Source organism: Variovorax sp. Root411 (assembly GCF_001425205.1).
Lineage (GTDB): Bacteria > Pseudomonadota > Gammaproteobacteria > Burkholderiales > Burkholderiaceae_C > Variovorax.
This window is the reverse complement of the sequence record NZ_LMDW01000021.1, coordinates 55,145-228,020: the sequence shown is the minus strand read 5'-3', so window position 1 is coordinate 228,020 and position 172,876 is coordinate 55,145. Positions and strand designations below refer to the sequence as shown.

The following is a 172,876-nucleotide window of genomic DNA, read 5'->3' as shown; positions in this document are numbered from 1 at the left end:
CCGCGCATGGCGCGTGGCGTTCGCTCTGCTTCAACACGTCACCGACATCACGCCTTAAACCACCCAGCCGTCAACCACGGCCTCGAGCGGACTATTACGAAGCAGGCGCACCCGATGGCGGCTTGTGGCTTCAGGGCAGTACCGGTCAGCGCGACCTCCCGGGGGAGTGTCCGAATTTCTGTGTTCGAGGCGGGTTGCTGAATTCGTCTTCGCTTGAAGTTCTTTGAACAGTGGGCCCCTGCCAGGCCGCCGGAGGCGCCCCCGGTTGGGCCATGTATTTCATGGCTCAACCCTGCGAGCGAGCCGCCTGCGTGAAGCGTTCCTCGTAGAGTATGGCGAACTGATTCATCGCTTCCTTCCAGTTGTGCGCGGCGCGCCCCCAGTCGGCCGTGATGTTGCGCAGCGCCAACCAGATCAGCTTGGTCGCCGCGTCGTCACTGGGGAAGTGCCCGCGCGACTTGATGATCTTCCTGAGGCGCGCGTTGATGCTCTCGATCGCGTTGGTCGTGTAAATCACCCGGCGCACCGCTGGCGGGAACGCGAAGAACGGGATCACCCGGTCCCAGGCACGACGCCACGCAGCCACCACGGTGGGGAACTTGCGGCCCCACGGACCCTGTTCGAAGGCTTCCAGTTCGGCCTGAGCGGCCTCGGCGCTCGGGGCCGTGTAGATCGGCTTGATCGCCGCGGCCAGCAGTTTGCGGTCCTTCCAGCTCGCGTAGTCCAGGCTGTTCCTGATCAGGTGCACGATGCACGTCTGCAGCGTCGTGGCCGGGAACACCGCGCCCAGCGCCTCGGGCATGCCCTTCAAGCCGTCGGTGACGGCGATCAGGATGTCGGCCACGCCGCGCGTCTTCAGGTCGTTGAAGACCTTCATCCAGAACTTCGCCCCTTCCGCGCCCTCGATCCACAGCCCCAGGATGTCGCGCGTGCCGTCGGGCAGCACGCCCAGCGCCAGGTAGATCGCCTTGTTGCGCACCACCGCGTCCTCTCGGATCTTCACGCGCAGCGCGTCGAAGAACACCACCGGGTACATCGGCTCCAGGGGCCGGGCCTGCCAGGCGCCGACCTCGGCCATCACGGCGTCGGTGACGCTGCTGATGAACTCGGGGGACACCTCCACGCCGTACTGGTCGGCCAGGAAGCCTTGCACCTCGCGCACGGTCATGCCACGCGCGTACATGGCGATGATCTTGTCGTCGAAGCCAGTGAATCGCCGCTCGTGCTTGGCGATGAGCAGCGGCTCGAAGCTCGCATCCCGATCCCGCGGCACGTCAATGCGCAGCGGCCCGTCTTCGGTCAACACGGTCTTGCCAGTGCTGCCGTTGCGCTGGTTGCTCACGGCTTCGGGCTTGGCCGTGCCGTTCGGGTAACCCAGGTGATGGCCGAGTTCGGCGCCCAAGGCGCGCTCGATGAGCGCCTTCTTGAATGCCATCGACGCGGCGTTGACCGCCTCGCCTGTCATCGGCCCGCTCACGAACTGGTCAAGCAGCTCCTTGGGAATCTTGGGCAGCGCCGCGGACTTGGCCGCGATCGCCGCATTCTTCATCTTCGTCTTGCTGATCGGCATACATGCTCCTGGTCGTCATGCTATGCCTCGCACACAAAAATCAGGACAGGCTCCCTCCCGGTCGATATTTTTCGCCCATCAACGCATCTCTGTTCAACGCTGAGCGCCGGCGTTCGAGATCGTCCAGGACCACCAGGCGGTCCTTGCTCGTGTCGGACCCTCTACGTCCCCGCGAAGGAGCCGAATGCATTCCGCTCGAACGGCGAGAGCCCCTTTTGATGTAGCGATGCACCGTGCTCTCCAAGTGATGCCCCGTTTGCCGCTGGATCGCCTAGTTTGCACGCCAGCTCTCGCTGCAGCAGTGACCAGTCCTGAGCGCAAGCTGTGCGCCGAAAAGCCGCTCGGATCGAGACCGCAGTCGCGCATCCGCCGCATCACGCCGCCGACCGCTGCCCCACTCACGCCCCCGCCGAGTTTTCCATACCGATCTACCTGAACCCAAGCGTGACCCTCGCCGTGCGGTATCCCTCGGGCTTGCTGATGGGCGCGCCGACGAAGATGTCATAGCTCAGCTTGCTCCATTGACTGCGCACGCCGATGACGGCGCCCGCTAGGTTGCGGCCGAGCCGGTGCCGGGCAGACCACTCCCCGCAAAGCGCTGCGGCGCCGCGCCCGCGTTCAATACCGCCTCGGATAGGAGCCGAGAAGCCGGAACTCCGCACGGTCCGCCAGCAGCCTGGCGATTTCCGGCTGCGAGGCATGGCCCACGACGTCGATGACATAGCGGTGCCCATCCAGTGATTGCTTGCCCGGGCGTTCGTAGACCGCCAGTACCCGGGCCGACTGCGCAAGCGCCTGCAGCGATCGCTGAAAGCCTTCTTCGTCGACGGTCAGCAGCAGCGTGGTCTTGTCATGGCCGCTGGGTGCCGGGATCGCATGCCCCAGCACCCACCAGCGCGTCGTGTTGTGGGGCCCCTCCTCGATGCCGCTGACGATCGACGTGAGGCCGTAAAGGCGGGCCGCGCCGGGTGGCCCCATGGCGGCCATGCCCGACGCTGCCCCTTCCGCCACCGACTTCGCCGCAGCGCCGCCGCTGGCCGCCGGCTGGCGTTCGACGTCCGGCATCTCCAGATCGAGCCAGGGCTTGACCTCCTCCAGCGCCACGGGGTGCGCGAGCACCGTGCGGATGTCCTCCTTGCGGGTGCCGGGCTTGACCAGCAGGCTGTAGCCCAGTGCCTTCGGGTACTCGCCCACCACATGCACGGTCTCGAGCGCCAGCACGTCGTCCAGATAGGGCGTGGCCCCCACCACCGACGTCGTGGCGGGCACGCAGGCCTTGGCCACGGTTTTCGCGCGCAGGGCCTTGAAGAGCGCCTGCCTGTCGAGCGCGACCAGATTCGTGTCGCCGAACAGGTCCATGCAGGCCTGGTGGGTCCAGCTGCCTGCCGGTCCCAGGTAGGCGATCTGGGCGCTGGTGATCGAGGAGACGCCCATGGCGAGCGTGGCCATCGTGACAGCGCAAAGGGAAAGGGTTTTCATGAGTTTGAACGGCACGGGCAACAGATGGAGAGAAGCGCACGGGTCTCCAGCGCACGCCGCATCGAGATCCCGGCGTTGGAGGCCCGCGCGTCTTCACGACGGAAGCAGCGATGATCCGGACGGCGGGCGTGCTCCGCAACGCATGCGCGGCATGCACTTTCCCGAAGGCCGCCATGCCCGAAATCCAGGGGCTGGCAGCCAACGCGTTGCATGACGCGAAACAGACCTGCGCCACGCCCGAATGCGCGCCAGCAGGTCCCGAGATCGTCGACATCCTTCATGCGCCCTGCGCGCCGGCTGCGGACTCCCCAAGTGCAGGCATCTCCCGCGCCGCGATGAACGCGAAGGCCTCCTCCGCGAGACGCGCCGCCGTGAAGATCGCCGTGCGGTCGCCGCGCAGCACCTGCAGCCAGGCGTCGATGTAGGCCGCATGCCCCTCGACCGTGGCATCGACCAGCCCGCAGTGCCCCATCACGAACGCACTGCCCAGCTCGGCCACCAACTCCTCGAACGCATAGGCCGCGTCGCCGAATCGTTGCCCGAAGCGCCGGTTCAACCGGTCGGGATGCCCGGTCCAATGCACCAGCTCGTGCAGCGCCGTCGCGCACTGCGCCTCGGGACTGGTGAACTGCCGCGGCCACGGCAGCCGGATCTCGTCAAGCGCCGGCAGGTACGCCGCCCGGTCGAAGCCGTGGCGGATCGTCGCATTGCAGCCGCCCAGCAGCCGCATCGCCCGCTCCACCGGACCCTGCACGTTCGCCGCTGGCGCAACGACACCGAGGTCCACCACTTCGAGCGGCAGCCCGTCGATCTGCGCCACGTTGAACAGCCAGAACGGCCGGCACAGCAGCACGCCGGCACGGGCACCGGCGTCCGCAGCCATCGCCTCCTCGTCCGTCCCGCCTTGCGAGAGGACGTCATCGGCATCGCCGCGACGCTCGCGCGCCCTGCGCTCGAAGTGTGCGCACAGCACGCCGCGCTCGCCCTTGCGCACCTGGGCACCGAGGCTCTGCGCCTGCCGATAGGTCAGCCAGACATTGGACGCATAGCCCGCCTCGATCGCCGCCTCCCAGAGCAGCAGCACGTTCGCACCGCGGTACGGCGCGCCGGTCTTGCCGTTGCGAGGCGCCCCGCGCGCCGCCGCCCGCGTCCAGCGGTCGCGGAACACAGGCCCGCCCTTCTCCAGCATCGCCACGATCCGGTCGGTCACGACCTGCCGCACATCCATGCGGTCCCGCCCCCGCGCAGCGGTGCCTGCGGATCCGTCCGGACTCTCATCTGCTTTGGGTGAGTCCTCGGGGGGTACGGGGGGAACGCCCGTGGCTGTCGGATTGGCCGGGTTGTGCGGGCTGCCCGCATCGCGCGGGCTGGAAGTCGAACTGGCGTGCATGACTGGGCCTTTCTGCGGCATGTGCCGCGGTGGTTGAACATCTGCTTTCGGAGCCGCCTCGACGCATGGACAGCGCGCGACAAGGGCCGATGTCCAGGGACCGCCCGCAAGCCGCAGCCGAGCACCGCGAGGACCGGGTGAGGACGGTGGCAAAGCCCGTAGCCCTGGACAGCGGCCCGAGCGCGCTATGCGTCGGCCAAGAGGGGGGCTTCGAACGCAGAGACACCGCGAACGGGCCGCAGGCACCTGCACGCACCGCCAGCGCAGCGCCGCCGAAGGCGGCACGCCATCGAGCGCCTGCGAAGCACGCGTCGCCGCCGTAAAGTCAGAAGGCGCTGAACGCCCAGGCGGACGGTCTGACCGGTGACCGCCGTGCATGCACGGCCACGAGCCCCCCATCGCTTCCCGCGGTCAGCGTCTTGCACCAACCGCCGAGGCGCCCCGATCCAGGCGCACGGTGTTCCGGCACCGCGCGCCGCGCGCGGGTCACGCAGACGCAAGACATCCGAAACGGCGCAACGGTCGGGCACCCACGAAGGCTGGAGCGATTCGGCCGCCGAGGCCACTGTTCGAAGTCGGAGTCGACAGCAGCCTCGAAGCTCGCCCTGCGTGCGCGCACGGCTGGACCAATGCACAGCGAAGACAGGGAGCGAGACAGCGAGAGAGGAGCGTCGGAAAGGACCGCGACAGGATGAAACAGAAAGAAGGCCTCAGGCCTGGATGCGACCCTGCCATGCGCGCCTCTTTCGCGAAGGCGCTCAGGCGCTTGCCGGCCCGGAAGTGCGGATCCTGTTCAATCGGCAGGCCCAGCATGCCGCGCACCTCGGCCAGTTCGGCGAGGCTCACGCTTCCCAGCTCGGGAAACCGAGCCCGAGATTGCAGAGCCCGAACGCGCTGCCGTGGTCTTCGGGGTCGACCTCGGTCAACAGCCAAGTGGCGCCGGCGTCGGGCGTGAACAGCTTGACCACGGGAATCGGATCGAAATTCGCCTGCACCCGGGACTGCGTGCCGTTGGCCGGCAGCAGCTCGAACTGCACATCGGTGATGAAGGGAAAGCTCAAAGCAGCCATGTCGTTCTCCTTGAACGGTTACGGGTGGGATTGCCCGGGACCGCCCCCGGGCACGCCGCAGCACCGCAGTCAGGGTTCGAAGACGGCCGCAGGCCGCCAGCGCGCCAAAAGAGCGCCCGCAGACCTTGACGGCGAGAACGGTGTGCCACGCTCCAGGCCGCAGCAAGCCACCCAGCCCCCATGCCTTGCCTCGCTTTTCCCGCGCCCTTTCCTCTCTGCGGGCCGGGATCTTGGACCGCCTCTCACCGGCGATGCCCTGGTCGACGACTGTGCAGGTTGCGCTCTGCGAGATCCATCGCTCGCGAGATGCTGGTCGACGTCGGCATTGGGGCCGCGCGTTGCATCCTCAATCGAACTGATCTGCCCAGCGATAAGGCCAAGATAGGCAGGCGATGATTGAGTAAATTCCGGTTTTCAGGATTTTTCCCTCCAAAGCTCTGAATGCAATAACTCGCTATTCATTGAACTAAAGTCGAATTTGAGGCGACGTCCTGACGCGGCTGCCAGCGTGGTCTTCCAGTGCGCGCACATCGACTGGCATAGGTTTCACCTTCCACTGCGCATGCGCTCGCGAACGCGGGCGATCGCAATGGATTTATCTTGCCGGAAGCCGCGCATCACGACAGCAATCATCTGAGCGCGCCGCCCGAGATGGCGTACAACAGCGGCTCGCCCATACAGGGAGAGCACTCCGTCGTGCTGCCAGAACCGACCCAGCGAATCGAAGCGGGGCCGAAGGTGGTGCTCAGACGCAATGCGCTCGACACCGCAACTTGCATCGATGAATGCTCGCGCAGGGTGTCCATCTATGGATCTTATCGTCTGGCTCGCTGGGGTCACCAGAATTAAGCCGCCTTGACGTGTATCGATTTCCGAGACCACATCGCCACGCGACGATCGATTGACCGATTAACGATGTCCCGGTTGATACCGAGTCCACCAAGCGCGGCATACCTGCCACACAGGACCAGCGGTTATCCGAGTCTCATCCATTGGCATGGGTGTATAAACATCGCTTTAATTGCAAAGCGATTCACCCAATGGCCAAAACATACCTTGAAGTACAAAAGCAGATTCAGCAATTGCAAAAAGAAGCAGATGCGCTGCGTAAAAAGGAAGCGGCTGGCGTCCTTGAACGCATCAAGGAAGCGATCCTGATTTATGGATTCACTGCCAGCGACTTGGGGGTGGACACAAGCGGCGTGAAGGCTCCGAAAGGTCGCAGGGTCAAGTCCACCGTTTCCAAGCCGAAGCCCAACTTGGATAGCGCCGCTCCGAAGTACAAGGACGATCAAGGCAATGTCTGGGGTGGGCGTGGGCCTCGGCCCGCCTGGTTCAAGGCTGCACTTGAGAGTGGCAAGACGGCGGAGGAACTGGCTGTTTAACGCCTTGCGATGGCGATGTACGCGGCCTTGGCCGTTGCCATCGCTCTGCGCTGGAATGAACAGACCATGACGCTTGATCACCGAGTATTTGTTGCGTTGAAGCGGCCACCCAGGTACGAGGACGTGCACGCCGAGTTGGTCATGGAAGATGCGATGCATCAGGATTGGCCGTGGGAGCTCCTATGCGACGAAGGGCACCACCGTCGTCGTCGTGATTGACCGTCCGGAGGGATACGAACGGTCTTCCGCAACCGAAGTTGCCAAAGGCGCGCTGAAGGAGACTTGGCCCATGTGGTCATTTCTCAAGCGCAGCAAGCCTGCCGGCTAACAGGGCTCCGCCAACCCTGACAGGGACCTCGATCCGGAGAGTGGACGTGACCGCTCGTCGCATCCTCCGGTTTCGTCATCTGCTGGAAGCCCATGACTAGCTATCGACATGCGGCGCGCCGCGATAGCCCCAGTCTGCCCACACCGCGTTTCTATGCCGTGCAGCAGATCGCTCACCTGCTCCATGTCCGCCTCGTTGGCTACAGCGGTCGACACCGTGTGCATCAGCCCGGCATCCGCGTCCACACCGATGTTCGCCTTCATTCCGAAGCCCCGCTGGTTACCTTCTTCGCCTGGAGCATCTCAGGGTCTCGTTCGCCGCTCTCGTTCTTGGTCGAACTGAGCGCCGCAATGATCGCGCGTTCATGTTTCCGACTTAACCATCACGTGCATCGGAGCTACGCCGCGGCACGACGGTGAACCACACTTCAATTGCCGCCTGGCTCCGCCGATCGCTTGATCCGCGCCCGGAACTGCCGTGCGACTGGACTGTCGTCCCAGACGACGGCCCTGCCATCGTCGACCGCTTGGCGTCCGTAGACGATCCATGCATCGCAGACGGTGCCGATGGGCTCAACCACCTCGAAGCGTTCTGCATGCGCCATCGCGAAGGAAGTGAAGACGATACCCGCGCTGTAGCGTCCTTCTGTCAGACCGGACTGGACAGCAAGCACCGTCGGCTCGTGGACGATGATCGGCCAAGCGGAAAGGTCGGCATAGCTCTGCGTTGCAGTCTGCACACCCACCTTGCCAGCGCCCTCCCCGCTTCCCATGGACCGCACCAGCGCCATGGGCTGGCTGGGAGAAATGAAGGCGTCGACCACCACCATGGCCGTGCGATAGGTGCCCGTGATCTCGGCCGCGGCCGGATGCACGGCGCACTGAAGCAGGTAATCCGCCTCCCCGGCGATCAGCGCGCGCGCGCCGCTGTGGAAGTCGTCGAACAACACGATGCGGCAGGCTTGCGCAATGCCATGCGCGGCCAGGTACTGCTGGAGAACGAAGTGATGGTTGCTGCCCTCGTGGCCCAGCGTTGAAAAGATCAGCATGTGTTCGCCTTGGCTGTGCCGCATGACGGTGACAGTGGGTCGGCCTCGACGGTCATCTGCGGGGTTCGCGGCATACGCGAGCGTCGGCAAAGCCGGAACCAGCGATTGCTCGAGCGCAGACAAGCGACTCATGCAGATGTCGAGGGCACGCCGATGATCTCATCCTCAAGCCGGCATGTCTCCGTGATGATCAGTTCGTAGAGGGCACGCAGGAACGCCGGGCTTACGCCGTGCTCGGCGGCAAAGGCGGCCGCACGCTCCTGCACCACGCCGATGCGATGGGGCTGCATCATCGGAATCGCATGGTCGCGCTTGTGCAGTCCGATCCGGCAACAGCAATCGAGCCTGCGCCTTACGGTCTCGAGCAGCGTTCTGTCCAAGCCGTCGAGTTCGTCGCGCAGCGACTGCAGGATCCGTTGGGCGTCCTCGTGGCTGCCGGCATCAGCCGGGGTTGTGTCGTGGACCGCGGCTGCAGTTTCCTGGCGCCCGCTCGGGTGCCCTTGTTCTGAATTCATGGGTATCTCCTTATTCGAGCTTGATGCCCTGGCTCGCGATGATCTCGGTGAGCGTAGCCGTGTCGGCCTTCACCCGGCGTACCAGCGCCTCGCCCGAGATGCCAGCGGCCTCGTAGCCGTGTTGGAAGAGTTTCTGCCGCACCTCTGGCAGGCGAATAACTTCCGAGAGAACCCGGGTCAGGCGCTGCACGATGGGAGCAGGCAGGCTGGCAGGCGCCGCGGCGGCGGTCCAGATCTCGAGTTCGAAATCCTTGAGGCCCGCTTCCTGCAGGGTCGGGTAGTCCGGCACGAGTTCGGAGCGGCGCGCGGAGGTCACGCCGATTGCGCGCAGCTTTCCGGCCTTGACCTGCTCCTGGGCGAGGCCCGGCGGAAGGAGCGCCAGTTGCAGTTGCCCTCCAACCAGACCCGTGATGACCTGCGGATTTCCCTGATAGGGCACATGCACGGCGCCGATGCCCGTGCGGGCCTTGAAAAGCTCCATACCGAGGTGGCCGATCGTGCCGATGCCAGGCGTGCCATAGCTCCACTTGCTCCCTGCGACGCGAGCCGCCTCGAGGAAGCCGCGGGGATCGGCGTTCGAGACCTCCGACGTCGTGGCGAGCACCAGTGGCGCCGTGCAGATGATGCTCAGCGGCGCGAGGTCCTTCTGCGGGTCGTAGGAAGTCGCCGGATTGAGGATCTTGGCGATCGTCATGTTGCCGTTGATCAGGATGCCGACCGTGTGCCTGTCGGTGGACTTCGCGACGATGTCCGCGGCGATGTTGCCGCTGGCGCCTGGATGGTTCTCGACGATCACAGGCTGGCCCAGCGCCCTCGCCATGGGAGCGGCCAGGATGCGCGCCACGAAATCTGGCGACGAGCCGCCGCCGAAGCCGACGACCAGCCGCAGCGGTCGCGTCGGCCAGTTCAGGCTCGCCGGATGGGCGCTCGGGGCGCCCGCCGGGCCGGGACCGAAGCGATTCGCGCCTGACGACTGCGCGCAGGCGGTACCAATACAGGCGAGCGCGCCGAAAAGACATAACAGACGAGCGGCACGCGTTCGAAAAACCAAGAGGGACATGGTAAGACCTGATGAGAATTGAAAGCCAAGTCTTGCTTCCACAACGTGCCGAATCAACTCCTGCCTAGTGCGCAAAAAGCTCCGCAGGGCATCAAGGCTGCGAAGACCCGATTTGCCCACGAGCAGGGCGAGGCCACCGCTCGTCGCACTTGCTTGTCATGCAAGATCGTTGTCGCGCGTCACGCTGTGTGCGCTGAGCAATCTGCGGATGGTGCGCGGCAAATTGATGGAAACCGAGGCATAAGTGCGCGTGCCGCGCGGCAAATGCGCGCGTGCGGGATGAATCAGGCAACGCATTGCCCGAGCGGAGTTCCGGCAGGCTGCAAATCAAGCTCAATCACCGGGCATCGTCTCGCTCGAAACGGTGACCCCGCAGACGCGCATCTCAAACCGCTTTGTGCAGGACATCCCTTGCGGAATAAGCTGGACAAGTAGCGCGCCGGGGAAGCAAGCGGCGGCTTTGAGAGGCGGCTGTCCTCGTGTTGCAGGCATCTGGCTGGGTGATGTGTGCACCGGGTGCCTTCATGCCGTTTTTTTTTGAATCTCTTGGAGGTGAAAAGCCCGCAAGTCTGGAATCATCACACGGGATTCTGGTCGACGGGATCACGCTGCTCGGGTCGCATCGAAATATCTGGCGAACCCAGCCGAAGCAGCGACCGCCCGGTTTCGGCCGTGCCTAGCCTTAGGATCTCGGGCCATTCAGCAGCCTGCCGCTGACGGCAAGCTGAAAGGCGACGAAGTCGGCCTGTACGAAACCCAGCCGCTCTTGGAAGGCAATCGTTTCAGCCCCCATCAGTTCCGCGTAGGTCTGCATCAGGACGCAGGCGTGGACGTACTGCGAGGCGTCGAGGTAGGCCTCGATTGCCGTCCGATAGACGGCATAGTCCCCGTTCTCTTTCGCGCCGCCATAGGAAAGCTTGAGCAGTGCCCGTGCCTGCCAGATCGGATCGCCGTCGATCGTCGATGCGCTGGCTTGGCCCTGCAACCACCTGAGCGGCTTCGTCGCACGACTACCAAAGGATGGAGGCGCAATGATCGCCCTGAGGGCCACCGCGAGCGCCTCTTCACGTCGGCCTAGCCGGACGTATTGGGCCCATAGAAGGCAAAGCGCATCGGTGTACTCCGGCAGAACGTCCACTGCCTCTTCCAAGAACCGCACGGCATCGTCTACGGCCTGCGCCTGCACTTTTTGCTTCGCAAGCTCGAAGAGGGCACGTGGCGAACGTGCATCCTCGTCAAGCGAAGGAGGCTCGGGGTAGTCGTCCCCCGCCCTGGCCAGCGCCGCGAGGAACGACGAAAGCGAAGAGTACGTGGGCTGGATTCGCCATGAAGCGTGCCAATTCTCGACCACGATGGGCTCCCGCGCTTCCAGTCCGACAGGCCAGTAAAGCCCAAAGGTATCGCCGTTGCCCAGTTCTCCCTCAGCGAAGGGGCGAAAACCCAAGGGAGGGTATGGCGTGCTGTAGCGCCAATCCTGGTCAAGGCTGACCTCTGAAATCTGCGGCGGAAAGAGCATGGGTCGAACTGTCGGTCATTCGGAGTTGGTGATGAGTCAGGCAGATTCTGGAGGTCGTGCGAGCGTCCACAGTCGGCCTGGCACTTTCACAGCGGCTGCGGCGACGGCGTCCACTGCCGTCAGTCGTCCTTCCGTCCAAGGGCCAAGGAAATTGCGACGCCCAGTGCCAAGCCAATCCCGATTCCCATGGTCACGTTGTCGATCATCACGCCTATCGTGACACCGATGGCCAAACCCGTTCCGACGCTGAGACCCTTCGCCTTCTTCATGCGGACAGTTTATCCATGAGCCTCGTAGCGCCTGCGGTGAGTGTCGCCCTGCTGCGTACGGGGTGCTTCAGTCGGTCGGGCCGCTCTTCATCTCAAGCCCCTTCAGGCAAGCATCTGTTGCGCGATGAGAGGCCTGCGCAAAGCAGCGCGCAGCGGCCGTGCGGCCCGCAGCTTCTTGTGCTCGGCGCTGGTCAGCGGCTTCGATCTGATGGTCCATGAGCCATTTCATCAGCAGCACCATCGCGATCAGAAGGCCGATCAAAGCCCCGACCAACGTCCCCTTCCACTTGCGTGTTCGGAGCTCGGGTGCGCTGGGGCTGTGCCTCGTTTCCATTGAAGCTGCATGCCGCAGTGATGCGCCACCATGGATCTGGCGTCGCTGTGGCGTCTGCACCGCCGCCGCTCTGGGCGCTGGATCGGAAACCGCAGGTCGCCGACGCGCGCTGGATGGATGTTCAGTTCTGGCCGGCATTCGTTGCCTCGGATCCAACAGCAAACGTCGCCACCTCTTTCAATTGCCTTTCACGCTCGGCCATCGCCAACTCCTTCGCTTTGGCGTCGCCATATTTGGAGATCGGGAGGATCTTGTGCTGGGTGACATTGCCAGCGCGCATAGGTGCCATCCACGCCTGAGGCTGACCCTCACGTCCCATGCGAAGGTGCACGCCCGAGACACCAGACGTGTTGCTGCGAAGAATGAAGCCAGTGCTCGGCATCGAGCCATGCCGGTGGCAATCACCATGGCCTCCGGCTCGGCCGCACAGCGCTCCAGGAGCTTCCGGCCCTTGGCGTCCAGCAAGCCGAGAACAACGCCGCGTATTTGCGTCCGCTGCCTTTCGCGCTCCCGATGGCTTCCCTTGGGCCCCGTCGTATGCCTTCAACAAGGCAGCAACTCGCGTTGAGCAAATGCGCATGAATTAGAACCGAGCAACTGCCGGAGGATACTTTCTGCGCACCTCCTCCTGTGTGATGAATTTGATGCACATGGGGGACGCCAAGTCGGGAGATCGTCCCTGCAATGGCACCGGGGTCTGTGGTCCGTCAGCCTTCTCCTTCATCATCACCACGTCGCATTTCTCTGCCGAGATTTCTTTGCCGAAGAAGGTGTCACCCTTTGGATCGATGAAGCGGTTGCCTGCAAGTCGATAGCGCGCGCCGCTCTCCGGACGAAATGAAAAAAGGATTCGGCAGATCTTGCCAACCGACGGTGATGCGTATTCCATGATGACATCCTGGTCCGTGCGCAGGAGATGCACCTTCGACGGATCGGTGCGCGACGACACCGCACCCAGAAACGATGGACCTTCCGCAAGCTCCTGAGAATGGGTCATGCATCCTTTCTCGTCGAGCAAGAGGATGCGAACGCGATCGTTCGTTTCGATCCTGAGCTCCGCGTGAGGCTCGTCTGCAGTTGGCGTGCGATAGCCCGCCAACTGGCATCCACTCAGTAACACCACGGCGGCGAGAAGTGGAATGGAGAACCAGTGTGTTCCCGGTTTGATTTTCATTCTTGATCTGCAAAGAGAGGCTGGGCCGTCGTCGGGTGGAAGCGAGTGCCGTGCCGCGTGTTACTCGGACTACCCTGATGTGCAGCCGTCTGACGGCGTCTTGCCTTCCACCGTGGTTTCAAGAACTCGATGGAAAAAGGGCCGAAAACGGGACCACCATACTGCCAGAGGTAAGACTGCTATCGCCTTTATGAGGCTGCCATTTTTGGATCAGAAGCTTGCATTGAGATTGAATCCGAGCGTGACCTTCGCCGTGCGGTAGCCCTCGGGCTTGCTGATCGGCGTGCCGATGAAGAAGTCGTAGCTCAGCTTGGTCCACTGGCCACGCACGCCGATGACCGCACCGGCGAGGCTGCGGCCCAGCAGGTCTGCCATGGAGCGTCCGCCGACGTGGCCGTAGTCCATGCCCGCGTACAGCTCTGCCCCGCTTTGTCCCATAGCCCACCCGATGTCGTTGCGGATCAGCATGCCACGCTCGCCCATCAAGCTCGTCTCCCCATCGAAGCCGCGGACCGTGTAGCGCCCGCCGATGGCGAAACGGTCCTGAGGTGTCAGCGGCGTGCGGTTCCATTGCGCGCGGATCAGCCCGGAATAGCGCAGCTTCTGCTCGCCAAGCTTGAACGGGGCATTGAGACTGACGTCGGCGGTGTACAGCTTCAGGCGCGAGGTGCCCTCGCCGAACTCTTCTTCGGGTGCCGCTTTCGAGCCGAAGCCGCCGGTGCCGCGCTTGTAGGCCAGCGTGCCTTCGAGCGTTGCTTCACCGATGTACTCCTTGTGGTTGAGACTGAGCTCCCAGCCACCGACCACGCGGTGCTGCACCTCGGCCTCGGTGTCGTCCACGAAGTTGCGCGACTCGCGGCGCCAGCCCTTGAGCGCCACCGTGGTCTTGCGGTGCTGGTCTCGGTAGAGCAGGCGCGAAAGCTTGACCTCGGCGTTGTTGGTCTTGCCGGCATAGACGTAGTCCTGGTTCAGGCCTGCCACGCTCTGGTGGTACTGGCTGTTGGAGGCCGTGAAGCCCAGCATCCAGTAGCCGTACGGCAGCGAGTAGTGAACGGTCTGGCCCTCGGTGCCCTTGGCCGGATCGCCGAAGAGGTGATTGTTGAGGTTGTGGTTGGCGCTGACGTAGAACAGGTCGTTCAGGCCGAAAGGGTTGTCCAGGGACAGCGTGGCGCCAGCCTGGTAGCGGCCTGTGGCTTCGGTGCCGCTGTCGTCCAGGCTGAAGGTGACACGCCATTTCTTGGCTTGGACATACTTGACGACGAGGTCGCTGTCGCCGGGACGCGCGTTCGGTGCGGTCGAGGGTTCGATCTGGATGTCGGCTTCGGCGGTGGGGGCACGCTTCAGGTTCTCGAGGCCCTGCTCGATGTCGCGCAAGTTCAGCAGGTCGCCGGAGCGTGCGGGGACGGCCGTGGCCAGCAAGGCGGAACTGCCGAGCAACGTCGATGAAGAGTCTGCGGTCGTGCGGATGGCGGCGATGCGGCCGGGTACCAGCGAGAGGGTCAAGGTGCCGGCAGAGAGGTCCTGCGGGGCGGCGAGGACTCGGGTGGTGACGAAGCCACGTGCGATGACGGTTTGCTGCGCGCGTGCCAAGACCACGTTGACGCCCGTCGTGCCCAAGCAGCGACCAACCGGAGAGTCGTTGCCATCAGGCCCCGACAGATCGGCCACGGCCCACTGGAACGATTTGGCTTGCTCGCCGACCAGAAGCACCCTGTCGATGCGAAAGCACGGGGCCTCGGATTCAGGGATGCGCTGCACTGGCGTCGGTGGCGCAGCCTGCGGTCGCTGGTCGACGGTGCGCTCGTTCTGCTCGCGCAGGGCACGTTCGCGCTCCTGCTGGCGCTGCTGCTCGACGAAGGGTTGCGGCGTGGTCGGCGATTGCTGACCCAACGCCGCCAGCGGCGAGACAACAAGGGCTGCGGCCACAGCCAAGCGCGTGCGCCGAGGCACGCTGTTGAGGTGGCTCATGATCAACGCCTGAACTCGACCGTGCGAACCGCGGAGGGTTTGCCTGAGAAACCGGTCACCGTGCCATCGGCGCCGAAGAGGATGTCCACCGGCTCGTCTTCCTGGGTCGTCCAGTAACGCCACGTGCTGGCGTTCAGGTCCTTGGTGTCGTTGCGCGACGGGTAGCTGAGCGACATCAGCACCTGGGGCCGGGTCATGCCGACGACGACCTTGGCGGCGTACACAGCCTTCTGCACCTCGGGACTCCAGGTGGCAAGCGTCAGTTTGGGGTCCGTCGGAACGACGATCTGGCGCGTCCAGCGCAGCATGTCTTCCCTGCTGCGGGCTGTGTCGTCGCGCAGCGAGACGTAGTCCCCGCCAATGGTCCCGTAGGCATAGCGGTCGCGCTTCACGGTATCGAGCACCACGGGCTCGCCGACGGGCACGATGGGACCTCCCAGCATGTTGGCACTGGAAACCCAGCCGTAATCAGGGCGCAAGTTGCAGCAGGTGTAGCCGGTGATGGGCTGGGCAAGCTTGGTGGCGCAACCGGACAGGAACACGCTGGCGATCACCGCGAGGACAGCGGCAGCTTGTGGGAATGGGTGTGACAGTTTCATTCTCATTTTTTTCTTCGAAAGTCGTGGCTCTCAGAATCGACCACTGTCCTTGGGGTTGTGAACGATTTGGATCAGCACGTCGGGCGTGTAGGCCTTGGTCCGGGATATCTCCGCGATCTCTCCGCCTGCCGCCCCCGCAAAGACCAACACGCCTTGACCCTTGTAAGCAAGGTAGTGGCGCCACCGATCGGTTCCGTTGTACGTAGGGATCCAGGCCTTGCCGGTGTTGCTCACCGTTTCAGCATCAGGCTTGCCCATGGTCTTAACGGCCTGTGCGTAGGTCATGCCGGGACGCAGTTGCGAGATCGCAGTGCCCGGTACTGGCTGGCCGACCACCGTGCGTTCTTCGTCCTCATCTGCGGCTACCAGCGCGCGACGCGTGGGCTCGTACAAAGGCGCAGTTTTGCAGGCGGCGAGAGCCATACACACCAGCGTGAAAGCAAGAATAGTTCGATATTTCAATTTGATTTTTCCTGGTATCGCATAAATATAAAAATCTGACACCAATTCCTCGCTGAAATCTCGTCAATCAAAATAAATCAATGCCGACCCTACATGCCAAGAAAAGCGGAGAACCTGAGGGGTTCACGTGGATTTATCTTCAAAGGCCAACGGACGCCAGCCTTTCGTAAAATCTGCAGGGAAAATTATTTCGAAGGATGCGACCGCAACAAGGCCTTTAACTCGGGGATATCAAGAACCTCGGCGCGCTCGTAAATGCACGTACTATCTTTGACTTCGGGGCGTTGCGGACTTGCACAGGCGCCGAATCGCTCTGGAGCCAGTTGCAAGTGACTTGTAATTTTTTCCGATCCAGTAGAAATCTTCTCCTGCACTTGCACTATCAATCTCACAAAATCTTCATCGCTCCCGATAGCGGTTGAATAAATTGAAATATGCAATTGACCGGGGCTCATCAAATCCCAAGACATGCCCTGAGCATCATCCTTTTTCTTCCAATGCATACGCTGTACATTTGACGCATCCGCATCCTTTCCAGCCTTCATCCCAAGCGCAGCAGCCACCCTTCCAATTTCTTGGAATAAGGCATTTGTCGACCCAGGGGATGTGACTACGTCATACGAGACGGAAACTGGAACTTCTCGGACGACAAAATTTGAGAGCAAATAGATTGCGGCACAAATAAACGCAGCAACGGCGACAAGCGCCGTGGCACGATAGATTTTTAAAAGCCTCATCGCCTATCAGTTGTTAAATTCAATTGAGCCCGCACGAATTTGCTGCAGAACATTCGCCCTATTGGTCACGCCAAGTGTGTTGAACATGAATGTTCCAGCTGTCGAATTAATTTGAGAAACCATTTTCGATGGAACCTCCCCCCAGTCCTTATTCACGCCTGCGCCCACGGTCATGATTCTCACATTACCTTTCGAATCCACATCAAGATATCTCATGATATAGCCGTCATCAAATGCGTGCCCGTCATTTGTTCCATTAATAATGACAGTGCCACTGGATAAAAGCCATTGAGAGATCTTATTGCCTCCTACGAGAACCAAATTCTCTTGCATATTTCCGGGAGTAGAACAGGTTTGTTGGCCAGGCGCAGAATTGCATGCAAATTCTTTCTTTGCCGCTTCCAGGCAACCAGCTTCCGATGTGTTGCATAGAATTGGACTGGTTATGGGTCCATAGGCATGGTAGCCGGGGGCGGATTTATCCCATTGAATCGACAGGCATTTGGTTGCAAGGCAATTGTTCATTACTTCGTTAAAGGCCGTTGCTGCACCGGAAAGTCCGCCTCCTACTGAAGCGCCGAGAGAAGCGCTGGCGACTGTAATGGCTGCTGCTCGAACAGATGGCGGCAATTCAGTCGCATTGATTGCGGCCGCGATATAGGGTACGGAAAGAGAATTCATTGCTGCACCGATGGCCCCTCCTGTACCCCCGGTCAGCCCTCCGATTGCGGCGTGTAATGCAGCGCGGTAGACCCCACCTTCGTCCCATTTGGCGGCCTCCTCAATCAAGGCTTGGCGTGCAGCGGGATCGTCGGTTTGAGCAGCTTGACGTAGTAGCTCTGCATTTTTGTCATTCGCATAGGCCCCTCCGAACTTGGATGCCTGTGAGCCGAACTGAGCGGTAATTTGGATCTGCGCATCAATATCCCGCATTGCATCACCGGGATTCGTTTGGCGCAGTGCATTGGTGCTGTCTACGCCGGTTCGCACCGCAGTATTGCCTGAAATCCCGGAGACTCCACTTTGCGTCGTACTGATTCGATTGACATCTTTGCTACCGATGCCAGCGCTGCCCGAACTCGAACCCGAAGTACTCGTGCTGAACCCAACGCTGTATCCACTGCCTTGGAAGGTATCGTGGTTGACCAGGTCAGTCATCGTCAAGCTGCCTGTCGCGAAGCTGTTCCTGCCTCCATTCACCGCCGTATCGGTACTGCCAATCACGCCGCCCACAAGGTTGGTGTTACCCGCCACGTTGACAGCAAAGCCGCCGTCTCCCGCCAGGAACCCGCTTTGCTGTGTCGCGCTCGCAAAATTACCGTCCCCGCGCATGTTGTGGGCATTGACGCTCACGCCGCTGTCGCCATAGCAATACCAGGCGCAGATGGTGGCGTTGAAGCCGCCCCCGCTGTTCTGGCTGTGGTACGTGCTGGTGTCCTGCAAGGTCTCGATGTGCAGGTTGCCTCCCACGTCGGCATTGACGCGGCTCCCGGAAACCGTGGCGCCCCGAACGGTGGTGTCACCGCCGCTGGTGATGTTGACCTGCCGACCCGCAGTAACGGTGGTGTTCGTCCATGCGCCGTCGGTGCCGTTGTCACGCCCACTCTGGCTTCCAGCGGCCACCTCGATCGTCATGCCGTTGCTTTGCCCGAATGTGAAGCCCACGCCGATGCTCGCGCTGCTGCTGCGGCTGGTAGAGCTCTGCTCCCGCGTGTTCGCCACCGCCTCGAGCGTGACGTTATTGTCTGCCGCAAGGCTCACATTCTTGCCTGCGCTGATCTCACTGCCGCGCACAAGGATGTTGGAGTTCTGCCCACCTCCCGTTGCCGTGATAAACATATCGCCTCCTGCCAGTACACGCGAGCCGGTCGATGTGTTGCTGCTTTGGGTGCTGGTGGTTTCGCTCGAACTACCGCCTAAGGTCAGGGTAGCGCCCGCACTGACAGCGCCAGACCCCGCTCCCGTCGCTGCGGCTTGGGAGATGTCCCGGTACGCCGAGTAGCCGCTGAGTGCCATGCTAGCCGCACCCAGTGCTTTCATCCGGTCGTCCTTGGTGTCCTTCATCGCCTGGGAGGTGTCTTCCAAGTTGCGCAACATGTCGATCAGCGGCGCCTTGAAGCCCAACGTGATGCCGCTCTGCGAATAGCTCTGCGTGCTTTCGCTGCGGGCGGTCTCACGAGCCTCCACAATTTGCACGTCACGTGCGCTGATGCTGACGTCTCCACGTGCAGCAATCACATCGCTGCCCACTTGCCGATACTGATTCCCGGCGCCAATAACAACATTGCCCGAGATGGAACCAACCGTACTGCCGACAGCGATCGTTTCATCCGTCTTTTTCGTGCTTCGCGTGTCCTGTCGTCCCCAGGTCCAGCCGGAGCCTCCATCGAACATGCCGGTCCTTGACTCTTCGCGAACGTACTGACTGTCACGGGTCTGCGTCGCAGCTTCGATCGTGACGTTGTTGCCGGCCCAGAGCTCCGTGCCCTTGTCACTGACGACATTGGAACCCCGGATGCGGATGTCGTTGCCCGCGTCCAGGACGACAGTCTTGCCGCCCAGGCTGCTTCCAGTGACCCCCGTCGAGTTGAAGCTGCCTTGCTCGGTGCGCTTCCCGTCGCTTCCCGAAGTGCGAAGCCCCTCATTCAGTGCGCTTGTCGACTGGCCAGCATCGATGTTGATGTCACGCTTCGCCGCGACGCTGAGTTCGCCGTCGCTGCTGTTGATGGTGGCAGCCCGTGCATTCACGTCCCGCTTGGCGGACAAGCTGATGTCGCCACTCGTCTCGATGCGAGTCCCGACCTCCTGCGTACTGGCTTCCGCGCGGTAGTTGCCCGCGCTGCGGATGGAAGCGTCTTGTCTGGCCGTCGCGACCGTGCCGAGGTTCACATCGCGGCCGGCCGATATGTCGGTCGTCCCCTCTTTGCCGCTGTTGGAGATCAGTGCACCAATGAGGTTGACATCCCGTCCCGCCGAAGCGACCAGTTCGCCCTTGGGATTGCTCACGTACAGCCCGGCCACCCGGTCCACGATCGTGCCACCGCGCATGCCCAAGGCCCCGGGCGTGAAGTCCAGCGTCATGCCACTGCTCATGGTGGTGCGCACGTTGATGTCGCGCCCCGCCTCGATCCTCAGCTTGCTGTCAGCCTCGATGATCCCGCCGATGTTGTTCAAGTCCCTTCTGGCCTTGAGATCGACGCTGTCGCCCGAGATGCGGCCGTTCAGGTTCTGGATGTTCTCTGCCGTGATGCTGACAGTCTTGCGCCCGGCGACGGTGCCGCTGTTGACGAGATCACCGTCGAGCTTGATGTTCACTTCCTTGCCGGCGAGCAAAGCGCCCGAGCCATCGATGTCTCCGTTTTTTACGCGCACGTAGACCTGCGGAACCAACACGCGCTGCGTGCTGCCGTCCGGCATCGTCACGGTCTGCTCCACCAGCCAGACGATGTCGCTCGTGAGCTGCGCCATCTGGGCGTCACTGAGCGCGATGCCGGGACGCAGCCCGTACTGGCGCGCGAACGTGACGCCAGCGTCCATCAAGGCGGCGTACTGCTTTTCGTCGCTGTCGTAGCCATCCAGATAGCGCCCTCCCGTGAGCTGCGCCACTTGCTCGCGGACGAGGCGCTGTTCGTAGAAGCCATCGCCCAGACGCTTGAGCGTGTTGTTCGGGTCGAGCCCGAGGTTGTTCAGCAGGTAGTCGCTGCTGAGCCAGTTGCGATAGTTGGCAAAGCGCGGATCCGTCTCGATCAGGAAACGGCTCGACGCTTCCGCATGTGTGCGAAACAGGCTGGCGGTGGGCAGCATCACGCTCGGCGCTGTCGTGCGCACGATCTGCTCGGTCGCGCCGCTTGCGGCCAGCTTGACCTGAATGATCGGATTGACGGTGGCACCCGCCGCGCCTGCGCCCGCGGTGGGCCCGGTGCCCGACGGACCGTTGGGGGTGGCTGCATTTGCGCCATTGGCGCTCGCAACGCCCTGGTTCGTCTGCCCGACGCTCAGAGTACCGGTGCCGGTTCCACCGCCATTGACCGCGACATTGCCCTCCTGGCGCGCTGCAGCCAACGTCACGGTGATGGGAATGCTCGAGTTGTACGGCGTGGGCATCGGCATGTCGCCACTGCCGTCGTTGTAGTACTGCGTGCCCGTGCGGTTCTGGGAACCTGCGACTTCGAGATTTCTGTTGGCGATCGTCCCGCCGGTCACGTTCAGCGCACGGCCGGCCAGGATCTGGCTCATGTCGTTGGTGCCGCTGCCGACCGCGATGTCCATCTTGCCGCCAGCAATGATCCGTGCTGGCGCCGATGTCTGCAGGACCGGAATGGTGCTCGAATCGGAGTACGTCCAGGAGTAGTACGCCCGGGCGTAGTTCTGATAGACGTCCGCGATGAAGGCGGCCGTCGCAGTGTCCAGCCGCTTGTGGGCGTCCAGATAGGCCTGTGTCTGCGCATCGCCTGATGGCGTGTCCGTGGGCGGTGGTGTGACACCAAAGGTGGCCCAGATGGGGTCGGTCCGCGCATACCAGGCACCAGGCTCCGTGAAGGTTTCGGTGAAATCAGTTCCCACCTGGCGAATACCGGTGAGATCACTGCTGTTGCGCGGCGGGTTCGCGTAGTAAGCGCTGAACAGGGAAAGTGGGTAGTTGGACGAGGGGACCAGGAGCCCGGAGAACTGACCGATATTGGGTCCGCCGGCCTGGCTCACGAAGCTGGGCCAGAGCACGCCCATCAAGTGTTCGAAGTCGACCGAGGGTCCCTGCACCGTCACGAAGACCAGTTGATCGGCGGCGTAGCGCGTCGAGCTGCCAGGCAATGCGTACTCGGTGCGCGGAGCGCCCGCCTGACCGTTCTGCATCGTCCAGGTCACGCCACCGTTGGTGTTCTCCAGCACATTGACCTTGATGCTGGCATCGTTCGTGGCTTCGATGGTGGCCGCACGATTCCTGAGCACATCCGCCGAGCCGCTGGCCTTGCCGTTCACCAGTTCACGGCCGATGGCGAGATCTCCGCCGCTGAAGATCAACGCACCGTTGCTGTTGTTGAGCGCGACCGCGCCGATGTCCAGTTGCGTCCGCGCTGCGATGGTGCCTGCGGTGGCAACGCCGTTGATCGTCTCGGCGTCGTTGTTCAGGGTTCCCACGGCGATGGCGATCGTGTCGCCGTAGATGCGGCCCGTACCGTAGTTGTTCAGCGTCCCCGCATTGATACGCGTGGTGCCCCCATCGATGACGCCCCGGTTGGTCAGCGTGTCCGAGGCGTTCAGCGTCGTGGTCTTGCCTGCGATGTCGCCGGTGACGGTGTTGTTGATGTTCTTCGCGCTGAGCGTCAGGTCGTTGCCGGAGGCAAGTCGGCCACTGTTGGTGATGTCACCGCTCGTGGTGATGCTCAGGTTGTTGTTCGCAATGGTTTCGCTGCCCGCGGCAAAGGAGATGTCCTTGGTCACCGTCAGCTCCATATCGCCTTGAGACAGGAGCTTGCCGTCCCATGTGACGGACCCCGCATCGAGAACCACTTTTTGGCCCGCCAGCAAAGTGCCGCCAGTATTGATCACCGCGAGACTCCTGGTTGCACCAGGATCCTCCACGGTGAGTATCTTTCCGGCAGAGACGAGGCCCGTCGTGTTGTCGATCGTTGCGCTGCTGGTCAGGGTGACGTTCTCGTCCGCGCGGACCGCACCGGCCTTGTTGACAATGGACTGCGCGGCAATGCTGACGTTCTTGCCTTCGATGCCTTTGTCGCCGGCCGACGTCGTGCTGTTGGTGACGGTGGCGCCACTCAGCACCACATCCATGTTCGCCCGCAGCAGGCCGTTCGTGTTGTCAAGGGTCGCACCGGCCGTGGCGATGGTGAGGCCGCCTTGAGCCTGTACTTGGCCGCCGTTGTTCTGGAAGCCATTGGTGGTCAGGAGAACATCGCTCTCGCCGACGATCTGGCCACCATCATTCTTCGCAAGCCGACTGGCAGAGGCGTTCAGTTGTCCCTTGGCGCCGATGTAGCCAGCGGTGTTGTCCAGTTCGCCCGTGGTCAGGGTCAGTGTGTCACCACTGGCAATGCCTCCTTTGCCGCCCGTGAAGCCTGCGGCTTTGGTGTTGGTCAGCTTCGCGCCGTTCGTGTCGATGTCCAGCGCACCGCCTGACTGAATCAGGCCCGATTCGTTGTTCAGGGCACCCGATCGAACGGTGACGCTGCCGGTGGCGACCAGCGTACCGTTGGAGCTGTTGTCCAGATCCTTGCCGGTGGTGTTGACCAGCAGGTTGTTGCCCGTGATCTTGCCGGCCTGGTTCATGAGGCCGGCGTTGGTCAACACTGTGTCGCCGCCCGCCTGCATGGCGCCACGGGTATTGGTGGTGACGCCGGTGGTGGTGATCGCCAGATTGCCATTCACCGCGGCCACGGCGCCGTCGGTGTTGTCGAGGCTGCCGGCAAGGACGGTGGTGCCACCGTTGGCGGCGATGGTTCCGCCCACGTTGGTTGCGGCCTTGCTCTTGTCTGCATCTATGCCGAGGTTGCCTGTCGCAGTGATTCGGCCCGCATCGTTGTTGAGTCCGTGGGTGGAGAGGGTCGCGTTGCCCCCGGCGAATATCACGCCACCCGCGGAGTTGTCGATCTGGCCAGCAGCGGTCAGATCGAGATTGGAACTGCCCGCAACTTGCAGGGTGCCTTTGTGATTGGTGAGGCTGCCGACCGCGATGACGGCATCACCGTTGCTGGAGAAGATGCCGCCGGAGTTGTCCAGCGAGCCTCCCACCACAACGCGCGCTGTGCCGCTACCGGTCTGCACGATCTCACCAGTGTTGATGTTGGCGAGGTTCGAGGCGTTGATCTGCAACTGGCCGGCATTGAGCTTGCCGGCATCATTGGTCAGCGTCTGGCCAGGCTGGGCGTTGGCCGTGACGCTCAGGGTGCCAGGTGTGACGACCGTGGCCCCGCTGGTGGTCACGTTGCCTTGCGTGGCCGTGACCGCGATGCTGGCGGCACTGGTCTGGCTCGACGACAGGTCGACGCTCGCGCCTTGCAGCGTGGCGTTGCCTGCGGCGAGGTTGGTGCCATTGGCGACCAGCGCACCGGAAGCGGTCACATGCAGATCGCCGGCTGCACCGAGCTTGCCGTCGTTGCCCACGCCGGCGCCGAGCACGCCAGCGGTGCTGGAGGCCACGCTGCCTGCCGCGACCGTGGTGTTGCGCCCGGCGGTGATGCTGCCGTCGTTGGTCAGGGCGTCGGAGACCGAGAGCGTCGTGTCGTTGCTGCCCCGAATGGAACCGCTGTTGCTCAGCGAGCCGGCTTGCACCGAGACGTCCGTACCTGCCCCGATGGTTCCGCCGCTGTTGGTCAACTGGTTCGCAACGGCGAGTTGGGTGTTCGCGTTGGCCGACTGGATGCTGCCCTGGGTGTTGTCCAGGGAGGCGGCGGTGAGCGCGACGCTGTTGTTGGCGACCAGGGTGCCCGAGGTGTTGTTGACAGCCCCCGCGACGCCTGCGGTCAGTGCTCCTGTGGCCGAGACGGTGCCGCGCGTGTTGTCGACCTTGCCGCCCACGCTCAGGTTGGCATCGCTGTCGCTGGTGAGCTTGCCGTCCTGGTTGTTCAGGTCACCGGAAGTGGTGATGTCGAGGCTGCCGCTGCGCAGCGTTCCGGACGAGTTGTCGAAGGTGCCGAGGTTGGCGGTGAAGGCGCCGGTGACATTGATGGTGCCGCCCTGGTTGGAGAAGCTCGGCTGGTTGAGTGCCATGCTCGCGACGCTCAGGGTTCCGCCGTTGTTGACGAGGTCCGCGGTCTGCAGGGTGATCGGGCCGCCTGCGTAGATCTTGCCGCCATCGTTGCGGAGGGTCCCTGCTGCGGTGACGGTGCCCGGCGATGGCGGGACGTATGGTGCGGGCGTGAGGGTGCCGCCAGTGGCGGTGCCTGCATTAGTGCCGCCGCCCGTGGTGGGCGTGCTGGGGCCGGTGGTGCCGCCGGTGGTTGTGCCACCGCCGCTTCCGGTGCCAGGGGTTGAGGGAGGCGCCGCCACCGGCTCCAATCCGATGACGCCACCGCCGGTGTTGCTCAAGACCGGCGCGCTCAGCGCAAGGCTGGCGTTGCTGGTCTGGCGGATGGTGCCGCCGCGGTTGTCGATGTCGCCCGCTGTGCTGGCAAGCTCGAGCCGCGCACCTTCGAGCGTGCCGCCGGTGCCGTTCAACGCATTGGCCAGGTCGCCCTGTGTCGTGATCTTGAGATTACCGCCGCTGGCCACGCGACCGCTGTTGGCCAGGGCCACGGCCGAGAGGTTCGCGTCAGCCGTGGCCTGGATCGTTCCGATGTTCTCCAGGCGACCGGCGCTGGTGACTACCAGTTGGCCCGCGCCCGCCAGGGCGGTGGCGCCGGGCGAGGCCTGGAGGGTTCCGGCGTTGCGCACGCCGAGACCGGCCTCGGTCCCGATCAAAACGATCTTGCCGGCGTACATGCCGCCAAGTGCGGCCACGTCGAGGGCAAAGGTAGGCGTGGCGCCAGTGCCTGTGGTCGGCGTGACTTGGCTGTGATCGGCAGACACCTGGTTGGCGCCGGTCACGACTTTGAGTTCGCTGGCCCAGATGCCGGCATTGGCCTGCACGGCACGCGCCAGGATCGCCGCGTAGTCGGTCTTGCTGGCATCGAGGCCCGCGCCGTCGATGGTGATGGTGCCGCCACGCACGAGGAAACTGTCGAGATTGCCGAGCGCATTGAACTGCGGGGTGCCCGTGGTCAACGTAGCGCGGCTCGCGTTGATGAAGCCACCGCCATCGACGCTGATGCCTGCCGGGTTCGCGATGATCACCTCGGCCCTGCTCCCGCCCACTTCGATGTAGCCGCGGAGCTGGCTCGGATTGCCGCCGTTGACTTCGTTGAGGATGATGCGCGCCGGACCCGTGGCCAAATATGGATTGCCTTGGATGAAACCGCCAAGCTGCGTCTGGACCGTCGTTCTGCTGTTGTTCAGGATGGCGCCATTCGCGCCCACATTGAACTGGTTGTAGATGTTTCTGGAGACGCCTGCGGCGCTCGGGGTCTGCACGTTGATGACGGGCACACCGTTCGGTGCGACCAGCACGGTCGGACGCAGGTTACCGGGGACATTGGGCGCTCCGACGATCTGCGCGTGGGCGGACGTTGTGAGCATCCCCGCCAACGCAGCACCGATCAGCATGGGCGCGAAAACCACGGCCCCCACCACCGCACCGCTTGCCACCGTGGTTGCCTTGGAAGCGCCTTTGCCCGTGCTCGTGGCCGTTTCCTGAACCACCATGCGCATGCCCCGAGCGGCATTGAAAACGATACGGTGCAAGTGGCGATTCACGTTCCGAACTCCCTGAGAATTTTGACTGATGCGACGGTTTTGTATCAAAACGCGTCGAAGTCTGATTGTCAGGGGTCAAGAGGCCTAAACAGACGGCCGCCGCCTGTCGCCCCCGTGCATTAATTCACAAATGGAGAACAGGCAAATCTCAAGAATTCTCACGTCGATACTTAGGTATTCATTGTTTGAGTTGGAGATCCTGTGCGGTTTTGAGCCGAAGAGCCCAGGACAATACAAAAGTGACACAACGCTTCGTTCAATTGCCCGAGGCTTTGAAAAATCAATTCGACAAAAACACCCCGGCCTGCCGGCCCGCTCTCGATGGATTTCACCCTACGCGAGCGCTTCGACGCGCAGCCAGAATGCCGCCAAGCCGAACATCGTCTTCATCCTCAACTTGAGAGCCTCGCGTTCGTGCGAGAGCTGAGGGGAAGTGGCCGAGCGACTGGCGGCCACATAACCCTGCAACATCCAAGCACCCATCGCGGCCAGACTTTGGCCCTGCGTTAGATGGACGCCGGACCGCCTCGACTTCAACGGCCTCGACGAGCCTGCGGCCGCTGAAGCCAGCAGGAACAAGGACAGGGCGGGGGCTCTTCCGCTCATGCTTGTTCGGAGTCTTCCTGTGCATAGCCCGCGCAGGACAACCCTGCGGGGATCTGTCATAAGCCCCTGTCATCGCGCAGCCCGTCGCCATCATGTCGCCTTGTTTCGCCATCGGAACGCTGTCAATTCAAGCGGCAATGTGTCAAAGTGTGAAAGGATTCTTCACGACTTCATTGCCATCCAGTGTTTCGTCGCCTGTCCATCGCCGTTCGCACAGCAGCCTTCGTCGGCATCGCGTGCTTCACCCTGTTGGCGATCGATGCCTGGAACAGCTGGCAGGCTCGAACGCAGCTGGTCGCGCAGATGAGCGTTGCGGCATCGAACCTCGCGCGAGCGATGGCCCAACACGGGGACGACACGCTCAAGAAGGCGGATATCGTGCTGGCCGGCGTCGTCGAGCGGGTCGAGCAGGACGGCACCGACGCAGCCGCCGTCGCGCGGCTGCGCAAGGTGCTCGCGATGCGGGTCGCCGAACTCCCTGAACTCGATGGCCTGCACATCTACGACCAGGACGGGAACTGGGTCGCGAACTCCCGACCCACGCCACCGGAGAACCTGAACAACGCGAACAGGGAGTACTTCGTCTTTCATCGCGCTCACGAGGATCGTGGGCCGCACATCGGTACGCCGGTGAAGAGCCGAACCACCGGCAGGCTCCTCATCCCCGTGTCCCGGCGGATCGATCATGCGGATGGCAGTTTCGGCGGGGTCGTGCTTGCGACCATCAACGTCGACTTCTTCGTGAAGTTCTACGACAGCCTGTACATCGGCAGAGATGGCGCGGTCGGCCTGGTGCTCGACACGGGGACGATGATGACTCGGCGGCCATACAGTCCCGAGACGGTGGGCAAGAACGTGACGGGCGCCGATTTCTTCCGTACCTACGTCGCCCAGGGCCCCGTCGGGACGGCTTACATCAAATCGGCGCAGGACGGCGTGACGCGTCTGAACAGCTTTCGGCGGCTCGACCAATTCCCGTTGTTCGTGACCGCGGCCTTGTCGAAGGACGAGATCCTGGCCGCCTGGTGGCGCGATGCGCTTTGGCATACGGCGGGCATTCTCATCCTGGCGTCGCTTGTCGGTTTCGTGGGATGGCGCCTGATCAGGCAGATCGAGCTGAGCACTCGAAGCGAGAGCGACCTGCGACAGGCGCGCGATGCGCTGGAGACGTTGAACAAGACCCTCGAGACGCTGGCCATGGAGGACGGCCTCACGGGGTTGGCGAATCGCCGCCAGTTCGACGTGACACTCGACAGCGAGTTCGGCCGGGCCGTGCGCGAAGCGAGCACCCTGGCGCTCATCATGATCGATGTCGATTGCTTCAAGCAGTACAACGACATCTATGGCCATGCGGCCGGCGACGAGTGCCTGCAATCGATCAGCCGTACGGTCGCCAGACTCACGTCTCGTCGCGCGGGAGACCTTGCGGCCCGGTATGGCGGGGAGGAGCTGGCGGTGCTGCTGCCGCACACCGACGTGGAGGGCGCTCTTGTCCTGGCCGAGCAGATTCGCAACGCGGTACGTGACCTCAAGATCGCGCATGCCGGGGCCGCAGGCGGCTTCGTGACCTTGAGCGCTGGCGTGGATGCGCTCAGTCCGGTGCCCGGCAGGGGGCTGCCGAAAGAGTTGATCCGGGCGGCGGACAAGGCGTTGTACGCAGCCAAGACCGCAGGGCGCAACCGCGTATGCTCGGCGGGGCAACCGGCGCCTGCGTGAGCAGAGTCCGTTGTGGCCCGTAGACAGCGGTGCGGTTGCGGCTTGTCCTTCTTCAACCGAGTTCGCGTCTCCAGGTTGCCTTCAAAGCTGGCGGGCCCCGGCTAATGCGCATGCACGCCGACTACTGACCGAAGCCGCCTGGAACCATCGCTTCAAGGCGCGCATCGGCAAACAGGCACAAATTCGACAGCAGGAGTTATCGAGCCGATACGAAGGATGGCCTGGACGGCGCAACTGCGGCTAACTCAGCGGTTTACCGCCTTGAATGCACGGAGCAATTCGACCGATGCGGCCGGATTCAAGGCGCTGCAAGCGAGGTGTTGCGATGATCCGCTTCGACGCGCTATGGCTATGCACGAAGCCAGTGGACATGCGCGCTGGCGTCGAACGCCTGCTCGCGCAGGTGATCTACGCCCTGGGCAGCGTCAACGCCCATCTGAAAGATAGTCCCAATCCTCGCACACCGCCCCGTCCGGACATTGGAATAGGTAAAGCGCGCGCCCATGCTGACCCAGATTGAGAACATTCGAGTGGTGAAACTGGCCTATGAAGTTCTGCGGACGACCGCAGACCAAACATGTTGGCCAACGCTCCGCAGGAAAACCGAAAGCCAGCCCGCCAAGCTTGTCTTCGCGGCCATCCCGGACTTTGTGGAATAGGCCGAGCCGGAATTTTGGCTTGAGGTTCATAGGTCGGGTTTTTCCTCGCGAAATGATGATTGAGGGCGCACGCTCTCACACGGAATACAGGTTGCGGTAGTTGTCCGGCAACGACGAACTCCCGGTTGTGGTCGATATTCGTCAACGGTGTGCCGCACCATGCAGTCGGAGCACATCTTCCTTTTCATGCAACGGCCGAAAGAAAACGCCTGGCTTCATGCTCAAAAAATTCGCACCCTTGAGCAGTACCAATCGCGGTGCTGCATCGTGCTGGTGAGCGGACCTGATCTGTCCGAGGCTGTAGTGCATGAAAGGGTCGAGTGATAGGAGCAATTCCTTTGGAACTCGTTCGGAAGTGGTGACCAGAGTCTGGTCGACTGCCACGTGAAGACGAATGACATTGTTCAAACCGGGCCCCGTGCGCGCCTGATCATCCACAACAGCAGACCCATTGCCGTCAACCATGTCGACGCCGACGACATGGCCGACGAGTACATGATCGGCTTCCGTAGCCATCTCGGCCAAGGACATCTGCAGCGGGAGACTTGCGAGCGCGGCCACAGGGATCATCGCTGCGAGCGACAAAAGAAAGCGTCTCGTCGAGCGTACGATCACTTCGAGTTCTCCATGAACTTCTGGTTCCGCCGAGGGTGAGCCCGTCGCGGCAATGTGCGCTGCTGGCCGGAAGCCGTTAGCAAATGTCGAGTAGCCAAGCCGCGTGAAATTTCTCGATTTCATCGTCCGTATCAAGCAGTGCGCTGAGGGGTAGTGAAGATCTGGCCATGGCCGGCTCACGACTCTCGGCGGTAGATGCTGAACATGTCATCTCCGGGCCGTTGCCACATCAGGCGGTTGCATCTGGGGCATTCATAAAGGCGCGTTTCGCCGGCAGATTCAGGCCACGCTTCCGCATCGTGGTCTCGCAACACCACCCACCCGTCATCGGGTATTGGTGAAAGATTGTGAATATAGCCGCAGGGGCAAGCTAGCTTTGGCATTGGGCTTGTGGGCATCGAAAGGCGAGGCAGTTGACCTTCTGCCCGAGCACCTGTTTGTGGCCGCATCCTGCCACATGCGTGGCGTCGGCGGCGGGCCCTCCTCGGACCGAAGGCACTAGGAGCAAAGGCGGTCCTGCGTTACGCCCTCCTCTACTGGACTGCTCTTCCCGCTCGTTCGTAGGTGTCAAGAAGCCGCTGAAGCATCGCGCGCTCTTCGTCCGGCGTGGCGTTTCCAAGGTCGACGACGATGCCGTTGACAAGGTAGTACTCCGTGTCGTCGCGGATAGAGCCGCGCTTCATGATGCGCTTGTATGACGAAGCGTAGCGACGCCGAACTTCCGACGCTGTAAGGAGCCCGGCGGCTCGCAGTGCCTCATCGAGAGCCGCAACGCCGGTCGCCGGTCGGACGCTCAAGTCTTCGATGATGTCATTGGCAGCCTGGCGCAGACCCTCCAGCGCCTTTGACTTGCCGTACTGCTCAACAATCCCTGCGCACACCGTCGCAAGACTGACGCTCGAAGTCGCGTCCACGCGCCAGACATGAGTCGAGTAGAACGACACGAATGCCAGCAGCTCTTGGAATTCGCGCTCACGGGCGGCTGAAAGTGGTCTTGTGGCCAAAGAGGTGGGGGCGGTTATGCATGTTCGGTCGTGGCCCGAATGGTGCCGATTGGATGTGCAGGCGCTCTATTTACCGCTAGAAGGCTTGCCCCTGGCGTATACCTCGCAGGCTGCATATGCCAAGGCCTTGCCACTCGATTGCGAGTCTGTCGATTCAAGATCAGCATTCGCTTGCTCGGCAGAGCGCTCCATGCGTCTGACAACTGCCCCGCCGCCGCGAGGTTCAGCGTAGAAGATGATTGCTTGGTCTGCCAGGCGTTCGGCCCCACAGTCGAAACGGACAACACGCGTCGAAGACATATACGTTCGTGCATCGGGAGCCCGCCGTTCAGTGGAAAAGTCCAGGAGCACCGTCGCAACGATTTTGCCGTCCACATCGCGTCGCGGACTGTCGACGTCCAAATAGAAGGTCGTGCCTGCTGCATCTCGTTGGCCTACTCGCCGCCAGTCTGCAGCTTGAGCGCCGGCCCCCGCAAAAACAAAGAACAAACCTATTGCGAAAGCGAGCGACTTTGAATCGATCATTGACTGAGGTGCATTAGCAAGTGTCGTATCGCTCCGTTGTCGGTCGTCTTTAGCTCACCTCACCGCGCCGCTCGCGTTGAGGCGACGTCGGGTCGTCCAGCAGTCGTCTCGCTACCACCTGAGCCTTCAAAACAAGAAAGAGCCCAAGACCCAACTGGGCGAAGCCGATGAACCCGTCGATATGCCGACCCGCGTCCAAGGTCGAGACCGGCTGGCCGCTGCCAATCCATAGTGCGCATACGGAGAGATAGCCCATGACCGGGGCGAGCGCCTTGAAGGCAATGACGAGCAGTCCAAGGACCACGCATGCAACGACCAATGCCTGCTGAGCTGGAAGGCGCAGGACGTCGTCGAATTTTGTCCTGGGGACGAGCGCATGCGCAATGGCCATTGGGAAGAACCAGCACAGCAGGCCTACCAACAGATAGATGCCGCCCATGAGGTAGGGCACCCAGACAGCGCTGGGGTCGTTGCTGCCGGCCTTTATTGCGCCGCCGATGGCAACTGCCTGGAATGCCGTGATGAGCAGCCAGATGGCGAAGAGACGCGAGGCGGTGCCGACGATTTGCTGAGGAGTCATGATTTGTGCTTGTGTGCTCGGCTGAGGAAAAGATGTTCTCAGTTGTTCGAAGGTTGCAGCCGAGGCGTCCCGCGCTGGGCCAGCAGCAAGAAGTCGACGCCCTGCGCGCGGACGGACTGCATGTCGAACTTGGAGAGGCTGGCCTGGCCAAGGAGCGACACACAATCGGTGCACACGACTGCCGGCACGTCCTTCAGCGCGAAGGGGCCCACCTTCATGGACTCGATCACCACCCCCTTGGCCGCGACCTTGCGACCGTCGGCCACGGTCATCTGTACCCGGGGGTCGACCACCCGATACACCGCCTTGGAATCGCGCAGCATCGCTTCGCTCAGGCTGGTGAGGCTCGCGCCGGTGTCGACCATGAACGGCTTCGGCTTGCCTGGGCCGAGCGTGACCGGCGCGAAGAAGTGACCCGCATACATGGGAAGGCGCAACGCCATCCGCTCCTCGTTCTTTTCCGGCTCGGCCTTGTCGATGGCCGTTTCAATCGAAATCCGTTGCGCCGCGAAGTACGGTCGCATCCCTTTGGCCTCCAATTGGCTGTCGTACGCCTGGAGCAGCGACAGCGCCTCGTAAGGCCTGTGCGTCTTGAGCAGCAGGCTGGCCAGCCTGCCTCTGACATCAATGAGGCTCGGCGCCACTGAAAGCGCCTTGTACGACCATTCGATGGCGTCACCGGTGTGCCCGAGCTTCTCGTGGCTGTCCGCGTAGTAGGCGAAGAGGTCGTACGCCCCTGCCCCGAGGTCCATCGACTTTTTCAGAAGAACGATGGCTTCTTCGTGCTTGTCGCGCTGGTTCAGCACGAATCCGAGGCGTGCGATCCCGAGGGAATCGTCCGGCCGAAGGCGCACGTACTCGCGCCAACTGGATTCTTGGCACCGCAAGTCGCGCAGCTGCGCGCACTTGTTTGCCTGTGACCTGAAATCTTCAGCGCTCAGGTTGTCCTTGTTGAACCAACGCTCCACGTAGCCCCTTGTCGAGAGCGAACTCGCGCCCGAAGCCGCAAGAAGTACCGTGCAACACCCGACAAAGACCTGCAGGTTCTTTCGCTGGCTTGGGTAGGCGGTCCAGAGCGAGAAGATGGTTACCGCCACGACTGGAATCAGCAGCGCGCCGAGGCCAATCCCAAGCGCATAGCCAAGGGAAGCTCTCTCGGGCAGGTGGAACGCCAGGCTGAACCACACCAGCGCCACGGACAGAATGACCGCACAGACCCACAAAGGCGTGCCAGCGGTGCGTTCGCGCAGCCTGTCGAGTCTGACGAAGTCGGGCTCGACATCCAAGGGCGCCACGCCACTCCCGCTGGCCAGTTCCGGGATCTGCTGCAGAGGCTTCCAGGTCAGACGCCCTTCGCGCCAGACGAGCGTGTTCAAGCTGACGGTGCCCGCCTGCACGAGCTGCTCGAGTTGCGCGGCCGACACGGGGCCGCTTCTGTGCTCGCCTTCTGCGTACCACCAGACCTGCTGCGCCCCCTCCTCGCCTGTAGCGCTGGCCGGGTCCGACGCAGGCGCCGCATGCACCGGAACGTCTGCAAACACGGGCTCCCGGCGCTGCTCGGGACCTTTCAGTTTCCGCACGCGCGCCCGCCCGGGCTCGAACGGTCCGGAATTGGCGTCCTGTGTGGCGCCAAAGTACGTGTTCTTCACTCGCTCGGACTTCATGAAGTACAAGTACCAGAGGAAACTTGAAATGAAGGCGCGCACGGTGCGCCCAACCTCCTCGCCAGCCGCGTTGACGCCCAGGAAGGCCCAGCCCGCTCCCACATCGCTGAGGTACAGGACGAACGGGCTGAGGGCGAGAAAGAGCTTGGCATGCGCCACACTCTCCGGTTCGTACCTCGTGCGAAGCCGGTTGGCCATCCAGACTTGCCAAACGATGACCCCCAGCAGCAGGCACCAGCAGAAGGCCTTGTAAGGCACGTAGCCCGCAAGCTCCAGGACCGCCGGGGTGCGCGCCTCGACGTCTGAGAAGGTCCTCAGCTGCGTCCCGACGCCTATCAAGGGTGCAAGGACGAACGCGGAGACGAGAAAGAAGCCGAGCCAGCCTTTCGTTCCGTGCAGCGCCTCTCCTTGAACCTCCCGGTGACGTGCCGACCGGCGCGTGAACCACACGCAGCCGGCAATGAGCGCGATGAACAGCAACAGCGGCACCAGCGAACCAATCTGTTCCATGGTCAGCTCAGTCCTTCAGTCCTGGAGCGCCTTTGGGGCGGCCCGCCGGCGGCGTTGTGCACGGAAAACGTGGGGCGAGCATCCTGGCACCAAGCAGCCCTCCGGGTCGCCAGATCAGCATGGCCAGCGGGGAGGCCTGCGGTTAGCGGGCCATTGCTCGTGCGCGCACTTCGAGGAAGGCAACGCCAATTCAATCGAGCACCTTCGCCCAAGTTCGCATCCGGATTTCCTCCAACAGGGCGCGACCGGTTTTTCCTCGGCACTGCCCCAGCCCTCTACTACCCGAGGCGTCTCCCGGAAGGAGGTGCGCCGCATTTTTTGAATGCGCCCGTCTATTGCCCGGGACGCCAGCGGGATGTTACCCGCAGTAACCCGGGCACACAACACGCGAGAGACGGCAGAAAAGCGAGGTTGCGGCCCTACGTTGCCGCGCCTCGATGAGGCTCGCGGGAAGCGTGAATTCGTCGTGCACAGCTGCCTATGGCACCGATGTCAGCCGCCTGAACGCACTGAAATGCCGTATGGCCAACTGCTGCTGGCCGGCATCGGCATAGAGCAGCGCCGCATTGCGATGCGCATCGAGAAGATCTGGCTGCAGCCGCAGCGCCTCTTCATAGCTGGCCAGCGCGGCGTCCGCATCGCCCGTGCCTTCCAAGGCCACCGCATGGTTGAAGTGCATCAAAGGATCGTCGGGACAAAAGCGCAACCCGTCCTGGTACAGCGCCGCAGCGGCTTCGTGGCGGCCCGATTCACACAGCATGAACCCGAGGTTCAGATAGGCATGGGCGTAGGCAGGGTCATCTCCCAGGATGCGGCGATACAGCGCTTCGGCGGACTGCGGCTGCGTCTCCTCCAAAGACTCGGCACGGGCAAAACGCGCGTCGAGGCCTGCGGGATCTGGCGCCGCTTCAAGGCGCGGGGGGAACAGGGTCACCGATCCTGCCCCCGATGCAATCTGGAGGTCGAGAACGAACTGGCCGGTGAGTGGCTCCCAATGCGCATCCCCATAGCGAACCGTCACCCGATCGCCTCCAGCCGTGATCCGCATGCCCAGCAGCGGCCGTTCCTCGGGCAGCGATGCCTTGAGCTGGCGCAACGCCTTGAGGATCTGCCGGGTGGGAATGCGCGCCGCGCGCAACTCGTACGCGGAGCGAAGGAGGACCACGTCCTGAAACGAGAACTTCCATGCCTTGCCCTCCTCCTTCACCGGCACCACGAACCCCAGTTCGATGAGCTTGAGGACCGCGTGGCGGGACAGACCGAGCATTTGCAGCACGCCGCGCAACGACCGCGGGGAATTGCCCTGCATGGTCACTTCTTCGCTCGCGCGCGCGGTGCTGGTGCGGCAAGCTGGGCAACGGGCTTCGGTGCGCGCTTGGCCTTGGCGGCGGGCGTGCGGATCGGCGTGACGACGGGGCCGGGTTTCGCCGGCGCCGCGCGGGGTTTCGGCGTGCCAGCGGATCGCTTTTGCAAGCTGGCCATGAGCATCTGGGTCAGGTCGATGACTTGGCCGGAGGGGCTGCTGTCCTCGGGATGCTCGGCCGCCACGATTTCCTCGCCAGCGATCTTCGCGTCGATCGCAGCCAGGATGCGCTTCTTTTCCTCGTCCTCGAACATCGTCGGGTCGTAGCTGTCCTGGGAAATCTGCGCGATCAGCTGCAGCGCCAGTTTCAGTTCCGCGGCCGAGGGCTCCAGCTTTTCGATATCGAGATCCCTGAGAGAGCGGACCTCTTCCGCATACAGCAGCTGTTGCAGGATCAGCCCGTCCTCCTGGGCGCGCACCTGGACCACGTATTGCTTGGACTTCCAGGCCCACTTCGCCAAGGCGCAGCGGCCACTCGCGAGCATGGCCTTCTTGAGCAGGTTGTACGGTTTCCCGCCGCGTTTGTCGGGCGCCAGGAAGTACGGCTTGTCGTAGTAGATCGGGTCGACCGCGTCGGCCGGGATGAAGGCGACGATATCGATCAGATGGCTCGCGCCCTCCTCCAGCGCCTTGAGCTCTTCCGGCTGGAAGATCACGAACCGGTCTGTCTCGAACTCGTAGCCCTTGACCATCTCCGCGCGCGGGACGATCTGCTTCGGGTCCAGTGCGGAGACGTACTGTTGTTTGACCCGCTCCCCGTCCTTGGACAGCAGGTTGAAGTGGACCGAGGCCGAGCTTTCGGTCGCCGTGTAAAGGCGCACGGGGATCGACACCAAGCCAAAGCCCAGCGAGAGGGAGGCGATCGAACGAGCGGTGGCCATGGCTGCTCCTGTAGCGACAGAAGGTCAACATGCCATTTTTTTCGGCTGCAGGAAAGAGGTCGAAATGCCAAAATGGACCCGGCTGCACGAACGCGATCGCGAACAACCAAGAGGAACGGCCACAGCCATGCCAATGGACTATTTGAGGAAGATCGAGAAGGCCGACTTCCCCCTGCGGGTCGAGGATGCTCATGACATCAACAACGTCATGGTGTTGAAGGCCGCCGGTTTCGTCGAGGCCGACATGGAGGAGATGCCATCGAGCGATCCGGCAGAGCGCTGCGAAGTCGCTGTGGTGCGACGGATCACCCCTTTGGGCCGCGCCGCGCTGGAGCGCCTGGACCGGGGCGGCTGCCCTCCTACGGGCCCTTGAGCTGCGCCAGGAAGTCGAGCAGGCTGTCGATTTCCGTCGACTTGTCGAAGACGGCGTCCGCTCCGTGCTGCAGGGCCCTGCAGCGGATTTCTTCTGTTGCGTAGTTGGAAAAGATCACGACGCGCTGGTTCGGCGCGCGTGCCCGGCAACGGTCCACGACATTCAGGCCGGAGCCCTCACGCAAGAACAGATCCACGACGGCCACATCCCAGTGCCGGTCATGGGAGTCCAGCCAGGCCATGGCGTCTTCCTCAGTCTCGGCGATCCCTTCCACCCGCGCAGCCGCCAGGCTCTCGAGGGTCGGAATGAGGTTGTCGCGGATGACCTTGTTGTCTTCCACGAGAAAGACGGTGACTGGCATGGTGAGGCGGTTCCCTGAACCCGTCGGGTCCGTGCGCCCCACAGGCTAGGTAACCTCCCTGCCAGCACTTGTAGGAACTCGCACGCCTGTCGAGTGAGACAGGCGGCATCGGCGACAAAGGGCCGGGTCGTTCGCGAATTCGGAAGACTTCCTCACCCCCGTCTTTGGAAGCCCAGGCGCTTCATGGGCTCGGTCATCGCCTGGCGTCTTTTCCAGTAGCCGGCCCACGGATCCACGGTCTGGAAAGACAAGTGTTCGCGCGCTGTCCGGACGTTCCATTGCGCTCCGCTCTTGAGCGCGCCCAGATCGTCCCAGGCGATCGGGATCGAAACGCCCATGCCCGGCCTCGCACGCGCGGAGAAAGCGGCGGCGGTCGTCGCACCATGGCCGTTGCGCAGATAGTCCACGAACAGTTTCCCGACCCGGTTGCCTGGCCCGCTCTTGGCCACGAAGCGCGAAGGGATCGTCCTGGCCAGGTGCTGCACGATGGCCTGCGAAAACCCCTTGACGGTGTCGTAGTCGTACCGCGGCGCCAGCGGGACCACGACGTGCAGGCCTTTGCCTCCGCTGGTCTTCAGCCACGCCTCGAGGCCGAGGGCTTCGAGCATCGCGCGCACCAACGTGGCGGCTTCCTGGACGTGCTCCCAACCGGTGCCTTCGCCGGGGTCGAGATCGAAGACCATCCGGTCGGGCTTGTCGATGGCCCTGGCCGAAGAATTCCAGGTGTGAAACTCGATCACGTTCATCTGCGCCGCAGCGGCGAGGGCCTTGGCATTGCCGATCTCGAGCAAGGCTGCGTGGCCCGGCCACAGGCTGGCGGGCAACTCGGTGATGCCCGGGATGCCGATCTTCTCGCCATGCTTCTGAAAGAACAGCCCGCCGGTCACGCCCGTGGGGCCGCGCACCAGGGAGCAGGGGCGGCCCTTCAAGTGCGGCAGGATGAATTCCGCGACGGATTCGTAGTAACGGACCAGGTCCAGCTTGGTGACGCCGGTGCTGGCGTCGATGACTCTTTCGCCATGGCTGACTTTGATCGACGCGCCCGACGCGGATGTGCCAGCCTTCTTGTCGGCCGCCGCCGAAGCAGCAGCCGCCGGCGCTCCGATGGCTTTGGGCCGCTCGCGCACGATGACTCTGGCAGGCTTGTCGTCGCGCAGTCCGATGAAGGAGGCGTGGCGTATCTGGTCATCGGGCGTCCATTCCGCAAAGCTCACCTCCGCGAGCAGCTGCGGCTTGACCCACCGCTCGCTGCCCGCCTTGCGCTTGGACCACCGGCCGGGCTTCGTATCACCTTTATCGAAGGGCGAACCAGCGGCTGCGAGCGGCATCAGCTTCTGCTTGATGTCGCTGGCTTCCTCTGCGCTCCAGCCCGTGCCGACGCTGCCCACCGAAACAAGCTTCCCGGCTGCGTCGTGAATGCCCAGGAGCAGGCTGCCGACCTGGGCAGTCTCATCGGTGCGCTCGGTGTACCCGCCGATGACGAACTCCTGGCGCAGCTTGCATTTGAGCTTCAGCCAGGTTTCGCTGCGCCTGGAGACGTAGGGCGCGTCGGCGCGCTTCGCAATCACGCCCTCCATCTGCATGCGGCACGCGGACCGCAGGAGCGACGTCGGGTCGGCTTCGAAATCGGCGCTGAACCTCACATGCGCCGTGGCCTTTGCCGCGAAGAAATCCCTGAGCAGCTTGCGGCGTTCCACCAGCGGCACCTGCCTCAGGTCATGGCCTTCGAAAAAAGGCGCGTCGAACACGAAAAAGACGATGCGATCGGTGTCCCGGCCGCGGTCGAAGGCGTTTTGCAATGCGTTGAAGTCCGGCGCGCCGGAGCTGCCCAGCACGACGATCTCGCCGTCGAGAAACGAGGCGCGAAGGCCGAGCGTACCGAGCTCGGACACCAGCGAAGGCATCTTCGCGGCCCAGTCGTGACCGCCACGCGTCACCAGCGCGATCTTGCCCTTGTCGAGCCGCGCCATCAGCCGATAGCCGTCGAACTTGATTTCGTAGAGCCACTCCCCGACGGAAGGAACGCCCGCGGCCAGGGTGGCCAGCTGTGGCTTGATCTCGGCGGGAAGGGCCGTCTTGCGTCCGGCCGCGGGCGACCTGGAGGGTGTCGCGGCAACCTTGGGCGCCGCCGATGTGGGGGCGCGGCTGCGGGCCTTTTTGAGCGGCATCGCGATCACGCTGTCGGGCAAGGCCGTCACCACGTCGTAGTCGGCGTGCGCGCGCGCGTGTTCGTCCTTCTTCTTGAACAGGATCCACGGCTCCTGCCGCTCGCCGCCCTTGGCGATGTTCACCAACTCCCACAAACCCTCGAGCTTCTGGCCATGCAGGCGGAACACCAGCTTGCCGACGGCCAGGCCCGCCCGCGGATCTCCGACCGGCTCCCAGGTGCCGTTGTCCCAGACGATCACCGTGCCGGCGCCGTACTGCTTCGGCGGGATCGTGCCCTCGAAGGAGGAATAGGAAATGGGATGGTCCTCCACGTGGATGGCCATGCGCTTTTCCTTCGGATCGAAACTGGGCCCCTTGGGGACCGCCCACGAGACCATCACCCCATCGAGTTCGAGCCGGAAGTCGTAGTGCAGCCGTGAGGCCGCGTGCTTCTGCACGACGAAGGTCAGCGCGTGCGGGCTCGGCCGGCCTCCTTCGGCCGGCTCCGTCGTCACGGCAAAGTTCCGTTTGGACTTGTAGGTCGAGAGCGCACCACCTTTGGCCATCGGGTCCTCGCTCTTCCTAACGCCGCAACGGACCGGAAGTGGCCCGGCCTTCTACGCAATCTTCCTGGTCTTGGCGCTCGCCTTCTTCGAAGCCGCCTTGCGCGCGGCGCCGGACTTGGCCGCGGGCTTGGCGCTGCGCTTGCTGCCTGCCGCGGCGCCGGCCTTCGGGGTCTTGCCGCCCTTGCTGCCACCTTTCAGGCTGCGCTGGAGCAACTCGGTCAGGTCGATCACATTCGAGCTTTCCTCCGGAGCCTCTTCCTCCGGCTGGATGACGGTTTCCGTGTCGCCCGCCTTCACCTTCTTGTCGACGATCTTCATCACCGCGTGCTTGAACTCGTCCTTGAAGTCTTCGGGCTCCCATTTGCCGGACATGTCGCCCACGAGCTGTTCGGCCATCTTCATTTCGGCGGCAGTCACGTTGGCGCCTTTGATGCCGGCCGCGGGCAGGTCGAGTCCTTCCAGCGACTTGACTTCGTCGCCCCAGCGCAGCAGGTTGAGCACCAGTGCCTTGCCCGAGGGCACGAGCACCGCAAGATGCTGCTTGGTGGAAATGACCACCTTGGCGAGGCCGACTTTGCCGGTCTTGACCAGGACTTCGCGCAGCAGAGCGTAGACCTTTTGCCCCTTGTTGATCGGCGCCACGTAGTACGGGCGCTCCAGGTATACGAAAGGAATTTCGTTGGCGTCGATGAAGCGCTGGATCTCGATGGTCTGCGTCGTGCGGGGATACACGGCTTCGATCTCGCGCGGTGAGATCACAACGTACTTTCCGTCTTCGTATTCGAAGCCCTCGACGATGTTGTCCTTGTCGATTTCCCTGCCCGTCTTCTTGTTGATGCGCCTGTAGCCGACCGGGTCCATGCTGCGCTTGTCGAGCCAGTCGAAGTCCACACCCTGTTCGATGCTCGCCGTGTGCAGGCCGACAGGGATGTGAACCAGCCCGAATGTGATCGCGCCTTTCCAGAGGGTTCTGCTGCTTGTGGCCATTGGGAAGTCCTTGTATCCGCTGCACGGAAAGTCGAGGCCAGCATCCAATCGACCGTCACGCGACGTTGTGGGACACGACCGGAGCCAATGGGAGGACACGCCGTACATCACGGGTGGCGGGATCCCAAGGCGTGAGCACCAGGGCGCTTTATTTCAGAACGCAAAACCCGAACGGCGTACATCGAGGCGCAAAGGGGCCCGACTCGCCAAGAAGCAGCAATGGAAGATGGCCGCATCTGACCGGCGGCAGACTCCTACAGCAGGTGCCCGCGGCGCTCGCCATGCTGCGGCCATCTTCACGAAGGAGACCAGCATGCCTGACGACAGCAGCAAGACCGGCGCCGACCGCAAGCTCATTTCCCTGGAACAGCAACACGAGATCCGCTCATGGACCCAGTCGCTCGGCTGTTCGGAAACCCAACTGCGCGACGCCGTCAAGGCGGTGGGCAACTCGGCCGAGGCCGTGCGCGAATACCTCTCCGGCAGGAAATGACAACCAGCGGGCCGCTTTACCTTCTTTCCCGCGAGGGCAAGCGGCGATGTTGAAAGCGCCGACCAGATCAAGCCTGGCGAAGGCACCGTGTTGCGGCGAGGCGCAACCGCCGGGCAAGCCTTGATGTAATTCCCACGACGTAACGATTCCGGATGCAGCGCACGGCAAGGCAAGGCAAGGCAAGGCAAATGATGCAATTCGTGGATTTGCTCTTTGGCCAGGGTTCGGACCTCGCACCTTGGCAGATGGCTGCTCGGGCACTGGTCGTTTTCTTTCTTGCGCTGGTGATGATCCGCGCATCAGGGCGCCGCTCGTTCGGGCAGCACAGCCCGTTCGATGCCTGCATCACCGTATTGCTTGGTGCGGTGTTGAGCCGCGCCGTGGTCGGCGCTTCGCCGTTCTGGAGCACCATGGCCGCCGGCGCCGCATTGGTGGTGACGCACCGGCTGGTGGCTCTCGCCAGCATGCGATGGCCGCGCTTCGAAGGCCTGGTCAACGGCCACGAGATCACGCTGGTGCGCAATGGCGAGATGGACGAGGACGCCATGCGCCATGCGTTGGTGTCCCGCAAGGATCTGGACCAAGCCATGCGCCAGCAGGCCAAAGGTGCGCCGTTGGACGAGGTCGAGCGAGCGGTGCTCGAGCGCGACGGCAAGCTGAGCATCCTCAAGCGGCGGACCTGAATCCTGTGTGCCTTTGCCCCGGAGTCCTCATCGATCACCGATACCGGGGTCAAGAGGCGGCTTGAAAACTCGGGGCGCGGTGCTCGAGGAAGAGGTACAGCGCCAGTCCGCCGGCCAGCGGCAGCAGGTAGTACAGCGCGCGGTACGCAAGCACCGCCCCCATCAGCACGCCCTGCTTCACCTCGCCTGACAGCAGCGCGAGGTACACGGCCTCGATCACACCCAGCCCGGCGGGAATCGGCGTGAGCACGCCGACGATGGAGGCTGCGAGCATCACGCTCAAGGTGATTGCATAAGGCACCTGCTGGCCCAGCAGAACGTACATGGCCGCGCCCATCAACGCCCAGTTCACGGTCGAGAGCACCAGTTGCATCATGGCGATGCGCGCGCCGGGCAGATGGAGGTGCCTGCCCCTGAATATCCATTCGCGCTTGCGTGAAACGGCGCATGCCGCCAGGTAGCCCAATGCCAGAAGGATCATCATCGCGCCGACAGCGCGCAACGCGCCCTGCCCGATGTGCGCCTGTCGCGGCAGCTCGACGATGCCGGCTGCGAACAAGCCGCCTGCCAGCAGGCCATAGCCGAGCCAGTTGGTGGCGAGGCTCAGCCCGACGATCTGTGCGACGGTGGCTTCGTCGAGACCGGCACGCGCATAGAGCCGTGCACGCATGGCGATGCCGCCGACCAGCGAACCGAGATTGAGGTTGAACGCATAACTCGTGACGGCGATGGCCCAGGTGCGCCAGCGCGGCAGGCCGTGGCGCAAGTGGCGCTTGCCGATCAGGTCGAAGCAGCCATAGAGCGCATGGCTGGTGGTGGTGAGCCCGAGCACCGCAAGCAGCAGCCACGGTGAATACCGCTGCAGCGCGTGCCATGCCCCGGCCCAGTCGACCTTGTGGGCATGCGACAGCAGCAGGCCCAGCACGACAACGCCGAACACAGGCAACAGCCATGGCCGGCAGCGCCGCCACAGGGACGCGTGGACGCCGGCAACAGCCGGAGCCGCCGAACCGGGCGCTGTCGCTTGGGCAGTCTGAGAAGCCGTCTTGACAGCCTCAGCCCGAGTCTTGGTTGCCCCGGCGCTTTTCAAGAGTGGTCTCGGGCGGCACATCGGCGTTCTGAGGCGTCTTGTGTTCAGCTTCACCCTTTTCCTGAAGCTTCCGGTTGCTCACGTCCTTCATCAGTCGCTCGCCCTCGATGTCGCGGCCGTCGGTGGGGACGGATTCTTCCTGGGTGAGTTCGGGTTCTTCACGCGCGGAATGCGTGGCGGGATTCGGCTTGGGCATAGGCGGCTCCTCAGTTTTCCGGCAATGAGCCAGTGTTCGATGCCCACGGTTCCGACTCCGCCATCCGCCGTCGACGTCGGATGCAGGACATTTGCCATAGCCGCCACGCGTCAATCGTGCATCCAATCTCCATGAAGCCGAAGGTCTGCATATGGTGCCGATGTCGCCTAATTTCTTAAAAAAATCTCAAGCAAATCCGCCTGCAGGATCAGGGCAGCCAGCTATTGGCGCCGCCTACAGACACAGCAGGAAGATGTGGCTATAAGCGGGTCAAGAACCCCGAGGGACGAGATTTCTTTCATGAGAATTTCCACATCGACTGCTGAATCCGGAAGGCGTCGTGAGTCCGAGCGCCTGTTCGCCCTTCGTTCCACACGTATGCTGGATACGCCACCGACAGAGAACTTCGATCGGATCACGCGCTTGGCGGCCGAGCTTTTCGATGTTCCCATTGCGCTGATATCCCTCCTCGACAAGGACCGCCAGTGGTTCAAGGCCCGCATCGGCCTGGACCTTCCCGAAACGCCTCGGGAATACGCCTTTTGCGACTACACCATCCGCCAGGCCGATGTGACGGTGGTCGAGGACGCATTGCAGGACGACAGGTTTGCGAGCAATCCGTTGGTCGCGGGCGACCCGGGCATCCGCTTCTACGCCGGTGCACCGCTCGTCATGCCTTCGGGTCATGCAATAGGAAGCCTGTGTCTTGTCGACCGTCGCCCTCGCCTGTTCTCTGCGAAGCAGCGCAAACATCTCAAGGATCTTTCCGCCCTCGTGCTGTCACAGATCGACCTCTATCGCACGGCGGGGAGAGTCGACGAGGTCACCCTACTACCCAATCAAGCGCAGATGTCCGAGGATCTTCACGACCTCGCCCTGCGCTTTCCCGAAGGAAGGTACACCCTCGCGCTCGTGGATATCCTGGATCGCAACGCGCTGCGAGACGCCGTTCTGGCAGTCGGGATCCGGCCGTTGGGAGTTTTCCAGAGAGATCTGTCGATACAGCTTCAGTCGCTCCTGAGTGCCGGCTCAAGGCTCTACTGCGTTGATGACGGGCGATTTGCCTTCCTTATCAAGCGTGAGGGAGATGCGAGCGACCGTTTCATCGAACGGCTCGTCATGGTCTTGAAGCAACCGGTCGCGAGCGGCAGTCTGCTGATCGAGCTCGACGCGCGCGTGGGCGTCGTGCAGATCAACCTGGAAGCGAGCGAAGAGATCGACGACGCACTGCGCAAAGCCATGACGGCTGTTCACCAGGCAAGGACCTTAGGTCTTTCCCGAGTCCCCTATATGTCGGAATTCGATATCCGCCATCAGCGTGCGTATGCCATCCTGCGTGATATCCCTCGGGCCATCGCCCATGACGAGTTTCATCTCGTGTTTCAACCAAAGCTGCGCGTGAGTTCGGGCGCGTTCGAGGGTGTCGAAGCTCTGATCAGGTGGCAGCATCCGATATTCGGCAACATTCCGCCTACCGAGTTCATACCGCTGGCGGAAGGCACGACGCTCATCCATGAGCTTACGAATTGGGTCGTCGCAGCCGCGCTGAAGGAACTGGCAGAGCTTCATCGCGAAGGATTCCGGATCGCGATCGCCGTGAACGTGTCCGCGCGCAGCCTGGAGCGTCCACAGTTCCCGAAAGACCTTGAGACCATCTGCGCGAGATACGCGGTGTCCCACGACATGCTTCACATCGAATGCACCGAATACAGTGGCCTGACGGCCCCGGCGACCCTGGAATCCCTCAGGCAGATCAGAGCCTTGGGAATGCAGCTCTCCCTGGATGACTTCGGCGCGGGCTACTCCAACTTGACATGTTTGGAGAACTTGCCCTTTCAGATGCTGAAGGTCGACCGAGGGCTCGTGGCGCATGTGGTGGCGAATCCCCGGGCACACCAGTTGCTCCAAGGCATCGTCAGCCTTGGCCATGCCATGGGTTTTCGGATGCTCGCCGAAGGGGTCGAAACGAGGGAGGTGTTCGAGTGCATCGTGTCGATGGGCTTCGACCACGTGCAGGGCTACTACCTCTGCAGACCGCTCTCGGCTTCCGCGCTACGGAAGCTCCTGCGTCTTCCCCCTCAGTTCTAAAGAACGACCATTCGCTCGACCACACTCTTCATGCGAACCCAACCTGCCTCCACCACAAGCTCGCCCCTCCTGCCGGAAACAGCGCCGATCATCGAGCAGATGCCCGTCGGCATTTTTCGCAAGGACGCTGCCGGGCGCTTCGTCTTCGTCAATCCTCGGTTCTGTCAACTCAAGGACACACCTGCAGACCAGATCCTGGGCCGAACGGCGACCGAGATCGCCGCGGGTACAGCACCGGAAATGAACTCGACGTGGCCGCCCGATCTCGCTGCGCAGGAAAGCCTTCACCACGCGCTGATCATGCAGACCGGGCAGCAGGTCGAGCGGGAGGAAGCTCTTTCTGGTGCGCGCGGCCTGCCGCTGTTCCTGCAGGTTGTCGAGTCCGCGGTGATGGGGCCTGGCGAGACGATCGTTGGCAGCCAGGGGGCGCTGTTCGACATCACCCAGCGCATGCAGGCGGACGGGGATCTGGTCAACGAGCGCGAACTGCTTCGCGCGCTGCTGGACAACTCGCCGGACCACATCTATTTCAAGGACATCCAATCTCGTTTCATCAAGTCCAGCACGGCCCAGGCCCTCGAGTTCGGAATGGCCACGCCCGACGGGCTGGTGGGCAAGTCGGATTTCGACGTCTTTTCCGACGAGCACGCCCGTCCGGCGTTCGAGGACGAACAGGAAATCATCCGCACGGGCTTGCCCATGATCGGCAAGGTGGAAAGGGAAACCTGGATAGATGGGCGGCCGGACTCCTGGGCCTTGACAACGAAGATGCCTCTGCGCAACCGTGCAGGCCAGATCATCGGAACCTTCGGCATCACCAAGAACATCTCCGACCTGAAGGAGGCCGAACGCCAGGTCGCCGAAGTGAACAAGCAGTTGATCGAAGCCTCGCACCTGGCTGGCATGGCCAGGATCGCGATCAATGTGCTGCACAACGTCGGCAATGTGCTCAACAGCGTGAACGTGTCCGCGGCGGTGATTCTTTCGGGCCTTCGCGCCTCGAAGATCCAAGGGCTCACGCGGGCGGTCCAACTGATGGAAGAGCACGCGGATGACCTGAGTGCATTCCTGGCGTCCGACGCCAGAGGCAAGGTGCTTCCCACCTACCTGTGCCAACTGGCCCCGGTGCTGGTGGCCGAGCAGCGCGACGCCATCAAGGAACTGATGGCTCTGAGCAAGAACGTGGAACATATCAAGGAGGTCATCGCTGCACAGCAGGCCCATGCCGGAGCGTCCAGGCTGCAGGAGACGGTGCGGATCCACGAACTGGTGGAAGACGCACTGCGCATCAATGCGCAGGCGTTGGCGCGACGCCATATGGTGGTGGACAAGGAGATCGCGCCGGTTCCCGAATTGCCGTTGGACAAAGGCCGGGTATTGCAGATTCTGGTGAACCTGATCGCCAATGCCGAGCAGGCCATGGAGGGCGTCGCAAATCGGGAGCCGAGGCTCGCACTGCAAGTGGAGCTGGCGCAAGGCCGGCGGCTGCGCATCCGGGTCACGGACAACGGCGTGGGCATCGCGACGCAAACCTTGCCCCAGCTGTTCGCGCACGGGTTCACCACGAAAAAGACCGGGCATGGATTCGGGTTGCACAGCGCGGTGATCGCCGCGCATGAAATGGGCGGAACGCTCACAGCCCACAGCGATGGGCCAAACACCGGAGCGACATTCACGCTCGAACTTCCGATCGACAAGGCCGGGGAGATCCAATGAGAAAGCAACACAATCGGCGCATTCTTCTGGCGGACGACATGCCGGCCATCCATGAGGACTTCAAGAAAATCCTTCTCTCGGCAGAAGCATCCGCGAATCTGGACGACCTGGAATCTGCGTTGTTCGGCACCACAGCCAAGGCATCCGCCGAGGAGTTCGTGCTGCACAGCGCCTACCAGGGGCAGGAAGCGCACGCGATGGTTCGCAAGGCATTGGAGATCGACGAGCCTTACGCCATGGCGTTCATCGACATGCGCATGCCTCCGGGGTGGGACGGCGTCGAAACCATCGAGCAGCTGTGGCTGGCAGACCCGCGCCTGCAGATCGTGATCTGCACGGCCTATGCAGACCAGTCGTGGATCGAGGTCTTCGATCGCCTGGACGCACGCGACCGCCTGCTCGTTCTCAAGAAGCCCTTCGATCCGATCGAGGTACGCCAGCTGGCGAGTGCGCTCACGATGAAGTGGCAGATGACGGAAGATGCCGCCTTCAAGATGAACCTGCTCGAGCAGGCGGTCGAGGCGCGCACCCGGGAGCTTTCCGATGCCAACATCATCGTCCAGAACAGCCCGACCATCCTCTACCGCTTGCGCGGCGAGCCTGCGTTCCCGCTGATCTACATCTCGCACAACATCACCAAGTTCGGCCACGAACCGGCGGCCCTGCTGGCCAACCCGAATTGGGCCGACGTGCTGATCGACCCCGCCGACCAGCCCGGTGTCGCTGCCGCGATGGCGCGCGTGCTCGAAAAAGATGCCGAAGGCGCCTCGATCGAATACCGCCTGTGCACCCGGGACGGCACACGTCGCTGGGTCGAGAACCGCTACGTTCCGGTTCGCGACAAGGAGGGCCGGCTCATCGAGGTCGAGGGCATCGTCATCGACGTCACCGAGCGCAAGGCGGCTGAGGAACAGCTGGCAAAACTGGCGCGCACCGATGGACTCACGGGCCTGGCCAACCGCGCCACGCTCACGGAACGCCTTCACCAGGCCCATGGCGCAGCGCAGCGAGGCTCCTTGCCGTTCGCCATCCACTGTCTGGACCTGGACCACTTCAAGCCGGTCAACGACACGTTCGGCCATCCGGGGGGCGACCTGCTTCTGCGCGAGGTGGCCCAGCGATTGAAGAATTGCACGCGGGAAACCGATCTGGTGGCGCGCCTGGGCGGCGACGAATTTGCCGTGCTCCAGAGCGAGATGGCCGAGCCTGCTGCCGCAGGCGCGCTGGCTGCGAAGATCCAGCAAGAGCTGGCCCGCCCGTACATGATCGATGGCAACCAGGTGCATGCCTCGGCCAGCATCGGCATCTGTCCTTACATTCCGGGCAGCGAGAGCCCGGAGGAAATGATGGCGCAGGCCGACCTGGCGCTCTACCGGTCGAAGGAACAGGGGCGCAACCAATACCACTTCCATTCGGAAGAACTCGACCTGGAAGTCCGCGACCGGGTTGCGCTGGGCGAAGACCTGAAGAAGGCCATCGAACGCGAGGAGCTGGAGCTCTACTACCAGCCGCAGGTCGAGCTGTCCTCCGGCAAGATCGTGGGTGTGGAAGCGCTGCTGCGCTGGAACCATCCGGGGCGAGGCCTGCTCGACGCGAGTGCGTTCGTGCCGATTGCAGAGCGTACCGGCAGCATCGTCATGCTGGGCCGCTGGGTGCTGAACCAGGCATGCAGGCAGATGAGCCTGTGGCGCGAACAGGGAATGGCGCCCCCTGTCGTCGCAGTCAATCTTTCGCTCGGCCAGCTCAGGAATGGCAACGATCTGATCCGCGATGTGGTCGACTGCCTCGCCAAATGGCAGCTCAAGGCTTCCGATCTGGAGTTCGACGTGACCGAGTCGACCTTGGCACAGATGACATGGGCCCACAACGACGTGCTGCCGCAGTTGCGGGCGCTCGGCGTCCGTATTGCGATCGACGACTTCGGCACCGAGTATTCGTCGTTCGAATACCTGCGGACCTACCGCGTGAATCACCTGAAGATCGCGCAGTCGATGCTCAAGAGAGCCGTCGACGACCCCGACAGCGCAGCCACCGTCCGCGCCATCATGAACCTGGCGCGGGAGGCCCGAATCGGCATCATCGTCGAGGGGCTGGAAACCGAAGCGCAACGTGCGTTCCTCCACTCGACGGGCTCCACGACCCTTGCGCAGGGCTACTATTTCAGCGAGGCCGTGGTCGCCAACGAGGCAGGCGACCTTCTGCGCTCCGGCACCATGGAACAGAGCGAGCGCAGCAAGGGCGAGAGCCGGGGGGCGCTGCTTGAAGAGGCCGACCGGGAACGAGGACATCGCCCTGCCGGCTTTGCTCAAAGGAAGTCTTGAATGACCCGCTTGACCCGCGCCGCGCTGACGGACCCACGAGTCCGCGCTCGTTTCGGGTGAAAGAACCTCCGCAGATCAAGTGCGAAGCCTCTTCAAGGAAGGCTCAACGGTCCTTGTCATGAAACATGGCTCGTCCATCGTTGCGTGTGTCCATGTAGAGCGGATCAACGATGTCTGCTGGATAAGGAATGGTGGCCACCACGTCCGACCTGCAGGCTGGAGGCCTTGGTAAAGAGCTGCTCGCGGCAGCGGAAGCATTTGCAGCAAAAGAACACGCTCCGAAAGCGTTAAAAATGGCAGTGCTTTCGTCGCGTCCCGAACTTCATCTCGCCCAGTGGTGGCTCACCCCTTATGTGCAAACTTCGAGGGGTCAATTCGATTCTCCAGAAAATCCAGAAATGCGCGCTGGACCGCCGTACTGTGTCGCCGCTGCAAATAGACAGCCGAGAGCCACATGTCGCTGCGAACGAATTCCGACAACACCGGTACAAGACGCCCGCTCTCGATGTACGGCGCCAGCATTACCGAAGGAAGGTAAAGAACACCTGCTCCCAGCAATGCGGCCTGAATCAATGGGCCGGCCTCCGTTGCGTTCAGGCGCCCCCGCACCGCGACTTCCAACGGCTCGCCGTCGACTTCAAAACGCCACTTCGACGTCGGACTCAGATGCTTGCCGACCAACGCGTTGTGGCTGGCAAGTTCTTCGGGATGGACAGGAATACCGTGCGTCTTCCAGTACATCGGCGCAGCACACACGCTCAAGTCCATCAGAAGCAACTTTCGGACAATAAGGTTCTCATTCGCTGCCGGCGCGAAACGCAGGGCGATGTCGATGCCCTCCTCCGCCAGGTCGACGATGCGGTTGGTCAGGACGAGACTGATGCTGACTTCCGGGTAGTGGCCCAGGAAGGTATTGATGAGCGTCGGAAGCTGCGTCTGATCGATGCCATGCGGCGCTGAGATGCGCAGGCGCCCGCTGGGCGTCAACGCACGGTCCTGGAGTTCCGCCCGCGTCTCTTCCACCAGCTCCAGCATGGGCTTGCTTCTTTCGAGCAGCAATACGCCGGCATCCGTCAGGCTGACAGCGTGGCTGTTCCGGTTCAGCAACCGGACGCCGAACCGGCTCTCCAGTGTCGCGATGTACTTGCTGACGGTGCCTCTCGACAGTTTCAGTTGCTTGGCGGCGCGGGAGAAGCTGCCTGAAACCGCGACCTCGTTGAAGGCTCGCAAGAGATCCAAGCTGTCCAAAAGCTACTCCCGGATCTACAACGCCGACTGGGGGAAGACTTCAGGCGAGTCCGAGTTTCTTCCTCAGGCTCGCATCGACGGGACCGGCAGGCATGAAGCGGCGCAGTTTGCTCAACAGCGATGCCTCTCCAGCCGGCGTGCGGCGCATGCGCCACGCGCCGAGCCCCGCTTCGATGATCGTGTTTGCCACGCCATCGGGTTCGGGTGCACCGTTGACGCTGCCGGCGATAGCGCGCGCTACGACGTCGCGTTCGCGGTCATAGGCCGCGATCTTTGACTTTGCATGCGGCGAATTGATATCCAGGTTGGTCTTGGTGTAAGACGGCTCGACCAGCGTGACGCGAACGCCGAACTGGCGCACCTCGTGGTCCAGCGTCTCGGACAGCCCTTCCACGGCATGCTTGGACGCCGAATAGAGCCCCATGTACGGCGCCGGAAGAAAGCCCAGCACCGAACTGACGTTGACGATCCTTCCGCGATGCTGTGCCCGCATGTGCGGGAGCACGGCTTGGGTCGTGCGCAGGATGCCGAGCACATTGGTGTCGAGCAGAGACTCCGCTTCGGCCAGTGCAGTCTCCTCCACGGCGCCGATCATCGTTACGCCGGCGCTGTTGACGAGCACGTCGATGCGCCCGGTCTGGCCGATGATGGACTGGATTCCACGCTGAACGGAAGCCTCGTCGCGAATGTCCATCTCGACAAGCTCGACACCGGGCAAGGCGGGTGTTTTCGCCAGGTTGCGCACGGTGCCGAATACCTGGCATCCGCGCTCCGCAAACTTCTGTGCGGCGACGCGCCCTATGCCCGACGACACGCCGGTAACCACGACAACTGTTGAATTCGACATTGCAGATCCTCGATGCAGGTAAATGAGGTGAATGGCAGATCAGTGCGCAGGCCGGCCGCCGCTGGCGGGCCTGATCCTGAACCAGATCGAATACATGGCCGGCAGGAACACCAGGGTCAGGACCGTCCCCGCCAAGGTGCCACCGATCAGCGTGTAGGCGAGCGCTCCCCAGAACACCGAATGGGTCAGGGGAATGAAGGCCAGGATCGCGGCGAGCGCCGTCAGGATCACCGGCCGCGCGCGCTGCACGGTGGCTTCGACCACCGCATGGAACGGGTCCAGTCCCGCCTGTTCGTTGTGGTGGATCTGCCCGATCAGGATCAGCGTGTTGCGCATCAGGATGCCCGACAGGGCAATGAGGCCGACCAGCGCGTTGATGCCGAATGGCTCCCGGAAAAGAATCAGGGTAGGCACCACGCCGATCAAGCCCAGCGGACTGGTCAGCAAGACCATGACCATCGCCGAGATGGAGCGCACCTGGAAGATGATGATGAGCAGCGTGATCGCCAGCATGATCGGGAACAGCGGCAGCATGGCCTTGGTTGCTTTCTCCGACTCCTCGATGGAGCCGGCCTGGTCGATGCGGTAGCCGGCCGGCAGCTTGTCCATGATCGGCAGCAGTCGCTGGGTGATGGCCGTCGACACGTCCGGCGGCTGCAAGCCATCGGCGATGTCGCCATGCACGGTGATCGTCGGCATGCGGTCGCGTCGACGCATGACCGGCTCTTCCATGCGCACATCCACTTCGCCCACCTGCGACAGCGGGATGCGCTGGCCATTGGCGCCGGCGAGCGTGAAGTCCGCGATCCGGGCCGGGTCGAGCCGGATGCCACCCGCCGAGCGGGCCACGACCTGCACCGTGCGAATGTCCTCGCGCACGGCGGTGACGGGCGCGCCGCTCAGGTAGAACTGCAGTTGCTGCGCGACCGCGCTGGAGCTCAGCCCCACGGCCTGCAACCGGTCCTGGTGCAAGGTGAAGTGCAGCGTGGGCGTGCGCGCACCCCAGTCGGTGTGGACCGTGCGCATCATCGGACTGGCATCCATGACCTGCTGCACCTCGGCCGCGATCTTGCGCAGCTGGTCGGGGTCCGGTCCCGTGACGCGGTAGGCGACAGGAAATGGCGAATACGGGCCGAACACGAGCTGGGTGACGCGCACGCGCGCCTCGGAAGCCAAGCCATCGGCGATCGCCTGGCGCAACCGGTGCTTCAATGCCTCTCGCTCGTCCTGGCTGCCTGTGCGGACCACGACCTTGGCGAATGACGGATCGGGCAGTTCCGGGCCCATCGCGAAGTAGAAGCGCGGCGCACCCTGCCCGATGTAGGCCGTGACGATTTGCGCTTCTTTCTGCTTGGCCAGCCATGCTTCCACCTTCGCCGTGGCGTCGCTGGTCTGCGTGATCGACGTGCCGTAGGGCATCTGCACTTCGACCAGGACTTCGGGGCGGTCGGAAATCGGGAAGAACTGCTTCTTGACCAATCCCATGCCGAGGATCGCCACCACGAAAAGCCCCACCACCGAGCCTGCGACCAGCCACTTGCGTGCGATCACGCGCCCCAGCGTCTGGCGGAAGCGGTTGTAGCGCGGCGTGTCGTAGATCGCGGCGTGGCCACCCTCGACCTTCTTGAAATCAGGCAACAGCTTGACGCCCAGATAGGGCGTGAAGACCACCGCGACGACCCAGGACGCGATCAGCGCGATGCCGACGATCCAGAACATGTTGCTGGTGTATTCGCCCGCGGCCGATGGCGCGAAGCCATTGGGCATGAAGCCGACGGCCGTGACCAGCGTGCCCGAGAGCATCGGCGCCGCGGTGTGGCTCCAGGCATAGGCGGAGGCAGCGACGCGGCTGTAGCCCTCCTCCATCTTCACCACCATCATCTCGATGGCGATGATGGCGTCATCCACAAGGAGGCCCAGTCCCAAGATCAGCGAGCCCAGGGTGATGCGGTCGAAGTTTTTGCCGGTCGCGGCCATCACGACGAAGACGATCGCCAGCGTCAGCGGCACGGCGGCGGCGACGACGAGACCCGCGCGCCAGCCCATGCTCAGGAAGCTCACCAGCATGACCACCAGCAATGCCACAAGGAACTTGACCATGAACTCGTCAACCGCCGAACTGATGTTGACAGCCTGGTCCGTGACCTTGCTCAAGCTCATGCCCAGCGGCTGCTCGGTGTTGATGACCCCTACCTCGTGATCCAGGGCCTTGCCCAGGTCGAGCCCGTTCCAGCCGTCCCGCATGACGACGCCCAGCAGCAGGGCCGGTTCGCCGCCGTTGCGGATCATGAACGTGGCGGGGTCTTCATAGCCGCGCTTGACCGTGGCGATGTCCGACAGCTTCAGGGTGCGGCCCTGTGCCACGACCGGCGTGTCGCGGATCTTCTGCAGCTCGTCGAAGGAGCCGTCCAGGCGGATGAACACCTGCGGACCCTTGGTTTCGACGGAGCCCGCAGGCGTCAGGGCATTCTGGCCATTGAGCGCGCCGAACACGTCCTGCGGGGCGACGCCCAGGGTTGCCAGGCGCTCATGCGAGAACTCGACATAGATCCGCTCGGCCTGCTCGCCGGCGATGTTGACCTTCTTCACGCCCGGCACATGCAGCAGGCGCTGGCGCAGCGTCTCGGCGTCGCGCACCAGCAGGCGCTGGGGTTCACCCTTCGCCTTGAGCGCGTACAGCGCGAAGGTGACGTCCGCGTATTCGTCGTTGACCATGGGCCCGATCACGCCGGACGGAAGGTTGCCGGCCTCGTCGCCGATTTTCTTGCGGGCCTGATAGAACTGCTCCTGCACCTGCGAAGGTGGCGTGCTGTCGAGCAGGGTCAAGGTGGTGAAGGCCAGGCCGGGCCGGGTGTAGGTCTCGGAACGGTCGTAGTAGTGCAGCTCCTGCAGGCGCTTCTCGAGCTTCTCCGCGACCTGGTCCTGCATTTCCTGCGCGGTGGCGCCGGGCCAGGCGGTGATGATGGTCATCACCTTGACCGTGAAGGCCGGGTCTTCCGCTCGGCCGAGCTTGAAGAACGCAACCAGACCCGCCAGCGAGATCAGGCAGATCAGGAACAGGGTGACGGAGCGCTCGCGCACCGCGAGCGCCGACAGGTTGAAACGGCCCTCGCTCACGGACGGACTCCGTCCGCAGCAACAGCAGCAGCAGCGCCAGCCGGGCCCGCCACACGCACCTGCTCGCCTTCGTGCAGCAGGTGCGCGCCCAGCGCGACGATCCGCTCGCCTTGCTTGAGTGCGCCGGCAACGTGTGCGCCATCGTCATCGATGTGCTCCACCGCGACCGGCCGCCAGTTGACCTTGGCCGGCTCGCCGCTGATGACCCACACGCCCGGCCCCTTGCCCGCGTCGAACAGGGAGCCGATCGGCACTTGCACGCCACCTTGCGCGGAGGCAAGTCCATCCGCAATCCGGATGGTGACGGTCGCGCCCAACGGCGCATTGGCGAGTTCGCCCTTGAGTACATAGCGCGCCTCGAAGGTGCGGGTCAACCGATCCGCGGTCTCCGAGAGTTGCCGCAGCGTGGTCGGCACCGTCACATCCTGTTTGCCGAAGAGCGTGGCCTGTCCGGCGGAACCGACGGCGGGGCGCAGGGTTTCCGGCAACTGGACAACCGCTTCGCGGGCGCCGGCGCGGGCCAGACGCACCACGACCTGGCCGGCGTTGACCACCTGCCCCGGCTCGGCGAGCGTCTCCATGACCACGCCATCGGCATCGGCCACCAGCTCCGCATAGCGGCTCGCATTGCGGGCCACGTCGGCCTGGGCCTCGGCCGCATTGAGCTGGGCTTTGGCGGCGTCCGCCGCCGCCTTGATCTGGTCGTAGGCCGATGCCGATATCGCGCCGGTGCCGCGCAGGTCGCGGTAGCGGGCTTCATCCTCGGCCGTCTGCTGCGAGCGGGCTCGCGCAGCGGCGACTGCCTCCTGCTGCGCATGGGCCGCGAGCTTCAGGTCAGCGGGGTCGATGCGCATGAGCGGCTGGCCGCGCTTGACGGCCTGCCCCGTGTCGACCAGCCGCTCCAGCACCTTGCCGGAAACGCGAAAACCCAGGTCGCTCTGGACCCGGGCGGCTACGGTGCCGGTGAAGGCGCGCGAAGCGGTGCTCGCCGCCTGGACGGTGGCGACGCGCACCTGAGGCGCCAGAGTGCGTGGATCGGACGGCGCCTTTTCGCCGCAAGCGACCAGCGCAAAGGGCAATGCGCAGATGACTGTAGAGATAGCAAGGCGGCGCCAAAGCATGGAGGTCCCAGTGACGAAGTGATCAGGACCTCCATTCTGATTCTAGTGACAAATATAGTCAATGGTCACATTGAATAAATCTCATGGCGACAAGCTGCGCAGCACCAGGCTGGACAGTTGCGCCGGCGCTTCCGCCGTGTAGTCGAAGCTGTGTTGCAGGAGCAGCGGATTGATGTAGGGGTGCATGACGAGGTAGATGGCCGCAGCCGTCTCGTCGAGCGGCGTCTTGCGTTCGAACTCCCCCATTTCCCGGCCTTCGCGCAGGATGTCCTGGAGCAATTGCCGAATCTGCGCTTCGTGCGTGAGCGCCGCCTGCCAGCGCTCGGTGGCAGCAGAGATCGCGATTTCGTAGAGCTTGCGATCCTCGGAAAACAGGCGAAGGCTTGCCTCGACCACGGCCTTGAACATCCGGCGCAGCTTCTCTGGAGGGCGATCTGCCCCGTCGATCGCCGCCCGCACCTCGGCGTGAATCTCACGCAGGCAGTTTGCGCAGATCATTTCGCCGATGGCCTGCTTGGACTCGAAGAACTTGTAGATGTAGGCCTTGGAAAAACCGATGACCTTGGCGAGATCGGAAACGGTCGTCTTTTCGTAGCCGTACCGGCTGAAGTGCTCGGTGGCTGCAGCAACGATCTGGCCTCGCACCTCGTGGTCGGCCGGGCCGCGCGCCGAAACGGGAGAAATGGTGGCTTTGCTCATGACCGAGAGCTTAGCGCTTCATCGGGAAATCAACAACAAGTGACCATTTTGAATTATAGTCACGGCATCGGCGACGTCACATCGACGACGTTTTCTTTCTCCTTTCCGGAAGAAGCCCATGCTCAGACGCACCATCCTTGCCACGCTCATCGCTGCCAGCCTCGCTGCAGGCTGCGCAGTCGGCCCCGACTATGTCCGACCCGAAACGCCTCTCCCTCAACAGTACCTGGGCCAGGCAGCGATCGACGCACGGTCTGCCACCGCCAACGCCGACCTGCTCGCATGGTGGACGGGCTTCGGCGACCCGCAGTTGGCCCGATTCGTCACCCTGGCGCTGGCGCAGAACCTCGATCTCGCGCAGGCGTCCGCCCGCGTCGCGCAGGCACGGGCGGGGTTGGGGGCGGCGAACGCCGCCTTGCTGCCTTCCGGAAACATCAGCGGGCAGGCAGCCAGGGCCTACCAGTCGGTGGAAACGCCTCTGGGACAGGTGCTGAACTCGAGGCCGAATTTCGATCGCTACGGCAGTTCCTACGAAGCCAATCTCGGCGCAAGTTGGGAACTCGACGTGTTCGGCGGCCTGCGCCGCGGGCGGGAGGCGGCGCAGGCCGACTACCAGGCTTCGGAAGCAGGCGCGGCCGCCACGCGATTGACCGTGGCGGCACAAACCGCCGACATCTACATCAGCATCCGCGGGCTGCAGACCCGGCTCGACGTGGCGCGGCGGCAGGTGCGCACGCAGCAGGAGTTGCTCTCGACCGTCAAGCTCCTCTACGGCAAAGGGTTGGCGGCCGAACTTCAGGTGCGACAGGCGGAGGGCGCGCTGGCCCAGGTCGGGGCGTCCGTCCCGGTCATGGAGGCGGGCCTGGACTCTGCCATGAACGCGCTGGATGTGATGCTGGGCTTGCCCCCGGGCACGCATCGGGCGGAATTGGCCGATGCCAGCGCCATCCCGACCGCCCCGCAAATCAAGGCCGCGGGATCGCCGGGCGAGTTGCTCAGGCGCCGGCCCGATCTGATCGCGGCCGAGCGCCGCCTTGCGGCGTCGAACGCCCGGATCGGTGTCGCCATTGCCGAGTACTACCCCAAGCTCTCGCTGAGCGGATTGATCGGCAGCGCAACGTCGGTGTCCGCTGGCAACCTGTTCGGCAGCAATGCCAGCCAGGCTGCCGGCATGCTGGGCTTGCGCTGGCGCCTGTTCGATTTCGGGCGCATCAACGCACAGATCGATCTGGCCAAGGGTCAGGATGCGGAGATGCTCGCTGCCTATCGGCTGGCCGTGCTGCGTGCCACCGAGGACGTGGAAAACGCCTTCTCGGCCCTGGTCAAGCGCGAGGAGCAGGCCAGCCTGCTTGCACAGGGCGTGGACTCGCTCGGCCGCGCACGAGGCGCTTCATTCGCGGCTTACCAGAAAGGCGTGGTCAGCCTGATCGAAGTGCTGCAGGCAGACGACAACCTGCTGCGCGTCACCGACGCGCGAGCACAGGCGCAAACCGAATCGGCACGCGCCGCGGTCACAGCCTTCAAGGCGCTGGGCGGTGGCTGGCAAGCCGGCGAACCTGAAGCAGTGGCAATCAAATAGAAACGCCCGCATGGCCGTGCCGCGTTGACGCCTCGGGTAAATCCCGAGCATTTGATTAAGCAAGTTAACTATTCTCCTGTCCGAATCACTCGTTTTCTCCAATTTCACCAGGGGAGCCGAGGGGTTCGGTCTCGAAGATTAGTTAACAACCGGAGACAATCGAATGAGTTCCCCTACTTGGAGGCCGCTGCTGGCCTGTGTCGTCGCGGCGGCCGCCGCAAGCGGATGCGGAGGGAGCGACGGGGCGGCTTCCGCGTTCACCCTGTTGCCGACACCTGCCCCCGCGCCCGCTGCACCCCCGCCCGCGCCGGCACCAGTGGCACAGCCCGCGCTGCTCAACACGCCCGACGAAGCCGGCGGCTGTGCCGCAGTCGCGGCACTGTCGGCCGAGCTCTCGGCCGCGGGACGCACCGTGAACATCACTTCGACCAAGATCGCGAAGACCACCGCGACCGACGCGAGCGGCAACCCGCAAAGCTACTGCGCGGTGGCCGGCACCATCAACGGCGGCCGCAAGGGCCTCCAGGCCGCGGGCCAGACCGACGCGATGTCGACCTATGCGATCGCGTTCCAGATCAACCTGCCGACGCAGTGGAACGGCCGCATGTTCGTGAGCGGCGGCGGCGGCTCCGATGGCTCGGTGCCAGACACCACGGGCGCCATCAGCAACGGTGAAACCATCCAGCCGCTGCTGTCGGGCTATGCCACCGTCTCGAACGACAGCGGCCACAGCAACGCGACCAACAACGATCCAAACAATGCGGGCACGGCCTCCTTCGGACTCGACCCCGTGGCACGCGTGGATTTCGGCTACAACGCGATCGGCCAGACCAAGCAGCTCGCGAATCAACTGGTCGCGCGCTACTACGCCAAGAAGCAGGACTACGCCTATTTCATGGGCTGCTCCGAAGGCGGACGCGAAGCGATGATGGTTTCGCAGCGCTTCGGCGACGAGTTCGACGGCGTGGTCGCCGGAGACCCAGGCTCGGATCTTCCGAAGGCCTGGCTCGCCGAGGCATGGGACACGCAGCAGTTCTCGGCCGCAGCGCAAGCGCAGGGCTTTCTCGAAACCACCGGCCCCGGCGCTTCGAACTCGACCCCGCTGATGAATGCGGCCTTCCAGCCCGCGCAATGGGCGGCCCTGCAGCAAGCGGTCCTGGCCAAGTGCGATGCCGACGACGGGCTGGTCGACGGCATGATCAACAAGCGCTCCTGCACCTTCGATGTCAGTACGCTGGCCTGCGGCGCACCAGGCGCACCAGGCGCGCCGGGCTGCCTCGTTCCGGCCCAGGTCACGGCCATGCAGAAGGTGATGGGCGGCGTGAAGAACAGTGCCGGCGACGCGCTCTACTCGGACTGGCCCTGGGACGCAGGCATCGGCGCCTTCGGCTGGCAGATCTGGAAGACTGGCTTCGGCTACCGCACGACCGGCGCCAACGATGCGATCAACGCCACCCTAGGCGGCGGCGCGGGTCCGCTGATCTTCACCACCCCGCCGACCCAGGGCCTGGCGACCGGCAACTCACTGGTGCAGTTCCAGTTGCGCTTCGACTGGGATGCCGACGCGCCGAAGATCAAGGCCACCGATGGAACCTACACCGAGTCGGCCTACAGCTTCATGGGCACGCACTCGACCGACATGTCCAAGCTCAAGGGCAAGGGCGGCAAGCTGATTCTCTACCACGGCACCAGCGACCCGGTCTTCTCATTCAACTACACGGCCAAGTGGGTCGATTCGCTGGCCGGGAACACGGCGAACGGCACGGTGAAAGACTTCGTGCGGCTGTTCGCCGTGCCCGGCATGAACCACTGCTCGGGCGGCCCCGCGACCGATACCTTCCCTGTATTCAGTGCGGTGGTCGACTGGGTCGAGAAAGGCAAGGCACCCGATCGCCTGATCGCGAGCTCGAAGCCCGGCAATCCCGACACCGCCGGCTGGACACTGCCCGCGGGCACGACCTCGCGCGTGCGGCCCCTGTGCCCTTACCCGCAATACGCGCAGTACATCGGGGCCACAGGCTCGGCGCCGGCGGCACTGCTTGAACAGAACGATCCCGGCAAATTCGTCTGCGCCAACTGAGGGCGAGCGCTGCCGGCCGCGACCCGGCCGCAGCGCCTGCCAGGCGGTGCGACCAGTCCGGCCGGACCGCTACACTGGCCGCCTCCATGACGGCCCGCCCCCCGCCTTCTTCTTCCCATGAGCCCGCCCACCATCCAGCTCGCAGCGGGCTGGAAGACGAGCGCATGCGCCGGCTGCTGGGCTACAGCCTCGTGCAGGCCACGATCCCCACGTCGGCCCTCTACGAGAAGCACGTGGGCGAACCCTTCAACCTGCGGCGGGTCGAGTTCTCGCTGCTCGTGCTGGTCGACTCGAACAGCGATGTGACGCCCAAGCAGCTCGCGCGTGCGCTGTACGTGTCGATGCCTTATCTCACGATCACGCTCGATCGGCTCGAGGAACGCGGCCTGCTGAATCGCAGCCGCAGCGAGACCGATCGCCGCTCGGCGCACGTACGGCTCACGCGCAAGGGCAGCGATCTCGTCAAGAAGGCGGAGACCGTCGCGGCGAAGATGGAAGCCGATCTGCTGGCGCACCTGACGCCCGGCGAGCGAGGGATGCTGTTCGAATTGCTCGAGCGGGTGGCTGCGCACCGGCGGGTGTGAGGCCTCCCATGCCGCCGGCACTATGGCTGCTCGGATTTATAGGCTTTTCTTCTGAAATGCCACCCCGAAAGCAAACCATCGCGATGCCAAACCACGTCCCGGGAATGAGTGCTGTCGCAAGCGTCGTCGCCCACGGAATGGAAACCAGCAATCCGACGGGAAGTACCTTTTGAATTCCTGTCTTGGCCAGGCTCTTCTCGGCTGCCAGTGCAGCACCGCACCGCGCCAGGAACTGATTCATGGCGCGGCGCGTTTTCACCACTTCATGCGCAGCCCGAGCGAGCCCTGCAGGGAAGTCTTCACATCCGTCGCGCCGCCCGAGGCCCACAGCTTGCCGACTTCGCCGTAGATGCTGGTCGTCTGGTTCAGCGCCAGGGTGAGGCCACCGGCCAGTTCGCTGACGGTGGAACCGGTGCGGCCCGTGATGTCGGTCGTGGCGGCGGGTCCGATGAAGCGGGTCACGTCGGCACCGCTGCTCGCCTTGTAGAGGTTGAAGCGGCCGTACGGTTGCAGCGTGCCGAGCGCCATGGCCATCTCGCCCTTCAGGCGCACGCCGACGCGCGCAATCCAGCCGTCGTCACTGTCCTGCTGCACGTTCGCACCGGAGATCGCGATGGTGTCCAGGCCAATGTGCTGGTGGATCAGCTGGAGCTGCGGCTCGATCTTCCAGCCGCTCTCGCCTAGCGCGAAGGCCTGGCCCACTTCGATGGACGCCATCAGGCTGTCGCCCTTGCCCGCGTTGCGCGAGGTCGACAACGGCTCGATGGTGTAGCGGTGCCGCCCGGCCTGCAGCACGGCATCGGCATAGAAGCCCGAATCGGCGGTCCAGGTGCCGTAGGCGCCCAGGTACTGGCTGCGCAGGTCGTTGGAACCGACGGCCAGGTTGGCAATGCCGCCGGCGAAGCCATTGACCCTGACGCCGCCGTCGAGCTGGCCGACGTACACGCCGGCACGCCAGTTCGAGGTGGCGAAGAGGTCGGTGCCGGCCTGGAAGCCCTTGACGTTGCCCTTGCTGTTCGGGCTGACGGTGCCCTGCTGGCGGATGTCGATGTCGGTGGCGATCACGCGGCCCCAGGCACGGCGCTCGGTGCCGGTCGATGCGGGGCCGCCGGCCTTGACGTCGTCGTCGCCGATGCGCTGGTGCAGGTTGCCGATCATGGCCAGGTCCATCTGGCGCACCTGGCTGGGCAATGCGGACAGCAGTGGGACTTCGGCGCGGTAGGTTGGCACTTGCACGGTGATCGGGCCTGTGCTGCCGGTGCCGCCTGTCGAGCCGCCCGCGCCTGTCGCAGGCGTTGCCGTCGATACTGTCGCCGTGGTGGTCGAGCGCAGGTACCAGTTCTCGCCGGCCCCGCTCGCGTCGGCGGCATGCAGGCGGTACTCGTAGGCGCCCGCATCGACGTGGCCGCCTGCGAGAGAGAAGGCGTCCTTCGTGGTCTGCGCAGTGGTGGTGGCACCGTTGCGCGCCGAGATCACCTCGATGCCGTTGCCGGTGGTCAGCGCGCCCAAGCCGCCGAGTTGCGTGATCTGCACGCTGGTGCGGCCGCTGGCCGAGGCACTCGCGCCGTCGAGCACCAACCGGTCGCTCACGCTGCTGCTGTCGCCCAGAAAGGTGCCCAGCCGCAGCACGCCGTTATTGCCGCCATAGGCGCCGGTGACGGTGAGCGTGGTGCCCGGTGCGGTGCCCACCAGCGAGACGGTGCCGCTGTTGGCGAGCGAGGCCACTGTCTGGCTGAAGCCCGCGAGGTCGAGCGTGGCACCGCTTTCCACCGTGTGTGCCGATGCCGCACTGAAGGTGCCAGTCGCGCCTGCCCTCAGGGTGCCTTCGGCCACGTCGGTCGCGCCGGTGTAGCTGTTGGCGCCCGATAGCGTGAGGGTGCCGTTGCCCAGCTTGGTGATGAAGCCGCTGCCGCTGATGTTGCCGCTGAGCGCTGCGCTGAAGCTGCCGGTGTCGATGACCGGATCGTCGCTGCCGGTCAGCACGACGGCGTTGGCGAGGTTCAGGCCGTCGGCGGCGAAGCCGAGCGTGGTCCCGTCGTCCATCGCCAGCGTGCCCGTGCCCAGCGCGAAACTGTTGCCGACGTTCAGCCGTCCCTGCCGGAGTTCGGTGCCCCCGCTGTAGCTGTTGGCCGCGGTCAGCGTCGTGGTGCCGGCGCCTTCTTTCACGAGCGAGCCGGTGCCGCTGATCGCGCTCGACAGTGTGAACGCGTCCGAGCGGTTGATGGCCAGCGTCGCGTTGTTGACGATGTTGCCCGTCACGGAGCCCGTGGTGCCGCCATTGCCGAGTTGCAGCACACCGGCGCTGATCGTGGTGGTACCGGTGAAGGCCTGGTCCTGCGTCAGCGTGAGCGTGCCCGCGCCGGTCTTTTCGATGCTGCCCGTGCCGCTCAGCAGGCCGGCGTAGGTTGCGTTGTCAGGCTGGGCAAAGCGCACGAGTCCGTTGTCGGTGATTGCCGCCGGCGCGAACTGCGCGCTGCTCTGCAGCACGCCGCCCGAGCCCACGGTCATGCTGCCCGTATAAGCGCTGTTGTCGGCGCCCAGGATCAGCGTTCCGCCCAGCACCGTGGTGCTCGTGATGCCCACCGGTGCCAGCGCGACATTGAAGTTCCAGGTGCCGCTGTTGTTGACCAGCGTTTCGAAACCGAAGAGAGACAGCGGCGCGAAGGTGTCGCTCGCGCCGCTGTCGCTGTTGAGCGTGAGCAGGTCGGCGCCCGCGCCACCACTGACGTTGCCGGTGATCGTCGCACCGGTGTACCAGCGCAGCACATCGCTGCCGCCTGCGAAAGCGAGCGAGCCGACGAGGCTGCCCTTGTTGGTGAAATCGACCGCCATCGTGCCGCTGGCGCCGATGACGGTCGTCACGGTCGAGTTCGTGCCGGCGCCGGCGACGATGCTGCCGGTGTTCACGACGGTATTGGAACCGCTGCTCGCCTGGAACCAGATCGCCGTATGGGCGGAGCTGATCGAGCCGTTGTTGGTGATGGTGTTTCCGCTGCCGACGGGGTTGATGGCTTCGGAGTTGGTACCTGCGCCGCTGGCGGTGACTGAGCCCCCTGCATCGATGGTGACGGTGCTGTTGTTGTTGATCTCGATCGTGTTCGCACCGATGCTCGGGTAAGGCGACGCGCCGCCGTTGAGGGCGTTGTTCTGAACGATCCCGCCGTTCTGGACCACGATGGCGGCCTGGTTGCCGACGCTGATGCCCGAGCTGTTGCCTGTGCTGACCGTCGCGCCCGAGTGGACCGTGACCGAGATGCCCGGCGTGGTCGCCGCGCCCGCGCCTACCGTCGTGGCCTGGTTTCCCGTGCAATTGACTGCATTGGCATTCGTGTCTGTCGTACATGCGGCGGAGGCGGGGAAGGAAGCAGCCGCCAGCAAAGTGGCGGCGAACAGGGCCGTGCCGTGCGTGGCCGCGGTTGATCTTGCGTGGCCGCGTCCCAGTTCGGAAGCGACGGTCCAAAGGGCGAGTGCGTCGTTCCAGATGACGCGAAAAATCCGATTCATAACCTGTCTGTCTTGGCAATGCGCTCCGCAAGAACTGCGGACGCGGGCGCCGGTGTTCCGGTGCTCCATGCCTCCCTGTGCGAGGCGCGGACTTTAAATACAAACAATCATGAATGGAGCTTTCGCCTCAGCCCGAATTGCGCTTAGATCGTCTGAATGACAATTTATTCACATTCGTCTTTATTGCGCCCCGCATCGATTCCGGGATTACGTTGAAATTTGAGCGACTGAATTCCATTTATTGCGTCAATGAGAAGCAACGGGCTCACGCGGGAAGGCTTCTTTGCTCTTCAAATAGCCCTCTCGACCGCAATTGATGGATTTGATCAACTAATAGGTGCAGCCCTATAACCCCGCCCAACACCAAGACCCGGCCAAGACTCTCATTTACAAGGTTTGCTTAATGACGATAGCCCCCCGAGCCGACGCGATCGCGATTGTTGATGACGATCCCCGCGTGCGGCAATTGCTAGGAAGCTATCTTTCACAAGAGGGCTTCGAAGTATTCGAGGCCGAGAACAGTGCATCGCTCTCGTCGATCCTGCATCGCCGCGCCATTGACCTCATCGTGCTCGACCTGTTGCTGCCGGACGAGGACGGCTTTTCGATTTGCCAGCGGCTGCGTGCCAACGGCATCCGGACCCCGATCATCATTCTGAGTGCGCAGGCGCAAGATACCGATCGAATTGCGGGCTTGATGATGGGCGCGGACGACTATGTCCGCAAACCATTCAATCCCAGGGAAATGCGAGCGCGTATCCAGGCAATTCTGCGACGCAGCCCTCCGAGGGAGGAGCCGGGTGGCCCTTCGAGCAGAAACGAGGTGGTCCGGTTTGGTCCGTTCGAATTCAACCTGGGCACGCGCACGCTTCGCAGGGACGGGCGGATTCTGGGCATCACAACCGTTCAGATCGCGATACTCAAGGTGCTGGTTCGCCATGCAGGACAGCCGCTTTCGCGGGAAAAACTCGCTCAGGTAGCACGGGGCCGCGAACTCGGCGCTTTCGAGCGCAGCCTGGACGTGCAGATCTCCCGGCTTCGAAAGCTATTGCAGGACGGGTCGTTCTCTTACATCCTGACGGTCTGGGGCGTCGGGTATATGTTCGAGCCCAGCGGCGAAGGCGGGGTTATCCGTCCACCTATCCTGGACACGAAGCTAGTTGGGCATCCAGCCATTGAGCATGCCGCCTGAAAGTGCGGCGCTGTGTTCGCGGGATCGAGATGCCGCGCCGTAATCGCGATGGTCTTGCCCCACTCCGCCGGCAAACCATCGAAAGATGTTGATTTGCTTTCCCCTTCCCTCGCCGAACCTGACGAAGAGAAAGCCCCGTTCTGCATTGCCCTGCGCGTCAACGGGGATGCCGGCAGCCCGAAGGGCAGTGACCTCTTCGCTGGCGTCCAGGTCGAATGGCAGTTTCAAGGTGATGGTCGCACTGTGGATGGTCCGTCTCGACATTGCTTCGCTTTCGGCATGCTTGTTGACGTCCGAGTTGACCCCAAAGGAGCCGCTCCACGCATCCCGTATTTATAGGAGGTGCGAGGTGCTGGACCCGCCAGTCCCATGCCCCGACTACGACTCGTCGCTGGCTGGCAGAACAACCTTGGGCAGTTCGATGGTGAAGCACACGTGCCGCCCCGAGCAGGTTCCCGTGGTCTCCCCTCCGTGCGCCCTGGCAATCTGCCTGGCGATGAACAGGCCAAGCCCGAGATGTGTTCGTTCCGCATTTGCCGAGGACACATTGCGCCGATGCAAAGGCTCGAACAGCAATTCGATCTCGTGAGGGGGAATCTCGCCGGCATTTTCCACGGAGAGACGAACCGATTGATCGGTGCCTTCGACTCTCACGACGGCAGGCTCGGATGGGTCCCCATGTTTTATGGCGTTGGAAACCAGGTTTCCAAGCGCTTCCCGCACGCGCGAGGTGTCGAAAACACCTTTGTTGTCTCCGAGTTCCTCATACTGGATGCGGGCATTCGGGTGGGCTGCCCGCAGCAGCTCCAGCTCCTCTGCACAAGCTGCGGCCACGTCGACCGGTGCGCGCTGCAATACCATGCCGGCACCAAAGCTGGCCCTGTTGCATTCCAGGAGGGAGTCCAGGAGCGACGTCAGCCGCTTGACGCCTCGCTCGAGCAACGCCGTTTGCGCCGAGGGGACTTCCGCCTGCGCACGCATCAGCTCGACGGTCAGCGCAATCGCATTGAGCGGACCGCGCAGGTCGTGCCCCAGGACCCCGAGAAAGATCTGCCGCCACCGCTCCCGCTCTTGCGCATAAAACTGCACGGACTCCGCCACGGCCTGGTCGATCGCTTCATTGAAACGGGTGATTTCCTCGATGGCACCGGGCCCCGGCGGATATGCATCTCCCCACAGGCGAAGAATGCTCGAGCGCAGTGCCCGGAACTCGGCCACCAGCTGCTCGATGGAGATTCCCATTTGCGCCCGCATCAGCCCGTGCGTTTGGGCCGAAGTCCGAAATGAGGAAGGCACAGCCTCACCGCGCGCCTTTGCTATCGACTCCGTCCTACTCTGGGTACTGCGCAGATCCGCTGAAATGGTTTTCAACACATGCGGCAAATGGTCACGCAACATCTGCTTTTCGGTGTCGCGCAGAGCGGGAATGGTTCCGGCAAAGGCAATGGCAGCTTCGAGAATCTGCTCGCGGGCCGTCTCCAGAAAAATGGCAAGTCGCATCGGGCGTGTCCTGCAGGTTTTGTAATGCAAACCTTACATCAAAGGCATCGGGAAGCAAGAGGTCTATGACTTACCCAGTTGTCCTCGTCGTCGATGACGAAACGGATTCTGCGGACCTTCTCGGCATGGTTCTCGGCATTCATTTCCCGCAAGCGACCGTTCGCGTTGCCTATGGTGGGCAGGCCGCGCTCGATCTGGCGTCCCGGCAACGGCCCGATGCTGCCGTTCTCGACCTGGAGATGCCGGGCCTGGATGGCGAGAAGCTCGCGAGGGCTCTCAGAGCCTTGTTCCCGGACGCCGCGCCCTTCCTGATCGCGCTGTCCGGCAACCTGGTACGGCTGGCGGCCATTCGCGGAACCGGCGCGTTCGACCATGAACTCAGCAAGCCCGCCGACATGGACAGGCTTGTCAGCTTGTTGAAGAAGAAACTCTCCCGATCCGGGCGCGACCCGGCCGGCTGACGGTTGGATCAGCCCGAGGCTTTCACTGCCTCGACCAGGAACCGCACAAAGGCTTTCCCGGCATCGGGCAGCGAGCGCCCCGCCATGGTCTCGATCTCGAGGTGGCGCTCGTTCATCTCGCGGTCCTTGAGTGGGATGGCGACCAGCGCCTTGCTGCGCAACAGCGTGCGCATCGACAGCGCACCATAGAAGGCAATGCTGCCGCCGGCCGCCGCAAAGCTCAGCAGCGCACTCGCATGGTTGCTGGACATGGCCTGCTCATAGCGCAGCCCCTGCCGGATGCAGCTGGCGTCGAGCAGCCGCCGGATCGAGCTGTCTTCCTGCGGCAGCCCCAGCGGACATGCCACCACCTGGCGCAGCGACAACTGCCGCTGCATCGCCAGGGGATGGTCCCTCGCCATCACGGCGAGGATGGGGCTGGGGTGCCGCAGTTCGATCTCGATGCCGGGCTCGGGCACTGCGCTCAAGGTGATGCCCACGTCGGCTTCGCCGTCGCGCACACGCCTCGAAATATCTCCAAGGGAGCAGACCTCGAGGTGAAAGCGGATGCCCTGGTGCTTTTGCCGGAACTGCGCAATCAGCGTCGGGATGAAGTCGAAGGCGAAACCCTCGGTGCTTGCCACGCGTACATGCCCGCTGCGCAGGCCGCGCAGGCCGGCGATGTCGTTGGTGACCCGCTCGATGTCCTGCTGCGCCCGCTTGGCGTGCGCGGCCAGCATCTCGCCAGCCGCATTGGGCACCATGCCACGCGCGTGGCGCTCGAACAGGAGCGTGTCGAGCTCCCGCTCCAGCCGTGCCACCTGTCGGCTGACCGCCGAGGGCGCAACGTTGAGCTTGAGCGCGGCGTCCTTCACGGAACCGGTCTTCACAACCTCTAGAAAGTACCGGACCGCGGTTTCCTGCAAGGCGCGAACTGGCATGGATTCTCCCGGTTGGTGCGGCCGCAAGCGGCCTGCGTCGATTGCCGAATCGGCAATCGACAATTCTAAACATTGCGCTTGTAGCAGTGCCCCGCCGCTCCTAGGATGACCTCATTCGCCCCTCTAGCTCCAGGAGTACCCCGATGAACCGTCTCCCGCTCATGGTCGGCACGGCCCTGCTGTCCTGCCTTGGTCTTGCACCGCTGACCGCCCTCGCCGCGGACACGGGTTTCCCGTCGCGCCCCATCACGCTGGTGATTCCCTTCCCGCCCGGCGGCGCGACGGACGTCAATGGCCGCGTGATTGCGCAGCGGCTCGGCAAGGAGCTCGGTCAGCCCGTCATCATCGAGAACCGCGCCGGCGCGGGCACCGTCGTCGGCGCAAGCTATGTGTCGAAGGCGGCGCCCGACGGCTACACGTTGCTGATCAGCTCGGGCTCCACGTTCACCGTCAACCCGGCGATCCGCTCCAACCTGCCCTACGACCCGGTGAAGAGCTTCGAGCCGATCGGCATCGCGGGGCGCGTCGCGCTGATCCTGCTGGCCAACAGCGAGGTGCCGGTGCAGACGGTGAAGCAGTTCGTCGACTACGTGAAGGCCGCGCCGGGCAAATACTCGTACGGCTCCTTCGGCACCGGCACGACGGCCCAGTTTGCTGGCGAGACCATGCTGCATGCCACCGGCCTGAAGATGACGCACGTGCCCTACAAGGGCAGCGCGCCCGCAATGACCGACCTGATGGGCGGACAGATTCCGTTCAGCATCGACACGGTGAGCGCGGCCATCCCCCAGCTCAAGAGCGGCAAGATCAAGGCCATTGCGCTGACCACCGCGAAGCGTTCCGCGCTGCTTCCCGACGTGCCCACCTTCGCCGAGAGCGGCTACGCCGGCATCGACATGGACTCGTGGCTGATGGTGGCCGCGCCGAAGGGCCTGCCCGCAGACCTCAAGGCCAAGCTCGAGAAGGCGCTGGCAGTGACCATCGCCGACCCCGACACACGCACCAAGCTGCTGGCCCAGGGCCTGGAGCCGACCTACAGCAACGCCGCCGCGGCGAGCGAGCTGATCACCCGTGAATTGCCCTTGATGCGCGCCGTTGCGGCGCGCGCCAACATCACTGCCGACTGATGAACCACATGAACACCGGCACAGAGCTCGTCGAGAAGTCTGCCGTCGAACTCCGCCGCCTCATCGGCAGCAAGGCGGTCTCGCCCGTCGAACTGCTGGAGGCGTGCATCGGGCGGATCGAACGCGTGAATCCCTTCGTCAACGCAGTGACCGCCACCTGCTTCGAGCGAGCGCGCGCCGAGGCCAAGGCGGCGGAAAGCGCCGTCCTGCGCGGCGACACGCTCGGCCTGCTGCATGGCCTGCCGCTGGGCGTGAAAGACCTGGAGCCCACCGAGGGCCTGCTCACGACCTGGGGCTCGGCGATCTACCGCGACCATGTGCCGACGGAAGACATCGAGCTCGTGGCCCGGCTGCGCCGCGCGGGCGCCATCGTGGCGGGCAAGACCAACGTGCCCGAGATGGGCGCGGGCGCCAACTCGCGCAACGACGTGTGGGGCGCGACCGGCAACCCCTTCAACCCGAACCTGAATGCCGGCGGCTCCTCCGGCGGCTCGGCGGCTGCGCTGGCCTGCGACATGCTGCCCGTGTGCACGGGCTCCGACACCGGCGGCTCGCTGCGCATTCCGGCCGCAAAGTGCGGCGTGGTGGGCTTCCGTCCCTCGCCGGGCATCGTGCCGAGCGTGCGCAAGCCGCTGGGCTGGACGCCCATTTCGGTGGTCGGCCCCATGGGCCGCAGCGTGGAAGACGCCTGCCTGCAGCTGGCGGCGTCCGCGGGCGCGAACGCCGGCGACCCGCTGAGCTACCCACTGGACCCGCTGTCATTTCTCGTGCCGGCCCGCGTCGACCTGGCCAACCTGCGCGTGGCGTGGACCGAGGACTTCGGCACCTGCGCTGTGGACGACGGCATCCGCGCCACCTTCCGCCGGAAGATCGAGGCCATGCGGCACCTGTTTCGCCGCTGCGACAACGTCGAGTTCGACATGGGCGAAGCGCATCGCTGCTTCGACGTGCTGCGCGCCGAGGCCTTCGTGGCGGGCATGCAGGCAGCCTACGAGCGCGACCCGAACAGCCTGGGCCCCAACCCGCGCGCCAACTACGAGATGGGCGCACGCATGAGCCTGCTCGACAGCGCCTGGGCGCAGGCCGAGCAGACCCGGCTGCTCAAGCGCTTCCAGGCAACCTTCGCCGACTACGACCTCGTGCTGTCGCCGACCACGCCGGTTTCGCCCTTCCCGTGGACGCAGCTGTACGCCGACACCATCAATGGCGAGGCGCAGGCCAACTACTACCGCTGGCTCGCGCTGACCTACGTGGTCACGCTGACGACGCACCCGGCGATCTCGCTGCCCTGCGGCGTGGACCACGCGGGCATGCCGTTCGGCCTGCAGATCGTGGGTGGGTTCAGGGCCGACCACCAGGTGCTGGTTGCGGCACATGCGATGGAGGCGGCTTTTTCGTCGGATGCGCAGTTGCGCCGTCCGCGTCCAGACCTGGCCTCGTTGCGCGCGGCCGAGCCCGCGCTGACGTCGATCGTCAAGACGCCGCCGATTTTCGACAGCCGCGCCGCGGGGTCCGCCGCTGTGTCGGTCGTCTGAGCGAAGGTGCCGCTCCCGTCACCTGCATCACGTAGCATCCGGCCATGAGCTACACCGTGAAACTGGTCGACTTTCCCGACGCCCCGGCCGACGTCATCGCCACCGCGGAATCGCGTTTTCGCCGTGAACTCGACAAGCTGCTGGGCGACAGCGTCGAACCCGCGCTGAAGGCTTTCGAGAACGCCAGCGAGTCCAGCGCCGACGAACTCACCAAGGACGAACTCGCACTGGCCGCCACCTGGGCCAAGGCCTACGAAGCCGCGAAGACCGCGGGCTTCCGCGCGCTCGGAGAAGCCGACGAGGCTTACTTCGAGATCCGCCTCGACTGACCTGCCGCGCGGGAGGCGCCCGGCAGCTTCGCCACCCGCTCCGACAGAAAGTCCACCAGCACCCGCACCCGCAGCGGCTGGTGGCGGCGCGAGGCATACAGCAGGTGCGCCTCCTGCGGCGGGCCTGTGTAGCGGCCCAGCACGCGCACCAGCCGGCCTTGCGCGAGCAGGTCGGCCACCATCCAGGTGGGCTGCAGCGAAATACCCGCGCCGCCGAGCACGCTGTCGAGCAAAGCCACCGCGTTGTTCACGCGGTAGCGGCTGCCCACCGGCACCGTGACGGAGCCTTCAGGGCCTTGCAGCAGCACGCCATCGTCGCCTGGTGCGTAGCGCAGGTAATCGTGCGCCAGCAGGTCCTGCGGCTTGCGCGGCTTGCCGCGCGCCGCGATGTAGTCGGGCGAGGCGACCAGCACGCGCGGCCACGTGCCCAGGTGGCGGGCAACGAGGTCGGGCGGCAAGGCGCCGCCGACGCGCAGCGACACGTCGATGCGTTCCTCCAGCGGATCGACGAAGCGGTCGTCGAGCACCAGTTCCAGTTCGATGTCCGGATACAGGCCCAGGAACTCCAGCGCCATCGCATTGAGATGCCGCTGGCCCAGCGTCACCGGCGCGCTCATGCGCAGCAGGCCGCGCGGCTGCTGGATGCCTTCGCGCACATCGGACACCGCGTCGCCGTAGTCCTCCAGCATGCGCCGTGCGCGCTCGTGAAAGCGCTGCCCCTCCTCGGTCAGGCTCAGGCCGGCCGCCGTGCGCCGCAGCAGACGCACGCCGAGCGAGCGTTCCAGCCCCGCGACCAGCTTGCTGACGGTCGGCTGCGTGGTGCCGAGCGCGCGGGCCGCGCCCGACAGGCTGCCCAGCTCCACGCTGTGCACGAAGGCTTCGAGGGCGCGCAGGGTGTCCATGGTGTATTCGGATATGGAATGGTCTGCATGTCATTCTGCCGTCTACCCATCCGGATGCGCATGAAAGAAAGTCGAGTCCTGGCTTCACCGCTCATCCAAGGACTTCCTATGGCAACCCCGAAATTCGCATCGATCCTGCGCCGCGGCGCCCTCGCACTCATCTTGGCAGGCATGGCTGTCGCCTCGTCCGCCGAACCCGCCGCCACGCACTGGAGCCCCAGCTGGATGTCCAGCACGCAGCCGATCTGGAGCGGCGACTTCGTGCTGCCCACCGGCCTGCCGTTCCAGTTCAACCGGCAGACCGTGCGGCAGGTGGCGCGGCTGAGCATCGGCGGCTCGCGGCTGCGCGTGGCGATCAGCAACGAAGGCGGCGCCACGCCGCTGCACATCGGCGCGGCGCGGGTGGCCCGGCATGCCGAGGGCTCGGCGGTGGTCGAAGGCAGCGACCGGCCACTGCGCTTCGGCGGGCAGGCCGAAGTCACCATCCCGCCGGGCGCGCGGCTGGTCAGCGACCCGGTGGACATCGCGGTGCCCGCACTCGCCGAGGTGGCCGTGTCGCTCTACCTGCCTCGGCCCAGCCAGCCCGCGGGCTTTCACTTCGATGCGCGCCAGGCAGCCTACGTGGCCGACGGCGACCTGACCGGTGCCATGCGCCTGCCAGTGGCCGCAACGCAATGGAGCACACGCGCCTACGTCAGCGGCCTCATCGTCGAGACGCCCGAAGCGCCGATCACCGTCGTCGCCCTCGGCGATTCGCTGACCGACGGCAACGGCTCCACGCCCGGCGCCAACACCCGCTGGCCCGACGCGCTGGCCGAACGGCTGGCGGGCCGCGGCGTCGCGGTGCTGAACGCCGGCATCTCCGGCGGCCGCCTGCTGAAGGACGGCATGGGCCGCGCCGGCCTGGAGCGCGCGGGCCGCGACGTGTTCAGCCAGCCCGGCGTGCGCGCCATGGTCGTGCTGCTGGGCACCAACGACATCGGCTGGCCCGGCGGCCCCTTCGCACCGAACGAGCCCGCGGTGAGCGCGCAAGCCGTCATCCAGGGCCTGCGGCAACTGGCCGAGATGGCCCATGCCCACAACGTGCGCATCATGGCCGGCACCATCGCGCCGACCGAACGCGCGCTGGAAGGCACGCCGCTCGAAGGCCACTATTCGCCCGACAAGGACAAGGTGCGCCAGGCCGTGAACCGCTGGATTCGCGAGAGCAAGGTGTTCGACGCGGTCGTCGACTTCGATGCGCTGCTGCGCGACCCGGCCCGCCCCTCGCGGTTGAAGGCGGCAATGGACTCGGGCGACCACCTGCATCCAGGCGATGCCGGCTACAAGGCGATGGCGGCGGCCATCGACCTGGATGCCTTGCTCGGCGCATCCGTCCAGCCCTAGAGAGCGGCTTTCCTCAGGGTTCGCGAGCCCGGAAACATACTGTACACAAACACAGTATTTGCCTAGAATTCGTCGTCTCCAAGAACAACTTCGAGGCGACGCCCATGACCACCGCCAACCCACCTGCGCCCTCTGCGCAGGTTCTTTTTTTCTCCCGGCTGCACCCGTTGCAGGCCCGCTCCCGCTCTCGCACCGGTCGGATTTCGACCTGGCCCTTCAAGGTAGCCCGCGACAAGGACGACATTCGCGTCCAGGCGGCGCGCGTGATCCGCACGACAGCCGAGAATTGGTGGCCATCCGAATCCTGAAGGAGGTGCGCAATGACTGCTCGCAGACAGCTCCTCATCGGGCTCTTTCCTGCCAGGGAAGTCCAGGTCGAAATCGAGACTCACCGCAAGGACTGGTTGTGGCCCCGAGGCTGCTCCTTTCCGCCCCAGGAACGCCTGCATCTGACGCTCCAGTATCTTGACGATCAACAGGAAGACGCCGAGCAACGCCTGCGCGCCGCGCTCGCTGAAGTGTCGATGCAGCCGCTGGAACTCACGCTCGATCGTTCATGCACCTGGCCGAACGATGTCTCGGTGGTGCAGCCGTCCGAGCACGAAGGATTGCGACGCCTTCAGCACGACATCACCCACGTGCTGCTGCGGGCCGGCTTTCCCCTTCTGGTTCACGTGTGGACGCCGCACATCACGATCGCACGGCACTCGGAGCATGCCGCAGGGCCCGCATTGCGGACCCCGATCCGCTGGACGGCGACCGAGTTCCGCCTGGTGCGCTCGCATTTCACGTCCCCGTTCCGCCACGAGCTGCTGGGCTCCTATCCCCTGCACTGAACTGCGCCAGGAAACAGCTCAGATCAGCATGTCCTGCGCGTCGTCCTCGAAGCCCTCCACCGGCTGCGCCTTGGCCAGCGCAAGCCACACCGCAAACGGAATGCGATCGAACGCGCGATGCACGGCCGCGCGCGCCACCACGAGACGCTCGCCCTCGAGCACCATCACGCCGCACTCGGCCGGCACCTCCTCGGGCGTGGCGATGCAGCGGCCTTTCGCGTCGTTGCCCAGCACGTACCAGCACTCGCCGCCCAGGTCGAGGTAGGCCGCGCGCTTGTCGGGCTTGCGCAGGTCGCCCAGCAGGTCGGCGCGGCTCACCTTCACCTCGTGCACGATGGGGTGCGCATAGGCCTCGACGCTGGTATTGCGGATCGAGAACACATCGGGCCGCGCAATGCACCAGCGCGGCTTGCCGCCCTCCTCCAGCGGCGGCAGGCGTGCCCGCAGGCCCAGGCCGCGCCATGCGATGCGGCCGCCGCGCGTCATCTCGCGCGCCACGCGCTCGACCAATGCCTCGTGCGGCGACAGCGCCGCGCGGTTGATGGTGAGCGTGGTGGCGATGCGCGCAATGCCGGCGTCGGTCACGCGCAGCGTCTCGTGGCCATGCACGGCGCGCACGCGCTCCAGGTAGCCGCCGGCGAGCAGCTCGACCTCGATGGCGTCGCAGCACGGCCAGCCGGCCGAGCGGTAGATCTCGCGCAGGCGCCGCGCATGCAGCTTGCCGAACGGCACCAGCGGCTGCGGCGTCTGCATCGGCGGCGGCGGGTCGATCACCGGTGGCGGAAAGCCGGGGTCGGTCACGGGCGGCATGACCGGCGGCGGGTCGCCCTCGGGTGGCGGCATGGGCGGCGGCGGCATGGGCACCGGTATGTCGGGCGCGGGCGGCGGCGGACCGATGGGCGTGGCGAGGATGGGGTCGAGGACGAGTTCGGACATGGCTGGAGCAGGTTAGCGAAAAGTCGATCGGGGTGCGAGGCGTGGAACGAACGGTTGCATCAATGAAAGTCCCGGCTGGTATTGCTCAGCGCGAGCCGGCCCATGAGCGGCGTCAGGTCCTTGAAGCCGGTGGCGATCAGGTGCTGCACCTTGCCGCCGCTGTCGTCGTCGCGCTGCCACGTGCCCTGCACCGCGAGCAAGTGCGACTTCAGCAGCGGCTCGCGCCAGGCCTCGATGACGTGGCTCCAGACGATGACGTTGACGTTGCCGGTCTCGTCCTCCAGCGTGACGAAGATGGTGCCGTTGGCGGTTCCGGGCCGCTGGCGCCCCTTGACGATGCCGCAGGCGCGCGCGGTCTGGCCGCTGGGCAGCGAGCGCAATTCTTCGGCGCTCATGAGCTTCATGCGCGCAAGGCGCGGGCGCAGCAGCGCGAGCGGATGGCGGCGCAGCGTGAGGCCGAGCGCGGCGTAGTCGCCGACGATCTCCTCGCCCTCCGGCGCGGCCGGCAGCAGCAGCGCCTGTTCGTGGATCGGCACGCCCTTGAGCAGGGCCGGCGCGCGGTACTGCGCGGTGGCGTCCCACACCTGCTGGCGGCGGTGGCCCGAGAGCGACATCAGCGCATCGGCCGCGGCCAGCGCGGCCATGTCCTTGCCGTCGAGTTCGGCGCGCAGGGCGAGGTCTTCGGTGCTGATGAAAGGCGCCTGCGCACGCGCTTCGAGCAGGCGCCCTGCCCCCTGCTTGCTGAGGCTCGAGATCCGTTTCAGGCCGAGCCGCACCGCAGGCTGGTTCTCGTTGCCCAGGCGATCGGCGTAGCGCGCATCGGTGCCCGGCGGCATGCGCGGCGCATCGAGCGCGCGGGCTTCGAGCGTGGTGTCCATCTCGCTCTTCGTGATGTCGACCGGACGCACTTCCACGCCATGGCGGCGCGCGTCCTGCACCAGCTGCGAGGGGCTGTAGAAGCCCATCGGCTGCGAATCGAGCAGTGCCGCGAGGAAGCAGGCCGGCTCGTAGTTCTTGAGCCAGCTGCTCACCGTCACCAGCAGCGCAAAGCTCGCGGCATGGCTTTCGGGGAAGCCGTAGTCACCGAAGCCCATGACCTGCTTGAAGATGGCTTCGGCGAAGGCTTCCTTGTAGCCGTTTTCGACCATGCCCCGCACGAGCTTGTCGTGGAACTTGCCCAGGCCGCCCTTGCGCTTCCACGCGGCCATGGCGCGGCGCAATTGATCGGCCTCGTCGGCAGTGAACTTGGCCGCGATCATCGCGATCTGCATCACCTGCTCCTGGAAGATCGGGATGCCCAGCGTGCGCTCCAGCGCCTCGCGCAATTCTTCTTTCTCGTAATGGATGGGCAGCTTGTTGCTCACCCGCTCGCGCTGCTTGAGATACGGATGCACCATGCCGCCCTGTATCGGCCCCGGCCGCACGATGGCAACCTCGATCACGAGGTCTTCATAAGTGCGCGGCTTCAGGCGCGGCAGCATCGACATCTGCGCCCGGCTCTCGATCTGGAACACGCCGATGGTGTCGGCGTCGCAGATCATGTCGAACACCTTCTGGTCGTCGTTGGGGATGTGATGCATCTCCATCGTCGAGTTGCGCCAGCGGTTCATGTGGTCGAGCCCCCGGCGGATCGCGCTGAGCATGCCGAGCGCGAGCACGTCGACCTTGAGCATGCCCATGGCTTCGAGGTCGTCCTTCTCCCACTGGATGACGGAGCGGTCTTTCATCGAGGCCTTCTCGACCGGCACCAGCCGCGTGAGCTTCGTATGCGTGAGCACGAAGCCGCCCACGTGCTGGCTCAGGTGGCGCGGAAAGCCCTTGAGCCGCTGCGTCATCTCGATCCATTGCACCAGCTTGAGCTCGTCTTCCGCCACGCCCACGCGTGCGGCCGCCTGGCGCAGCTGCTCGCCGAGCACGGTGTCGTCGAACCAGTAGTGGTCTTTCGCGAACTCGTCGATCAGCCGCTCGTCGATGCCGATGGCCTTGCCCACGTCGCGCAACGCGCTGCGCGAGCGGTAGCAGATGACGACGGCTGCGATGGCGGCACGCTCGCGGCCGTATTTGTCGTAGATGTACTGGATGACCTCTTCGCGCCGCTGGTGCTCGAAGTCGACGTCGATGTCGGGCGGCTCGCGGCGGTGGCGGCTCAGAAAGCGCTCGAACAGCAGGTGGCCCTTCTCGGGGTTGATCGCGGTGATGCCCAGGCAATAGCAGACCGCTGAATTGGCCGACGATCCGCGCCCCTGGCAGAGGATGTGCTCCGAGCGCGCGAAGCGCACGATGTCTTCCACGGTGAGGAAGAACATCTCGTATTCGAGTTCGAGGATCAGGTCGAGCTCTTTCTGCACCTGCGCACGCACCGCGTCGGGAACGCCCTGGGGATAGCGGACCTGCGCTCCCTCCCACGTCTTTCGCACCAGCGTCTGCGCCGGTGTTTCATGGCTGCCCACGCTTTCCAGCGGGTACTTGTAGTTCTCGCGGATCACCTCGGGATCGAAGCTGCACCGACCAGCCACCACCAGCGTGTTCGCCAGCATCTGCGGCAGGTAGAGATCGGCCAGCCGCATGCGCGGGCGCAGGTGCCGTTCGGCATTCGGCTGCAGCGCAAAGCCGCATTCGGCCACGGTCCGGCCTTCGCGCACGGCCGTGAGCACGTCGTGCAGCGGCTTGCACGAACGCGCATGCATGTGCACGTCGCCGGCCGCCACCAGCGGCACGCCGGCCTCTTCGCCCGCCTGCATCAGCGTGATGAACCAGAGGTCGTCGTCGAGCTCGTTGAACAGCTCCACGGCCAGCCAGAGGTTCGCGCCATACAGCGCCCTGGCGGCGGACAGGTCTTCGTGCAGCGTTGCCGCATCCACCGCGCCGCCGGGGTTGCGCTGCGGGACGAAAAGAACCTGGCAGTCCTGCAGCGAGGCCACGTCGCTGTCTTCCCAGCTCACGCGGTACTCGCCCTTGGGCAGTTCGGTGTTGCGCGCGGCGGTGATGAACTCGCAGAGGTTGCCCCAGCCTTCGGTGCCGTTCGCGATCACCACGAGCCTGAAGCGCTCGAACCGGAACTCGCTGCCGAACAGCAGGCGGAAACCGGGATTGCGCGGAATCGGCGGCTCATCGGGATGTTCGCGCTCGTGCTCGTCCAGCTTCGCAGGCAGCTCGCGCAGGGCCACATGCGCACGCACGATGCCCGCCACCGAGCATTCGTCGGTGATCGCCAGCGCCGTGTAGCCGAGCTGGTAGGCCCGCTCCACCATTTCCTCCGGCGTCGAGGCGCCGCGCTGGAAGCTGAAGTGGGTGAGGCAATGCAGCTCGGCGTAGTCGGGCAGCGTGAACGTGGGTTTCCCACGCAGCGGCAAGGGCAGCGCATGCACCTTCGCCGAGTTGCGTCCACGCAGTTGCTTGCCGCTCAGGTCAGGCATAGAACCCCTGCAGGTACCAGCGCACCTCGCCGGAAGAAAAGCGCGCGGAGGGCCGCTCGCGGAAGATCCACACCAGGCCGGCTTCGGGGCTTTCGGCGACGTAGTAGTCGCGCATGGCGGGCTGGCCGCCGTCTTCCTTGTCGCCCCACCAACCGGCCTCGACACGCTGCGGCCCGATCAGCCTGCTCAGCGGGCCGCGGTAGCACGGGCGCTCGCCGTCCATTTCGAGCAGCAGCGGCTCGGGCAGCAGCCACGGCGGATAGATGGCATCGGGCTGCGAGGCCGCGGCTTTCTCGTCCTTGCGGGCCTTGGCGGGCACTTTCTCCTTCTGCAGCGCGGGCCGCCACGCCTGCTTGCGCTCCGGCCGGTGGTCGGCCTGTGCCGACGGCACCACCACCTGCTGCGCCCCGAGCCGCACGCTGAGCCGCTCGACCATCTCGTGCAGCCTGTCGCCCTTGCGGTTGTCCTCGGGCAGGAAGCTGGTGCTGGCGCCGGCCCACGGATCGGTTTCGAGCGTGCGCAGGCGCAGCCAGCTCGCGGGCGCCGCGAGCGTGGTGAGGGCGAGCTTTTCCGACAGCAGGCGGCGCAGGTGCGCCATGTCCTGCGTGGGCTCGGCCGTGCGCACGGTGACCTGCTGGTGCGGCGGCAGGTTCACGCCGTTGAAGCGCTTGAGGTCGAGCGTCCATTGCAGCTCGAGTGCGCGCGCGCCGCGCTGGCGGGCGCGCAGCCAGATCTGCAGGGCCGACAGCAGCCGGTTGGCCGACCACATGAGTTCGGGCGCGGTCTCGGCCAGCGCGGGCAGTTCGAACTTCTGCTCGAACACGTCGGGCAGCGTGAGCCAGGCATGGCTTTCGGGGCGCAGGCCCCAGGCCGTGTCGAGCGCTTGGCGCAAGCTCGCGCCGAAGCGCCGCGTGAGGCCGCCGCGCGGCAGGGCCGCCACATCGCCCCAGGTGCGGCAGCCCAGGCGCGCGAGCAGGTCGAGGTGCTCGCGCGCGGCGCTCAGGGTGTCGAGCGGCAGGCCGGCCGGAATGTCCTGGGGCCTGTTCTCGTCGCGCTCGAACAGGCGCAGCCGCGCCAGCGCGATCAGGCTCGTGGCGCCCTGCGCGCCCAGCATGCGCACGTCGGGCGCGGGGTTGGAGGCGACCAGCTGGCGCATCAGCTGCAGCCGCCCGCCCCACAGGCGCTCGCAGGCGGAGACTTCGAGCATCAGCGCTTCGTCCTGCCAGGCGACGTGGGGGGTGTACTGCAGCGCCCACCAGCCGAGGGCCTCGGGCGTGGGGAGGGTCGAGGGGTCGGGCGAGTCCGGCGCCTGGGCGTCAAGCGACCACTGCAAGGCGATCCAGTGCATCCGGGCCTCCTCCCTTCCACGCGTCGATGCGCACCACGGTCGCCGAAGAAGCTGCCGTCTCGCCGGCCAGCACCATGCCCGATTGCTGCAACCGCAGCTTGCGCCGCAGCCGGGCGGCGGCCAGCAGCGCGGCCATGCGTTCGTTGCGCGCCGGCAGCATCACCGGCGCGGCCAGCGGCGGGCCGCGGCGCTTGAGGATGTGCAGCTCGATCTGCGACGCGTCCGTTTCGCAGCGCCCGGCGCGGATGCGCAGCCGCGCCGGCGAGGCCGACAGCGCGGCCGATTCGGGCCGGCACACGAACAGCAGCACCTCGTGCTGCGCGGCCGCCAGTTGCAGCCGCCGCAGTTCGCCCACCCGCGCCTGTGGCAGCCACGCCACGACGGCGGCGATGTCCGCGCAGCGCAGCGCCTGCTCGCAGGCCCACAGCCGCGCGGCCGGGGCCTCGCTCCTGACCCACATCAGGGCTTCCACCGGCAGCCCCTGCGCCGCGAGCGACGGTCCGCAAGGCTCGTAAGGCGCGCCAACCAGCACCACCGGCCCGCCGCGCGCTTGCACCGCCTGCGCCAGCGCGGGCAGCAGCAGTCGCCAGACATGGGCCTCAGGCACGGTTTGCAGCAGTTCCGTCATCGCACCGACCGGCCAGCCGCCGCCGGGCAACTCCGCATCGAGCGCGGCGTGGCCGGTGGCGGCGACCTGCGCGTCGGCCAAGCCGAGTTCGTCGGCATGCCAGACGCCACGGCCTGCGGCAGCGGAAAAGGAATCGAGGAAAGGGAGGCCCATGGGTGAAGACTGTTAACTGTATTTTTATACAGTACCCTCCAGGCCGCAACCAAAGACCCGATTTACCTGAGAGGGCCATCGCCTTAAGATGGGATCGCTAACACTAAGTTACCAACATGCACAAAAAGATTCATCTGCTGGCTTCGGCCTTCGTCGCTCTCTCCACCGTCATGGGGTTTCCGTCCGCCCAGGCGCAGACCAAGCCGATCCTGATCGGCCAGACCTACGTGCAGACCGGGCCGCTGGCGTCCTTGTCGCCCGAGCCCCTGCTCGGCATCCGTGCCATGTTCGCCGCGGTGAACGCGAATGGCGGCATCAACGGCCGGCCGGTCGAGCTGCGCCAGCTCGACGACGCCTACGACCCTGCCAAGGGCGCCGAGAACGTCAAGACCTTCGTGAAGGACGGCGCCATCGGCGTGCTGATGCCGATCGGCACTTCGTCGTCGATCGGCGCGATCAAGGCGGCCAACGAACTCAAGGTTCCCATCGTCGGGCCCTATACGGGTTCTGGCCCGGTGGTGAAGCCCACCGAATATGGCTTCCCGGTGCGCATCAGCTTCGACGAGGAATACAACCGCATCGTGAACCACCTCTTCACGATCGGCCTCTCGCGCATCGCCTTCGCCCACAACGACAACCCGGGCGCACGGTCGGCGCTGGAAAGCACGCAGAAGTTCATTGCCGAGCGCGGCGAGAAGATGGCCGGCAGCGTGGCGATCAAGAACGACGGCTCCGACGCCGCCGAGCGCGCCGCCGAGCTGGCCAAGCTCAAGCCCAAGGCGGTGGTGCTGGCGGCCACCAACGAGGTGGCGGCGAAGTTCATCACGGCTTACCGCGCGACGGGCAACGAGACGGCCTTCTATTCGTTCTCCTTCCTGAACGGGCAGAAGCTGTTCCAGGACATCAAGAAGGACGCCGCCGGGGTGGTCATCTCGCAGGTCGTGCCCTATCCGTGGAACAGCGCGATGCCGGTGATTGCCGAGTACCAGGCGGCCATGAAGAAGATCGGCGCGACCGAGTTCGGCTATGCCAGCCTCGAAGGCTACGTCGCCGCGAAGGTCATGGTCGAAGGCCTGAAGCGCGCGGGAGCGAACCCGACGCCGGAGTCGCTGCAGAAGGGCCTGGAGTCGTTTAAGACACTCGACCTCGGCGGCATTGCGGTGTCGTACCGGCCCGGCGAGCACCGCGGCCTTACCTTCTCCGAGCTGTCGATGCTGAAGGCCGACGGGCGCTATCTTCGCTGAGGGCCTGCCTTCTTTTCTTATTGGCGCGGGGGAATTCATTCGGGGCGCGTGCACAGGCCACCGGGTACTCCCCTCCGCGAATGTCCCCCGCTTCGCTCCTCCTTTAACAAGTGCTCTGAACGATCACGCCGATGCGGTGACCTTTTTCGCGAAATAAAGGAGGAGCGAAGCGGGGGACATTCGCGAAAAAGGTCACCGCGTCGACGGGATCGCACCCCGATTGAACAACGCTGAAGTTCAGCCAAAGAACTTCAGCAACCGCGCATTGACCTCGGCGGCACGCTCGTACTGCGCCCAATGCCCGGCGCCATCGATCACCACGCCCTCGCGCGCCGGCCCCTCGGCCACCAGCTGCGCCACCAGCGGGCGCGGATCGGCGGTGACGTCGAACTCGCCCCACAGCAGCAGCGTCGGCACGCCCAGCGCATTCAGCGCCTGCTGCAGCCCGCCCGACTGCGACACCTCCTTGCTGCGAAAGCGCGTGCCGTGGCAGGAGATGTCGTGGATCTCGAAGGCCAGCGCATCGATGGCGGCCCTGTCGTGCAGCATCAGCGCGCCCAGGTTGTGCAGCAACGCGGCGCGCTCTTCGTCGCGGTTGGGCGCGGCGCGCCAGTTGATCATCTTCGCGGTCATGCGCCGCAGCGTACCGTGGCCGCCGCTGCCGATCAGCGCGAAGCGGCGCACCGCCCCGCGCCCGGCCCCGAAGCGCGCGGCGGTCAGGCCGCCGAAGGAAAAGCCGCCGAGGTCGATGGGCGTACCCGCGCCGATGAGCTGGTCGAGCGTGCCGCCGAGCGCGGCGAGCAGCGGCGGCAGCGAGTCTTCGCCGGGCGCCACGCGGGGCAGCGCGTCGGATTCGTTGAAGCCCGGCATGTCGGGCAGCCACAGCGTGCGCCCGGCCGACAGCGCCTCGGCATTGCGCAGCCAATGCATCCAGCTGCCGTGGCCGCCGTGCAGCAGCACCAACGGGGGCTTCGTCGTGTCGGTACCAAAGCGGCGCCAGCGCACGCGCACGCCCTCGTGCACCGGGTCGTGGTGGGTGGAAAGCGCGTCGATGCGCGCGATGAGGCCTCGTGCCTCGGTCTGCGGTGTCGTCATGGCAGCATCCGCTGGAGTTCGGCCTCGCCATCGAGGAACTGGTGCTTGAGTGCACCCAGCACGTGCAGCCCGAAGAGCACGTACAGCACATAGCCCGCCCAGGCGTGCACGCCGCCCAGCACGGTGTGCCAGGTTTCCTTCACGGCGGGCTCGATGGCCATGATCCAGCCGATGCGCGGCCATTCGAACAGGCCGAAGAGCTGCATCGGGTGGGTGGCCGCGTCCTTCCAGGCCGAATCGTGCATCCAGCCCGACAGCGGCAGCAAAACCATCAGCAGGTACAGCGCGCCATGGGCCGCATGCGCCGCGAACCGTTCGAGCGCGCCGTACGAGCCCGGCATGGGCGGCGGCTTGTGCGTGGCGCGCCACAGGAGCCGCAGGATCACCAGGCCCAGCACGGTGATGCCGATCGACTTGTGGGTGTCGACGGCCGGGCGCACCCAGTCGTCGGGGTAGTGGTCGACCAGCAGGATCAGGACGATGTTGGCGATCATGAGCACCGCGATCAGCCAGTGCAGCGCGATGGCGGTTCGGGTGTAGCGGGTTTGTGCGAGCATGCGGGGAATTTTCGGCCGTGAGGCGACTCAGTCGAAGGCGCGTGCGATTGTCCCGGCTTTGCCCGGGATTCTCGAAACCGCAGGCCGAGTTTTTGCGTATCGACGAACGACCGACTGTCGCCCCGGGCACCTTCACTTGAACGATCCTCTCCAACGCGCCTTCGCGGCCGCATCGCCGCGCCTGTCGCCCCCCAACACTCCGACTCCGCTGCGAAGCTGGCTCATCCACGGGGGCGTGCTCGTGCTCTGGGCGCTGCTCTTCGCCATGGCCTTCAGGGTCGGCAACGTCGCCGCCTGGTCGGTGGGCCTGGCCTATGTGCTGTACGACACGGTGCTGCTGCTGTTCGTGGCCTGGATGACGCTGCCGATCCTGTGGCCGCGTCCCTTGCCCGCCGTCGCAAGCGCGACCCGGCGCAACACGCTGGGCGTGATCGTCGCCTCGCACAACGAGGCGGCCGTGCTGCCCGTGACGCTGGCCGCCCTGCTCGGCCAGACCGACGTGCCCGACCGCATCGTGATCGCCGACGACGGCTCGACCGACGGCACGGCCGAACTGCTGACCACGCGCTACGGTCTCGTCGCGCCGGCCCCGGGCGAGCTGAGCGCGCCCAGCACGACGCATCCTTCTCTTTTCTGGTTGCGCCTGCCGCATGGCGGAAAGGCGGTCGCGCTGAACGCGGCCATCCTGTGTATCGACACCGACACCGTGCTCACGGTCGATGGCGACACGCTGCTCGACGGCCAGGCCATCGGCGCCGTGCGCCGGGCGTTCTCCGAAGAGCCCGACCTGGTGGCCGCCACCGGCGTCATCATTCCGGTGTGCAGCCGCACGCTGGCCGGCCGCTGCTTCCAGTGGTTCCAGACGTACGAGTACATCCGCAACTTCCTCTCGCGCTATGCGTGGATGCGCGTCAACGGCCTGCTGCTGATCTCGGGCGCCTTCGCCGGCTTTCGTACCGACGCGGTGCGCGCCGTGGGCGGCTTCGACACCGACTGCCTGGTGGAAGACTACGAGCTCATCCACCGCCTTCATCGCCACGCCCAGGCCCACGGCCTGCCGTGGACGGTGCGCGTGCTGGGCGACGCGCAGGCCCACACCGATGCGCCCAGCAGCACGGGCGCCTTCCTGCGCCAGCGCCGCCGCTGGTTCGGCGGCTTCCTGCAGACGCAGTTCTGGTACCGCGCCATGGTCGGCGACCGGCGCTATGGATGGCTCGGTGTCGCGATGCTGCCAGTGAAGGCCATCGACACCTTGCAGCCGCTCTACGGCCTTGCGGCCTTCGGGCTGCTGCTGGTGTACCTGGTGCGCGGCAACTTCGGTGTGCTCGCGCCGGTGGCCGGCGTGATCGGCGCGAAGATCGTGCTCGACCTCGCCTTCCACCTGTGGTCGGTGTACCTGTACCGGCGCTGGATCGGTCACGACAGCGAAGCCAGCATGACACAGGCCTTCGTGGCCGCGCTGGTCGAGCCCTTCACCTTCCAGATCCTGCGCCACACGGGCGCGGCCTGGGGTTGGTGGACCTTCCTGACGGGGCGCGGCACCTGGGGCCGGCAGACGCGCGTCGGGCTGGTGGACGCCGAGGGCGTGCGGCGGGGCTGAAGCCTCAGGCGCCGAAACGGAAGCTCGACACCACCAGCCCGCCCATGAACGCGTCTTCGTGATAGACGCGCTCCCCGGCTTCGGCCTCGGCCGCGCCGACGGCCACCATCAGCGGAATCAGATGCTCTTCACGCGGATGGGCGATGCGTGCCGCCGGGGCGGAAGCCCAGTCGAGCAACTGGCCGCTGCGCTCGGCCACAGTCCCCTTCACCACCGCCGCGTCGAGCCAGTCGTCGAAAGCCTTCGAGACGCCATGCGCCTGCGGCCCGAAGTTGCGCAGGTTGTGATAGCTCAGCCCGCTGCCGACGATGAGCACGTTCTCGTCGCGCAGCGGCGCGAGCGCGCGGCCCAGCGCCAGATGCTCGGCCGGGTCGAGCCCGCGGCGCAGCGACAGCTGCACCACCGGCACGTCGGCCTTCGGGTACATCGCGGCCATCGGCGAGAACATGCCGTGGTCGTAGCCGCGCTCGGGGTCGATCTGCACCGGCAGGCCGGCGGTAGCGATCAGCGACTGCACGCGCTGCGCGAGTTCGGGCGAACCGGGCGAGTCGTAGTGCACTTCGTAGGTGTGCGCCGGAAAGCCGCCGTAGTCGTAGATCATCGGCGGCTTCGGGTTGCCCTGTACCGTGAAGACGGGCGCTTCCCAGTGCGCCGACACCATCAGGATGGCGCTGGGCGTGCGGCCGATCTGGCGCGGCATGTCGGCCAGGGATGCTGCGAGCTGGTCGTAGGTCGGGCCCATTTCCTTCCTCATCCAGGGCCAGGGGCCGCCGCCGTGCGAGATGAAGTAGGTGGGCAGGCGCGATGAAGCGCTGGTGTTGTCGTGGGTCAAGTCGATGCTCCTTGAAAGCGTTGCATCGACTGTAGACATTTCCTCCAAGGAAATCGACAGGCTACGATGCATCGAATCAGTTCTCCACAGGAAAGATTGTCATGGACCGGATGACCAGCCTGCGTGTGTTCCGCGAAGTCGTCGAGGCCGGCAGTTTCGTGGCCGCGGCCGAGCGGCTGGGCCTGTCGCCGCCGATGGCCAGCAAGCACGTGGCACAGCTCGAGAAGTCGCTCGGCGCGCGGCTGCTGCACCGCTCCAGCCGCCACCTGAGCCTGACCGAGGCCGGCACCGCCTGGTACGAACAGAGCCGACGCGCCCTCGACCTGCTCGACGCGGCCGAAGCCGCCATCGGCCAGACGCATGACACGCCGCGCGGCCAACTCAAGGTGAGCGCGCCCGTGTGGTGCGCCACGCCGCGCTTCGCGCGCGTGCTGGCCGACTACCGCGAGAAATACCCGGAGGTGCTGGTCGACATGCACCTGGAAAACCGCAAGGTCGATCTCGCCGCCGACGGCTACGACCTGGCCCTGCGCGCCACGCAGGAGCCTTCGCCCGCGCTGATCGCCCGGCCGCTGTGCCGCGTGCCCTTCTTCCTCGCGGGCACGCCGGCTTACCTAAAACGCATGGGCGGCGTGCCGGCCCTGCCAGCCGATCTTGCAAGGCTGGGCGCGATCGTGCCGAGCTACGTCAACCTGGAAAACCTCGCGCTCAAGGGCCCGGGCGGGCGGATGTTTCCACTGCGGCTGGCACCAGCCATGCGCTCCGACGACACCACGCTCACGCTGCATGCGGTGCGCGCGGACATGGGCATCGCCTTCATGCCGCTGTGGCTGATCGACGACGACATCGCGCAGGGCCGGCTGGTGCGGCTGCTGCCGGAATTCGAAGCCGCGCCCGTCATGCTGTTCGCGGTGTACACGAGCCGGCAGTACATGTCGCCCAAGCTGCGTACTTTCATCGACTTCCTGGGCGAGCGGCTTGGCGAGGAGGCGCCGAAGAACGCACCTTTCCAGGGCAAGGTCATGCATGCGCGGCTAAAGTCCTGAGCTCTCCGGGAGACCCTTTCCTTGTTCCGCTTCTTCGAAAAACTCCTTCACCCCTATCCTGCCGCCGAACCTGCATTGCCACCGCAAGGCTTCGTCGCTTTTCTCTGGGCCTGCACGCATGGCGTGCGCGGAAAGATCGCCGCGATGGCCGCGCTCACTGCCGTCATGTCGATCTTCGAGGCGGCACTGTTCGCGATCCTCGGGCGCATCGTCGACTGGCTCGGCGGGCTCGAGCCTTCGCGCCTCTGGGAAGAACGCGGCACCACGCTCATGTGGCTTGCCGCGTTCCTGGTGATCAGCATCGGCGTGGTCGCGCTACAGACCATCGTGAAGCACCAGACGCTCGCGGTGAACTTGCCGATGCGCCTGCGCTGGAACTTCCACCGCCTGATGCTGGGCCAGAGCATGGCCTTCTACCAGGACGAGTTCGCCGGCCGCATCACGGCCAAGGTGATGCAGACCGCACTGGCCGTGCGCGACACCATCTTCGTGCTGGCCGACGTGCTGGTGGCCATGGGCGTGTACGTGGCCACCATGATCCTGCTGGTGGGCGTGCTCGACGTGCAACTGGCATGGCCCTTCCTGATCTGGCTGGCGCTGTACATCGCCTCGCTGGCCTACTTCGTGCCGCGCCTGGGCAAGGTCGGCAAGGCGCAGGCCGACGCCCGCGCGCTCATGACTGGCCGCGTGACCGACGCCTACACCAACATCGCGACCGTCAAGCTGTTCTCGCACACGCAGCGCGAGGCCGGCTTCGCGCGCGACGCGATGCGCGAATTCATGCACACGGGCTACGGCCAGATGCGCCTCGTGAGCGCCTTCGAGATCGTCAACCACACGCTGAGCATGGGCCTCACGGCCGGCATGGCGGGCATGGCGCTGTGGCTGTGGTCGCACGGCGCGGTCGGCGTGGGCGCGGTGGCTGCGGCCACGGCGATGGCGCTGCGGCTGCAGGGCATGTCGCACTGGATCATGTGGGAGATGACCAGCCTGTTCGAGAACATCGGCACGGTGCAGGACGGCATGAAGACGCTGTCGCGCCCGCGCACCGTGCTCGACGCAGCCGGCGCCGGCACGCTGGAGGTGCCGCGCGGCGAGGTGCGCTTCGAGCACGCGAGCTTCCGCTATGCCGACGCCGGCCGCCGCGTGATCGACGACCTGAACCTCGTGGTGAAACCCGGCGAGAAGATCGGCCTGGTGGGCCGTTCGGGCGCCGGCAAGTCGACGCTGGTGAACCTGCTGCTGCGCTTCCACGACCTGGAGAGCGGCCGCATCCTGATCGACGGGCAGGACGTCGCGCACGTCACGCAGGACTCGCTGCGCAGCCACATCGGCATGGTCACGCAGGACACCTCGCTGATGCACCGCTCGGTGGCCGACAACATCGCCTACGGGCGGCCCGACGCCACGCACGGGCAGATCGAGGCGGCGGCGAAGCGGGCCGAGGCGCACGACTTCATCCAGACGCTCGGCGACGCAACCGGACGGCGCGGCTACGAGGCGCACGTCGGCGAGCGCGGCGTGAAGCTCTCGGGCGGCCAGCGCCAGCGCGTGGCGATTGCGCGCGTCATGCTCAAGGACGCGCCGATCCTGCTGCTCGACGAAGCCACCAGCGCGCTCGACTCCGAGGTCGAGGCCGCCATCCAGCAAAGCCTCTACGCGCTGATGGAGGGCAAGACCGTGATTGCCATTGCGCACCGGCTGTCCACCATCGCCGCGATGGACCGCTTGATCGTGCTCGACGAAGGCCGCGTGGTGGAAGAAGGCGACCACCGCACGCTGATGGCGCAGGGTGGCCTGTATGCGCGGCTGTGGGCGCACCAGAGCGGTGGGTTCCTGGGCGACAACCTCGAGGAAGACGAGGCGCTGCGCGCCTGAAGGCCCCGGTTGCGCCTGCAAACAATCGTCACACATGAGGCGAACCACCCGAGCCCTCCGGGAAATCTCGGGGCGGCGCTTCACACGCGCCTACAGCACACGCCGCCCCCTGCCGACAGTGGCGCCCTGCAGGCGGCGCAATGCTGGACGCGTCTCAACACAGGAGTCCTCGCGTGAATTCCATCATTTACATCGTCGGTCTGATCGTGGTGCTCGTAGCCGTGCTTTCGTTCTTCGGCCTTCGCTGAGACCGGGCACGCGCCCTTGCCTTCCGCGACATGCAGAACGGGGCCGCTTGCGGCCCCGTTTCCATCGTGGCCGTCCCTGATGCGCCGGGCATAATTCGCGCGCCCCCCGCACCCGGCGGGCGATGGACCGATTGGCTGCGAAGGGACCCTGTTGACCAACACCGCGCTGCGCGAAACTGCTTTTCCGGACGCGGTGATCACCGAGGCCATCCGATGGACCGAGCAGACCGGCCCGCTCGACGATGCGCAAGCCCTGCGCACTGCAGCATCGCGCACAACCGATGCCCACGGGCAGATCATCGAGCGTGCGCTGCGGCTCGGCGAACGCATCGGCCTCCAGTCTGAGTTCGCACGCGCCCGGCAGTGGGCGCCGTGGGTGCTGCTCGCGCTGGTGGCGCTGATCGTGGTGGCCGGCCTCGGGCTGGCGGGCAACGTGGTCGGCGGCGGCGAGCGCCACATCAACGTGATCGTCGCGCTCGTGAGCCTGCTGGGCCTGCATGCGCTCACGCTGCTGCTGTGGCTCGTGGGCCTGTGGATGCCCTTTGCTTCCTTCAGTACCGCGTCGCTCGGCTGGATCTGGCTGTCGCTCACCGCGCGCGCGGCCGGCGGCAGGCGCGGCCAGGCGCCGCTGCTGGTGCGCGCCGCCACCGGGCTGCTCTCCCGCGCCAGGCTGCTGCCATGGGCCTTTGGGCTCGTGAGCCACGGCATCTGGTCGCTGTCGTTCGCCGTGGTGCTGGCCGCCATGCTGTTCGCGCTCGCGTTTCGCAGCTACACGCTGAGTTGGGAGACGACGATCCTCGAGCCGGCCTTCTTCGTGCGGGCCGTGCAGGCGCTCGGCTGGGCGCCGGCGCAGCTCGGCTTTCCCGTGCCCGATGCCGCCGCCGTGCTGGCGGCGGCCCCCGGTGCCGCAAACGCAGGCGGCCAGCGCACCTGGGCGCTGTGGCTCACCGGCTGCATCGTGGTGTACGGGCTGCTGCCGCGCGTGGTGCTCGTGCTGCTGAGCGCCTTCGTCTGGAAGCGCCGCCGCAAGGCGCTGCAGCCCGACTGGAGCGAGCCCTACTATCGCAAGCTGGTGGCCCGCTTTGAGGCGATGGCCCCGGCGGCCATCGTCGATGCCGATCCGGGCCGCACGCGCGGCGCGTTGCCCACGGGCCTGCCGGCCTCGGAACTGCATGACGCGCTCTTCGTCGTCGGCTTCGAGCTGCCGCCTGACATGCCCTGGCCCCCTGCCGCCCTGCCCGCCGGCATGGCGACGCAGGCGCAGCGCATCGACGGCAGCGCCCCTGCGCGCCGCACCCTGCTCGACCAGTTGGCCCACGTCCATCCGCGTACCGTGCTGCTGGTCTGCCACGCCGCATCGAGCCCCGACCGCGGCACCGAGCGCTTCCTGCGCGAGCTGCTCGCGCATTGCGGCGAGTGCCGCATCTGGCTGGCCGATGCGCCCCATGCCGGCGCCACGCAGCGCTGGCTCGACTGGCTGCGCGACACCGGCCTGGAGCGCGTCGCCGCCAGCGACCGCCTGGACGTCTCCTTGCAGGACGGGGTCGCCGCACCATGACGCCGCAGCCACCCATCCGTATCGCCGTCGTCGGCCACACCAATGCAGGCAAGACCTCGCTGCTGCGCACGCTCACGCGCCGCGTCGGCTTCGGCGAGGTGTCGCAGCGCCCGGGCACCACGCGCCATGTCGAATCGGTCGACCTCGACGTGGACGGCGCAGCCGCCGTGCGCTTCTTCGACACGCCGGGCCTGGAAGACGCGGTCGCGCTGCGCGAGCACCTGGCCGGCTTTGATCAGCAGGCCACGCCGCCCGAGCGCATCCGCCAGTTCCTGCAAGGCCCCGAAGCCCATGGCGTGTTCGAGCAGGAGGCCAAGGTGCTGCGCACCATGCTCGACATCGACGCAGCCTTCCTGGTCATCGACGTGCGCGAGCCGGTGCTGCCCAAGTTCCGCGACGAGATCGAACTGCTCAACTCCTGCGCGCGCCCCGTACTGCCGGTGCTGAATTTCGTGCGCGACGCCGCCAGCCGCGAACCGGCGTGGAGAGAGCTGCTCTCGGCCTATGGCCTGCACGTGCAGGTGCGCTTTGACGCGGCGGCCCCGTTCGTCGGCGCCGAGCAAGACCTGTACAACGACCTCGCCACGCTGCTGCGCGAGCGCCGCGACTTGCTGCGCGGCGTGGTCGATGCGCTGGATGCCGAAGCGGCCCGGCGCCGCCAGTCCGCCTGCACGCGCATCGCCGCGCTGCTCGTCGATGCAGCCGCGGTGCGCCGCACGGTGTCGTCCACCGAGTTCGCCGACGCGGCACGCCGCCAGGCGCTCGTCGCCGCGCTGCAGAAGGCCGTGTTCGACAAGGCCCAGCGCTGCACCGACGACCTGCTCGCGCTCTACGGCTTCCGCCAGGGCGACGCCGACGAGGCCCCGCTGCCGATGATCGAAGGCCGCTGGACGCTCGATTTCTTCAGCCCCGAAGCCATGAAGGACGCGGGCCTGCGGCTCGGCAAGGGCGCGGTCATCGGCGCCGCGGTAGGCGTGGTGGCCGACCTGGCAGTGGCAGGCATCTCGCTCGGCGCGGGCGCGGCGCTGGGCGGCGCCATCGGCGGTGCGGTGTCGCAGGGCTGGGGGCCGCTCGGCCGCAAGCTGGCCAACAAGCTGCGCGACGTACACGAACTCACGGTGGAAGACGGCGTGCTGTTCACGTTGGCCGCATGGCAGCTCAAGCTCACGCAGGCCCTGGAGCAGCGCGGCCATGCGGCCACGCAGCGCATCGCCGCGGATGCGCCCGAGAACGGCGACGCCCCCACGCGAGCCGCGGCGGCCGCGGTGCGTGGCGTGCAGCCGGCGCGCAACCATCCCGAATGGGAAGTCACGGGCGTGGCCAGCCGTGCGTTCTGGCGCCCTTCTCCGCAGCGCGAAGCACTCGTGGCCGACCTCTCGCACGCGCTGCTGCGTGCCTTCGAAGCCGCCTGAAACCGCCGCGTCAGTTCACCAGCGCCTGCAGCCGCGCGTAGTCGCCCGGCCGCGCGCCCATCTGCTCGGGCGTCGAACGTTTCGCGATCCGCTCCAGGAACAGTTGCCGGTTGGCTGGCGACACGGTCATGCCCTTGTCGCGCAGGAACTTCTCGTCCTCGAGCTCGCCGGCGATCACGCCCACGTTGGTCCACTTCGCGGTTTCCGCGAGCACCTTCTCGACCATCGCCTGCTGGGGCGGCGCGAGCTTTGCCCAGGCGGCCTTGCCGATGACGATGCCCAGCGTGTCGTAGACGTGCCCCGTCAGCAGCACGTATTTCTGGACTTCGTAGAGCTTCTTCGACTTGACGATGTCGAGCGGGTTTTCCTGCGCCTCCACCTCGTTCTTCTTGAGCGAGCCATAGAGGCTCATGAAAGGCAGCGTCACCGGCTTGGCGTCGAGCGCGGTGGCGAACAGCTGGTAGGCCGCGGCGGCGGGCACGTACAGGCGCAGGTCGCGGAAGTCCTCGGGCCTGGACAGCGGCTTTGCCGACGTGACCTGCCGCGCGCCGTAGTACACCGAAGCCACCATGCGGTTGCCGCTCTTCTCGTTGTAGCCCTTCATCAGCTCGGCCAGCAGCGGGCTCGCCAGGTATTTGCGCATGTGGTCGAGGTCCTTGAAGGCGAAGGGATAGGTTCCCAGGCTCAACGGCGGATAGCCCTCGGCCAGCGTGGCCTGCCCGACGTAGGCGATCTGCACCGAGTCGTTCGCCAGCATCAGCGGAAAGTCGCCCTCCTGCCCCAGCTTGGAGGAAGGAATGACCTCGATCTTGATCTTGCCGTCTGACTGCTCGGCGATCTTGCGCGCCGCCAACTCCGCCTGCTGGTGGAAGATGCTCGTGGGCTCGTAGACATGGCCCCACTTGAATTGCAGCACCTGGGCCTGGGCGTGGACAGCGATGACGCCACCCAATGCCATCAGCAGGACGCCCGCCCGGTGCCACGGCAAGAAGCTTTTCATGAACTCTCCCTCGATGAGAAAAGGCAAAACCAGTGCAAATTGCGCGCCAGCGCAAGGGAATGCCACGAAAACACCCCCGGGCTCAATCGTAAGGATTTGAAACAAAAAGTGGTAATCGGGTTTGCCCGAGCACGGGCATACGATCACGCAACAAACACAGATCAGAGGCCCCCATGTCCCCCTTGCCCCTCGAACCCGACGACGACAACAGCACGAACCCGAACGGTGCAGGCATGCGCAAGGGCCTGACCAGCTACGGCGACCGCGGCTTCTCGCTGTTCCTGCGCAAGGCCTTCATCAAGGGCGCGGGCTATACCGACGCGGCGCTCGACCGCCCCGTGGTCGGCATCGCCAACACCGGCAGCGCCTACAACCCCTGCCACGGCAATGCGCCGCAACTCGTCGAGGCCGTCAAGCGCGGCGTGATGCTCGCAGGCGGGTTGCCGATGGACTTTCCGACCATCTCGGTGCACGAGAGCTTCGCCGCGCCCACCAGCATGTACCTGCGCAACCTGATGGCCATGGACACCGAGGAAATGGTGCGCGCGCAGCCCATGGACGCCGTGGTGCTGATCGGCGGCTGCGACAAGACCGTGCCCGCGCAGCTCATGGGCGCGGCCTCGGCGGGCCTGCCGTCGATCCAGCTCATCACCGGCTCGATGCTCACCGGCAGCCACCGCGGCGAGCGCGTGGGCGCCTGCACCGACTGCCGGCGCTACTGGGGCAAGTACCGCGCGGGCGAGATCGACGCCGAGGAAACCGCCGACGTCAACAACCAGCTGGTCGCGAGCGTGGGCACCTGCTCGGTGATGGGCACGGCCAGCACCATGGCCTGCATCGCCGAGGCACTGGGCATGACGATGCCGGGCGGCGCCTCGCCGCCCGCTGTGACGGCCGACCGCATCCGCATCGCCGAGCAGACCGGCGCGCAGGCGGTGCAGATGGCGCGCGACCATCTCACCATCGACAAGGTGCTGACCCCCGCCGCCTTCGAGAACGCGATGCGCGTGCTGCTGGCCATCGGCGGCTCGACCAACGGCATCGTGCACCTCGCGGCCATTGCCGGGCGCATGGGCCTGGACATCGACCTGCACGCGCTCGACCGCATGGGCCGCGAGACGCCGGTGCTGCTCGACCTGAAGCCCTCCGGCCAGCACTACATGGAAGACTTCCACGCTGCCGGCGGCATGGCCGCGCTGCTGCGCGAACTCAAGCCGCTGCTGCACCTCGACGCGCTCACCGTCACGGGCCGCACGCTGGGCGAGGAGATCGAGCGCGCCGGGCCGGGCTTCAGGCAGGACGTGGTGCGTTCCGCAAACAACCCGATCTATCCGCAGGGCGGCATCGCCGTGCTGTGGGGCAACCTCGCGCCGGGCGGCGCGATCATCAAGCAGTCGGCCGCCGACCCGGCGCTGATGGAGCACGAAGGCCGTGCGGTGGTCTTCGAGAACGCCGAAGACCTGGTGACCCGCATCGACAGCGACGAGCTCGACGTGACGGCCGACGACGTGCTGGTGCTCAAGAACATCGGCCCCAAGGGCGCGCCGGGCATGCCCGAGGCGGGCTACATCCCCATCCCGCGCAAGCTCGCGCGTGCCGGCGTGAAAGACATCGTGCGCATATCCGACGGCCGCATGAGCGGCACCGCCTTCGGCACCATCGTGCTGCACGTGACGCCCGAGTCGGCCATCGGCGGGCCGCTGGCCTATGTGCGCAGCGGCGATCGCATCCGGCTCAGCGTGGCAAGGCGCGAGATCTCGCTGCTGGTGACGGACGAAGAACTGGCGCGCCGCGCGCAAGAGACGACGGTGGTCGAGCCCACCGCCGAGCGTGGCTACAGGAAGCTGTTCCTGCAGACCGTGACGCAGGCCGACAAGGGCGTGGACTTCGACTTTCTCCGTGCGCCGGATACGGTAGGGAAGGTGCCGCGGGCATGATGCTTTTCTTCAATGGCCGTTCGTGCATGGCGGCTTGCCGTTCGCCTGCCGCAGGTACGCAATCAGGTCTGCCCGCTCCATCGGGTCCGGTACGCCGTCATAGGTCATGGCGCTTCCTGGCACCATGGCCAGAGGCTTCGCCAGGAAGCGGTCGAGTGTCTTGTCGTTCCACACGATCTTCGAATTCTTCATGGCCTGCGAATAGCTGAAACCGGGCACGCTGCCGGCCAGCCGTCCGAACAGGCCGCAGTGCCTGGGCCCGACCCGGTCGGTCGCCAGCGCATGGCACGCCAGGCAGCGCGCATAGATCTGCTCGCCGCGCACCGCATCGGGCGCGGCGCCCCATGCGGCCATGCTTGAGAACAGCGCGGCAACCGCCAGAAGCTGCAGGGGCGTCACGACACGAAGGCCGAAGGCACCACCGGTGCTTCGCCGAGCGCCTGGCGCAGCACGGCCCAATGCATGGCTTCGTCGCCGAGGATGCTCGCCGCTGCCTTCGACAGATCGCGGTTCGCAAACAGCGGCACGGCCCCCAGGTAGGCGCTCACCGCGCCCTGTTCGAGCTTGGCCGCGAACCGCAGCACGTCCGCCTGCGACTTCAGCTGGTCCGCCGGGAAGTCGTACTTCGGCTTGGCTGCAACGGCCTTGCCGCCGAGCTTGGCGACCGTCTGGGACAGCAGCTCCGCGTGCGCCTTGTGGTGCCCCTGGAAGGTCAGCGCCAGGTCGAGCACCGGCTTCTCGAGCAGCTTGCTTTCGGCACCGAGCTGGTAAGCCGCAATGGCTTCCAGCTCCGCGCCCAGCGCGGTATTGAGGATCTGCACATCGTTCCCGCTCGCGCCGCCGGCCTTGGCGGCCAGCACGTCCTTGCCGGCCAGCAGCGCAACCGCGGCGCCGGACAGCACCAGGCCCGAATGGCCCAGGAACATGCGCCGGGCGGCAATGGGGGAAGTCATCTGAAAGAAGGACATTTTGTTTTCCTCGCAGGGGTGAACGTCACGAGCGGGGCGATTCCCGCGCGTCGACAAGGCTCGACAGCACACCCGCCACGATGCGATCGCAACGTGCGCCATCGAATGAGAAGGCGTCGCCCAAAGCGACGTCCATGTCGCGAGACAGGCCCTCGCGCAGCAGGCTGCGTGCGCGAAAGAAGCGCGTGCGCACGGTCGCTTCGGGCAGTGAGAGCGCAATCGAGGTCTGCGCCACGCTCATTTCCTCGACCGCCCGCAGCATGAACACGGTGCGGTAGGCATCGGGCAGCCGGTCGATGCGGCGCTCCATCAGAAGGCGGATTTCTTCGCGCATGGCCAGGCGTTCGGGTTGCAGGTCGGGATCGTCGGCCACCGCCGACGCCGGGTCCGGGTCCGGGGCCACGTGGTCTACGTTCGCCCCATCGAGCGGAATCACCTGTGCCCCTCGACGCCGCAAGCGCCCCAGGGCCTCGTTGATGACGATGCGCACCAGCCAGGTCGAAAGCTGCGCGTCGTCCCGGAAGGTGCCGATGGCCCGCCATGCGCGCAAATAGGCCTCCTGCACGGCGTCCTCCGTCTCGGAGTCGCTCTTGAGCACACTGCGCGCCGTGCGGAACAGCAGCTGGTTGTGGCGCCGCATGATGGCCGCGAAAGCCTGCGCGTCGCCCTGTGCGGAGCGCGCCGCAAGCTCGCGGTCGGATGCGCCCTCGGTGGCGGGGGCGGCGTCGGGGGTGGAGGCGATGTGGGGCATGGAGGCTGCTTTTCCCATTAGATGGTGCGAACCCGCGCCGCGTTTCAGTTATTTCTGCACGCGCCCGGAACACCTCGGTCACTGCCGCGTCACGCGCCAAACCTAGCATCCCACGGCTTTGGTTTCCCTTTCAACGAACCCTCGAAGACCGCATATGAAAATGAGCGCCCCCGCTCCCGCGCCACGCCCGGTTCGCGCCGCCCTCGCAGCCATCGGCGGCAGCCTCGTGATTGCAGCCTGCGGAGGCGGCAGCGGCGGTGGCATCGCGTTCCCGGTTCTCCCGCCGGCGCCGGCACCTGCCCCCGCACCACCGGCCCCTGCCCCGGCTCCCGCGCCCCTGGGCACGCTCGACGGCTCGGTCCCGCTGGTCATCGGCCACCGCGGCCTGCCGGGCCTGTACCCCGAAGAAACCAAGGTCGCCTACGAAGCCGCGGCCGACGCCGGCGCCGATTCGCTCGAAACCGACCTGCATCTCACCAAGGACTGCGTGCTCGTCGCGCGGCACAACCCCTGGCTCAGCGACAACACCAACATCGCCGACGTCGCCAAGACCAACACCACCGTCGCAGGCCGCAAGCGCACCGTGCCGGGTGTGCTGGTAAACGTGACGTACCCGCCCGTCGAGGCCAACGGCCCGGCCCAGCACCTGAGCGACCTGACCGACCCGAGCGATCCGAGCGATCCGAAGTCGGTGCTCAAGTCGCTCGTCGTCGATGGCGAGGACCACACCAACGACTGGTCGATCACCGACTTCACGATGGACGAGCTGCGCCAATGGATCCGCGGCACCACCTACGATGCCAGGGACCAGCGCCCGACGGACCTCAACGGCAAGCTGCCGATCCTGAGCTTCCAGGAAATCATCGACATCGCCAAGGCCAAGAGCGCAGCCACCGGCCGCACGCTCACCGTGTACCCGGAGACCAAGAACCCGATCTGGAACAACGCCCAGGCCATCGCCAACGGCTGCGGGCCGGCCGGCAGCCATCCGCTGGAAGACGCGCTGCTGAAGATCATGAATTTCAACGACCTGAACCGCAAGGACGCGCCGATCTTCGTGCAGAGCTTCGAGCCCGAGAGCCTGAAGTACCTGCGCTCGGCCGGCATGAAGGCTCGCGCGGTGCAGCTGGTGGACGGCAACGACGTCAACTACCAGACCGGCGAGATGATCTACGTCACCAACGACGTCTACACCTTCGTCGACGGCCGCCCCTACAGCTGGACGCTGGCCGGCAACCCGAAGTGGTTCGGCGAGATGCTCACGCCCGCGGGCCTGGCCGACGTGAAGACCTATGCCGACGGCATCGGCCCGTGGAAGCCGCAGGTCATGGCCCACACCATCGTGCCCTTCGTCGCAGGCAAGGGCCTGGCCGACGTGAACACCATCAAGCCCACCAGCCTGATCGCCGATGCGCACAAGGCCGGCCTGTTCGTGCACAGCTACACCTTCCGCAACGAGGCGAAGTACCTGGCAGGCATCTACAAGGGCGACCCGACGGCCGAATACCTCGCGTACTTCCGCGCGGGCATCGACGGCGTGTTCTCCGATTTCGCGAACACGGCGTTCGCGGCGCGCGCGGCCTACCTGAAGGAAACCGGCCGCTGAGGCCCAGGCCGGCCTGCGTACATGTACCCCGGCGAACGGTTCAACGGATACAGCCACCTGCTGGGCCTGCTGCTCGCATTGCCCGCGACAGCCCTGCTGCTCGCCAAGACCGTGCCCACCGGCGACCCTGCGCGCATCGCGGGAGCGCTGGTGTTCTCGCTCTCGGCCGTGGCCCTGTATGCGGCCTCCACCCTCTTCCACAGCACGCGCGGCCGGCACAAGCGCATGTGGGAGCGCGCCGACCATTGCGCGATCTACCTGCTGATCGCGGGCACCTACACGCCCTTCGCGCTGGTCACGCTGCAAGGTCCGTGGGGCTGGCTGCTGCTGGCGACCATCTGGGGCGCGGCGCTTTTCGGCATCTGGCGCGAGCTGATGCCGGCCGGAGGCAATGCGTTGAAGAAGCCATCATTGGCGCTGTACATCGGCATGGGCTGGCTCGGGGTGCTGGCCGCCGTGCCGCTGGCCGCGCGGCTCGAAGGCGCGGGGCTGGCATGGCTGCTGATCGGCGGCGTGCTCTACACGGCGGGAACGGTGTTCTACCGCAACCGCCAGGGCTTTCGGCATGCGCACGGGGCCTGGCACCTGTTCGTGCTGGCGGGGACGGCGAGCCACTATGTGGCGGTGGGGTGGTTCGTGCTGTAAGCCCTACTCCCGCGCAATGGCACGGAATTCACCCGGCGCCATGCCCTTGAGCCTGCGGAAGTGCCGGTTGAAATTCGAGATGTTGTTGAACCCCACCTCGTAGCAGATGCTGCTGACGTGCTGGCGCGTGGACAGCAGCAGCCGGCAGGCTTTGTCCACGCGCAGGCCGATCACCACGTCGGTGAAGGTCTGCCCCGTGGCACGGCGAAAGCAGCGCGAGAAGGTGTGCTCGCGCATGCCGACCACGGCGCTGACTTCGGCGAGCGAGAGTTCTTCCGCGTAGTTTTCCCGGATGTGGTCGAGCGCCGTGTGGATGCGCGTCGCGCGGCCGTTCTCGTCATGCGCGTCGTCCTGCAGCGACGGCGTGCAAAGCAGACGGTAGTCGTTCCACTGCGCGAGCTCGCTCAGCAGCGCAGTGAATTCCGAGAAGCGTGCGAGCCCCTGCAGCGCGTGGATGCGCCTGAAGCGCCCTGCCGTACCCTCGCCGAGGCCGAGAAACTGCACGCCATGCCGTGCGCGGGCCAGCAGCGGGCCCGCGTCATTGAGTTCGGGAAACAGCTCCATGCCCCGGCGCAGCGGTTCGTCGCCGAAGCGCAGCACCAGGCCACGCGGCTGCTCGGCTGCCCCGGTCGCGCGGTATTCGATGGCCAGCCTGTGCGGCAGCCTGGGGCCCAGAAGAACGACCGCTTTTGGGGGCACCTCCCTGTCCGCGCCGTCGCTCACGCGGATGCGCCCTGGCAAGGCCCCCGTGAGATGCAGTTCGTAGTCGTGCAGGCCGGCCTGCCGGTCGCGGGCTGCGTACGCTGCGTACTCGGTGCAGTGGATCGAGGTTTTCTTGTCGAACACGTCGGCACCGGGCCGTTGGAACATCGCGCGGCGCAGGGTGTCAGGCATGCGCGGTCGGGCAGCGATGGCTGGCGGGATCGTGTTGAACAAGACCGGATCTCCAACTAGAAAGGAATGGCCTCAGTCACCGGTGCGCTGCACCGTCTGCTGCTGGAACTTCGCAAGGGTGCGGTATTCGTCGCCGAGCTTGCGCGGCAGTGAGAGGTACACGGGCAGCAATTGCCGATAGAGCGCCGCGTTCTTCGGATTGGGCGTGTGGCGGTGCGTGGCGCCCACCATGCCCGACACCACGTCGAGGGAATCGACGTGCCCGAGCGCATAAAGCCCGAGGACGGCAGCGCCGAGGCAGGAGCTCTCGAAGCTCTCCGGCACCACCACTTCGCGGTCGAACACGTCGGCCATCATCTGGCGCCACAGCCCCGAGCGCGCAAAACCGCCTGTGGCCTTGATGCTGGTGCTCGTGCCCGCAATCGACTCGACCGCGGGCAGGATGCTGTAGAGATTGAAGATGACGCCCTCGAGCACGGCGCGGATCATGTGCTCCTTGCGATGATGGATGCCCAGGCCGAAAAAGGAGCCGCGCAAATCCGCATTCCAGTACGGCGCACGTTCGCCGGTCAGGAAGGGATGGAACACCAGGCCTTCGGAACCGGCCGAGACGCGTTCGGCAATGCGCGTGAGCACTTCGTAGGTGTCGATGCCCAGGCGCTTGGCGGTCTCTGCCTCGGCGGAGGCGAACTCGTCGCGCACCCAGCGCAGGATGATGCCGCCGTTGTTCACCGGCCCACCGACGACCCAGCGCCGGTCGGCCAGCGCATAGCAGAAGGTGCGGCCTTCGGCGTCGGTCATCGGGCGGTCGATCACCGTGCGCATCGCGCCGCTGGTCCCGATGGTCACGGCCACCTCTCCCGGCGCCACCGCGTTCACGCCCAGGTTGGAAAGCACGCCGTCGTTGGCCCCGACGACGAAGGGCGTGTCGCTCGACAGCCCGAGCTGCGCCGCCGTCTCGCCCGCCAGTCCCTCCACGTGCCAGGTCGTGGGCACCGGCGCCGAGAGCTGCTCGGCGCGCACACCCGCGAGCGCGAGCGCCCCGGCGTCCCAGTCGAGCTGCCCGATGTTGAAGAGCCCGGTGGCCGATGCGACCGAATGGTCCACCAGCCAGCGGCCGAACAGCCGGAAGAACACGTACTCCTTGATGCCGACGAAGCGCCGGGCGCGCGCGAAAAGCTCCGGGCGCTCGTGGCGCAGCCACACCAGCTTGGCCAGCGGCGACATGGGATGGATCGGCGTGCCCGTGCGGTGGTAGATCGCGTCGCCCTCCCACTCCGCGCGAATGCGCCCGGCCCAGGCCGCGCTGCGGTGGTCGGCCCAGGTGATGCTGCGCGTCAGCGGCGCGCCGTGTTCGTCCACCAGGATCAGGCTGTGCATGGCCGCGCTGAACGACACGCACAGCACATTGCCCGGCGCCGCCTTGCACTGCCGCACGCACGAGGCGATGGTCGACAGCACGGCCTAGTAGATCTGCTCCGGGTCCTGCTCCGCGGCCGCGGGTTCGGGCTGCAGCAGGGGGTACTCCACCGCATCGTTCGCCAGCACGCGCCCCGCCGGGGAAAAGGCGACCGCCTTGGTGCTGGTGGTTCCGATATCGACGCCGATGACGATGCGGTTCATGTGCCTTCTCCTGGACGACCATGCCGAGCAGCATGATGAAGATGATCGCGACGACCGAGATCCAGCATCACCTCCTCAAGATCGAAAAAATCAGCCGCTGGGGAATCAACCGGGTTTGTGCCGATGGCCAAGGGCTGGGATAGCGCTATCCTAGGACTGCGCTGTCCAATTAAATACTGGTATTAACCCCAATAAAAATGGCCAACACCTCCGAACGCCCCCGCTCCCGTTCTTCCAGCCGCGTCACGCTCGACGACGTGGCCCGGGTGTCCGGCGTCAGCCCGATCACCGTGTCCCGCGCGCTGCGCGGGGCGCGCAACGTGGCGCCGGACCTGCAGGCCCGCGTGCAGGCCGCGGTGGACAAGCTCGGCTACGTGCCCAACGTTGCTGCGCGTGCGCTGGCTTCGGCCCGCAGCTCCCATGTCGCGGTGCTGATCCCGTCGCTGACGAACGCCCTGTTCGTCGATTTGCTCGAGGCGGTGCAGGACACCCTGGCGCCTTCGGGTTTCCAGTCGTTGATCGGCGTGACGCACTACGACCTCGCGCAGGAAGAAGCGCTGCTGCTCAGCTATCTCTCGCAGCGCCCCGCCGGGCTGCTGCTGACCGGCCTCGACCGCAGCGCGGCGGCCTCGCGCATGCTCGAAGAAAGCGACGTGCCCTGCGTGCACCTGATGGAAACCTCGCCGGCGCCGGGCATCTTCAGCGTGGGACTCTCCCAGCAAGACGCGGCCCATGCGCTCACCGAGCACCTGCTGCAGCGCGGCCGCCGGCGCATCGCCTATGCGGCGGGCCAGCTCGATCCGCGTGTGATGCAGCGGCTCGAAGGCTATCGGCGGTCGCTGCGTGCGGCGGGCTGCCACGACCCGCAGCTCGAACTGCTCACGCCGGGCCCGACGTCCATGGCGCTCGGCGGACGGCAGTTCGAAGACCTGCTCGCCCGCCACCCGGACATCGACGCGATCTTCTATTGCAACGACGACCTTGCGCAGGGAGGCCTGCTCGCCGCGCTGCGCACCGGCGTCTCCGTACCGCAGCGCGTGGCGATCGCAGGCTTCAACGACCTCGACGGCAGCGACCAGATGCTGCCGTCATTGACCAGCGTGCGCACGCCGCGCAAGGAGATCGGCATGCGCGCCGCCTCGATGCTGCTGGCACTGATGCGCGGCGAGCCGGTGAGCGAGCGCACGGTGGACATGGGGTTCGAACTGGTGGTGCGGCAAAGCAGTTGACGGCGTCTCAGCCCGCCAGCGCAGCCACCACGATGCGCGTTGCCGATGCAATGACGTCGCTGCGTCCCTTCGCGTCCTTCTGCGGAAAGGTCAGGTACACCGACAGCACCAGCGGGGCACCGGCCGGCGGCCACAGCACGCCGACATCATTGGTGCTGCCGTAGGAACCCGAGCCGGTCTTGTCGCCCACCTTCCAGCCGGCCGGCACGCCCGCCAGGAAACGCTCGGTACTCGTGGTGTTGCCGAGCAGCCAGTCCTTCAACTGTTCGCGCTGCGCCGTGCCCAGCGCATCGCCCAGCGCCAGCCGCTGCACGCTGTCGGACATCGCCGCGGGCGTGGTGGTGTCGCGCAGGTCGCCGGGAATTGCGGTGTTGAGCTCGGGCTCCGTGCGGTCGAGCCTGAAGGCCTGGTCGCCGATGCCGCGCGCAAAGGCAGTGACCGTGGCCGGGCCGCCCAGCATCTTCAGCAGCAGGTTGGCGGCGCCGTTGTCGCTGTACTGCACGGTGGCGGCGCAGAGTTCGGCAACCGTCATGCCGTCGGCCATATGCTTCTCGGTGATGGGCGACCAGGAGACGAGGTCGGCCTTGCCGTAGCCGATGCGCCGCGCGAGCAGGCTGGCGTCTTTCGCGCTGTGTTCGAGCACGGCCGCGGCCAGCATCAGCTTGAAGGTGCTGCACAGCGGAAAGCGCTCGTGCGCCCGGTGCTGGATGCGCGCAGCGCTGCCGGTGTGGAAGCCGGCCACGCCCAGGCGGCCGCCCGAAGCGCGTTCGAGCTCGGCGAGCTGCGCCTCGGCCGAAGACGGCGATCCCGTTCGGGACCACGCGGTGCATGCGCCGGCGAGCGGCAGGACGGAGGCGGCGAGCAACAGGCTGCGGCGCTGGACGGGAGGATTCATTTCGTCTTCTCTTTCATTCGGCGAGTGGATGGGACGAAGCGAATCCTAGGAGCGCCCCTCCCGGCGATCCAGCCGCCCGGCGACGTTTCGCGTCCCGGGTGTATCTGCTGTAACGGCGCCGAGCGGCTTCAGGCCGGCGGCGGCGGCGCAGGCCGAAGGCATGTCTTCGCGATCAGCACGGCTCCCGACACGCAGCACAACGCGAGCATGAGCAGCGCGTACCTCGCGCCCCGGGTGAGCAGCGCAACGTCCAAAGCCGAAAGGCCTGTGCCGCCGTGTCCCAGGATCATTCGCTGCGAGTCCTCGGGCAGTTGCGCCATCGCCACGCCCAGCGTCAACGCTGTGCCCACCATGATTCCCGCGTTCTGGAGCGTCGAGCGCACGCCGTTGGCGATGCCTCGCCGATGGGGACGCACGCTCTGCAGGATCGACGCGTTGTTGGGCGTCACGAAACTCCCTATGCCGCAGCCGAGCATCAGCAGGCACACGGCAAGCTGGCCGGCACCGATCGACGGCTGCAGCAGCGCGGCCAGCAGCGCCAGCGCGCCTGCGGCAAGCAGCATCGCAGCCATGCAGATCGATTCGGGTCTGAAGCGATGCAGCAGGCCGCCGGCAACGGGCGCGGCCACCAGCATCCCGAGGGCGACAGGCGCCACGCGCAGCCCGACATCCGAGGCAGACAGGGCCGTGCATGCCTGCAGATACAGCGCAATCAGCAAAAGAGGCGCCGCCTGCGTCATCGACAGCAGCAGGATGCAGATGTAGGCGGTGCGGCGCCGCAGGTCGCCGAAGAGTTCGGGGTCGACCAGCGGACTGGCCACGCGCCGCTGAAGCCGGGCGAACGACAGGATTCCCGCGCCGCCCGCGAGCAGGAAGCCCCACACCGACATGCTGGCCCAGCCATGGCTCCCCGCCAGCGAGAGCGCATAGGTGACGCATCCGATCCCGACCAGGGACAACGCGGCGCCGGCCATGTCGAAGCGCTCGGCACGGACCGCCGCCGTCTTCGGGAGGATCCGCCACGACCATGCCAGGACGCACAGGCCGACGGGAACATTGAGCATGAAGAGAACCCGCCATCCCCACCACGACACGATGAAGCCGCCCGCCAGCGGGCCGGCGACCTGGGCCAGCGCGGCCACCATCGCGAGCACGCCCAGGGCGAGCCCCATCCTGCGGCGGCCGAACGCATCGCCCACCAGGGCACTGGTGTTGGCCATGACGCCCGCGGCGCCCACGGCCTGGCAGATGCGGAAGACAAGCATCGTTTCCGCGCTCGTCGCGACGGCACAGGCCGCACAGGCGACCACGAAGAGGCCCAGCCCCGCCAGGAACAGGTGCCGCCGCCCCCACAGGTCGGCGAGCCTTCCGAAGCTGAGGATGCACACGGTGCTCACGAGCATGTAGGACAGCAGGATCCAGCTCGCCTGCGCGGGCGAGGCCTGCAGGCTGCGCCCCACCGCGGGCAGCACCACGTTGAGCGCGCTGAGGTTCAGGAAGCACAGCAGCGCACCGAGGCATGCCGCGGCGAGCACGGCCCACCCGGCCCTGTCCTCGTCGTCGGCAGCCGCTTCTGCGCGCGAAGAGCCTGTGAGGAATGCGGCCGCCACCGGTTCAGTCTTCGCTCTTGAATCCCGAGGCCTTGACGATGGGGCGCCAGTACTCGCGGTCTTCGTTCATCACCCGGGTCACTTCCGCGCCGGGAAGCCCCGTCGGCTCGAGGCCCATGTGATCGAGTTGCCCGCGCACCCGCGGGTTGCGAATCGCGGCCAGGAACGCGCTTTCGAGCTTCGCCACAACGTCCTTCGGCGTGCCCGCCGGCACGAACGCGGCATAGGCCGCGTTGGCCCGGTCGAACGCGTCGTAGCCCGACTCCTTGATCGTCGGAACGTCGGGCAGCCAGCTCAGCCGCTTCGTTCCTGCGACGCCCAGGATGCGCAGCTTTCCGGAACGGTGCAACTCGAGCTGGCTGGCCAGCGCGTCGGTGCCGACCGGCACGTGGTCGCCGATGATGTCGGTCGCCAGCGGCGCCCCGCCCCTGTAGGTGACCGCCGTCAGAGGCACGCCGATGGCTTTGGACAGCTGCAGCACGCTGAAGTGAAGCCCGCCCCCGAGGTTGGTCATGCCCACGCTGGCCTGGCCGGGGTTCTTCCTGATCCAGGCCACATATTCGGGAACCGTCCGGTACGGCTGGCCCGCGCCGGTGGAGACGACGCTGGGCACGTTGGCGAGGTGGGCAACAGGAATGAAGTCCTTGTCGACGTCGTAGTTCAGCCGCGCATAGGTCATCGGAAAGAACACGAACGGCGGGGTCGCGCCGATCAGGATCGTGCGCCCGTCAGGCCGCGCGGTCTTGACGGCCTCGATGGAAATGCGGGTCGACGCGCCAGGCCGGTTCTCCACCAGCACCGGTTCCTTGAGCGCCGTGCGCAAGTCCTCGGCCACCGAGCGTGCCAGGTTGTCGAGCGCGCCACCCGGTGGAAATCCCACGATCAGCCTGATGGGCGCGTTGTTGTCCGCATGCGCGAAGCTTCCGCCCAGGGCGACCAACGCACTGAGCACGAGTGTCTTTGGAAACGAGGTCATGGTGAGATACCTGCAAGGTTGATTGACGAAGAACAAGAAGAGAAATGGCGTGCTCAGAAGGCCAGGACCGGCAGCGGATTGGCCGGCCGGTGGTGGGCCTCGAAAGCCGCCGCGGCCTGCAGCAACTGCAGGTCTTCGCGGAAGCCGCCGACGAGCTGCATGCCGATGGGCAAGCCGTCGCGGCCCGCGCCGCACGGCAGGCTGATGGCGGGGTGCCCGGTGAGGTTGAACGGCATCGTCCAGGGGAACCAGTTGGGCCGCAGCTCCGCAAATTCCCTGCCGTCGATCTCGATGCTTCCGAAGAGGTCCTGGTCGATCGGCAGCGCCGTGCGCGAAAGAGTCGGCGTGAAGATGAAGTCGTGCGTTTCCAGTTGCGCCTGGACTTTGCGAAAGAGCGCAGTCCTCGCGAACATGGCCTGCTGGAAGGCGACTCCGTCGACGTGCTCCGCCAGCGCGAGCTGCTGCAGCAGCGAGGGACTCAACCGGTCGGCATGCGCCTCGGCCAGCGGAGCGAAGCGGCCCCGCCAGCTCGTGTGATTGATCACACGCCACACCGGCTCGACGTCATAGCCCTCTCCCGACATCTCCTCCAGGTCCGCGCCCAGTGACCGCAGGGTTGCAAGGGCGGCCTCGAAAGCGGCGGCGACGTCGGCGGCAATCGGCCGCCCCGCCGGGGTCGCACTGAAAAGGACGCGCTTTCCTCGCAGGTCGCCGCCGGGCTGCAGGTCGTCGAAGTAGCGCCGGGCCGGCACGCCCAGCGACCAGGGGTCCGAACCGTGGGCGCCGGTCATCGCCTGCAGCATGAGCGCCGTGTCGCCCACGTTGCGCGTGGTGGGCGTCACGTAGGTGTAGTTGCCGAACGCGTCCTGCACCTGGCTGTGCGGAACCACGCCCAGGCTCTGCTTCAGCCCGACCACGCCGTTGCATGCCGCGGGAATCCGGGTGGAGCCTCCCCCGTCGGTCGCAATGGCCAGCGGCGCGATGCCTGCCGCCATGGAAACGGCTGCCCCGCCGCTGGAGCCGCCGCTGGTGCGCGTCGGATCCCATGCATTGCGCGTGCTGCCGAAGAGCGGCGCGTCGGTCATGCACTTGGCACCGAACTCCGACGAGGTCGTCTTGCCGATGAGGATGCCGCCCGCCTCGCGCATGCGCGCCACGGCCACGGCGTCGTGCGCGGGCACGTGATCGCGATGCAGCAGCGATCCGTAGGTGGTCCTGACGTTCGCGGTGTCGACGATGTCTTTCACGGTGAACGGCAAGCCGTGCAGTGCCCCCACGGTGTCGCCTCTCATGATCGCCTGCTCGGCCTGCCGGGCTTGTTCCGTCGCCTCGTCGTGGCAAAGAGTGATGAAGCAGTTCAGGTGCGGCTGGAGCACGTCGGCGCGGCGCAGCACCTCGTCGACGATCTCCACCGGGGAGAGTTCACGCTGCGCGACCAGCGTGCGCATCGCCGACGCGAACATCTCGCAGATCTCGGACCTTGGAAGGCGCGGAAAATTCTTCATGCGTAGATGATTGATACGCGGCAACATTACGTCCAATACTGTTTTCTCGAAAAGGCATATGCACAGCGTATGGCTACACCCGACCTCAGATCGCTTCGCTACTTCGTGGCCGTTGCCGAGGAGCGCAGCGTCGGCAAGGCGGCGCGGCGGCTCAACATGGCCCAGCCGCCGCTGTCCGTTCACATCAAGAACCTGGAAGCGGCCATCGGCGCGCCCTTGTTCCGCAGGGCGGCGCGCGGCATGGAAATCACCGACGCGGGAAACGCCCTCTTCCAGCGCGCCAAGGAGGCGTTGCTGCTCGCCAACGAAGGATTCGACGCCGCGCGCGCCGTCGGCTCGGGCAGCAGAGGGCGACTCGCGGTCGGAACCATGCTCGTGCTGTCCTACCTGGTGCTGCCACGGCTGGAAAACGAGCTTCGGCTGCGGCTTCCGGACGTGGAGATCCAGTATGTGGAGCTGAATGCCGTCAACAACGTAGAGGCCATCACCGACTCGGACGTATCGGTCGCGATCTGCATCCCACCGATTGCCCGGGCAGGCATCGCGGTCGAGCGCATCGGGACCCAGCCGCTGCTGCTTGCCCTGCGATCGGATTCGCCGTTGGCGAGGATGTCCAGCATTCCGCTGGCGCGCCTCTCCGGCATGCCTCTGATCGGCCTTCCTGTTCCGGAAGGCGACATCGACAAATCCGTCGTCACCGCGATGCTGCGCAGGCACGAGGTCAGCATGCCGATTGCGCAGCGGGTCGAGACCATGGTGTCCGCATTGGCGCTTGTGCTGGCGGGCAAGGGCGTGGCCATCCTGCCCGCCTGCGCCCAGATCGGCCGGCCTCCGGGCGTGGTGTTCCGCCCCTTTCGCGGCGTCGACGCGACGATGGACATCGCCGCGTGCTGGCGCAGCGATTGGGACAGTCCACTCATCAAGCCGTTTCTGGCGTGTGCGCGCGCGGCGTTGCGGCGGCCTTGAAAAAGCCCGTTGCTATCATCGAACAATGCGGCCACCGGCACCGTGGTGGCGGAGGAAACCAAGTGCGGCTCAAGCTAAGAACGAAGACAGCACTGCTGATCACCTCGCTCGTACTCACGCTGGTCGGCGTGGCTGGCTGGTGGCAGTACCGGAGCTTGTCCAGCGAGTACATCAACCTGATGCGCGAGCAGCAGCAGGCACTGACCGACAGCGCAGCGGCGGATCTCGACTACAAGCTCGAAATCCATCTGGCCGCCCTGGAGCGCGCGGCCCGCGAACTCGGCGTGCACGGCTTCGCGGATCCCGCGGCGCAGCAGCGCTTCCTTGCGGACCAGGACCTGCGCGCGATGTTCGACAACGCCGCGCTGGCGACACTGGACGGCGCCATCGTTGCCATCAACCCACCCACGAGCCGGCCTTCGAACGTCGGCGACCGCGACTACTTCCGGCGCGTGCGCGACATGGGCCAGCCCGCGATCTCGGCGCCCCTGCTCACCAAGAGTACCCAACAGCCCGCGGTCGTCATGGCGGTCCCGGTCGAGGGTCCTGGCGGCCGCCTCGCCGGCGTGCTCGGCGCGGCGCTGAACCTGCAGCGTGCCAACGTGCTCGGCGACCTCAGCCGCGCCACCATCGGCCGGGGCGGCTACTACATGATCGTCACGCGCGGCCCGTCCCCGCAGGTCGTCATGCACCCTGATGCGAACCTGCTGCTCAAGCCCGCAGCCGCCGTCGCCTTCAACGGCGGCACCGAGAACGACATGGCCACGCGCGCCGCCGTGCCCAGTGCCGACTGGGAACTGCGCCTGATCGTGCCTGCGCGCATCGCCTACGCGCCACTGGAACAGGCAAGGCGCAACTTGCTGCTGCAATTGATCGGACTGGGCCTGGGCTGCGCGCTCTTGGTCTGGCTGGGCACTGCGTGGGTCATGCGCCCCCTGGAGGCGCTGAGCGGTGCGATCCGTACCCTGCGCCGTTCGCCGGACAGCGAGGTAAGGCTCGATGTCGTCGCCAACGACGAGCGAGGGGACCTGGCGCGCGAGTTCGACGCGCTGATGACTGACCTGCGCGAGCAACGGCTCGAGATGGCAGCGGTCACCGATGCATCGCCCGTAGGATTGTTCCGTTGCGACAGCGACGGGCGCATGACCTACGTGAACGACGAATACCTGGCGATCCACGGGCTCGAGCGGAAGGACGCGGAAGAAGGCTGGCTCACGCTCGTGCGCGAGGAGATTCGAGAGACGGTTCGCCAGGACTGGGTACGCGTTGTCAGCGCGGCCGCGCCGTTGAGCGCCACACGCCGGCTCCATCGCAGGGACGGAACCCAGGTGCTGGTGGCATTGAGAAGCCGGCCTGTGCTCGCCGAAGGCCGCGTCCTCGGCCATGTGGGAACGGTGACCGACATCACCGAGCGCACGCGGGCCGAACGGGCACTCCGCACGTTGACGGCCATCTTCGACATGACGACCGACTACATCGTCCAGCTCGATGCGGCGGGGCGGCTCATCTACATGAACCCGGCCGCGCGCCGCCGCACGGGGCTGGCCCTCGACGCCCCCGTCGAACAGTTCAGCGCGGCCGACTTCAACCCGCCGGAGACGATGGAAAGGTTCCGCTCGGAGGTGGTGCCCACCGCTGTCAAGACCGGCGTATGGGTGGGCGAATCGATGGTGTGGGACGCCGAGCACAACGAGTTTCCGGCCAGCCACATGGTGATCGCGCATCGCGACAAGCGCGGCAAGGTGGAGTATTTCTCGGGGCTGATGCGCGATATTTCGTCGGCCAAGGCCGCGGAGCGGGCGCTGCGCGACAGCGAGCATCGCCTGCGCATGGTGACGGACCACCTGCCGGCGCTGGTCTCCTATCTGGACCGCGACCTGCGGTTGCGCTTCGTCAACAAGGCCTATCAGGACTGGTTCGGCGTTCAGCCCGAACAACTTCTCGGCCTGAGCCTGCGCGAGTTCTACGGCAATGAAGCGTGGGCGCAGATGGAGCCTCACATGCGCGCGGCACTGGCCGGGCGCCAGGTCACTTACGAGCGCAGGCTGGTGACGCCCGGGGGGCGCCGCGATATCCAGGCCACGCTGGTTCCCGAGCGCGACGAACATGGCGAGGTGATCGGCCTCTATACGCTGGACAGCGACATTACCGCGCACCACGAGGCGGAGGAAGCCCTCCAGGAAAGCGAGGCGCGCCTGCGCACGGTGGCCGACGCACTGCCGATGCGCGTGGCCTACATCGATGCGGAGGAGCGATACCGGTTCAACAACCTGGCCTACGAGCGCGGGTTCGGACTCTCCCGCGACCAGATCGAGGGGCACACCGTGAAGGAGCTCCTGGGCGAGCCCGCCTACGAGGCCGTGCAACCGCACATACGCGCGGCCTTGGCCGGCGAGGTCGTCACTTTCCAGAGCGAGATCGACAAGAGCGACAGCTACTACTGCTACGAAGCCCAGTACATTCCGCAGCCTGCGGTGAACGACGAGGCCATCGTCGGCTTCCATGCCGTGATCACCGACATCACGCGGCAAAAGCTCGAGGAGAAACGCCTCGTGAATCTGGCGCAGATCGACCCTCTCACCGGCCTTGCCAATCGCGCGGGGTTCGAGGTGCGCCTGGCGGAGGCGATGGAGCGTGCGCGCGGCCCCGGTGCATTGATGGCGCTGATGTACCTGGACATCGATGGATTCAAGAAGATCAACGACCAGTTCGGGCACCAGACGGGAGATGAGCTGCTGCGGGGCTTCGCGGGCAGGTTGTCGCAGGCGCTGCGCTCCGGCGATGTGCGCGCGCGCCTGGGCGGCGACGAGTTCACGGTGATCATGGAGGGCTTGCCCAATGCAGATGCCGCGATCTCCGCCGCCGCGAAGTTGATCAAGGCCATGCAGGCGCCGTTCACCACCGAGCAGCGGAAGATCGCCATCAGCACGAGCATCGGCGTGGCGTTCTACCAAGGCGGCACCGCAACGGCCGCCGCGCTCGTCAAGCAAGCCGACGAGATGCTCTACCAGGCCAAGGGGGCGGGCCGCAACAACTTCCAGGTGGCGCCACGCCCCGTCGAAGGAAAGCGCATGTGACGCGGCAATGGGCCTGCGCCAGGTTTTGCCTCCGCATCCAGAGCATCCTGCCCGCAGCTATGCTCGCTCCACATGCCGCCACCAGCCACGATTCCCCGCGCGCCTCGCCGCTCGTTGGCCGTGCTCGCCTGCACCCTGTGGCTGGCCTTCGCAAGTCCCGCATCGGCCGCGCAAGGCTGCCTCGACACCGCCACGCAAGCGCCATCCCCATCGCGCGCACTCGCCATGGCCACCTTGGCGCTGCAGGAGCACGAAGCCTTCGGCGGCCAGGCCATGGACGCCGAAGGCCGCATGACCGAAGCCGGCAGCTCCGAGGCCGATGACACGCGCCCCACCCTGCCGGGCCTGGCGCCATGGCAGCGGGTGCTCGGCTATTGGCAGGCGGTCGATCCGCTGCTCCCGTCGCTCGTGCGCTTCGGCGCCCTGCGCCCCGCCGACCGGCACCTGCTGATGCAGGCGTTGAACGAGGCAACGGCCGGGCGCCTTCAGGGCATGGGCGTAGGCCCCGACGAGGGGCTTGATTCAGCGGAGTTGCGCGCGGTGCAGGTCGCCCTCGCCCGCGTCGCGGTGATCGACACGCCATGGTCCGCGGCCTTCATCAGCTGGCTGGCGCGGCAGGCCGGGCTGGCGGGCGACGAGTTCGTTTTCTCCGAAGCGCATGTCGACTATGCGGGCGCCGCCTGGCAAGCCGGCATCGACGAGGCCGCGGGCCGGCCCACGCGCTACGCCCTGCGAGCCTGCGATTTGCGGCGAACGCCGCCGCGCATTGGCGACATCGTCTGCCAGGCGCGGGGCGCGGGCGCCGAACTCGACACCTTCGACAAGATCGGTGGAGTGCTGGCCACGCGCGACACCGGCGGCGAGCCGCTGCCGATGCATTGCGACGTGGTGGTGGCCGTGGATGCCACGGGCTTCGACACCGTGGGCGGCAACGTGCTGCAGTCGGTCACGCGGCGCCGGCTCGACTTTGCGCCGGGCACGCGGTGGCTGGACCCGAGCTACCTGCCCGAGGGATGCACGCCGGGCACAACGGGCGCGCCGGGCTGCATCGATCGCCACATGAGCCGCCAGCCCTGGTCGCTGCTGCTGCAGTGGCGCTGAACCGGCTTACTTGTAGAAGGCCTCGACCTTGCCCTTCAGCTTGAGCAGCAGGGGCTTGCCCTTGCGGTCGAGGGTCTTGCCGGCGGGCACTTTGACCCAGCCTTCGCTGATGCAGTATTCCTCGACGTCGAGGCGGTCCTTGCCGTTGAAACGGATACCGATGTCGTGCTCGAACGCGGCGGCCACATGGTGCGGGCTGCGCGGATCGATGGAGAGATGGTCGGGAAGGGGTGGGCGGGGAGTGGCTTCTGTCATGGCGCGTGATGATAGGGGCTCCGCGCCCTGCCCTAGCGCCGCTTCTTCTTCGCGTGCTGCGCCGGGGGCTTTGGCGCGAAGCCCAGGGCGGCACGGGCCAGCGCGTCGGCCTCGCCGTTGCGGTGGCGCGGAATCCACTGCACGCGTGCGTCGTCGAAGCTTGCGAGCAGGGCGCGGGCATCGTCGAACAACACGGCCATGCGCGCGATCGGCTTCGCTTTGGACACGGCCAGCTGCTCGACCAGGATGCTGTTGTCGCTGTAGGCCCGCACTGCCGTCGCGCCGCGTGCGCGCAGCTCCTGCAGCGCCAGCGTCAGTGCGTGCAACTCGGCCTCGTTGTTGCAGCCCGTGGTGTGCGTGGCCTGCGACAGCGTGTGGCGCGTGCCGTCCGGCGCGGTGATGACGGCGCCGATGCCCATGCGGCCCGGGTTGGGCATGGCGCTGCCATCGCAGTACACGGTCCACGGAAGAAGGCTGTCGGGCCTGCTGGATTCCCCTGCGCTCATTCAGCAGTTGTTGCGCTTGATGCCCGCGAGGTTCTGGCAGGGCCGCTGGCCCGGCGGCGGTCCGGAGTCGCGCGCATGCTGTGGCTGCCTGCGGATGGGCCGCACGCCGTCGTAGTAGGGATCGGGGCTCAGGATGACGACGCCGGGAGGATCGGAAGCCGTGGGCTGCTGCGTATCGGCGGGGTAGCGCGGAATGATGGCCGGGCCCGACGGCGGATTGCCGGCCACTTGGCTGGGCGCCGGCAGCGGTGCTACTGGTGCGGCACCGGGGGCCGGGGTGTAGTCCGGCCGGCGCGCCTCGCCGGGCGGGGATTCGAGGATCGCCACCTGTCGCGACTGCTTGCTGCCCGGCGGGCAGGCCACGTTGGTGTACGAGATGGCGCCGCTGGCGTCGATGCAGCGCACCACCTCGGCGTGGGCGCCCAGCGCCGCAGCGAGGATCGCGAGGGAGACAGCCAAGGTGCGCATCGGATGGGTTTTCAGCGGAGGTTGCGGGCAGGCCGACACCCGGGAACGGCCCCGGGTCATCCACTGTAGCCGTTGCGTGCCCGATGCGCACCTGCGGCATGATCGCGGCATGGACAACCACCGCCCGCATCCGCTCGTCATCGTCAAGCTTGGAGACACCTTCGAGACCCTGCGCGCGCAGCACGGCGACTTCGAGCACTGGATCGCCGACGGGCTTGGCACGCGCACGCTGCCCCTGCTGGTGGTCGACCCGCGCCGCGGCGACGCGCTGCCCGACCCGGCCCGGGTGTCGGGCGTGGTCGTCACCGGCTCGCATGCGATGGTGTCGCACCGCGACCCCTGGAGCGAGGCCACGGCCGCCTGGCTCGCGCAGCTCGTGGCGCACGACACGCCGGTGCTCGGCATCTGCTACGGCCACCAACTGCTCGCGCATGCGCTCGGCGGCGAAGCAGGCAATCATCCGGGCGGCGTGGAGGTCGGCACCGTCACGGTCACCCTCGAAGAGGCCGCCGCCACCGACCCGCTGCTGCGCGACCTGCCCGCGCAGTTTCCGGCGCACGTGGTGCACTGGCAGAGCGCGCTTCGCCTGCCCGAAGGCGCGGTGCGGCTGGCCGGCAACGACCACGAGCCGGTGCACGCCTTCCGCATCGGCAAGCACGCCTGGGGCGTGCAGTTTCACCCTGAGTTCGACGCCGAGGCCATGCGCGGCTACATCGACCTGCTGGCCGACGACCTGGCTGCCGCCGGCGTCGATCCAGCCACGCTGCGCGAGCGCGTAGGTCCTACCGACACGGCGGCCGGGCTGCTCGGGCGCTTCGCGCGGATCGTCGAAGCGCACCACGGCATCTGAGCTTAGGCGGCCCGAAAGCGCCGCCTGTCCGTCGGACCGCGACTACAGGAAGCGCCGCGCGCTTCGGTTAAGGTGCGGTCCATTCGCCGTTTGCCAACCCTTCTTTCATGACCACTCCTTCCACCGCGCCAGCGCGCAAGCATTTTTCGATGATCCGGGGGTTCCACCTCGCCGATGCGTTCACGCTCGGCAATGCGGCCTGCGGAGTGGGCGCGGTGTTTCTGGCGATGGCCTTCATGGCGAGCCATTCGCTCGCACAGTTCCTGTGGGCGGCAGCGCTCGCGCCGGCCGCCTTCATCTTCGACGTGCTCGACGGCCGCATCGCGCGCTGGCGCCAGACCCAATCGGCCCTCGGGCGCGAGCTCGACTCGCTCGCCGACGTGATCTCGTTCGGCGTGGCGCCCGCCGCGCTCGGCTTCGCGGCCGGACTGAACGGCGGCTGGGACTGCGTGATCCTGATCTATTTCGTGGGCTGCGGCGTGAGTCGGCTCGCGCGCTACAACGTCACGGCCGAAGCGCTGTCGGCCGGCGCCGACAAGGTGAAGTACTTCGAGGGCACGCCCATCCCGACCAGCGTGGTGCTGGTGGGCGTGCTGGCGTACGCGGCCTGGCAGGGCAGCATCGGCGGCGCACTGTGGGGCGGCGCCTGGGCCGTCGGGCCGTGGCAGCTGCATCCGCTGGTGTTGCTGTTCGCCTTGTCGGGCACGCTCATGATCAGCAAGACGCTGCGCATTCCCAAGTTCTGACCGTTCAAGACGAAGGAGACCCACCGATGACGATGAAGCTGCATTTCGATCTGCACAGCCGCTCGCAGATCGGCACCAGCGGCCTCGACCAGCTCGTCCGCATCGCCGAGGCGCAGCCGCTGTCGCCCTCCTGCGATCACTTCTACTTCCTGCGCCACGGCCAGACCGGGCGCAATGCGCAGCGCATCTTCCAGGCGGTGGACGAGCCCCTGAGCGAACTCGGCCTGCAGCAGGCCGCGCGCGCTGCCGGGCTGCTGGCGGGCGAGCCCATCCGCACCGTCGTGTGCAGCGATGCGCGGCGCGCGAACGACACCGCGCACGCCGTTGGCACGGCGCTAAAACTGGTGCCGGCAGCTCAGGCCGCGCTGCGCGAGCGCAACTTCGGCGCGCTGATCGGCACCTCGTCCGCCAACATCGACTGGGCTTGCGAGCCCGAGGGTGGAGAGACCCTCACGCAATTCGTCGCACGCACGCGCGCCGCCCTCGACGAGGCCCTGCGGCTGCCCGCCCCGGTGCTGGTGGTGGCGCACGGCGGCACGCTCTACGCGCTGGCCGCGCTGCTGGGCGTGCCCATCGACCTCGGCCTGCTCGGCAATGCGCAGCCATTGCGTTTCGAGCGCAGAGGCCCTACATGGGGCATAACGCCGCTTTTGCGGCAAACCGACGGCAACGCAGCCCTCGCCTAGCCCCGAACGTCCCGGGCCCTGTGCCGTCCACCCAACGAACTGCCACACACCATGGAATTCAAGGACTACTACAGCGCCCTGGGCGTCGACCGCACCGCGTCCGACGACGAAGTGCGCAAGGCCTACCGCAAGCTCGCCCGAAAGTACCACCCGGACGTCAGCAAGGAGGCCGACGCGGAGCAGCGCATGCGCGACATCAACGAGGCCAAGGACGTGCTCGGCGACAAGGAAAAGCGCGCGGCCTACGACGCGCTCGCCGACCGTGTCGCGCGCGGCGGCCACCCCGAGGGCGGCTTCCAGCCGCCGCCGGGCTGGGACCAGGGCTTCGAGTTCCATCGCGGCCCGCGCCAGGGCCCGGCCGACCACGCCGACTTCAGCGAGTTTTTCTCGTCGCTGTTCGGCGAGGCCGAGCGGCGCGACGCGGCGCGGCAGAACTACAAGGCGCGCGGCGAAGACCACCATGCGGCCATCGAGATCGCGCTCGAAGACGCGCTCAACGGCGCCGAGCGCGAGATCACGCTGCGCGCACAGACGGTCGACGCGCAGGGCCACCCGCAGTGGCAGAACCGCACGCTCAGCGTGAAGATCCCGCCGGGCGTGCACCCGGGCCAGTTCATCCGCCTCGCGGGGCAAGGCATGCCCGGCCACGGCGGCGAGCCGCCGGGTGACCTGTACCTCGAAGTGCGTATTGCGCCGCACAAGCTGTACCGCGTGGAAGAGCGCGACCTGTACATGACGCTGCCCGTCACACCCACCGAGGCCGCGCTGGGCGCGCAGGTGCAGGTGCCGACGCCGATCGGCGGCCTGGTCGAGGTGACCGTGCCGCGCAATGCGCGCAACGGCCTGAAGCTGCGGCTCAAGGGCCGGGGCCTCGCGGGCAAGACGCCCGGCGACCTGTACCTGCTGCTCGACATCGCCCTGCCGCCCGCCGACGGCGACGATGCGCGCAAGGCCTACGAGCAGCTGGCGCAAGCCACGGCATCGTTCCACCCACGCCAGCATCTGGGAGTCTGAGCATGGTGAACTTCACCCTTGCCACCGCCACCGCCATCAGCGCCTCGCAGCCGCTTGCGGCGAGCGAACTGGCGCACGCCGTCGGCGCCGACACTGCCTGGGTCGTGCAACTGGTCGAGGTCGGCATCCTGCGGATCGAAACGGCCGAGACCCAGCCCGAGCACTGGCAATTTTCCAGTGCCGACCTGCAGCACGCGCTCGAAGTGCGCCGGCTGGAGCGCGACTTCGGCGTGGGGCTCGATGCCGCCGCGCTGATCCTCGACCTGGAGCACGAAGTGCGCCGTCTCAAGGCCTTGCTGCAGGCACACGGCCTGCGCTGACGCTAACGATGAACAACAGCAACGCCAAGATCCGCTGCGCATGGGCCCAGACCGACCCGCTGCTGGCCGCCTACCACGACGCCGAATGGGGCGTTCCCGAGCGCGACAGCCGTGCGCTGTGGGAAAAGCTCATGCTCGACGGCTTCCAGGCCGGCCTCTCGTGGCTCACCATCCTGCGCAAGCGCGATGCGTTCCGCAAGGCCTTCAAGGGCTTCGTGCCGGAGAAGATCGTCAAGTTCACAGAGGCCGATGTCGAACGGCTCATGCAGGACGCCGGCATCGTGCGCTCGCGCTCGAAGATCGAAGCCACCATCGGCAATGCGCGCGCCTACCTTGCGATGCAGGCGGCGGGCGAAGACTTCTCGGAGTTCATCTGGGGCATGGCCGGGGGCAAGCCCATCGTCAACCGCACGGGCAGCGTGCCGGTGAAGACGCCGCTGTCGGAAGATATTTCGGCTGCGCTCAAGAAGCGCGGCTTCAAGTTCGTCGGCCCCGTCATCGTCTACGCGTGGATGCAGGCCACGGGCATCGTGGACGACCATGCGCACGACTGCCATCGGCACGGGTCAAGCTGAAATGACGCAATAAAAAAACCGGGCCACGCTTTCGCATGGCCCGGTTTTGTCTAGCTGTCGATTGAAGCGGCTTGCGCCGCGACAAATTACAGGCCGGCTTGGCGCGTGAAGGCCAGGCCCTTGGCTTGCGCGGGGATCACGCTGCCAGCGAAGGTTTCGGGGCGCAGGTTCTGGCCCGGTGCGTGTGCAGCGGCAACAGCTTCATTGCGCACGGCGGCGCGGTCAGCCGAAGCGGTCAGCGCAGGCGTTGCGGTCGATGCAGCGCCGTCGTTGTCGCCATATGCATTGCCGGCGCGGGCGGCTGCAACTGCCTGGGGCGCCACGTCGGCGCGGCTGTAGCCGGAAGTCAGGGGCTGCACGCCTTCGTAGCTTTCTGCATGGGCGCCAGCAGCGGCGAGCAGGGACAGGGCAGCGGCGGCGAGGATGTTCGAGGTCTTCATTTCAATTCCTTATTCATTGGGCCTTTGGGTGCCTCAAGTGTGCATCACGATTACTAGGGCAAACCCCTACACAACCGAATCGCAGTGTTCATGAAATCGAAACAATGACGAGGAACTTTCTGACGAGGCTAACTCAAGTGCCCTCTCCGCCGTCAAAAACGCGGCTAATTCGCGTACTTTTTCTCTAGCTCATCAAGCAATGGCTTGCCGACCAGGCGCTGCCTTTCAGCAAAAGGTGCTACCAGCGCCGGGTCTTCATCCAGCCGGCGGGTATCGCGCAGAACGGTCAACGCACGTTGCATGCCAGCCACCGCGCCCTGCAATGCGGCATTGGCGTAGAGCACGAAGCCATAGCCCAGCGCGCCCAGTTCCTGCGCGCCGAAGGTCGGCGTCCTGCCGCCGATCACCATGTTCATGAGCTGCGGCTTGCCGAGGCGCTGCGGCATGGCGCGCACTTCTTCGGCCAGCGTCACGGCCTCGACGAAGAGGATGTCGGCGCCGGCCTCGCCGAACTTCTGCGCGCGCTCAATGGCGGCCTCGAAGCCATGCACGGCCGCCGCATCGGTGCGGGCCATGACAAGCAGATCGCTGTCCTGCCGCGCATCGACCGCGGCCTTGATCTTGCCGAGCATCTCGTCGGTGTCGATCACGGTCTTGCCCGCGAAATGGCCGCAGCGCTTGGGGCTCACCTGGTCCTCGAGCTGGATGCAGTCGGCCCCTGCCCGTTCGAGCACGCGCACCGTGTGGCGCACGTTGAGCGCATTGCCGAAGCCGGTGTCGGCATCGACCAGCAGCGGCAGGCTCACCGCGTCGCGAATGCGCGCCGTGTGCTCGGCGATCTCGTGCAGGCCCATGAAGGCCTGGTCGGGCAGGCCGAGGTGCATGTTGGTGACGCCCGCGCCGGTGACGTAGATCGCCTCGAAGCCGAGGTCTTCGATCACGCGGGCCGACATCGCATTGAACGCACCCGGCACCAGCACGCCGCGGCGCGCCTCGGCCAGACGGCGCAATACCTTCCTCGGGGATTCGTTGTTCGCCGGCATGGTTCAGGCCGCGTACAGGTCGACGTACTCGTGCACCGGCATCGCCTCGAGCTTCTTCGCATCGAGCGACGCATCGAGGATGGCCTGCTGCTGCTTCTGCGCGAAGCGGCGTGCAAGGTTGGTGCGGAACTTGGCTTCGAGCAGCGGAATGCCGTCGCCGCGGCGGCGCTTGTGGCCGATGGGGTACTCGACCACCACTTCGGCAAGGCTCGTGCCGTCCTTGAACGCCACCGTCAGCGCGTTCGCGATGCTGCGCTTTTCGGGGTCGTGGTAGTCGGCGGTGAAGCGCGGGTCTTCCACGCACACGATCCTGTCGCGCAGCGCGTCGATGCGCGGGTCGTTCGCCACGCTGTCCTCGTAGTCGCCGGCAGTGAGGCGGCCGAAGATCATCGGCACCGCCACCATGTACTGGATGCAGTGGTCGCGATCGGCCGGGTTGTTCAGCGGGCCCTGCTTGTCGATGATGCGGATACAGGCCTCATGCGTGCGGATGGTCACCCGCTCGATGTCGTCCACGGTCTTGCCGGCCTGCGCGAGTTGCTTGTGCAGCGTCATGCCCGCCTCCACCGCCGTCTGGCTGTGGAACTCGGCCGGGAAGCTGATCTTGAACAGCACGTTCTCCATCACGTAGCTGCCCCATTCGGACCCGGGTCGTTGAAACTTGAAGGGCTGCCCCTTGAACAGCACGTCGTAGAAGCCCCAGGTCTTGGCACTGAGCACGCTCGGGTAGCCCATCTCGCCCGTCTTCGCGATCAGCGCGAGGCGCACCGCGCGGCTGGTCGCGTCGCCCGCCGCCCAGCTCTTGCGGCTGCCGGTGTTGGGCGCATGGCGGTATGTGCGCAGGCTCTGGCCATCGACCCATGCAAGCGACACGGCGTTGACGATCTCGTCGCGCGACAAGCCGAGCAGACGCGCCACCACGGCCGTCGATGCGACCTTGACCAGCACCACGTGGTCAAGCCCGACCTTGTTGAACGAATTCTCCAGCGCGAGGCAGCCCTGGATCTCGTGCGCCTGGATCATGCCGGTAAGCACGTCGCGCATGGTCAGCGGCTTGCGCCCGGCAGCCACCGCATTGCGGCTGAGCCAGTCGGCCGTGGCAAGGATGCCGCCGAGGTTGTCGCTCGGATGGCCCCACTCCGCCGCGAGCCAGGTGTCGTTGAAGTCGAGCCAGCGGATCATCGTGCCGATGTTGAAGGCTGCCTGCACCGGATCGAGCTGGTACGGCGTGCCCGGCACCTTCGCGCCGTTCGGCACCACCGTGCCCGGCACGATGGGGCCGAGCAGCTTGGTGCAGGCCGGGTATTCGAGCGCCTCGAGGCCGCAGCCGAGCGTGTCGATCAGGCAGTGGCGCGCAGTTTCGTACGCCAGCGCGCTCGTGATCTGCTGGTGGGCAAGCACGTAGTCGACGATGTCGACCAGCACCTGGTCGGGTTCGGGGCGGATGTTGCTGATGTGTGCGGACATGGAGAAAGAGGCTTTCAGCGGTTGGCGATGGGAACGAAGGTCTGGTCTTCGGGACCGGTGTAGTTGGCGCTCGGGCGGATGATCTTGTTGTCCTGCCGCTGCTCGATGATGTGCGCGGCCCAGCCGCTGGTGCGCGCGATGACGAACAGCGGCGTGAACATTGCCGTCGGGACGCCCAGCATGTGATAGCTCACGGCGCTGAACCAGTCGAGGTTGGGGAACATCTTCTTCGCGTCCCACATCACCGCTTCGAGCCGTTCGGCAATGTCGTACATGCGGGTGGAACCGGCCTCGTCCGACAGCTGCTTCGCCACGCGCTTGATGACCACGTTGCGCGGGTCCGACACGGTGTAGACCGGGTGGCCGAAGCCGATGACCACTTCCTTCGCCTCGACGCGGCGACGGATGTCGGCCTCGGCCTCATCGGGCGTGTCGTAGCGCTTCTGGATCTCGAAGGCGACCTCGTTGGCGCCGCCATGTTTGGGCCCGCGCAGCGCGCCAATGGCGCCGGTGATGGCCGAGTACACGTCGGAGCCCGTGCCCGCCACCACGCGCGCGGTGAAGGTCGAGGCGTTGAACTCGTGCTCCGCATAGAGGTTGAGCGAGGTGTGCATCGCGCGCTCCCAGCTCGCCGAAGGTGCGCGGCCGTGCAGCAGGTGCAGGAAGTGCGCGCCGATGGAGTCGTCGTCGGTCTCCACCTCGATGCGCCGCCCCTGCGTCGACCAGTGATACCAGTACAGCAGCATCGAGCCGAGCGAGGCCATCAGCCGGTCGGCGATGTCGCGCGCGCCGGGCAGCGAATAGTCGTCCTTCTCGGGCAGCACGCAGCCGAGCGCGGAAACACCGGTACGCATCACGTCCATCGGATGCGCGCTGGCGGGCAGGCGCTCCAGCGCTTCCTTCACGCTCGCGGGCAGGCCGCGCATCGCCTTCAGCCGCCCCTTGTAGGCGCGCAGCTCGGCGCTGCTGGGCAGCTTGCCGTGCACCAGCAGGTGCGCGATTTCCTCGAACTCGCAGACGTCGGCGATGTCGAGGATGTCGTAGCCGCGGTAGTGCAGATCGTTGCCCGTGCGCCCCACGGTGCACAGCGCGGTGTTGCCCGCGGTCACGCCCGAGAGCGCGACGGATTTCTTCGGCTTGAAGCCGGTGGAGCTTGCGGTGTCGGTGGTCATATGGTCTCCTCGGAAATTGTTTCGGCGAGGCGCGCCATGCGCCTCGGGCGTCCGGCGGCGTCGACCGCCACCATCTCGAACTCGCCTTCGAGCACGCATGCAAGCGCCTCGGTAGCCACGTCCTGCACGCAGCCGCGCACGCGCACGGTGAGCGAGCTGCGGCCGGCGCGCGAGACGTGCGTGTCGAGCACCAGCGTGCTGCCCAGGCGCACCGGCGCATGGAACATCACCTCGCCGCAGCGTGCCATCACCACGTCGCCGCGCACGAAGCTGCGACCGCCCAGGAAGGCGGCCTTCGACATCAGCTGCAGCGCCTGGCCGCCGAACAGCGTGCCGTAGTGGTTGGTGTGTTCCGGGAACACCACCTCGATGAGACGGACCGAACCGCGAGTGCCTTGCATGATTCGCAATTTACGCAAGATCGTGCCCATAATGAAGACCTGAATTGGCGAATGATTGCGAAGAAAACGCGATCAAGTTTGCGAATCTTGCGAACAATGGACACAGACGATGAAGAAGACCTTCATGGGCGTGCGGCTGCGAAGCCTGCGCGAGGAGCGCGGCCTGAGCCAGCTCGCGCTCGCGCAGCAGCTGGGCCTGTCGCCCAGCTACCTGAACCAGATCGAGCAGAACCAGCGACCGCTCACGGTGCCGGTTCTGCTGCGCCTGCATGCCACGCTGGGCGTCGACATCCAGGCCTTCTCGGAAGACGAGGAAGCGCGGCTCATTGCCAGCCTGCGCGAGGCGCTGGCCGACAACCCGGGCGGCGACGCGGTCGCGCTGGCCGAGCTGCGCGAAGTGGCCACGCAGATGCCGGCCGTGGGCCGGGCGCTGGTCGCCCTGCACCAGCGGCACCGCGATGCGATGGAACGGCTCGAAGCGTTGGCGGGCGAACTCGGCGACGGCCGCGGCGACCTTGCGCGTTTGCCGCAGGCGCGGCCCATGCCCTTCGAGGAAGTGCGCGACTTCTTCTTCGCGCACCAGAACCACATCGCGCCGCTCGACGATGCGGCCGAAGCCTTCGCTGCGCAATGGCGCCTGCGCGAAGGCAACCCCGGCGACCGCCTCGCGCGCCGGTTGCTCGAAGCGCACGGCGTGCAGGTGGTGCCGGCCGAAGATGGCGAAGCCGGTGCGCTGCGGCGCTACGACCCGGCCTCGCGCGTGCTGCGGCTTTCGCCTCACCTGGAGCCCGGGCAGCATGCATTCCAGCTCGCCACGCAGCTCGCCTTCCTGGAGCTCGGCGACATGCTCGAAGGGCTGGTGGCGACCGCGCCGCTGTCCAGCGACACGGCCCGCTCGCTCGCGCGCATCGGCCTGGCCAACTACTTCGCCGCGGCGCTTCTGCTGCCCTACGGCGAGTTCCTCGAAACCGCCGAGCTGCTGCGCTACGACATCGACCAGCTGGCGCGCCGCTTCGGCGTGGGCTTCGAGACCATCTGCCACCGCCTGAGTTCGCTGCAGCGGCCCGATGCGCGCGGCGTGCCCTTCTTCCTGATCCGTGTCGACCGCGCGGGCAACATCTCGAAGCGGCAGTCGGCCACGCATTTCCACTTCTCGAAGACGGGCGGCACCTGCCCGCTGTGGAACGTGTACGAGGCCTTCGCGCAGCCCGGGCGCGTACTCACGCAGCTCGCGCGCATGCCCGACGGGCGCGCCTACCTCTGGATCGCGCGCACGGTGTCGCACGGCTACCGCGGCTACGGCTCGCCCAACAAGACCTTCTCGATCGGGCTGGGCTGCGACATCAGCCACGCCACGCGGCTGGTCTACTCGAAGGGCATGGACCTGCGCGACCCCGACGTGCCCACGCCCATCGGCGCGGGCTGCAAAGTGTGCGAGCGCGAGACCTGCCAGCAGCGAGCGTTTCCGTTCGTGGGCCGGCCGCTGGCCGTGGACGAGAACCAGAGCCGGTTCATGCCCTATGCGGCAGCACCGGCGGCAGGCGCGATCAGGAGCGCGGCCAGGCGCGCACCAACGTCCGGAGCGCGACCGCGCCGCTCCCCTTGACCTCGGCGCGATAGGTGCCCACCAGGGCCTCGCGCTCGGCCGCCGCCTGCGCGTCGTTGCGCCAGGCCAGCAGCACGGCCACGTCGGCATCGGGCAGTGCGGCGAGCAGCGCCTGCGTGACCTGCTTCTCGAACTCGCGCGCCACGATCATCAGGTTGCGTGGGCGTGTCGACGTCACGCCGCGCGACCACAGCGTGTCGAGGGCCATGTCCAGCGTGCGGTCCGGCAGCGAGCTGAGCTGGCCGCCGTTGCCACGCGCGAGCTGCTTGACCACCGCGCTCATCAGCAACTGGCTCGAGAAGTCGATCTCGCGCACCTCTGCCACGGCCATGCGCTCGAGCAGTTCGGTACGCGCCGGATCGGCGGGCTTGGCGCGCTCGCGGCTGAAGAACTCGACCTTGCCGGCCTCGCTCATGCCGGCGTAGTCGGTGCGCAGCTTCACCAGATGCGCCACGGCAGCCAGCACCTGTGGACTCGGAGCGGCACCGCCGTTGCCCGCCAACGCTACTTCCTGCTGGATCGCGGCCACGGAGGCCGTGGCATTGAACGCGCGGCCGGCAGCGGTGTCCAGCGCCTTGAGTGCCTTGTCGGCAATGGCCTGGTCATCGGGCTCCAGCAGTTCCCTCGCACCACGCGCGACGGCACCGGGCGCATAGGACGCTTCATAGCGCGCCTGCACGCCTTCGAATTGCAGCAGCGCTTCCGCGCGGTTCTGCGCCCAGCCCATCAAGGGGGCCAGGAGCAACAAGAGCATCAGGGGAAAACGGAACAAGGAAAGACGGTTCGGGAAAAGCATGCCGCCATTATTGGCGCGCCCGCATTGCCCCTCCTCACGTCAAGCGGGGACCAGTTCCTTGCGCAGCAGCTTCGCTGCGGCCACCATGTTCGACAGCGCCGCCTCGGTCTCGGGCCAGCCGCGGGTCTTGAGGCCGCAGTCGGGGTTGATCCAGAGGTTCTCGTGCGGCACCACGCCCGCAGCCTTGCGCATGAGGCGCACGATCTCGTCGACCGAGGGCACGCGCGGCGAGTGGATGTCGTACACGCCCGGGCCGATCTCGTTCGGGTAGCGGAAGCCGCCCGCATCGTTCTCGCCGCCGAAACCTCGCAGGAGTTCCATGTCTGAACGGCTGGTCTCGATGGTGATCACGTCGGCGTCCATTGCCGCGATCTCCGGCAGGATGTCGTTGAACTCCGAATAACACATGTGCGTGTGGATCTGCGTCTCGTCGCGCACGCCTGAGGCGCTGATGCGGAAGGCGCGCGTGGCCGACTTCAGGTACGCGGGCCAGCCGGCGCGGCGCAGCGGCAGTCCTTCGCGAATCGCGGGCTCGTCGATCTGGATGATGCCGATGCCCGCGCCTTCGAGGTCGACCACCTCGTCGCGGATTGCCCAGGCAATCTGCTCGCAGGTGGTGGCGCGCGGCTGGTCGTCGCGCACGAAGGACCACTGCAGGATGGTGACAGGGCCGGTCAGCATGCCCTTCATCGGCAGCTTGGTCAGGCTCTGCGCATAGGCGGTCCACTCGACCGTCATCGGCGCCGGGCGCGCCACGTCGCCGAAGATCACCGGCGGCTTGACGCAGCGCGAGCCGTACGATTGCACCCAGCCGTTGGCGGTGAAGGCAAAGCCGTCGAGCTGTTCGCCGAAGTACTCGACCATGTCGTTGCGCTCGGCTTCGCCATGCACCAGCACGTCGATGCCCAGTTCTTCCTGCTTGCGCACGGCGAGCGCGATCTCGGCGCGCATCTTCTCGTGGTAGCCGGCGGCGTCGAGCTCGCCGCGCTTGAAGGCGGCGCGCGCGGCGCGGATGTCCGGCGTCTGCGGAAAGGAGCCGATGGTGGTGGTCGGCAGCGCGGGCAAGGCGAAGCGCGTGCGCTGCACCGGCTGGCGCAGCGCAAAGACCGACACGCGGCTGTCGTCGCCGGCCACGCTGCGCGCCAGCCGCAGGGCCACGTCGGCGCGGTGCACGCGCGGGCTGGCGCGGCGTGCCGACACCGCCGCGCGGGCGGCCGCCAGTTCGGTCGCGACCGAGGCTTCATCGCCGTCGATGGCCGCGCGCAGCACACGCAGCTCGTCGAGCTTCTCGATGGCGAAGGCGAGCCAGGACTTGAGCTCGGCGTCGAGCTTCGTCTCGGCCGCGAGGCTGAAAGGCACGTGCAGCAGCGAGCATGAAGGCGCGATCCACAGTTCGCCCTTGTGCTTCTCCGCCACGGGCCTGAGCTTGGCCAGCGCGGCATCGACGTCGGTACGCCAGATGTTGCGGCCATCGACCACGCCGACAGACAGCACCTTGTGCGCCGGCAGCCAGTCGGCCACGCCGGTCAGCTCCTGCGGCGAACGCACGGCGTCCACGTGCAGGCCCGCCACCGGCAGCTGGCAGGCCAGGCGCAGGTTGTCCGACAGCGGCGAGAAGTACGCGGCCAGCAGCAGCTTCGGCGCACTGCGGGCCAGTTGCCAGTAGGCGCGCTCGAAGGCGTTGCGCCACGCTTCGGGCAGGTCGAGGCCGAGGATGGGCTCGTCGATCTGCACCCACTCCACGCCCTGCTGCTTCAACCGCCGGAGCACCTGTTCATAGACGGGAAGCAGCGAGTCGAGCAGCGAGAAGCGGTCGAAGCCGGCCTCCTTCTCCTTGCCCAGGTACAGGAAGCTCAGCGGCCCGAGCAGCACGGCCTTGACCGCGTGCCCGGCCTGCTGCGCCTGTGCCACTTCGTCGAACAGGCGCGTCGACGCGAGCTTGAACTGCGTGGCCGTATCGAACTCGGGCACGAGGTAGTGGTAGTTGGTGTCGAACCACTTCGTCATCTCCAGCGCGAAAGTGCCTTCGGTGCCGTGGTTGCAGCTGTCGTCGTGCACGCGGCCGGCTTCGCTTTCCACGCCACGCGCCATCTTGAAGTAGCGCGAAAGTTCGGGTTCATCGCCATGGAAGCCGAAGCGCGACGGCTCGCAGCCGAGCAGCTGGATATGGTTGGCCACGTGGTCGTAGTATGCAAAGTCGCCGACCGTCACGAAGTCGAGTCCCGCATCGCGCTGGGCCTGCCAGTGGCGCGCGCGCAGTTCTTCGCCGACCGCTTCGAGCGCGGCGCGATCGATCTCGCCGCGCCAGTGCTTTTCGAGGGCGAACTTGAGTTCCCGGTGGGCGCCCATGCGCGGAAAGCCGAGGGTGTGGATACGGGTGGTCATTTGCAGGTTGTCCGGTCGCTGATCTTGGGAGCCTGCAATGGTCGGCGTTTGCGGCATATGATTCAAACGAAACCTTTTGCCCATTCGATTGAATAATTTTCATGCTGCAGTCGACCCTCGAAATACGCCACCTGCGCACACTCATCGCGCTGCGCGACACCGGCAGCCTGGTGCGCGCGGCGCAGCTGCTCAACCTCACGCAATCGGCGCTGTCGCACCAGGTCAAGCTGCTCGAAGACCGCTACGGCGCGCAGCTGTTCGAGCGCAAGTCGGTGCCGCCGCAGTTCAGCACCACCGGCCTGCGGCTGCTGCAGCTGGCCGACACCGCCCTGCCGCTCATCGAGGAGGCTGAGCGCGACGTGGCCCGGCTCGCGCTGGGGCGCAGCGGGCAGCTGCGCATCGTGGTCGAGTGCCATACCTGCTTCGACTGGCTGATGCCGGCGATGGACGCGTTCCGCCAGCGCTGGCCCGAGATCGAGCTCGACATCGTCTCGGGCTTTCACCCCGATCCGATCGCGCTGGTGATGCAGAACCGCGCCGAGGTGGCGATCGTGTCCGAGGAAGACCCCGACGAAACGGTCGACTACCACGCGCTGTTTCGCTTCGAGATCATGGCGCTGCTGGCCAACGACCATCCGCTGACAGCCAAGGCGTATCTCACGGCACGCCACTTCGCCAACCAGACGCTCATCACCTACCCCGTGCCCGACGACATGCTCGACATCGTGCGGCAGGTGCTTGGGCCTGCGGGTGTGGAGCCCGCGCACCGCCGCACCACCGAGCTCACGGTGGCGATGCTGCAGCTGGTGGCCAGCGGGCGCGGCGTGGCGACGCTGCCGCTATGGGCGGTGCAGAACTACCTGGACCGCGGCTACGTCACGGCCCGTCGCGTGGGCGGCAAGGGGCTGACGGGGCGGCTCTACATGGCATGCACGCAGGGCACGTCGGGGCAGCCATGGCTGGCGGACTTCGTGCGCATCACGCGGGAGAGCTGCTTCAAGAGCCTGCCGGGGATCGAGCTGCTGTAGCGTGCTCAGTAGTCAAGCCACTCGATTTCGCCGATAAGCGGGCCGCCCGCGAAGCGCAGCAGGATCTCCGTCATGATCTCAATGTTGTTGTCGAACGAGCCATGCGTGGACTGGATCTGGCCGTGCTCGCGCGTATTCGTCACCTGGGGCGACAGCACGACGTCGAGCAGCGCCTTCCCGGCCGCACTGACCGGCGGCCACGCTGCCTGCCATTGCATGACCTGCGGGAGTTCGGCCGCGGCCCATTGGTCGTCGTCGTTCGCATACTTCGGATCATGCGTGCGCACCAGACCGAGCAAAGGCATCTTGCGCACGTCGTCGAGTGCGCGTGAAACCAGGTAGAGCAGCGACTTGCCGTAGGCCGGCACCGAGGGCGACGGCAAGGCGTCTTTCTTTTCGTTCTCGTCCGACAGCACGTGCAGCCTCAGTTCGCCAAGATCAATGACACCGGCCTGCGCAGCGGCGAGATAGTGCTGGACCGCAAAGCGCACCGAACATGCTGGCGCCAGCAAGGTGCAACTGGCCACACGAAGCCGATTCGTCGCCGCAGCGGTCGCATTGAGCGCGACGCACCGGTCCAACAGATGGCCGAACAGGATCGACCCCGCCGAGTGGCCGACAAGATGCAATTCGAGTCGCGCCCCCTTGCGGGCCAGATCGCTCACCAGCAGGGCGAGTTGACGGGACAGCAGGTCGAGCCCCTTGCCCGGGGAGGCACCGATCTCGGCGTTCTCGCGCATCTCGCTCCAGATGCCCTTGCCGAGCACATGGCCCAGCGCCTCGATCGCGCGGTCCTTGGCATCACCGAGGACGTCGAGCACACCGGCAGCACGTTCGGTCTCGGCGCCGAAGAGCTTGCGAACCCAGTCCTTCGCCATGTCGCCAAGGGTCTCGCCGGCACCGGTCTTCCAGGTTAGGAAGAGTGGATAGATCCCATTGGCAAGAAAGTACGGCGCCAGCACACGAATGCGGCGAATCGACTCGTCCTCCGAGTTCAGTCCGCCATGCGCGTAGATGGCGAGTTTGAGCACGCTTGCAGCGGCAGGCTGCTTGGCAAACCAGGCCAGGGGTCGGTCGTGCACGGTATCGCCGACCAAGCCTGCCATGTCCGTATGCCCGCGCGTGAAGTCGGTCGGCACGAGTTCGCCGTCGTTGCCGGTGACCAGCGTGTGCTCGTAGGCACGCGGCGTGGTCCATGGCTGATAGGCCGCAACTCGGAAGGGATGATCGACAGGCCACGGATCATCGGCGGGATTGCCCGGCGCACGCGTCGCGCGATTGAGCGCTCCCAGCGATCGCCCGCTCGGCACGCGGAATGCGGACACCGCAACGCTGCGAGGCTTTCCTCCCGCGTCGCTCAACACCAACGGAACGCCCAACGCGCAAGCCCAGGCGTCGGTGCCGTGTACGACCCAATCGTCATAGGGCAGTACTCCGAAGCCCGAAGCGCCCCAGCGCTTGCCCCAGGAGTTTTGCACGATGAAGCCGTGTGCATTGAAGCCGACGAACGCGAAAGCGTGTCCACCCAATTGCCCCGGGTTTGTCGGCGGCGAAATGATCGGCAGGCTCGCGTGGTTCATCGGCGGACGCTGAGGCGCGGCATGGATCAAGGTGTCCCATCCATCGTGGACACTGGCCGATACATAGACAGCACCGATCTCGCAGAGGGCAGCCTGAAGATCGACGATGGATGTCCGGTCAATTCGGTAGTAAACGCCAAGCGGACGCCTGCAGGCGTCGGCCTGCCAACCATCCAGCGGCCGCTGAAAGCTCGCGGTGCCGCCCTTGCCCAGCACATAAGGCCAGTTCTTGCGCGAGCACACGCCGTGCTTGTTCCAGCCCTTCAGGGCACCGCGGCAACTCGATCCTTCGTAGTCCGTGCCCGGCCATTCGTCGTAGCGACGCGCGAGCTCGTAGAGCATGCGTGGGCTGACCTCCTCAAACGGTTGCGCCGGGTTCGCCTCCACGTGCGCGACCCATAGCAGATAGTTGGCGACACAGGCCAGACCGAAGCCGGTGCAGGCGCCCTCCTCGCCTTGATCCAGCACAAGGCCCGCCTGCACATAGCTGCCGAGAAAGCGCGCCACGTCAGCCTCGCAGGGCCAGCTCGGTGGCAGCGAGCGCAATGGCGGACGATAAGGAAGATCGCGAAAGTCGAGCCGATCGGGGCGAGCATCGAACAATCGGCCGGGCACGGGCGTGCGAAGCGCTTTCGCCGCCGCGATGTCCTTCGCGACGGCGGTTGCAGACGCAGCGGCTCTGGTTTCCCGTGATGTGCCCGTCTTTTTATTGATCGCCTTTGCGCGTCCAACTTGAGCCATGACGTGCATCCTCTTTCTTCTTGCCGAACCTCTGTGGGCGTGATTGTGAGAAATGCGACGCCGGGCCCGCAATAGAACGAAAGCCCTAGGCCGTCCACGTCGGGCAATGGCTCGAAGGCTTCGTCCCCTCGAGCGAAGGTGAAGATTTAGGGCCGCGCCTCACAACATGCCCGCGCCAATCTTGCGGCGATCTGACGAAGCGCTTTCCCGACGCACTGCATCGAGCAGCCAGTCACGAAAGGCCGCGACTTTCGGTCTTTCACGGTTGCCTTCGGGACACACGAGGTAGTACGCGAAGTTTTCGAGCCACGTCACGTTCGAGAGCCGGACCAGCCGACCCTGTGCGATCTCGGGCGCCATCATGGCAGCGGGCAGCAGAGCCGCGCCCTGCCCCGCGAGCACCGCCTGCAGCAGCAGGCCGGCGTCGTCGAACGACGGCCCGCGGGCCGGGCCTGCATCCGCAACGCCCTGCGCCTCGAACCACAGGCGCCAGCCCTTGCGCTCGGCGTCGTTCACGCGCGGCCACCGCAGCAGGTCGGCCGGCTTCTTCGGCTTGCCGTGCTCGGCAACCAGCGCGGGCGCAGCGACGGGAACCATCTCGACCGTGAGCACGCGCTGGCTGGCAAGCCCGGGGTACTGGCCCATGCCGTGGCGGATGGCGACGTCGACGCCGTCGCGCGAAAAATCGGCGAGCGCGTTGCTGGTCAGCACCTGCAGGTCGATGTCGGGATGCGCGCCCTGGAATGACTTGAGGCGTGGCACGAGCCAGGCGGAGGCGAAGAATGGCGTGGCGCTCACGGTGAGCAGACCGGTCTCCGCAGGCACGGCCACCTTCTGCGTGGCATCGCTGATCTGCCTGAAGGCATTGCGCACGGGCGGCAGATAGGCCTGGCCCAGCTCGGTCAGGAAGATGCCGCGGTTGACGCGGCGGAACAGCTGCACGCCGAGGTGCAGCTCCAGCGTCCTGACGAGCTGGCTCACGGCGCCAGCGGTCACGCACAGTTCGTCCGCCGCTTTCTTCACCGAGAGATGGCGCGCGGCGGCTTCGAAGGCGCGCAGTGCGTTGAGTGGTGGAAGCTGGTGTTCCATGGTTTAGCCAATCTGATCTGAACGAGACAGAAATTCTGGTTTGCCTTGCGGTCTTTTGGGTAGGAGCATTGCAGCATCCCGACTTAGATATTCTGATCCAGACAATGAAGACTACATCTTCGAGCCCCAAGGGCCTCTTCCGCGGCTGGCTGGTGGTCGCGGGCGCCTTTGCCGTGACCTTCGTCGGCTTCGGCTGCGCCTACACCTTCAGCGCCTTTCTCGAATCGCTGCAGAAAGACTTCGGCGCCTCGCGCGGCTCGGTCTCGCTGGTGTTCTCGCTGGCGGGCTTTCTCTACTTCGGCCTGGGCGTGCTGAGCGGACCGCTGGCCGACCGCTGGGGTTCGCGGCGGCTGGCCGTCGCCGGCATGGTGCTGGTCGGGCTGGGGCTGGCCGTTGCGGGGCAGGCGCAGAGCCTGACGCAGATCTACCTGGCCTACGGGCTTGGCGTCGGCCTTGGGGTCGGCGCGTCGTATGTGCCGGTGCTGGGCGCGGTGCAGCGCTGGTTCGTCAGGCGGCGCGGCTTCGCGTCGGGGCTGGCGGTGAGCGGCATCGGCGTGGGCACGCTGGTGATGCCGCCGCTGGCGTCGTTGCTCATCGAAACGCTGGGCTGGCGGCATGCCTACCTGGCGCTCGGTGGGCTGGCAGTGATGGTGGGCGTGGGCATGGCGCTGCTGATAGAAAACGACCCGCGCGACCGCGGGCTCGGCCCCGACGGCGATCCACCACAGCCGCAGGCCGATTCGGCCAGGCCCGAAGGCTTCACTGTGCGCGATGCAGTGCGCTCACGGCGCTTCGCAGGCCTGTACGCGGCCTGCCTCATCAGTTCGTTCGGGCTGTTCGTGCCCTTCGTGCACCTCGTGCCCTACGCGCTGGACCACGGCGTGCCCAATGCCTCCGCGGTGCTGCTGCTGGGCGCCATCGGCGTCGGCAGCACGGCCGGGCGATTCTTCCTCGGTGGGCTGGCCGACCGCATGGGGCGTGCGCAAACCATGCTGCTGATGTCGACGGGCATGGCCCTGTCGCTGCTCGTGTGGGCGGCGTCCAGCGGTTTCCGCGGGTTGGCCCTGTTCGCGTTCTTCTACGGCGCGTTCTACGGCGGTTTCGTCGCGCTGCTGCCGGCGCTGGTGATGGACTACTTCGGCGGCCGCAACATCGCCGCGATCATCGGGGTGCTCTACACCAGCGTGGCCTTCGGCACGCTGGTCGGCCCCGCCGCCGCGGGTTTTGCCTTCGACATCAGCCGCAGCTACATGCTGCCGATCCTGGTCAGCGTGGGCGCCAACCTCATGGCAGCCGGCATCATGTGGGCAATGTCGCGGATGGACGCTTCTGCAAAGCTGGCCCCGGCCGCCTCGACGCGGGGTACAGTCGGGAATGACCCAACCGCCGCCCGCCGCTCCTAGCCAGCCTCCCGAGGCCGCTCCCGCCGAGATCACGGAGGACCAGGCCGTCATGCGTGCCTGGGTGCTTTTCGCGGTGCTCTTCGTGGTGGTGATCGGCCTGTTGTGGGCCCTGCATTCCCACTACGGTTGAACACGGAGCCCCGGTTCAGGAAGCCTTCTGCAGCAGCTTCAGCACACTCGAGAAATCGAGCGCGCCGTGGCCCGCGAGGCTGTGTGCGGCATACAGGCTGCGCGCCAGCCCACCCAGGGGTGTGGAAGCACGCACGGCGGTCGCGTTCTCTTGCGCCAGGCCCAGGTCCTTGAGCATCAGGTCGGTGCCGAAGCCCCCCGCGTAGTTCTTCGAGGCGGGTGACGTTTCCATCACGCCCGGCATCGGGTTGTACTTTTCCAGTGCCCAGTTGCCGCCCGAACTGCGGCGCATGATCTCCGACAGCACCTTGGGATCGAGCCCGTTGGCCACGCCCAGCGCCAGCGCTTCCGAGGTGCCGATCATCAGGATGCCCAGCAGCATGTTGTTGCAGATCTTCGCGGTCTGCCCCGCGCCGGCTGCGCCAGCATGGAAGATGTTGGCGCCCATCTTTTCGAGCACCGGGCGCGCGCGCTCCAGGTCACTCGTTTCGCCGCCGACCATGAAGGTCAGCGTGCCGGCAATCGCACCGCCGGTGCCGCCCGACACGGGCGCATCGATCATCGCAATGCCCTTGGCAGCGGCTGCTTCGGCTACCTTGCGCGAGGTGGCTGCGGCGATGGTGCTGCTGTCGATCACCAGCATGCCGGTGCGGATGCTGTCGAGCAGGCCGGGCTTGCCGCCGCCGCCGAGGAACAGGCCCTCGACGTGCGCGCTGGCCGGCAGCATGCTGATGACGACCTCGGCATCGGCCACCGTCTCGGCCGCCGACTTGGCAATGGGCAGGCCTTCGGCGCCGAACTTCTTGCAGGCCTCGGCCGAGAGGTCGAAGGCGCTGAGCGTATGGCCTGCCTTGAGCAGGTTCATGGCCATCGGGCCGCCCATGTTGCCGAGGCCGATGAATGCGATCTTCATGTGTCTTGTCTCCGTTGTTCTGTGCAGGAATCTATGCGTGTGGATCAGACCAGCGACGCCAGCTCGACCGGCATCTCGCCGCGCGGGCGCAGATGATCTTCGATGAAAGCGGGCGTGATCTCTTCGAGCGTGGCCGGGTTCCAGCGCGGGTTGCGGTCTTTGTCGACCAGCACGGCGCGGATGCCTTCGGCAAAGTCCTTGTGCGCGCAGAAGCCGAGCGAGGCCCAGTATTCGAGGCGGAACACCTCGGCCAGCGACATGCGCGGCACACGCTGCCACAGCTCGAAGCTCAGGGCGGCCGAGCTCGGCGCGCCCTTCGCGAAGGTCTTGGAGGCCGCTTGCAGCCAGGTATCGTCGCTCTGCAGTTCGCGCAGGCGCTTGGCGATGTCGAGCAAGTCGTCGCCGGCCATCAGGGCGTTGATGAGGTCGTAGTGCTCGCGCACTTTCGAGGGCGGCATCCCGGCGCCCTCGCCGGCCTTCGCGAGGATGCGCGAGAGCGTGGCGCGGTCGGCCTTGCTCTCGCCAGCCCAGACGGCCGAAGCAATGGCTTCGAGCACCTGGCCCTTGCGTTCTTGCGGCACCAGCACATCGGCCAGCCCGCAGAAGATCGCATCGGCCGCATTGAGGTTCGCGGCCGTGAGCGCGAGGAACAGCCCGGTGCGCCCCGGCGTGCGGCGCAGGAACCAGCTGCCGCCCACGTCGGGATAGAGGCCGATGGCGATCTCGGGCATGGCGATGCGGCTCTGCGTCGTCACCACGCGGTGCGAGCAACCCGACATCAGCCCCACGCCGCCGCCCATCACGATGCCGTGGCCCCAGCAGAGAAAGGGCTTGGGAAAGGTGTGGATCAGGTAGTCGAGCTCGTACTCCTCGCGGAAGAAGTCTTCCGCGTAGGTGTTGCGTTCCGGGCCGCACTCCAGCAGCGTTTGATAGAGCTGGCGCAGGTCTCCGCCTGCGCAGAAGGCTTTTTCACCGGCAGCCTGCATCAGCACGCCGACGATGCCTTCGTCCTTCGCCCATTCGCGCAGCTTGGGCGTGAGCAGGCGCACCATGTCCACGGAGAGCGCGTTGAGCGAAGCCGGCGCGTTGAGGGTGGCAACGCCGAAGCGCTGGCCGCCGGCGGTCTTGATTTCGTCGAAGAGAACTACGGAGTCGGTCATTGTCTTGAGAGGTTCTGGATGCGGGAACTTCAGCGGATATCGCTGTCGCCCTCCAGCAATTTTCGCGCAACGATCACACGCATGATCTCGTTGGTTCCTTCGAGGATCTGGTGCACGCGCGCGTCGCGCACCAGCCGCTCCAGCGGAAACTCGCTCAGGTAGCCATAGCCGCCGTGCAGCTGCAGCGCGTCGTTGCAGACATTGAAGCCCGCATCGGTGGCGAAGCGCTTGGCCATCGCGCAATAGGTGCTCGCATCCGCATGGTCCGCGTCGAGCTTCGATGCCGCGAGCCGCACCATCTGCCGCGCCGCCACCAGCTCGGTCGCCATGTCGGCCAGCTTGAACTGCAGCGCCTGGAAGCTCGCGAGCGGCTTGCCGAACTGCTGGCGCTCGTGCAGGTAGCGGCGGGCCGCGTCGAGCGCGCCCTGCGCCGCACCCACCGAGCAGGTCGCGATGTTGATGCGCCCGCCGTCGAGCCCCTTCATGGCAATGCGAAAGCCCTCGCCTTCCTTGCCCAGCAGGTTCTGCGCGGGAATGCGCACGTTGTCGAAGTTGATGCTTCGCGTGGGCTGGCTGTTCCAGCCCATCTTGTGCTCCTTCTTGCCGTAGCTGACGCCGTGCGCGTCGGCCGGCACCGCGAAGGCCGAGATGCCACTCGCGCCCGCGCCGCCCGTGCGCGCCATCAGCACCAGCACGTCGGTCGAGCCGGCGCCCGAGATGAATGCCTTGCCGCCGTTGATGACGTACTCGGCGCCCTGCAGCTCTGCTCGCGTCTTGAGCGAACCCGCATCGGAGCCCGCGCCCGGTTCGGTCAGGCAGTACGACGCGAGCTTGCGCCCGCTCGTGAGCTCTTCACCCCACTGCTGCGCCACGGCATCGGTGGCCCAGGTGCCGAGCATCCACGTCGCCATGTTGTGGATCGTGATGAAGGCCGTGGTCGAGGGGTCGACCGCGGCCATTTCCTCGAACACCAGCGCCGCGTCGAGCCGCGGCAGCCCGAGGCCGCCGATGCGCTCGGGCGCATAGAGCCCGCAGAAGCCCAACTCGCCGGCCTTGGCGATGGCCTCCTTCGGGAAGAGAGCTTCCGCGTCCCACTGCGCCGCATGCGGCGCGAACTCGGCCTGCGCAAAGTCGCGCGCGCTTTGCGCGAAGGCGCGTTGCTCTTCTGAAAGTTCGAAGTCCATTCGCCCGGTTTCTTACTTGAGACTGATCGTGGTGTTGACGCCGTGCGACACGGTGCTGTCGTCGAACCAGCGAGCAGTCACGGTCTTGGTCTGCGTGTAGAACATGATGACCTGCTTGCCGTACGGGCCCAGGTCGCCGAGCTTGGAAGCACGCGAACCGGTGAACGAGAACATCGGGACCGGCACCGGAATCGGCACGTTGATGCCGACCTGGCCGATGTCGATGTCTTCCTGGAAGCGGCGTGCCGCGGCGCCCGACTGCGTGAAGATCGCCGTGCCGTTGCCGTTCGGGTTGCTGTTGATCATCTCGATGGCTTCGTCGATGGTCTCGGCGTCGGCAATGCACAGCACCGGGCCGAACACCTCCTGGTCATAGATCGTCATGCCGGGCTTCACGCCGGTGAAGATCGTCGGGCCGACGAAGTTGCCCTTCTCGTAGCCGGGCACAGTGGGCTTGCGACCGTCGAGAACGAGCTTGGCGCCATCGGCCTCGCCGCGTTCGATGAGACCGTTCACGCGGTCATAGGCTGCGCAGGAAACCAGTGGACCCACGTCCACGCCCTTCTCGGTGCCCGCGCCGATCTTCAGCGTCTTCGCCTTCTCGATGAGTTCGGGCACCCAGTAGCGCGCTTCGCCCACCAGCACCGCCACCGACACGGCCATGCAGCGCTGGCCGGCTGCACCGAAGCTGGCGCCAGCCAGTGCGTTGAGCGTCTGCTCCTTGTTCGCGTCGGGCATCACGATGGCGTGGTTCTTCGCACCCATCATGCATTGCGCGCGCTTGCCGGCCAGCGTGGCGCGGTTGTAGACGTGCGTGCCGACCTTGGTCGAGCCGACGAAGCTGATCGCCTTGATGTCCTTGTGGTCGCAGATGCCGTTGACGATGGCCTCGCCGCCATGCACCACGTTGAGCACGCCGGGCGGAATGCCGGCTTCGAGCGCCAGTTCGCACAGGCGCATGGTGACCATCGGGTCCTGCTCGGAAGGCTTCAGCACGAAGGTGTTGCCGGTGACGATGGCCATCGGGAACATCCACAGCGGGATCATGGCGGGGAAATTGAACGGCGTGATGCCGGCGCACACGCCCAGCGGCTGCAGCAGCGTGTAGGTGTCGACGCCGTTGGCCACGTTGTTGGCCAGCTCGCCGAGCTGCAGGTTGCCGATGTTCGATGCGTGCTCCACCACTTCAAGGCCGCGGAACACATCGCCTTCAGCATCGGGCAGCGTCTTGCCCTGCTCGGCCGTGAGGATGGCGGCCAGCTCGCCCATGTTCTCGCGGATGAGCTGCTGCAGCTTCAGGAAGATGCGGGCACGCGCGCCGATGGGCGTCTTGCGCCAGGTCTTGAAGGCTTCCTTGGCGGAGGCCACGGCGGCATCGAGCTCGGCTTGCGTCGCGAAGGGCACACGGGCCAGCACCTGCTGCGTGGCCGGGTTGACGACGTCGCGCCATTCGGTGGTCTTCGATTCGACGAGCTTGCCGCCGATCAGCAGCTTGACGGTGGCGACTTGCGTCGAGGGGGTGGTGGTGGCGTCCATGGGGTTTGTCTCCTGTGAATCTCGGGAAGGCGATGTCGGTCGGGGCCGGTACAGCGTGCATCCTAGCTTTGCATATTTGCCATGACAATAGACAAATTTGCGCCTTGGCTTTGCATAAATGCAGAATGCGAGGACCGGACGCATTCCGCAAATCTCCACCGAGACCCCGAACACATGGACTGGGACAACCTGCGCTACTTCCTCGAACTCGCCCGCTCCGGCACGCTGATGAGCGCCGCGCGCCGTCTCGAGGTCGACCACACCACGGTGGCGCGCCGCATCCAGGCGCTGGAGAAGGAAGTCGGCGCCCCGCTGTTCTCGCGCGAATCGGGCGGCCACCGCCTTACCGAGGCCGGCCGGCGGCTGCAGCCGCAGGTCGAGGCGATGGAGAGCGCCTTCCAGGCCGTGGAAAGCACGGCGCCCGCGTCGCAGGAGGGCCTGTCGGGGCTGGTGCGCATCGGCGCCACCGAGGGCTTCGGCACCGTGGTGCTGGCACCGCAACTCGCGCTGTTCGCGCTGCAGCATCCGAAGCTCACCATCGACCTGCTCGCGATGCCGCGGCTCGTGCACCTGTCGCGGCGCGAGGCCGACATCGTGATCTCGCTCGAACGGCCGGCGCGCGGGCCGGTGGTCGTCACCAAGCTCACCGACTACACGCTGCGGCTCTACGCATCCAAGAAGTACCTGGCCGCGCACAAACCCATCAGGACGCGCGAAGACCTGCGCGGCCACACCTTCATCAGCTACGTGGACGACCTGCTGTTCAGCAAGGAGCTGCAGTACCTCGACGAACTGCACCGCCCCGACACCTTCGCGCTGCGCAGCACCAGCGTGCTCGCGCAGCACAGTGCGGTGGCGGCGGGCGCGGGCATCGCAGTGCTGCCGGCCTTCATCGCCGAGGGCGACAGCGCGCTGCGGCCCGTGCTGCCGGGGCAGGCGAACTTCACGCGCACCTTCTGGATGTCGATGCCGGAAGAAACCAAGCACCTGGCGCGCATGCAGGCGGTTTGGCGCTTCCTGCGCGAGACGGCGCAGGCCCGGCAGGCGCTGCTGCTTCTGGCCTCGCCCGGCGATGAGAATGGCGCCCCGCAGCAGCGGCCGGCCCGTTCGCGCAAGCCGACCCCTTAGCAAGCAAACCCCGACCCGGAGATTCGCCCCATGCCACGCCACCGCCCCGCCCGCCTGGAACAAATCGCCGGCATCGGCGTCGACCGCATGGGCGCCATCGCCGACGACGCCGAGGGCCCGCCTTTCCTGCGGCTCGAGAACCTCGACGTCGACATCCCGCCCGACGCGGAAGCCATCGCACGCACAGTGCGCGCAGCCGCAGAAGATTCCGGCAACAGCTACCTCCCATTCGTCGGCCAGCCCCGGTTGCGCGAGATCGCAGCACGGCACGTGTCGTCGCTGTCGGGCGTGACATACAGCGGCGCACGCAACTGCGTGATCTCGGCCGGCGGGCTCTCGGGCATCCTCAACGCGCTGCTCGCAACCGTCGAAGTGGGCGACGAGGTGCTGGTCACCGATCCGACCTACGCCGGCCTGCTCAACCGCATCCGGCTCGCTGGCGGCACGCCGAAGTACGTGCCCTTTGAATTCAACCCCGGTGGCGAATGGAAGCTGGACCGCGCCGCGCTGCAAACGGCCATCGGCCCCCGCGTGCGCGTAATGCTGCTGATGTCGCCGTCGATGCCGACGGGCGGTTGCTTCGACGCGGACGACTGGCGCGCCATCGCCGCACTGTGCGTGCGGCACGACCTGACACTGATCCTCGACACCGCCATGGAACGCCTGCTGTACGACGGCCGCGAAGTCATCCACCCCGCGGGCCTGCCCGGCATGGCCGAACGCACTATCACCGTAGGCTCCTCGGCCAAGGAGCTGCGCATGATCGGCTGGCGCGTGGGCTGGACCGTGGCGCCCGAGAGCTACATGCCGGACCTCGTGGCCGTGTCGCTCGCCAACGTGGTCGTGCCGGTGGGCATCGCGCAGGACGCGGTGGCGACGGCGCTGGCGCAATCGGCGCACACGATGGCGCCGTATGTGGCCGAGTTGGAGCGGCGGCGCGACGCGTTGCTCGATGAACTTAAAGGACTGCCGGTCGGCGTGCCCGCGGGGGGCTGGTCGCTGCTGCTGCGCACGAGCGACTTCGGCATTGACGGCCAGACGCTGTCGCAGCGCCTGCTGACGCATCGCGTCTGTGCCACCCCAATGCAGGGCTGGGGCGAGACGCACGGCGCGCAGTACCTGCGCTTCGTTTTTTCCAACGAGCCGGTGGAGCGGCTGCGCGGACTGGGGGACAAGGTGCGGGCAGCACTGGGCGTCTGACCAGGGTCTACGGCCACACCGGCGGATGGCTGCCCGGCGGCATCGAAGGCCGTACCCACGCGGCGGGCGTGCGCTGCAACTGCGCGCTGTGGCGCAGCGCAGCCAGCCTGCCGAATCCGGAGTCCGAGGTTTCCACATAGGGTTGCAGGTCGGGCTTCGGAGCCGAGAGTCCGTCCGGCACGCGGCCCAGGCCGCGCAGCCAGTGCCCCGTCTGCGCGAGCGATACCTGCACGTGCCAGCTGCCGCCTTCCTGCCGCTGGCGCCAGAGCGCGGCGGCGGCCCCGAGGGCGATCAGGTAGCCGGTGGCTTCATCGAGGATCTGCATGGGCAGCGGCTTCGGCTTGCCGTCGCCGGCTGCCTGGCCTTCGGCATGGTTGAAGCCCATGGCGGTCTGCACCAGCGAATCGAAGCCGCGACGATTCGCCCACGGCCCCTGCGTGCCGTACGCGCTGAGCGACACGCACACGATGCCCGGGCGGAGCCGTGCCAGCGCCTCGGGTCCGAAGCCTCGCGCCTCGATGCCGCCCGGCCTGTAGCCCTGCACGAAGACATGCGCATCGGCCACCAGCCGCCGCAGCGCGATTCGCCCTTCCTCGGTCTGCAAGTCTGCATGCGCCGACAGCTTGCCGCGGCTGGTATCCGCGATCGCGCTGATGTTCGGCAGGTTCGGCGAGTTCACGAGCATCACATCGGCCCCGTAGGCAGCGAGCGCGCGTCCGCCAACCGGCCCGGCCAGGACACGTGTGAGGTCCAGCACGCGCAGGCCCGACAGGGGCCGTTGGTCTTCGCGCAGCGGCGGCATCGCGAGCGGCGATGCGTCGTCATCGCCGATGCGCTCGATGGTGAAGAGCGGCTGCGCAGCGATGGCCCGCCCTTGCGGCGTGGCGTCCCATTCATCGAAACGCCGCAATGCCGTCGCGACCAGTCCCGCCGCCGCCGCGGCCTCCTCGAAATCGAGCGCGCGCCACGTGGCCATGACAGCCTCGGCGTCCGCGCGCGTGGCAGTGGCCGGGTCGAGCTTCAGCAGACGCAGCGCGCCGTCGCGGTGATGCGCGAAGTTCGCATGCACGCGCACCCATCCATCGGCGCAGCGGTAGAGCCCCGAGAACGCATCCCACGGGTCGGGCACCTGCCCGTCGAGGCTGAACCAACCCGTGCACTCGAGCGCCGCGTGCAGCATGTCGACGCCGACCTGCTGCCGGGCCGCGCCGCGCACGTGCCCCAACTCGCAGGCTGCAAGTGCCGCGGCCGCGACGGTACTCTGCGCCGCCGTGCCGACCGCGAAGGAAGACGGCAGCACCGGATCGGCGCCGGTGAGCCGCGCGAACGGCAAGGCCTCCTCGGGAAGGCCCGCTTGCCGCCAGATGTCGCCCAGGACTTCGCTTGCATTCTTCATTCCGGTGTGCTCCAAAGCAAAAAGGCAGGGTCCGCTTTCGCGGCCCTGCCCTTGGTTGTCGTTGCGTTCGACGCTCCGCCGTTACTGGATCAGCTTCGCGCCCGTCTTGGCCTGCAGCGTATCGAAGCTCACGCCCGGCGCCAGCTCGACGACCTTCAGGCCTTCGGGCACCACGTCCATCACGGCCAGGTCGGTGATGATGCGGTCGACCACGGCCACGCCGGTCAGCGGCAGCGTGCACTGTTCGAGGATCTTCAGGTCCTCGGTGCCGTCCTTCTTCTTGGCCACGTGCTCCATCAGCACGATCACGCGCTTCACGCCGGCCACGAGGTCCATTGCGCCGCCCATGCCCTTGACCATCTTGCCGGGGATCATCCAGTTGGCGAGGTCGCCCTTCGTGCTCACCTGCATGGCACCGAGGATCGACAGGTTGATCTTGCCGCCGCGGATCATCGCGAAGCTGTCATGGCTGCCGAAGATGGCCGAGCCGGGCAGCGTGGTCACGGTCTGCTTGCCGGCGTTGATCAGGTCGGCGTCGACGTTGTCCTCGGTCGGGAACGGGCCGATGCCGAGCATGCCGTTCTCGCTCTGCAGCCACACTTCCTTGGTGCCGGTGTGGTTGGCCACCAGCGTCGGGATGCCGATGCCGAGGTTGACGTAGAAGCCGTCTTCGAGTTCTTGCGCGGCGCGGGCCGCCATCTGGTCTTGGGTCCAGGGCATCTCAGGCTCCTTCTTTCTTGTTGACGACGACCTTGGCGGGCACTTCGCTGCCGGCGGCGGCCTGGGCGATGGCGGTCTGCGCCTCGACCTTCGCGGCGACGGCATCGACCGAGGCGCTCACGGTGCGCTTCTCGATGCGCTTCTCGGGTTTGGCGTTGAGCACGATGCGGTGCACGTAGATGCCCGGCAGATGGATGTCGTCGGGGGCCAGTTCGCCCACCTCGACGATCTTCTCGACCTCGACGATGCAGATCTTGCCGGCCATGGCGGCGGCCGGGTTGAAGTTGCGCGCCGTGAGGCGAAAGCGCAGGTTGCCCGACTTGTCGGCCACGTCGGCCTTCACCAGCGCCACGTCGGGCACCAGCGAGCGTTCCATGACGTAGGTTTCGCCGTCGAACTCGCGCAGCTCCTTGCCCTCGGCGACCTGCGTGCCCACGCCGGTCTTGGTGAAGAAGGCCGGGATGCCCGCGCCGCCCGCGCGCAGCTTCTCGGCCAGCGTGCCCTGGGGCGTGAATTCGAGGGCCAGTTCGCCCGCGAGGTACTGGCGCTCGAACTCCTTGTTCTCGCCAACGTAGGACGCGATCATTTTCTTGATCTGGCGCGTCTCCAGCAGCTTGCCGAGGCCGAAGCCGTCGACACCCGCGTTGTTCGAGACGACGGTGAGGTTCTGCACGCCGGAGTCCTTCAGCGCGTCGATCAGCGCTTCGGGAATGCCGCACAGGCCGAAGCCGCCGACCGCGAGCATCTGCCCGTCGGCCACGACCCCCTTGAGTGCCGCGTCTGCGGAGGGATAAATCTTGTTCACTCGGGCTCCTTGATGGATGAATTGGAGAGAGGTGGGAAAGCCCTGAACGATACTACCTACTCGCATACGTAGTATTTCGTAATGGTGACCCCCGATGCCCGAGATCGATTACCGGCTGGCCTTTGAACACGCGCCCGTCGGCATGGTGGTGTCGAGCAACCGCACCATCGTGGCCTGCAACGTGCGCGTGTGCGAGATCTTTGGCGCAACGCCCTCTGCATTGGTCGGGCATTCGTTCAGCATCCTGTACCCCAGCGTGGCCGAGTTCGAGCGCATCGGCAAGCGCATGGAGCCCTTCCTGAATGCCAGCGGGCACTACGCGGACAACCGCATGATGAGGCGGCTGGGCGGGCTGCATGGCGCGATCGCCGGCGAGACCTTCTGGTGCCACGTCACGGGCCACGCGCTGAACCGGGCCGCACCGCACGAGGCCGGCATCTGGACCTTCGAGGACCTGGGCTCGCGCCGCGCCGTGAAAGCCGAGCTCACGCCGCGCGAGCGCGAGGTGGCGGCGCAGGTGATGCGCGGGCTGACCTCGAAGGAGATCGGCAAGGCGCTCGGCATCAGCCACCGAACGGTCGAGCTGCATCGGGCGCGGCTGATGCGCAAGTACGCAGCCGCGACCACGGCCGAGCTGGTGCAGAAGCTGATCGCGGGCTAGGTTGCGCGGCCCTCGTCAGTCGGGCTTGATGTCCGCCGACTTGATCACCTTCGACCAGCTCGCCAGTTCCTGGTCGACGAACTTGCCGAGCGTCGGCGAATCCATGTAGATCGCGAAGGCGCCCTGCTCGTCCACCTTCTTGCGGAACGCTTCGCTCTCCACGATTTTCTTGATCTCGGTGCTGAGCCTCGCGACGACCTCGGGCGGCGTCTTCGCCGGCGCGAACACCGCGAACCACGACTCGACCTCGTAGCCCGGCAAGCCCGCCTCGGCCGAGGTCGGCACGTTGGGCATCGACGGATGGCGTCTGGCGCCCGTGTACGCCAGCGCCTTGATGCGCCCACTCGCGAAATGGCCGATGACCGAAGGCGGTGTGGTGATGAACATGTCGACGTTGCCCGCGATGAGGTCGTTGATCGCCGGTCCCGAACCCTTGTACGGCACGTGCGTCATCGCCTGCTTCGACTGCCGCGACAGCAGTTCGCCTGCGATGTGCTGGATCGAGCCATTGCCGGACGAGGCGTAGAACAGGCCGCCGCCCTTCTTCTTGCCGTACTCGATGAGTTCCTTCATCGAGTTCACCGGCAGCTTGCCGCTTACCGCGACGACGTGCGGTGCGCGCATCACCATCGCCACCGGCACGAAGTCTTTCGTCGGGCTCCACTTGATGTTCGGGTAGAGCGAGGGGTTGCCGACGTGGTAGCCCGAGTACTGCATCAGCAGCGTGTAGCCGTCGGGCGCCGCACGGGCCACGAACTCGGTGCCGATGTTGCCGCTGGCGCCGGGCTTGTTGTCCACCACGATGGGCTGGCCCAGCGCGCGCTGCAGCGGCTCGCCGACCAGGCGGGCCATGATGTCGGTGGAGCCGGCGGGCGCCGTGGGCACGACGAAGGTGATCGGCTTCGAAGGCCACGCGTCGGCGGCGGCGGCAGCCGAGCCGGCCAGCGCGAGGCCGACTGCGAGAAGGCGGTGGATGGGTTTCATGGTTTGTCTCCAGGTGGTTTTGTGTTGGCTGTCTTCGGGGCTGCGCCGTCAGGGCGCGAGCTCCGAAATCTCGATCAGGTTCAGGTCGGGGTCGCGCACATAGACCGAGCGGATGCGCGAGGTGGCGCCCGTGCGCATCACGGGCCCTTCCACGATCGGCACGCCCATTTCCTCGAGCCGTGCGATGACGGCTTCGAGCGGCACGCCGGCAATGAAGCACAGGTCGAGCGAACCCGGCGTCGGCAGTTGCGCCTTGGGCTCAAATTCGTGGCCCTTCACGTGCAGGTTGATCTTCTGGCGGCCGAAGCGGAAGGCCTTGCGCCCTGCGCCGAAGCTCTCGAGCGTCATGCCCATCACGTCGACGTAGAAGCGGGTGCAGGCTTCTTCATGCGCAGTCGTCAGCACGAGGTGGTCCAGATGGTCGATCACGGGTGGAGCTCCTTCTGCCCGCGCGCCTGGGCGCGGGCGACGATGTCGTTGAAATCCGCCGGCGGCGCGTGCCGCATCAGCCGGTGCCCCGCACGCGAGACCTGGCTCGACAGCCCGTGCTGCACGAGCACTTCCAGTTCGGCAGCGGCGGCGATCAGGCCGTCCAGGTCCATGCCGGTGTCCCAGCCCATGCACTGCAGCATGTGGACCACGTCTTCGGTCGCGACGTTGCCGGTCGCACCCGGCGCGTAGGGGCAGCCGCCGATGCCGCCGAGCGACATGTCGAGGCGGCGGATGCCGGCTTCGACGGCGGCCACGGTGTTGGCAAGGCCCATGCCGCGCGTGTTGTGGAAGTGAGCAGTCCAATCCATCCGGCGATGGCCCGCGATCACGCCTTCGCAGAGGGCCTGCACCTGTGTGGGATAGGCCATGCCCGTCGTATCGCACAGCGTCACGCCCTGCACCTCCAGCGCAGCGAACCGCTCGATCCAGCCGCGCACCGCCGCCAGCGGCACCTCGCCTTCCATCGGACAGCCGAATACGCAGGACAGCGACACGTTCACCGGCACCCCGGCTTGCTTCGCCAGCGCGATCACCCCGGTCAGCTGCGCGAACGACTGCTCGCGCGTCATGCGCAGGTTGGCGAGGTTGTGCGTCTCGCTCACCGACATGACGATGTTGAACTCGTCGATGCGGCTTTCCAGCGCGCGCTCCGCACCGCGCACGTTCGGCACCAGCGCGGTGTAGACCACGCCCGGACGGCGGGCGATGCGCTGCATCACCTCCTCGCCGTCGCGCAATGCCGGAATCGCCTTTGCCGAGGTGAACGACGTGACTTCGATCCTGGCGTAGCCCAGCCCGCTGAGCCGGTCGATCAGCGCGACCTTGTCGTCGGTGGGAATGAAGCGGCTTTCCATCTGGAAGCCGTCGCGGGTGGCCACCTCGTTGATGAGCAGTCGCTTGCCGTTGCCCGCCTTCATACGAGCTCGCTTTCCGCGCTGCGCGCTGGCCAGCCGGCGCTTTGCAGGTCGCCGGTGTGCTCGCCAAGGCGCGGCGCGGGGCGCGCGATACGGCCCGGCGTGGCACTGAGCTTGGGCACGACGCCGGGCACCTTCAGCGTGGCGCCGTCGGACGTGGGCGCCTCCACGATCATCCCGCGCGCCAGGTACTGCGGGTCGCTCGCGATGTCAGCCACGGTATAGATGCGCCCGGCCGGCACGCCGGCCGCATCGAGCACGGCCAGCGCCTCGTCGCGGCTGCGGTGCTGCGTCCAGGCCTCGATGGCGGCGTCGATCTCTTCCACGCGCAGCACGCGCCCGTCGTTGTGCCGCAGTTGTTCGTCGTTTTCCAGGTCTTCTCGCCCGATGGCCCGCATCAGCCGGCGGAAGATGCTGTCGCCGTTGCCGGCCACCAGCACGTAGTGCCCGTCGTTGCACCGGTAGGCATTGGTCGGTGCGATGCCGGGAAGCGCACTGCCGGCGCGTTCGCGCACGGCCCCGAAGGCGTCGTACTCGGGCAGCAGGCTTTCCATCACGTTGAACACCGACTCGTACAGCGCCACGTCGATGAATTGCCCTTCCCCGCCATGGGCCGTGCGGTGATGCAGCGCGGTCAGCACGCCAATCACGCCATGCAGCGCCGCCAGCGTGTCGCCGAGCGAGATGCCCACGCGCACCGGCACGCGGCCGGGCTCGCCGCTCAGGTAGCGCAGCCCGCCCATCGATTCGCCGAGCACGCCGAAGCCGGGCTTGTCGCGGTAGGGCCCGGTCTGCCCGTAGCCCGAGATGCGCAGCATGATGAGCCGCGGGTTCAGCGCATGCAGCTGCTCCCACCCCAGGCCCCAGCCTTCGAGGGTGCCGGGCTTGAAGTTCTCGATGAGCACGTCTGCTTCGAGCGCCAGCGCGCGTGCCGCTTCCTGGCCCTCGGCACTGCGCAGGTCGAGGCACACGGAGCGCTTGTTGCGCGACTGCACCTCCCACCACACCGAGGTGCCGCCGCGCAGCAGCCGCCACTTGCGCAGCGGGTCGCCGACACCGGCCGGCTCCACCTTGATCACGTCGGCGCCGAACTCCGCCAGGGTCTTGCCGGCGAAGGGGCCGGCGATGAGCTGGCCGAGCTCCAGCACCTTCAGGCCTTCGAGTGCATTCATGTCTACGTCTGTCTCCAGGTTGGGTTGCCTCGACTCTAGGAACAGATCGCGTTCGGCGGAATTGCCGTGACGGCAGCATCCCTTCGCGAAACGCGAAGGGTCACCGCCCTCCTCTCTAGAATCCGCCGATGCCCACCCCCATCAACCCCGCGCGCGTCGACTTCGTGACGCTGCGCCTCTTCTGCGCCGTGGCCCAGTCGGGCAGCATCACCAAGGGCGCGGAGGCATGCCACCTCGCGCTGTCGGCGGCGAGCCGGCGGCTTTCGGACTTCGAGGCGGCAACGGGATCGAAGCTGCTCGAACGCAGTTCCCAGGGCATTGCGCTCACGCCAGCGGGACATGTGGCGATGCAGCACGCGATGCGGCTGTTCCAGGGCTTCGAGCAATTCAGCAACGAGCTCAACGACTATTCGAGCGGCGTACGCGGCCACGTGCGGCTGTGGGCCAACATGTCGGCGCTGACGGAGTTCCTGCCCACCACGCTCGCCACCTTTCTCGCGCAGCATCCCGACATCCGCGTCGAGGTCGAGGAGCAGTTGAGCGGCGACATCGTGCGCGCGCTGGTCGATGGCCTGGCCGACGTCGGCGTGTTCGCGGAGAACACGCCCGCCTACGGCCTCGACGTCGCGCCCTTCCAGACCGACGAGCTGGTGGTGCTTTGCGCAAGGCAGCATCCGCTGGCCCGCGCGCGCGTCAAGCAGGTCGACTTCAAGACCTGCCTCGCGCACGAGTTCGTGGGGCTGAACCGCAGCAGCTCGCTGCTGGAACTCACATCGCGCGCCGCCGAGCAGGCCGGCGTTCCGATGCGGCTGCGCGTGCAGGTGCGCAGCTTCGACGCGATGTGCCACATGATCGCGGCCAACCTCGGCATCGGCGTGGTGCCGCTGGCTGCGTGCAAGGCGCAGGTGGCGGCGCTCGATCTGAAGGTCGTGCGGCTCAAGGATGCGTGGGCCACGCGGCGATTGCTGATGGCGACGAAGACGGGAGCGTCCTCTCCCCGGCTGCGCAGCTGCTGGCCGAACACCTCCTGCGCCAGGCCGGACCATGATGGCGATGGCGATGCCGCTCATAACCAAAGACTGACTTGCCGCGCAATGCCGCAGCGGCCAGACTTTGCACATGGCCTCGTTCCCGCATTCATGACCACCGGCAAACCTGCACGACTCCTCTCCGCCGTTCCTTCCACGTTGCGGATTCCCCTTGCCGCACGGGCCTCGGGCGATGCGATCTTTCCGCAGATGGCCGTGCGGGACGCATACGCCGCGGGCATCCTGGAGCAGATCCGCGACGACGGCCACGCGCTGCCGGAAGACCGGACGACCATCTACTGCATCCTCTCCCGCACGCGCCGCTTCCGCAGCCTGGCCCAGGACTTCCTCAAGGAGCATCCCGGCGGACGCGTGGTGAACATGGGTTGCGGCCTGAGCCACTACTTCCAGTGGCTGGACGATGGCAAGGCCCGCATGACCGACGCCGACCTGCCCGAGGTGCTCGAGCTGCGCCGCGACCTGATCCCCGAGATCAACGAACGCCACGACCTGCGCGAACTCGACCTGACCGCGCCCGACTGGTGGGAGCGGCTGGACCTGCCGCGCAAGCGCAGAGCCGCGCCCGTGTTCCTGTTCACCGAAGGCGTGCTGATGTACCTGAAGCCCGAGCAGGTGCAGGCGGTGCTCGCCACCTTCGGCGAACGCGCGCCCGCGGGCTCGATGCTGGTCTTCGATGCCATGTGCTGGCTCGGGGTGGGGCGTGGAAGGCAGCACCCTTCGGTGCGCGCCACCGGCGCGGAGTTCAACTGGGGAATCCGCCGGTCGTCCGAGCTGACGCAGCCTCACCGGCGCCTGCGGCTTGCCTCCACCTACCGCGTGCTGGAGGGCATCGGCCCGGCCTATACGCTGTTCGCGCCGATGGTCATGCTGTTTCTCGGCGTGTCGCTGTATGCGCTCTACGCGCTGGAGGCGACGGACAGTGTCGATACATAAACGCACAATTTCGTGAATTGCCGGCTTTGTCCGGCCCGGCTTGCGCTGCATGACTGACGCGATGCGGCCTGGGCCCCGGTCAAGCTTGCCGGCGTTGCCCGGTCGCGGAAAATGCGCTGTCGTTCCCGTCGCTCCTCTCCTTCCCCCTCCATCAAGATTCGCAACCCTCAAGAACCACATGCTTGATCGCCGATCCTTCCTTGCCGCCGGCGGAGCCGCTGCCGCACTCGCCGCCCTCGGATTGCCCGAAGAGGCACTGGCCGCCAACGGCCTGCAGCTGAGCCAGCCCGCGCCCTTCTCCTTCGATGCGCTGGTCGCACAAGCGAAGTCGCTCGCCGCGAGGCCGTACGCGGCCGCGGCACCGCTGGCGCCCGAGGTGCTCGACCGCATCGACTACGACGCGCACGGCAAGATCAAATTCGACCCCGCCAACGCCCTGTTCCGCGACGGGCCCGGCGCGTTCCCGGTCACCTTCTTCCACCTCGGCCGCTACTTCCAGACGCCGGTTCGCATGCACGTGCTCGAGAACACCGACGGCGATGCCTTCGCCCGCGAGGTGCTCTACAGCCCCACCTACTTCTCGATGCCGCCCGACAGCCCCGCGCGCGCGCTGCCGCCTGGGGCGGGCTTCGCGGGCTTTCGCCTGCAGGAGAGCCGGCTGGGCGACCAGGCCAAGCTCGACTGGCAGAAGAACGACTGGGTCGCGTTCCTCGGCGCCTCCTACTTCCGCGCCATCGGCGAGCTCTACCAGTACGGGCTGTCGGCGCGCGGCATCGCGCTCGACGTGGCGGTGCCCGACAAGCCGGAGGAATTTCCGAGCTTCACGCGCTTCTACTTCGAGACGCCGGCCGCGAACAACACCACCTCGATGACGGTCTACGCGCTGCTCGAAGGGCCGAGCGTGACGGGCGTGTTCAAGTTCGTCATGCAGCGCACCAAGGCCGTGATCATGGACATCGACGCGCGCATGTTCCTGCGCCGCGACGTGTCGCGGCTGGGCCTCGTGCCGCTCACGTCGATGTACTGGTACTCCGAAACCATCAAGCCCACTGCCATCGACTGGCGCCCCGAGGTGCACGACTCCGACGGCCTCGCGATCTGGAACGGCGCGGGCGAGCGCATCTGGCGCCCGCTCAACAACCCGACGCAGACGCGTGCATCCGCGTTCGCGGACACCAAGCCGCGTGGCTTCGGCCTGCTGCAGCGCGACCGCTCGTTCGACCATTACCAGGACGGCGTGGGCTACGAGAAGCGCCCGAGCCTGTGGATCGAGCCACTGGGCGATTGGGGCGAAGGCTCGGTGCAACTCATCGAGATTCCGACCGACGACGAGATCCACGACAACGTCGTCGCCTTCTGGGTGCCGAAGGCCGATGCCAAGGCGGGCGCGAGCTACAGCCTGCAGTACCGGCTGCACTGGACTGACCAGGAGCCGTTTCCGTCGCCGCTCGCGCGCTGCATGGCAACGCGCATCGGCCGCGGCGGGCAACCGGGCCAGCCGCGGCCGCAGGGCGTGCGCAAGTTCATGGTCGAGTTCGTCGGCCAGCCTCTGACCACCGTGCCTTTCGGCGTGAAGCCCGAGGTGGTGCTGACGGCGGCGCGCGGCAAGTTCTCATACATCTTCGCCGAGGCCGTGCCCAACGGCGTGCCGGGCCATTGGCGTGCGCAGTTCGACTTCACGCCTGAAGGCAATGAGCCGGTCGATATGCGGCTCTACCTGAAGACGGGGGACAAGACGCTTACGGAAACCTGGCTGTATCAGTATCAGCCGGGGGTCTGAAATACGGGCGGGGCTTTTGTTTGGGGCGCCGTTCGCTGTTGTTCAGGGTGCGTGCGCAGGCCACCGGGTGCTCCCCTCCGCGAATGTCCCCCGCTTCGCTCCTCCTTTATTTCGCTGCGGGGAGCACCCGGTGCCCTGCGCACAGGGCACGCTGCTGATGTGCGGCCGATCAACGAGTGCTCTGAACGATCACGCCGTCGGCGTGATCACGCCCTGAAGAGAGCAGCGCAGAGCCCTGGGGTCAGCGCTTGCTAACCGACACCAGTTCCACTTCGAAGTTGAGCGTGGCATTCGGCGGGATCACGCCACCCGCGCCGCGCGAACCGTAGGCGATCGACGGCGGGCAGGTCAGCTTGGCCTTGCCACCCGGCTTCATCTTCTGCACGCCTTCGGTCCAGCACGGGATCACGCCGTTGAGCGGGAACTCCGTGGGTTCGCCGCGCTTGTAGGAGCTGTCGAACTCCTTGCCGGTGTCGGGGAAGGTGCCGCGGTAGTGCACCTTGACCACGTCGGTCGCGGCGGGCGAGGCACCGGTGCCTTCCTTGAGCGACTGGTAGACCAGGCCGCTGGGCGTGGTCACCGGCGCGGATTGCGCGAAGGCAGCGGGAGCGGCGAGAAGGGACACGAGTGCGGCGCAGAGAAGAGACTTCACGAAAGACCTCGGAGGTTGAAAGTCGTCGATTATGGCCAGCGGCCGGCCGGGCCTGTAAGTGGATATTCGGGACCGATGCGCGCGTTGGAACAGCCCTTGCTTTGCTGAATGTGCACTGTCAACATCCACGAAGAGAGGAAGCCGCATGAACACCACCGCAGCCACCAGCCCGGGCACGACGCCCGCCCACTCAGGCACCGGTCACCTCAAGAAAGTGCTCGGTCCCGTCCAGCTCTGGGGCATCGCGGTGGGCCTCGTCATCTCGGGTGAATACTTTGGTTGGAGCTACGGCTGGAACACGGCCGGCACGCTCGGCTTCCTCGTCGCCACGGTGCTGGTGGCCACGATGTACACCACCTTCATCTTCAGCTTCACCGAACTGTCGACCGCCATCCCGCATGCGGGCGGGCCCTTCGCCTATGCGCGGCGCGCCTTCGGTCCGAACGGCGGCTTCGTCGCGGGTTTTGCCACGCTGATTGAATTCGTCTTCGCGCCGCCGGCCATCGCGCTGGCCATCGGCGCATACCTCAACGTGCAGTTTCCAGGCATCAACCCGAAGTGGTTCGCGCTGGGCGCGTACGTGATCTTCATCGGGCTCAACTGGATCGGCGTGGGCATCGCGGCCGCCTTCGAGCTGTTCGTGACGGTGCTCGCCATCGTGGAACTGCTGGTGTTCATGGGCGTGGTCACGCCGGGCTGGACCATGGCCAACTTCGTGGCCAACGGCTGGGCCGGCGGCAGCGTGCTCAATGGCGCGGCCATCTCGGGCATCTTCGCCTCCATTCCGTTCGCGATCTGGTTCTTCCTCGCCATCGAGGGCGCGGCCATGGCGGCCGAAGAAGCGCGCGATCCGCACCGCACCATTCCCATCGCCTACACCACGGGCATCGTCACGCTGGTGGTGCTGGCCTTCGGCGTGATGATCTTCGCGGGCGGCGTGGGCGACTGGCGCAAGCTCGCCAACATCAACGACCCGCTGCCACAAGCCATGAAGGCGGTGGTGGGCGACAACAGCGGCTGGCTGCACATGCTGGTGTGGATCGGGCTGTTCGGGCTGATCGCCTCGTTCCACGGAATCATCATGGGCTACTCGCGCCAGATCTTCGCGCTGGCGCGCGCGGGCTACCTCCCGCGCTACTTCGCCGGCCTGAGCCCGCGCTTCGACACGCCGCACCGCGCGCTGCTGGCCGGCGGCGTGATCGGCGTGGCCGCGATCTTCAGCGACGAGTGGGTGCAGTTCGGCGGCCAGACGCTCACCGCCAACATCGTGACCATGGCCGTGCTCGGCGCCATCGTGATGTACCTGATCTCGATGGCCGCGCTGTTCAAGCTGCGCCGCTCCGAGCCCCACCTGCTGCGCACCTACCGCGCGCCCTTCTACCCCGTGTTCCCGGCCATTGCGCTTGGGCTCGGCGTTGTGTGCCTGGGCGCAATGGTGTGGTTCAACGGCATGCTCACGCTGCTGTTCATCGTGCTGATGGCAGCGGCGTACGGCTACTTCCTGCTGACCTCGGCGCAGCGCAAGGCGGCCGCGCCCGACGAGATGCTGTCTTCCTCGAAGACCGCCGCCTGACTGATGCTGTACCGCACCACCATCGACAGCCATGTCTTCGCCTTCGACGACTTGCGGCAGGTCATGGCCTTCGCGAGCCCGGCGCGTTCGGGCGACTACCTCGCGGGCATCGGCGCGGCCACCGCGCAGCAGCGCATGGCCGCGCGCCACGTGCTGGCCGAGACGCCGCTCAGGCAGTTCCTGACCGAAGCGCTGATTCCGTACGAGAGCGACAACATCACGCGCCTCATCATCGACGGCCACGATGCGCAGGCCTTCGCGCCGGTCGCGCATCTCACGGTCGGCGACTTCCGCAACTGGCTGCTGTCCGAAGCGGCCACCACCGCCACGCTCGCCACGCTGGCGCCAGGCCTCACGCCCGAGATGGTCGCGGCCGTGTCCAAGCTCATGCGCAACCAGGACCTGGTGTCGGTCGCGAAGAAGTGCAGCGTGGTCACGCGCTTTCGCGACACCATCGGGCTGACCGGCCACCTTGCCGTTCGCCTGCAGCCCAACCACCCGACCGACGACCTGCGCGGCGTGGCGGCCTCCACGCTCGACGGGCTGCTCTACGGTGCGGGCGATGCGGTGATCGGCCTCAATCCGGCTTCCGACAGCATGCCCGTGCTGGGCCAGTTGCTTCGCATGCTCGACGAGGTGATCCAGCGCTTCGAGATTCCCACGCAGAGCTGCGTGCTCACGCATGTGACCAACACACTCAAGCTTGCCGAGGCCGGCGCGCCGGTGGACCTGGTGTTCCAGTCGATAGCGGGCACCGAGAAGGCCAACCTCTCGTTCGGCGTGACGCCCGAACTGCTCGACGAGGCCTATGCCGCGGCGTTGTCGCTCAAGCGCGGCACCATCGGCAACAACGTCATGTACTTCGAGACCGGCCAAGGCAGCGCGCTCTCGGCCAATGCCAACTTCGGTGTCGACCAGCAGACCTGCGAGGCGCGCGCCTACGCGCTGGCGCGGCGCTACAAGCCCTTCCTCATCAACACGGTGGTTGGCTTCATCGGGCCGGAGTACCTGTACGACGGCAAGCAGATCATCCGCGCCGGACTCGAAGACCACTTCTGCGGCAAGCTGCTGGGCCTGCCCATCGGCTGCGACATCTGCTACACCAACCATGCCGAGGCCGACCAGGACGATATGGACACGCTGCTCGTGCTGCTGGGCACTGCGGGCATCAACTTCATCATGGGCATTCCGGGCGCGGATGACGTGATGCTCAACTACCAGAGCACTTCATTCCACGACGCGCTGTTCCTGCGCGAAACGCTGGGCCTGAAGCGCGCGCCCGAGTTCGAGGCGTGGCTGCAGCGCATGCAGATCACCAACGCGGCAGGGCAACTGGCGCCGCCTGCTGCCAATCGGCTGCTGGCCGACATGAGCGGGCTGTCCGCGCTCGCGTCATGAGCGATTCACCGGTCACACCCAACCCGTGGGCGCAATGGCGCTCGGCCACGCCCGCGCGGCTGGCGCTGGGCCGCGCCGGCGCCGGCCTGCCGACCGACGAGACGCTGCGCTTCGGCTGGGCGCATGCAATGGCACGCGATGCGATCCATGCCGCGCTCGACGTCGATGCACTCGAAGCCGCCTTGCGATCGCAGCACTGGGAGGTGGCGCGCGCACGCAGCCGTGCAGCGGATCGCACCGAATACCTGCGCCGCCCCGACCTCGGCCGTCAACTCGACGAGGACGACGCCACGCGCCTGCTCGTCGACGGCCGCTACGGCTGCGATGTCTGCGTCGTGATCGGCGACGGCCTCTCGTCGCTCGCTGTCGCCCGCCATGCGGCGCCGCTGCTGGCCGCATTGCGCTCGCACCTGCCAGCCGACACGAGCTTCGCCCCGGTGGTCATTGCCACGCAGGCGCGCGTGGCGCTGGCCGACGAGGTGGGCGAGCTGTTCGGCGCGGCCCTCTCGGTCATGCTGATCGGCGAGCGCCCCGGCCTGAGCTCGCCCGACAGCCTCGGCATCTACCTGACGCATTCGCCCAAGCGCGGCCGGCACGATGCCGAGCGCAACTGCATCTCCAACGTGCGGCCCGAAGGCCTGTCTTATGAAACCGCCGCGTTCAAGCTTGCGTGGTTGATGCGCGAATCCCTGCGCCGCGGGCTGACCGGCGTCGGGCTCAAGGACGAGAGCGATCTCGCCGTGCTGAAGCCTCCCGGTGCGGTGAGGCTGGGGCTGCCCGGATAGGCGGCCTTCCAATTCCCGGCATGTTGAAGCTGGCGTGGAGATCGGCAGGAGGCAAGCGCGAGCTCGTGCGCCGGGTGGCGGCGTTCATCGAACAGCAGCACGCACGCATCCGCGCCTAGGCGAACCGCCGCGCTGGCACGGCTGATGCGTAGGTCGACGCGGAAGTGTCACGGGCGCCGCATACGCTCGGCGCCTCCCATCCACACCGCACAACAACAGGGAACGCATGCAACGCCGCCTCATTCTCCTTACCCCCCTCGCCACCGCGCTCGTCGCCACCGGCTGCGCCAGCCTCTCGCCCGCCAAGGGCTTGTCGCCCGGCCACTGGGACGCCTTCAACCGCGCGCAGATCGAAGGCCTGATCGCCGGTCTCGGCAAGGACAGCCCCGGCTACAACGCCGCCAGGCCGCCCTACGTCGTGTTCGACTGGGACAACACCAGCGTCTTCCTCGACATCGAGGAAGCCTCGCTGATCTACCAGCTCGAGAACCTGGTGTTCGGCGCCACGCCCGCGCAGCTCGAGGTGGCATTGCGCAAGAACATCCCGAAGAAAGACTTCCTCCCGCCGTTCAACAACGCGGCCGGCGGGCCGGTCAACATCGACCTGGTGGTGCCCGACATCGTGGCCAGCTACACCTGGCTCTATCAGAACTACGCCGGCCTCAAGGGCAGCCAGCCGCTGGCGGCCGTGAAGCTGAATCCGCACTACATCGCGTTCACCACCAAGGTGCGCTATCTCTACGAAGCCATCGGCGACACCTTCGACCACGACACGGCCTATCCGTGGGTGACCTATCTCTTCGCCGGCATGACCGAAGCGCAGGTGCGCAAGCTCACGGCCGACACGGTGGCATGGCAGCTGAAGGAGCCGGTCGCCAAGGTCAAGTGGACTTCGCCCGCCGCACTGCCGGGCCGCGCGGGCGTGGTGTCGGTGAGCTGGAAGAACGGCCTGCGCCTGCAGCCCGAAATGCAGGCGCTGTACGCTGCCTTCCGCAACGCGGGCTTCGACGTGTGGGTGTGCTCGGCGTCGTTCGTCGATGTCATCAAGGAGATTTCGTCGAACCCCGCCTTCGGCTACAACAACCCGCCCGAGCGCGTGCTCGCAATGGAGCTGGAGCGCGATGCCAATGGCGTGATCCAGCCCGAGTTCCGCCGCGGCTACGACCAGACGCAGGGCCCGGGCAAGACGAAGAACATCCAGCGCTTCCTCGTCGCCAAGTACGGCTACGGCCCGAGCTTCGTGGCCGGCGACAGCGAAGGCGACCAGAACATGATGGCCGACTTCGCCGACACGAAGAAGGTGCTGATCGTGAACCGCCTGCGCGATCCGAAGACCGACATCGGCAAGTTCTCGGCCATTGCGGTGCAGAACTACGGCAAGGCCGACACGCGCTACCTGCTGCAGGGGCGCAACGACAACACCGGCGAGTGGGTGCCGTCGCAATTGCACACGCCGCTGGGCGCGACGCAGGGCAAGGCACTCAAGTAGGAGAGGGGGCGGTTCCACGCCTGCGGTGCGGCTTGCCTATGATGGCTCCATCAAAGCAACCCGCACCGGAGACAACATGGCCGCAGAGCGCTACCCCCTCGCCGAACTGAAAGACCTGCCCGAAGACATCCGCACCGCGATCCTCGCCGTGCAGGAAAAGGCGGGCTTCGTGCCCAACGTGTTCCTCGCTCTCGCACGTCGGCCGGCCGAGTGGCGTGCCTTCTTTGCGTACCACGATGCGCTGATGCTCAAGGAAGAAGGCTCGCTCACCAAGGGCGACCGCGAGATGATCGTCACCACCACCAGCGCGGCCAACAAGTGCCTGTACTGCGTGGTGGCGCATGGCGCGCTGCTGCGCATCTACGAGAAGAAGCCGCTGGTGGCCGACCAAGTGGCGGTGAACTACCGCAAGGCCGACATCACTCCGCGCCAGCGCGCCATGCTCGACTTCGCGATGAAGGTCCGCGACCGCTCGCACGAGATCGACGACAGCGACTTCCCGCCGCTGCACGCGCACGGCTTCGACGACGAGGACATCTGGGACATCGCGGCCATCACCGCCTTCTTCGGCCTGAGCAACCGGCTGGCCAGCTTCAGCGGCATGCAGCCGAACACAGAGTTCTTCCTGATGGGGCGGCTGCCGCGCGAGAAGAAGTAGTCCGATCCCCTCAGCCCTTGCCGCGGCAAGAAGCCAGCGCATCCAGCGCCGGCTTGTAGGTCGGCGTGGTCACGTCCATCACGCCCAGCACCGTGTGGTACAGGTTGTCGTGCGTGAGCGGCGTGTCGAGCCCCGCTTCCATGCACGAACGCGAGAGCTTGCGCCGTTGGCTCATGCCTTCGCTGAACCACGTGACCATCGGCACGTGCTTCTGCGCCTCCGGCGCGAAGCTGTACGGCACGCCGTGCAGGAACAGGCCATATTCGCCGAGCGACTCGCCGTGGTCGCTCACGTACAGCATCGCCGGTTCGTACTGCTTCGATTGGGCCTTGAGCCAGTCGATGGTCTGGCCGAGGAAGCGGTCGGTCTGCACGATCGAGTTGTCGTACACGTTCATGAGCTCGGCGTGGCCGCACTCGGCCAGTGCATTGGTCTTGCACTCGGGCAGGAAGCGCTTCACGTCGGGCGCCGATCGCTTGTAGTAGGCCGGGCCGTGACTGCCCATCTGGTGCATCACCAGCACGACGCCCTTGGCGCGGCGCTCGGCCGGCAGCGCGGCGATGCGCTCATCGAGGCCCTTGAGCATCACGTCGTCGAGGCATTCGTCGCCGTCGCACAGCGCCTTCTTGGTGGGGGCATCGAGGCCGTCGAAGGCCGATGCGTTCGGCACGCGGACGCACACACCCTTGCAGCCGGCCTGGTTGTCGAGCCAGAACACGGCCAGGCCCGCGGCCTGCAGCACGTCGACCAGCGTCTCGTAGTCGTCCTTGCGCGATTCGTAGCCTTCCTTGCCCAGCGGCGAGAACATGCACGGCACTGAGGCCAGCGTGTTGGTGCCGCAGGAATGCACCTCGCGGTAGCTCAGCACGCCGCGCCTGGCGAGTTCGGGCGTGGTGTCGCGCGCATAGCCGTTGAGTGCGAAGTGGTCGGCGCGAGCCGTCTCGCCCACCACCACCACGAACAGCGGCGGCTTGGTCTGGGCCGCATAGCTGGCGCCCAGCGCCGTGCCGGCGGTGATCGGAATCAACTTGCCGCTGCGCCTGAACAGCGGCTTGATGAACAGCGAGCCGGTGGAATAGAGGGTCGCGATGGGGTTCATCATGTAGCGCAGATGAATGTTGTTGCGCATCAGCGGCGCCAGCTCGCGGTTCATGGACACGGCCGCACCCAGCGCGACGAGCACCGACAGCAGCAGCAGCGCGGCGTTGCGCCAGAGCTTCGACAGAATGCGCATCGGCGTGACACGCACCCGCCACAGCAGCCAGGCCGCGGGCAGGACGACCACGCCGACGTTGAAGGCCATGCGCCAGCTCAGCAGGTCGCGCGCCTCGTTCGGATCGGTCTGCAGCGCGTTGGCGATCATGGTCGGGTCCATCACCACGCGGTACTGGAGCATGTAGTGCTGGACCACCGCGGCCAGCACGACCACGGCAAGCCACAGGGGCTTCATCCAGCGCGACCAGGCGGTCAACGACAGCATGGCCGCTGAGCCGCACAGCGTGAGCAGGCTCATGGCCATGATGGTGGACATGTAGGTGCTCGGCGCGCCGCCGATGCGGGCCAGCTCGTTCCACAGCGGCCAGTTGGTCGTCAGTACGAGGTAAAGGCTAAGCCACAGGACGAGCACGGCGGGCGAACGCGGCTGCTCCAGCCACAGGTTGAAGCGCTCCCACGACGAGCCGGAGGCTTGTGGGTACGGCGTTTGGGATTCAGAAGTGCCCGCCCGCTGCAGTGGTGCGGGTTCGATTCGCGAAACAGACATGCGGCGAATGTAGCGAGTCCGCCTGAAGCGAGCCTGAATTGCCCCTTCAGTCGGTGTTCAGGCTGGCCCGGCGCAGTCGCATTTTCGCGCGCCTGCGTGCCGCGAGCGCGCCGCCAGCGGCCAGGCTCAGCGGCCGGCTGACGCCGCGCTCCACGATGATCGACACCACTGCGCCCAGCATTGCCGCCGCCACGATGTCGGAAGGGAAATGCAGGCCCAGGAACACCCGGCTCCAGGCCACCGCAATGGCCACCAGCAGCGCCGCCAGCATGGGTGCGCGAGAAGGCAGGAACCAGAGCGAAAAGGCGGCGGCAAAGGTTCCGGCCGCATGCAGGCTCGGAAAGCCGGGCCGCACGCCCTGGGGCACCCACTGGATGCCAAGGCCATAGAACGCGGGCCGGGGAACCGGCACCAGCGTGCGGATCATGTTCACGATCAGCCACACGGCCAGCACGCTCACCAGCACCGTGAACAGCGCATGGCGCCAGCGTCGGCTGAACAGCGCGCAGACCCCGATGGCGAGCGTCAGCAGGGCCGGCAGCAGGTTGGAGGAGAACTCGGCGACACGCAGGCTCCACGCCGGCACCGAAGGGTCCGCGTTGATCAGCCTGAACAGTGCGAAATCAAGATCCTGCATGTGCGGGCATCGCCGGCTTCAGCGTGCGCGAGTTGAAGCGAGTCACCGCGACCTCGATGGCGAAGCCCACCACCCAGCAGACCCAGGCGGTCCAGAGGGTGTGGCTCATGTAGTGGGCGCCGCGCAGTTGCTGCGACGCACCCAGCATGAACCCCGCAACCACGGACACCCCCAGCCAGATCACCGCCGCGCGCGGCGACACCCGGCGAAGCACGAAGTACCCGCCCACGTAGGCAAAGGCTGCTGACGCATGGCCGGCAGGGAAACACCCGCCCGGCCCGCCATCGTTGACACCCCACGACCAGTGCGACACATACCGTGCAGCACCGCCGAACTCCTGCAGGTCCCACGGGCAGCTGGTCTGGCTGGCATGCTTGAGCACGCTGACGGCGATTACCGAGGCCAGCACCGTGAGCGCCAGCTGGGCGCGCCCCCCGGTACTCAGGCGGCGCAGGAAGCCGAACGGCCACCGGATCGCGGCGAACAGCGCGATCACGAGCGCCCAGCTCAGATTCCGGGCGCCCTCATGCATCACATGAACCATGATAGGGTTGTCGCGCAAGGGAAAACCCATGTGCGAACCCGCCATGCGCGCCAGCGCCAAGTCTGCCCCCGTCGCGTCCCATGCCATCAGTGCAACCAATGCAAGAAGGGTCAGTACCCCCAGGCGAAATAGCGGGAAACGTGTCATGAACGAAGGCGGGACTGAAAAACAGACGCGAGCCTACGTTCGCGGAATGAACCCAGCCTGAAGCAAGATGAACCGAACCTGACTGGCAGGCCCCGTGCAACCGGGCAGCGCTAGACTCCATTTTTTGTTGGAAGGACATGGCGTGCGCATATTGCTGGTCGAAGATGACACTGCGTTGGCAGATGCCGTCTGCAGCTACCTGCTGGCCAAGGCCTTCGTGGTCGACGTGGCTTCGAGTCTGGCCGATGCCCGCGGCGCCCTGCTTTCGGTGCAATACGCGGCTGTGCTGCTCGACCTGCACCTGGGCGACGGCGACGGCCTCTCGCTGCTGCCGCAGGTGCGCGCCCTGCCCGAGCGCCCCATCGTCATCGTGCTGACGGCACGCGACCAGGTGACCGACCGCATCCGCGGCCTGGACGCCGGCGCCGACGACTACCTCATCAAGCCCTATGACCCGGCCGAGCTGCTGGCGCGCCTGCGCGCGGTCGAGCGCCGCCGCAGCGCGAGCAGCTCGCCGGTGCTGCAGCTCGGCACGCTGGAGATCGACCTGGCGCACGACATGGTGCGCAAGGACGGCTCGCCGATCACGCTGACGCAGAAGGAATGGGCGCTGCTGCGCGTCATGGCCACGCGCCCCGAGCGCATCCACACGCGCGAGAACCTTGCCGATGCGCTGTACGGCTTCGGCGACGAGGCCGACAGCAACACGCTCGAGGTCTTCATCAGCCGCCTGCGGCGCAAGCTGGGGCGCAACCACATCCAGACGCTGCGCGGCCTTGGCTATCGCCTGTCGTTCTCGGCGGACGACGACGAATGAGCCTGAACAAGCTCGTGGCCGGCCGCGACACGCTCGCGGGCCGGCTGACCCGCACGCTGATCCTTTGGGTCGGCGGCGTGTGGCTGCTGTGCGTGTTCGCCGTGGTCTGGTATGTGGACCGCGAGATCAACCACAACTTCGACAACGAAATGGTCGAGGTTTCGCACCGCATGTTCGCGATGGCCGTGCAGGAACTGGAAAGGCTGCAGCAACCCGGGCAGGAGCCGCCGCGCGAACCGCTGATCGCGCCCAAGCAGCTGTTCTCCGAAGACGCGGTGATCTACCAGATCGTCGACCTGCACGAGCACGTGCTGCTGCGCTCCGCCGAAGCGCCTGCGGACACCTTCGACGTGCCGCTGGCCGCCGGCTTCGCGAACAATCCGAGCTGGCGCATCTACACCGTGCGCCATCCGGCGCTGGGCCTGTTCCTCCAGGTGGCGGACCCGCTCGACGAACGCCGCCATGCCCTCAACCGCACGCTCTTCGGCCTGATCATTCCGCTCGGCGCGGTGCTGCCGCTGCTCGCGCTGGTGCTGCGCAACGTGGCGCGCGCCGAACTGCGGGCGCTGCAAGAGCTGGCGGGCGAGATCGAGAAACGCAGCGGCGCCGACCTGAGCCCGATCGCCCTGCCCGGCCTGCCGAGGGAGTTGCGCACCGTCGGCGACCACGTCAACCGGCTGCTGGAGCGGCTGGCGCACTCGCTCGACGTGGAGCGCGCCCTGGCGGCCAACGCCGCGCACGAACTGCGCACACCGCTTGCCGCCGCCCGCCTGCGGCTGCAGACCGCGCTCGAACACGACCTGCAGCGCAACGACGTGCAGGCCGCGCTCGATGCGCTGCGCGCCCTCAGCCACCGCACCGAGAAGCTGCTGCAGCTGTCGCGCGCGGAATCCGGCGCTTCGCTCACGCGCACCCGGGTCGACCTTGTGCAGCTCGCCGGCGCCGTGGCGCAGGACTTCTGGCAAGACCCGCGCAACACCGAGCGCCTCGTGCTCAAGGTACCCGACAGCGCCATGCCGCTGGCCCTCGGCGACTTCGATGCACTTGCGATCGCGCTGCGCAACCTGGTGGAGAACGCGCTGCGCTACGGGGGTGGCCGCGTCGTCGTCGAGGTGATGACGCCCTGCACCCTTGCCGTGCGGGACTTCGGCCCTGGCGTGCAGCCCGCGCAGCTCGAAACCCTGCGCGAGCGCCACGTGCGCCACAGCTCAGACCGCGCCGGCTACGGCCTGGGCATCTCGATCGTGGGCATCATCGTCGAGAAGCACGCCGCGAAGCTCGACCTCTCGTCGCCGCCGGCGGGCGCGGCGCATGGCTTCGAAGCTCGCATCGTGCTGCAGCCGGCCTGAGCTGCGTCAGCGGCTCCTGCTCAGTCGCTCACCAGCGTGCGCAGCCAGTCGGGCAGCGCCAGCGCCTTCTGCTTCGGGAAGTCGACCCAGATGGTGGTTGCGCCGCCGGCCGCGCAGATGACGCCGGGTTCTTCCTCGCGCGCCATCGTGGCCCAGCTTTCGAAGGTGGTACGGCCGGGGTCGCTCACGTACATCTTGAGCAGCACGCTGCCCGGGTACTCGATCTGGCGGTAGAAATTGCAGAAGGCATTGACGATCACCATGCCCTCGCCGCCCGGCTCGGGCTCGAAGCCGATGGAATGCATCCAGTCGATGCGGGCGGTTTCGAGATAGCGGAAGTAGGTGCCGTTGTTCAGGTGGCCCATGGCGTCCATGTCGCCCCAGCGGATCGGGATCGACGTTTCATAGACGAGCTTCTTCTTTTCGGGGATTTCGATTCTCATCGGTCTACCTTGCCCGCGGACTCAGAGCGCGAAGCCGTCGTCGGCCGCAATGACGGCACCGTTCACGAAATGGCTCTCGCCGCTGGCCAGCAGCACGATCAGGCCGTCCAGGTCCTCGGGCTTGCCCACGCGCTTGCGCGGCAGCATGCCGACCAGCCTGGCGCCTGCCTCGGTGGTCCAGTGCTCCTCGTTGAGTTCGGTCGCGATGTAGCCCGGGCACAGCGCGTTCACGTTGATGCCGAAGCGGCCCCATTCGAGCGCCATGGCCTTGGTCATCTGTACCACCGCGGCCTTGCTCATGCAATAGGTGCCGATCTGCGGCATGACCTTGAGCGCCGCCGACGAGGCGATGTTGATGATCCGCCCGCCGATGTAGGTGCCCGGTGCCGTGCCCGTGGCGCGCGCCAGCATGCGCTTGCCGACTTCCTGCGCGACGAAGAAGGAGCCCTTCACGTTGGTGTCGAAGATGTAGTCGTAGTCGTCGGTCGTCACGTCCTGCAGGCGCTGCGTGGTGCTCACGCCCGAGTTGTTGACCAGGATGTCGATGGGGCCGACCTCGGTTTCCGCGCGCGCGACCGCGGCCTTGATGCTGCCGATGTCGGTCACGTCGAGCTCGACCACGTGGGCGTCGCCGCCCTCGCCTTCGATGCGTGCGCGCAGCTCCTTGAGCTTCTCGACGCGGCGGCTGGCCAGCACCACGGCGGCACCGGCACGGGCGAGGGTTTTCGCGAACTGGGCGCCGAGCCCGCTGGAGGCGCCGGTGACGAAGGCCACGCGGCCGGAAAGATCGATGCTGTAAGCCATGAACTGGATCCCGTGGAGTCGCGCAGGTAACGAAACGGACCCGTCCGCAAGTGACACGGACCGTCCGCGGACGCCGCATAAAATGCCCCGCGCCTCGAAAAATCATTATCGACCCAACCCACATGACCCACGACGAAATCCTCGCCCAGTTCGGCCCTCGCGAAGCCATGGAATACGACGTGGTCGTGGTCGGCGGCGGCCCGGCCGGCCTCTCGACCGCGATCCGGCTCAAGCAGTTGGCCGCGCAGCACGAGAAAGAAATCTCGGTCGTGGTGCTCGAAAAGGGCTCGGAGCCCGGCGCGCACATCCTCTCGGGCGCCATCATGGACCCGCGCGCACTCAACGAGCTGCTGCCCGACTGGGAGGAACTCGGCGCGCCGCTCAACCAGCCCGTGACCGACGACGCGATGGTGTTCCTCGGCGAGAAGTCGGGCCTGCGCACCCCCAACCTGTTCCTGCCGGCCTGCTTCCAGAACCACGGCAACTACATCATCAGCCTCGGCGCCTTCACCAAGTGGCTGGCGCAGCAGGCCGAGAACATGGGCGTCGAGATCTTCCCCGGCTTCCCCGCAGCGGAAGTGCTCTACAACGAAGACGGCTCGGTGCGCGGCGTGGCCACCGGCAACATGGGCGTGGGCAAGGACGGCGAGCCCACCGAGAACTTCCAGCTCGGCATGGAGCTGCTAGGCAAGTACACCGTGTTCGCCGAAGGCGCGCGCGGCCACCTCGGCCGCCAGCTCATCGCGAAGTACAAGCTCGACGCCGGCAAGGACCCGCAGACCTACGGCCTCGGCGTCAAGGAAGTGTGGGAGATCGACCCCAAGCGCCACCAGCCCGGCTTCGTGCTGCACACCGCAGGCTGGCCGATGAAGAGCGACACCTACGGCGGCGCCTTCCTCTATCACATGGAGGACAACAAGGTCACCATGGGCTTCATCACCGGCCTGGACTACAGCAACCCCTACCTGAGCCCGTTCGAGGAAATGCAGCGCTGGAAGCTGCACCCCAACATCCGCTGGTACCTCGAAGGCGACGAGGCCAAGGGCATCAAGCCGGCCAAGCGCATCGGCTACGGCGCGCGCGCCATCACGGCCGGTGGCCTGATGTCGCTGCCCAAGACGGTGTTCCCGGGTGGCGCGCTGGTCGGCTGCGAAGCCGGCTACCTGAACGTGAGCCGCATCAAGGGCAGCCATGCCGCCATCAAGACCGGCATGCTGTGCGCCGAAGCCGCCTTCGAGGCGGTGCAGGCCGGCCGCCAGCATGACGAACTCACGGCCTATCCGGCCGCGTTCGAGAAGAGCTGGCTGTACGCCGAGCTGAACAAGGCGCGCAACTTCAAGGCCTGGTTCAAGAAGGGCCTGGGTATCGCAACCTTCATGAACGGCATCGAGCAGTGGCTGCTCAAGGGCCACATTCCATGGACGCTGCGCCGCAACAAGCCCGACCACCTCTACCTGAAGCCCGCCTCGGAGTGCAAGCCCATCGTCTATCCGAAGCCGGACGGCAAGCTCACCTTCGACCGCCTCTCCAGCGTGTTCATCAGCAACACCAACCATGAAGAGCAGCAGCCGGCCCACCTGACGCTGAAGGACGCGACGGTGCCGGTCAACATCAACCTCGCCAAGTTCGCCGGCCCCGAGAGCCGCTACTGCCCGGCCGGCGTGTACGAGTTCGTGGGCACCGAGGACGGCAAGCAGCGCCTGCAGATCAATGCGCAGAACTGCGTGCACTGCAAGACCTGCGACATCAAGGACCCGACGCAGAACATCGTGTGGGTCACGCCCGAAGGCGGCGGCGGACCGAACTACGTGGGCATGTAAGGCCTCCTTGCTTTGTCGGCGAGCCCTCTTCGGAGGGCTTTTTCATTTCCGCCCCCGCCGTGCTTCGTGTTGCCGGAGCCTCGCGTATTCTGGCGGCTCACAGGAGACAAAACCCATGCACATCGTCATCACCGGCGGCGCCGGTTTTCTGGGCGCTCGCCTCGCCCGCACGCTGTTGAAGCGAGGCACCCTCTCGCTGGCCGGAGCACCGGCCCGGCCGATCGAGCGCATCACACTGGTCGACCGCGTGCGCGCGCCCGCCGACCTCGCAGCCGATGCGCGCATCGCCACCGTGACGGGCGACCTCAACGCGCAACTCTCGCCCGATGCAGACGCGGCCGTCTGGCGCGAAGCCGATGCCATCTTCCACCTGGCCGCGGCCGTGAGCGGCGAATGCGAGGCCGACTTCGACCTCGGCATGCGCAGCAATTTCGCAGCCACGCACGCGTTGCTCGAACGGGTGCGTGCGCTCGGCACGAAGCCGGTGCTGGTGTTCGCCAGCTCGCTCGCGGTGTTCGGCGATTCGCCCGAGCAGCCGCTGCCGAAGGTCATCGAAGACCACACGCTGCCCACGCCTCAGACCAGCTACGGCATCCAGAAATTCATCGGCGAGCAGCTGGTGGCCGACTTCACGCGCAAGGGCTTCGTGCGCGGGCGCAGCGTGCGGCTCATGACGGTGAGCGTGCGCCCGGGCAAGCCCAACGGCGCGGCCTCGGGCTTCTTCAGCGGCATGATCCGCGAGCCGCTGGCCGGCCTGCGCGCGGCCTGCCCCGTGCCCGACGAAACGCCTGTCGCCATTGCGTCACCCGCGCGCACCATCGAAGGCATCATCCGCGCCGCCGAGGCCAGCGATGCGCAGTGGGGCCCGCGCACCGCGCTCAACCTGCCGTCGCTGGCCACCACCGTCGGCGAGATGGCCGCGGCGCTGGAGCGCGTGGCCGGCAAGGCCGCCACCGCCCTGCTCGATCGCACGCCCGACCCGGCGATCATGCGCATCGTGAAGACTTGGCCCGGCCGCATCGAGACCGTGCGCGCCAAGGCGCTGGGCCTTGGCTGCGACGAGAGCTTCGAGACGGTCATTCGCGAGTACGTCCGTGAAAATCCCGACGCGGTGAAGCTCCCCGGTGTTGCATAGTCGAGGTCAAGCGCGCCTGACGCGCTCCTGACCCCAACTCCCCGGAGACACCATGAAATTCGGCCCCATCGCCGCCGCCTGCCTTTCGCTCGCCCTGAGTTCGGTCGCCTTCGCGCAGACGACCATGAAGATCAGCATCTCGACGGCACAGAACTCCCACCAGGGCGTGGCCATCGACACCTTCGCCAAGGAAGTCGAGAAGCGCACGGGGGGCCGCTACAAGGTGCAGACCTTCTACAACGGCTCGCTGGGCGGCGAGCGCGAGTCGATCGAGGCGGTGCAGCTGGGCACGCAGGAACTGGCCTTCTCCTCGACCGGCCCGGTGCCCAACTTCGTGCCCGAGACCAAGATCCTCGACGTGCCCTTCCTGTTCCGCGACAAGGCCCATGCGCGCGCTGTGCTCGACGGCCCCATCGGACAGGACCTGCTGACCAAGTTCGACGCCAAGGGCTTCAAGGCGCTGGCCTGGGCCGAGAACGGCTTTCGCCACATGACCAACAGCAAGCGCGACGTGAAGGCCCCCGAAGACCTCAAGGGCCTGAAGATGCGCACCATGGAGAACCCGGTGCACATCGCGGCCTACAAGGGCTTCGGCATCATCACCACGCCGATGGCCTTCCCCGAGGTGTTCACCGCGCTGCAGCAGGGCACGGTCGACGGCCAGGAGAATCCGCTGCCGGTCATCATCTCGGCCAAGTTCGACCAGGTGCAAAAGCACCTGTCGCTCACGGGCCACGTCTACTCGCCCTGCATCTTCCTGATGAACAAGGCGAGCTTCGACAAGCTCAGCGCCGCCGACAAGCAGGCCTTCCTCGACGCCGCCAAGGAAGGCACCAAGGCCAACCGTGCGCGTGTCGACGAGGACGACGCAAAGGGCGTGGCCGACCTGCGCGCCAAGGGCATGACCGTGATCGACAACGTCGACAAGGCCAAGTTCGTCGCCGCGCTGGCACCGGTGAACGCCCAGTTCGAAAAGGAATTCGGCAAGGCGAATCTCGACAAGATCCGCGACTACAAGTGAAAGAAAAATTCCTCGGCATCGAGCGCTGGACCACCGGCGTCTCGATGGTCCTGGCCTGCGTGATGCTGGTCATTGCATCGGCCCTGGGCGTGTTCCAGATCATCACCCGCTTCGTGCTTGAGCAGCCGGCCGAGTGGAGCGAGATCCTGATCCGCGTGAGCCTCATCTGGATGGTGTTCCTGGGCATCCCGATGGCGTTCCGCCAGGGCGCGATGGTGAGCGTGGACGTGCTCTACCGCTGGAGCCCGCCGCGCGTGCGCCGCGTGCTCGACGCGGTGGTGAGCATTGCGGCGCTGGCCCTGATGCTCGTCATCCTCTGGTGGGGCTGGGACTATGCGATGCGCGGGCGCGTGCAATCGATGGCCGGGCTCGAGAGCCTCTCCATGATGTGGTCCTACCTGGCGCTGCCGGTCGGCTCGCTGTTCTGCCTGTTCGGCATCGTCGGCAATTTTCTCGATCCCAAGCGGCTCGAACTGGAGACCGCGCAATGAGTGTCGTGATGGTTGCAACGATGGTGGTGTGCTTCGCACTGTCGATCTCGGTGGCCGTGTCCATCGGGCTGGCGTCGATCCTGGGCATCCAGGTGGCCAACGCCAACATGCTGATCTCCGTGAAGGAGATGTTCAACGCGATCAACAAGTTTCCGCTGGCGGCCATCCCGTTCTTCATCCTGGCCGGCAACCTGATGGAAACCGGCGGCATCTCGCGCCGGCTGGTCGAGTTCGCCAAGAGCATCGTGGGCGGCGTGCAGGGCGGCCTGCCCATGACCTGCGTGCTCACCTGCATGATCTTCGCGGCGGTGTCGGGCTCGTCGGTGGCCACCACCTTCGCTATCGGCGCCATCCTGATCCCGGCGCTCATCAAGCACGGCTACCCCACGGCGTACGCGGCGGCGCTGCAGGCCACCAGCGCCGAGCTGGGCGTGATCATCCCGCCCTCGATCCCGATGATCCTCTACGGCGTGAGCGCCGAGGTGTCGATCGGCGAGCTGTTCATTGCGGGTTTCGGCCCGGGCATCCTGATCAGCCTGGCGCTCATGCTGTTCGTGTGGGTCTACTGCAAGTGGAAGGGCTGGGGCAAGAACGACGGCGACGGCCGCATGCCCTTCGGCCGCGCGCTGTGGCAGGCCGGCTGGGCGCTGCTGATGCCGGTGATCATCCTGGGCGGCATCTACGGCGGCATCTTCACGCCGACCGAGGCCTCGGCGGTGGCGGTGTTCTACGCGCTGGTGGTGGGCATAGTGATCTACCGCGAGATCAAGCTGCAGGACCTGTACGCGATCCTGCGCAAGTCGGTGCTGTCGTCGGCGGTGATCATGTTCATCATCGCCAACGCGGGGCTGTTCGCGTTCCTGATCACGCGCGCAGGCGTGCCCGACGCCATCGGCCACTGGCTGCAGGAAGTGCTGAAGTCGCCCGCGATGTTCCTGCTGGGCGTGAACGCTGCGCTGTTCATCATCGGCATGTTCATCGAGACCAGTGCGGCCATCATCGTGCTCGCGCCTATCCTGGCGCCGGTGGCAGTGCACTTCGGCATCGACCCGGTGCACTTCGGGCTGATCATGGTGGTGAACCTCGCGCTGGGCATGATCACCCCGCCCTTCGGCGTGAACCTGTTCGCGGCCTGCACGGTGGCCCGCATATCGCTGGACCGGATCGTGAAATACCTGGTGCCCTTCGTGCTGGTGATCCTGGCCTGCCTGATGGTGATCACCTACGTGCCGTGGATCTCGCTCGCGTTGCGGGACCTGGTCTACGCCAGGTAGCCGTTGCAACGGTTCACGAAGATGTCACCACTTGCAGCGATGCTTCGGCATTCGACTCCCCAAAGCTGTGGCTGCCATGTTTCCCACCAAGACCGACAAGGCGCGCGACGAACTCCAGGCCGGGCAGCGCACGCTCAGCCAGCGCGAGCGCGCGCTGCTGCTGATGGCCGACGGCCGGCGCTCGTTGACCGACTTCAGCGCGCTGTTCCCCGACCGGCGTGAAGCCGAACTGGCGATCCAGGCGCTGGTGCAGCGGGGCTATCTGCAGAACCCGCAGGCCGCGGGCGCACCGGCACCCGCCCAGCCCGCGCCGATCCCCGCCGACGAACCGATCCGCCTCCCCACCTCGGCCGATACCTTCGACGGCAAGCGCTCGCTTGCCACCACGCGCATGTTCCTGTTCGACATCTGCGAGCGAATGTTCGTGCGGCGCGACCCGAAGTTCGCGCTGCAGATGCGCGATGCCCTGCGAGAAGCCCGCGACCGCGAGGCCATGCTGACCATCGCCGCGCTGATGCTGACCGAGATCGAGAAAACCGCCGGGGTGGAGCGAGCCGAATCGCTGCGCGAGCGCATCGACCGGCTGCTGCCGCCGGCTGAAATCGTTCATTGAAGAGCGCACCACGGGCGCAAATCCGGCCTGTGACACCATCGCGAGGTGGACTCCACCCCTGAAAAACCGCCCCTATCCGCCCGGCTCCGAGCCTGGGCCCGGCGCGTCAAGCGCGACGGCGTCACGCTGTGGTTCGCCGGCCGGCATGCCTCCACCCCGTGGTATGCCAAGGCACTGGGCATGTTCGTGGTCGCCTACGCGCTCAGCCCGATCGACCTCATTCCCGACTTCATCCCGGTCCTGGGCTACCTCGACGACGTTCTCCTGCTGCCGGGGCTGATCTGGCTGGCGATCCGGCTGATTCCGCCGCCGGTGCTCGCGGAGTGCCGCCGGCAAGCCGACGACTGGATGCAGAAGTCGGGGGCCAGGCCGACCAGCCGGTATGGCGCCGCGCTTGTCGTGGCCGTGTGGATCGCCGTCGGCGTCGCGGCATGGCGCCTGTGGTCGCGATAGGGTGAAGGGCAAGTCCGAGGCTGCGGGCCGCGCGATCCACTACACTCGCCGGGTCAGGAGAGAGCCCCGCATGCCGGGGCCGCCGAAGGCGCAGGGGATTCCCGAACGCTCAGGCAAAAGGACTGACAAGGCACTGGTGAACACCGGTGCTTCCTTGCTGGAGAGAGGCCGTTGCCAAGTAACGGCCCACCGAAGGAGCAAACCCCGATCGTGGGGCGAATCTCTCAGGCAAGCAAGCTGTCCGATACAGTCCATCCCCGTCCAACCCCGTCCAAAAATCCTCTACGTTTCCCTCTGTGGGAAAGCACTTGGGAGTACTACGTTTCACGATCTATAGGATTGAATCGGTCGTATTGGGGGGTACTTTCTGGGGCTCTTTCTCCTTGCCGGGGGCAAGGGGGCATCTCGTCCTGTTGGCCGGTGACGCGCCATTGAATCCACGCAATCTCCCGACGCCGCGCCCCTGGCGTTTCGCAGATGTGGTCCCTTCAGTCAGGTCCAGTTGCAACGACTGCAATCGGCTACGCTAGCGATATACAGCAAGGAAATCAACCCATGGTCGAAGCACAGAAGGCTAGGCAGGACCTTACCGTCAAGGGGGAGTCCGTCGAACGCATCTTCGGGAACTACCAAGCTTGGCGGTACATCGTGAATCGTCGGTACCAGCGCAAGCTGGTCTGGTCGCTCGAGGAGAAGCGCAGCTTCATCGACTCGATCATCAACGGATACCCGGTGCCCATCGTGCTCCTAGCCGAGCGCAAGGCGACAGGCGCCGGCCCCACCCAATTCGAAATCATTGATGGCATGCAACGCTTGAATGCGGTCTTTGGGTACATCGAAAACGAGTACGGCGTAGACGGGCGCTTTTTCGACCTGAACACGATGGCTGAAACGAAGGCTCTCTTGGATGCAGGAAAGCTTGTGCAGCGTGAGCCCCTTCTTTCCCGAGACGCATGTGTGCAGATTGCCTCGTATACCGTGCCGCTTTCGATCTACGAGTTCGCCGGAGATGGAGACGTGGACGAGGTTTTTCGTCGAATCAACTCGGGAGGTCGGAAGCTCTCGCGGCAAGAACTTCGAATTGCGGGCTCGACCGGTCACTTTGCTCAAGCGGTTCGCTACATCGCCGCCAAGGTGCGAGGCGACGTTTCGGCCTCGGATGAACTGCCGCTGAACGAGATGAAAAAAATCTCGATCACCAACCGAGAGCTGCCTTACGGCATCGACGTGG

At 66.1% G+C, this 172,876-nt stretch carries 146 protein-coding genes, 4 pseudogenes and 2 riboswitches (1 of these 152 only partly in view); of the genes and pseudogenes, 63 read left to right on the top strand and 87 right to left on the bottom strand.

Annotated features, from left to right (window positions below):
* Positions 1–286 precede the first annotated feature (286 nt).
* The 5 genes and pseudogenes from ASC92_RS27795 to ASC92_RS28855 all read right to left on the bottom strand — a co-directional run bounded on the left by ASC92_RS27795 (position 287) and on the right by ASC92_RS28855 (position 6,315).
* On the bottom strand, positions 287–1,549 hold the full coding sequence (locus tag ASC92_RS27795) for an IS256 family transposase (protein ID WP_157609161.1): 1,263 nt from the start codon (positions 1,547–1,549) through the stop codon (positions 287–289).
* 639 nt (positions 1,550–2,188) lie between these two features.
* Positions 2,189–3,049 (bottom strand): prephenate dehydratase, encoded by an 861-nt coding sequence (locus tag ASC92_RS27790; protein WP_056522772.1) that lies wholly within the window; start codon positions 3,047–3,049, stop codon positions 2,189–2,191.
* 277 nt (positions 3,050–3,326) lie between these two features.
* Entirely contained in the window at positions 3,327–4,277 is a 951-nt protein-coding gene (locus ASC92_RS27785; protein ID WP_056522736.1) for an ArdC family protein, read from the bottom strand.
* 888 nt (positions 4,278–5,165) lie between these two features.
* Positions 5,166–5,509, bottom strand: a pseudogene (locus tag ASC92_RS29540) (DUF2958 domain-containing protein); the annotation flags it as partial.
* A 629-nt stretch (positions 5,510–6,138) separates the two neighbouring features.
* Entirely contained in the window at positions 6,139–6,315 is a 177-nt protein-coding gene (locus ASC92_RS28855; protein WP_157609158.1) for a hypothetical protein, read from the bottom strand.
* 234 nt (positions 6,316–6,549) lie between these two features.
* On the opposite strand from ASC92_RS28855, the gene ASC92_RS27775 reads away from it, so the two are divergent.
* Positions 6,550–6,894 (top strand): H-NS family nucleoid-associated regulatory protein, encoded by a 345-nt coding sequence (locus ASC92_RS27775; RefSeq protein ID WP_056522733.1) that lies wholly within the window; start codon positions 6,550–6,552, stop codon positions 6,892–6,894.
* Between the two features lie 445 nt (positions 6,895–7,339).
* On the opposite strand, the pseudogene ASC92_RS28850 reads toward ASC92_RS27775, so the two are convergent.
* The 14 genes and pseudogenes from ASC92_RS28850 to ASC92_RS27715 all read right to left on the bottom strand — a co-directional run.
* Positions 7,340–7,586 (bottom strand): annotated as a pseudogene (locus tag ASC92_RS28850) (transposase); the annotation flags it as partial.
* A gap of 63 nt (positions 7,587–7,649) precedes the next feature.
* Positions 7,650–8,270 carry a hypothetical protein gene (locus tag ASC92_RS27760; RefSeq protein ID WP_056522722.1) on the bottom strand — a complete coding sequence of 207 codons (621 nt, stop codon included), beginning with the start codon at positions 8,268–8,270 and terminating at the stop codon, positions 7,650–7,652.
* Positions 8,271–8,398: 128 nt separating this feature from the next.
* Positions 8,399–8,785: a chorismate mutase family protein gene (locus tag ASC92_RS27755; protein ID WP_082519756.1), complete on the bottom strand. Its 387-nt coding sequence runs from the start codon at positions 8,783–8,785 to the stop codon at positions 8,399–8,401.
* 10 nt (positions 8,786–8,795) lie between these two features.
* Entirely contained in the window at positions 8,796–9,845 is a 1,050-nt protein-coding gene (locus ASC92_RS27750) for a Bug family tripartite tricarboxylate transporter substrate binding protein (protein ID WP_056522719.1), read from the bottom strand.
* A gap of 682 nt (positions 9,846–10,527) precedes the next feature.
* Positions 10,528–11,361, bottom strand: coding sequence for a tetratricopeptide repeat protein (locus tag ASC92_RS27745; protein WP_056522716.1), 834 nt, complete (start codon positions 11,359–11,361; stop codon positions 10,528–10,530).
* Positions 11,362–11,480: 119 nt separating this feature from the next.
* Positions 11,481–11,630 (bottom strand): hypothetical protein, encoded by a 150-nt coding sequence (locus ASC92_RS29150; protein WP_200936052.1) that lies wholly within the window; start codon positions 11,628–11,630, stop codon positions 11,481–11,483.
* Positions 11,631–11,697: 67 nt separating this feature from the next.
* Positions 11,698–11,892, bottom strand: coding sequence for a general secretion pathway protein GspL (locus ASC92_RS27740; RefSeq protein ID WP_235506031.1), 195 nt, complete (start codon positions 11,890–11,892; stop codon positions 11,698–11,700).
* A 193-nt stretch (positions 11,893–12,085) separates the two neighbouring features.
* Positions 12,086–12,346 (bottom strand): hypothetical protein, encoded by a 261-nt coding sequence (locus ASC92_RS28845; protein WP_157609157.1) that lies wholly within the window; start codon positions 12,344–12,346, stop codon positions 12,086–12,088.
* 201 nt (positions 12,347–12,547) lie between these two features.
* Positions 12,548–13,138, bottom strand: coding sequence for a hypothetical protein (locus ASC92_RS27735; RefSeq protein ID WP_157609156.1), 591 nt, complete (start codon positions 13,136–13,138; stop codon positions 12,548–12,550).
* Between the two features lie 210 nt (positions 13,139–13,348).
* On the bottom strand, positions 13,349–15,106 hold the full coding sequence (locus ASC92_RS27730; protein WP_056522708.1) for a ShlB/FhaC/HecB family hemolysin secretion/activation protein: 1,758 nt from the start codon (positions 15,104–15,106) through the stop codon (positions 13,349–13,351).
* Positions 15,107–15,108: 2 nt separating this feature from the next.
* On the bottom strand, positions 15,109–15,705 hold the full coding sequence (locus ASC92_RS27725; RefSeq protein WP_157609155.1) for a hypothetical protein: 597 nt from the start codon (positions 15,703–15,705) through the stop codon (positions 15,109–15,111).
* A 30-nt stretch (positions 15,706–15,735) separates the two neighbouring features.
* The gene (locus ASC92_RS27720) at positions 15,736–16,167 is read right to left on the bottom strand and encodes a hypothetical protein (protein WP_157609154.1); all 432 of its coding nucleotides are present in this window, start codon (positions 16,165–16,167) and stop codon (positions 15,736–15,738) included.
* 185 nt (positions 16,168–16,352) lie between these two features.
* Positions 16,353–16,904, bottom strand: a complete 552-nt coding sequence (locus tag ASC92_RS28840; protein WP_157609153.1) for a hypothetical protein — start codon at positions 16,902–16,904, stop codon at positions 16,353–16,355.
* A gap of 6 nt (positions 16,905–16,910) precedes the next feature.
* A complete protein-coding gene (locus ASC92_RS27715) occupies positions 16,911–26,207 on the bottom strand; it encodes a hemagglutinin repeat-containing protein (RefSeq protein WP_082519755.1) in 9,297 nt (3,098 codons plus the stop codon).
* 789 nt (positions 26,208–26,996) lie between these two features.
* Here ASC92_RS27715 and ASC92_RS27705 point away from each other — a divergent pair.
* Together ASC92_RS27705 and ASC92_RS28835 are read left to right on the top strand one after the other, a co-directional pair.
* Positions 26,997–28,529: a GGDEF domain-containing protein gene (locus tag ASC92_RS27705; RefSeq protein WP_056522693.1), complete on the top strand. Its 1,533-nt coding sequence runs from the start codon at positions 26,997–26,999 to the stop codon at positions 28,527–28,529.
* Positions 28,530–28,854: 325 nt separating this feature from the next.
* On the top strand, positions 28,855–29,049 hold the full coding sequence (locus ASC92_RS28835; protein ID WP_157609152.1) for a hypothetical protein: 195 nt from the start codon (positions 28,855–28,857) through the stop codon (positions 29,047–29,049).
* Positions 29,050–29,329: 280 nt separating this feature from the next.
* On the opposite strand, the gene ASC92_RS27700 is transcribed toward ASC92_RS28835, so the two are convergent.
* The 7 genes from ASC92_RS27700 to ASC92_RS27675 form a co-directional block, all read right to left on the bottom strand.
* Positions 29,330–29,926, bottom strand: coding sequence for a hypothetical protein (locus ASC92_RS27700; RefSeq protein WP_157609151.1), 597 nt, complete (start codon positions 29,924–29,926; stop codon positions 29,330–29,332).
* A gap of 410 nt (positions 29,927–30,336) precedes the next feature.
* Positions 30,337–30,807 (bottom strand): hypothetical protein, encoded by a 471-nt coding sequence (locus ASC92_RS27695; protein WP_157609150.1) that lies wholly within the window; start codon positions 30,805–30,807, stop codon positions 30,337–30,339.
* A 66-nt stretch (positions 30,808–30,873) separates the two neighbouring features.
* Positions 30,874–31,332, bottom strand: a complete 459-nt coding sequence (locus ASC92_RS29720; protein ID WP_414820435.1) for a surface-adhesin E family protein — start codon at positions 31,330–31,332, stop codon at positions 30,874–30,876.
* Positions 31,333–31,381: 49 nt separating this feature from the next.
* Positions 31,382–31,912 (bottom strand): hypothetical protein, encoded by a 531-nt coding sequence (locus ASC92_RS28985; protein ID WP_056522766.1) that lies wholly within the window; start codon positions 31,910–31,912, stop codon positions 31,382–31,384.
* Between the two features lie 38 nt (positions 31,913–31,950).
* Entirely contained in the window at positions 31,951–34,086 is a 2,136-nt protein-coding gene (locus ASC92_RS27685; RefSeq protein WP_162245748.1) for a GYF domain-containing protein, read from the bottom strand.
* Positions 34,087–34,564: 478 nt separating this feature from the next.
* On the bottom strand, positions 34,565–35,395 hold the full coding sequence (locus tag ASC92_RS27680; RefSeq protein ID WP_056522684.1) for a tetratricopeptide repeat protein: 831 nt from the start codon (positions 35,393–35,395) through the stop codon (positions 34,565–34,567).
* Between the two features lie 2 nt (positions 35,396–35,397).
* On the bottom strand, positions 35,398–36,330 hold the full coding sequence (locus ASC92_RS27675) for a Ku protein (protein ID WP_056522681.1): 933 nt from the start codon (positions 36,328–36,330) through the stop codon (positions 35,398–35,400).
* Here ASC92_RS27675 and ASC92_RS27670 point away from each other — a divergent pair.
* On the top strand, positions 36,329–36,703 hold the full coding sequence (locus ASC92_RS27670) for a hypothetical protein (protein ID WP_235506030.1): 375 nt from the start codon (positions 36,329–36,331) through the stop codon (positions 36,701–36,703). The two genes, ASC92_RS27675 and ASC92_RS27670, sit on opposite strands and share 2 nt — an antisense overlap.
* Here ASC92_RS27670 and ASC92_RS27665 read toward each other — a convergent pair.
* The 3 genes from ASC92_RS27665 to ASC92_RS27655 all read right to left on the bottom strand — a co-directional run bounded on the left by ASC92_RS27665 (position 36,690) and on the right by ASC92_RS27655 (position 40,765).
* Positions 36,690–37,064, bottom strand: coding sequence for a response regulator (locus ASC92_RS27665; protein WP_056522674.1), 375 nt, complete (start codon positions 37,062–37,064; stop codon positions 36,690–36,692). The genes ASC92_RS27670 and ASC92_RS27665 overlap by 14 nt on opposite strands.
* A gap of 152 nt (positions 37,065–37,216) precedes the next feature.
* A complete protein-coding gene (ligD, locus tag ASC92_RS27660; protein ID WP_056522672.1) occupies positions 37,217–39,778 on the bottom strand; it encodes a DNA ligase D in 2,562 nt (853 codons plus the stop codon).
* A gap of 51 nt (positions 39,779–39,829) precedes the next feature.
* Positions 39,830–40,765 carry a Ku protein gene (locus tag ASC92_RS27655; RefSeq protein ID WP_056522669.1) on the bottom strand — a complete coding sequence of 312 codons (936 nt, stop codon included), beginning with the start codon at positions 40,763–40,765 and terminating at the stop codon, positions 39,830–39,832.
* Positions 40,766–41,078: 313 nt separating this feature from the next.
* On the opposite strand from ASC92_RS27655, the gene ASC92_RS27650 reads away from it, so the two are divergent.
* Both ASC92_RS27650 and ASC92_RS27645 read left to right on the top strand, forming a co-directional pair.
* Positions 41,079–41,258: a DUF3606 domain-containing protein gene (locus ASC92_RS27650; protein ID WP_056522666.1), complete on the top strand. Its 180-nt coding sequence runs from the start codon at positions 41,079–41,081 to the stop codon at positions 41,256–41,258.
* Positions 41,259–41,410: 152 nt separating this feature from the next.
* On the top strand, positions 41,411–41,941 hold the full coding sequence (locus tag ASC92_RS27645; protein WP_235506029.1) for a DUF421 domain-containing protein: 531 nt from the start codon (positions 41,411–41,413) through the stop codon (positions 41,939–41,941).
* A 49-nt stretch (positions 41,942–41,990) separates the two neighbouring features.
* On the opposite strand, the gene ASC92_RS27640 is transcribed toward ASC92_RS27645, so the two are convergent.
* The gene (locus tag ASC92_RS27640; RefSeq protein ID WP_235506028.1) at positions 41,991–42,881 is read right to left on the bottom strand and encodes a lysylphosphatidylglycerol synthase domain-containing protein; all 891 of its coding nucleotides are present in this window, start codon (positions 42,879–42,881) and stop codon (positions 41,991–41,993) included.
* Positions 42,882–42,996: 115 nt separating this feature from the next.
* Positions 42,997–43,227, bottom strand: a complete 231-nt coding sequence (locus tag ASC92_RS27635; RefSeq protein ID WP_056522660.1) for a hypothetical protein — start codon at positions 43,225–43,227, stop codon at positions 42,997–42,999.
* Between the two features lie 300 nt (positions 43,228–43,527).
* Between ASC92_RS27635 and ASC92_RS27630 the strand changes: the two genes are divergently transcribed.
* From ASC92_RS27630 to ASC92_RS27620, 3 genes are read left to right on the top strand one after another with little or no spacing between them, the layout of a single operon-like run.
* Positions 43,528–45,315: a sensor domain-containing phosphodiesterase gene (locus tag ASC92_RS27630; protein WP_082519753.1), complete on the top strand. Its 1,788-nt coding sequence runs from the start codon at positions 43,528–43,530 to the stop codon at positions 45,313–45,315.
* 30 nt (positions 45,316–45,345) lie between these two features.
* Positions 45,346–47,031, top strand: coding sequence for a PAS domain-containing sensor histidine kinase (locus tag ASC92_RS27625; RefSeq protein ID WP_056522656.1), 1,686 nt, complete (start codon positions 45,346–45,348; stop codon positions 47,029–47,031).
* Complete coding sequence (locus tag ASC92_RS27620) at positions 47,028–49,352, top strand: EAL domain-containing protein (RefSeq protein ID WP_056522654.1); 2,325 nt, start codon at positions 47,028–47,030, stop codon at positions 49,350–49,352. Before ASC92_RS27625 ends, ASC92_RS27620 begins: the two co-directional genes overlap by 4 nt.
* 342 nt (positions 49,353–49,694) lie before the next feature.
* Here the strand turns inward: ASC92_RS27620 and ASC92_RS27615 are convergent, their stop codons facing one another.
* From ASC92_RS27615 to ASC92_RS27595, 5 genes are all read right to left on the bottom strand, one after another.
* Positions 49,695–50,600, bottom strand: a complete 906-nt coding sequence (locus ASC92_RS27615; RefSeq protein ID WP_056522651.1) for a LysR family transcriptional regulator — start codon at positions 50,598–50,600, stop codon at positions 49,695–49,697.
* A 40-nt stretch (positions 50,601–50,640) separates the two neighbouring features.
* Positions 50,641–51,447, bottom strand: coding sequence for an oxidoreductase (locus ASC92_RS27610; protein WP_056522648.1), 807 nt, complete (start codon positions 51,445–51,447; stop codon positions 50,641–50,643).
* Between the two features lie 39 nt (positions 51,448–51,486).
* A complete protein-coding gene (locus tag ASC92_RS27605) occupies positions 51,487–54,564 on the bottom strand; it encodes an efflux RND transporter permease subunit (protein ID WP_056522645.1) in 3,078 nt (1,025 codons plus the stop codon).
* Positions 54,561–55,685, bottom strand: coding sequence for an efflux RND transporter periplasmic adaptor subunit (locus tag ASC92_RS27600; protein WP_056522642.1), 1,125 nt, complete (start codon positions 55,683–55,685; stop codon positions 54,561–54,563). The genes ASC92_RS27605 and ASC92_RS27600 overlap by 4 nt, the downstream gene beginning before the upstream one ends.
* Before the next feature lie 81 nt (positions 55,686–55,766).
* Positions 55,767–56,384 carry a TetR/AcrR family transcriptional regulator gene (locus ASC92_RS27595; RefSeq protein ID WP_056522638.1) on the bottom strand — a complete coding sequence of 206 codons (618 nt, stop codon included), beginning with the start codon at positions 56,382–56,384 and terminating at the stop codon, positions 55,767–55,769.
* 118 nt (positions 56,385–56,502) lie between these two features.
* Here ASC92_RS27595 and ASC92_RS27590 point away from each other — a divergent pair, with 118 nt between their 5' ends.
* The 3 genes from ASC92_RS27590 (at position 56,503) to ASC92_RS27580 (ending at position 60,627) form a co-directional block, all read left to right on the top strand.
* Positions 56,503–57,963, top strand: coding sequence for an efflux transporter outer membrane subunit (locus tag ASC92_RS27590; protein WP_056522635.1), 1,461 nt, complete (start codon positions 56,503–56,505; stop codon positions 57,961–57,963).
* A gap of 163 nt (positions 57,964–58,126) precedes the next feature.
* Positions 58,127–60,043 carry a tannase/feruloyl esterase family alpha/beta hydrolase gene (locus ASC92_RS27585; protein WP_082519752.1) on the top strand — a complete coding sequence of 639 codons (1,917 nt, stop codon included), beginning with the start codon at positions 58,127–58,129 and terminating at the stop codon, positions 60,041–60,043.
* An 86-nt stretch (positions 60,044–60,129) separates the two neighbouring features.
* A complete protein-coding gene (locus tag ASC92_RS27580; RefSeq protein ID WP_235506026.1) occupies positions 60,130–60,627 on the top strand; it encodes a MarR family winged helix-turn-helix transcriptional regulator in 498 nt (165 codons plus the stop codon).
* A gap of 255 nt (positions 60,628–60,882) precedes the next feature.
* Here the strand turns inward: ASC92_RS27580 and ASC92_RS27575 are convergent, their stop codons facing one another.
* Positions 60,883–64,131: an autotransporter outer membrane beta-barrel domain-containing protein gene (locus tag ASC92_RS27575; protein WP_056522625.1), complete on the bottom strand. Its 3,249-nt coding sequence runs from the start codon at positions 64,129–64,131 to the stop codon at positions 60,883–60,885.
* Positions 64,132–64,534: 403 nt separating this feature from the next.
* Here ASC92_RS27575 and ASC92_RS27570 point away from each other — a divergent pair, with 403 nt between their 5' ends.
* Positions 64,535–65,323: a response regulator gene (locus ASC92_RS27570; RefSeq protein WP_056522760.1), complete on the top strand. Its 789-nt coding sequence runs from the start codon at positions 64,535–64,537 to the stop codon at positions 65,321–65,323.
* Here ASC92_RS27570 and ASC92_RS28405 read toward each other — a convergent pair.
* Positions 65,288–65,551 (bottom strand): hypothetical protein, encoded by a 264-nt coding sequence (locus ASC92_RS28405; RefSeq protein ID WP_200936051.1) that lies wholly within the window; start codon positions 65,549–65,551, stop codon positions 65,288–65,290. The genes ASC92_RS27570 and ASC92_RS28405 overlap by 36 nt on opposite strands.
* Positions 65,552–65,701: 150 nt before the next feature.
* Positions 65,702–66,823 (bottom strand): sensor histidine kinase, encoded by a 1,122-nt coding sequence (locus tag ASC92_RS27565; protein ID WP_056522621.1) that lies wholly within the window; start codon positions 66,821–66,823, stop codon positions 65,702–65,704.
* 65 nt (positions 66,824–66,888) lie between these two features.
* Here ASC92_RS27565 and ASC92_RS28980 point away from each other — a divergent pair, with 65 nt between their 5' ends.
* Positions 66,889–67,284: a response regulator gene (locus tag ASC92_RS28980; protein WP_056522619.1), complete on the top strand. Its 396-nt coding sequence runs from the start codon at positions 66,889–66,891 to the stop codon at positions 67,282–67,284.
* A gap of 8 nt (positions 67,285–67,292) precedes the next feature.
* Here ASC92_RS28980 and ASC92_RS27555 read toward each other — a convergent pair whose 3' ends face one another.
* Positions 67,293–68,204 carry a LysR family transcriptional regulator gene (locus tag ASC92_RS27555; RefSeq protein ID WP_056522757.1) on the bottom strand — a complete coding sequence of 304 codons (912 nt, stop codon included), beginning with the start codon at positions 68,202–68,204 and terminating at the stop codon, positions 67,293–67,295.
* A 143-nt stretch (positions 68,205–68,347) separates the two neighbouring features.
* Between ASC92_RS27555 and ASC92_RS27550 the strand changes: the two genes are divergently transcribed.
* From ASC92_RS27550 to ASC92_RS27540, 3 genes are read left to right on the top strand one after another with little or no spacing between them, the layout of a single operon-like run.
* Positions 68,348–69,331 carry a Bug family tripartite tricarboxylate transporter substrate binding protein gene (locus ASC92_RS27550; RefSeq protein ID WP_056522615.1) on the top strand — a complete coding sequence of 328 codons (984 nt, stop codon included), beginning with the start codon at positions 68,348–68,350 and terminating at the stop codon, positions 69,329–69,331.
* A gap of 8 nt (positions 69,332–69,339) precedes the next feature.
* Entirely contained in the window at positions 69,340–70,866 is a 1,527-nt protein-coding gene (locus ASC92_RS27545) for an amidase (protein ID WP_056522611.1), read from the top strand.
* Between the two features lie 44 nt (positions 70,867–70,910).
* A complete protein-coding gene (locus ASC92_RS27540) occupies positions 70,911–71,195 on the top strand; it encodes a hypothetical protein (RefSeq protein WP_056522607.1) in 285 nt (94 codons plus the stop codon).
* On the opposite strand, the gene ASC92_RS27535 is transcribed toward ASC92_RS27540, so the two are convergent.
* On the bottom strand, positions 71,171–72,097 hold the full coding sequence (locus ASC92_RS27535; RefSeq protein ID WP_056522603.1) for a LysR family transcriptional regulator: 927 nt from the start codon (positions 72,095–72,097) through the stop codon (positions 71,171–71,173). The two genes, ASC92_RS27540 and ASC92_RS27535, sit on opposite strands and share 25 nt — an antisense overlap.
* 108 nt (positions 72,098–72,205) lie before the next feature.
* Here ASC92_RS27535 and ASC92_RS27530 point away from each other — a divergent pair, with 108 nt between their 5' ends.
* The 3 genes from ASC92_RS27530 to thpR all read left to right on the top strand — a co-directional run bounded on the left by ASC92_RS27530 (position 72,206) and on the right by thpR (position 74,319).
* Complete coding sequence (locus tag ASC92_RS27530; RefSeq protein WP_056522600.1) at positions 72,206–73,483, top strand: SGNH/GDSL hydrolase family protein; 1,278 nt, start codon at positions 72,206–72,208, stop codon at positions 73,481–73,483.
* 104 nt (positions 73,484–73,587) lie between these two features.
* Positions 73,588–73,791 (top strand): hypothetical protein, encoded by a 204-nt coding sequence (locus ASC92_RS28395; RefSeq protein WP_082519751.1) that lies wholly within the window; start codon positions 73,588–73,590, stop codon positions 73,789–73,791.
* 12 nt (positions 73,792–73,803) lie between these two features.
* Positions 73,804–74,319: an RNA 2',3'-cyclic phosphodiesterase gene (thpR, locus tag ASC92_RS27525; RefSeq protein ID WP_056522597.1), complete on the top strand. Its 516-nt coding sequence runs from the start codon at positions 73,804–73,806 to the stop codon at positions 74,317–74,319.
* Between the two features lie 18 nt (positions 74,320–74,337).
* On the opposite strand, the gene ASC92_RS27520 is transcribed toward thpR, so the two are convergent.
* Genes ASC92_RS27520 through imuA form a run of 4 tightly spaced genes read right to left on the bottom strand, consistent with a single transcriptional unit; the run spans position 74,338 to position 80,800 of the window.
* On the bottom strand, positions 74,338–75,255 hold the full coding sequence (locus ASC92_RS27520; RefSeq protein WP_056522595.1) for a hypothetical protein: 918 nt from the start codon (positions 75,253–75,255) through the stop codon (positions 74,338–74,340).
* A gap of 59 nt (positions 75,256–75,314) precedes the next feature.
* The gene (locus ASC92_RS27515) at positions 75,315–78,671 is read right to left on the bottom strand and encodes an error-prone DNA polymerase (RefSeq protein WP_056522592.1); all 3,357 of its coding nucleotides are present in this window, start codon (positions 78,669–78,671) and stop codon (positions 75,315–75,317) included.
* On the bottom strand, positions 78,664–80,019 hold the full coding sequence (locus ASC92_RS27510; protein WP_056522589.1) for a Y-family DNA polymerase: 1,356 nt from the start codon (positions 80,017–80,019) through the stop codon (positions 78,664–78,666). The genes ASC92_RS27515 and ASC92_RS27510 overlap by 8 nt, the downstream gene beginning before the upstream one ends.
* Positions 79,988–80,800 (bottom strand): translesion DNA synthesis-associated protein ImuA, encoded by an 813-nt coding sequence (gene imuA / locus ASC92_RS27505; RefSeq protein ID WP_056522586.1) that lies wholly within the window; start codon positions 80,798–80,800, stop codon positions 79,988–79,990. The genes ASC92_RS27510 and imuA overlap by 32 nt, the downstream gene beginning before the upstream one ends.
* A gap of 116 nt (positions 80,801–80,916) precedes the next feature.
* On the opposite strand from imuA, the gene ASC92_RS27500 reads away from it, so the two are divergent.
* The gene (locus tag ASC92_RS27500; protein ID WP_056522585.1) at positions 80,917–82,044 is read left to right on the top strand and encodes an ABC transporter substrate-binding protein; all 1,128 of its coding nucleotides are present in this window, start codon (positions 80,917–80,919) and stop codon (positions 82,042–82,044) included.
* A 237-nt stretch (positions 82,045–82,281) separates the two neighbouring features.
* Here ASC92_RS27500 and ASC92_RS27495 read toward each other — a convergent pair whose 3' ends face one another.
* Together ASC92_RS27495 and ASC92_RS27490 are read right to left on the bottom strand one after the other, a co-directional pair.
* Positions 82,282–83,139 carry an alpha/beta fold hydrolase gene (locus ASC92_RS27495; protein ID WP_056522581.1) on the bottom strand — a complete coding sequence of 286 codons (858 nt, stop codon included), beginning with the start codon at positions 83,137–83,139 and terminating at the stop codon, positions 82,282–82,284.
* Entirely contained in the window at positions 83,136–83,696 is a 561-nt protein-coding gene (locus ASC92_RS27490) for a cytochrome b (RefSeq protein ID WP_056522578.1), read from the bottom strand. The genes ASC92_RS27495 and ASC92_RS27490 overlap by 4 nt, the downstream gene beginning before the upstream one ends.
* Before the next feature lie 136 nt (positions 83,697–83,832).
* Between ASC92_RS27490 and ASC92_RS27485 the strand changes: the two genes are divergently transcribed.
* Positions 83,833–85,296 carry a glycosyltransferase family 2 protein gene (locus ASC92_RS27485; protein WP_056522575.1) on the top strand — a complete coding sequence of 488 codons (1,464 nt, stop codon included), beginning with the start codon at positions 83,833–83,835 and terminating at the stop codon, positions 85,294–85,296.
* 4 nt (positions 85,297–85,300) lie between these two features.
* Here the strand turns inward: ASC92_RS27485 and ASC92_RS27480 are convergent, their stop codons facing one another.
* A complete protein-coding gene (locus tag ASC92_RS27480) occupies positions 85,301–86,128 on the bottom strand; it encodes a DODA-type extradiol aromatic ring-opening family dioxygenase (RefSeq protein ID WP_056522572.1) in 828 nt (275 codons plus the stop codon).
* A gap of 101 nt (positions 86,129–86,229) precedes the next feature.
* Here ASC92_RS27480 and ASC92_RS27475 point away from each other — a divergent pair, with 101 nt between their 5' ends.
* The 4 genes from ASC92_RS27475 to ASC92_RS27460 all read left to right on the top strand — a co-directional run bounded on the left by ASC92_RS27475 (position 86,230) and on the right by ASC92_RS27460 (position 92,270).
* Positions 86,230–87,174 carry a LysR family transcriptional regulator gene (locus ASC92_RS27475; RefSeq protein WP_056522570.1) on the top strand — a complete coding sequence of 315 codons (945 nt, stop codon included), beginning with the start codon at positions 86,230–86,232 and terminating at the stop codon, positions 87,172–87,174.
* A 21-nt stretch (positions 87,175–87,195) separates the two neighbouring features.
* Positions 87,196–89,052, top strand: coding sequence for an ABC transporter ATP-binding protein (locus ASC92_RS27470; protein WP_056522565.1), 1,857 nt, complete (start codon positions 87,196–87,198; stop codon positions 89,050–89,052).
* 399 nt (positions 89,053–89,451) lie between these two features.
* A complete protein-coding gene (locus ASC92_RS27465; RefSeq protein ID WP_056522562.1) occupies positions 89,452–90,858 on the top strand; it encodes a DUF2868 domain-containing protein in 1,407 nt (468 codons plus the stop codon).
* A complete protein-coding gene (locus tag ASC92_RS27460) occupies positions 90,855–92,270 on the top strand; it encodes a GTPase/DUF3482 domain-containing protein (RefSeq protein ID WP_056522558.1) in 1,416 nt (471 codons plus the stop codon). Before ASC92_RS27465 ends, ASC92_RS27460 begins: the two co-directional genes overlap by 4 nt.
* Before the next feature lie 10 nt (positions 92,271–92,280).
* Here ASC92_RS27460 and ASC92_RS27455 read toward each other — a convergent pair whose 3' ends face one another.
* The gene (locus tag ASC92_RS27455) at positions 92,281–93,270 is read right to left on the bottom strand and encodes a sialic acid TRAP transporter substrate-binding protein SiaP (protein ID WP_056522555.1); all 990 of its coding nucleotides are present in this window, start codon (positions 93,268–93,270) and stop codon (positions 92,281–92,283) included.
* A gap of 173 nt (positions 93,271–93,443) precedes the next feature.
* On the opposite strand from ASC92_RS27455, the gene ASC92_RS27450 reads away from it, so the two are divergent.
* Positions 93,444–95,207 (top strand): IlvD/Edd family dehydratase, encoded by a 1,764-nt coding sequence (locus tag ASC92_RS27450; RefSeq protein ID WP_056522553.1) that lies wholly within the window; start codon positions 93,444–93,446, stop codon positions 95,205–95,207.
* A 9-nt stretch (positions 95,208–95,216) separates the two neighbouring features.
* Here the strand turns inward: ASC92_RS27450 and ASC92_RS27445 are convergent, their stop codons facing one another.
* Genes ASC92_RS27445 through ASC92_RS27435 form a run of 3 tightly spaced genes read right to left on the bottom strand, consistent with a single transcriptional unit; the run spans position 95,217 to position 96,926 of the window.
* Positions 95,217–95,561, bottom strand: a complete 345-nt coding sequence (locus tag ASC92_RS27445) for a c-type cytochrome (RefSeq protein WP_056522754.1) — start codon at positions 95,559–95,561, stop codon at positions 95,217–95,219.
* 41 nt (positions 95,562–95,602) lie between these two features.
* Complete coding sequence (locus tag ASC92_RS27440) at positions 95,603–96,175, bottom strand: ferritin-like domain-containing protein (protein ID WP_056522550.1); 573 nt, start codon at positions 96,173–96,175, stop codon at positions 95,603–95,605.
* A gap of 25 nt (positions 96,176–96,200) precedes the next feature.
* Positions 96,201–96,926, bottom strand: coding sequence for an RNA polymerase sigma factor (locus tag ASC92_RS27435; protein WP_056522548.1), 726 nt, complete (start codon positions 96,924–96,926; stop codon positions 96,201–96,203).
* 154 nt (positions 96,927–97,080) lie between these two features.
* On the opposite strand from ASC92_RS27435, the gene ASC92_RS27430 reads away from it, so the two are divergent.
* Both ASC92_RS27430 and trhA read left to right on the top strand, forming a co-directional pair.
* Positions 97,081–98,532: a glycerophosphodiester phosphodiesterase family protein gene (locus ASC92_RS27430; RefSeq protein ID WP_056522545.1), complete on the top strand. Its 1,452-nt coding sequence runs from the start codon at positions 97,081–97,083 to the stop codon at positions 98,530–98,532.
* A 21-nt stretch (positions 98,533–98,553) separates the two neighbouring features.
* A complete protein-coding gene (trhA, locus tag ASC92_RS27425) occupies positions 98,554–99,177 on the top strand; it encodes a PAQR family membrane homeostasis protein TrhA (RefSeq protein WP_056522543.1) in 624 nt (207 codons plus the stop codon).
* A 3-nt stretch (positions 99,178–99,180) separates the two neighbouring features.
* Here the strand turns inward: trhA and ASC92_RS27420 are convergent, their stop codons facing one another.
* Together ASC92_RS27420 and gntK are read right to left on the bottom strand one after the other, a co-directional pair.
* Positions 99,181–100,071 carry an AraC family transcriptional regulator gene (locus ASC92_RS27420; RefSeq protein WP_056522751.1) on the bottom strand — a complete coding sequence of 297 codons (891 nt, stop codon included), beginning with the start codon at positions 100,069–100,071 and terminating at the stop codon, positions 99,181–99,183.
* 72 nt (positions 100,072–100,143) lie between these two features.
* A pseudogene (gntK, locus tag ASC92_RS27415) lies at positions 100,144–101,694 on the bottom strand (gluconokinase).
* A gap of 197 nt (positions 101,695–101,891) precedes the next feature.
* Here gntK and ASC92_RS27410 point away from each other — a divergent pair.
* Positions 101,892–102,923, top strand: a complete 1,032-nt coding sequence (locus ASC92_RS27410) for a LacI family DNA-binding transcriptional regulator (protein ID WP_056522538.1) — start codon at positions 101,892–101,894, stop codon at positions 102,921–102,923.
* Positions 102,924–102,930: 7 nt separating this feature from the next.
* On the opposite strand, the gene bla is transcribed toward ASC92_RS27410, so the two are convergent.
* The 4 genes from bla to ASC92_RS27390 all read right to left on the bottom strand — a co-directional run bounded on the left by bla (position 102,931) and on the right by ASC92_RS27390 (position 107,909).
* Positions 102,931–103,818, bottom strand: coding sequence for a class A beta-lactamase (gene bla, locus ASC92_RS27405; protein ID WP_056522535.1), 888 nt, complete (start codon positions 103,816–103,818; stop codon positions 102,931–102,933).
* A 128-nt stretch (positions 103,819–103,946) separates the two neighbouring features.
* Complete coding sequence (locus tag ASC92_RS27400; RefSeq protein ID WP_235506025.1) at positions 103,947–105,428, bottom strand: MFS transporter; 1,482 nt, start codon at positions 105,426–105,428, stop codon at positions 103,947–103,949.
* Positions 105,429–105,432: 4 nt separating this feature from the next.
* Complete coding sequence (locus ASC92_RS27395) at positions 105,433–106,404, bottom strand: tripartite tricarboxylate transporter substrate-binding protein (protein WP_056522533.1); 972 nt, start codon at positions 106,402–106,404, stop codon at positions 105,433–105,435.
* A gap of 53 nt (positions 106,405–106,457) precedes the next feature.
* The gene (locus ASC92_RS27390; RefSeq protein WP_056522530.1) at positions 106,458–107,909 is read right to left on the bottom strand and encodes an amidase; all 1,452 of its coding nucleotides are present in this window, start codon (positions 107,907–107,909) and stop codon (positions 106,458–106,460) included.
* A 69-nt stretch (positions 107,910–107,978) separates the two neighbouring features.
* Here ASC92_RS27390 and ASC92_RS27385 point away from each other — a divergent pair, with 69 nt between their 5' ends.
* The 3 genes from ASC92_RS27385 (at position 107,979) to ASC92_RS27375 (ending at position 113,053) form a co-directional block, all read left to right on the top strand.
* Complete coding sequence (locus tag ASC92_RS27385) at positions 107,979–108,875, top strand: LysR family transcriptional regulator (protein ID WP_056522526.1); 897 nt, start codon at positions 107,979–107,981, stop codon at positions 108,873–108,875.
* A gap of 62 nt (positions 108,876–108,937) precedes the next feature.
* Positions 108,938–111,952 (top strand): PAS domain-containing protein, encoded by a 3,015-nt coding sequence (locus ASC92_RS27380; protein WP_056522524.1) that lies wholly within the window; start codon positions 108,938–108,940, stop codon positions 111,950–111,952.
* A 72-nt stretch (positions 111,953–112,024) separates the two neighbouring features.
* Entirely contained in the window at positions 112,025–113,053 is a 1,029-nt protein-coding gene (locus ASC92_RS27375) for a DUF2272 domain-containing protein (protein WP_056522521.1), read from the top strand.
* A 6-nt stretch (positions 113,054–113,059) separates the two neighbouring features.
* Here ASC92_RS27375 and ASC92_RS27370 read toward each other — a convergent pair whose 3' ends face one another.
* The 3 genes from ASC92_RS27370 to ASC92_RS27360 are packed head-to-tail and all read right to left on the bottom strand — an operon-like array spanning position 113,060 to position 114,273.
* Positions 113,060–113,308 (bottom strand): DUF3297 family protein, encoded by a 249-nt coding sequence (locus tag ASC92_RS27370; RefSeq protein ID WP_007834582.1) that lies wholly within the window; start codon positions 113,306–113,308, stop codon positions 113,060–113,062.
* Positions 113,309–113,340: 32 nt separating this feature from the next.
* A complete protein-coding gene (locus tag ASC92_RS27365; protein ID WP_056522518.1) occupies positions 113,341–113,814 on the bottom strand; it encodes a ribonuclease HI family protein in 474 nt (157 codons plus the stop codon).
* Complete coding sequence (locus ASC92_RS27360; protein ID WP_157609149.1) at positions 113,815–114,273, bottom strand: hypothetical protein; 459 nt, start codon at positions 114,271–114,273, stop codon at positions 113,815–113,817. It abuts the gene before it with no gap.
* Positions 114,274–114,391: 118 nt separating this feature from the next.
* On the opposite strand from ASC92_RS27360, the gene ASC92_RS27355 reads away from it, so the two are divergent.
* From ASC92_RS27355 to ASC92_RS27330, 6 genes are all read left to right on the top strand, one after another.
* On the top strand, positions 114,392–115,132 hold the full coding sequence (locus ASC92_RS27355; protein WP_056522511.1) for a glutamine amidotransferase: 741 nt from the start codon (positions 114,392–114,394) through the stop codon (positions 115,130–115,132).
* 107 nt (positions 115,133–115,239) lie between these two features.
* Positions 115,240–115,878 carry a CDP-alcohol phosphatidyltransferase family protein gene (locus tag ASC92_RS27350; protein WP_056522507.1) on the top strand — a complete coding sequence of 213 codons (639 nt, stop codon included), beginning with the start codon at positions 115,240–115,242 and terminating at the stop codon, positions 115,876–115,878.
* A 26-nt stretch (positions 115,879–115,904) separates the two neighbouring features.
* Positions 115,905–116,564, top strand: coding sequence for a histidine phosphatase family protein (locus ASC92_RS27345; protein ID WP_056522502.1), 660 nt, complete (start codon positions 115,905–115,907; stop codon positions 116,562–116,564).
* Positions 116,565–116,615: 51 nt separating this feature from the next.
* Entirely contained in the window at positions 116,616–117,578 is a 963-nt protein-coding gene (locus ASC92_RS27340) for a DnaJ C-terminal domain-containing protein (RefSeq protein ID WP_056522499.1), read from the top strand.
* 2 nt (positions 117,579–117,580) lie between these two features.
* Positions 117,581–117,898: a chaperone modulator CbpM gene (locus tag ASC92_RS27335; RefSeq protein ID WP_056522495.1), complete on the top strand. Its 318-nt coding sequence runs from the start codon at positions 117,581–117,583 to the stop codon at positions 117,896–117,898.
* Between the two features lie 8 nt (positions 117,899–117,906).
* Complete coding sequence (locus ASC92_RS27330; RefSeq protein ID WP_056522492.1) at positions 117,907–118,473, top strand: DNA-3-methyladenine glycosylase I; 567 nt, start codon at positions 117,907–117,909, stop codon at positions 118,471–118,473.
* Positions 118,474–118,559: 86 nt separating this feature from the next.
* On the opposite strand, the gene ASC92_RS27325 is transcribed toward ASC92_RS27330, so the two are convergent.
* From ASC92_RS27325 to ASC92_RS27305, 5 genes are all read right to left on the bottom strand, one after another.
* Positions 118,560–118,913, bottom strand: a complete 354-nt coding sequence (locus tag ASC92_RS27325; RefSeq protein WP_056522489.1) for a hypothetical protein — start codon at positions 118,911–118,913, stop codon at positions 118,560–118,562.
* A 164-nt stretch (positions 118,914–119,077) separates the two neighbouring features.
* The gene (locus tag ASC92_RS27320) at positions 119,078–119,956 is read right to left on the bottom strand and encodes an isocitrate lyase/PEP mutase family protein (RefSeq protein ID WP_056522484.1); all 879 of its coding nucleotides are present in this window, start codon (positions 119,954–119,956) and stop codon (positions 119,078–119,080) included.
* 3 nt (positions 119,957–119,959) lie between these two features.
* Positions 119,960–121,423 (bottom strand): bifunctional 2-methylcitrate dehydratase/aconitate hydratase, encoded by a 1,464-nt coding sequence (locus tag ASC92_RS27315; protein WP_056522481.1) that lies wholly within the window; start codon positions 121,421–121,423, stop codon positions 119,960–119,962.
* A gap of 14 nt (positions 121,424–121,437) precedes the next feature.
* Positions 121,438–122,595 carry a 2-methylcitrate synthase gene (gene prpC / locus ASC92_RS27310; RefSeq protein WP_056522479.1) on the bottom strand — a complete coding sequence of 386 codons (1,158 nt, stop codon included), beginning with the start codon at positions 122,593–122,595 and terminating at the stop codon, positions 121,438–121,440.
* Complete coding sequence (locus ASC92_RS27305) at positions 122,592–122,996, bottom strand: acyl-CoA thioesterase (protein WP_056522475.1); 405 nt, start codon at positions 122,994–122,996, stop codon at positions 122,592–122,594. The genes prpC and ASC92_RS27305 overlap by 4 nt, the downstream gene beginning before the upstream one ends.
* A gap of 109 nt (positions 122,997–123,105) precedes the next feature.
* Here ASC92_RS27305 and ASC92_RS27300 point away from each other — a divergent pair, with 109 nt between their 5' ends.
* Positions 123,106–124,602: a short-chain fatty acyl-CoA regulator family protein gene (locus ASC92_RS27300; protein ID WP_056522472.1), complete on the top strand. Its 1,497-nt coding sequence runs from the start codon at positions 123,106–123,108 to the stop codon at positions 124,600–124,602.
* Here the strand turns inward: ASC92_RS27300 and ASC92_RS27295 are convergent.
* Positions 124,544–125,356 (bottom strand): hypothetical protein, encoded by an 813-nt coding sequence (locus tag ASC92_RS27295; RefSeq protein ID WP_235506024.1) that lies wholly within the window; start codon positions 125,354–125,356, stop codon positions 124,544–124,546. The genes ASC92_RS27300 and ASC92_RS27295 overlap by 59 nt on opposite strands.
* Before the next feature lie 81 nt (positions 125,357–125,437).
* Positions 125,438–127,783 carry a 5-methyltetrahydropteroyltriglutamate--homocysteine S-methyltransferase gene (gene metE / locus ASC92_RS27290; protein ID WP_056522467.1) on the bottom strand — a complete coding sequence of 782 codons (2,346 nt, stop codon included), beginning with the start codon at positions 127,781–127,783 and terminating at the stop codon, positions 125,438–125,440.
* Between the two features lie 101 nt (positions 127,784–127,884).
* On the opposite strand from metE, the gene ASC92_RS27285 reads away from it, so the two are divergent.
* Complete coding sequence (locus ASC92_RS27285; protein WP_056522463.1) at positions 127,885–128,811, top strand: LysR family transcriptional regulator; 927 nt, start codon at positions 127,885–127,887, stop codon at positions 128,809–128,811.
* Positions 128,812–128,816: 5 nt separating this feature from the next.
* Here the strand turns inward: ASC92_RS27285 and ASC92_RS27280 are convergent, their stop codons facing one another.
* Together ASC92_RS27280 and gcvA are read right to left on the bottom strand one after the other, a co-directional pair.
* Entirely contained in the window at positions 128,817–131,132 is a 2,316-nt protein-coding gene (locus ASC92_RS27280; protein ID WP_162245749.1) for a C1 family peptidase, read from the bottom strand.
* A gap of 159 nt (positions 131,133–131,291) precedes the next feature.
* A complete protein-coding gene (gcvA, locus tag ASC92_RS27275; RefSeq protein ID WP_056522457.1) occupies positions 131,292–132,221 on the bottom strand; it encodes a transcriptional regulator GcvA in 930 nt (309 codons plus the stop codon).
* Between the two features lie 104 nt (positions 132,222–132,325).
* On the opposite strand from gcvA, the gene ASC92_RS27270 reads away from it, so the two are divergent.
* The gene (locus ASC92_RS27270; protein WP_056522455.1) at positions 132,326–133,624 is read left to right on the top strand and encodes an MFS transporter; all 1,299 of its coding nucleotides are present in this window, start codon (positions 132,326–132,328) and stop codon (positions 133,622–133,624) included.
* A 145-nt stretch (positions 133,625–133,769) separates the two neighbouring features.
* Here the strand turns inward: ASC92_RS27270 and mmsB are convergent, their stop codons facing one another.
* Genes mmsB through ASC92_RS27250 form a run of 4 tightly spaced genes read right to left on the bottom strand, consistent with a single transcriptional unit; the run spans position 133,770 to position 138,546 of the window.
* Entirely contained in the window at positions 133,770–134,666 is an 897-nt protein-coding gene (gene mmsB / locus ASC92_RS27265; protein WP_056522452.1) for a 3-hydroxyisobutyrate dehydrogenase, read from the bottom strand.
* Between the two features lie 44 nt (positions 134,667–134,710).
* Entirely contained in the window at positions 134,711–135,826 is a 1,116-nt protein-coding gene (locus ASC92_RS27260; protein ID WP_056522449.1) for an enoyl-CoA hydratase/isomerase family protein, read from the bottom strand.
* Positions 135,827–135,855: 29 nt separating this feature from the next.
* Positions 135,856–137,010 carry an acyl-CoA dehydrogenase family protein gene (locus ASC92_RS27255; protein ID WP_056522446.1) on the bottom strand — a complete coding sequence of 385 codons (1,155 nt, stop codon included), beginning with the start codon at positions 137,008–137,010 and terminating at the stop codon, positions 135,856–135,858.
* Between the two features lie 12 nt (positions 137,011–137,022).
* Complete coding sequence (locus ASC92_RS27250) at positions 137,023–138,546, bottom strand: CoA-acylating methylmalonate-semialdehyde dehydrogenase (protein ID WP_056522443.1); 1,524 nt, start codon at positions 138,544–138,546, stop codon at positions 137,023–137,025.
* Between the two features lie 174 nt (positions 138,547–138,720).
* On the opposite strand from ASC92_RS27250, the gene ASC92_RS27245 reads away from it, so the two are divergent.
* Entirely contained in the window at positions 138,721–139,674 is a 954-nt protein-coding gene (locus tag ASC92_RS27245) for a LysR family transcriptional regulator (protein WP_056522439.1), read from the top strand.
* A gap of 30 nt (positions 139,675–139,704) precedes the next feature.
* Positions 139,705–140,874: a pyridoxal phosphate-dependent aminotransferase gene (locus tag ASC92_RS27240; RefSeq protein WP_056522435.1), complete on the top strand. Its 1,170-nt coding sequence runs from the start codon at positions 139,705–139,707 to the stop codon at positions 140,872–140,874.
* Positions 140,875–140,881: 7 nt separating this feature from the next.
* Here ASC92_RS27240 and ASC92_RS27235 read toward each other — a convergent pair whose 3' ends face one another.
* From ASC92_RS27235 to ASC92_RS27225, 3 genes are all read right to left on the bottom strand, one after another.
* The gene (locus ASC92_RS27235; protein WP_056522431.1) at positions 140,882–142,270 is read right to left on the bottom strand and encodes a CoA transferase; all 1,389 of its coding nucleotides are present in this window, start codon (positions 142,268–142,270) and stop codon (positions 140,882–140,884) included.
* Positions 142,271–142,351: 81 nt separating this feature from the next.
* Positions 142,352–142,990, bottom strand: coding sequence for a 3-oxoacid CoA-transferase subunit B (locus tag ASC92_RS27230; protein ID WP_056522427.1), 639 nt, complete (start codon positions 142,988–142,990; stop codon positions 142,352–142,354).
* Position 142,991: 1 nt separating this feature from the next.
* Positions 142,992–143,795 (bottom strand): CoA transferase subunit A, encoded by an 804-nt coding sequence (locus tag ASC92_RS27225; protein ID WP_056522425.1) that lies wholly within the window; start codon positions 143,793–143,795, stop codon positions 142,992–142,994.
* Positions 143,796–143,889: 94 nt separating this feature from the next.
* Between ASC92_RS27225 and ASC92_RS27220 the strand changes: the two genes are divergently transcribed.
* On the top strand, positions 143,890–144,456 hold the full coding sequence (locus ASC92_RS27220; RefSeq protein WP_056522422.1) for a LuxR C-terminal-related transcriptional regulator: 567 nt from the start codon (positions 143,890–143,892) through the stop codon (positions 144,454–144,456).
* A 15-nt stretch (positions 144,457–144,471) separates the two neighbouring features.
* Here ASC92_RS27220 and ASC92_RS27215 read toward each other — a convergent pair whose 3' ends face one another.
* From ASC92_RS27215 to ASC92_RS27200, 4 genes are read right to left on the bottom strand one after another with little or no spacing between them, the layout of a single operon-like run.
* Positions 144,472–145,440, bottom strand: a complete 969-nt coding sequence (locus ASC92_RS27215) for a Bug family tripartite tricarboxylate transporter substrate binding protein (protein WP_056522418.1) — start codon at positions 145,438–145,440, stop codon at positions 144,472–144,474.
* Positions 145,441–145,488: 48 nt separating this feature from the next.
* Positions 145,489–145,869 carry a VOC family protein gene (locus tag ASC92_RS27210; RefSeq protein ID WP_056522415.1) on the bottom strand — a complete coding sequence of 127 codons (381 nt, stop codon included), beginning with the start codon at positions 145,867–145,869 and terminating at the stop codon, positions 145,489–145,491.
* Positions 145,866–146,849 carry a hydroxymethylglutaryl-CoA lyase gene (locus ASC92_RS27205; protein WP_056522412.1) on the bottom strand — a complete coding sequence of 328 codons (984 nt, stop codon included), beginning with the start codon at positions 146,847–146,849 and terminating at the stop codon, positions 145,866–145,868. The genes ASC92_RS27210 and ASC92_RS27205 overlap by 4 nt, the downstream gene beginning before the upstream one ends.
* A complete protein-coding gene (locus ASC92_RS27200) occupies positions 146,846–148,018 on the bottom strand; it encodes a CaiB/BaiF CoA transferase family protein (protein WP_056522410.1) in 1,173 nt (390 codons plus the stop codon). Before ASC92_RS27200 ends, ASC92_RS27205 begins: the two co-directional genes overlap by 4 nt.
* Positions 148,019–148,146: 128 nt before the next feature.
* On the opposite strand from ASC92_RS27200, the pseudogene ASC92_RS27195 reads away from it, so the two are divergent.
* The 3 genes and pseudogenes from ASC92_RS27195 (at position 148,147) to ASC92_RS27185 (ending at position 151,780) form a co-directional block, all read left to right on the top strand.
* Positions 148,147–149,066: pseudogene (locus ASC92_RS27195) on the top strand (LysR substrate-binding domain-containing protein).
* A 91-nt stretch (positions 149,067–149,157) separates the two neighbouring features.
* Entirely contained in the window at positions 149,158–150,000 is an 843-nt protein-coding gene (locus ASC92_RS27190) for a class I SAM-dependent methyltransferase (protein ID WP_056522745.1), read from the top strand.
* A 178-nt stretch (positions 150,001–150,178) separates the two neighbouring features.
* Positions 150,179–151,780: a glucan biosynthesis protein gene (locus ASC92_RS27185; RefSeq protein WP_056522407.1), complete on the top strand. Its 1,602-nt coding sequence runs from the start codon at positions 150,179–150,181 to the stop codon at positions 151,778–151,780.
* A 241-nt stretch (positions 151,781–152,021) separates the two neighbouring features.
* On the opposite strand, the gene ASC92_RS27180 is transcribed toward ASC92_RS27185, so the two are convergent.
* Positions 152,022–152,432 carry an FKBP-type peptidyl-prolyl cis-trans isomerase gene (locus tag ASC92_RS27180; protein WP_056522404.1) on the bottom strand — a complete coding sequence of 137 codons (411 nt, stop codon included), beginning with the start codon at positions 152,430–152,432 and terminating at the stop codon, positions 152,022–152,024.
* Positions 152,433–152,577: 145 nt separating this feature from the next.
* On the opposite strand from ASC92_RS27180, the gene eat reads away from it, so the two are divergent.
* The 5 genes from eat (at position 152,578) to ASC92_RS27155 (ending at position 158,335) form a co-directional block, all read left to right on the top strand.
* On the top strand, positions 152,578–154,005 hold the full coding sequence (gene eat / locus ASC92_RS27175) for an ethanolamine permease (protein ID WP_056522401.1): 1,428 nt from the start codon (positions 152,578–152,580) through the stop codon (positions 154,003–154,005).
* 3 nt (positions 154,006–154,008) lie between these two features.
* Positions 154,009–155,403 (top strand): ethanolamine ammonia-lyase subunit EutB, encoded by a 1,395-nt coding sequence (locus ASC92_RS27170; protein ID WP_056522399.1) that lies wholly within the window; start codon positions 154,009–154,011, stop codon positions 155,401–155,403.
* Entirely contained in the window at positions 155,400–156,188 is a 789-nt protein-coding gene (gene eutC, locus ASC92_RS27165; RefSeq protein ID WP_056522396.1) for an ethanolamine ammonia-lyase subunit EutC, read from the top strand. Before ASC92_RS27170 ends, eutC begins: the two co-directional genes overlap by 4 nt.
* 226 nt (positions 156,189–156,414) lie before the next feature.
* Entirely contained in the window at positions 156,415–157,677 is a 1,263-nt protein-coding gene (locus tag ASC92_RS27160; protein WP_056522393.1) for an HAD family hydrolase, read from the top strand.
* A 76-nt stretch (positions 157,678–157,753) separates the two neighbouring features.
* Positions 157,754–158,335: a peroxidase-related enzyme gene (locus tag ASC92_RS27155; RefSeq protein WP_056522391.1), complete on the top strand. Its 582-nt coding sequence runs from the start codon at positions 157,754–157,756 to the stop codon at positions 158,333–158,335.
* Positions 158,336–158,345: 10 nt separating this feature from the next.
* On the opposite strand, the gene ASC92_RS27150 is transcribed toward ASC92_RS27155, so the two are convergent.
* From ASC92_RS27150 to ASC92_RS27140, 3 genes are read right to left on the bottom strand one after another with little or no spacing between them, the layout of a single operon-like run.
* Positions 158,346–160,097, bottom strand: a complete 1,752-nt coding sequence (locus tag ASC92_RS27150; protein WP_056522388.1) for a phosphoethanolamine transferase — start codon at positions 160,095–160,097, stop codon at positions 158,346–158,348.
* Between the two features lie 46 nt (positions 160,098–160,143).
* Positions 160,144–160,734: a phosphatase PAP2 family protein gene (locus ASC92_RS27145; RefSeq protein ID WP_056522385.1), complete on the bottom strand. Its 591-nt coding sequence runs from the start codon at positions 160,732–160,734 to the stop codon at positions 160,144–160,146.
* A complete protein-coding gene (locus ASC92_RS27140) occupies positions 160,721–161,425 on the bottom strand; it encodes a phosphatase PAP2 family protein (protein ID WP_056522382.1) in 705 nt (234 codons plus the stop codon). The genes ASC92_RS27145 and ASC92_RS27140 overlap by 14 nt, the downstream gene beginning before the upstream one ends.
* 142 nt (positions 161,426–161,567) lie before the next feature.
* On the opposite strand from ASC92_RS27140, the gene ASC92_RS27135 reads away from it, so the two are divergent.
* Both ASC92_RS27135 and ASC92_RS27130 read left to right on the top strand, forming a co-directional pair.
* Positions 161,568–162,242, top strand: a complete 675-nt coding sequence (locus tag ASC92_RS27135; protein ID WP_007834469.1) for a response regulator transcription factor — start codon at positions 161,568–161,570, stop codon at positions 162,240–162,242.
* Positions 162,239–163,591 (top strand): sensor histidine kinase, encoded by a 1,353-nt coding sequence (locus ASC92_RS27130; RefSeq protein ID WP_056522379.1) that lies wholly within the window; start codon positions 162,239–162,241, stop codon positions 163,589–163,591. Before ASC92_RS27135 ends, ASC92_RS27130 begins: the two co-directional genes overlap by 4 nt.
* 20 nt (positions 163,592–163,611) lie before the next feature.
* Here the strand turns inward: ASC92_RS27130 and ASC92_RS27125 are convergent, their stop codons facing one another.
* Together ASC92_RS27125 and ASC92_RS27120 are read right to left on the bottom strand one after the other, a co-directional pair.
* Positions 163,612–164,034, bottom strand: coding sequence for an acyl-CoA thioesterase (locus tag ASC92_RS27125; protein ID WP_056522377.1), 423 nt, complete (start codon positions 164,032–164,034; stop codon positions 163,612–163,614).
* Between the two features lie 21 nt (positions 164,035–164,055).
* Positions 164,056–164,838 (bottom strand): SDR family oxidoreductase, encoded by a 783-nt coding sequence (locus tag ASC92_RS27120; RefSeq protein WP_056522375.1) that lies wholly within the window; start codon positions 164,836–164,838, stop codon positions 164,056–164,058.
* A 122-nt stretch (positions 164,839–164,960) separates the two neighbouring features.
* On the opposite strand from ASC92_RS27120, the gene ASC92_RS27115 reads away from it, so the two are divergent.
* The 8 genes from ASC92_RS27115 to ASC92_RS27080 all read left to right on the top strand — a co-directional run.
* Entirely contained in the window at positions 164,961–166,658 is a 1,698-nt protein-coding gene (locus ASC92_RS27115) for an electron transfer flavoprotein-ubiquinone oxidoreductase (protein WP_056522371.1), read from the top strand.
* Between the two features lie 115 nt (positions 166,659–166,773).
* Entirely contained in the window at positions 166,774–167,793 is a 1,020-nt protein-coding gene (gene denD, locus ASC92_RS27110; protein WP_056522369.1) for a D-erythronate dehydrogenase, read from the top strand.
* 52 nt (positions 167,794–167,845) lie between these two features.
* On the top strand, positions 167,846–168,814 hold the full coding sequence (locus ASC92_RS27105) for a TRAP transporter substrate-binding protein (RefSeq protein WP_056522366.1): 969 nt from the start codon (positions 167,846–167,848) through the stop codon (positions 168,812–168,814).
* On the top strand, positions 168,811–169,305 hold the full coding sequence (locus ASC92_RS27100) for a TRAP transporter small permease (protein ID WP_056522364.1): 495 nt from the start codon (positions 168,811–168,813) through the stop codon (positions 169,303–169,305). Before ASC92_RS27105 ends, ASC92_RS27100 begins: the two co-directional genes overlap by 4 nt.
* Positions 169,302–170,579 (top strand): TRAP transporter large permease, encoded by a 1,278-nt coding sequence (locus ASC92_RS27095; protein ID WP_056522361.1) that lies wholly within the window; start codon positions 169,302–169,304, stop codon positions 170,577–170,579. Before ASC92_RS27100 ends, ASC92_RS27095 begins: the two co-directional genes overlap by 4 nt.
* Positions 170,580–170,655: 76 nt before the next feature.
* Positions 170,656–171,192 (top strand): hypothetical protein, encoded by a 537-nt coding sequence (locus ASC92_RS27090; RefSeq protein ID WP_056522358.1) that lies wholly within the window; start codon positions 170,656–170,658, stop codon positions 171,190–171,192.
* A gap of 45 nt (positions 171,193–171,237) precedes the next feature.
* Positions 171,238–171,645 carry a YkvA family protein gene (locus ASC92_RS27085; RefSeq protein WP_056522356.1) on the top strand — a complete coding sequence of 136 codons (408 nt, stop codon included), beginning with the start codon at positions 171,238–171,240 and terminating at the stop codon, positions 171,643–171,645.
* 44 nt (positions 171,646–171,689) lie between these two features.
* Positions 171,690–171,780, top strand: a riboswitch (glycine riboswitch).
* A gap of 12 nt (positions 171,781–171,792) precedes the next feature.
* Positions 171,793–171,895: riboswitch (glycine riboswitch) on the top strand.
* Positions 171,896–172,200: 305 nt separating this feature from the next.
* Positions 172,201–172,876: the beginning of a DUF262 domain-containing protein gene (locus ASC92_RS27080; RefSeq protein ID WP_056522354.1), read on the top strand. 1,130 nt of this gene lie beyond the right edge of the window; the window shows 676 of its 1,806 coding nt (coding positions 1–676); its start codon is at positions 172,201–172,203; the stop codon falls past the right edge of the window.

Excerpts from the sequence above, each read along its gene's own strand:
- ASC92_RS27300 (WP_056522472.1), top strand. The coding sequence starts at position 123,106 with ATGAAGAAGACCTTCATGGGCGTGCGGCTGCGAAGCCTGCGCGAGGAG.
- ASC92_RS27150 (WP_056522388.1), bottom strand. The coding sequence starts at position 160,097 with ATGTCTGTTTCGCGAATCGAACCCGCACCACTGCAGCGGGCGGGCACT.
- ASC92_RS28840 (WP_157609153.1), bottom strand. The coding sequence starts at position 16,904 with ATGAGGCTTTTAAAAATCTATCGTGCCACGGCGCTTGTCGCCGTTGCT.
- ASC92_RS27270 (WP_056522455.1), top strand. The coding sequence starts at position 132,326 with ATGAAGACTACATCTTCGAGCCCCAAGGGCCTCTTCCGCGGCTGGCTG.
- ASC92_RS27190 (WP_056522745.1), top strand. The coding sequence starts at position 149,158 with ATGACCACCGGCAAACCTGCACGACTCCTCTCCGCCGTTCCTTCCACG.
- ASC92_RS27430 (WP_056522545.1), top strand. The coding sequence starts at position 97,081 with ATGAAAATGAGCGCCCCCGCTCCCGCGCCACGCCCGGTTCGCGCCGCC.
- ASC92_RS27390 (WP_056522530.1), bottom strand. The coding sequence starts at position 107,909 with ATGAAGAATTTTCCGCGCCTTCCAAGGTCCGAGATCTGCGAGATGTTC.
- ASC92_RS27580 (WP_235506026.1), top strand. The coding sequence starts at position 60,130 with ATGACGGCCCGCCCCCCGCCTTCTTCTTCCCATGAGCCCGCCCACCAT.
- ASC92_RS27555 (WP_056522757.1), bottom strand. The coding sequence starts at position 68,204 with ATGCCAGTTCGCGCCTTGCAGGAAACCGCGGTCCGGTACTTTCTAGAG.
- ASC92_RS27375 (WP_056522521.1), top strand. The coding sequence starts at position 112,025 with ATGCCGCCACCAGCCACGATTCCCCGCGCGCCTCGCCGCTCGTTGGCC.
- ASC92_RS27255 (WP_056522446.1), bottom strand. The coding sequence starts at position 137,010 with ATGGACTTCGAACTTTCAGAAGAGCAACGCGCCTTCGCGCAAAGCGCG.
- ASC92_RS27755 (WP_082519756.1), bottom strand. The coding sequence starts at position 8,785 with ATGAATTCAGAACAAGGGCACCCGAGCGGGCGCCAGGAAACTGCAGCC.
- ASC92_RS27095 (WP_056522361.1), top strand. The coding sequence starts at position 169,302 with ATGAGTGTCGTGATGGTTGCAACGATGGTGGTGTGCTTCGCACTGTCG.
- ligD (WP_056522672.1), bottom strand. The coding sequence starts at position 39,778 with ATGGCCAAAGGTGGTGCGCTCTCGACCTACAAGTCCAAACGGAACTTT.
- eutC (WP_056522396.1), top strand. The coding sequence starts at position 155,400 with ATGAGCGATTCACCGGTCACACCCAACCCGTGGGCGCAATGGCGCTCG.
- ASC92_RS27670 (WP_235506030.1), top strand. The coding sequence starts at position 36,329 with ATGGCTGCTCCTGTAGCGACAGAAGGTCAACATGCCATTTTTTTCGGC.
- ASC92_RS27645 (WP_235506029.1), top strand. The coding sequence starts at position 41,411 with ATGCAGCGCACGGCAAGGCAAGGCAAGGCAAGGCAAATGATGCAATTC.
- ASC92_RS27320 (WP_056522484.1), bottom strand. The coding sequence starts at position 119,956 with ATGCCGGCGAACAACGAATCCCCGAGGAAGGTATTGCGCCGTCTGGCC.
- ASC92_RS27550 (WP_056522615.1), top strand. The coding sequence starts at position 68,348 with ATGAACCGTCTCCCGCTCATGGTCGGCACGGCCCTGCTGTCCTGCCTT.
- ASC92_RS27250 (WP_056522443.1), bottom strand. The coding sequence starts at position 138,546 with ATGGACGCCACCACCACCCCCTCGACGCAAGTCGCCACCGTCAAGCTG.
- ASC92_RS27325 (WP_056522489.1), bottom strand. The coding sequence starts at position 118,913 with ATGAAGACCTCGAACATCCTCGCCGCCGCTGCCCTGTCCCTGCTCGCC.
- ASC92_RS27730 (WP_056522708.1), bottom strand. The coding sequence starts at position 15,106 with ATGAGCCACCTCAACAGCGTGCCTCGGCGCACGCGCTTGGCTGTGGCC.
- ASC92_RS27460 (WP_056522558.1), top strand. The coding sequence starts at position 90,855 with ATGACGCCGCAGCCACCCATCCGTATCGCCGTCGTCGGCCACACCAAT.
- ASC92_RS27665 (WP_056522674.1), bottom strand. The coding sequence starts at position 37,064 with ATGCCAGTCACCGTCTTTCTCGTGGAAGACAACAAGGTCATCCGCGAC.
- ASC92_RS27745 (WP_056522716.1), bottom strand. The coding sequence starts at position 11,361 with ATGCTCTTTCCGCCGCAGATTTCAGAGGTCAGCCTTGACCAGGATTGG.
- ASC92_RS27545 (WP_056522611.1), top strand. The coding sequence starts at position 69,340 with ATGAACACCGGCACAGAGCTCGTCGAGAAGTCTGCCGTCGAACTCCGC.
- ASC92_RS27610 (WP_056522648.1), bottom strand. The coding sequence starts at position 51,447 with ATGTCGAATTCAACAGTTGTCGTGGTTACCGGCGTGTCGTCGGGCATA.
- ASC92_RS27105 (WP_056522366.1), top strand. The coding sequence starts at position 167,846 with ATGAAATTCGGCCCCATCGCCGCCGCCTGCCTTTCGCTCGCCCTGAGT.
- ASC92_RS27395 (WP_056522533.1), bottom strand. The coding sequence starts at position 106,404 with ATGACCTCGTTTCCAAAGACACTCGTGCTCAGTGCGTTGGTCGCCCTG.
- ASC92_RS27620 (WP_056522654.1), top strand. The coding sequence starts at position 47,028 with ATGAGAAAGCAACACAATCGGCGCATTCTTCTGGCGGACGACATGCCG.
- ASC92_RS27785 (WP_056522736.1), bottom strand. The coding sequence starts at position 4,277 with ATGGATGTGCGGCAGGTCGTGACCGACCGGATCGTGGCGATGCTGGAG.
- ASC92_RS28835 (WP_157609152.1), top strand. The coding sequence starts at position 28,855 with ATGATCCGCTTCGACGCGCTATGGCTATGCACGAAGCCAGTGGACATG.
- ASC92_RS27490 (WP_056522578.1), bottom strand. The coding sequence starts at position 83,696 with ATGCTCGCACAAACCCGCTACACCCGAACCGCCATCGCGCTGCACTGG.
- metE (WP_056522467.1), bottom strand. The coding sequence starts at position 127,783 with ATGACCACCCGTATCCACACCCTCGGCTTTCCGCGCATGGGCGCCCAC.
- ASC92_RS27630 (WP_082519753.1), top strand. The coding sequence starts at position 43,528 with ATGAGAATTTCCACATCGACTGCTGAATCCGGAAGGCGTCGTGAGTCC.
- ASC92_RS29720 (WP_414820435.1), bottom strand. The coding sequence starts at position 31,332 with ATGATCGATTCAAAGTCGCTCGCTTTCGCAATAGGTTTGTTCTTTGTT.
- gcvA (WP_056522457.1), bottom strand. The coding sequence starts at position 132,221 with ATGGAACACCAGCTTCCACCACTCAACGCACTGCGCGCCTTCGAAGCC.
- ASC92_RS27185 (WP_056522407.1), top strand. The coding sequence starts at position 150,179 with ATGCTTGATCGCCGATCCTTCCTTGCCGCCGGCGGAGCCGCTGCCGCA.
- ASC92_RS27775 (WP_056522733.1), top strand. The coding sequence starts at position 6,550 with ATGGCCAAAACATACCTTGAAGTACAAAAGCAGATTCAGCAATTGCAA.
- eat (WP_056522401.1), top strand. The coding sequence starts at position 152,578 with ATGAACACCACCGCAGCCACCAGCCCGGGCACGACGCCCGCCCACTCA.
- ASC92_RS27140 (WP_056522382.1), bottom strand. The coding sequence starts at position 161,425 with ATGACACGTTTCCCGCTATTTCGCCTGGGGGTACTGACCCTTCTTGCA.
- ASC92_RS27115 (WP_056522371.1), top strand. The coding sequence starts at position 164,961 with ATGACCCACGACGAAATCCTCGCCCAGTTCGGCCCTCGCGAAGCCATG.
- ASC92_RS27455 (WP_056522555.1), bottom strand. The coding sequence starts at position 93,270 with ATGAAAAGCTTCTTGCCGTGGCACCGGGCGGGCGTCCTGCTGATGGCA.
- ASC92_RS27760 (WP_056522722.1), bottom strand. The coding sequence starts at position 8,270 with ATGCTGATCTTTTCAACGCTGGGCCACGAGGGCAGCAACCATCACTTC.
- ASC92_RS27355 (WP_056522511.1), top strand. The coding sequence starts at position 114,392 with ATGGACAACCACCGCCCGCATCCGCTCGTCATCGTCAAGCTTGGAGAC.
- mmsB (WP_056522452.1), bottom strand. The coding sequence starts at position 134,666 with ATGAAGATCGCATTCATCGGCCTCGGCAACATGGGCGGCCCGATGGCC.
- ASC92_RS27585 (WP_082519752.1), top strand. The coding sequence starts at position 58,127 with ATGAGTTCCCCTACTTGGAGGCCGCTGCTGGCCTGTGTCGTCGCGGCG.
- ASC92_RS27700 (WP_157609151.1), bottom strand. The coding sequence starts at position 29,926 with ATGAAATCGAGAAATTTCACGCGGCTTGGCTACTCGACATTTGCTAAC.
- ASC92_RS27280 (WP_162245749.1), bottom strand. The coding sequence starts at position 131,132 with ATGGCTCAAGTTGGACGCGCAAAGGCGATCAATAAAAAGACGGGCACA.
- ASC92_RS27590 (WP_056522635.1), top strand. The coding sequence starts at position 56,503 with ATGCTCAGACGCACCATCCTTGCCACGCTCATCGCTGCCAGCCTCGCT.
- ASC92_RS28855 (WP_157609158.1), bottom strand. The coding sequence starts at position 6,315 with ATGGACACCCTGCGCGAGCATTCATCGATGCAAGTTGCGGTGTCGAGC.
- thpR (WP_056522597.1), top strand. The coding sequence starts at position 73,804 with ATGACTGCTCGCAGACAGCTCCTCATCGGGCTCTTTCCTGCCAGGGAA.
- ASC92_RS27285 (WP_056522463.1), top strand. The coding sequence starts at position 127,885 with ATGCTGCAGTCGACCCTCGAAATACGCCACCTGCGCACACTCATCGCG.
- ASC92_RS27245 (WP_056522439.1), top strand. The coding sequence starts at position 138,721 with ATGGACTGGGACAACCTGCGCTACTTCCTCGAACTCGCCCGCTCCGGC.
- ASC92_RS27170 (WP_056522399.1), top strand. The coding sequence starts at position 154,009 with ATGCTGTACCGCACCACCATCGACAGCCATGTCTTCGCCTTCGACGAC.
- ASC92_RS27125 (WP_056522377.1), bottom strand. The coding sequence starts at position 164,034 with ATGAGAATCGAAATCCCCGAAAAGAAGAAGCTCGTCTATGAAACGTCG.
- ASC92_RS27295 (WP_235506024.1), bottom strand. The coding sequence starts at position 125,356 with ATGCTCTTGTTGCTCCTGGCCCCCTTGATGGGCTGGGCGCAGAACCGC.
- ASC92_RS27335 (WP_056522495.1), top strand. The coding sequence starts at position 117,581 with ATGGTGAACTTCACCCTTGCCACCGCCACCGCCATCAGCGCCTCGCAG.
- ASC92_RS27200 (WP_056522410.1), bottom strand. The coding sequence starts at position 148,018 with ATGAATGCACTCGAAGGCCTGAAGGTGCTGGAGCTCGGCCAGCTCATC.
- ASC92_RS27735 (WP_157609156.1), bottom strand. The coding sequence starts at position 13,138 with ATGAAAATCAAACCGGGAACACACTGGTTCTCCATTCCACTTCTCGCC.
- ASC92_RS27685 (WP_162245748.1), bottom strand. The coding sequence starts at position 34,086 with ATGGAACAGATTGGTTCGCTGGTGCCGCTGTTGCTGTTCATCGCGCTC.
- ASC92_RS27155 (WP_056522391.1), top strand. The coding sequence starts at position 157,754 with ATGGCCGCAGAGCGCTACCCCCTCGCCGAACTGAAAGACCTGCCCGAA.
- ASC92_RS27530 (WP_056522600.1), top strand. The coding sequence starts at position 72,206 with ATGGCAACCCCGAAATTCGCATCGATCCTGCGCCGCGGCGCCCTCGCA.
- ASC92_RS27315 (WP_056522481.1), bottom strand. The coding sequence starts at position 121,423 with ATGTCCGCACACATCAGCAACATCCGCCCCGAACCCGACCAGGTGCTG.
- ASC92_RS27795 (WP_157609161.1), bottom strand. The coding sequence starts at position 1,549 with ATGAAGAATGCGGCGATCGCGGCCAAGTCCGCGGCGCTGCCCAAGATT.
- ASC92_RS27370 (WP_007834582.1), bottom strand. The coding sequence starts at position 113,308 with ATGACAGAAGCCACTCCCCGCCCACCCCTTCCCGACCATCTCTCCATC.
- ASC92_RS27725 (WP_157609155.1), bottom strand. The coding sequence starts at position 15,705 with ATGAAACTGTCACACCCATTCCCACAAGCTGCCGCTGTCCTCGCGGTG.
- ASC92_RS27535 (WP_056522603.1), bottom strand. The coding sequence starts at position 72,097 with ATGGACACCCTGCGCGCCCTCGAAGCCTTCGTGCACAGCGTGGAGCTG.
- ASC92_RS28395 (WP_082519751.1), top strand. The coding sequence starts at position 73,588 with ATGACCACCGCCAACCCACCTGCGCCCTCTGCGCAGGTTCTTTTTTTC.
- ASC92_RS27540 (WP_056522607.1), top strand. The coding sequence starts at position 70,911 with ATGAGCTACACCGTGAAACTGGTCGACTTTCCCGACGCCCCGGCCGAC.
- ASC92_RS29150 (WP_200936052.1), bottom strand. The coding sequence starts at position 11,630 with ATGAAGAAGGCGAAGGGTCTCAGCGTCGGAACGGGTTTGGCCATCGGT.
- ASC92_RS27680 (WP_056522684.1), bottom strand. The coding sequence starts at position 35,395 with ATGCAGGGCAATTCCCCGCGGTCGTTGCGCGGCGTGCTGCAAATGCTC.
- ASC92_RS27420 (WP_056522751.1), bottom strand. The coding sequence starts at position 100,071 with ATGCCTGACACCCTGCGCCGCGCGATGTTCCAACGGCCCGGTGCCGAC.
- ASC92_RS27435 (WP_056522548.1), bottom strand. The coding sequence starts at position 96,926 with ATGCCCCACATCGCCTCCACCCCCGACGCCGCCCCCGCCACCGAGGGC.
- ASC92_RS27205 (WP_056522412.1), bottom strand. The coding sequence starts at position 146,849 with ATGAAGGCGGGCAACGGCAAGCGACTGCTCATCAACGAGGTGGCCACC.
- ASC92_RS27520 (WP_056522595.1), bottom strand. The coding sequence starts at position 75,255 with ATGTCCGAACTCGTCCTCGACCCCATCCTCGCCACGCCCATCGGTCCG.
- ASC92_RS27475 (WP_056522570.1), top strand. The coding sequence starts at position 86,230 with ATGGACCGGATGACCAGCCTGCGTGTGTTCCGCGAAGTCGTCGAGGCC.
- ASC92_RS27090 (WP_056522358.1), top strand. The coding sequence starts at position 170,656 with ATGTTTCCCACCAAGACCGACAAGGCGCGCGACGAACTCCAGGCCGGG.
- trhA (WP_056522543.1), top strand. The coding sequence starts at position 98,554 with ATGTACCCCGGCGAACGGTTCAACGGATACAGCCACCTGCTGGGCCTG.
- ASC92_RS27575 (WP_056522625.1), bottom strand. The coding sequence starts at position 64,131 with ATGAATCGGATTTTTCGCGTCATCTGGAACGACGCACTCGCCCTTTGG.
- ASC92_RS27635 (WP_056522660.1), bottom strand. The coding sequence starts at position 43,227 with ATGCCCAAGCCGAATCCCGCCACGCATTCCGCGCGTGAAGAACCCGAA.
- ASC92_RS27120 (WP_056522375.1), bottom strand. The coding sequence starts at position 164,838 with ATGGCTTACAGCATCGATCTTTCCGGCCGCGTGGCCTTCGTCACCGGC.
- ASC92_RS27790 (WP_056522772.1), bottom strand. The coding sequence starts at position 3,049 with ATGAAAACCCTTTCCCTTTGCGCTGTCACGATGGCCACGCTCGCCATG.
- bla (WP_056522535.1), bottom strand. The coding sequence starts at position 103,818 with ATGAATCCTCCCGTCCAGCGCCGCAGCCTGTTGCTCGCCGCCTCCGTC.
- ASC92_RS28980 (WP_056522619.1), top strand. The coding sequence starts at position 66,889 with ATGACTTACCCAGTTGTCCTCGTCGTCGATGACGAAACGGATTCTGCG.
- ASC92_RS27655 (WP_056522669.1), bottom strand. The coding sequence starts at position 40,765 with ATGGCCACAAGCAGCAGAACCCTCTGGAAAGGCGCGATCACATTCGGG.
- ASC92_RS27440 (WP_056522550.1), bottom strand. The coding sequence starts at position 96,175 with ATGTCCTTCTTTCAGATGACTTCCCCCATTGCCGCCCGGCGCATGTTC.
- ASC92_RS27330 (WP_056522492.1), top strand. The coding sequence starts at position 117,907 with ATGAACAACAGCAACGCCAAGATCCGCTGCGCATGGGCCCAGACCGAC.
- ASC92_RS27385 (WP_056522526.1), top strand. The coding sequence starts at position 107,979 with ATGGCTACACCCGACCTCAGATCGCTTCGCTACTTCGTGGCCGTTGCC.
- ASC92_RS27240 (WP_056522435.1), top strand. The coding sequence starts at position 139,705 with ATGCCACGCCACCGCCCCGCCCGCCTGGAACAAATCGCCGGCATCGGC.
- ASC92_RS27750 (WP_056522719.1), bottom strand. The coding sequence starts at position 9,845 with ATGTCCCTCTTGGTTTTTCGAACGCGTGCCGCTCGTCTGTTATGTCTT.
- ASC92_RS28845 (WP_157609157.1), bottom strand. The coding sequence starts at position 12,346 with ATGCCGAGCACTGGCTTCATTCTTCGCAGCAACACGTCTGGTGTCTCG.
- ASC92_RS27220 (WP_056522422.1), top strand. The coding sequence starts at position 143,890 with ATGCCCGAGATCGATTACCGGCTGGCCTTTGAACACGCGCCCGTCGGC.
- ASC92_RS27230 (WP_056522427.1), bottom strand. The coding sequence starts at position 142,990 with ATGCCCTGGACCCAAGACCAGATGGCGGCCCGCGCCGCGCAAGAACTC.
- ASC92_RS27130 (WP_056522379.1), top strand. The coding sequence starts at position 162,239 with ATGAGCCTGAACAAGCTCGTGGCCGGCCGCGACACGCTCGCGGGCCGG.
- ASC92_RS27650 (WP_056522666.1), top strand. The coding sequence starts at position 41,079 with ATGCCTGACGACAGCAGCAAGACCGGCGCCGACCGCAAGCTCATTTCC.
- ASC92_RS27345 (WP_056522502.1), top strand. The coding sequence starts at position 115,905 with ATGACGATGAAGCTGCATTTCGATCTGCACAGCCGCTCGCAGATCGGC.
- prpC (WP_056522479.1), bottom strand. The coding sequence starts at position 122,595 with ATGACCACCGACACCGCAAGCTCCACCGGCTTCAAGCCGAAGAAATCC.
- ASC92_RS27500 (WP_056522585.1), top strand. The coding sequence starts at position 80,917 with ATGCACAAAAAGATTCATCTGCTGGCTTCGGCCTTCGTCGCTCTCTCC.
- ASC92_RS27595 (WP_056522638.1), bottom strand. The coding sequence starts at position 56,384 with ATGAGCAAAGCCACCATTTCTCCCGTTTCGGCGCGCGGCCCGGCCGAC.
- ASC92_RS27450 (WP_056522553.1), top strand. The coding sequence starts at position 93,444 with ATGTCCCCCTTGCCCCTCGAACCCGACGACGACAACAGCACGAACCCG.
- ASC92_RS27215 (WP_056522418.1), bottom strand. The coding sequence starts at position 145,440 with ATGAAACCCATCCACCGCCTTCTCGCAGTCGGCCTCGCGCTGGCCGGC.
- ASC92_RS27675 (WP_056522681.1), bottom strand. The coding sequence starts at position 36,330 with ATGGCCACCGCTCGTTCGATCGCCTCCCTCTCGCTGGGCTTTGGCTTG.
- ASC92_RS27410 (WP_056522538.1), top strand. The coding sequence starts at position 101,892 with ATGGCCAACACCTCCGAACGCCCCCGCTCCCGTTCTTCCAGCCGCGTC.
- ASC92_RS27515 (WP_056522592.1), bottom strand. The coding sequence starts at position 78,671 with ATGCCTGACCTGAGCGGCAAGCAACTGCGTGGACGCAACTCGGCGAAG.
- denD (WP_056522369.1), top strand. The coding sequence starts at position 166,774 with ATGCACATCGTCATCACCGGCGGCGCCGGTTTTCTGGGCGCTCGCCTC.
- ASC92_RS27340 (WP_056522499.1), top strand. The coding sequence starts at position 116,616 with ATGGAATTCAAGGACTACTACAGCGCCCTGGGCGTCGACCGCACCGCG.
- ASC92_RS27495 (WP_056522581.1), bottom strand. The coding sequence starts at position 83,139 with ATGACGACACCGCAGACCGAGGCACGAGGCCTCATCGCGCGCATCGAC.
- ASC92_RS27365 (WP_056522518.1), bottom strand. The coding sequence starts at position 113,814 with ATGAGCGCAGGGGAATCCAGCAGGCCCGACAGCCTTCTTCCGTGGACC.
- ASC92_RS27235 (WP_056522431.1), bottom strand. The coding sequence starts at position 142,270 with ATGAAGAATGCAAGCGAAGTCCTGGGCGACATCTGGCGGCAAGCGGGC.
- ASC92_RS27565 (WP_056522621.1), bottom strand. The coding sequence starts at position 66,823 with ATGCGACTTGCCATTTTTCTGGAGACGGCCCGCGAGCAGATTCTCGAA.
- ASC92_RS27305 (WP_056522475.1), bottom strand. The coding sequence starts at position 122,996 with ATGCAAGGCACTCGCGGTTCGGTCCGTCTCATCGAGGTGGTGTTCCCG.
- ASC92_RS27625 (WP_056522656.1), top strand. The coding sequence starts at position 45,346 with ATGCGAACCCAACCTGCCTCCACCACAAGCTCGCCCCTCCTGCCGGAA.
- imuA (WP_056522586.1), bottom strand. The coding sequence starts at position 80,800 with ATGGGCCTCCCTTTCCTCGATTCCTTTTCCGCTGCCGCAGGCCGTGGC.
- ASC92_RS27600 (WP_056522642.1), bottom strand. The coding sequence starts at position 55,685 with ATGCTTTGGCGCCGCCTTGCTATCTCTACAGTCATCTGCGCATTGCCC.
- ASC92_RS27445 (WP_056522754.1), bottom strand. The coding sequence starts at position 95,561 with ATGGCCGCATGGGGCGCCGCGCCCGATGCGGTGCGCGGCGAGCAGATC.
- ASC92_RS27350 (WP_056522507.1), top strand. The coding sequence starts at position 115,240 with ATGACCACTCCTTCCACCGCGCCAGCGCGCAAGCATTTTTCGATGATC.
- ASC92_RS27510 (WP_056522589.1), bottom strand. The coding sequence starts at position 80,019 with ATGCACTGGATCGCCTTGCAGTGGTCGCTTGACGCCCAGGCGCCGGAC.
- ASC92_RS27160 (WP_056522393.1), top strand. The coding sequence starts at position 156,415 with ATGCAACGCCGCCTCATTCTCCTTACCCCCCTCGCCACCGCGCTCGTC.
- ASC92_RS28985 (WP_056522766.1), bottom strand. The coding sequence starts at position 31,912 with ATGACTCCTCAGCAAATCGTCGGCACCGCCTCGCGTCTCTTCGCCATC.
- ASC92_RS27260 (WP_056522449.1), bottom strand. The coding sequence starts at position 135,826 with ATGACCGACTCCGTAGTTCTCTTCGACGAAATCAAGACCGCCGGCGGC.
- ASC92_RS27570 (WP_056522760.1), top strand. The coding sequence starts at position 64,535 with ATGACGATAGCCCCCCGAGCCGACGCGATCGCGATTGTTGATGACGAT.
- ASC92_RS27145 (WP_056522385.1), bottom strand. The coding sequence starts at position 160,734 with ATGCAGGATCTTGATTTCGCACTGTTCAGGCTGATCAACGCGGACCCT.